Below are 185,351 nucleotides of genomic sequence, written 5' to 3'. Positions count from 1 at the left end.
GGCGTCAACGGTCGGCGCGGGGCCGGCGCGGGGCCGGCGAGCGGCGGCGGTGTCGGCCGTCGGCGTGGTCGGTCGGTCGTCAGACGAGGCCCACCATGAACCCTTCGTCCTTGACGCCCCAGTAGGCGGCCGGGCGGTACTGGCGCATGGCCTGCTCGATGACCGGGATGTACTTGGGGTTCGAGCCGAGCGGCAGCCGGTAGCCGTTCTTGACGGTGTGGAACTCCCACAGGTGCTCCATCTCCGGGTGCCGCTGCCGGAAGCCGGGGTCGGCGGGGAACAGGTCGAGCCTGACCATCGTCTTGCGGAAGATGTAGTCGGCGAGCTTGACGCGGCGCTGCTGCGTACGCGAGATGCCCACCCCCGCCAGCTCCTGCCACGCCGCCGCCCAGGGCCGTCCCTGGGGGTCGTCCCAGCGCACGCCGTGGGCGTCGAAGACCAGCTGGCGCGGGCGGGTCAGCTTCTTCCAGGTGAAGACCGGGAGCAGGCCGATGAGCAGGAAGATCGCCCCCACGATGCCGACGGCCACGGCGGCGCCCGAGCCGCCCGTGGTCTGCCCGGTCAGCGCCGAGACCACGGCGAGGAGCCCGATCCCGCCCGCGACCGACGCGCCGATCACCGACTTGGTCTTGGTGTCGCGGGCCACGTCGATGATCACGGGAGGCGGCGGGGCGGATGGTCCTGGCGGGGGATAGGGCGGGTTGTGGGGGCCGTACGTCATGACATGTCACGTTAACGGGCGTGAGCAGGGGAGACGTCATGCTTCAGGGTTTCGCGAAGCGTGTCCGGGCCGCCGTACGACATCACCCGGACGGGGGAGGCGAAGAGGCCGGTCCTCCGCGAAAGTCGTGACCGCACTTCACGCCGATCTCGTCAGGAGACGATATGCGTACGTACGCACGCGCCGCCGCAGCCCTCGCCCTCACCGCCACCCTCACGACCGGCCTCGCCCCCGCCGCGAGCGCCGCCCAGGACGGCACGATCACCACCGCCTCCATCAAGGGCTGGGCGCGGATGCACTTCCCTGCTCCGGGCAACGACGTACAGGTCACGGTGGACGCGCACGGTGAGTACACCGAGCGCAGCCCCGTCTTCCCCACGCGCGCGTGGGGCACGTTCCGCATCTATCACGCGGTCGAGGAGCCGGGGAAACCTCGGATGGTGAACTGGGGCGAGCTCCAGGTCGACTGCCTGACCACCGGCGGCCCCGTCGCGACCGTCACCGGGATCCTGGTGAAGGCCGCTCCCGGCGGGCCGTGGGAGGACATGGTGGCGCGGAAGGTGCGCCTGGGCGTGAGCTTCTACGTCACCGCCAAGGGCACCGGCCGCATCGGGCTGTCGGGGGCGACCGCGCCCGGGGAGCCGCTGCTGACCAAGTGCATGGCTCCCGCCCCAGACGCGCCGGTGATCAAGGGTGGGTACGTGCTCAAGGACAAGCGGTGACGTGTTGTGTGACAGAACGTCTGCGGTGCCGAAAGTCGGTGGTCGGTAGTATCTCGGTATGAGTGATGAGCCCGTGACCGACCACAACCTCGGCTGGACGCTCGGCGTGCTGCTGCGCGCCTACCAGAGCACGGTCGTCACGGTGATCGGCGACCTGCCCCACGGCCCGCGCGGCTACCAGACGCTCGCCGCCGTGGTGAGCGGCCGGCATCCGACCCAGCTCTCCCTGGCGTCCTTCCTCGGCATCGACCGCACGGTGCTGACGTACCTCGTGGACGACCTGGTCGAGGCGGGGCTGGTGGAGCGCAGGCTCAACCCGTCCGACCGGCGGCAGCGCCGCATCGTGGCCACCGGCAAAGGCGTGAGCGTCTACGAGGACCTCGAACGCCGCGTGGGCGACGCCGAGGACCGCCTGCTCGGCGCGCTGTCGGCGGACGAGCGCGAGGCGTTCATGAGCATGTTGCGGCGGGTGGCGTGTGACGCGAGCGACATCGAGCCGGCGAGGGACCCGTGCGAGGCGGCCGAGGAGATGCTGGCCGACTGACGCGGGAATGTGCCCGACTGATCCGTGGTTGTGCAACTCGTCTGGCGCGTAGATAGTCTTCGCGACAACATATCTTGAGGAGGGCACCATGCCTGACTACGGCCACGAGCTCACGTTCGGCACCTTCATCACCCCCGCGAACTCCGCGCCGAAGGAGGTCGTCGGCCTGGCACAGGAGTCCGAGGCCGCGGGGCTCGACCTGGTCACCTTCCAGGACCACCCCTACCAATCGGGCTTCCTCGACACCTGGACGCTGCTGTCCTACGTCGCCGCCAAGACCGAACGCGTCCACCTGTCCGGCAACGTCATCAATCTGCCGCTGCGCCCGCCCGCCGTGCTCGCCCGGGCGGCGGCCAGCCTCGACCTGCTCAGTCATGGACGGTTCGAGCTGGGGCTGGGAGCAGGTGGGTTCTGGGACGCGATCGAGGCCATGGGCGGGCGCCGGCTCAGCCCTGGCCAGGCCGTGGACGCGCTCGGCGAGGCGATCGACGTCATCCGCGGGCTGTGGGAGGCGGACAACCGGTCGCTGTTCCGGGTGGACGGGACGTACTACCAGGTAGACGGGGCCAAGCGGGGGCCTGCTCCGGCGCACGACATCGGCATCTGGCTGGGGGCGTACAAGCCGAAGATGCTCCGCCTCACCGGCGCCAAGGCCGACGGGTGGCTGCCCTCGCTGCCGTACATCAAGAGCCTGGACGAGGTCACCCGCTCCAACGCGATCATCGACGAGGCCGCTGAGGCCGCCGGGCGGGAGCCCGCGGCGGTGCGGCGGCTGCTCAACATCGGCGGCCGGTTCGACTCCACCCGCGGTGACCGCCTCCTCGCCGGGCCGCCCGAGCAGTGGGCCGAGCAACTGGCCGCGCTCACCCTCGAATACGGCTTCTCCGGCTACATCGTGATGGCCGACGACGCCGGCACGATCAGGACGTTCGGCGAAGAGGTCGCGCCCGCCACCCGCGCGCTCGTGGCGCAGGAGCGCGCCCGATGACCACCCGGTACGCCCACCCCCTCCGCCTCGGCCTCCTCCTCACCGGCACCACTCCCGGCACGGCGGCCGACCTGGCCCGGCTGGCCGAGGAACTGGGCTACGACCTGATCACCTTCCAGAACGAGCCTGCGACCTCCGGCGATGGGGACGAGGCGGCGGGTCTGGACGCGTGGACGTTGATGAGCTGGGTGGCAGGTCGGACGGACCGCATCACGCTCGCCGCGATCACCGCGCCCGCTGCGAAGCCCGCCACGTCGCAGGACACAGCGCCCGCCGCCGTGCCGGCCGGCGCGGCCGGCACAGTGCCCACCGTGACCGCGCGGGCCGCCGCGAGCCTTGATCTGCTCACGGGCGGGCGGGTCGAGCTGGGGCTGCTCGCCGGCGCCGACACCGGGGAGGCGGCCGACATCGTCCGCGGCATCTGGTCGGCCGCCGAGCGCTCGCCCTTCCGTCATGACGGCGAGCACCACCGGGTGCCGGGCGCGGAACGCGGCCCCGCCCCCGCCCACGACATCCCGCTCTGGATCGCCGGCGAGCCCGGCCACGAAGTGCTCCGCCTCGCCGCCCACAAGGCCGACGCCTGGCTCTTCACCGCGTCCGGCCAGGACGCCGACGCGGCGCCCCCAGCAGGAGGCGCGGGTGGCCGGCTGGTCAGCGCGGTCACTGCGGCGAACGCCGTCATCGACGAGGCGGCCGAGGCGGCGGGGCGCGATCCACGCGAGATCCGCCGGATGGTCCAGGTCACCGGCGAGGCGACGGCGGCCGGACTACTGCCCCTCATCGAGGACGCCGGAGTCGGCACCATCCTGCTGGCCACCGACGACCCCGACACGATCAGACGGTTCGCCGAGGAGGCCGCCCCGGCCCTGCGGGCGGCGGCGCAGGAGACGGCGACGCAGGTCAAGAGCCTGTTCGTGCGCAAGCATCGCCACGCCGGCATCGACTACGACGCCGTCCCCGCGAGCCTGGCCGCCTCGGCCGTGGAGCCGGGCGACCCCGGCTACGCCCGCGTGCGCTCGACGTACCTCAGAGGCGGATCCCCCGGGCTGGTCCTGCGCCCAGGCACGCCGGACGAGGTGAGCGAGGCCGTGCGGTACGCCCGCACGCAGCCGGTGAAGCTGTCGATCCGCAGCGGCGGCCACGGCATCAGCGGCCGCTCGACCAACCACGGTGGCATCGTCATCGACCTGTCCCGCCTGCACGCCATCGACGTCCTCGACAAGGGCACCCGGCGGGTCCGCATCGAGCCGGGCGCGCGCTGGAGCGACGTGGCCGCCGCGCTCGCCCCGCACGGCTGGGCGCTCAGCTCGGGCGACTACGGCGGCGTCGGGGTGGGCGGGCTGGCGACGTCCGGCGGTATCGGGTGGTTCGTCCGCGAGCACGGCCTGACCATCGACCACCTCAGAGCCGTGGAGATGGTGCTGGCCGACGGCACGCGCGTGCGGGCCGACGAGGAGGAGAACACCGAGCTGTTCTGGGGCGTGCGCGGCGCGGGCGCGAACTTCGGCATCGTCACGGCGTTCGAGTTCGAGGTGGACGAGGTGGGCGACGTCGGGTTCGCGCAGTTCGTCGTGGACGCCACCGACACGGCGGGCCTGCTGGAACGCTGGGGCGCCGCCATGGAGGCCGCGCCGCGCGACCTGACCAGCGCCCTCATCATCGGCCGCGCCCGGCCGGGGCAGCCGCTCATGGGCCAGATCATGGCCGTGGTCGACTCGGACGACGCCGAGACGATCGTCGCCAGGCTGCAGCCCATCGCCGCCGCCGCGCCGCTGCTCGACTACTCCATCCAGGTGCTGCCGTACGACGCGGTCATGCACGTGCCGCCCGCCGCGCACGAGGGTCAGGGCGAGCCGGTGACCAGGTCGGGGCTGGCCGACCACCTCACGCCCGAGCTGGCCGCGGCGGCGCAGCGGCTGGTGGCGAGCGGCCAGACGTACTTCTTCCACGTCAGGGGCATCGGCGGCGCCTCGCGTGACGTGCCGTGGGACGCCACCGCGTACGCGGGCCGCTCGGCCAGCTTCCAGCTCGTCGCGTTCGGCCACAGCCGGCGCGGCCTGGACGCCGCCTGGGACGCCATGCTCGGCCACTTCTCCGGCCTCTACATCAACTTCGAGACCGACCAGCGCCCCGAACGCCTGCTCCAGGCCTACCCCGAGCCCACCCTGCGGCGGCTGCGGGAGCTGAAGCGCCGCTACGACCCGGGCAACGTCTTCCGCGACAACTTCGCCATCGAGCCATGAGCGGGGCTCACGCGAGGTCCCACAGCAGCCGGTAGTAGGCGAGACGTACGGGGTCGGGCTCGATCCCGTACCCCTCGTACAGGCCGGCGTCGTGGCCGGGCCCGAAGTCGTGGTCGAGGCTCCACGCCGCCACCGCGAGGTCGGCCCACCGGTCGGCCACGCCGAGCGAGCCGAGATCGACGTGCGCGGCGAACGCGCCGTCGTCGTGCAGCAGCGTGTTGGGGACGCACGCGTCGCCGTGGCAGACGACCGGCCGGTCGAGCGGCGGCGGGTGTTCGATGATCGCGCGGGCCTCGTCGAGGCCGAGGTGGCGGTGCTCGGGCGACCAGTCGTCCGGTCCCTCCCCGTCGGCGAACCGCTCCCGGGCGCGCCGCAGCCGTCGTTCGACACTCCAGTCGTACGGGCACGCGCTCGTGGGCAGCGTGTCGTGCAGCAGCCGCAGCCCGCGCCCGATCGCCCGCGCCGCCACCTCGGGCTCGCCCCGCCACCGCTCGTTCACGGCCGAGGTGCCGGGCACGGCGGCCGTCACCAGCCACTCCTCGCCAGGGCTGGTGCCGTGCTCCAGCACCGGTGGCACGGCGACCCAGCGGGACGCCCACGCCAGCCGCTCGGCCTCGGCCATCAGGTCGATCTCCGGCGTGCCCGCGGCGACCCACTTCGCGTAGCGCACCACGGCGCCGTCGAGCCGGTACGTCAGCCCGCCCAACTCGTTGCGCCACACCAGCGTGACGGTGTCGTCGCCGGCCAGCTCGGCGATCACGGCGGGGACCTCGGTGCTCACAAGCACGTGATCATGGCAGCGGCGAGCCGGCCGATGCCACCGGTTTTCGCGATTCGTGCACGCCGTGCATACATGCGCGTCGTGTAAGTTTTGCGCTGAAGGACGTGCCGAACGCTGACGGGCCAGCCCGAGCCCGGGAACAGGATGCGCCGATGAGCAACGACAGCCTCACCGAGGAGACCCCCGCCGCCAACCCCACCGCGATGCGCAGGATCCTGCCCGCCGGGATGGTGGAGCGCGGCGGGTGCCCCTTCGACCCGCCCCCCGGGCTGGTCGAGCGGCGCGGCAAGGGCGCCGTCCAGCCGCTGCCGCTGCTCAACGGGGCCGAGGCGTGGCTGGTGACGGGGTTCGACGAGGCCCGTACGGTGCTCGCCGACCCGCGCTTCAGCGCCGACAGGATGCGGCACCGCGAGGCCACGTCCCTGCAGCCGCACGAGGTCGAGGCGCTCAAGGCCGGCACCCTGCCGCAGGGCCCGGCCATCGAGACCCGCGAGGACGGCTTCTTCGTCTTCATGGACCCGCCCGAGCACACCAGGATCCGCAGGCTGCTGACCGGCCAGTTCACCGTGCGGCGCATGAAGGCCCTGGAGTCGCGCGTCACGGACATCGCCGTCGAGCACATCGAGGCCATGAAGGCGGCCGGCGACCACGCCGACCTGGTGTCGGCGTTCGCGCTGCCGCTGCCCTCGCTGGTCATCTGCGAGCTGCTCGGCGTCGACTACGCCGACCGGGCCGAGTTCCAGGAACGCACGGCCATCTCGCTCAACTCCAACACCCCGCCCGAGGAGCGGGCCAAGGCCGGGGCCGAGCTGTACGCGTTCATGCAGGGCCTGGTCGCGGCCAAGCGCGCCGAGCCGGGCGACGACCTGCTGTCGGGGCTCATCCACGAGGCCGAGCCACCGCTGACCGACGGCCGGCTCGTGGACATCGCGCTCGTCCTGCTCGGCGCCGGTCACGAGACGACCGCGAACATGCTGGGGCTCGGCACGTTCGCGCTGCTGGAGAACCCCGGCCAGCTCGACGCGCTGCGCGCGGACCCGTCGCTGATCGACAACGCGGTCGAGGAGCTGCTGCGCTACCTCAGCATCATCCAACTCGGCGTCAGCCGCGTCACCACCGAGCCGGTGACCCTCGGCGGCGTGGACATCCCCGCGGGCGCCACCGTCGTCGTCGCCACGCCCGAGGTCAACCGCGACCCGCAGCACTGGCCCGACCCCGACCGCCTCGACGTGCTCCGCCCGCGCACCTCCCACCTGGCCTTCGGGCACGGCGTCCACCAGTGCCTGGGACAGCAGCTCGCCCGGGTCGAGATGCAGATCGGGCTGCGCGAGCTGATCACCCGCCTGCCGGGCCTGCGCCTGGCGGTGCCCGCCGACCAGGTGCCGTTGCGCAACGAGATGCTCATCTTCGGCGTGCACTCACTGCCGGTCGCCTGGTCCTAGATCCCTTGCGCGGCCTGCCTGCGATACCTGCCGGGCGACACCCCGAACTCCCGCTTGAACGCCTTGGCGAACGCGAACTCCGAGGAGTAGCCGCCACGTTCGGCGACGACCCGCAGCGGGAGGTCGCTCGTGGCCAGCAGGCGGCCGGCGACCGTCATGCGCCACCAGGTGAGGTAGGCCAGCGGCGGCCGGCCCACGACCGTCGTGAAGCGGCGCGCGAAGGCCGCGCGTGACAGGCCGGCCCGCGCGCCGAGCTCCTCCACCGTCCAGGAGCGGGCGGGATCGCCGTGGAGGGCGTGCAGGGCGTCGGAGATCGCCGGGTCGGTCAGCGCGGCGCCCCACCCGGTGGCCGCCTGCCCGGCGTGCTCGTGCAGCCAGGCGCGCAGGACGTAGAGCAGCAGCGCGTCGAGCAGCGCCGGCACCAGCGCGTCGGAGCCAGGGCCAGGGCGCTCCAGCTCGGCGCCCAGCAGGTCCACGGCGGAGCGGAGCGCCGGATTCGTGCCGATCCTGGCCGGCAGGTGGACGACGTCGGGGAGCCCGGTGAGCAGCGGGTGCGCCCGCGCCCGGTTGAGCCGGTAGGCGCCGCACAGCATGAGCGTGGCCGGGCCCGTGCCCTGCGGGGGCTCCTCGCTCAGCGTCCACGTGCCGTCCTGGTCCTGGACGACGTCGATCAGCGGCGTCGCGGGATCGTCCGCGATCGCGTGCCCGCGTCCGTGCGGGAGGAACACCACGTCGCCGGGGCCGAGCGGGATCTGCTCCCCATCGGGCGGCAGGAGCCGGCAGGAGCCTTGCAGGATGACGTGGCAACCGGCCCCGTCGGAGGGGGCGAACCGCATGCCCCAGGGCGCGGACATGAGCGTGCGCGAGGAGTGGGGGACAATCCACGCACGAACGGTGCTCTTTCACGAACTCGGTGGCCCCGACGTCCTGAAGATCGAGGACGTCCGGCTCGACGCCCCCGGCCCCGGTGAGGTCCGTGTCCGGGTCGAGGCGATCGGGCTCAACCGCGCCGAGGCGCTCTTCCGCGCCGGTACGTACTACTACCAGCCCGCTCTTCCCGGCTCCCGGCTCGGCTTCGAGGCGGCCGGGACGGTGGAGGAGGTCGGGCCGGAGGTCGCGGGCTTCGCGCCGGGCGACGCGGTCAGCATCCTGAGCGATCAGGAGATGTCACGCCATGGCGTGTACGCCGACCGCGTCAACGTCCCGGCCGGGTGCCTCCTGCCCTCTCGGGTCGACCCGGTCACCGGTGCCGCCTTGTGGACCACGTACCTGACCGCGTACGGCGCCCTGGTCGAAGCAGGCCGCATCAACCCCGGCGACGGCGTCGTCATCACCGCCGCGTCCAGCGGCGTCGGGCTCGCGGCCATCCAGATCGCCAACCACCTCGGCGCCGTTCCCATCGCCGTCACCCGGACCGCCGCCAAGTCCGCGCGGCTGCTGCAGGCCGGCGCCGCCCACGTCATCGCGGCCGACGAGGACGATCTCGCCGGCCGGGTGGCCGCCGTCACCGGGGGCCAGGGGGCGAGGGTCGTCTTCGACGCCGTGGCAGGGCCCGGCCTGAGCGAGCTGGCCGAGACCGTGGCCGCCGACGGCCTGCTGATCGTGTACGGCTGGCTCGACCCCCGGCCCGCGCCGCTGCCCATGAACTGGCCGATCACCGTCCACGGCTACCACGTCGGCCTCGTCACCGCCGACCCCGGCCGGATGAAGCGCGCGCGAGCCCTCATCGAAGCCGGACTCCGTGCCGGGACGCTGAAGCCCGTCATCGACCGCACCTCCGACCTGGCGGACATCGTCGAGGCGCACCGCCACCTGGAGTCGAACACCCAGATCGGCAAGATCGTGGTGACCGTCCGGCACTGAGGCCGGCTTACGGGGTTCGGCCCAGACCTATTGCAGCGAGTTGACCGACACGGGCGGTTTCGGCTGGGACAGTCGCGGCGTGGAGAGTGTGCGACTTGTGGCGCGGTTGCGGCGGGGTGGGGTGTTGTGGCCCGGTTCCCGGGCGGCCGGGGTCGATGTGGGGCGGCTGGCGGTGCCCGGTCTGGTGGTGTTCGCGCCACTGGCGTGGTTCGCGGGGCTGGCCGCTCTGCCCATGGTCGGGTCGGTGGCCGTGGTCAACGGTGAGCTGGTGCTGGCCGAGGATCCCGGGCCGTGGCAGCCGGGCTGGATGGCGGGGGTCGCGGTCGTGGTGGTGGCGGCGTACGCGGTGGTGTCGGGCGCCACGACGCTCCTGGCCGCGGCGCGGCAGACCGGGCGCCAGGCCGAGCCGGCGGCGGCGCTCGGGATGGCGGTGCGGCGGTGGCCGGCGCTGCTCGCGGTCACCGCGATCACGGTGCTCGGCGCGGCGGCGGTGGTGGGCGCGGGGATGGGGGTGCAGGTGGCCGTCCGGTGGGAGTTCCTCTCCTGGCTCACGGCGGGCGGGCTGGCGCTGGCCGCCTCGCCGGTCCTGCTGGCCGGGCCGGTGCTGGTGCTCGAACGGCGGGGGCCTGTCCAGGCGGTCGGGCGGGCGTACCGGCTGGCCGTCGAGGGCACATGGCCGGACGTGATCGCGCTGCTCACCGGGGCGGTGCTCGTGCCCGCCCTCGCCGTACGGGCCGCGCTGTGGGCTCTGGACGCCGTCCCCGCCCCGCTGGCGATCACCTTCACCGCCGCCCTGGCCGTGACCGTGCTGCCGTTCCAGGCGAGCGTCCTCACCCGCGCCTACCTGCAACGGCTGGCGTGGCGGCACACCGCGCTCCAGGACTCGGCCGTCTTCCCGGAGACCGTCGCACTCAAGGACATCCCCTCGTGCCAGAACGGCCACCCAGAGCCGGCAGGGACCTGGCTGTGGCGGTTGGTGGCCGCCGTCCTCCTGCCCGCCGTCCTGTACGCGATGACCGCCACCGCGAACCTGCTCGACCGCCCCGAGCTCCACCAGCGACCGGTCACGGCCGTCTCCGACCCGGCCGCCGCGCACCTGACCGGCGACGGCCGGCTCCTGCTGCTCCTGGATGACCTGGACACCCCGCCGACCCTGCTGGCCTGCACGGACCCCGCCTGCACGGACACCGCCACCGTCTACGCCGGCCCGGCGGGCGAGGACCTGTGGCGGGACGTGGCCTCGGCCCCCATGCCCGGCGGCCGGCTGCTGCTGGCCTCGTGGGCCACCACCGACGGCGGCGCCGGGCGGCTGGACCTGCTGCTGTGCGACGCGAAGAGCTGCACCAGGCCGCGGGGCACGGCGGGGCGGGTGTCGGCGGGGCCGCACGAGTTCGCGCTGGCGGTGGCCGCTCGGCCCGGCGGCGGCGGGCTGGTGCTGGCGCACGCGGGCGAATCGGGCGCCGGGAAGCCGGGGGAGCAGACGGTGGCGTTCACCTCCTGTGCGGACCTGGCCTGCGCCACGCCGGTCACCCGGCAGGCGGCGGTGCTGAAGGTGCCGGCGTACCTGGACAAGGAGGACGGCTTCGCGCTCGCCGTCGCCCCCGACGGCCGGCCGGTCGCCGCCCAGCTCGACGCGACGACCGGTGCCGTGCACGTCGTCTCCTGCCAGGACGCCGCCTGCGAGCGGGCCACCGTGAGCACGCCCGTGCGCGGCTCGGCGGCGCCGGCGCGGGGCTTCGCCCTGGGGACGCCCCGGTCCGGGCTCGCGCTGGCGATGCGGCGGGACGGGCGGCCGGTGATCGCGTACCAGGCGGGCGCGGGCGGCGCCGTCACGCTGCTCGACTGCCGCACCGCCGACTGCCCGGACGGGCGGACGACGCGGCTGTCCGAGGCCGTCCACGGCCCGCCCGTGCTGGTGCTCGACCGGGCGGGCCGGGCCCTGGTCGCCTACCAGGACGTGACCCGCGACAGGATCGCCCTCACCTCGTGCGCCGCCACCCGCTGCGGCACGGTCCCTGTCGCCAGGCTGAACGGCGCGGGCGGCCGCCTGGCGATGACCCTGGACACCGCCGGACGGCCGATCCTCGCCTGGACCGCCGCCCACGACCGCGACGGCGGCCACGTCCTGGTCAGCACCCTGCTCGACCCGTGAGAGCCGGGCAGGGAGGACACCGCTCCTTGTCCCGCTCGCGCGGCACCTCCCTCGCCCGCCGGGGCGCCGACGCCCGCCACCACCTTCTCGCGTCCCTCCACGACGACATCGTGGTGAACCCTCGCGGACGTCCTCGAGGTGCTCCTCCGCCGCCGATCGGACAGCGTCAGATGCGCAGCAGCGGCGGCCAGGTCAGCGGCCCGACCTCGCCGTCGGCCTCGAGGCCCTCGGCCTGCTGGAACCCGCGGACCAGCTCCACCAGCTGGTCGTCGCAGAGCGTCGACGTCAGCCAGCCCTCCAGCCCGTCCGCGACCTGCGCGTACGCGGCCGGCGGGACGTGCCCGCGGGCGAACAGGCACCCCCTGACGGTCTTGACGTCGAAGTTGTCGTCGCCGAGCCGGACCAGCGGCAGTTGCTTCACGATGTCCTCCGTCCAGGACCCTCCGGGGCCGGGGCCTCCAGGGGAGGGCGTGTCGCCGACGAGGGCCGCGACGGCCGCCCTGAAGTCGTTCATGTCGATCGAGTGGGGGTCGGGCTTGGAGGTGTTGACCTCCCGGTGCGCCTTGACGCGCGAGGCGGGCAGCCCGAACTCGCGGCACAGCTCCGCGCACAACTTCCGGTACGCGTCCAGCTGCTCGGCCGGCCACGGCTGGGAGCCGTCGTTCTCCGCCTCGATGCCGATGGAGCTGGAGTTGTCGTGGAAGGCCGACGTGGAGGGCGCGTTGTGCCAGCACCGGCCTGCGGCGATCACGTAGATGTGACCGGACCGGCCGAGCCCGAAGTGGGACAGCGGCCCCTCGAGGTCGGGCCGCCCGTCACGGACGACCGCGAGCGAGGGGTAGTCGCCGCCGCCCGCGGGCCCCGCGGTGTGGTGGCAGACGATGCCCTGAACTTCGGGCTGGGGGCCGTGGCCGCGGCCACGCCAGCCGGACACCTCGGTCACCGGATGCCCGGTGCGCCGGGCGACGTCGGCGAGCTGGGTCAGGAAAGGCATCGAGGACCTCCGTGGTGCGTCTCGATGATGCTCACAACCTTCGGTGTTGGAGGACAAGACGACCGCGTCATCGCGGTGCACGGCCGCCGCGGGGGATGGGCGGCCGGTGGCCTCGCCGGTGTGGCGGGCGCTTACAGATCACTAGCACGCGGTACCCGAGCGCGACCGGAAAATGCGCAGAAATCACAGCGCCGGAGGTCAGGGCCGTACGGCGCCGATCAGGCGGTCGCGCCAGTAGCCGTCGAGGGAGACGATCTTGACGACGTCGCCGGTCTGCGGGGCGTGGACCATCTTGCCGTCGCCCACGTACATGCCCATGTGCCCGAGACCCCTGCTGAACAGCAGGTCGCCGGGCTGCGCCGCCGTCACGGGGACCCGCCGCGCGGCGCCCCAGCTCCACTGCGTGTACGTGGTGCGCGGCAGTGTCACCCCGGCCGCCCGCCAGGCCGCCTGCACGAGCCCGGAGCAGTCCCACGAGCCAGGCCCGGTGCCGCCGTACCGGTAGGGCTTGCCGATCTGCGCGAACGCGAACTCCAGCGCCCGCCGCGCGTTCCCCGACGCGGGCCCGGTGTAGGTCTTGCCGGTGCTCTGCGGATTGCCGGTCTTGAACGCCCCCAGCCGCCGCAGCAGCGCGGTCTGCTGGTCCACCAGCTTGTCGACCTGGGCCTGTTCGCGGCGTACCTCGTCGCGGGCCTCGTCGGCCTCGGCCAGCACGGCCTTGGCCCGGTCGCGCTTCTGACGCAGCCGCGCCGTGGCCGACTCGAAGGCGCGCAGCCGGGCGGCGCGGTCGCGGGCGAGCTGCTCCAGCGCCGCCATGCCGCCGAGCACGGCCTCGGGGTCGCCGCTGCCGACGAAGCGCTGCCAGCTCAGCGGCGAGCCGAGCTGGTAGTCACGCGCGGCCAGGTCGGCCAGCTCCGCGCGCAGCTCCTCGGCGCGCGCGTCGTCCGCCGCCGCCTCCGCGTCGAGCGCGCGGTAACGGTCGCGGGCCGTCTTGTACGCCTCGCTCGCCCGGTTGTAGCGCTCGACGAGCTGGTCGGCCTTCTCGTTGAGCTTGACCAGCCTGGCCCTGGCCTGGGCCGGTGACGGGTCGGCCATGGCGGGGCCGGGTAAGGCCACGGCCATCGTGCAGACCACCGCTGACACCGCCGCCGTCCGTACCCTCACGTGTGCGCCTCCTCCGTCGTCACGACGAGGTACGCAGGCGCGGCGCCGTCCGGTTCAGCGGCGGCCCGGAATACGGTACAGGGGTATGGTGTTGCGCAGAGGCGAGGGGAGGGCGTGACATGGCCGGATACAGCGCCAACAAGCAGGACCACGCCATGCGGCTGCGCCGCGTCGAGGGGCAGATCCGCGGGCTGCAGCGCATGGTGGAGGACGACCAATACTGCATCGACATCCTCACCCAGGTGTCGGCGGCGACCAGCGCGCTGAAGGCGTTCTCGCTGTCGCTGCTGGAGGAGCACCTGGCCCACTGCGTCGCCGAGGCCGCGCAGAAGGGCGGCCCCGAGGCCGACGCCAGGTCAAGGAGGCCTCCGACGCGATCGCCAGGCTCGTGCGCTCCTGACGCTCAGCCGGGGGCGGGGCCCGTGCTGCCGCGTACGAGCAGCCGGGCGGCCGGGTTTCACAGCTCCAGGTGGGTGAGGTCGAGCCGGGCCAGCCGGTCGGAGTCGGACAGGATGTCGATGGTGGAGATCTTGCCGTCGGAGATGGTGAAGCTCATGACGGAGATGAGCCGTCCGTCAAGGGTGTTGACCAGGCCGGCGAGACCATTGACCAGCGCCGGGTGGGCGGTGGCGCTGGTGGCCATGCGCTGGAAGGTGCCGAGCTGCCCGGCCACCGCCGCGACACCGCGCAGCACCTTCATGCCGCCGGCGAGCGTCCCGCCGTCGCCGCGCAGCACCACGTCGGGGTCGAGAATGGACACCAGCGCGGCGAAGTCGCCGCCGCGGGCGGCGGCCAGGAACGCGTCCACCACGCGGCGCTGATCGGCCGGATCGGGGTCGGGGTTCGGGGCCGCGCCGCGGACGCGCTGACGGGCGCGGCTGGCGAGCTTCTTGGCCGCCACGGGCGTGCGGTCCACGATGGGCGCGATCTGCTCGAACGGCAGGCCGAACATGTCATGGAGCACGAACGCCAGCCGTTCGGCCGGGCTCAGGGACTCCAGCACGACCAGCAGCGCCAGGCCCACCGAATCCGCCAGCAGCACCTCCTGCTCCGGGTCGGCGGCATCCGCGAGGCTGACCACCGGATCGGGCAGGCGCTCCTCCAGCGACTCCTCCCGCCGGGACTTACGGGCACGCAGCATGTCCAGGCACACCCGGCCGACCACGGTGGTCAGCCAGCCACCGAGATTGTCGATGTCGCCCGAGTCCGAGCGCGCCAGGCGCAGCCATGCCTCCTGGACCGCGTCCTCGGCCTCGCTCAGCGAGCCGAGCATGCGGTAGGCAACCGCCTTCAGATGGGGACGGTGCCCCTGGAACTGGTCGGCCAGAAAGTCATGCGGCGTCACGGTCGTCTTCCTCTCATCTCAGTCACGTCAAAGCGCTGACGCATCAAATCAAGGAAAGGTGACCGCGTACGCACCCGGTCACCTTTCCCGCGGACCATGCGTCATGTCGGTGCCCAACACTCCTGACGAAGGGTTGCCGAACGATGAGCAGGATGAATGTCCACGGAACGGTCGCGGACGGCTTCGAGCCGGTGCGCGAGGAGTTCACCGCGATGGTGGCCGAGCAGGACGGCCAGGCGGGCGCGCAGCTCACCGCCTACGTCCGCGGCCGGCGGGTGGTGGACCTGTGGAGCGGAGACGAGGCCGACGGTGACACGCTGACCGCCGTCTACTCCTCCACCAAGGGCGCCGCCACGCTGGTGACGGCGCTGCTGGTGCAGGAGGGCGTTCTCGACCTGGACGAGCCGGTGGCCCGGCACTGGCCGGAGTTCGCCGCCGCCGGTAAGGACACGATCACGCTGCGGGACGTGCTCACACACCGCTCCGGCGTCATCGGGATCGACGGCGGGCTGTCGGCGGCCGAACTGGCCGACGACGCGGTGATCGCCTCCTGTCTCGCCGGGCAGCGGCCGTACTGGCGGCCCGGTTCGGCCTACGGCTACGGCGGGTTCGTCACGTTCGCCATCGTGAACGAGGTGATCCGGCGGGTGACCGGCCACTCGCTCCAGCAGCTCTACGACGAGCGCATCCGGATCCCGTACGGGCTGGACCTCTTCCTGGGGCTGCCCGCGGCCGAGGAGCAGCGGTTCCGGCCCATCCAGTGGTGGACCGCCACACCGGAACAGGAGACCGCGTTCTGGTCGAACCTGCCCGGCCCGCACAGCATCCTCGGCATCGGCTACGGGCTCAACAGCACGCCGCCGCTGGACCAGGTCGCCTTCGCCAACACCCGCGCCGTCCGCGCCAACGGCCCGGCCTCAGCCGGCGGGGTGGGCAGCGCACGCGGCCTGGCCGGCCTGTACGCGGCGGCCGTCTGGGGCCTCGACGGACGCCCCCCGCTCCTCAAACCGGACACCGTCGCCGAGTTCGCCCAGCTTCACTCGTCCGGCTCGGATCTGGTCCGCGGCGCGCAGGGCAACTACGCGCTCGGCTTCCAGGCCAAGGGCCTGCGGTACACGTTCCTCAGCGCCAACGCGTTCGGCCACGACGGCTCGGCGGGCTCGGAGTCCTTCGCCGACCCGGTCAGTGGCATCGCGTTCGGCTACACGCGCCGCCGATTCGGCTTCGCCTGGTCCTACCCCGAGCACGACCGGCTCGCCGCAGCCGTCCACCGCGCCGCCATCGCCGCCATCGCCGCCTGAGGAGCCTGGTGATGAGTGTTCCCGAAAGAAGAAGCGGCCTGGCCCTGCTGGTGATCGCCGCCGCGCAACTGCTGATGGTGATGGACGGCACCATCGTGACCGTGGGCCTGCCCGTCATCGGAGCCGGGCTCGGCATCGCCGAGGCCGACCTGGACTGGGTGCTGACCGCCTACGCCCTGGCCTTCGGCGGCCTGCTGCTGGCCGGTGGCCGCGCCGGCGACCTGTTCGGCCGGCGCAGGCTGTTCCGGGCCGGGCTGGTCGTCTTCCTGGCCGCCTCCCTGCTGGGCGGCCTGGCCGGCACGGGGAGCGTGCTGATCGCCGCCCGGGTGCTGCAGGGCGTCGGAGCCGCGATCGTCGCTCCGGCCGCGCTGTCCCTGCTCGCCGACACCTTCCCCGCCGGGCCGGAGCGCAACAAGGCGCTCGGCGTGTACGGCGCGATGGGGGGTCTCGGCTCAGTCGCCGGCCTGCTGCTGGGCGGCGCTCTCACCGAATACGCGGGCTGGCGCTGGATCATGTTCGTCAACATCCCCATCGCACTCGTGGTCCTCGCCGGATCCTCCGCCCTGACACCCGGCAGCCGCGAGCGCGGCCAACTCGACCTGCCCGGCGCGGCCACTGTGACGCTCGCCCTCGGCTCACTGGTGTACGCGATCAACCGGGCCGGCTCGCACGGCGCAGACGACGGGCTCACCCTGACCTTCGGCTCAGCCGCAGTCGCGCTGCTCGTGGTGTTCGCGTTCATCCAGCGCACCGCGCGCAGCCCGATGCTGCCCTCAGGCGTCCTGGCCGACCGCGGCCGGCTCAGCGCCAACCTCGTCATGCTGCTCATGGGGGCCGGGCAACTGGCCACGTTCTACTTCCTCACCCTCTACATGCAGACGATCAAGCAGTACTCGCCCATGATCACCGGTACGGCCTATCTGCCGTTCGCGATCGGCATCGGCCTCGGCTCCGGCCTCATCGGACCCCGTTTGCAGGCCCGCACCTCCACCCGGGCCGTCCTCGCGATGGGGATGGCGGTGGCCGCCGCGGCGATGGGCTGGTTCAGCCTGCTCACCCCCGACCAGAACCCCCTGCTCGCGCTCCTGCCCGCCCAGCTCGCTGGCGGCATCGGTCTGGGCATCGGCTTCGTCGCGGCCACCATCGGCGGCGTACAGGGCGTCGCACCGCGCGACTCAGGCATCGCCTCCGGCTTGGTCAATACCAGCCAGCAGATCGGCGGCGCCCTCGGCCTGGCCGTCCTGGCCGGCATCGCCGTCACCGCCACCGCCGACCAGCCCTCGGGCACACCCCTGCCCGACGCGCTGACCAGCGGCTACACCGCCGGCATGCTCGGCGCGGGCGGCTTCTACCTCGCCGCGATCCTCACCGCCGCCCTCCTCCTACGCCCCCGGCCCGCCAACCGGGACACTGAGCCCACACCGCAGGCCCTCGGCAGCACGCCCGGCTGAAATCGACCGCCCCAACCGGTCACCTTCGCTCCACACGATCCGTCAAAGCAGCGATCCACGAGTTGAGACTCCCGAAGGGAACACCCACCATGACCACCATCGAGTCGCGCCTGCCCAACCCCGCCGTGCTCGTCCCCGAACTCAAGGACATCGGCGGCGCCCTGTACAAGGCAACCGGCAACGGCACCATCCCGCAGACCACCATCAGCCTCATGCAGCTGCGCGCGGGCCAGATCGCCGGCAACACGTACCTGACCGTCCTGCACACCGGCAACCTCCGCAAGGCCGGCGCCACCGAAGAGAGCATCACCGCCGTGGCCTCCTGGCAGGACGCGCCCTACTTCACCGACGCCGAACGCATCGCACTGGAGCTCGTCGAATCCGTGCTCACCCCGAACCCGTCCGGCGAACGCGTCTCTGACGAGCTGTACGCCCGAGCCTGCGAGCACTACGACGACAAGGCGCTCGCCACCCTCATCATGGCCATCGGCCAGGTCTGCTTCTTCCTCCCCCTGGCCCTCATCGGCAAGCCGCTTCCCGGTGTGTCGCCGGCGGAGCAGTGGAGACCGTAACGCCCGAAATCCTCAGGGCGAGGACACGGCAACCCGTGCCTCGCCCTGCCCGGGGCCAGATCAGGGCCGAGAGCGTTGACCGGCCGCTGCCCCCGACCTAAACTCATCACATGATGAATTGATCGGAGGCAGCGATGCACAGAACGACGGCAGCAACAGTGAGCACGGCGTTCTTCGCCGTCGGCCCCGGCCTCGTCGCCGTGGCAGGTCCCTGGTGGGTCTCCCGCTGGCAGCTGCACGAGCCCTTCCCGGCCTGGGCGATGGTGCCGGTCAGGGCTGTGGGGGCGCTGCTCTTAGCGGCCGGGCTCGTCATCCTGGCCCAGGCGTTCGTCCGGTTCGTGGTCGAGGGCTTCGGCACGCCGATCCCCGCCGCGCCACCGGACCGCCTGGTCGTGGGCGGCCTGTACCGCTACGTGCGCAACCCCATGTACCTCGGGCTGTTCGCCGCCGTCATCGGGCAGGCCATGGTGTTCGGCAACGGCTGGCTGCTGGTCTACGCGGCCGTCATGGCGGTCCCGGTCGTGCTCTTCGTCCGGCTCTACGAGGAACCGAGGCTCCGGCGCAGTTTCGGCGCCGACTACGAGCGCTACCGCGCGGCCGTGCCCGGATGGTGGCCGCGCGTGCGCCCGTACCGGCCCTGATCACCCGGCGGCGGCCAGCTCGCTCTCCATGCGCCGGCGCAGCGCGGCCTTCTCCGGCTCGGGCAGCCAGCACGCGTCCACCCCGGCCAGCGCCATCGCCTTCAGCCGCTCGTCCGGCACACCGAGGTCGTCGGACAGGATCCGGTACTCCTGCGTCAGCGACGTCGGGAACATGCCGGGGTCGTCGGAGGCGGGGATCACGTTCAGCCCGGCCTCGATCATCGCCGCGATCGAGGCCCGCCGCCACGGCCGCCACGAGCGCCGCGACGTCGTCGAGATGACGGTGAACGGAACCCGCTCGTCCCTGACCCTGGCCACCACCTCGTCGTCCTCCAGGACGAAGTAGCCGTGGTCGATCCGGTCGCAGCCGAGCACATCGAGGCAGGTGATCGTGTTGACGGCGACGGGCGCGTGCTCGGAGGAGTGCGCGGTACGCCGCAGCCCCGCCTCACCCGCCAGCCGGAACGCGGCCGCGAACCGCTCGGGCGGCCCCGCCGTCTCCAGGTTGTCCAGCCCGATCCCGGCCACGTAGTCGTGCGGGTGGTCCACCACCGTGCGCACCCAGGCCAGCGCCTCGTCACCGGTCCTGCTCCGGTCGACCGCCGCGATGAGCCGGCCGGTCATGCCGAAGTCGCGCTCGGCCATCCTGATGCCCTCGGCGTACGCCTCCACCACGCTCGCGTAGCCGAGCTTCTCCTGCTGCTCGGTCAGCGCGTCGAAGGACAGCTCCAGATGCCGGGTCGCGCTCGTGCGGTGGGCCGCCTCGAACGCCTCGTAGGTGATCCTGGTCAGATCGTCGGCGTCCCGCAGCACCTGCAGCACCCACGACGACACCTGGAACAGCGAGTACGACACCTCCGGCTCGTCCGCGCCCCTGCCCTGCGGCACCGGCACCCGGGTGTTCAGATAGAGCCCGGGGTCCGGCGGCAGCGAGTTGACGTCGGCGTAGATGCGTTCCGGCGTGTCCGGCAGGTCGAGCTTCTCCCGCCGGGCCAGCTCGGCGAAGGTCGAGGCGCGCACCGTGCCGATGAGGTGGCAGTGCAGATCGACCTTGGGCAGCGCTGCGAGGTTCACTTGCCGGCCACCTCGCGGGTGAAGCGCTTGACCCAGGCGTCGCGGGTGTCCACGAGCTGGGCCGGGTCGAGCGTCTTGTACCCGGCGGCCACCGGGTCCTTGGCCGCCTCGCCGGTCACCTTGGCGATGTCCGGCGGGATGTCGGCCTTCGGGTTCACCGGCAGGTCACCGACGATCTTCGCCGTGGCGCTCTGCGCCTCCGCCGACAGCAGGTAGTCGATGAACTTCTTCGCGCCGTCCTGGTTGCGCGCGCCCTTGGGGATCATCGCCCGGTTCGTGGCCATGTAGCGGCCCTTCGCGGGAGCCGTCCAGGCGATCGGTTCGCCCGAGGTGACGAGCTGGGTAGCGAACCCGCTCAGCGCGTCCGCCGCGACGATCTCGCCCTGCGACAGCAGGTTCGTGACCTCGGTGGTGGAGCTGTAGAACTGCAGCACGTTCGGCGCCCAGCCGGCCAGCGTGCGCAGCGAGGCGTCGATGTCGTACGGCCCCTTGCCGTACGCCTCACCCACACCCGAGATCATGAGCTGCCCCGCGGTCACCGAGATGTCGGGCAGCGCCACCTTCTTCTGGTACGCGGCGTTCCCGAACAGCTGCCAGTCGGCGGCCTGCTCCTTGGTCAGCTTGTCGGTGTTGTAGATGACGCCGTTCAGCTGGTGGGTGTAGGCGGGGCCGTCGTAGGCGCCCTCGGTCGCGAACGGCGCCAGCTCCTTCATCGCCGGCACGTCGACCTTCTCGAACAGGCCGTCCTTCTGGCCGAGCGCGGCGAAGTAGTCGGAGATCAGCACCACGTCCGCCTCCGGCTCGCCCTTGGCGAGCTTCAGCTTCGACAGCCGGTCGGCGTTGGAGCCGGTGTCCAGCTCCACCTTGATTCCGGTCTTCTTGGTGAACGGGTCGACGACCGCCTGCTCGAACTCCTTCACCCCGAAGGGGAAGGTGCTGACCACGAGGGTGTTCTGCGCGGCCTGCTCGTCGCCGGAGCTCGACCCCGAGCATCCGGCCGCGGCGAGCAGCGTCAGGGCAACGGCCAGTACGGCACGGCGCGTGGGCATGGGTGTTCCTTCTTTCAGCGGGGGAGGGGGACCAGCCGGTCGTCCGGCGTGATCACCGAGACGCTCGATCCTGGAGCGGGGGCGGCGCCGCCGCGCACGTCGGCGAGCAGCCTGACGGTCGCGCCCGACGGGTCCACCACGTCGAGCGAGACCAGCAGATCGACGCCGCGGAAGGCCACGTCGGCCACCGTCGCGCCGAGCCCCTCACCTTCGCCGGCCAGGCGCAGGTGCTCGGGCCTGATCGTCATGGGGGTGCCGTCGGCGGCGGTGAGGAAGTTCTCGTAGCCGAGGAACTCGGCCACGAACCGGTCGGCGGGGCGCGGGAAGACCTGCTGCGGTGAGCCCTGCTGCACGATCCGGCCCTCGTTCATGATGACCATTTCGTCGGACATCTCCAGCGCCTCGTCCTGGTCATGGGTGACGAGGACGACCGTCAGCTCGGTCTCGGCCTGGATGCGCCGGATCTCGGCCCGCATCTGGATGCGCAGGCGGGCGTCGAGGTTCGACAGCGGCTCGTCGAGCAGCAGCAGCTTGGGCCTGATCGCGATCGCCCTGGCCAGCGCCACCCGCTGCTGCTGACCGCCGGACAGCTTCTTCGGCTTGCGATCGGCCAGGTGCGCGAGCCCGACCAGCTCCAGCGTCTCCATGACCCGCGCCCTGCGCTCGGCGGCCGGCACCTTGCGCAGCTTGAGCCCGTAGCCGACGTTGTCGGCCACCGTCATGTGCGGGAACAGCGCGTACGACTGGAAGACCATGCCGAGGTTCCGCTTCTCCGGCGGCGTGCGCGTGCTGTCGACGCCGTCGATGCGGATCGTGCCCGACGTCGGCTCGGCGTAGCCGGCGACCATCCGCAGCGTGGTGGTCTTGCCGCAGCCGCTCGGCCCCAGCAGCGTCGTCAGCTTGCCGGCCGGCACGGCCAGGTCGATCGCGTCCACGGCGGTGAAGGCGCCGAACGACTTGGTGACGGCGATCAGCTCGGCGGCGGCGGTCATTGGTTGATCCCTCCGAAGATCTTGGCGAACCCGACCGTGCGCTCGGCGACCATCGCGATGACCACGGTGGCGGCCAGGATGAGGGTGGAGGCGGCGGCCACCATCGGGTCGTAGGACTGCTGCACGTAGTCGAGCATCGTCACCGGCAGCGTCCTGAAGTCGCGTCCCTGCAGCAGCAGCGACAGCGGCACGTTGTTGAACGAGGTGACCACGCTGAGCAGCCCGGCCGAGAAGATCCCCGGGCGCAGCAGCGGCAGCGTCACGTTGAAGAACGCCCGCAGCGGCGAGGCGCCGAGCCCGCGGGCGGCCTCCTCCAGCGCGGGATCGGCCAGCGCCAGCGACGCGCCGGTCACCCGCACCGCGTACGGCAGCATCAGCGCCGTGTGCCCCACCAGCAGCGTGCTGAAGTTGTCGAGGTCGAGGCCGATCATCAGCTGCTGGAACAGCGCGAGCCCCACCACCAGCTCGGGCACGATGAGCGGCGACAGGAACAGCCCCTCGACCAGCCCCTTGCCCGGCAGATCGCCCCGATGGATGGCGAGCGTCACGGGCACGCCGACCAGCAGCGCGAGCACGGTGGCCAGCAGCGCCAGCTCCAGGCTCGACAGCGCCGCCTCCATGAACGGCTCGTAGCCGAGCGCCTCGCCGAACCAGCGCAGCGAGAACCCCTCAGGCGGGAAACGCAGCACGCTGCCGCTGGTGAAGGCCGTGGCCACCACGAAGATGATCGGCACGATCATGATGATGTAGCCGACGACCGCGAGCGCCGCCGTGATCGGCCGCTTCACGAGGTGGCCCCCTTCCGTCCCATCAGCGAGGACAGCCCGGAGACCAGGAAGACCAGCACCGTCATGATGAGCGCCGTCGCCGAGGCCGAGGCCCAGTCGACGGTGGTGCTCGCGTACGTGAACAGCTGCGTCGACAGCATCCGCTGGCTCGACCCGCCCAGCAGGTACGGCGTCGTGTAGGCGGTGACGGCCCCGGCGAAGACCAGGGTGGCGGCCACCACGATGCCCGGCATGGTCAGCGGGATGACGACGCTCCACAGCGTACGGATGCGGCTCGCGCCGAGCCCGCGCGAGGCGTCGTCCAGGCCGGGATCGACCTGGGCGACCGCCGAGTAGCACGAGATGATCGCCAGCGGCAGGAACAACTGGGTCAGGCCCAGCACGATCGCGAGCTTGGTGTAGAGCAGCTGCGGCGCCACGTCCACGAGGCCGAGCGTGACGAGCAGCTGCCCGAGCGCCCCCTTGGAGCCGAGGATCACCAGCCAGCCGAACGTGCGCACCACGTTGCTCAGCATCAGCGGGAAGATCGCCACCGCCAGCAGCACGCCGCTCCACCGGGACGGCGAGCGGGCCAGCCAGTAGGCGATGGGGAACCCGAGGACGACGCAGATGACGGTGACGATCAGGGCCAGCCCGACGGTGCGCCCGATGACCTCGAGGTCGTAGGGGTCCTTGAGCATCTCGCCCAGGCGCGCGAAGATCTCACTGGTCGAGACGTCCGGCGGCGCGAAGAGCATCGCGGCCGAGGGGACGAGGAAACCCGCGAGGAGAAGGACGAGCCCTGGCGCCAGCAGGAGGGCCGATTTGCGTGAGATGTCGGCGTCCTTTCTCCGTGGCGTACGCTGTGGTCTGGAACCGGTTGTGGAACCGGTTGCATGAGCCTGACCATAGATTACGAGCGGCCTCGCGCACAAACCGCCGCGTTAATTCCGTGTTACCGCTCAAGGAGGATCAGTGCCGACACTGGCGGACGTGGCCGTACTGGCGGGAGTGTCCAAGGCGACGGCCTCCCGCGCTCTGGGCCGGCCCGACCTGGCCGCCCCCGAGACCGTGGCCCGCGTGCGCGCGGCGGCCGAGCAGCTCGGATTCGTCCCCAACCGGGCCGCCACCCAGCTCGCCAGAGGCAGGACCGGCGTGGTCGCCATCGTGGTGCCCACCCTGGACAACACGTTCTTCACGCCGATCATCGGCGGCGCCCAGGCGCGCGCCGCCGGCTCAGGGATGCAGCTGACCATCGCGGTGCACTCGCTGGAACACGCCGCGCAGCTCGCCGCCGTCGAGCAGCTCGCCCATCAGGTGGACGGGTTCCTGTTCGCCGCGCCACGGGGGTCGGACGAGATCGTGCGGGCGGCGGCGTCGTACAAGCCGACCGTGCTCATCGACCGCGAGATCGACGGCATGCCCTCGACGGTCGCCGACACCGCCACCGCGTTCGGCGCGCTCGTCGGCTGGTTCGCCGAGAAGGGCCACGAACGCATCGTCTACATCGGCGGCCCCGCCGGCTCCTGGCAGGACGGCCAGCGCCAGGCCGCCATCCGCGCCGCCGCCTCCGCGAACGGCGTGACGCTCACCATGCTCGGCCCCTACCCCTCGACGTTCGCCTCGGGCGTGGCGACCGCCGAGGCCGTGGTGGCCGCCCGCGCCACCGCCGTCGTCCCGTACGCGACCTCGATCGGCCTCGGCCTGATGTTCGCGCTGATGCGGCGCGGCGTCACCGACGTCGTGGTCAGCTCGGAGGGCATGGTCGTGGAGAGCCTCGGCCTGCATGACGTGCCGTCGATCGACGTGGACGGCGAGAAGCTGGGCGAGGTCGCCATGGACCAGCTCATGACCCTGCTCGGCGAACGCCGCACCCCCGCCCCACCCACCCGCCACCGCCTCACGGTCCCGATCAGCTAGTGCTTGCTGCCGAGCCCGGTCGCGGCTTCCAGGCGATCGGTCCAGTGGCGGCTCCTCCTACGCACTGGCGATTCCTTCGCAGATCACCGGATGCCGACGAGGTCCAGCAGGGCCTTGTGGGTGTCCTGGTCGGCGGCGGCTATGAGGCCGCCGGTGCCCCTTTCGGGTGGGTTGCCGTCGAGGCCGGTCACCACGCAGCCGGCGGCGCGGCACAGCGCGATGCCGGCGGCGAAGTGCACGCTGTCGTGGACGTGGCCGTCGGTGACGTACGCGGCGCGCCGGCCGGTCGCCACCCAGGCCAGGGTCAGGGTGGTGGAGGTCACCCGCGGGCGGAACCGCTCCGTGAAGCCCGGGTCGGTGAGCAGGGTGGTCGCGCGGAAGGCGGGGGCGTTCGGGAACGGCGGGTCGAGGTTCAGGTCCACGAGAGGCGGGTGCGCCGACGGCTTGAGGGGCTCCTTCGTGTCGTTCCGGGACACGGTCGCGGTGGCGCCGTCGGTCCAGAAGACCTCGCCGGTGAACGGGTCCGCCACGGCCGCTACCGCGATGTCCGTACCCGTGCGCAGGGCGACGTTCACCGCGACCAGCCTCGTGCCTGCGGCGTAGTTGAGGGTGCCGCACAGGGGGTCGACCAGCCACGTGCGGTCGGAGGTCGCTGGGCCGGTGTGGCCGCTCTCCTCGCCCGTTATGGCGTCGTCGGGTCTGGCGGTGCGGATGGTGTCGATGATGGCTCGCTCCGCCGCCACGTCGGCCTCCGTCGCGAAGTCGCCGGCGCCCTTGTCGAAGTGGGTGTGCGTGGCGCCGAACAGGTCGCGGGCGATCGCCGCGCCCGCCAGCGCCGCCGTGCGGGCCACGTCGGCGTCCGTCATGACCGCGGCGCCGGGGTGCCGACGATGGTCCATACCAGGTGCTCCAAACGTTCGCGATCATCGGGGGCGATGTCCCCGATCAGCTTCTCGACGTGCTCGGTGACCTTGCGGTGGGCGGCGTACGCGATCTCCTTGCCCTGCTCGGTCAGCTCGATGCAGGCGGCGCGGCGGTCGCGCTGGTCGCGTACGCGGGCCACGACGCCGCGTCGCTCGGCCCGGTCGACGAGCCCGGTCATGCTCGACCTCTCCAGCCCCAGCGCCCGGCTCATGTCCGTCATGCCGGTCGAGCCGCCCAGCAGCATGCACAGCAGCTGGGTCTGCTGCGGGGTCAGCTCGAACTCCTTGCCGACCTCGGCGTAGACCCGGCTGACCAGCTGCGCGAGGCGTACCAGCGCGGTGGCCAGCGTGGTGTCCTCCATGCTCCGCATCGTAGTCGACAGTACTTCGTAGTACGAACATCTTGCTTCGTGATACGAACAATTCGTACTACGAACTAAGGTGAGGTGGTGAGAAGTGGCTCAGGACTGGCCATGGCCACGCTGCCGAAGCTGATCGGCGATCTGGTCCCTGGCCGACGAACTGCCCGCCGAACAGCGGCCAAGGAGCGCGCGGTCACTCCTCGATGAACGGGCGCAGCAGCGCGAGCAGGGCGCGCGGCCGGTGCAGCGGGATGATGTGGCCGCAGTCCTCGATGACGTGGCCGGTGAGGTCGTCGGCGTAGGGGCGAAGCTGCCGCTCCAGTGCGGCGCCGACGGGTTTCGCGCCGATCGCCAGCGTCGGCACCGTCAGCCGGGCGGTGACCGCCTGCTCGATCTGCGCCGCGCTCTCCCGCAGCGCCCGGTAGTAGGAGAACGCGCAGGCCAGGGCCTCGCTGCCGGTGTACGCGCGGACGAAGGCGTCCCGGATGGCGGGGGTGACGACGCCCTCGCCGAGTGTGCCGGCGTTCAGGAACCAGTCGACGTACGCGGCCTCGTTGCCCTCCAGCACGGTCTCCGCGAGGCCGGGCACCGCGTGGAAGCCGAACCACCACGGCGGCCCGCCGGCCAGGAAGTCCTCCGCGCCGGGCAGCCGGCCCAGCAGCGACTCCATGACGACCAGGCGCCGAACGAGGTCCGGGCGGCGGGCGGCGAGCAGGAAGGCGGGCGGGGTGCCCGCGTCGATGCCTGCCACCGCGGCCGAGGACACACCGAGCGCGGTGAGCAGCGCGGCGGCGTCGTCGGCCAGGGTGGCGGCGTCGTACCCGGTGGCGGCCCTGCTGCTCGCGCCGAACCCGCGCAGGTCCGGCGCGATCACTTGATGGTGAGCCGACAGGTCGGCCATGACGTCCGTCCACACCTGCCAAGTGTGCGGGAAGCCGTGCAGCAGCAGGACGGCGGGGCCGGAGCCGGCGATGGCGACGTTCAGCTCGACGCCGTTGACGGGGACGCGGCGCAGCTCGGGCATGTGAGCACTCCAGACAGGGTGAAGAATGGTGACCACGTCACGATAAGGAACTAGGGTGGTTCGCCCAAGACGGCACTTTTCCCTCAGGTGGTGAGCTCCAGGTGACCACGTACGAGAGCACGTACGAGACCACGGGTGACCGGCGCGGAGACCTGCTCGACCCGCTCTGCCCGACCCGGCAGCTGCTCGACCGCGTCGGCGCCAAGTGGACCTCGATGGCGGTCAAAGTGCTGGCCGAGGCGGCGCCGGGCGAGTTGCGGTTCGCGGAGCTGCGGCGGCGCATCCCCGGCATCTCGCAGAAGATGCTCTCGGTCACCCTGCAGAGCCTGGTGCGCGACGGGCTGGCCGAGCGCCGCGTCGAGCCCACCGTGCCGCCCGCCGTCCACTACCGGCTCACCGATCTCGGCCTGTCACTTGAAGGCCCGCTCGCCGCGCTTCGCGAGTGGGCAGAGACCCATATGGCGCAGATCGACCGCAACAACCGGCTCGCCGACGAGGTCGGCCGCACCTGAGCGTGCGATAGGTTGCCCGCCATGTCTGAGATCGGACCCGTCACCTGGCCGCCCGACCCCATCGAGACCGAACGCCTCATGCTGCGCTCGTCCGAGGCCCGCGACCGCGCGGCGTTCATCGAGCTGCTGGCCTCGCCGGAGGCGCACGCCTACCTCGGCGGTCCACGGCCCCGGGACGAGCTGGAGCGCGACGTGCCGCCGGTGCCCGCGCGGTGGGCGGGCAGCTTCGTCGTCGAGCTCGACGGGGAGATGATCGGCAACGTGTTGCTCAAACGGGCGACCGAGCACAGCCGCCCGGCCGCCGTCGGCAAGGCCGAGCTCGGCTACCTGTTCCTGCCCCGCGCCTGGGGCCGCGGGTACGGCACCGAGGCGTGCGCGGCGGCGCTCGCCTGGCTCGACCGCGCGCTGCCCGGCGAGCCGGTGATCCTCACCACCCAGACCGCCAACACCGCCTCCATGCGGCTCGCGGCCAAGCTCGGGTTCGCCGAGGTCGAACGCTTCCACGCCTGGGACGCCGAACAGTGGCTCGGCCTGCGCGACCCTTCGACGATTGCTGAAACGAGCGGCGGGCCCGCCGGCGTGCACTAGCGTTCCGCCGCACGGGGACCGTTGCGTCGAGGGGGCACGTCATGGGGGAACGGCTGGAGATCCACCGGGAGACCGTGGAGGCGGGGGTGAAGCGCTGGTCGGCCGCCGCGGCCACGCTCCAGGCCCGGCTGGCCGACGCTCGCGCCAGGATCGAGAGCCTGCACGCCGCCCGGCCGTGGGGGCAGGACGCGACGGGCAGGGAGTTCGAGCGGGCGTACCTCGCCGATGACGGCCCCGGCACCCTGCTGCGGGCCGGCGCCGACTGGGCGGACTTCGCCGTCTCCGCCGGTCCCGGCGTCCTGGAGAGCGTGAACACCTCCGCCTCCGCCGACGCCGGCCTCGCCACGCCCAGGACCCAGCGCGCGTCTTGACGGGGGACCAGCGTGGTCACGAACGTCAGCAGCCCGGTCACCGACCCGCTGCCCGGGCAGGACGACACGATCGGCAGCTCCGGCTACGCCACCGACGTCACGCCCGCCTGGGGGACCGGCCTGCCCGCCTGGTGCGACGCGCTCATCGCGCTGCTGTCGTCCGGGCAGCTGTGGCCGGAGGCCAGCGAGTCGGGCGAGGCCGCGCTGGCCGTCGCGTACGAGGACTGGAGACAGGCCGCCCTGGATTTCGCGGCGGCGGGCGGCACGGCGCGCGACCTCATCCTCCAGGGGTGGGAAGGTCCCGCCGCCGACGCGTTCCGGCAGCGGGCCGAGCAGATGATCGCCGAGGGCCAGGGCATCTCCGCCCTCGCCGCGCTCGCCCGCCAGTACGCGCTCCAGCACGACAGCCTGGCCCGCGACACCCAGTACGCCAAGCTGGTGATCAACGTCGGCTTCTGGATCACGGTCACGTCGATCGCCATCGCCGCCGCGGCGGCCGCCCTCAGCGCGGGCGCCCTGGCGCCCCTCATCGGCCCGTACGCCGCCCGCTTACGGTCCTTCCTTGACAAGGTGTTCGCCTGGCTGGAGCGGGCGGCCGGGGTCCGGTACGCGGGGGCGGCCGGGGCCAGGGCCGTGCCCAGGCTGGCCGCGCTCGGGGCGGGCCAGGGCGCCAAGGGCCTGCTGGCCAGGGCGGTCTCCAGCCACATGCTGCGCGAACTGCCCGAGGAGCTCGGCGAGGGCCTCCTCGGCGACTACCTCGCGCAGAGCGAGCAGCTGGCGCGCGGCACCCGCACGAAGTGGGACAGCCAGTCGACCGCCGCCACGTTGCTGGGCGACGGCCTCGGCGCCGTCCTCGCCTCAAAGGTGACCCGCCCCGTGGGCGGCCTGGTCGACCGCCTCCCCGGCGTCAAGGCGCTCAACGCCGCCGCCGGCGACGCCCCGGGCGCACTGAACGCCCTGATGCGCTTCCCCGGCCGCGCCACCCAGACGGCCCTCACGAACATGGCCGTCTCGGCACCGGCCGGCATGGTCTCGAACGGCATCGTGTACGGAAGGTGGGAAACCCCGAGCCTGGAGTCCTTGCTGGGCAGCGCCGCAGCAGGCGTAGGCCGTACGAACACGATCAGCCCCTTCAGCGTGGACGTGATGAGCGCAGTGGCCAACCCCCACCGCGCCTTGGACACGGCAACAGCAACGGCCCTGTCCAGCGACACCACCCGCGCCACCCCTCCACCCCCACCCACCCCCACGCCCACCCGGCCGTTGGACGGCCGCACCCCGCAGTCGGCCCCCACCCCATCCCCACCCACGGAGGCGACCACCCCACCGAGAACCACCCCTCACCGCACCCCGGACACCGCGCACCCCCGCACGCCGCTTCCCCCACGCGCCCAGGAGCAGGCGCGGGTTGAGGAGAGGGGCGAGACTCACGCCCGCACGCAGGGTTCTGGGCAGGCCCAGGATTCCGGGCGCGGGCAGGATTCGGGGCGCGGGCAGGGTTCCGGGCGCGGGCAGGGTTTCGAGCCCGTCCAGGATTCGGGGCGCACGCAGGGCTCCGGGTCCGCACCGGACTCCGCGCGCACGCAGGAGCCCGCGCGAGCCCAGGACCCCGTGCGTGGCGAGGACCGTGGCAGGGCCGAGGGGTCCGGCCAGGCGCAGGCGCGTGCCCAGGAGCACGGGCGAGCTGAGCAGCAGCCGCCGGCGCAGGAGCAGCCGCAGCGGGCCGCGACCTCGCAGCCTTCCCGGGCGGCGGCCCTTCCCGGCGACGCCCGGCCGGTGGCCGCGTCGGATGACGTCGCCACGCCGGATCCGCGCTCTCCCGCCACGACCGCTGGGACGACCTCCCGCCCCGGCCCCGTCGCTCCCGGCAGCACCCCCGCACCGGGCGACACCGCCGTCGCCGGCCAGGCGGCCTCCGGTCCGGTCCCTGGCTCAACCGTCGGCCCGGCCACGGGCCAGGGGACCGGAAGCGGGGCGGCTGCCCAGCCCGGGGAGGGCCGAGAGCGACAGGCGGCGGTGCCTGACGTTCGGAGGTTGGCCGCGCTGCTCAGTGGGAGGCCGGTTGCCGCGGACGGTTCCGTTGAGGCGGTGACGGAGTACCGCTACGTGGAGAGCGGGCCCGGCTCCTGGAAGCTGACGGATGAGGACAATGAGCTGATCTTCCGGCGGGACATCGTGCCCGCGCTCATGGCGGGGGTGCGGCGGCCGGAGCATCCGCGGGTGGTGTTCGTCGGGGGGCAGCCCGCGTCGGGGATGACGACGGCGCGGCAGGCGGCCATGGAGGCGATGGGCTCCGACGGCGCGCTGGTCGCGGACTTCGACGGGTTGCTGCGCTACGCCCCCAAGTACGCCGAGCTGATGGCCCGGAACGACCGCATCGCCGCGGCCCAGGTGGGCGGGGACGCGTACGTGTGGATGAGGAAGGTCATCGCGCTGGCCGGCGAGCTGCGCGTGAACCTCATCCGCGAGGGCGCGATGAACAGCAGCCCCGGCGTGGAGGCGGAGGCGGCCGAGTTCAGGAGGCTCGGTTACCGCACAGAGGCGTACGTCATGGCCGTCCCCGCGGCGCTCAGCCGGCTGTCGGTGCTCGACCGCTACCAGCGGATGCGCGAGACCGACGGGTACGGCCGGCTGGTCGCCCAGGAGATCCACGACACCGCGTTCGACGGCATCCCCGGCACCATGCGGGCCATCGACGACGCCCGCTACGTCGACGCCGTCACGATCCACCGCAGGGACGGCGAGGCCGTCTACCGCAACGAGCTGGACGAGCAGGGCAGGTGGCGGCGCACGCCAAGAGCCCGCGAGGCCCTGGAGGAGGTGCGCGGCAGGCCGTTCACCGAGGAGGAGGCCCGCTGGTTCAGGGAGACGTACGAGCGCCTGAGCACCAGGCTCCCGGACGAGCTGAAGGACCAGCTGCCGGAGATCGCCGACCTGGGCGCGGAGCACGGCGTGGACGTCGACCCGCGGGGCAGGGCGCAGCGGCTGCGCGAGCGGTACACGACCGAGGCCGACGGCATCCTGCGCGACGAGCACGCGGCGGAGCGCGAGCGGCTGGCCGCGCAGCACCGGCGCAGCCTGGCCGGGGCGGCCCCGCACGAGCGAGAGGGGCTGCGCGCGGAGCAGGCCGGCGAGTGGGACGGCCTGGTCCGGCGGCAGGAGCTGGGCAGGACCGGGCTGCGCGTGCTGGCGTACTGCACGGAATGGGACCCGCACCGAGGCGGCATCATCGCCGTCAACCGCAACCTGGCCGAGGGGCTGGCGCGGGCCGGGCACGAGGTGTACGTCCGGGTGGGCCACGAGGTGCCGCCGGGCGTCGGCGGCGAGCGGCTGCACGTGATCGGCCCGAGGCGCCCCGAGCCAGGCCGCAGCGAGATGGACCAGCTGAGCTTCGACGGCGAGGAGCTGCCGCCCGAGGTGGACGTGGTCATCGGGCACAGCCGCTACTCGGGCCCCGCCGCCATGCGGGCCCGCGACCGGCTCTACCCGGACGCGCCGCTGGTGCACGTCCTGCACATGGTGACGGGGGCGCTCGGCCGGATCGCGGACAGGCCGGCGCTGGGCCGCGACTTCGAGAACATCGAGCGGGCGGTCATCTCCGAGGCCGACATGCTGGTCGGCGTGGGACCCGTGCTGTCCGGGGAGGCGCGGCGGCTGGCGGACAGCAATCCGGGCGACCGCGAGCCGCCGGTGCACGAGCTGCTGCCGGGCGTGCCGTTCGAGGCGCCCAGGCAGCGACCGTTCTTCGGCGAGCGGACGCGTACGGTGCTGCTCATCGGCCGGGCGGACGCGGCGCAGAAGGGCGGCCACGAGGCGGCGCTGATGATCCGCGAGCTGCAGAAGGATCTCGACGTGCGGCTGGTGATCAGGGGCGCGGCGCCGGAGACGGTGGAGGAGGTCAAGGAGCGCCTGTCGGACGTGGCCGGCCGGGAGGTCGAGGTCAGGCCGTTCACGCTGGACCGCGAGGAGATGCTGGCCGACATCCGCGCCGCCGACGTCGTGATCATGCCGTCGCGGGGGGAGGGGTTCGGCCTGGCGGCGCTGGAGGCGGCCGGGGCGGGCGCGCCCATCCTCATCCCGAGGTCGAGCGGCCTCGGCGGCATGCTCGGCGACCCGAGCCGTTTCCCCCCTGCGCTGACGAAGGCGAGCCTGGTCGAGCAGGGCTTCGAGGACGAGGTGCCGGTGCGGCGGTGGGCCGCGCACCTGAAGGAGACGCTGCGCGACCTGCCACGTGCCCAGGAGCAGGCCCGCCAGCTCCAGCGGCTGCTGCGGGAGGCGAACGCCACCTGGGAGGGGGCGGCGGAGTCGCTGGTGGCCGCCGTACGCGAGCTGGATCGGCCGGGGCCGGCGATGCGGGCGCCCGTCCTCCCGCCGATGTCCGGCGACGGCTGGGCGAACTGCGCGCAGGGCCATGCCCACTGGGGCAGGTTCGGCGGCGCGGGCCTGCTGGTCCACCATCGGGGGCAGGACGGCGTCCACGTGCTCATGCAGCGGCGCGGCGAGGACACCCACCTGGGCGGCACCTGGGCCCTGCCCGGCGGGGCGCGCGACAGCGACGAGTCGCCGGCCGGGGCGGCCCTGCGCGAGACGGCCGAGGAGAGCGACCTGGCGCAGGACGCGGTCCAGGTCGAGCACGTGATCAGGGACGACCACGGCGGCTGGGCGTACGACACGGTGATCGCCGTCGCCGCCGAGCGCGTCCAGGTCCGCGGGCGCGGCGAGGAGTCGCTGGAGCTGGCCTGGGTGCCGATCGAGGAGGTCGCGCGGCTGAACCTGCATCCCGGGTTCGCCGCGTCCTGGCCACGCCTGCGTGCGGTGCTGGAGGGCGCGCCGCTCCCGGCACCGGCCGAGGCGACGCCGTATCCCGAGGCGGGGCAGCTCGGGTTCGGCGGGGCGCCGGTCGTCCCGTTGCCCGCGCATCCCGTGACCGGGGCGGCCGTGGCGGCGCGGGAGCCGCTGCCGCACGGGGACGGACTGCTCAACCGGGAGCTGGTGACGTTCGCGGACGGGACACGGGTGACGTACGAGCGGTTCGAGCGGCCGGGCGACGCGGCCGTCAGGGTACTGGACGCGCACGTCGGCCGGGCGGTGGGGGCGCGGGTGCCGCTGTCGTACGCGCTGGGCCTGCGCGACGTCTACACCGACCACATGCCGGGCGAGCGCGCGCCAGCGGACCTGCGCGAGCGGGCGGCCACCCGCGACGGGGTGTTCCTCGGGCTCTACCACGCGGTGACCGCCAAGCACGGGTTCGGCCATGGCGACCTGGTGCTCGGGCCGTCCGGCGGCCTCATCCCGACCGGCAACGGAACCGCCTCCCACCTGCAGATCCCCGACGCGGCGAACCCGTTCGTCCAGGCGTTCTTCCGCGAGAGCGAGCCGCGCGTGTTCCGGTGGGCCGCCAACCCGCTCACCCCGTCCGACGTCGCGATCATCAGACGCGGCCTGGACGCCCTGCGCCCGCTCTTCGAGCGGCTCAACAGGCTCCCCCTGTACGAGGGCGTGATGCAGCGCTTCGAGCAGGCCGCCGAGCAGGCCCGCGGCACCGGCGACCTGCTGCCGAGCCCGGCCGGCCACCCGGTCACGCTCCCCGAGCGGGAGACCGAGGCCCGCTACCCGGCCCCGCCGCCGCCCGACTCCGCCGAGGCCGCGCACCACCGCCGGGTGGCCGAGGCGCTGATGACCGCCGACGGCACGTTCACCGACACCAGCGAGGCCAAGACGTATGTGATCGACGCGCTGGCCGAGCGGATGCGCTCGACGACCCCGCAGCTCGTCATGGCGGCGACCGGCCTGCACGTCGGCTCCGACATGATCAACCGGCTCGGCGACCCCGAGCACGTCCTGGTGCCGTTCAACGAGCGCTTCCCCTCCATGGGCGCCGAGGTCAGGCACGTGGACGAGCTCGACCCCCGCCACCCCCCGGCCGCCGCGCTGCGGATGGACACGCCGGAGGCCGAGCGGCTCGTGCGGCGGATCGCGGTGAGCGAGCTGCTGCACGCCTGGGCCCACCGCAACGCCAACAGCAACGTGCGCGTGCTGGCCATCCAGGAGGTGGTGCAGGAGGAGTTCGGGCTGACCAGGGCGATGTCGTGGCCGATGGACGGCAGGACGCGCGCCGCCGTGGACATGGAGCTGCTCTACAACCGCCGTGCGCTGCGCGACTTCGTCCGCACCCAGTACGACTTCACCCAGGAGGTGCTGGCCGCGCGCGGCATCGAGGAAGTCGTCGCCTACCGGGGGATGGCCTGGTCGGAGGGCCGCCACTCGGTGTGGGACGCGCTGCGCCCCGGCGACATGATCGAGATGCGGCACCGCCCGCTGGCGAGCTGGTCGGCCGACCGCCAGGTGGTCATGGACTGGCTGGACACCCTCGACGGCCGCGGCGTGCTGCTGGTGGACAGAAAACCGGCCCGCGACATCCTGTCCCTGCCGGTGACCGGCATGGGGTACTTCGTGCAGCGGGAGTTCGTCGCGCTGCCGGGGGACCGGCTGACCACGCTGGGCCACATCACGCCGGGCCGTCCCGCCCCGCCGCAGGACGACCCGCCGATCGTCACCCGCCAGGACGCCCCAGCGGGTAGCTGGCGGCCGACCCCTGTGACGGCGGGGCCGCTCGACCTCGCCGACCCGCTGGACCGGCGCGTCGCCCGCGTGCTCGACGGCACCGACCCGGCCCCGCCGTGGTGGCCGCGCGACGACTCCGGCTACGCGGTCGCCAAGCGCGACCTCGACTTCCTCGGCATCGCCCCGAGGCAGCTCGCCTGGCTGCTGCGCAGGCAGGCGCCGCTGGGCATGACCCCCCGACAGTACGACCGCTACGCCACCCAGCTGCTCGAAGCCCTCGGCAGGGACGGCATCGACCCCTCCCAGGTGGACGTCAGGCTCAGGGGCACCGGCGCCGTGCTGTTCGCCGGGCGGCACAAGACGTTCCCGGCGGAGGATCAGCTGACGCCGCAGGCGCGGGAGCGGCTGAGTGAGTGGTTCGGCGACGACCCGGTACGCCCCAAGCGCCGCCTGTTCGACGCGATGTACCGGCTGGGCCTCGAAGCCGAGCCCAGCGACTACGACATGGACCTGTCCAGCACGCCCATGGTCCGCAGGGCCCGCGTCGGCTGGACGCCGGGCCGCTTCCCCGGCGACTTCATGGGCGGCCACGGCTACATCGACAAGCGGACCCTCATGGAGGCGTTCCCCTGGCTGGTGACATGGAAGGATGACTGGGAGGCGACGCTGGGGCGGCCCATCTCGCTCGGCCTGTTCGAGTCCAGCGGGCCGTTCGACGGGCAAAGCATGGGCCTTGAGCTGTCCTCGCACCACCAGGACTCCGACTGGGTCATCCACCGGCCGGACCGCCCCATGGCCTGGAGGCAGCCCATCGACGACGAGCGTGGAGAGTGACGATGCTCTGGCCGGCACTGCGAGTCCTGGCGTACGGCGAGCTCGGCCGCGAGCAGGCGGCGGAGCTCGCCCGGCTGCTCGGCCTCGACGAGGGCCCGCGTAGCGAGGGCCCAGGCGAGGAGGCGAGCCTGGGGCACCGGTCCTTCACCGAAGGGGTGCGCCTGGTCCTCGACCTGTCCCGGCTCGGCACGACGGGCTGGCTGCTCACCCTGCTCGCCGAGGGCGAGCCGGGCCCGCAGGTCGTGGAGCGGCACCGGGCGCTGCTGCGCGACGCCGCGGAACGCTTCGGGCTGTCCGTCGTCCAGGTCGATCCGCCGCGGACGGCTGACGAGGTGTTCCTGCCGCCGCCCGCCGACGAGGGCTCGATCGGGCAGTCGTGGGAGCTGCCGTTCGACGAGCTGGACCAGCTCTGGCCCCACCTCGGCGTACGCGCGGACGCGCCGCGCGAGGTGAAGCGGGTCAAGCTGGAGGCGATGACGCGCGCCCCCGTCTGGAGCTCCGCCCCCGAACGCCTGCGCCGCCAGGCCGCCGAGTTTCTGCGCGCCTGAGGACCGGCGTACCCGTCTCCTGGCAGGCCAGGCGGCGGGTCTCCCGGACCCGTGTCAGGCGGCCGGTACGGGCTCTCCGGTGAAGCGGCGCAGTTCCGGGCTGAGGGCGGCGACGGCGGCGGTCAGGCAGAGCAGGCCGCCCAGCGTCAGGAGGGCGCCCGCGCCGCCCAGAGCCGCGGCCAGAGCGCCGCCGAGCACGGGGCCGAGGGGCTTGAGCCCCATGCCGCCCATGCTCAGCACCGCGCCCATCCGGCCCAGCATCGGCTCCGGCACCAGGCGGGCGATCACCACGTTCAGCACCACGTTCAGGGAGGGCGTCGACAACGTGATGAACACCAGCGGGACCATCGGCCACCACATCCCCCAGGGCAGCGCCGTGGCCGTCAGCGAGACGCCGAACACCGTCACCACGGCCAGCACGATCCTGCCCGGCGGCATGAGCCGGCTGATGCGGCCCGACAGCAGCGCCCCGGCCAGCCCGCCGATGCCGAACCCGGCCAGCACCGTGCCGGTGACGCGCGCGTCGCCGCCGCGCTCGCCGACGAGCACGATCAGCGGGATCATCGAGGCCCCGCCGAGCAGGTTGAGCACCATCACCACGCCGGTGGCCTCGCGCAGGCCGGGCCGGCGCCACAGCCAGGCGAGCGCCGCCAGCGCCTCCCTGCCCATGCCGCGCCCCTCCCCGCTGTCGTCGTCGGCGGCGTCGGCGGCGGTGCTGGGACGGCGCGGCACCTTCGCCAGGGCGTAGAAGAGCGTGGCGGCGAGCAGCGCGAAGGTCTCGACGACGAACGGCACCGCCCGCCCGAGCCCGTACAGCAGGCCGCCGAGCGGCGGTCCCGCCAGCCCGGCCGCGTGGGCGCGGGACTCCTCCTGCGCGTAGGCGCCGTGCAGCTGTTCCGGCGGGACGATGCCGCGGATCGCCGTGTCCTGGACGGGTCCGATGAACGCCGTGCACAGCCCGTCCAGCACCGCCAGCGCGACGAAGTGCCAGACCTGCACCTGATCGGTGAGGATCAGCGCCGCCAGCAGCGCGGAGACCGCCGCCTGCAGGCCCTGGGCGGTGACGAGCGTGCGGCGGCGGTCCCACCGGTCGATCCAGACGCCCGCCGGGATCTGGACGGCCAGGAAGGCGGCGGTGCGGGCGCCGGCGACGACGCCCGCCAGCCCGGGTGAGCCGGTGAGCGCCAGCACCAGCAGCGGCGTGGCGAGCCTGCTGAGCTCCGTGCCCAGCTCGGAGACCGCGCCGCCGATCCACAGCAGCTGGAAGCGGACGTTCTTGCGCAGCGGGACGGTCACCGGGGGGTCTTCCTCGCGTGAGTGCGGGCGTAACCGGAGGAAGATACCTCAGAACGTCCTACGTCGTCGCTACGTCGTCGCTACATCGTCCCTACATCGTCGTGCAGGGCAGGCCGTAGCTGGAGTAGCCGCCGCCCGGCTTGTGGTACCACAGCTCCGCGCAGATGTTGGTGCCCGAGGGCACCGGCCAGGTGTAGGAGAAGTCCCTGTTACCGCCGCTGTAGGTGTAGGTGGGGTAGTTCATGTCGCGGCCACCGCCCCAGACATGGATGTGGTACGTGCCGCGCGGGCTGCAGTCCGACCCCCAGTGCCGCAGCAGAATCGCGTTGTAGTCGGCCAGCAGCCGCAGGCAGACGCTGGTGCCGGCCGGGCCGGCGACCCGGCCCGCCGCGCTCGCGGCGGGGGAGAGCGTCATCGCGGTGACGGCCGTGAGCACGGCCGCCGTCGTCAGGAGCCGCGCCAGGGATCGTCCTGGCCTTTCCAGTGCCTTCATGGGATCTCCCCGTGGTCCGGAACGTGCGATCCCTCCCAGCCTCGTGCCGGTCGGCCGCGCTCACCAGGACGTACGCCGGTCACTTACCGGGCTTTTCCGCACGCTCGTCCAGCAGGCCCTCGGCGCACAGGTCGGACCACAACCCCTCGGGGACGCGGGCCTCGAACGCGGCGAGGTTGAGCCGTACCTCGCCGGCCGAGCGCATCCCCACCACGATGCCCGCCACGGTCGGATGCCGCAGTGGGAAGGCCATGGCGGCCTGGGGGAGGGTCACGCCGTGCGCGGCGCACACGCCGGCGATCCTGGCGACCCGCTCCAGCACCTCGGGGGCGGCGGGCGCGTAGTCGTAGCGGGCGTCCGCGGCGGGGCGTTCGGTGGCGAGCAGGCCGGAGTTGAAGATGGAGGCGGCCAGGACCGACACCCCGCGGTCCGCGCAGGCGGGCAGCAGGTCGTCGAGCGCGGTGTGGTTCAGCAGCGTGTAGCGGCCCGACAGCATGACCACGTCGGCGTCGGTCTCGCGGACCAGGCGGGTCAGCTTGGCGGAGTCGTACATGCCCGCGCCGATCGCGCCGACCACGCCCTGGGCGCGCAACTCGGCCAGCGCCGGGTAGCCGTCGCGCAGGGCGGCCTCGAAGTGCTGCTCGGCGTCGTGCAGGAACAGCACGTCGATCCGGTCGACGCCCATGCGGGCCAGGGAGTCCTCGACGCTGCGCAGGATGCCGTCGCGGGTGAAGTCCCAGACCCTGCGGTGGGTGGCCGGGACGGCGAACGCCTCGTCCATCCTGCCCTGCGGGTCCTGCGGCACCAGCAGCCTGCCGACCTTCGTCGACAGCGTGAACTCCGCGCGCGGCCTGCCGCGCAGCAGCTCGCCGACGCGGCGTTCGGAGTGGCCGATGCCGTAGTGGGGTGAGGTGTCGAAGTAGCGGATGCCGGCGTCCCAGGCGGCGGCGAGCGCCTGGGCGGCGGTGTCGTCGTCCAGCGGGTCGAACAGGCCGCCCAGCGGGCCGCCGCCGAAGCCGAGCTCGGTGACCCGTACGGCGCTGCGGCCGAGCTGACGAGTGCGCATGTGGTCGGTCTCCTTCACGCGTGGGCGAGGTGGTCGGACAGGACGTCGGTGACGATGCGCCGGTGCTCGGTGGCGGCGGCGGGATCGGAGCCGAGGGTCAGGGTCAGCATCAGCAGGGCCTTCCACAGCGCCCACCCGCGGGCGCGCGCCCACAGGCCGGGGTCGCCGCCCACGGCCGCGCGGAACGCCTCGCGGGACGCGCCGCCGAACATCGTCCAGGCGATCACCAGGTCGCAGGCCGGGTCGCCGACCCCCGAGGTGCCGAAGTCGATCACGGCGGTGAGCTCGCCGCCGGCGACCAGCAGGTTGCCTGCGGCGACGTCTCCGTGGAACCACACCGGGCGGCCGGTCCACCGGGCGTCCAGGGCCGCCTGCCACGTCTCGGCGGCCAGGCCGGTGTCGAGGTGGCCATCGAGCTCGGTCAGGTAGCGGCGGGTGTCCGCGTCGTAGTGGCCTGGCGAGGCGCCCCGCCAGAAGCTGTGCTCGCCCGCCGGCGGCCCGCCTGTCGCGTCGCAGCGCCACAACGCGCGGACGAACTCGGCCACCTGCACGGCGAACGCCGTCATGTCGCCGACGCGGGCGGGATCGGCGGTCTCGCCCTCCAGCCAGCTCCGCACCGACCAGGGGTGCGGGTAGTCCTCGCCCGGCGCGCCGGTGGCCAGCACCTCCGGTACGGCGACCGGCAGGTGCGGGCCCAGCCGGGGCAGCCAGTCGCTCTCCTTGAGCACGGCGGGCGCGTATCCCGCGGCCGTCGGCAGCCGGACCGTCATGGTCTCGCCCAGCCGGTACGTCCGGTTGTCGTGCCCGTCCACGGGCACCGGCGCGACCGGCAGGCCCTTCCACTGGGGGAACTGGGCGGCGATCAACCGGCTGACCAGGTCCGCGGTGATGCCCGCGCGCCCGTCAGGAGGAGCAGAGATATTCATATGGTTCCGTTTCTGTCGGTGATGGGTCAGAAGGCGGGAAAGGCATAGCCCGAAGGGTGGAAGGGGGCCCGCTCGCCGCGGAAGGCGAGCGAGGCGGCGGCGACCGCGCCGCGGCGCAGCTCCTCCACCCGGCCCGCGGCCGCCAGCGACGACAACGTGGTGCCGCCCAGGTAGGCCGCGCCCAGCTCGGCCGAGGTCAGCCGCAGATCGGGACGGGCCCGCGTACGTTCGCAGGTGACGGACTCGCCGTCGGCCCGCAGGTGGTGGCGGCCCGCGTTCCACGGGCAGAACGGGTCCTGGACCTCCAGCACCAGGTCGAGCGGGGCCGCGTACCGGCGGGCCGCCAGCGCGCGTCCCACGTCCGCGAGCCGGACCCAGAGGTTGTCGAGCACGGTGGTGCGCGCCGCGCGCGGGTCGGTCAGCAGGTGGTACAGCGGCTCGTCCACGGCCCCGTCGTAGGCGAGCTCGGTGTGCGCGTCGAGGTCGATGAGGAAGCGCCACAGGGCGGCGTACGCCGGCCCGGTGGCGGCCGCGACCTCGATCACCTGAACCGTGCCGGCTTTGGAGCGGTAGAGGGCGTAACCGGTGACCTCGCCGCCCGGCTCGGCGTGCACGGCGAAGCGCAGCGCCGTGCCGCCCGCGCGGGCCCGCTCGTGATCGGCCAGCAGGGCCGCCCAGTACCGTTCCGTACGGTCCACCCATCCGACCCCGCCGCGGCGGGCGGTGTCGTAGACCTTCTCCAGCAGCGGCAGGGCCTCTTCGCGCGCGAGCAGGCGGATCCGGCCGTCGCCGACGCCGGTGCCCGGCCGCAGGGCCATGAACCTCTTGTCGCCCCTGATCTCGGCCACGTGACTGGCCAGGCCGTAGCCGAAGCGGCCGTAGATCGTGGCCTGGGCGGCGTTGAGCGCGGCGATCGGTTCGCCGCCCGACTCGTACAGGTCCGTGAGCTGCCTGCGCATCATCGCGGTCAGTATGCCGCGCCGCCGGTGCGTCGGCAGGACCGCGACGAGCGTGATGCCCGCGACCGGCACCTCCGCGCCGGGGACCGTCATGACGCGGCCGTAGACGGACGCGCCGCCGACGATGTCCGCGCCGTCGCAGGCGGCGAGCGTGCGGCCGGGGTCGAGGGAGACGGCGGCGTTCCTGAGACCGCCCTCCGTCCAGTCCTGGCCGTAGGTGGCGGTGACCATGCGGGCCCACGCGTCGATCTCGTCGGCGCCGATGGTCCGCAGCGGGTACGTGCTTGTCATGCTTCGAGCGTGGCCGGATAAACAACCGTCGCACATCGGGTGATCTCTGTATTTATATGCTGGCGCGATGATGGCGGAACGTGTGGTCAGCCCGGTCTTCGTGGGCCGGGACGAGGAGCTGTCCGAGCTGGCGGCGGCCCTGGACACGGCCATCGAGCAGGGCCCCGCGCTGACGCTCGTGGCCGGCGAGGCCGGCATCGGCAAGTCACGGCTGCTGGCGGAGTTCGCCCGGTCGCTGGGGCCGCGGGCGCTGGTCGTCGAAGGCGCCTGTACGGAGCTGGGCAGCGACAGCCTGCCGTACGCGCCGTTCGTGACCGTGCTGCGCCGCCTGATCCGCGTCGAGGGCGCGCTGCCCGGCCCCTACCGGCAGCTGGCCCGCTGGTTCCCCGAGCTGGGCGACGCCGGCGACGCGGAGGGCGGCAGGCACCGGCTGTTCGAGGAGGTGCTGACGCTGGTCGAGCGGGTGGCCGCGAGCCGCCCCGTCGTCGTGACGATCGAGGACCTGCACTGGGCCGACGCCGCCACCCGCGAGCTGCTCGGCTTCCTCGCCAGGAACCTCACCCAGCCCGGCGTCCTGCTGACGATCACTCACCGGCCGTTCGAAACCGGCGACAAGCTGCTGTCGGAGCTGTCCCGCCGCCCGCGCGCCACCCTGCTGCGGCTGGACCGGCTCGACCGGCAGGGCGTGGGCCGCCAGCTCGCCGCCATCCTGGGCGCCGAGCCCGACGCCGCCACCGTACGCAGGGTCCACGAGCGCAGCGACGGCAACCCGCTGTTCGTCGAGGCTCTCGCCCGCGCCGGCGAGCGCACCCCCGACAGCCTGCGCAGCCTTCTTCTGCACGGCCCGCGCTCGCTGCCCGCCCCGGCCCGCGAGCTGCTGAGCGTCGCCTCCGTCGCGGGCGGCAGGGTCGATCACCGGCTGCTGGAGCGGGTCGCCGGGCAGGGCGGCGCCGAGCTGGACGCCCTGCTGCGCGAGCTGGTCGATCGCAGCCTGCTCGTCGTCTCCGGCGACGGCTACGACTTCCGCCACGCGCTGATCCGGCACGTGGTGTACGAGGACCTGCTGCCGGGCGAGCGGGCCCGCCTGCACGCCCGGTATGCCGAGGCGTTGCGCGATTCGGAGGCTCACGCGGAGCTGGCCGCGCACGCCCACGCCGCCGGGGATCGCCGGCTGGCCCTGTCCGCCGCGTACCTGGCCTCGGGGCGGGCGCGCCGCACGTACGCGTACGAGGAGCAGGTCCGCCTCCTCGGCCAGGTGCTCGACCTCTGGGACGCGGAGGTGGACCTGGGCGTCGACCGGATCGGCGTGCTGACCGAGATCGCCGAGGCGTGCATGCTGAGCGGCGACTACGCGCGCGGCGTCGAGTACGCCACCGAGGGGCTGGAGGCCGTGGACGAGCGGCGCGAGCCCGAGCGGGCCGCCCAGCTCCTGGAGCACCGGGGCAGGCTGCGGCACCGGCTGAAGGCGACCGGCGTCTCCGACTGGGAACACGCGCTCGCCCTCCTGCCCGCCGACCCGAGGAGCGTCCAGCGGGGCCGGCTGCTCGGCGTCCTGGCCATGGGCCTGCTGCCCGACGTGGCGAGGGCGCGCGAGCCGTTCGAGGAGGCGCTGGCGATCGGCCGGCGCACCGGCGACCCCACGGTCACCGTCCGCGGGCTGCTGGGCGTCGGCCTGATGACGCGCGACCTCGGCATGGTGGCGCGGGCCCGCACGCTCGCCGGGCGGCTCGACGGCCACGACCTGCTCATGACCGTCCCGATGTACGAGGCCATCCTGCACACCATGGCGGGCGACCACCCGAGCGCCGTCGCCGCCGCCCGCGACGGCCTGAGCCGCGCCCGCCGCTACGGGCTGGGCCGCAGCCGCGGCGCCGAGCTGGCCCGCCACGCCGCGCGCGGGCTGATCCTGGCCGGGCGGTGGGACGAGGCGGACGCCCTGCTGCGCGACGGCCTCCAGGAGGATCCGCCGCCGCTGTCACGGCAGGCCCTGCTCGTCCTCAGCGGCCAGCTGTCGTTGCTGCGCGGCGACGTCGCGGCGGCGGCCTCGGCCGCGTCGGCCGTCGAGCACGTCGAGAGCGACGGCCTGTTCTCCCGCTACCAGCTGCTCTGCCTGCTGGCGGTCGCCCAGGGCGCTCCCGGCCGAGCCGACCTGATCCTGGAACGCGCCCTGAAGGACCCCGAACTCACCCGCGTCTACTCCAGCGACGCCCGCCCGATCCTGGTGGCCGGCGCCCTGGCCCAGCGAGGATGGGGTGCCAGGAAGGCCGAGCTCGTCGCGGTCGATGCGCGGCTGGGCGTGGACGGGCGGCTCGACCGCGCCTGGCAGGTCATGCTGCACGCGCTGATCGAGGACGACGGCTGGGATGAGGCGGTGGCGGCCTGGCGGGAGCTGCGGCAGCCGTACGAGCTGGCGTTGTGCCTGTTCCACGGCGCGCGGGCCGCGCTGGAGGCGGGCGACAGGCAGGGCGCGACGACCCGCCTCATCGAGGCCGCCCGGCTGGCCGACGACCTGGGCGCCGCGCCGCTCGCCCGCGAGATCGCCCTGCTCGGCCGCCCCCGGCAACCCCAGGAGGGCCTGACGGAACGCGAGCACGACGTGCTCAAGCTGATCGCCGAGGGCCTGAGCAACCGCCAGATCGCCGCCCGCCTGCACATCTCCCCGAGCACGGCGGGTGTCCATGTCTCCCACATCCTCACGAAACTGGGCGCGACGACGCGTACGGAGGCGACGGCCATCGCCTTCCGCAAGGGCCTGGCCTGACCTCCTTTCGCAGGGCGTCGGCCATGAGCGCGAGGGTCAGTCCGGTGAGGGCGAGCGCGAGCGCGGGCACGACCGCGAGGCGGGGCGCCGTGACCAGCAGCGGGGTGGCCTCGCTCACCATGCCGCCCCAGTCGGCGCCCGGCGGCAGCCCGATGCCGAGGAAGCCGAGCGAGGTCACGGCGATCAGGGTGCGCGCGAAGTCGGCGGTGGCGACGGTCAGGACGGGGCCGGCCAGGTGCGGGGCGATCGTCCTGCGCAGCAGGTAGAGCGGCGACGCGCCGATCGCGCGTACGGCCAGGACGTGGTCGGCCCGCGCCACCCGCCGCGTCGCCGTGTGCGCGACCAGGCCGCAGCTCACCCAGCCGAGCGGCACGAGCGCGGCCAGGACCGTGGGGTACCCGGGCGGCAGCACGCCCGCCAGAGCGAGCGCCAGTGTGAGCCCCGGCAGGGCGAGCGCCACGGTGGCGGCGAAGCGCAGCAGCCGCTCGGCCGCCCCGCCCGCCAGCCCGGCCACCGCGCCGGCGAGCGTGCCGAGCGCGGTGGTGATGGCGGTGACGGCGAACGCGACCAGCAGCGAGGTACGGCCCGCCATGGCCGTCCTGGTGAGCAGGTCCCGGCCGAGCTGGTCGGTGCCCAGCCAATGCCGCGCACTGGGCGGCAGCAGGGCACGCCCCAGATCAGGCGTGGAGATGTCGTACCCGGTCAGAAAAGGCGCCACCAGGCAGAACGCCACGACCAGCATGAACCCGACGACCCGGCCCGTCATCGTTCCCCACCTCGCAGCCGCGGGTCCAGGGCCGACAGGCACAGCTCGGTCACCGCCAGCAGCAGCACCGTCGCCACCGCCACGACCAGCACGTACGCCTGCACGACCGGCACGTCCCGCTGCCTGATCGCCGCCACGGCGAGCTGCCCGACGCCGGGCCAGGCGAACAGCGTCTCCACCACCACGGCCCCGGCCAGCAACTCCGCCACGACGAGGCTCATGGCGGTGACCGCGTTCGGCGCGGCGACGCGCAGCGCGTGCACGACGACCGTGCGCCGGCGCCGCAGCCCCTTCGCCGCCGCGAGCCGGACGAACGGCCGCCGCAGCGCCCGCGCCAGGTCCGCGCGCAGCAGCCGCAGCAGCGTCGCGGCCCCGGCCAGGCCGAGCGTGAGCGCGGGCAGCACCACCGAGTCAGGACCGCCGGTGGGCAGCAGCCGCCATCCCACCGCCACCACGCTGATCAGCACAATGCCCACGATGTACGGAGGAATCCCGCCGGCCGCCACCGTCACCAGCGCGAGGATCCGGCTGTCGAGCGCCCGCGGCCGGACCACGGCCGGCAACGCGACGAGCAGCGCGAGCCCCGCCGACACCGCCGCGGCCGTCACGGCCAGCAGCAGCGTGGCCGGCAGCCGCGCCGCGATCTCGCCCGCCACGGGGGAGCGGTCGACGTAGGACCGGCCGAGGTCGCCGCCCAGCACGTCGAGCACCCACCGCAGATACCGGCTGGACAGCGGCTCGTCCAGCCCCAGCTCCGCGCGCAGCGCCGCCACCGCGGCCGCCGTCGGCTGCCCGCCGCCACGGCGCAGGATCTCCTCGGCGGGGTCGCCGGGCGCGAGCGAGGTCAGCAGGAAGACCAGTACCGACAGCGCCAGCAGCACGAGCAGCAGCTCCGCGAGGCGGCGTAGGAGGACGGCGATCACGTGCCGGGCGCCAGCTCGCCCAGGTCGGTCACGTACGCCACGTTCTGCGTCACGCCGCCGACCTCGGTGGTCGTGACGATCGGGTTGTCCTGGTAGGCGAGGGGGATCATCGGCCGGTCGGCCGCCAGCAGCCGCTGGATCCGGTGGTGGAGCTCGCGGCGCTCGCCCTGGTCGGTCTCCGCCGCCGCCCGGTCCACCAGCGCGTCGAACTCCGGGCTGCGGTAGCCGAGCCGGCGATCGACGTTCCAGGACGCGTCCGAGCGCAGGAAGCGGCGGAACAGGTAGTCGGCGTCGGCGTTCGGCACGCTGTACGCGCTGAGGAAGACGTCGTAGTCGCCGGCCTCCATCGCCGACTTGGTGGCCTCGGTGACGCTCACCCGCGCCGGCAGCCTCGCCTGCTCGAACGCGGCACGCAGCACCTCGGCGACGTCGGCGTAGGGGAACTGGCCGGTCTCCGCCGCCGAGATCAGGATGGTGACCGGCCGCTCCGGCGTCTTCGCTGCGGACACGAGCGCACGCGCCCTGCCGGGGTCGTAGGGGGTGCCGCCGGGGGCGGCGAGATCGCCGAAGACCGGGGACAGGAAGCCGGCGCCCGGCCTGGCCGTGCCGGCGAACAACGTGGCGGCGATCGCCCGCCGGTCGATGGCCAGGTCGGCCGCCTCACGCAGGCGCGGGTCCGAGAACGGCGGGCGCGAGGCGTTGAAGGTCAGGTAGTGCGTCAGCACCGACGGGCTGCGCACCACCCGGAAGCGGCCGTCGGCGGCGACCGCGGCGACCTGCGCGGGCAGCAGCGCGCCCTTGTCGATCAGTCCGTCCACCTCGCCGGCGCGTAACGCGGCGACGCGGGCGTTGGCGTCGGGGATCACCTTGACCACGATCGTGTCGTACGCGGGTGCGCCGCCGTGGTGATGCGGGTTGGCGGTGAGCACCGCCTGCTGCCCCTTGGTCCAGCTCGCCAGCGTGTACGGCCCGGTGCCGATCGGCCGGTCGCCGAACGAGTCGCCACCCGCGAACGCCTTCGGCGACTGCACCATGCTGAAGAACCCGGCCAGCCGGCCCGGCAGGTCGGCCACGCCCTCCTTCAGCTCGAACACCACCTTGCCGCCCTCGGCCCGCACCCGCCCGAGCCTGCCGTACGCCGCCTCCATGCCCGCGTCGAGGCTGAAGAAGGCCGACTGCCGGGGCGCGATGCGCAGGAACCGCTCGACGTTGGCCACCACCGACTCGGCGGTCAGCGGCGTGCCGTCGCTGAAGCGCACCCCCTGCCGCAGCGTGAACGTCCACCGCCGCCCCTCGTCCGCGCTGTCCCACGAGGTGGCCAGCGCGGGGACCGGCCGTAGCTCGTCGTCCACGGTCACCAGCGGCTCCCACACCCGTAAGGTCTCGTGGACGAAGTACGGATCCTCCGGCCCGGCGACCAGGTCGCGTGGAGCGGCCAGGGTGAGCCTCTTTCCGTCCTGCTGAGCCTGGCCGCAGCCGGCCATAGCCGCCAGCAGCGCCAGCACCATGATCACCGATCGTCCGCGCACTCGATCCTCCCGCCAGCCGCATTAGAAGGCAACGATAACCGTGTTCATCTCTCGCGTCACAAGCGGTGGTAGGCCAGCAGGGCGAGCGCCGCGACCCCGCAGGCGGCGGCCACCGCGCCCATGACCCAGCCGTACCCGGCCGCCTGAGCCAGGGCGACGGCGGCGAGCGGGGCGGCGGCCTTGTCGGCGACCGCGAACAGCGCGATCCGGCCCGACAGGCTGGCGTAGGCGGTGGTGCCGTACCGCTCGGAGAGCAGGTACGGCAGCGTGATCGTGCCCACCCCGAACCCGATCCCGAACAGCAGCACGCACCCGATCGCCCCCGCCGCGCTCCCCGCCACCACCGGCATCAGCAGCGCGCCCGCCCCCTGCACCGCGAAGACGCCCGCCGCGACCGGGGCGGCGGCCCAGCGGCGGCGCAAACCGGTCGTGACCACGCGGCCGGTGACCGACAGCACGCCGAGCAGCCCGGCGACGGTCGCGGCGAACACCGGCGGGTGCCCGAGGTGGATCAGGTAGGTGACCAGCAGGACCGCGATGGTCGCCACCGCGCCGTTGTGCGCCGTGAACGCCGCCGCCAGCAGCCAGAAAGGGCGCCCCCGTACGGCGGACCTGACCAGGTCGCCCCTGGTCGTGGCGGTGACCTTGGCGGCCTGGTGCGCGGGCCTGCGCAGGACCAGGGCGTGCAGCGGGATCGCGGCCAGGCCGTAGCCGAGCCCGAGCACGACCAGGGCCTGGCGCCAGCCGTAAAGCTCGACCAGCAGGCCGGACAGCGGCAGGAACACCGACGACGCGAACCCGGCCACGATCGTCACCGCCAGGAGGGCGTCAGCTCTGCCGCGACCGTCGAACCAGGCCATGATCATGGCGAAGGCGGGCTCGTACAGCACCATCGCCGACGCCACCCCGATCGCCACGAACACCCCGTACAGCTGGAGCAGCGTGTGGGCCTGCGACCAGCCCAGGACGGCGAGCGTGCCGAGCACCGACCCCGCCGTCATCAGGCCGCGCCCGCCGCGGGCGTCCAGCCACCGGCCCGCGAACGGCGCGCACAGCGCGGTGGTCGCGACGGCGAGGGTGAGCGCGGCGGCGACCTGCGTGCCGCCGGCCCGCAGGTCGCGGGTCATGGGGGTGAGGAAGACGGAGAAGGCGTAGTAGAGCACGCCGTAGCCGATGGTCTGGGTGACGGCCAGGGCCGCGACCATGCGCCATCCCTGGTGGAAGCGGCTTATGGCCGGCCTCGCAGGACCGCTCGCAGGTTGGCCCGCACCAGCGTCGTCGTGGGGTGGCCGGAGCCCAGCACCCGCTCGCACTCGGCCAGCGCCCGTTTCAGCAGGGGAGTGGCGCGGCGCACGTCACCGGCCGCGTGATAGGCGGCGGCCAGGTTGTTGCGGCACATCAGCGTGTCGGGGTGGTCGAGGCCCAGGACCCGCTCCGAGCCCGCGTACGTCTCCTCGTACAGCTGGACCGCGCGCTTGTGGTTGCCGGCCGACTCGTAGGCGTAGGCGAGGTTGTTGCGTGAGGCGAGGGTGTCGGGATGGTCGGGGCCCAGGATCCGCTCGCGGTCCACCAGGATCTCCACCAGCAGGCGGAGTGCGCGGCGCGAGTCGCCTGCGGCGTCGTAGGCGATGGCGAGGTTGTTGCGGGAGTTCAGCGTGGCGGGATGGGTGGGGCCGAGGACGCGTTCGCGGTCCTTCAGCGTGCGCTGGAACAGGGGGATGGCGCGGTCGAGGTCTCCCGCGGCCTGGTAGGCGTGGGCGAGGTTGTTGCGGGAGATCAGGGTGTCGGGGTGGTCGGGGCCGAGGAGGCGTTCGCGGTCTTCGAGGTTCTGCTCGTGCAGGCGTCGCGCTTCGGCGAGGTCTCCCGCCGACTGGTACGCGTGGGCGAGGTTGTTGCGGGAGATGAGCGTGTCGGGGTGGTCGGGGCCGAGGAGGCGTTCGCGGTCCTTCAGGTTCCTCTCGTACAGCCGCAGGGCCTGCCGGACGTCGCCCGCGGCCTCGTAGGCGTGGGCCAGGTTGTTGCGGGAGGTGAGCGTGTCACGGTGGTCCGGGCCCAGGACCCGTTCGCGGTCCTCCAGCGCCTGCCCGAACAGGGCGATGGCGCGGCCGAGGTCGCCCGCCGACTCGTAGGTGACGGCGAGGTTGCTGCGTGAGGTCAGGGTGTCGGGGTGGTCGGGGCCGAGCACGCGCTCGCGGTCCGCCAGCGTGCGCTCGTCCAGCTCCGCGGCGCGGCGCAGGTCGCCGGCCTCCCGGTAGGCGTGGGCCAGGTTGTTGCGGGAGGTGAGCGTGTCGGGGTGGTCAGGGCCCAGGACGCGCTCGCGGTCGTCCAGCGTCTGCCGGAACAGGCGGGTGGCGAGGCTCAGGTCTCCCGCGGTCTGGTAGGCGAGGGCGAGGTTGCTGCGGGTGGTCAGCGTGTCCGGGTCGTGCGCACCCAGCACGCGCTGCGAGCTCTCCAGCGTCTGCTCGTAGATCGGGATGGCGCGGCGCAGGTCGCCCGCCGCCTCGTAGGCGGCGGCCAGGTTGTTGCGGGTGGTCAAGGTCTGCGGGGCGTCGGCGCCCAGCAGCCGTTCCGTGCGCTCCAGCGTCTCCTCGTAGATCGGGACGGCGTGCTCCAGGTCGCCCATCGCGCGGTAGGCGCTCGCGAGGCCGTCACTGGACGACAGCGTGGCCGGATCGTCCTCGCCCAGCAGCCGCTCGCACGTGGCGCGGGCCCTGCTGTGCAGCTCGATCGCGCTCTCCAGCGAGCCCTGGCCGTTGAGGAAGACGCCGGTCCTGTCGAGCAGGCCCGCGGTCGTGAGCGTGTCGGTGCCGGGGGCGGCGTGCTCGGTCAAGGCGATGACGTGCGGCAGCAGCGCCCGCCACAGCGGCCAGCCCGCCGGGTCACGCGGCGAAGGGGCGGCCGCGGTGTCGAGCAGGACGGTCGCCAGGGCGCGGGCGGCGTCGACGGCGGCGGCCGGGCGGTGCGGGTCGGCGTCGTCAGGGGTGCGGGTCACGGCCTGGACCAGCCGGTGCACGGTGACCGTCTCGCGGTCCAGGGTGACCATGTTGTAGGCGGCCAGCTCACCGAGCGCGTGCCGCACCTCGGCCTGGCCCGCGTCCATGCCGTCCAGCAGCGTGCGGGGGACGGGCTGCGCGCCGTACCAGGCCAGGACGCGCAGCACGTCCACCGCGTACGGGGTGCCGGCCAGGCGGTCGAGGGTGAGCCGCCACACCCGCGCGATCGTCCGCTCGGCGTCGCCGCCACGGGCGACCTGGTCGTACATGACGGCCGGCTGCCGCCGCAGCGACTCCAGATACTCGCGCGGAGCGATCCTCGTCTGATGCAGATAAGCCCCGGCCTGCTCGATGGCCAACGGCAGGTATCCCAGCTCCCGCACCAACTCAGCAGCCCCATCGAGACCCCCGCTCTCCCCGGGCACGGCCGCGGCGGCTCTGCCGGGGTCACCGGCGTCCGCAGGCTGCGCGGCGCCGTCCAGGTTTCCGCCGTCCACGAGCTCCGGGGCGGCGAGGCGGGTGAGGAGTTCGATCGCTTCCCGTTCGCTCAGGACGTCCAGGCGCAGGACCTGGGCGTCCAGGCGGTGCCAGCCCTCGCCCAGGCGGCTGGTCACCAGCACCTGTCCGGTCAGGACCCGCTGCAGCAGCGGCTGCACGTCGGCGACCTCGTTGACGTTGTCGAGCACCAGCAGCCAGCCCTGGTGGGCGGCCAGCCAGGCCGTGGCCCGCTCGGCCAGCGCCTCCAACGGCAGGGCCGTGGTCAGCTCCGGCTGCAGCGCGACCGCCAGCCTGGCCAGCCCGGTCCTGACCGCCTGGCCGGACTCGGCGGTGATCCACCACACCGGGTTCGGCCGCCCGGCGTCCTGCCTTCTGGCCTGGGCCAGCGCGTAGTGAGCGGCCAGCGTGGACTTGCCGACGCCGCCCAGGCCGTGCACCGCGGAGACCACCACCTCGTTCCCGCCCCGCAGCGCGGCCGCCAGCCGCGCCAGCTCGTCCCCGCGCCCCACGAACGTCCGGGTGTGCCGGGGCAGATTCACCAGCCCAGGCGGCGCGACGACCTCGGTGACGGGCCGCAGCACGATCTCCGGCAGCACGGTCTCGTTGACGACCTGGTCACGCCCGGCCTGGTAGATCCGCGCATTCCCAGAGGCCGCCGCCTCCATCCGCACCTCCACCACCCCGGAGCCCGTCGTAGTGGGTCCCTCCGGCTGAGGTGGGGTCGTCGGCGGGTCGTCCGATGGTGGGGTGGTCATCGTTCGTTGATGGTCTGGTCGCGGGCGCTCTGGTAGACGCGGCCGGAGCCCGAAGCCTCGGCCCGCAACTGCACGTTCGTGGCACGGTCGCCGGTGGAGGCGATGCCGGTGTTCTCGCCGATCGCGACGGAACGCTCGCCGGCGGCGACGGCGCCCGCGCCGAACTCGGCGACCAGCTCCCGCAGCTCGGCTTCGGCGTCGGGATCGTCCTCCAGCAGGTCGCTCAGCCGCGACCGCCACGCCGCCTCCTGCTCGGCGCGGGCCCGCTCCAGCTCGGACCCGCTCCGGCCGACGAGCTCCTGCCGCGAGCGCTCCAGCCGTCGCACCACGACCTCCTCCCGCTCAGGGTCGCCCCGCCCGATCAACCGGGCGAACCGCTGCTTCACGGACGTCCACGCATCGGTGGTCATCTCCGACACCAACGTCGTGGCCCCCGCCGCGACCAACGCCGCCAACGCCTCACTCCACATCGTGCCCCTCCTGCCCGCCGAGACAAGTTCTCCCGTTCTGTTCGACCGCGAAACGATCGAGGAAGTTCCGCGAGTACAGTCCGGGCATGGGTTTCGATCACAACGAGCACTATCACGAGCTGCTCATTCGGGGAATCCCAGAAGGTGCGAAGCAGGCCCTGGACGTCGGCTGCGGCACCGGCGCGTTCGCCCGTCGCCTGGCCGGGCGCGGCCTGGTCACGTCCCGTTCGCGACGGTGACCCGCCTGCGCCGCGCGCTCGTACCGGGAGGCCAGGCTCGCGATCCTCGGCCTCTACCGGGAGGCCGGGTGCCAGCCCAGTTCGGGCCCCAGTTTGGTGGCGATGTCGGTGAGGATCTGGACGTAGTCCTCGTGTTCGAAGGTGAACGGCAGCGCGAACGCCACCTCGTCGATCTCCTGGAAGGCGGCGTGCGCGTACAGCCGTTCGGCGATCTCGGCGGCGGTGCCGACCAGGTCGGGGGCGAACAGCATGCGGGCCGGCCCCCGGGGCGTGGCGGTGCGGGGCAGGCGCTTGGCGGCGTACTCGGCGTATCTGGCCCGCTGCTGCGGACTGGCCGAGTCCGTGGGGATGACGACGAGGCCCTGGGAGACGCGGGCCTGGTCGCCGAGGGGGTGCCGGGCGCGGAACTCCCGTACGTGCGAGAGCTGGATCTGCGCGAAGTCCTCCGACTCCTCGGCCTTGACGACGCTGCTGGTCAGGAAGTTCATGCCGTGCTCGCCCGCCCACCGGGCCGAGCGCAGGCTGGCTCCGCCGTACCACATGCGGCTGCCCAGGCCCGGCGAGTGCGGCTGCACCCGGTCGGAGAACACCTCGAAGCCCTCGGTGCCGCTGAAGGAGGTGGCCGCCTCGCCGCGGACGAAGCCGAGCAGCCGCCGTACCCGCTCGTAGCTGAAGTCCTCCAGGTCGGCGGTGCCGGGGTGGAGCGCGTCCTTGACCCGGTCGTAGTGCATGGGCGGGCCGACGCTGACGCCTGGGTTGAGCCGGCCGCCGGACAGGATGTCGACGGTGGCGAGGTCCTCGGCCAGCCGCAGCGGGTTCTCCCAGCCGAGCGGGATGACCGCGGTGCCCAGCTCGATGCGGGTGGTGCGCTGGGTGGCGGCGGCGAGGACGGCGACGGGGGAGGAGATGCCGTATTGGAGGTGGCGGTGGCGTACCCATGCGCTGTCGAAGCCGAGCTGTTCGCCCAGCTCGATGATCCGCAGGGTCGACTCGTGTCCTGGGCGGGGGTCGTCCCCGTCGAACAGGCCGATGGTCAGGAAACCCAGCTTGCGCAGGGGTCGCGTGGGCAGCGGCACGGCGCTTCCTCTCTCCCGCAGTATTGCCTAGCCAAATGGTAGGTTATAGCGGGACAAAGCCGGCACGTGACCGAGGACCTGGAAGTGGTGGGTGCCGTCGCGTTCGAGCTGCTCGACCAGGCCGAACTCCCACTCCAGGTACGCCTCCATGGCCTCCCGTGGGTTGTCCGTGCCCTCGTACGGGCGCCGGTACCGGTCGGCCGGCGGGACCGCGTACCGGGCCTCGGCCGTTTCCAGGGGGAAGCGCCAGGCCGCGGTGCCGCCTTCCAGGGCGAAGGCCGGGGCGCGGTGGCGCAGGTCGGCGGTGGCGAAGCGGGCCAGGAGGCCGGTCGGTGAGGTGAGGACGTACCGGCGTGCGGCGCCGATCGTGGCGAGCGCGGCGGGCAGCAGGGCGCGGGCGGCGTACCAGGCGCCGGGTATGTGGCCGGCGGCGTAGTCGCGGCTGGGGCCGACGTCGATGACCGTGGCCGAGCCGTCGGCCAGCCAGGCGCGCAGGGTCGCCGCGTCGACAGTGTCCACCGGCGGCGGTGCGGGGTGGAGCGAGGGTTCGGCGCCCGGCCGGGTGAGGAGCTCGGCGGGGCTGACGGCGTAGACCTCCCAGCCCATCTGCGCCAGCCACGAGCCGGTCATCGCCGCGCGTACCCCGTCGTCGTCCACGACCACGATGCGGGCGCCGCGCACCGGCGCGTGGTGGTCGGTCTCCTGGACGAGCTGCCCACCGGGCGCGTGCCGGGCGCCGTCGAGGTGCCCGCGCGCGTACTCGGCGGCCGTGCGGACGTCGAAGATGTACGTGGTGCGATCAGGCCGGCGCAGATCGGGCAGGTCGCGCGCGCGGACGAAGGTGACCCCGGCCCGCTCGGCGACGGCGCGCGCCCCGGACGCGGCGAGCGCGTGGTGGGGCGGCGTCACACTGAGCGGCGCCGTACGGGTCGCGCCGCGGTCGAGTCGCTGCCCGGCGAGGGTCCAGCCGATGGTGCCGTCGCGCAGCGCGGCCACGGGGTTGGGCAGCCCGGCGTCGATGAGCGCCTTGACGTCCTGCGCGGTCAGGGACGGCGTGCCCGCGACCGACGCGACCAGCTCGCCGAACGCCTTGCTCGGCGCGTTCACGTCCTGGAAGATCTCGCCGCCTGAGGCGGTCCAGGCGTCGAGCCCGCCCGCCAGCTCGTGCACCCGGGTGTAGCCGAGCCCGCGCAGGACGCCGATCGCCCGCGCGACCCCGTCGCCGTAGACGGCGATGGGGGTGTCGCGGCGGGGGATGCGCCGCCAGGCGTCCAGCTCCAGGCGGGAGAGGGGGAAGCTGGCGGCCCACAGCGGGTGGCCGGTGGCGAAGGCGGCCTCCTCGCGTACGTCGGCGATGACCACCTCGCTGCGGCGCAGCAGCAGCGCCCGCACCTCCTCCGCGGTCATCGAGGGGTTCAGCGGATCTCCACTTCCGACCAGTCGAGCCCGTCGAGGTTCACCACGATCGCCTCCTGCGTGGTGCGCGCGATGACGACGACGGCCTCGGCGCCGGGGTCGGGGTTCTCCTCGCGGTGCGGCACGAACGGCGGTACGAAGACGTAGTCGCCCGGGCTGGTCTCGATGCGGTGCTCCACCGGCTCGTCGCCCTCCACGTCGAGGAAGACGAACGCGGGATGCCCTGACACGACGTAGATGGCGGTCTCGGACGCCTCGTGGTGGTGGTTGCCCGACGCGGTGGACGCGGCGACGTGCGTCTCACCCATCCAGAGGCCGGACGAGCCGACGGTCTTGCCGCTGACGGCCTCGAGCCGGGTCATCCCGGACGTCTGCCCGGTGCGGCCGAGCAGCCCGCTCGGGGCGACGTGGTGCAGGGTCCGGTGGAACGGGTCGATGCCGGCGGGCACGAGGACCCCGCTGGGCGTACGGATGAGGGGCTGGCCGGGCATCAGGCTCCTTTGGCGAGGGGCGGCACTTCGGTCAGGACGGGGGTCGTCAGGAGGCGGCGCAGCGTGTCCGCGACGCGTTCGGACACCGCAAGCGCGACGTCCTTGCGCGTCCACAACGCCAGCGGCAGCGGCTTGGGCCGGGGCAGGTCGTCGCGGGGCACGAGGCCGTCGGGCGTCTGCCCGAGCGTCGCGAGCAGCGCCACCCCGGCGCCGGCACTGACGGCGGCCTGCACGCCGGCGAGCTGGTTGGCCTCCGCGGCGACGGCGACGGGGATCGCGTGGTGCCCCAGCGTCGTCAGCGCGCGGTCGCGCAGCGCGCACGGGTGGTCGAAGGCGACGACGGGCAGCGGCTCGCCGCGCCTGGGCGGCTGCCATGCGGGGGCGGCGTACCAGGTCAGGGCGAGGTCGCCGACCGGGGTGGCGTGCGGGTCGTCGGCGGGGCCGATGAGCAGGGCCAGGTCGATGCGTCCCGCCACGAAGCTCTCGCGCAGCTTGGTCCCGCGGTCGATGCGGAACTTGACGCCGTGGCGGGGTTCGGCCTGGTCGAGCGCGGTCGCGAGGTGCGGCAGCAGCTGGGCGGCGGCGTGCTCGGTCGAGCCGATGACGATGGGGCCGCGGGTCTCGCCGGCGAAGCTGCGCAGCCCTTCGTCGTGCAGCGCGAGGATGCCGCGCGCCAGGCCGAGCAGCTTCTCGCCGTCGGCGGTGAACCGCGAGCCGCGGCCGCGCCGCTCGACCAGCGGGCGGCCGACGGCCGACTCGAGGCGGCGGACGTGCTGGCTCACCGCGCCCTGGCTGAGGTGCAGGGCGTCGGCGGCGCGCTGGAAGCCACCGGCGTCGGCGACGGCGACGAAGCTGCGCAACGGAGCGATGTCCAGCGTACGGTTCATGCGAGCAGCATACCTATTATCCCTACCTGATGTAAGGGTATTTATCACGTGACGTGATGAACAGCGATCACAAAGCGTCGTTGGACACCCCGGAGCGCCAGGCCGCAGGCTGGGACACGACGTCGCCGGCGAGGTGAGCCCCCCACCGTCGCGCAGCGCCCCCTCGCCCCTCCAGGCGTGCCCTCGCACGCCCATATGCACCCGAACACGTTGAAAGGCAGGCATCTTGTCGATCCAGATCCTGGGGATGGTCTCGACCACCTACGGCTCGGAAAGCGCCGGTTGGCGGGGTCCGGTCGTCGACCCCGGCTACCTCGCCGACTTCGCCCGCGCGCACGAGCAGGCCGGGTTCGACCGCGTGCTCATCGCCCACAGCGCCGGCTCGCCCGAGGGCTTCGCCGCCGCCGCCCACGTGCTCTACAACACCCAGCGCCTCGGCGTGCTCATCGCCCAGCGGCCCGGCTTCATCCAGCCCACCCTGACCGCGCGCAAGCTCGCGACCCTCGACAACCTCACCGGCACGGGCCGTGTCGCGATCCACCACATCACCGGTGGCAGCGACACCGACCAGCGGCGCGACGGCGACTTCGCGGGCAAGGAGGCGCGCTACCGGCGTACGGCCGAGTTCATCGAGGTCCTGCGGCGCACGCTCACCTCGGCCGAGCCGTTCGACCACGAGGGCGAGTTCTACCGCTTCGAGGGCGCGTTCAGCTCGGTCAAGCCGCACGGCGAGGTGCCGATCTTCTTCGGCGGCCAGTCCGAGGACGCCATCCGCGTGGGCGGCCGCTGGGCCGACGTCTACGCCCTGTGGGGCGAGCCCCTGGCGCAGACCCGCGAGCGCATCGACCTCATCCGCGGCGAGGCCGCACGGCACGGCCGCGAGATCGGCTTCTCCCTGTCCGTACGCCCGATCGTCGCCGGCACCGAGGACGCCGCCTGGGAGAAGGCCGGCGCGATCCGCCGCGCGTTCGAAGGCAATCTGGCCGGCGGGATCAACGGCGGCACCTGGCGCATCGGGCGCGGCGAGAACACCGCGGTCGGCGCCAAGCGGCTCAAGGACGAGGCCGACGAGAAACTCGTGCACGACGAGCGCCTGTGGTTCGGCGTCACCCAGCTCACCGACGGCGGCGGCAACTCCACCGCCCTGGTCGGCACGCCGCAGCAGGTCGCCGACGCCCTGCTGAAGTACTACGACCTCGGCGTCCGCACGTTCCTGATCCGCGGCTTCGACCCGCTGCAGGACGTGCGCGACTGGGGCGAGGAGCTGGTGCCGCTGCTGCGGGCCGGCGCCGAGGCCCGCGAGCAGGCGCTCACCCCCGCAGGGCGAGGGTGAGCGGCGTGCGCATGCCCGTCACAGCCGTCGGCAGGGCTGTCGGCAGGGCTGTCTGCAGGGCCGTCGGTCTCGTCGCGGTGGTGGCGCTGCCGCTCACCGGCTGCGCCTCCCAGGCGTCCGTACGCCAGGCCGCCGGCAGCACCCTGACCTGGGGATGGTCACTGCCGTCCACCTGGGACCCGGTCACCTCGGCCGTCGGCAACGACGTCCACGCCCTGACCCTCGTCTACGAGGGCGTCACCGAGGTGGACGAGAAGGGCGAGGCACGGCCGGGGCTCGCCGAGTCGTGGACGTACGCGAAGGACGGCCGCTCGGTCACTTTCCACCTGCGCCCTGGACTGACCTTCTCCGACGGCACCAAGCTCGACGCCGCCGCCGTCAAGGCGAGCCTGGAACGCGGCAAGACCGCCAAGGACTCGACGATCGCGCCGCAGCTGGTCACCGTCGAGCGCATCACCGCCGACAGCGACACCGACGTGACCCTGCACCTCACCCAGGTGGACTACCAGATCCCGCTGCTGCTGTCGGGCAAGACCGGCCAGATCGTCAGCCCCGCCGCCGCGAAGGACGCCGCCGAGCTGGCCACCCAGCCGGTCGGCGCGGGCCCGTTCATGCTCAAGACCTACGTGCCCGGCTCGCAGGCGACGCTCGTGAAGAACCCCGCCTTCTGGAACGCCGGCCAGATCCACATCGAGAACCTCGTCCTCAAACCGGCCCCCGACCCGTCCGTCGCCGTCGCGGGCCTGCAATCGGGGCAGTACGACATAGCGGATATCACCGCCTCCCAGGTCGCCGGCGTCAAGGCCGCGGGCTTCCCGGTCGAGACGACCGACGTGCTGCCCGTCCGCGTCCTCGACGTGAACAACACCGTCAAACCGTTCGACAACCCCAAGGTCGTCGAGGCGATCAGCACCGCGATCGACCGGCAGGCGCTGGTGAAGACGGCCAACTTCGGGTACGGCACGCCGGCCTGGCAGCCGTTCCCCCGGGGCTACGTCGCCTACAACGCCGACCTGGACAACCTGTACCCGCACGACGTGGCCATGGCCAAGCGGCTGCTGGCCGAGGCCGGCTACCCGGACGGCGTGGACGTCCAGCTCGCGCTGAGCAAGGCCGACGACCCCGTGGGCGAGCTGATCCAGCAGCAGCTCAACGCCGCCGGCATCCGTACGACGCTCACCGTGCAGACGCCCGGCGTCAACAACTACATCACCCGCAGATACCCGTTCGTGCTCGACCAGTTCAACGCCCGCCAGTCGCCCGTGCAGGCGCTGCAGGTGCTGTTCGGGCCCGAGGGCCTGATGAACCTCGGCAAGACCACCCCCGAGGAGCTGCCCGCCGCCGTCGCCGAGGCCGGCGGGTACGCGCTGACCGACCCCGCCTACCCGGCGGCCATCCAGAAGGCCACGAAGATCGCGGTGACCGGCATGCCGAACGTTTTCCTGTTCACGGTCACGCGCTTCGCCGCGCACAGCCCCAAGGTGCAGGGCCTGCGCAACTGGGTGGACATCCAGCGCTTCGAAGGCGTCCGGGTCGTCACGTGACCACCATCGACCTGCGCGACCGCGCCCTCTCGCCGGCCGCCCTCGCCAGGCCCTTCGCCGCCCTGGGCAGGGCGCTGCTCATCGCGGTGCCCGTCCTGCTCGTGTCGACGTTCATCACGTTCCTGCTCGGCGGGCTCACCGAGCAGGACCCCGCCTCGGTCGTGCTCGGCGACTCCGCCACCCCCGCCGACGTGGCGCGGATGCGCGAGGTCTTCGGGCTCGACCGGCCACTCCTGGCGCGCTACGCCCTGTGGCTGTGGGACGCCCTGCACGGAGACCTCGGCGCCTCCTGGTTCACCAGGATCCCGGTCGCGCAGAGCATCGCCGAGCGGCTGCCGGTCAGCCTGTCCGTGGCCGCCGGGGCGCTGCTCATCGCCGCCGTGCTCGGCGGCGTGTCCGGGGTGCTCGCCGCCGTCCGGCAGGGCGGCCTGCTCGACCGCACGGTCACCGTCGTCACCTCCGTGCTCGCGACCGTGCCCGGGTTCGTCGCCGCGGTCGCGCTCATCACGGTGTTCGCGCTGCTCGTGCCGGTGCTGCCGGCCGGCGGCTGGGCGCCGCCGTCCGCCGGCCTGGCCACCTGGGCGACCTTCCTGGTGCTGCCCTGCGTGGCGCTCAGCCTGGACGCCGCCGCCGACGTCGCCCGCCAGCTGCGCACCGGCATGGCCGACACCCTGCACGAGAACTACGTCGTCGGCGCGCGGGTGCGCGGCCTGCCCGGCTGGCGGGTCGTCCTCGTCCACGCGCTGCGCAACGGCGCCGGGCCCGCGGTCGCCGTGCTCGGCATGCACGTGCCGAGGCTCATCGGCGGAGCCGTCATCGTCGAGACCGTGTTCGCGCTGCCCGGCGTCGGCGAGCTCACCAAGACCGCCGCGCTCGGCGGGGACGTGCCCGTCGTCCAGGGCGCCCTGCTCGTGACGATCGCGGTCGTGCTGGTCTCGTCGGCGCTCGTCAACGTCCTGCTGGTCAAGCTGCGACCGGCCGCCCGGAGGGAGATATGAGGACCATCACCGACGCCCTGCGCACCCGCCCGGGCAAGGTCGCGGCGGCCGTGCTCGCCGTGGTGCTCGTCCTCGCCGTGACCGGGCCCTTCCTCGCGCCGTACGACGCGCTGAGGAACAGCGCCGACATCCTGCGGCCGCCCGGCGCGGCGCACTGGTTCGGCACCGACTACCTGGGCCGCGACGTGCTGAGCCGGGTACTGGCCGGCGCGCCCGCGTCGGTGTTCACCGCCTTCGAGGCCGTCGCCATCGGGCTGGTCATCGGCGTCGTGCCCGGCATCACCTCCGTCTACCTCGGCCGCGCCTACGAGTGGATCACCCTGCGGATCATGGACGGGCTCATCGCCCTGCCCTTCCTGATCTTCGCGATCGCGGTCGCCGCGCTGCTCGGCAACGCCGTCCACCAGGCGATGGTCGCGGTCGGCATCCTGCTCGCGCCGTCGTTCTACCGCATCACCAGGGCCGCCGCGCTCAGCCACGCGGGCGCCCAGTACGTCACCGCCGCACAGCTCTTCGGCGCCTCCACCTGGCGGGTGCTGCGTACGCACGTGTGGTCGAAGATCGTGCCGACGCTCGTCGTCACCACCGCGAACGCCACCGCAGGCGCCCTGCTCATCGTCTCGTCGCTGACCTTCCTCGGCGTCGGCGTCGCCCCGCCGGAGCCCACCTGGGGCGGCATCGTCGCCAGCGACCTCGGCTATCTGGCGCAGCGGCCGTACGGGCCCGTGTTCCCCTCGCTGTTCATCATGGCCACGGTCGGCGCGCTCAACCTGCTCGCCGACGCGATCAGGGACACCAGCGGCGATCGCGGCAGGGCCAGGACACTCATGAGAGGAGCCCGCCGTGTCCGCCTCACCTGACTGTGCGACGGCCGTCCGCCCCGCCGCGCCGGCAGGTCCTGAGCACGAGCCGCTGCTGTCGGTACGCGGGCTGCGCGTCAGCGTCGCCGACGGCTCCGAGGTCGTGCACGGCGTGGACCTCGACGTGCCGCGCGGCTCGGCCGCCGGGCTGGTCGGCGAGTCCGGCAGCGGCAAGACCCTGACCTGCCGCGCCGTCCTCGGCCTGCTGCCCGCCGGCGTGAAGGTCACCGGCGGCGCGATCAGCCTCGCGGGCACCGAGCTGACCGCGCTGCGCGACGCCGAGCGGGCCCGCCTGCGCGGCACCCACGTCGCCGCCGTCTTCCAGGACCCCGCCTCCTACCTCAACCCGTCGATCACCGTCGGCAGGCAGCTCGCCGAGGTGCTGCGCGTCAAGGCCGGGCTCGGCCGCGGGGCGGCGCGCGAGCGGGCCGTCGAGCTGCTGGCGGCCATGGGGCTGCGCCGCCCGGGACACGTCGCCACGCAGTACCCGTTCGAGCTGTCGGGCGGGATGCTGCAGCGCGTGCTGATCGCCATGTCGATCACCGCGGACCCCGAGCTGCTGATCGCCGACGAGGCCACCACCGCGCTCGACGTGACCGTGCAGGCCGAGGTGCTGGAGCTGCTGTCCGAGCTGCGCCGCGACCGGGGGCTCACGCTCGTCGTCGTCTCGCACGACCTGGCGGTCATCGCGCGGACGTGCGAGACGGTCCACGTGTTCCGCGACGGCGCCGTGGTCGAGTCGGGGCCCACCCGGCGGGTGCTGCGGTCGCCGCGCCACCCGTACACGCGGAAGCTGATCGACGACCACGAGCGCTTCGGCATCGACCGGGTGCGGGAGAGGAGCCCCCGATGAGCGCGCTGCTCGACGTCTCCGGCCTGCGCGTGGCGCTCGGCCGGGGGCGCGGACGCACGGAGATCCTGCACGGCGTCGACCTCACCGTGGCGCCCGGCGAGATCGTCGGGCTGATCGGCGAGACCGGCTCGGGCAAGACCACGCTCGCCCGCGCCGTGCTCGGCCTGGTGCCGCCGAGCGCCGGCACCGTCGCGGTCGGCGGGCGCGAGGTCGGCGGGCTGCGCGGCGCCGCGCAGCGCGCCTTCCGGCGTGGCGGCGCCGTCCAGCACGTCTTCCAGGACCCGCTGCGCAGCCTCGACCCCGACCGCACCGTCTTCGACACCCTCGTCGAGGGCCTCGCCGTCCGCGGTCGGAGCCGTGCCGAGCTGCGGGAGGCCGCCGAGGACGTCGCGCGGCTCGTCTCCCTGCCGGCGGACCTGCTGCCCAGGCATCCCGGCGAGCTGTCGGGCGGCCAGCGGCAGCGGGTCGCCATCGGGCGGGCGATCGCCGTCGGCCCCCGGCTGCTGATCTGCGACGAGCCGGTCAGCGCGCTCGACGCCTCGACCCGCATCACGATCCTCGAACTCCTGCTGCGCCTGCGCGAGACCCGCGACCTCGGCGTCCTGCTCATCACGCACGACCTCGGCTCGCTCGGCGGCGTCGCGGACCGCGTCGTCGTGCTCTACCACGGGCGGGTGGTGGAGCACGGCACCACCGAGGAGATCTTCCTCGCGCCGCGCCACCCCTACACCCGGCTGCTGGTGACGTCCGTGCCGTCCATCAGGGACGAGCGGCCCCCCGACCCCGCCGCCCGCCGGGCCCTGCGCGAGCAGGTACGCGCCCTGGCCTCCGCCGACCTCTCATGACCACCTGGAGCTCGCACATGACGCACACCGGCGACCACCACGCCCCCGAAGGGCTGCGGACCCGAGGCACGGTCATCGTCGTGCCCGGCCGCGGCGAGACCCGCGCCACCTACGCCCGCCTGGGCGCCCGCCTCACCTACGACGCCTACCGCGTCCGCGTCGTGGACCCGCCGCCCACGACCTCCGTCCTGACCGTCCTGGCCGCCCTGACCGCCCTGGCCGCGCAGCTGACCGAGGCAGTCGAGGGCATCACGGCCGAGCGGCAGGACGGCCTGCCGCGCCCGCTGGTGCTGGTGGGCGCCGACCTGGGCGCCGCCGCCCTGTCCGCCCTGCTCGCCACCGCCCCTCCGCACGACGTCTGGTGGCCGGACGGTGTCGTCCTCGCCGGCCTCCCCGCCACCGATGCGCGGGAGGACGCCTCGTGGGAGGACGAGCTGGACGTCCGCACGTCCTGCCCCACCCATCGCGGCGTCCTGACCGGCGACGAGCGGGTACGGCGCGGGGCGCTGGCCACCGCCCTGCCGCAGGACCTGCTCGACGCGGCGTACGCGAACAGCACCGGCATCCCCCACCTGCTGCTGACCGGCGACGCCGACCCGCTGGCGGACCTCGCCGCGATCACCGGAGCGGCCAAGACCCTCCCGAAGGCCCGCCTGGCCGTCGTCCGCGGCGCCCACCACGACGTGCTCAACGACCTCCAGCACCGCTCGGTCGCCGCCGAGATCGTCACCTTCCTGGAGGCGCTGCGCGAGAACCTCGTCCCCGCCGTCACCGTGGAGACGACCACCTGGTGATCATCGATCAGCGGGGCGGGCGCCGCTCGTCCTAAGCTGTCGGTATGTCCCCCGCTCTGGTTCTGCTGGACGGCCTGCGCTGGCAGGGTGCCCGCGTGTCCGGCGATCGCGCCCACACGCTGCTGGCCCTGCTCGCCCTGCGCGGCCGCGCGGGGGTCGGCGACGAGCGGCTGGTGGCGGAGCTGTGGCCGGAGGAGCCGCCGGCCAACCCGACGAAGGCGCTGCAGGTCGTCGTCTCCCGCACCAGGGCGGCGACCAGCGCGGCCGTCGTGGAGCGCACACCGCGCGGCTACCGGCTCGGGCTGCCCGCGCAAGACGTGGACGTCCTGCTGCTCGAAGCGCTGGCCGAGCACGCCCGCGACGCGCTGGCGGGCGGTGACACGGCGCTCGCCGTCCGGCACGCGGAAGAGGCGCTGGCCATGACGTCCGCGCTCGACGGCGCCGACCGGGTGGCGGGCGCGCTGTCCGAGCTGCGCGACCTCGCCGCCGCCTGCGCCGCCGAGGCCCGCCGGGTGGCGGCGATCGCCCACTCGCGGGCGGGCGCGCACGACCAGGCCCTGCCGCTGCTGGAGCAGGCCGCCGCCGGCCGCCCCCAGGACGAGGAACTGCTGGCCTGCCTGCTGCGCAGCGAGTCCGCCGTCCGCGGCGCGCCCGCCGCGCTCGAGCGCTACGAGCGCCACCGCGCCGAGCTGGCCGCCCGCCTCGGCACCGGGCCGGGCCCCGAGCTGGCCCGCGTGCACGCCGAGCTGCTCGCCGCCGACCGCCCGGTGCGCCAGGGCATCCTGTACGACGGCTCCACCCTGCTCGGCCGCGACGACGACATCCGCGCGCTGCACGCCCTGCTGCACGCCCACCGGGTGGTCTCCATCGTCGGCCCCGGCGGGCTGGGCAAGACCCGGCTGGCCCACGCCGTCGGCAGGCACGCCGCGCAGCCCGTCGCCCACTTCGTCGAGCTGGTCGGCGTCTCCTCACCCGAGGGCGTGGTGGGGGAGGTCGGCTCGGCGCTCGGGGTGCGCGACTCGATCAGCGGCCGCCGCATCCTGACCGCCGAGCAGCGCTCCGACGTACGCGCCAGGATCGCCCAGCAGCTCTCCCAGACGCCCGCGCTGCTGATCATCGACAACTGCGAGCACCTGATCGAGGCCGTCGCCGACCTGGTGGCGTTCCTCACCGTGACGACCCGCGACCTGCGGGTGCTGATCACCTCCCGCGCCCCGCTGTCCATCCCCGCCGAGCGCGTCTACCTGCTGGGCGAGCTGCCGAGGCAGGACGCGGTCGAGCTGTTCCGCCAGCGCGCCACGGCCGCCCGCCCCGGCGTCCTGCTCGACGACGCGACGGTCGAGCAGGTGGTCGCCCGCCTCGACGGGCTGCCGCTGGCGATCGAGCTGGCCGCCGCCAAGGTACGGGTGATGGCGGTGGCGGAGATCGAGCGGCGGCTGGCCGACCGGTTCGCGCTGCTGCGCGGCGGCAACAGGACCGCCCCCGACCGCCACCGCACGCTGCTCGCCGTCATCGACTGGTCCTGGAACCTGCTGGATGAGCCCGAGCGGCGGGCGCTGCGCTGGATGTCGCTGTTCGGCGACGGCTTCACCCTCGCCGCGACCGAGGCCGTCCTCGGTCCCGACGCCCTGCACGCCGTGGACGCCCTGGCCGAGCAGTCGATGCTGAGCGTCCGCGAGACCGCCCACGGCCTGCGCTACCGCATGCTGGAGACGGTCAGGGAGTTCGGCAGGATGAAGCTGAAGGAGGCCGGTGAGGAGGAGCCCGCCCGGCGGGCGCAGCTCGCGTGGGCGGCGGCCTACTCGCTCGGCCACGCCACCCGGCTGTTCGGCCCCGAGGAGTTCGCGGCGGCCGACGCGCTGCGCGCCGAGGAGGGCAACCTCGCCGACCTGCTCAGGCAGGCGCTCGCCGAGCCCGACCCGGCCACGACCGTGCGGCTGCTGGCCGGCCTCGGCGCGATGTGGTCCGTACGCGGCGACCACGAGCGCATCCTCGTGCACGGCGACGCCATCAGCGAGGCGCTCAGCGGCTGGACCCCGCCGCCCGACCTGGTCGAGGTCACCAGGGCGGCGACGCTGGTCACGCTCTCCAACATCATGGTCGTCGCCGAGCACCGCGGCTACGGGCTGCTCGACCTGCTGCGCCGGCTGCCCGCCGGCGCCGAGACCGACCCCCGCATGGCGGCGCTGACCGTGGTGACGCTCGCCGGCGAGGGGCTCGGCACCCCCGCCATCCTGGAGCGGCTGGCCGAGCTGTCCACGAGCGACGACGAGCACGTCGCGTTCGCGGCCATGCGCCAGCGCGCCCACCTGCTGGAGAACGCGGGCGACGTGGCGGGCGCGGTCGAGGCCGCCGAGCAGACCGTGGCGCTGCTCAAGCAGGACGACGGCCAATGGCTCGGCGCGATCATGCACGCCATGCAGGCCCACCTGCTCCTGCAGCTCGGCGACCGCCGCAGGGCCGTCGAGCACGCCAGGATCGCCCTGCCCGTGCTGCACCGCATCGGCGCCTCCGACGACGAGGCGCAGCTGCGGGCGGTGCTGGTGTCGGCCGCCATCGCCGACGGCGACCTCGAGCGCGCGGAGGCCGAGCTGGCCGTCATCGAGCGCATCAACGACAACGAGCCGGTCATGGGCGGGGTGGCGACGCTCGCGCTGTGCTCGGCCGAGATCGCGCTGGCCAGGGGCGAGACCGACAGCGCGCTCGCCGCGTTCAGACTGGGCGTGCAGCGGGCGCGCGAGCTGCGGGTGCCCGGCATGGCGGACATGGAGGCGGCCCCGTGGACGGTCGTCGCAGAGTCGATCGCGCTGACCGCGCACGCGTACCACGCCCGAGGCGACGCCGTCCGCTACGGTGAGCGGCTGTTCGCCGACATCGCCCGCCACGACCTGCTCTCGCCGCACAACCCCCACCTCGACTACCCGATGTGCGGGTCGATGCTCTTCGGGCTGGGCGCCTGGGGGCTGCTGCGCGGCGCCATGCCCGCAGAGCGCGCGATCAGGCTGCTGGTGCTGGCCGAGCGGTTCTCGTACAACATCCTGCTGCCGAGCATGGCGATCGAGCGCATCGAGCCGCACGCCGAGCGGGCCGCGCCCGGCCTGCTCGCGGCCGTCCGCGCCGAGTACGGCGACCGGCGCGGTGCCGGCCTGCTCGGGGAGGCGCAGCGGTTCGTCGAGCAGGCCGGAGAGCTGACGGGCGGGTCACAGGTGCCGTTTGTAGCTGCGGACCGACAGCGGCGCGAAGATCGCGATGACGGCCAGGCCGGCGACGATCGTCCAGGCCACCTCGCCGGAGACGGTGGCGTGGTTGGCCAGGTCGCGGGCCGCCGTGACCAGGTGTGAGACCGGGTTGATCCGGACGAACGCGGCCAGCCACCCGGGCAGGCTCTCCACCGGCACGAACGCGTTCGACAGGAACGTCAGCGGAAACAGGATCATCATGGAGAAGCCCTGCACGGCCTGGGCGCTCCTGGCGATCGTGCCGATCCAGGTGAAGATCCACGCCAGCGACCAGCCGGTGAAGATGGCCAGCAGGATCGCGGCCAGCACGCCGCCCGCCCCGCCGCCCGGCCGGTAGCCCATCACCAGGCCCATGGAGAAGGTCAGCGTGGCCGCGATCGTGTAGCGCGACAGGTCGGCCACCATGGGGCCGGCGAGCGGCGCGATCCGGGCGATGGGCAACGACTTGAACCGGTCGAAGACGCCCTTCTCCATGTCCTCGCGCAGCTGCGTACCGGTGGCCATGCAGGTCGTCAGCACGGTCTGGGCGAGGATGCCGGGGATCATCAGCGGCAGGTAGCTCTCGACGTCGCCGGCGATGGCGCCGCCGAAGACGTAGGCGAACATCGCGGTGAACAGGATGGGCTGCATCGCCACGTCGAAGAACTGCTCGGGGTTGCGGCGCATCTTCTTCAGCGCCCGCCACGCCATCGCCATGGTCTGGCTGACGGTGTCCGCCACGGAGACGCGCCGGCGGGCGGCGGCCACCCGGGCGGCGGCGTCGACCGTCTCGCGGGTGGGTGCGATCGTGGTGGTCATCGGTCCTCCTCGTTGTCGTCGCCGTCCGTCTCGTGGCCGGTGAGGGCGAGGAACACCTCGTCCAGGCTGGGCTTGGCGACGCTGACCGACGCGATCGGCACTCCGGCCGTGCGCAGCGCGATCAGCACCTCCCCGGCCAGGTCCGCCTGGTCGAGCGCGACGTTCAGCCGGCCCCGCTCCGGGCTCAGCACCGGGTCGGAGCCGAGCACGCGCCGCACCACCCCCACGGCGGCGGGCACGTCGGCCGGGTCGGCGAGCAGCAGCTGCAGCGTCGAGTCGCCGACCGTGGTCTTCAGCTCGTCGGGGGTGCCCTCGGCGACCTTGCGGCCGTGGTCGATGACCGCGACGCGGTCGGACAGCTGGTCGGCCTCGTCCAGATACTGGGTGGTCAGCAGCACCGTGCAGCCGTCGGCGACCAGGCTGCGGATCGTCTCCCACATTTGGCCGCGGGTACGCGGGTCGAGGCCGGTGGTCGGCTCGTCCAGGAAGATCAGCGGCGGCCTGGTGATGAGGCTGGCCGCCAGGTCGAGGCGGCGCCGCATGCCGCCGGAGAACTGCGCGATCGGCTTGTCGGCGGCGTCCAGCAGCCCGAAGCGGTCCAGCAGGTCGTCGCCGACGCTGCGGGCGCGGGCGCCGGGCAGGCCCTGGAGGCGGCCGAAGAGCCAGAGGTTCTCGCGGGCGGTCAGATGCTCGTCGACGGAGGCGTACTGGCCGGTGACGCCGACGAGCTGGCGGATGACGTGCGGGTCGCGGGCCACGTCGACCCCGAAGATCTCGGCCCGGCCCCCGTCGATCGCCAGCAACGTGGCCAGCATCCGCAACATGGTGGTCTTACCGGCGCCGTTCGGGCCGAGGATGCCGAAGATCTCGCCGGTCCGCACGTCGAGGTCGACGCCGTCGACCGCGCGGTGCGTCCCGAACGTCTTGGCCAGCCCCTCGGCACGGACGGCCACGCCGGGTGGAATGTCGGTCATGCTCATGACCGCACTCTCGGCGGCCCGGGTTTCACCGCGCCCTCGACCGGGTTTCACGAGCCCGCGCCGCCGTGAAACCTTTGCTCAGACAGCCGTGTCCGGCCGGCAGGCGTCGGCGATCGCTCCCGGATCCCAATAGAAGGGGCGGCATTCGAACATGCGGCCGTCCCTGACGGTGATCAGCTGCACGATCAAGGTGTCGACCTCCCGGCCGGTGGCACGGGCGCGAAAGCGCACCCGGCTCCGCACGACCACGGTGTCCCCGTCCCCCCAATGCTCCTGCTCCAGGAACTCCATCGACTCCCAGACCGCACTGAACCGGGCCAGGAACCGCTCCATGCCGTCGTGGCCGCGCCAGGTTCCTGAGCCGGTGAAGGGCAGCCCGGGAGCCTGATGCAGGGTCACCTCCGGATCCAGGTAGGCGGCGACGTCGTCGTAGCTCGCCTTGCCGAATCCACCCGCGGCCACGTACGCGGCCTCGGCCTCGTAGATCCTCTGCATCACCGTCCAGGCGCCGGCCTGGTCACTCGTCGTATGCGCTGTGCTCATGACACCAGCGTCGCCGACCGGGACGATCTCCGCTGGCGGCCATCAGACCTCTCACCCGTGCCTGCTCAGAGCCGGCCGGCGCCCCCGAGACCGGCGCTTGAGTAGGCGTTACTCAGGTGGATCCGGGCGGCCGCACCCACTCTGATGAGAACGGCTCCGCAGAGCACAACGGGAGGGGATGGCCGTGATCTACATCACGCTGGAGAGTTTCCGCTGTCACAGCAAGACCGACGAGGTCGGCTCGGACGAACCGTACATGATCGTCGCCGCGGTCGACCTCAGGCCGCCGAACTCGCCCGTGCCCAGGTCGCGCGTCTACCGGTACGGCCCGTTCGGCGACGTGGACGGCCAGGAGACGCACCAGGTGCCGTTCCAGTCGTTCTGGGGCCTGGCGGGCGAGGAGCGGGCGCTGCCCAACCCGGACGACGCCATCTTCATCGTGGGCATCATGGAGAACGACAACGGCGACCCGGAGAACCTGCGCGGCATCGTCGCCGCCACCGTCTCCGGCACCATCGGCGCCACCCTGGGCATGCCCCGCCCGACCATCGTCGGCCGGCTGCTCGAGGACATCAACTCCGCGCTCAAGACCGTCACCGGTGCCCCGAACTTCGACGACCAGGTCGGCCCGCCCCGCGAGGTGCGCTTCACGTCCGGCGACATCGCGCTGGCCGAGACGGGCAACCCGGCGCGGCAGTCGCTGCGCATCCAGGGGGACGGCGGCGACTACACGGTGACGTTCAAGGCGATCAACCGCGGTCAGGCCGCCTGGCGGTTCTGCGCGCGCTGCCGCGGCCTGTTCTTCGACGGCTACCCCACCAAGGGCGTCTGCCCGGCGGGCGGCGGTCACGCCGCCGCCGGGTGGATCTTCTTCCTGCCGCACGACCGGCCGGGCCCGCTGGGCGGGCAGGACCAGTGGCGGTTCTGCGACAGGTGCTTCGCCATGTTCTGGAGCGGCGACCCCGCCAACCAGGGGCGCTGCCCGGCGGGCGGCGCTCACAACAGGCAGGGCTACATGTTCTTCCTGCCACACGACCACAACGGCCCCGGGCAGACCGAGTGGCGCTTCTGCGACAAGTGCCGGGTGATGTTCTGGAACGGTGAGGCCAACAAGGGCGCCTGCAGCGCCGGCGGCGGCCACCGCGCCGCGGGCTTCGTCTTCAAGCTCGACTTCACCCCCTGACGTGGCACCCGCCCCCGGCCTCACGGCACCCCGGTGCGGCGGGGGCGGGACGGCCCGGCGATACTGCTCGACGTGACACGACCAGACGGCGACCACGGCGTTCCGAGCGGGCGGGTGCGGGCGCGGGAGCTGGGGGTGGTGGTCGGAGGACTGCCGACCGGGCCGCTCAACGCGATCACCGACGTCGAAGGGGTCCTGGTCGGCCACACCACGCTGGACGACGGGGCCGACCTGCACACCGGCGTCACCGCGATCGTCCCCGAGCAGTTGCTCGCCACCTGGCGGCTCCCGGCGGCCGTCGAGGTCGGCAACGGCTACGGCAAGCTCGTCGGCTCCACCCAGATCGACGAGCTCGGCGTCCTCGAGTCGCCGATCGTGCTGACCGGCACGCTGTCGGTCTACCGCGCGGCCGACGCGCTGCTGTCGTACGTGATGCGGCTCCGCCCCGACGGCCTGTCGTTCAACTGCGTGGCGGGGGAGACCAACGACGGGTTCCTGTCCGACATCAGGCGCCGGCCGATCACCGAGCGGCACGTGCTCGACGCGCTCGAAGGCGCGGCCTCCGGCCTGCCCGGCGAGGGCTGCGTGGGCGCGGGCACCGGCACGACGGCGCTGGGCTTCAAGGCCGGCATCGGCACCTCGTCCCGGCGGCTGGTGATCGAGGGCGTCCCGGTCACGGCGGGAGCGCTCGTCCAGGCGAACTTCGGCGGCGTGCTGACCGTCCAGGGCGTCCCGATGCCGGCGGCCGAGCTGGTGCCGGGAGCCGGCGGGGCCGAGCCGCCGGGCAACTCCTGCATGATCGTGATCGCCACCGACGCCCCGCTCGACGCCCGCAGGCTGGGCCGCCTCGCCCGCCGCGCGATCTTCGCGATGGGCCGGGTCGGGGCGTCGTACTCCAACGGCAGCGGCGACTACGCCATCGCCTTCAGCACCGCCCCCGCATCGTCCCCGCTCCTGCCCGACGAGACGCTCAGCCCGCTCTTCACCGCTGTCATGGACGCCGTCGAGGAAGCCCTGCTCAACTCCCTCTTCAAAGCCACGACCACCACAGGACAGGGCCACACCGGCCACGCCGTCCCCTACGACCGGCTCCTGCGCGAACGCCCCTGACCTCAACGGCTGGGGGCCCGCCGCCCTCATGAGCGAAACCGTCTCTGTTCTCACGGGCTGGCGGGATCGCTCTCCTTGCGTCTGCTACGAAGGTGCGGAGCCTGCGTGATCTTCGGCGCCGGCCTCCGGTCTTTCGAGCGCGGGGGCCGCCGTTTCCCAGGCCGCCGCGATCATCTCGAAGACCTCGTCCACGGTCGCCTCCGGGTCGATGGACTCGCGGGCCAGGGAGAAGGCGTCGATCACGAACCTGGCGATCGCCCGGCAGGCCGTCGTCTCCGGCGGCAGCCCGACATGGGCGGTAAGGGCCGTGGCCAGCGCCCGTGCGTGGCGCAGCCGCATGGACTCCTCGTACGCCCGCAGCGCCGGCACCTCGTCGATCATGCGCCACAGCGGGGCGGCGTCCTCACTCGTGCAGTGGCGTACGAGGGCGTGGATCTCCCGCCGGAGTGCGGGCATGAGCGGCTCGTGCGGCGCCCGGTCGCGGACGGCCTGGACGAGGCGCTGCTCGAAGTTCTCGTCCTGGTCGAACACCAGCGCCTCTTTCCCGGCGAAATGCGCGAAGACCGTGGTGACCGCCACGTCGGCCTCGGCGGCCACGTCGCGGATGCCCACCGCGTCGTAGCCCCGCTCCATGAAGAGCCGCAGCGCGGCGTCGGCGATCTTCTGACGGGTCGCCGCCTTCTTGCGTTCGCGACGTCCGGTGGGCACGGTCATGCGCTGATGCTACCAGCTACGAAACAACAACGGTTTTGAAACACTAACGGTTAGTGTTACGGTCGGCGGCATGAAGAAAGTGAGCTTCGCCGCGTACGGCGGCCCCGACGTCCTGCACCTCATCGACGCCGAGGAGCCCCACCCGGGCCCCGGCCGGATCCGCGTCGCGGTGCGCGCCGCCGGCGTCAACCCCTACGACTGGCGGGTCCGCGAAGGCATGAACCAGGTCGAGCTGCCCGCCGGCATCGGTCTCGACGCCGCCGGAGTGGTGGACGAGATCGGCCCCGGCGTGACGGGCGTGGAGATCGGCGACCCGGTGTTCGGCGAGGGCCACGAGACCTACGCCGAATACGCCGTCCTGGACGCCTGGACCCGCGTCCCCGACGGCCTGACGTTCGAGGAGGCCGCCGGCTACCCGTCGGTGATGGAGACCGCGCTGCGCGTCATCCGCGAGACCGGCGTGCAGCCAGGGCAGACGCTGCTGGTCAGCGGCGCGGCCGGGGGAGTGGGGTCGGCGGTGCTGCAGGTGGCCCGCGACCGCGGCATCGCGGTGATCGGCACCGCGGGGGCGGCGAACCAGGACTACGTACGCGGCCTGGGCGCCCGCGCCACCACCTACGACGCGGGCTGGCCCGGCCGGGTGCGCGAGCTCGGCCCGGTGGACGCCGCCATCGATGTGGCCGGCGCGGGCGTCGTCGGCGAGCTGGTCGAGCTGACCGGTGACCCGCGCCGGGTGATCTCCATCGCCGGCCTGGACGCCCCCGAGTTCGGCGTCCGCTTCTCCGGCGTGGCGGGCAGCATGCCGGCCGCGCTCGCCGAGACCGTCCGCCTCATCGGCCTCGGCAGGCTGCACATCCCGGTCGAGAAGGCGTACGCGCTGGCCGACGCCGCGCAGGCGCACATCGACAGCCAGGCGGGTCACACGAGGGGCCGCCGCGTCCTGCTCGTCTGAGCGGCGAGGACGAGCAGCAGCGCGGCCGCGGTGAGCCCGATCCCGAACCAGACGACGCTGGACACCCCCAGCCGGTCCGCGAACACCCCGCCCACCAGCGCCCCCAGCGCGATCGAGGTGTTGTACGCCATCGTGTTGAGCGACATCGCGGCCTCGAACGTCTCGGGAGCGGCCGCCTGCGTCATGGTGACCTGGCTCAGCTGCACCACGCCGAACGCCACCCCCCACACGACCAGCGTGACGACCGCCCCGGCCGCGCTCTGACCGAGGAAGAGCAGCGCCAGCAGCGACGCCACCAGCCCGGCGCTCCCGGCGAGGAAGCCGCCCCTGGCGTTCCTGGCCACGACGGGCCCGGCGACGAGGTTCCCGATCGCGCCGCCGGCGCCGTACGCCATCAGCGTGATCGTCACGAACAGCGGCGTCGCGCCGGCGTGCTCCTCCAGGAACGGCCGCACGAACGTGTAGGCCCCGAAGTGCCCGAGCACGAACAGCACCACGGCCGTCAGCACCAGCCGCAGCGGCCCGTTGCGCAGCGGCAGCAGGAACACCTCCCGCACCGACACCGCGTTCGCCGACGGCAGTGAGGGGACGAGCACGGCGACCGCGACGAACACCAGCGCGCTCAGCCCGCTCCAGATGAGAAAGGTGGTCCGCCAGTCGGTCAGGCTCTCCAAGGTCGTACCCAAGGGGATGCCGGCCACCGCCCCGATCGAGATGCCCGACATGACCACCGACGCCGCCCGGCTCGCGTGCCGCTCGGGCACCAGCCGCATCGCCATGGCGACGCCGATCCCCCAGAACACGCCGCTGGCGAACCCCATCACCAGCCGCGTGCCCAGCACCAGCGGATAGCTGGGCGACACGGCGGTGATCAGGTTGCCCAGGGTCAGCACCGCGAGCAGCGTCGCCAGCAGCACGCGCCGGTTGACCCGCCTGGTCCACGCCACGATGAACGGCACTCCCAATCCGGCCGACACCCCCATCAACGTCACCATCAGCCCGGCCGCGCCGACCGAGATGTCCAGGCCGGCGCTGATGGGGGTGAGCAGGCCGACGGGCATCAGCTCGGTGGTGAGGAAGACGAACAGGCTGGCGGTGATCGCCGCGACCCCGAGCCACGGCCGGACAGCGGACTCATGCCGCACTTCTTGCTGCAATGTCATGCGTTCCAGGGTGGGGGAGGGGCGATCAATGAGTCCAACACATCTTCGTCATCGTGATCGATCGTGCGGCACGATGGATGGATGGAGCTGCAACAACTGAGGTACGTCGTCGCGGTCGCCGAGACGCTGAACTTCACCCGCGCCGCCGAGCGCTGCCGCGTCGTCCAGTCGGCGCTCAGCCACCAGATCGCCGCGCTCGAACGCGAGCTCGGCGCCCGGCTGTTCGAGCGCACCAGCCGCAGGGTCCGGCTGACATCGGCCGGTGAGGCGTTCCTGCCGGAGGCCCGCGCCTGCCTGGAGGCCGCCGACCGGGCGCGGGCCGAGGTGGCGGCCGCCGGCGGCGAGCTGCGCGGCCGGCTCGCCGTCGGCGCCATCCCCACCGTGACCGCGCTCGACCTGCCGGTCCTGCTGCGCGACTACCGCCGCCGCCACCCCAAGGTCGGCATCACGCTCACCTCGGCGGGCAGCGACCACCTCATCGAACGGGTCCGCCAGGGCGGCGCCGACGTCGCCTTCCTCGGCCTGCCGCCGCGCGCCGAACCCAAGGGCGTGCGCAGCCGCAGGCTCGGCGGAGGCGAGCTGGTCGCCGTGGTGGCCCCCGACCACCCCCGTACGGAGCCGGAATCGGACCTGGCGGGCCTGGCGGACGAGCCGTTCATCGACTTCCGGGCGGGCGTGGCCGGGCGCGTGCAGTCGGACGAGGCGTTCGCGGCGGCGGGGGTGCGGCGCGAGGTGCCCTTCGAGGTGTCGTCCGCCGACTTCATGGTGGACCTGGTACGCCAGGGCCTCGGCGTCGGCATGCTCCCCGCCGCGTACGCCACCCGCTTCCCCGACCTGCGCGTCATCCGCCTGCGCGGCGCCCCCACCCGCGTCGAGCACCTGATCTGGCAGGACCGCCCGTCCCCGGCCGCCGCCGCCTTCCTCGGCCTCATCGACGAGCGGCCAGGCTCGTGAAATGTGGGATCATGACCGCCATGAGTTCTGACAGGAGCCCCGAGGACGGCAGGGCCGATCTCGGCGACATGATCGGAGAGCTGCTCTCTTTCTGGACGTTCGGCCCCGAGGCCCACGCCTCCGAGCACAACGTCCGCTACCACCCCGTCAAGCTCGTCGTCTGGACGGTGGTGGCGATCGGCGTCTCGGCCGTCGTCTCGGCCGTGCGGCTGGCCCTGTTCGGTGAGCCGACGGCGGGATGGGCGGTGGCGCTGTTCCCGCTGGTGCTCCCGCTCACCGGCGCTCTGGCGCACCGGCCGCCCCGCTACGTCCCCGGCCTGGTCGGCGGTCTCGTGGCGGGCCTGGTCGTGGCCCTGCTCCTGGGCATCGACCTCGGCCAGTCCTACAGCTCGTTCTGGGCGGGCTTCGCCGCCCTGTGCGCCGGCTTCCTGGCCTGCTCGGTGGTCTTCGCCGCCGTCACCTGGCCGCGTCCCACGCCGGCGGACGACGGCGGCAACGCGACCGGGTGAATCATCCGGCGAGGAAGCGCAGCAGCTCCGCCGTGACGAAGCGGGGGTTCTCCTCGACCAGCCAGTGACCGGCCTTCGGCACGTCCACGGCCCTGACGATGTCGCGTACGCGCGGCTCGACCGTGGCGCGAACCGCGTCCAGCTGGCCCTGGGCGGTCATGAGCAGGGCAGGCACCCGCACCGGCGCCGCCGCCGTGGTGTCGCGGACGTCCTGGTCGAGCGCCCGGTAGAGCTCGAAACCGCCTGACAGGGCCGAGGGGCGGCCGTACGTGCGGGCGTACTCGTCGATCTCGGCGTCGGTGAACGGGGACCGCTCGGAGGTGCCGCCGAACGCCGTCCCGCCGTAGGCGACCTGCGGGTAGAACAGCGCCAGATACGCACGTACGTCGTCGTCCACCACCGTCTCGGGCACCCGCCGCTGGGAGTGGAAGGCGATGTGCCAGCTCAGGGACCGGTACATGGCCGCGTCGATGCCCGGCCCCGGCAGCGGCAGGTCCAGGTAGCCGAGGCGGGTGGTGTGCCCGGGGAACTGGGCGGCGTACTGGAAGGCCACCGCCGCTCCGAGGTCGTGGCCGACGACGGCGGCGTTCCTGATCTTCAGCCGGTCGGCGATCAGCGTGTGCACGTACCGGGCCAGCGTCGCCTTGTCGTACCCCTTCGGCGTGCCGGTGCTGTCACCTAGTCCCGGCAGGTCCACGGCGTAGACGGTGTGGTGCTCGGCGAGCGCCGGCATGATGGGCCACCAGCCGTACCAGGTCTGCGGCCAGCCGTGGAGCAGCACGACGGGCGAGCCGCTGCCGCCGGTCACGTAGTGCATCCGGACGCCGTCCACGTCGGCGAACGCGTGCCGGAAGGTGCTCCTGAACGCCGTGTCATCGTGGGTGGCGGCGGCGTGCGGCGGGACGTCGCCGGCGGCCGGGGACGAGCACGCGGCGAGCAGGACGGTGAGCAGGACGGTGAGAACGAGGGCCGTCGCCACCCGCGCCCGCCGGAGGAGGCGGCGCGGCGACGGCCGGGTCGCAGTGATCATGGCTTTCCTTTCGATCCTTTCGCGTCGGGACGCCCAGTCTTATGGGACATGTCAGGGATGGCACGAAAACTTGCGGGTATGGCAAGATGGCCGGCATGGATACGGAAACCGATGAGGTGATCGAAGGCGTCGGGCCGCGGCTGCGCGCGCTGCGCCGCCACCGCGGCATCACGCTCGCCGACCTCGCTACCACCACCGGCGTGTCCGAGAGCACGCTGTCCCGGCTGGAGAGCGGGCAGCGCCGGGCCACCCTGGAGCTGCTGCTGCCGCTCGCCCGCACCTACAACGTCCCGCTCGACGACCTGGTCGGCGCCCCGCGCACCGGCGACCCCCGCATCCACCTGACGCCGATCCACCGGTTCGGGATGACGTTCGTGCCGCTGTCCCGCCGTCCCGGCGGCATCCAGGCGTTCAAAATGATCATCCCCGCGCCGCAGGAGCCGCTCGTCCCGTCCCCGAAGACGCACGACGGCTTCGAGTGGCTGTACGTCCTCACCGGCCGTCTGCGCCTCGTCGTCGGCGAGCGCGACCTGACGCTGCCGCGCGGCGAGGCCGCCGAGTTCGACACCTCCTCGCCCCATTGGCTGGGCAGCGCCGACGGCAAGGCGGTGGAGCTGCTCATCCTGTTCGACCCGCAGGGCATGCGCACCCACATCCACGCCGACCCCCACCGCCCGGCCCGATGAGCACGTCACCCGTCCGGATCGGCGTGCTGGCCCCGCTGACCCCGCCCGGCTGGGCCGAGGCGGGCCGGCACCTGCTCGCCGGCCTCGAACTCGCCGCCGCCGAGGCCAATGCCGCCGGACCGCCCCTCGAACTCCTCGTACGGGACACCGCGGCCGACCCCGCCAGGGCTGCGGCGGCCGTGGACGAGCTGGCCGGGCTGGGCGTGGCCGCGCTGGCGGGCGAGTACCACAGCGTCGTCGCCCGCGCGGTCGCCACCAGGGCCGACGCCCTCGCGGTGCCGTACCTGTGCTCGTCCGCCGTGCTCGACGCCCTCACCGACGAGCCGACCCCCTGGGTGGCCCGCATCGCCCCGGCGCAGTCGCGCGGCTGGCGCCTCTACGCCGACCACCTCCTCGGCGCGGGTCACCGCCGCGTCGCCGTGGCGGCCCAGCCCAGCGTCTACTGGGCGACGGGCACCCGCATCCTGCGCGACCACCTGGCCCGGCACGGCGGCACCGTCATCGAGCTCGACCCGCTCCCGCCCGAGACGCTGTGCGACGCCCTCGTGCGGCACTCCGCGACCGCCCTGCTGCTCCTGACCGGCCACCCGGAGCCGGCGATGCCGATCGTCCGAGCGGTCCGCGACGATCCGCGCCTCACCGGCCTGACGCTCGGCGCCCCCGCCGGCCAGCCTGAGCTTCCCTCCTGGGCCGCGCTAGGCGAACGCGGCGCCGCGATCCCGTTCCTGCGCTACCTCCCGGAACGTCTGACCCCGCTCGGCGTCCGCGTCGAGCACGCCCTGCGCGAACGGCTGGGCGAGACGCCGTCCTTCGTCGCCTTCGAGGGCTACGACACCATCACGGTCCTCGCCGGAATCCTTCGGCACGGCACCGAACGCGAGCACATCGCCGCATCCTGGCCACACGTACGGGCCGAAGGCACCCGCGGCCCGATCCGGTTCTCCCGCGAGCCGGGCATCGGCATCTGGCAGTGGACCTGGCCCCCCATCCAGGTCGTCGACCGGGACCCGGCGAACCCCGGCGAGTTCCGCGTGCTGCGCGTCGCGTGAAGCCGCTGCGGCGGGCCGCCCGCTCAGTGCGGGATCACGTCGATGACCTCGCGGGCGCCCTGACGGAGCAGGGCCACGGCGACCGAGGTGCCGAGGGTGGCCGGGTCGAGCGGCCCGGCCCACTCGTGGGCGTCGAGGACCGTCTTGCCGTCGGGGGAGAACACCCGCGCCCGCAACGACAGGCGGCCGTCGCGCTCGGCGCGGGCGTACCCGGCGATGGGGCTGTTGCAGTGGCCCTGCAGGACGTGCAGCAGCATGCGCTCGGCGGTGATCTCGCGCCAGGTGGGCTGGTGATTGAGGCCGGCGACGGCGTCGATGGTCGCGGAGTCGTCCTCGCGGCACTGCAGCGCGAGCACGCCGGCACCGATCGGCGGGCACATCGTCTCCAGCGACAGCGTCTCGCTGATGCGCTCGCTCAGGCCGATGCGCTCAAGACCGGACACCGCGAGCATGAGGGCGTCGGCCTCGCCCGCGTCGAGCTTGGCCAGGCGGCTGTTGGCGTTGCCGCGGATCGGCACGCAGCGCAGGCGCGGGTGGGAGGAGGCGAGCTGGGCGACGCGGCGTACCGACGAGGTGCCGATGCGGGTGCCGTCGGGCAGCTCGTCCAGGGTGAGGCCGCCCGGGTGGACGAGCGCGTCGCGCAGGTCGTCACGCTTGAGGTGGGCGGCGAACACCGTGCCCGCCGGGAGCGGGCGGTCGGCCGGGATGTCCTTCATGCAGTGGACCGCCAGGTCCGCCCGGCCGGTCAGCAGCGCCTCGTCCACCTCCTTGGTGAACGCGCCCTTGCCGCCCAGCGCCGACAGCGCCCCCTGCCACCTGTCGCCGGACGTCGTCACCGGCACGACCTCCGTGCGGATGCCGGGGTGCAGCGCCGCGAGCTCGGCGCGGACGCGTTCGACCTGGGCCAGCGCCATGGGCGACGATCGGGTGGTGATGCGGATGAGCTCGGGTACGGCCATTCGCCGATCGTAGACCGTCACCCCTCGCACCGGACTCGGATCGCCGACGAAAGGGAAGATCGGGATGACCTCATGGTGACCATTCCGCACCATACCGGCGGGCAGCGGCGGCCATGGACGGCCCTGCCCGCGCCCGTCGTCGAAGAGATCGAGCGGCTGCTCGGCGCCCGGGTGACCGGCGCCACCGACCAGCCGGGCGGCTTCTCGGAAGGGGTGGCCGCCCGGGTCCGGCTCGCCGACGGCACGCACGCCTTCGTCAAGGCCGCCCAGACCGCGCGGGCACCCGCGGCGGCCGCCTTCCACCGGCGGGAGGCGCCGATCTCGGAACGGCTGGCGGGGCTGGCGCCGGTGCCCCGGCTGCTGGGCGCGTACGACGACGGCGACTGGGTCGCCCTGGCCTTCGAGGAGATCGACGGCCGGCTGCCCGCCCAGCCGTGGCGGCGGGACGAGCTGGACCGGGTGCTGGAGACGGCCGGCGAGCTGGCGGCGCTGCTCACGCCGTCCCCGGTCGAGGAACGCCTGCTGGCCCGGCCCCGGCTGGGCGGATGGGCGGCGCTGACCTCACCCGAGGCGCGCCAGGCGCTCGCCGTGCTGGCACCGTGGGCCGCGGATCGGCTCGACGAGCTGGCCGGGGCCGAGGCGGGGGCGGAGTCGCCGTACGAGGGGGACACGCTGCTGCACGGCGACCTCTATCCGTTCAACGTGCTGATCTGCCCCGACCGGGTCGTCGTGGTGGACTGGCCGCACGCCTGGGCAGGGGCGCCGTACGCCGACGTCGTCACGCTGCTGTCCAGCGCCCGGCTGAGCGGCGTCGAGCCCCAGCCGCTCGCCGACGCCCACCCGCTCACCCGCCACCTCGCCGCCGCCCAGATCGACGACCTGCTCGTGCTGCACGCCGGGTTCCTGCTCAGGCTGGCCGTGACGGCGGGGCCCGGTGCGGACCGGGCCCTCCTGAAGATGGCGACGGCGCTCGGGCGGGCGTCGCTCGACTGGCTGCGCGAGCGGTGGTGACGCCGCCTCAGCGCAGGCGTTCCAGCTCGGCCGCGCGCCGCAGGTCCTTGGGACGGCCCAGCGCGCGCCGCATCAGGATCAGGTCGTCGAGGCAGGCGTAACGCACCTGGAGACCGTCCCGGCCGGTGGCGGTGAGCGCGCGGTCGAGGAACCCGGGCACGTGCAGGTCGCCCCACGGCAGCGCCGGCGTGCAGCAGTCGCCGCCCGCTCCCCGCACGGTGAACGGCACTTTCGGCCGCAGGAACGATTCCGGCTCCACGGGCGGCCCGCCGGCCGAGGCGAACGCCTTCGCCAGGGCCGGGGCGTTGGCCGGGTTGCCGTCCCAGAGCAGGTCGAGGTCGCCGGTCAGTTCCTCGGACCCGTGCATGATCCCCGCCACCTGCCCGATCACCACGGCCCTGACTCCGTGCCGGTGCAGGGCTTCGAGCAGCGGGAACGGGTCGAAGCCGATCGCGCCGTCGGTGCCGATCGTGCCGACGTCGTCGTCGGCGTCCTCATGGCCGAGCCCGGTGCTCGTGCGATGAGTCTCCTGGGTACGGTGGACGGCGGCGCGCAGGCGCTCCAGCGGATCGTCGATCATCCGATGCATGAAACACCACCAGAGCCCGCGCCGCACCCGTATTTCCGCAGGGAACCAGGCGTACGGCCCAGCAACTCGCGGGCCGTTCTGGCCAGGTGGGCCTGATCGGCGAAACCCGCCTCGGCCGCCGCCGACGCCACCGACCCACCCGGCAGCGCGGAGACCGCCACCCGCAACCGCCCCCACCGCCGCAGCCGGACGAGCGGCACCCCCACCGCCGCCCGCACCAGGGCCCGCAGCCGCGGCATCGACAGCCCGACGTCGGCCGCGATGACGGCCGGCGCCTCACCCAGCAGCCCCCGCCGCACGGCGTACGCGACCCGTGGGTCGAGGGACGGTGCGCCGGTGCGCGCGGCCAATTCGGCGAGGAAGTCTGAGGCGGCGTCGCCAAGCGCGAGCGGCCCGGCAAGGAAGCCGGCGGCGGCATCCCGCGTGACCGGCCCGGCCGGGAGGCCATTGGCGGCGCGCTCGGCGCGGTCGTCGGTCGCGGCCGAGGACAGGGTCGAGGGCAGGGTCGAGGACAGGGCCGCGTGCAGTCTGCGGACGGTCGCGGGTTCCAGAGCCACCGGGCCCAGGCCGGGGCGGATGAGTGTCGGGTCGATGAACAGGGCGACGTAGCCGGACGTCACTCCGCACGTATGGGCGAACTCCGGTGGCACGATGAGGCCCGCCGCCGTGACGGAGGCGCCGGTGTCCGGGCGGAGCCAGGCGTGTCCGCCGAGGGGGAGCACCACCTTCCAGACCGGGTGGCGGTGGCGGCCGACCTGGAACGGGGCCGACTCGCCGAAGACCGTCACCCCGCCGTCGGGAGCGCGATCGTTTCGTTCAAGCGCCGGTGTACGGAGGGGAGGGAGCATCGCGGCATGGATGTTATCGCGGCCGTCCTGGCGGTCTTCCTGGGCGTGACGGGGGTGGCGCATTTCGTCGTCCCCGGATATTTCCGGTCGCTGGTGCCGTCGTGGCTCGGCGCGGCAGGGCTGCTGGTGGCGGTGAGCGGGGTGGCCGAGCTGGTGGTGGGCGTGTTCATCGCGGTGCCGCCGACGCGCGCGGCCGGTGCCTGGGCCGCCGCCGCGCTCATCGGGGCGTACCTGATCTCCCATCTCGACGCGGTACGGCACGCCAGGCCCCGCCACACGAACGTCCTGCTCCGGCCGGGGGTGGTCGCGGCGAGACTGGTGGTGAACGTCGGGTACATCGGCTGGGCGCTGTTGGTGGCGACGGGGGCGTGAGGTCAGAGGACGAGCTGGTGGGAGGGACGGCGGGGCTTCCACTCCACGGTCATCACGGTCGCGTCGTCCTGCAGCCGCCCTCGCTGGTGGGCCAGGATCGCCTGGATGAGGCGCCGCAGCGTCTCCGGGGTCGGGAGCCCGTCGGCCTCCCGCTTGGTGACGAACCCGATGAACCGCTCGAGCCCGAACCGCTCACCGTCCGGGCTCTGCGCCTCGATGACGCCGTCGGTGTAGAACAGCAGCCGGTCGCCGGGCTGCAGCTGGAAGCGCAGCTCCCCGGTCGAGACGCTCAGCCCGAACCCCATCGGCGGGTCGGGGATGCTCGACAGCGTCGCCACCAGCCGTCCGTCGCGCAGCACCAGCGGCGGGTGGTGCCCGCGGTTGACCCAGGCCAGCAGCCCGGTACGCAGGTCGAGCGAGGCCAGCACCCCGGTGGCGAAGCGGCCCTCGAACTCGCTCATGATCGCCTCGTCCACCGCCTGCGCGGTCTCGGCCAGGCTCATGCCCTGCCTGCGGTGGTTGCGGCCGGCCCCCATGGCGAGCGTGGCGGTCAGCCCGGCGGAGGTGTCGTGGCCCATCGCGTCATAGATCGACAGGTGCAGGGTGTGGCCGTCGATCGCGTAGTCGTAGGTGTCGCCGCCCATCTCGTACGCGGGCTCCAGCGCCGCGCTGACCACCACGTCGTCCTTGGCGAACGTGCCGGGCGGCAGCAGGTTCCACAGCACCTCGGCCGACAGCGCCATGGGGCGGGCGCGTACCAGGCGGGCGCACGAGTCGCTGTGCGGGCGCTTGCTCATCACCAGGAGCGCCACCAGCGACGCGAGCGTCTTGATCCGCCGCTCCACCACCTCGCCGCCGTGCGGCACGGTCACGCCGAGCAGGCCGATCCGCTCGGTGCCGTCGAGCAGCGGTGCCCACACCCGGTACGGCCCCTCGCCGCCCGGCTGGGACCGCACCAGCGACACCGACCGGAACGCCCGCCCCGCCAGCGTCCCGTCGATCCTGATCGTGGGCAGCGGGCCGCCCGCCGCGTCCACCTGGTTCGCCAGCGGGACGAGGAGCAGCTGCTGCAGGTCGGTCACGTAGATCGAGACGTCGGAGAAACCCTCGAGCCGCGCGTGCTCGGAGACCAGTGCGGGCATCTCCTCCATGCCGGCCAGGTGCATGGCCTCCAGCAGGCCGTCGATCGTCCGCTCGCCCTCGCTCGGCACGCCGGGCAACGCCTGCTCACTCTCGCCCCGCAACGCCGTCCCCCCTCCGCGCGGTCCTTTTCCCGCTCCTACCCGCGCGGGCCGCGCTCGATCAGGGGGCGGCGAAGCGGGACAGCAGCTCGTCCGCGGCGGCGAAGCCGGCGACCACGTCGGCGGCGTCGCGCTCCCGCGTCACCGTCCCCACGGCCTGGCCCGCGTAGACGTAGGCGGTGTCGAAGTCGCGGCCCTGCCGTGCCGCCTCCAGCCCGGCGCGTGCCTGCTCGTCGCGGGCCAGCTCGTCCTCGCGGTCCCGCCAGCGGTCGTAGAACGCGTTGCGCAGCGCCCGGCCGCCGTACTCGGGCGGCCACGGCAGCCCCTGGGCGACGTCGAAGACCCGCCCGTACGCGGTGCCCGTCTCCCCGGCGTCGAGCACCCGCCGCAGCCCCTCGGGCGGGAGCGTCGTCTCGGTGCAGCCGAGGAACGCGGTGCCGGCCCAGCCGCCCTCGGCGCCGGCGGCCAGCACGGCGGCCAGCCCGCGCGCGGTGGCGATGCCGCCCGCGGCCAGCACCGGGACGCGGACCGCGTCGAGCACGGTCTGCAGCAGCGGCAGCGTGGCCACGTCGTCGCGGCCGTGCCCGCCGCCCTCGCCGCCCCTGGCCACCACGGCGTCCACGCCGGTCCGCTCGGCCTGCACGGCCTCCTCGGTGGTGCCCGCCTGGACGGCCACGGTGATGCCGGCCGCGCGCAGCGGCTCGACGTACGGGGCGTAGTCGCCGAAACTCACCGACACCAGGGCGGGACGCACCCGCAGCACCGCCTTCAGATGCTCGTCGGACAATCCCCAGGCCAGCAGCCCGATGCCGTACGGTCGCCCGCTCGCGGCGGCGATCGCGGCCTGCTCCTCGATCCACGACACCGGCACCGACGGCGGCACCCCGAACATGCCGAGCGCTCCCGCCGCCGACACGGCCCCCGCGAGCCGCCCGTCGCTCACCCCCGCCATCGGCGCCCCCACCAGGGGTACCTGCAACTCGAACCGCTCGGTCAACCAGGTACGCGGCATTGTTCCTCCTCGCTCAGCCCATGGCGGCCTCAGCGTAACCCTGTCCCCGTTCGACCGCGTACGCGGACTGCCGCCGGCTCTGATGCGTGAGGCCTTCATTTCATCGATGACACGCGGGACCGAGGTGGTTGTCGGTGCGGCGGTCCATGATGGGGGGCATGGCTTCTTGGCAGGAGTTCCAGCGTCAGGCGCCCGAGCTGGCCGAGGCGGCTCAGCGGGTCATGGACGCGTACAAGCACAAGGTCCTCGCCACCCTGCGCAAGGACGGGTCGCCGCGGGTCAGCGGCACCGAGGTCGAGCGCAAGGACGGCGAGCTGTGGCTGGGCTCGATGGGCGGCGCGGTCAAGGCGCACGACCTGCGGCGGGATCCGCGGATGGCGATTCATGTCACGTCCGTGTTCAACGACGATCCCGCCGCGTGGGAGGGCGATGTGAAGCTGGCCGGCCGGGCGGTGGAGATCACCGACCCGGACGCGTTCGCGGCGGCCGGGCAGACCGAGCCCGGCTCTCACCTGTTCCGCGTCGATGTGGGCGAGGTGGTGTGGACCCGGGTCGAGGACGATGAGCTGGTCATCCGGTCCTGGCACGAAGGGGTGGGGGAGCGGGAGTTCCGCCGCAAGTGATCTACTTTGTAAAGGCGGCCTCTCCGAGCACCCGGTGGATCTCCCGCAGGACGAGCGCGGGTTCGGCGAGGTGCACGTAGTGGTCCTGCGTGGCGGCGACGACGTGCCGTCCGCGCGTGGAGAGCCGCGCCGTCCGTTCGCCGCCGTCCTGGGCGCTGATGACCGTCAGGGGCAGGCCGCCCCATGACCCCGGCCCGCTGGGGAGGCCCCGGACGGCGCGGACGGTGGCGTCGTACGCGCGCATCTCGGCAGCGGCGGCGGCCCAGGTGGCCGGGCCGAAGACGACGGGCGCGTTGGCGCGGGTGAGGCGTGGTTCACGGGGGTCGACCATCCAGGCTCCGGTACGCAGCAGCCCCGCGCCGGCCGCGAAGGACCACACGTGCGCCTGGATCGTGGCCGGGGTGGCCAGGCCGGTGTTCCGCTCGTCCGCGATGTCGAGCAGCACCAGCCCGGCGACCTGCTCGGGCCGCTGCGCGCGCAGCAGCCGCAGGACGTGCCCGCCCCAGGAATGCCCGACGAACACGAACGGCCCCCGCTCGCCCGCGTTCGCCAGCAACGTCACGAGTTCAGCCGCCTCGGCCGAGGCGTCCCGCACGCCGGGGCCCGGCTCGCTCCAGGCGTAACCCGCCCGGTCATAGGCGCAGGACCGCCGCCCGGAAGCGGCCAGCTCCCGCTGCAGGCCGTCCCAGGTCGTGGACGAGTCACCCCATCCCGCCTCGAACACCACCGCCGGGCTCCCGCTGCCCAGGCAGCGCAGGTGCAACTGGTGCGTGCCGGCGCTGACGAGGCGGCCAGGCGCGGGGAAGCGCCGCGCGTCCGTGCGAGCCATGGACTGCTCGACGGCCGTCCCGGCGAGCGCGGCCACGATGACCAGGCCGAGTGAGGCGGCCGCGATCCGCCGCAGGGGACGCGGCCGCCGCCGTGGGAGGCCGCCGAAGGCGGGGTCGCGTTCGGCGGCGCGCCGGATCGCGCGCGCCCCCACCAGGATGACGGCGAGCATGATCAGCCAGCCGGGCCAGCCGCTGAGGCCGACGGTCCACGGGTCGCTCAGCGCCCGCTCGTCGTCGGCGCTGAACACGACGTTCACGAACGCCGTGACCAGCGTGTTGTTGGCCGCGTGGGCGAGCACGCCGGGCCAGATCAGCCCGGACGCCAGGCGCAGCCATCCGAGCAGGATGCCGAAGAACACCGTAGATACCAGGAAGGGGACGAACCCCGCCGAAGCGCCCGCGCCGACGTACCCGGGCAGGTGCCACACCCCCCAGATCAGCCCGCCGGCCAGCAGCGCCGGCCACAGCCCGAGGGGGCGGAGCCGGGGGAGCAGGAAGCCCCGCCAGGCCCACTCCTCGCAGAACGCCAGCGGCAGCACCACCACCAGCAGCCCGATGTTGACCGCCAGCGCGGACAGGATCAGCTGGAAGGGCTCGCCGCTCGTGCCGTACACGTCACGCAGCCCCGAGAGGTTCTCCAGGTCGGTCGGATACTCCCCCGCCCACGCGCCGATCGCGACGGCGAGGAAGCCGGAGGCGAGCGTGGCCCCGAGCGCGATCGCGCAGAAACGGACGAGCCGGCGAACCGGGCGGACCGGGACGAGCGCGGTGTCGCGCGCGACGGTGCCCATCCGCCCGCCCATCCGCCCGCCCATCCGCCCGCCCATCCGCCCGCCCGTCCGCCTGTCCAGGCGCAGGGCCACGAACGTGGCCAGCCCTACCGCGATCATCCCGCCCGGCGCGACCACGTCGACGCCGGTACGCACCCGCAGCAGCCAGAGCAGCCACGGGATGCCGAAACCGATGAGCACGAAGACGGTCAGCTCGCGCCGCCGGCCGCCGGGGGTGCCGCCGGGTGGGCTGACGAGGTGCGGTTCAGCGGTCGATCGCATAGGGGGAGCCCTTTCCGGGTGAGCCGACGGACAGGTCGCCTGCCTGCGCGAACACGATGGACGGTTCACTCGATGCGGATCGCTGGATGGTCATGAAGATCGTTCCTCTCGCTGGCTCGGCGGACGCGCTCCAGGGCGCGCCTTCTCTATCTGTTATAGTTCAGCTATATCAGATAGACTGCAACTGTGCTTCTGACGATCGACCTCGACAGCGAGGTGCCGATTTACCAGCAGATCCGCGACCGGGTGGTGGAGGCCATCGCCGACGGTGATCTGGAGGAGGGATCGGCGCTGCCATCCACCCGGCAGCTGGCCGCCGACCTGGCGATCAACTTCCACACCGTGAACAAGGCCTACGACCTGCTGCGCAGGCAGGGAGTCATCCGGATCAACCGCAAGAGCGGGGCGGTGGTGCGCCGCGACGCCGGCTCGGGGCCTGCGGAGGCGGGCTTCGCCGAGGAGTGGGAGACCCGGCTGCGGACGCTGCTCGCCGAGGCGGTGGTGCACGGCCTTGGCGAGCAGGAGGCGTTGCGGCGGTGCGGTGAGGTGCTCGACTCGTTCGGAGCCAGGAAAGGGAGGACGCCGGCATGATGATGATCGCCTTGACCTGTTTGTCCCTGGTCGCGCTGCTGACGGCGGTGGCGTGGGCGGTGCCGGTGCTGGGCCGCCCGGCGCTGCCGTTCGGCGTCCGGGTGCCCGGCACCCACGTGGCCGACCCGGCCGTCACCGCCCAGCGCCGTCGCTACACCCGTTCCGTCCTGCTCCTCGGCGGCGTCGCGGCGCTGCTCGCGCCGTCCGCGGCGGTCCTCCTCGGCACGCCCGACGTGGTGCAGGCCGTCATCGTGGTCCTGGGCGCCGCCCAGATCGGCCTCTTCTACGCCGCCCACCGCGCGGTGACGGCGGCCAAACGCCGCGGCAAATGGTACGAGGGAACGCGGCAGGCGACCGCCGCCGACACCACGCTGCGCACCGACCCGGAGCGCGTACCGTGGCGGCTGCTCATCCCGCCCGTCCTGCTGCTGCTGATCACCGCGGCCGTCGGGTCAACGCGCTACGCCGCCCTGCCGGAGACACTGGCCACGCTGCGCGGCTGGGGCGTCGACGCGGTGACCCGCGTGCCCACGACCCCCGCCACCGCCTTCGCCCCCGTCCTGTCGCAGCTCGCCCTCACCCTCCTCACCCCGCTCCTGGTCGCCGCCCTGCTGCGGGCCCGCCCCGACCTCGACGCCGCCCACCCCCAAGGGTCGGCCCGCCGCTACCGCGTCTACCTGCGCGGCCTGTCCCGCCTCCTGCTGGCCGGCGTGGCCTGCGCGAACCTCACCCTGCTGCTCCTCGCCCTGCAGATGTGGGAGACCTTGCCGTCCGGCACGCTCGTGACGGTGCTCACCTGGCTGCCGGTGGCCGCCGTGGCGCTCGCCGGCCTGACCTTCGCGGTACGCGTCGGCGAAGCCGGCCACCGCCTGCCCCCGCTGCCGGGAGAGGAGCAGGAGTCCGGCTACGTCCAGCGCGACGACGACCGCCACTGGCACCTCGCCGGCATGCTGTACGCCAACCGCATGGACCCGGCGATCCTCGTCCACCAGCGCGTCGGCGGCCGCTGGACCCTCAACCTCGGCAACCCGATCGCCTGGGCGATCACGGCCGTCATCGCCATGGTGGCCCTGCTCTCCGTCCTCGGCGTCATCGACCTCCCCGAATCTACAATGTAAAGGCGCAACTCGGGCAGGTGCTCCTCAGCTGACCGTGATAGCGTCGCCGGACGCCACTGTGGCCAGAGGAGGTGAGACCGATCAACGCTGAGACAGGTCGGGGCTCCCTCGTTCACGTGGCGTGGGGAGCGCCCGCGTAGAGTCCTCCCGAAAGGCGTGGAACGCTGATGCGCTTCACCTCCCTGACGTCGTCCGACGGCGTCACCGAACAGTTCTTCACCCTCGATGACGTTCCCGGCGTCCTGTGGACGCCGCAGGCCGCCGGGCCGAGCCCGCTGATCCTGCTCGGTCATGGCGGCGGTCAGCACAAGACCGCCCCGGGCGTCGTCGCCCGCGCCCGCCGCTACGTCGCCGCGGGCTTCGCGGTGGTCGCGATCGACGCGCCGAACCACGGCGACCGGCCCAAGGACGAGGAGTTCGGCCGGATCGTGGCCGGGCTGCGGGGAGGCGGCGACCCGGGCGCGCTGGTCGCCGCCATGCACGCACACCTGGCCGGGCAGGCCGTCGCCGAGTGGCGGGCGGTGCTGACCGCCGTGCGGCGCCTCGACGAGGTCGGCGACGGCCCGGCCGGTTACTGCGGCCTGTCGATGGGGTGCGGGCTCGGCATCCCGCTCATCGCGGCGGAGCCCAGGATCGGCGCGGCGGTCCTGGGCCTGCTCGGCGCCGACGGCCTGGCCGGGGAGGCCGCCCAGGTCAAGGTGCCGGTGCGGTTCCTGCTGCAGTGGGACGACCGGCTGGTGCCGCGCGAGCGTGGCCTGGCCCTGTTCGACGCCCTGGGCACGTCTGACAAGACGCTGCACGCCAACCCCGGCGGGCACGGCGACGTGCCGGCGTTCGAGGTGGACGATGAGGCGCGCTTCTTCGCCCGCCACCTGGCTCGGTCGAGGGCGAACGGCTCCAGTTCGAAGCGGTAGCGGACGTCATCCTCGCCAGCCGGGCCAGCCCCTCCTCGGCCCGGCTGGAGGGCAGAAGGCGCCGGGTCGTTGCGCTCCTCATGGTCCGGAGCCGTCGGAAGGCTCCTCGCCGGGGAAGAAGATCGGGCTGAGCACGCGTCCTGGCTCCGTTGGCGGGGCAGGAGGCGTCCGGTCAGTGGACGGCGAACCCGCCGTCCACGAAGAGCATCTGGCCGGTGATGAACGAGCAGGCCTCGCTCGCGAGGAACACCGCGGCGCCGCCGAAGTCCTGCGGCAGCCCGTTGCGGCCCACCATGTGGCGGGCGGCGAGGGCCTCGACGCGGCCGGGGATGGCCTGGGCCTCGGCGGTGAGCGGGGTGAGGACGAAGCCGGGGATGATCGTGTTGACGCGCACCCCGTCGGCCGACCACGCCTCGGCCTGGGAGCGGGTGAGCCCGGCGAGCGCGGCCTTGAAGGCGCCGTAGATGCCGCTGTCGCCGAAGGCCCTGATCGACTGCTGGGAGCCGACGTTGATGATGCGGCCCCAGCCGCGGGCGGCCATCTTGGGTCCGTAGTGCTGGCCCAAAAGGTAGGGGGCGGTGAAGTTGACGGCCAGGGTGCGCTCATAGTCGTCCTGGGTGAGGTCGGCCATGGGCTTGCGGATGTTGTTGCCGGCGTCGTTGACGAGGATGTCGATGTCGCCTGCCGTGGCCAGGACGCGTTCGACGTCGTCGCGCTCGCCGAGGTCGGCGGCGATGGCGGAGGCGGTGACGCCGTGCTCGCGCATGCGGGTGACGGCCTGGTCGAGCGCGCTCTGTGTCCGGGCGACGATGACGACTTCGGCTCCGGCGCGGCCCATGGCCTCGGCCATGGCGTACCCGATCCCGGAGCTGCCACCGGTGACCAGGGCGCGCCGGCCGTGGAGGGAGAAGAGTTCCCGCAGATAGTCCGACATGGACAGGCAAGCTAGCACTCTGCGGTGCGGAGGAAGAGAAGGGGGGCGATTGCGCGCGGGCATGCGCGGGCGTTAAGCTCGTACGTCCATCACATCAAGACGGAGCTGTTACAGCCCTCCTGTTAGGAGTATATCAGCGAATGACTAATCGTCAAGATGGTCTCGCCGAAGCCCTTGACACCGAGCAGCGCACCGTGTCGTGGCTGTACGGCCGGCTCGACGCCGCCAGGGAGCGGGCGCGGGCGACGCTGCGCGAGGTGTACGCCAGGGGCGGCGCGGTCGGCACCTGCCAGGCGATGGTGGAGCGCGAGACGATGGCCGCGGAGCAGGCGCGCCGGCTGGCGCAGCTCGACGCGGTCGAGCGGGGCCTGTGCTTCGGCCGCATCGACGACGGCGAGGGCCGCAGCACGTACATCGGCAGGATCGGGCTGCGCGACGAGGCTCACGAGTCGGTGCTCATCGACTGGCGGGCGCCGGCGGCGCGGCCGTTCTACGTGGCGACCGCCACCGATCCCGGCGGGCTGGTGCGGCGGCGGCACCTGCATCTGAAGGACCGCGTGGTGGTCGGCATCGACGACGAGGTGTTCGACCTGGAGGGCATGGCCGAGGGCGAGCGCCGCACGCTGGTGGGCGAGGCGGCGCTGCTGGCGGCGCTGCGCCGGGGCCGTACGGGGCGGATGGGCGACGTGGTGGCCACCATCCAGACCGAGCAGGACCGGGTGATCAGGGCCGGGTTGCAGGGGGCGCTGGTCGTGCAGGGCGGGCCGGGCACCGGCAAGACGGTGGCGGCGCTGCACCGGGCGGCGTACCTGCTCTACACCCACCGCGACACGCTGGAGCGGCGCGGCGTGCTGGTGGTGGGCCCCAACCCGATGTTCCTGCGCTACATCAGCCAGGTGCTGCCGGCGCTGGGGGAGACGCAGGTGGTGATGACCACGGTCGGGGAGATGTTCCCCGGGGTGCGGGCGGCGGCGGTGGACGCGCCGGCGCCGGCGGTGGTCAAGGGCGACCTGCGGATGGCCGGGCTGGTCGCCGAGGCGCTGCGGCGGCGGCAGCGGGTGCCGGACGGCGAGCTGGTGGTGGAGCTCGACGGGCTGCGGCTGCGGGTGCCGCACGAGACGTGCCTGCGGTTGCGTGAGCGGGCGCGCGCGGTGCGGCTGCCGCACAACATGGCGCGCAAGCTGTACGTCGCCGAGCTGCTGAAGGAGCTGGCCAGGGCCGAGGCGCGGGCGCTTGAGGAGTCGCTGCACATCGAGGACCTGCAGATCGAGGGCGAGCCCGAGCTGAGTGAGCCGCTGGATCTGGAGGGCGACCTGGACGAGCTGGACATTGAGCTGGCTTCGCGGCGCCTGTGGGGTGAGCCGGAGGTGCGGGCGGCGGTGGAGGAGCTCTGGCCTGAGCTGACGCCGCAGCGGTTCGTCGCCGAGCTGCTGTCGTCCCCGGACGAGCTCGAGGCGGCCGCTCCTGCGGGGCTGGCGTGGCGCGAGCTGGTGCGGCCGCTGGAGTCGCCGTGGACGGCGGGCGACGTGCCGCTGCTGGACGAGGCGGCCGAGCTGCTGGGCGAGGACGACTCGGCGCGGCGGGTGGCCGCCCGGCTGGAGCGGGAGGAGCAGGCCGGGCAGGAGCGGTACGCGGCCGAGGTGCTGCAGGTCACGGGCGTGGCCGAGCAGGGCATCCTGGATCGGGCCGACGTGCTGGCCGAGCGGCACGCCGACGACGGCATGGGGCTGACGACGGCGGACCGGGCGGCGGCGGACCGCTCGTGGGCGTACGGGCATGTGATCGTGGACGAGGCGCAGGAGTTGTCGCCGATGGCGTGGCGGATGGTGATGCGGCGGGTGCCGGCCAAGTCGCTGACGGTCGTGGGCGACCTGGCGCAGACCGGTTCGGCGGCGGGTGCGCGGTCGTGGGGCGAGGTGCTGGACCCGTACCTGGAGGGCCGGTGGCGGGTGGAGCGGCTGGAGGTCAACTACCGGACGCCGGTGGAGATCATGCGGGTGGCGGCCGACGTGTTGCGGGCGTTCGCGCCCGGGCAGGAGCCGCCGGAGTCCGTACGCGAGGGCGAGGCGGAGCCGCGTGCCCTGGAGCTGCCCGTGGACGGGCTGCCCGGGGTGGTGGGCGAGGAGCTGGCGGTCGTCGGGGAGGGCCGGCTGGGCGTGCTGACCCCTGACGCGCGGCACGCGGAGGTGTCGGCGCTGTTCCCCGACGGCGGGCTCGAGGCGCCCGTCGCGGTGCTGACGGTGGGGCAGGCCAAGGGGCTGGAGTTCGACGCGGTCGTGGTGGTGGATCCCGCGGGCATCCTGGGGCAGTCGCCGATGGGCGGCCAGGACCTGTACGTGGCGGTGACGCGGGCGACGCGGCGGCTGACGGTGGTGTACGAGGGCGAGCTGCCGTCGGTGCTGTCCCGGCTGACTTAGAAATCTACATTGTAAAGGCGCCGGGCTGGTCTTGATCATTCCGGCGCCTCCCTACCCTGCACCGATGGCCAAGGGGCTTGCGCCTGCGGCGTCCGACGCCTTTTATAGTGTTATAGCCACAGCCAAACAGTGGGAGCCCTCATGAAGGACTACGCCGCCCAGGGCCGGTTACGGCGGCTGGCGATCGCGGTGCTCGGTCCGCTCCCGATGTTCCTGGTGCCGGTGCTGCTGGTCGCGACCATGGGTGATGAGCTGCCTGAGCGGGTGCGGGTGCACGGCTGGTCGTTCGCGACGCGGGTGGAGTTCACCTGGCAGGCGTGGTCGGCGCAGCCGGTGTGGGGGCTGCTGGTGTGGGCGGAGGCGCTGTCGGTGCTGGCGTTTCTGTCGTTCTGGCATGTGCCGTGGGGGCAGCGGGTGGTGGCGGCGCTGGGCGTGGTGACGGGTTCGGTGATCCCGGTGGCGTGGGGGTTGTGGGCGCTGGGGCTGACGGCGACGCTCGGGGGTGCGGCGGCGCCTGGTCTGCCGTTGGTGGTGAAGGTGGCGGGGTATGCGGCGGCGTTCGGGCTGGGGTGGTGGCTGGCGGGTGCGCTGCCGCGGCATCCGGAGGCGGACGGGCCGGTGCCGCCGTGGGTGCGGGTGCGGCCGATCGGTGCGGCGGAGCGGGTGATGTTCGTGACGTCGTTGTGGTCGTGGCGGCGGGTGGTCGTGGGTGGCTTGATGCTGGTGGGGGTGGTGTGGCTGGCGACGCGGGGGTTGGATTGGCCGTGGCTGGGGTTTTTGGTGCTGGTGGTGCTGGGGGTGTTCGAGGCGTCGCAGGCGTGGTGCCGGTTGCAGGTGGATGCGGGTGGGGTGTCGGTGGCGTTGCCGTGGTTGCGGGTGCGCAGGTCGGTGCCGTGGGGGTGGGTCCGGTACGCGGAGGTGGGGGATCGGGTGCCGAAGGGCCGCTATAAGTGGGATGACAGTAGTTGGGGGTGGGGTGCGGTGGGTGGGAGGGGGCCGGTGCTGGTGGTGTGGCTGGCCGATGGTCGCCGGTTGGTGTTCTCGACGCCGGAGGCGGAGACGGGGGCGGCGTTGGTGAACGGGTGGTTGGAGCGGTTGAGGGGGTCGCGGTCGTGCTGATCACGGTGGATTTCGCGGCGGGGCAGCCGTTGTCGGATCAGGTGGCGGGTGCGGTGCGTGCCGCTGTGGCGAGTGGGGCGGCGAAGCCGGGTGATCGGTTGCCGTCGGCGCGGACGGTGGCGTCGTCGCTGGGGATCAATCTGCACACGGTGTTGCGGGGGTATCAGCAGTTGCGTGATGAGGGGTTGGTGGAGTTGCGGCGGGGGCGTACGGCGGTGATCTCGGGGTCTGCTGATGGGTTGCGGGTGCGGTTGGAGGATGCGGCGCGGGAGTTCGTGGTGGCGGCGCGGCGGGCGGGGGCGTCGGATGCCGAGGCGTTGGCGGTGGTGGAGCGGTTGCTGGGTGAGGTGCGTTAGCGGGTGGCTTGGTTGAGGTTGTCGGCGACGTCGCGGATGGTGCGGGTGACCTGGTCGAGGGCGCGCAGGGTCTCGGTGTCGAGGTGGGCCATGAGGCGTCGGTAGTGTTCGACGCCGGCGTTGTTGATCTCTTCGATGAGGTCGGTGCCGGCGGGGGTGAGTTCGACGCGGCGTACGCGGCGGTCTTGGGGGTCTTCGTGGCGGCTGACGAGGCCGTGGGCGACGAGGCGGTCGACGATGCCGGTGACGGTGCCGAGGCCGACGCCGAGGTCGTGGGCGAGGTCCTGTCCTGAGGCTGAGCCGTTGATGGACAGGAGCATGATGACTTTGAGTTGTCTGAGGGTGAGGTTGGAGGTGAACAGGGGGGATTGGTGTTGCTGGGCGAACAGGCGGGCGAGGGCCCGCTGTGTCTCGTTGATCCGGTGGATCAGTTCTTCGCGTTCGTTGTTCACGCTCACCTCTCGCTTCCTGAGAAGGTTATCAGGAATGCTTGACGCGGTTAAATATTCGTTCAAGGCGAAGTGTTAGTCTGGGGCGAACTCTTGGAGGGGGAGCCTGTGACCGCATTCGCCCGGTTGAGCCTGGTCAACCGCAGTTTGGTGATCTTGCTGGCGGTCGTGCTCAGCGCTTTCGGCGTGTTCACGATCCCGCAGTTGAAGCAGCAGTTGCTGCCGTCGTTGTCGTTCCCTGGCGCGTTCGTCGTGGCGGCGTATCCCGGGGCGTCGCCGGAGATCGTCGAGGATCAGGTGACGGCTCCGATCGAGGAGTCCTTCCAGGGGCTTGCCGGGATGGAGCAGATGACCTCGACGTCGAAGGAGGGCCTGGCGCAGATCCAGGTGGCCTTCGAGTACGGCACCGACATCGAGGCGTCGCTGAACAAGATGCAGCAGGCGATCAACCGGGCGGCGTTGCCTGATGGGGTGGATCCGCAGGTGGTCGCGGGTAACACCGATGACATCCCGGTGATGGTGCTGGCGGTGGGCGACGGCGGCGACGAGCGGGCGATGGCCGACAAGTTGCGGCGGATCGCGGTGCCGGAGTTGCAGGGCGTTGAGGGCGTACGGGAGGCGTCGGTCACGGGCACCCGTGACGAGGTCGTCACGATCGAGCCGGACGCGAAGAAGATGGCGCTGGCGGGGGTTTCGGCGGCGCAGATCCCTGAGGTGCTGAAGGCGAACGGGACGCCGATTCCGGCGGGCACGCTGACGACGGACGGCAAGTCGCTGACGGTGCAGGTGGGCTCGCGGGTCGACTCGGTGACGAAGCTGAAGAACCTGTACCTGACGCCCGCCCAGCCGCAGGCTCAGGCTCAGCCCTCCCAGGCGCAGCTGGCGCAGCAGGCTCAGCAGCAGGCGGCGCGGCCGAGGCCGCTCAAGCCGGTGAAGCTGGGTGACGTCGCGGAGATCAAGCGGGGCCTGGCGGAGGCGACGACGATCACCAGGACGGCCGGCAAGCAGAGCCTGGGCCTGTCGGTGACGATGGTGCCGGACGGTAACGCGGTGGCGATCTCGCATGACATCCGTGAGAAGCTGCCGGAGCTGACGAAGGCTTTGGGGGATTCGTCGGACACGGCGGTGTCGGTGGTGTTCGACCAGGCGCCGTATGTGGAGCAGTCGATCGAGAGCCTGACGACGGAGGGCCTGCTGGGCCTGGTGTTCGCGGTGCTGGTGATCCTGGTGTTCCTGCTGTCGGTGCGTTCGACGCTGGTGACGGCGGTGTCGATCCCGTTGTCGGTGGTGATCGCGCTGCTGGTGCTGTGGGCGGGTGACTATTCGCTGAACCTGCTGACGCTGGGCGCGCTGACGATCGCGGTGGGCCGGGTGGTGGACGACTCGATCGTGGTGCTGGAGAACATCAAGCGGCATCTGGCCTACGGCGAGGCGAAGTTCCAGGCGATCTTGACGGCGGTGCGTGAGGTGTCGGGGGCGGTGACGGCCTCGACGTTGACGACGGTGGCGGTGTTCGCGCCGATCGCGCTGGTGGGCGGCATGGTGGGTGAGCTGTTCAGCCCGTTCGCGATCACGGTGACGGTGGCGTTGCTGGCGTCGCTGGTGGTGTCGCTGACGGTGGTGCCGGTGCTGGCGTACTGGTTCCTGGGGGCTCCTGACCTGTCGCCTGAGGAGGCGCGTAAGCAGCGTGAGGAGGCCGAGGCGAAGGAGTTGCGCTCGCCGTTGCAGCGGGCGTATCTGCCGGTGCTGCGGTTCGCGACGCGGTTCAAGCTGGTGACGATCCTCATCGGGGTGGCGGTGTTCGTCGCGACGATGGGTCTGGCGGGCAGTTTGCGGACGAACTTCCTGGACGCCTCCGGGCAGAACACGTTGTCGTTGTCGCAGCGGATGCCGGTGGGCACGGATCTGGTGACGACGGACAAGGCGGCGGCGAAGGTCGAGGAGGTGCTCGCCGATCAGGAGGGTGTGGAGACGTACCAGGTGAACGTCGGTGGCGGGAACGCCATGACGGGTGGTCTGGGCGGTGGCGCGGATCGGGCGTCGTTCTCGGTGACGCTGGGTGAGGACGTCGATGCCGCGGTGGTGGAGCGTGAGCTGCGGGAGAAGATCGACGGCCTGTCGGGTGTGGGTGAGGTGACGGTCGGCGGTGCCGGTGGTGGCGGGTTCGCGACGGACACGGTCGAGGTGATCGTGCGGGCGGCGGACGTCGAGGCGTTGCGTGCGGCGACGGACCAGGTGAAGACCGCGATGGAGGGTGTGGGCGGTCTGCAGGATCTGTCGTCGAACCTGGAGTCGAGTGCGCCGCGGGTCGAGGTCGTGGTGAACCGGGAGAAGGCGGCCGAGCGCGGCCTGTCGGAGGCCGCGGTGGGTCAGGCGGTGGCGCAGGCGTTCCGTGGTGCGCCGCTGGGGCAGATCACGCTGGAGGGCCGGGCGAGCGATCTGGTGTTGCGGGGTGCGGAGGCGCCTGAGGACATCGAGGCGGTCAAGGATCTGCGGTTGCCGACGGCCGGTGGGCTGGTGTCGCTGTCGTCGGTGGCGTCGGTGCGGCAGGTGGACGGGCCGACGCAGGTGACGCGGATCGACGGTGAGCGTTCCGCGACGGTGTCGGCGCGGGCGGCTGATGCGGGGAATCTGGGTGCGGTGACGCAGGAGCTGACGGAGAAGCTGGACGGGCTGGATCTGGGTGCGGGGGCGTCGTACGAGATCGGTGGTGTGTCGGCGGATCAGGCGGACGCGTTCGCGGATCTGGGGATGGCGATTCTGGCGGCGATCGCGATCGTGTTCATGATCATGGTGGCGACGTTCCGGAGTTTCGTGCAGCCGGTGATCTTGCTGGTGTCGATTCCGTTCGCGGCGACGGGCGCGATCGGGCTGCTGGTGGCGACGGACACGGCGCTGGGCGTGCCGGCGTTGATCGGGGTGCTGATGCTGGTCGGCATCGTGGTGACGAACGCGATCGTGCTGATCGACCTGATCAATCAGTACCGTGAGCGCGGTATGGGCGTGGTGGAGGCGGTGATCGAGGGTGGCCGGCGGCGGTTGCGGCCGATCCTGATGACCGCGGTGGCGACGATCTGCGCGTTGACGCCGATGGCGCTGGGTGTGACGGGGTCGGGCGGGTTCATCTCGCAGCCGCTGGCGATCGTGGTGATCGGCGGGCTGGTGTCGTCGACGCTGCTGACGCTGGTGCTGGTGCCGACGCTGTACGTGGTGGTGTCGCGCCGCCGTGACGACGGCCCGCGTCACGCGGCGGGCGAGTCTGTGGCGAAGAAGGAGGAGGTGGCCGCTCACCCGGTCTGATCTGCAGGCGCGCGCCCGGCGGGGGTCGTTCCCCGCCGGGCGCGTTCGCGTGTGTGCATGCTGGTGGGCATGAGCATGGAGGACGTGGTGCGGGTCCGGCCCGTGCGTGCGGAGGACCGTGACGCGGTGCTTGCCTTGGCGGGCCGGCTGACGGAGGGTGTGGCCGAGTGGCGTGACGCTCAGGCGGTGGTGGCGGCGGCCCGTGATTGGCTCGCCGCGTTCCTGAGTGCGGGTGATGCGGCGCGGGGGGCGGTGTTCGTGGCGGTGGCGGGGGTTGAGGTGGTGGGGGTGGTGTCGGTCAACACGCAGGACCATTTCACGGGGACGCCGGAGGCGTACGTCGGGGAGCTGGCGGTGGCCGCGCACGCCGTGCGGATGGGGGTGGGGCGCCGGCTGGTGGCGGCGGCCGAGGGGTGGGCGCGTGGCCAGGGGGTGCGTCACCTGACCTTGGAGACGGCGGCGGGTAATGCGGCCGCGCGGGGTTTCTATGCGTCGCTGGGGTTCCGTGAGGAGGCGGTGCGGTTGACGCGTGTGCTGGATGCGGGTGAGCCGTAGCCCGATTCCAAAGGTTTCCTTGACATGTTGGTGCCGTGCGGTGAGTATTCCAAGCATGTCTTTGGAATCTTGGAGGGAGCGGCCGCGGCAGACGCTGGACGATCCGGCCGCGATGCGGGCGTTCGCCCATCCTGTGCGGCTGGCGCTGCACGAGCTGCTCATGCGGTCGGGGGCGATGACGGCGGCCGACGCGGCGCGGGAGGTCGGGGTCAGTCAGGCGCTGGCCTCGTACCATCTGCGGCAGCTGGCCCGGTACGGCTTCGTCGAGCAGGCCGAGGCGCGCGACGACCGGGAGCGGCCGTGGAAGGTGACGTCGCTGACGCAGGACTGGTCCGACGTCGACACCAGCCCCGAGAAGTCGGCGGCGCGGGGGCTGCTGGAGCAGGTGATGGCCGAGCGGGCGCTGGCGCGGCTGGCCGAGTGGCAGGAGCGGCGCGGTGCGGAACCGGAGGAGTGGCGGCAGGCGGGCGGGATCGGCACCTCGTACCTGTATGTGACTCCTGAGGAGCTGGCCGAGCTGGACGAGGGGATCGGGCGGCTGCTGGAGCCGTTGATGGCGCGCATCGCCGACGCGTCCGAGCGGCCTGAAGGGGCGCGGCCCGTTCAGCTGACCACCCTCCTGGTGCCGCTGCCGGAGACCGGTAGCGGTGACTGAGGCCGGCGGGACGAGGGCGCGGCAGGACGGTGGGCTGCGGGAGTTACTCGGGGCGAACCGGGACTATCGGCGGCTGCTGTCGGCCGGGCTGATCTCGCAGACCGGCGACTGGGTGATCAGCACCGGGCTGGCCTACCACGTGTACGTGCTGACCGGCTCGACCCTGTCGAGCGCCGTCATGCTGCTGGCCGCCCGCCTGCCGGACGTGCTGCTCGGGTCGGTGGCCGGGGTGCTGGCCGACCGGTGGGACCGGCGGCGGCTGCTGGTGCTGGCGGACGTGCTGCTCGGGCTGGGGTTGCTGCCGCTGCTCGCGGTGCGCGAGCCGGGCCAGGTGTGGATCGTGTACGCGGTCGCGCTGTGGACCGGGGTGCTGAGCACGGTGCTGTTCCCCGCGCAGAAGGCGCTGGTGCCGCAGATCGTGCCCGGCTCCCAGCTGGTCAGGGCCAATGCGCTGACCGGGCAGAGCGGTCAGGCGGCCCGGCTGCTGGGGGCGCTGGCCGGTGGGGTGGCGGTCGGGGCGGGCGGTCTTGGTGCGGTCGTGGGGATCGGGACGGCCGGGTTCCTGGCCTCGGCGCTGCTGCTGGCCGGGCTGCGACCGCCCGCCCACGCGGTCGTGGCGGCGCGGGAGGGGGTGGGCGGGCAGTGGCTGGCGGGGCTGCGGCTGGCGCGGACGAGTCCCGGGGTGCGGCTGCTGCTGGCGTACATGATGATCACCGGGCTGGGTGAGGGGATCTTCTCGACGCTGGCGGCGCCGTTCGTGGCCGGTGTGCTGGGCGGGGACGGCGACGCCTACGGCCTGTTCCTGTCGGCGCAGGCGGTCGGCGGGATCGCGGGCGGGCTGGCCCTGGCCGCCAGGCCAGGCCGTCTCACGCCGCGGGCGTTGTTCGGGTGGGGGACGGTGGTGTTCGGGCTGGCGGATCTGGCGTTGTTCACCTATCCGCTGCTGACGTCGCAGGTGTGGCCGGCGATGGTGCTGATCGCGCTGGCCGGGTTCCCCGCGGCGGCGTCGATGGCGGGGCTGACGACGTTCGCGCAGACGGTGGCGGGCGCCGATCGGGCGGGCATGGTGTTCGGGCTGATCGTCACCGCCCAGGCCGGCACGTCACTCATCGGGACGTCGCTGGCGGGCGTGCTGGGCGGGCGCATGGGCATCATCCCGACGCTCTGCCTGCACGCGGGCGGGCTCATGCTGGCGGGGCTGCTCGTCGTCGCAGGCTCACGAAGGGGACAGGACGGGGCGCCCCGGGTAAGGCCCTGACCGCCGCCGCCACGGCTAATCCTCGATCTTCAGCTGGGAGCCGGTGTCGGCGATGAAGATGACCAGCAGCCTGCCCTGCTGGGTGCGGCTGGTGTTCTCGGTGAGGACGTGGTGGGCTCCGGGCTGCTCGGTCCAGTCGTCCCCTTGCCGGTAGGTGCGGACGGGCTCCCCGGCGAGCTGGCTGCGGAAGGTGCCGTCCAGGACGTAGGCGTAGACGAAGGCGGTGCCGTGGCGGTGCGGCCCCGCGCGGCCGCCGGGTGGGAACGTCACCAGGGCCGAGGTGAACGTCTTGCCCTCGACGCCGGGCAGCGCCTGTTCGAGCAGCGGTTCGAGGGTCTCCTCCGGCGCCTCGGTCGTGGTGGCGACGGCGGGTGCGCGGCCCGCGGCGCCGGTGGCGTGCTGGTGGGAGGGGGCGCAGGAGGTGGCGGTCAGCAGGCCGGTCACCGCTGTGGCCGCAAGGAGGCCGCGGGCGGGGTGGGATCGGTTCATGGTGGCTGTCCCCGTTCTGCTCCGATGTACGGCTGGGCGTCAGCTGTCCGGGGCGGGTGCGGGTTAACCAGGGGCCGGTTCAAGTCTTGGTGTGGCCGGGAGTGCGGCTGGGGACCCCCTGACCTGCACGCCGCCGGGGGCGGTGTGAATACACTTGTCCAACGTGACTTCCAAGCCGCGTATCCCCAATGTCCTGGCCGGCCGCTACGCCTCGGCGGAACTGGCCCGTCTGTGGTCACCCGAATACAAGATCATCGCTGAGCGGCGGTTGTGGCTGGCGGTGCTGCGGGCACAGGCCGAGCTGGGCGTGGCGGTGCCCGAGAGCGCGATCGCCGACTACGACAAGGTGGTCGAGCAGGTCGATCTCGACTCGATCGCGGCGCGTGAGCGGGTGACGCGGCACGACGTCAAGGCCCGCATCGAGGAGTTCAACGCGCTGGCCGGGCACGAGCAGGTGCACAAGGGCATGACCTCGCGCGACCTGACCGAGAACGTCGAGCAGCTGCAGGTGCGCGACAGCCTGCTGCTGGTCCGCGACCGGGTGGTGGCGCTGCTGGCCCGCCTGGCGCAGCTGGCGCAGGAGCACGAGGCGACGGTGATGGCCGGGCGCTCGCACAACGTGGCGGCGCAGGCCACGACGCTCGGCAAGCGGTTCGCGACGGCGGCCGACGAGCTGCTGGTCGCCTACCGGCGGCTGGAGGAGCTGATCGCCCGCTACCCGCTGCGTGGCGTCAAGGGGCCGGTCGGCACCGCCCAGGACATGCTCGACCTGCTGGGCGGCGACCAGGGCAAGCTGGCCGCGCTGGAGGAGCGGGTGGCCGCCCACCTGGGGTTCGAGCACCGCTTCACCAGCGTCGGGCAGGTCTACCCCCGCTCGCTCGACTTCGAGGTGGTCACCGCGCTGGTGCAGCTGGCCGCCGCGCCGTCGTCGCTGGCCAAGACGATCCGGCTGATGGCCGGGCACGAGCTGGTCACCGAGGGGTTCAAGGAGGGGCAGGTCGGCTCCTCGGCGATGCCGCACAAGATGAACACCCGCTCCTGCGAGCGCGTCAACGGCCTGGCCGTGATCCTGCGCGGCTACGCCTCGATGGTGGGTGAGCTGGCGGGCGACCAGTGGAACGAGGGCGACGTGTCGTGCTCGGTGGTGCGCAGGGTCGCGCTGCCGGACGCGTTCTTCGCCTTCGACGGGCTGGTGGAGACGATGCTGACGGTGCTGGACGAGTTCGGCGCGTTCCCCGCGGTCATCACCGCCGAGCTGGGCCGCTACCTGCCGTTCCTGGCCACCACGAAGATGCTGATGGCGGCGGTGCGGGCCGGGGTGGGCCGCGAGCAGGCGCACGAGCTGATCAAGGAGCACGCGGTGGCCTCGGCGCTGGCGATGCGCTCGCGCGGCGCCTCCAACGAGCTGCTCGACCGGCTCGCCGCCGACGAACGCTTCCCCCTCGGCCGGGCGGAGCTGGAGAGCCTGCTGGCCGACCGGGTGTCGTTCACCGGCGCGGCGGCCGACCAGGTGCAGGCCGTGGCGCAGGCCGTCGGCACGGTCGTGGCCGAGCACCCGGAGGCGGCCGCGTACCGGCCAGGGGCGATCTTGTGATCAGGCGGCTGCGGTCGGAGGCGGAGCTGGCCGCCGCCTGCGGTGACGACGACCTGGTGATGTGGACGGCGCAGGGCCTGCGCGGCGGCGCGCGGGCCTGGGCGCTGGGGGACGCGGTGGTGGCGAGCTGCCCGGCCATCTCGCGTCACGACCGGTTGGCCGTCTGGGGCGACACGTCCGCCGCTGTGGAGCTCGTGGAGCATGCGCTGGCCGAAGTGGGGCCGGCGTACCGGCCGTGGGGTGAGCTGGAGCTGCTGGTCGACGTCACGGCGAAGGTCGGCGTGCTGCGCGAGGGCGGCCGCTTCTCCTGGATGAGCCTGCCACCCGCGGACGATCGGATGAGCGCACCTCCTGCGGCCGGCCGGCCCGACGCTGGAACGCCCCCGCCTTCTGCGGCGGGTCGTCCGGACGACGGGGTACGCCGGCCCTTTGGGGTCAGCCGTCCCGCCGATGGGGTGCGCCGGCCTTCCACCGCCCGCGCCGCCGAGGATGGTGCAGGCGGCGGGGTGATGTGGCTGGAGGATGAGGCGGAGGTTTCGGCGCTGCTGGCCGCCGACGCCCCGCACTCCTACGCCGTGCCCGGTATGGCGGGGATTCGCCGCTGGGCCGGGATCCGGGTGGACGGGGAGCTGGCGGCGGTCGCCGCCGACGCCTGGCCCGCCCCCACCGTCGGCTTCCTCGCCGGGGTGGCCACCAGGGCGCGCTTTCGCGGGCGGGGGCTGGCCCGGCTGGTGTGCGGGTGGGTGACGCGGGAGCTGGTGGCGGCCCACGGGCGGGCCACGCTCATGGTGGACGACGACAACGACGCCGCGATCGCCGTGTACGAGCGGCTCGGCTACGGCCGCCGCCGCGTCATGGCCGCACGCGTCACCCCCTGAATCACGACCCCCCGCCGCGACCCACCGGTTCTCACCGCGCCGCCTCGACCCCAGCCGGCCCGCGCCGATCCCGCGCCCCCGCCGCCCGCGCCGCCCCGTGCCGCCCCGTCCCGGTTCGCGCGCGGCTGCCGGGGTGTTCGGGCCTGTGGAAAACCGGGTGAGGTTCGGCGGGCGCTGGGGCAAAGTTGACGGCGTGATGACGGATTTCGTACCTGGTATCGAATTGTCGCGTTCCTTCTATGGTGAGGTCGTGGCTCCGCTGGTGTCGGGCGTGCCGCACGCGGCGGCGTTGATCGGGCCAGGATCTGAGGTGCTGGCGTTCGACACGGCCCGCTCCGCCGACCACGACTGGGGCCCCAGGGTGCTGGTGTTCGTGGCGGCGGGCCGGGTGGCGGAGGTGGAGGAGCGGGTGGTGGCCGGGCTGCCGGAGCGGTTTCGCGGCTTTCCCACCGTGTTCGGCTACCACGGGCAGGTGCGGCCCGGGGTGACGGTGACGGAGCTGGGGCGGTGGCTGGTGGAGCGGCTCGGGTTCGACCCGCGTTCGGGGGTGGGGCTGCTGGACTGGCTGTCGTCGCCGTGGCAGAGCCTGGCCGAGGTGACGGGCGGGGAGGTGTTCCACGACGGGCTGGCCGAGCCGGGCCTTGAGGCGGTCAGGCAGGCGCTGCGCTGGTATCCGGCGGATGTGTGGCGGTATGTGCTGGCCTGTCAGTGGCGGCGCATCGCGCAGGAGGAGCCGTTCCCCGGCCGGTGCGGCGAGGTGGGCGACGAGCTCGGCTCGGCCGTGGTGGGGGCGCGGCTGGCGCGGGAGGTGATGCGGCTGGCGCTGCTGCTGCGCCGGCGCTATCCCCCGTACGCGAAATGGCTGGGCAGCGCGCTGGCCCGGCTGCCCGGCTCGGCGGAGCTGGGCGAGTCGCTGGGGGCGGCGCTGGCGGCGCGGTCGTGGCGCGAGCGTGAGGACGGGCTGGCCGCCGCGTACGGGCGGCTGGCGGCGCTGCAGAACCGCGTCGCTCTGGCCGAACGGCTGGACGAGCGGGTACGCGGCTTCCACGACCGGCCGTTCCGGGTGATCGGCGGCGACCGGTTCGCCGAAGCGCTGATGGCGGCGGTGTCGGACCCGGCGGTGCGGGGGCTGCCGGTCGCCGGGTGCGTGGATCAGGTGGTGGACGCGGTGGACGTGCTGACCCGGCCGGACCGCGCCCGCGCGGTGACGGCCGCGGCGCTCGGCCTGACCACCTGACCACCTGACCCGCGACCGGCCCCGGCACCCCGCACCCGGCACCCCCGCACCCGGCACCCCCGCACCCGGCACCCGGCACCCCCGCACCCGGCACCCCCGCACCCGGACCTCCGTGACCGGCCCCCCGTAACCAGCAGGGGTCAGAACTGGGTGACGGTCATGGTGTACCAGGTGGGCAGGAACGTCAGCAGGACCACCGCGGCGAGTACCGCGATCGCGCCGAGCAGGCGTGGCCTGGTCAGGCTCGCGGGGGCGACGGGCCGCGACCGCCACCGGCCGGCCGCCACGACGGCGGTGGGGGCGCCGAGCAGGAGGTTGGCGGGCACCAGCGCGAGCTCGCCGCGCACGATGTGGAAGCCGGCGGCGAGGATCATGGTCAGGGTCAGGCCGGCGGCGGCCAGCGGGGTCAGGGCGGGCGCGACCCTGGTCATCGCGGGCAGCAGCAGGCCGATCCCGCCGAGCACCTCGGCGGCGCCGATGAAGACGATCAGCGGCTGGGGGACGGCGGCGTACCAGGCGACGGCGTCGGGCGCGGCCGCGTACAGGGCGGCGTCCCACATGAGCACCTTGCCGAAGCCGCTGCCGGCGAAGAAGAAGCCGAACACTGCCTGCAACGCCCACAGGACGCCGTTGAAGGTGACCTTCACCCCTCCCTTGCGGGGCTTGGCGCGCTCGGCGCGCGGTGAGCCGGTGACGTGCACAGTCATATCGGGTACCACTTTCCGTTTCACGAGGGGATGCGTCCGCGCAGCGGACGGGCCAAGCCTGGCGCGGGCCGGTGCGGGCGGCAACGCCAGGTCCGATAATGTGCGTTAACCTCTCGCTTAACGATGAAAGAGCGCGCGTGGAGCTGCGGGACATCGAGATCTTCCTGACGCTGGCCGAGGAGCTGCACTTCGGCCGTACCGCCGAGCGGTTGCACGTGACGCCGGCCCGCGTCAGCCAGGCGGTCAAGAAGCAGGAGCGGCGCATCGGGGCCGCGTTGTTCGAGCGCAGCAGCCGGGCGGTGGCGCTGACGCCGATCGGCCGCCAGTTGTTCGCCGACCTCGCGCCCGCCTACCGGGGGCTGCATGAGGGGATGGAGCGGGCGATCCGGGCGGCGGGCGGCAAGAGCGGGGTGCTGCGGCTGGGCATGCTGTCGAGCAACGTGCAGGACTTCCGGCCGCTGCTGGACGCCTTCCACGCCCGGCATCCCGCGTGCGAGGCGCGCATCCGGTACGTCGGGTTCGGTGATCCTTTCGGGCCGCTGCGCGAGGGCGAGGTGGACGTGCAGATCGCGTGGCTGCCGGTCAGGGAGGCGGATCTGACGGTGGGGCCGGTGGTGCGGGTCGAGCCGGTCGTGCTCGCGGTCGGGGCCGGTCACCGGCTGGCTGGGCGGGAGGCGGTGTCGTACGAGGATCTGGCCGAGGAGGTCGTGATCGGCGGGGCCAGGCCCGACTACTGGCGTCAGGCCCTCGTGCCGGCCTGCACTCCGAGCGGGCGGCCGATCCGCATCGGGCCGGTCGTGACCGCCGAGAGCGAGCTGCTGCCGATCCTGTCCAACGGTGAGGCGGTCGCGCTGGTGCACTCTCACGCCGCCCGCTACCACGCCCGGCCGGACATCGCCTACGTGCCGGTGCGGGACGCGCCGCCGGCGCGGTGGGCGCTGCTGTGGCGCACGGCGGCGGAGACCGACCTGATCCGCTCCTTCGCCCGCGCCGCCCGGAGTCTCGCCACGTAGAGGGGGTGTCTACCGGGCGGGCTGGATGCGCAGGCCGTCGAGGGTGAGGTCGAGCAGGCGTTCGGCCTGGGCGCGCTGGTCGGCGCGGGGGCAGGTGTGGGCGATGCCGGTCAGCGCGGCGGTGAGGTCGGCGGAGGTGATGTCGCCGCGGATCGCGCCGGCCGCCGCGCAGGCCTCCATGAGGGTAGTGACGGCGGCCTGGATCATGGCGCGGCTGTTGCCGTAGGGGTTGTCGCCGGTGGCGGCGATGGCCTGCAGGGCGTCGGCCATGCCGTGTTTGGTGGTGACGTAGTCGAGGAACAGGCGGGTCCAGGCGCGTAGCGCGGCCAGGGGCGGGTGGGCGTCGAGCAGGCCGGGCACGGCGTCGCACAGCTGGGCGACCTCGTTGCGGTAGACCGCCTCGATGAGGGCCTGGCGGGTGGGGAAGTTGCGGTAGAGGGTGGCGGTGCCGACGCCGGCCTCCCTGGCGATGCGTTCGAGGTGGGCGTCCAGGCCCTCGCCGGCGAAGACGCGTGCCGCCGCCTGGATGATCTTGTCGCGGTTGCGGCGCGCGTCGGCGCGCAAGGGGCGTGCTGCGTCGTCGCTCATCGCGGTGCCCGGCTCCTCTCCGTTTGCTGAACGGAGGCGCGCCCACTTATGGTCGAGCTAAGTGGTGGCGCCTCCACTTCTTCATCGTAGGTCATCCGCGGCCTGCGCACACCCATCGGGGAAGGACAGCCGATCATGACAGGAATCGCCGGGAAGGTCGTCGCGATCACCGGAGCCAGCAGCGGGATCGGCGAGGCCACGGCCATGTACCTGGCCGAAAGGGGCGCCAGGCTCGTGCTCGGCGCCCGCAGGAAGGAGCGGCTGCAGGCGGTGGCCGAACGCATCACCGCGGCCGGCGGCACGGCCACCGCGGCCGTGGTCGACGTGACCCGCCGCGCCGACCTGCGCACGCTCACCGGCACCGCGCTCGACCTGCACGGCCGGCTCGACGTGCTGGTCTCCAACGCCGGCACCATGGCCGTCTCGCCGTTCGACGAGCTGCGCCAGGACGACTGGGACGCCATGGTCGCCACCCACGTCACCGGCCTGCTCAACGGCATCGGCGCCGCCCTGCCCGTCTTCCGCCGCCAGCGGGCCGGCCAGTTCGTCAACGTCGCCTCCACCGCCGCCTACGTCATCAAACCGCCCCAGGGCGTCTACGCCGCCACCAAGACGGCGGTGAAGGTGCTGACCGAGGCGCTGCGCCAGGAGGCGGGACCGCACCTGCGCGTCACCCTCGTCTCCCCGGGCTTCACCGACACCGAGGGCGTCGGCAAGGGCGGCAGCCCGCAGGTGGCGGCGGCGTTGGCGCGCCGGAGCGAGGAGATCGCCATGCCGCCCTCGGCGGTGGCGGCGGCGATCGGGTTCGCGATCGAGCAGCCCGACGGGATCGACGTCGGCGAGGTGGTGATCCGGTCCACCGCCCAGGACTGACCCGGAGTCAGGGCAGGGGGCCCAGGTCGCGGATGATGCCGGCCAGGGCGCGGACGGCCTCGCTCTCGGCCTTGGTGCGCCACACCAGCGCGTACGGCAGCGGCTCCAGATCCGTCACCGGCAGATAGGCGATGTCAGGACGCGCCCACTACCGGCTGATACGGGCGGGGAAGAGCACGACGAGCCCGTCCATGCCGGCCGGCGTCATGGCCTCCTCGGCCGGTGATCGGTGGCCACGGCCAGCCCCCGCTGCTCGGCGAACAGCCACGCCTGACCTGCTCCGTTTACTCCTGCTGAAGGTGATCTTCCGGGTTTCGCCGTTGTTCCAGGGGTTCACCGTACTTGATGCTTGATTCCGAACGAACGGGGTGAACACGGACACGACGGCGGCGCGCCCGCTCTACCGCGCCCGCCCGTTCGATGAACGACGTGTGGATCACCCTCCGCCCGGCCATCGGCTGATGGCCGGGCCCGAAGAAAGGCCCTCATTGATCGAGCGACCCGCCGGGGACGAGCATGCCGACGTCGTCATCGTGGGAGCCGGCCCGACCGGTCTCATGCTGGCCGCCGAGCTGCGCCTGGCCGGCGTGCGGCCCCTGGTGCTGGAACGCCGGCCGCGGTCCCGCGACGTCCCCAAGGCCGGCGGCCTGGGCGGCCAGATCCTGCACCTGCTGCACTTCCGGGGCCTGCTGGAATGCTTTCAGGCCGCCTGCACGGGCCCGATGCCCGCGCCCCGGTTCCCGTTCGGCGGCGTGCACCTGGACTTCACCGGCGTGCAGAACCCGCCCATGCACGCCCTGCCGCTGCCCCAGCAGGTGCTGGAGCGGCTGCTCGCCGAACGCGCCGAGGAGCTCGGCGTCGCCGTGCGGCGCGGGCACGAGGTGAGCGCGCTCACCCAGGACGAGAGCGCGGCGCGGGCCGAGGTGCTCGGACCTGACGGCCCCTACCGGGTGAGCGCCCGCTACGTGGTGGGCTGCGACGGGGCGCGCAGCCGCGTCCGCGAGCAGGCCGGCATCGCGTTCCCCGGCACCACCTATCCCGAGGTCAACCGGCTGGCCCAGGTCACCCTCGCCGACGAGGTCACCGTGCTCGGAAACGGCGACTTGGAGGTGCCGGGCTCCGGCGTCGTGCGCGCCGGGTTCACCCGCACCGAGCACGGCCTGTTCGGCTGCGGCTCCGCGCCCGGCAGCCGGTCGGTCTCCCTCTACACGGCCGAGGACGAGAACGCCGACTACGACGACGACTCCCCGATGACCCTGACCGAGCTGCAGGACAGCGTCCACCGTGTGCTCGGCGCCCGCCTGCCGATCGCCGGATCGACGCGGCTGTCGCGCTTCACCTTCTCGGCCCGCCAGGCCGAGCACTACCGGCAGGGACGGATCCTGGTGGCCGGCGACGCGGCCCACCTGTTCCCCGCCACCGGGGTCGCGCTCAACGCGGGCCTGCTGGACGCGGTCAACCTGGCCTGGAAACTGGCCGCCCACCTGCACGGCACCGCACCCGATGGCCTGCTGGACACCTACCACGCCGAGCGCCGCCAGGCCGCCGCCCGCACCCTGCTGCACACCCGCGCCCAGGTCGCCCTGCGCCGCGGCCACGACCAGGCCGCCGAAGCGCTGCGCGAGCTGTTCACCGAACTGCTCGCCGACGAGCCGGCGCTGCGCCGCCTGGGCGCCCTCGTCGCCGGCGGCGACATCCGCCACCCCATGCCCGGCACCGGCCACCACCCCCTGGCCGGCGCCTTCGCGCCCGACCTCACCCTGCACACCGGCCAGGGCGTCACCAGCGTGGCCGCCCTCATGCACGCCGCCCGGCCCGTCCTGCTCGACCTGGCCGGCCGCCCCGAACTCCACGAGATCGCCCGCGCCATCGCCGGCGACGTCGTGGACGTCCACGAGGCCAAGGCCGCCGACCGCGACGTGGACGCGCTGCTCATCCGCCCGGACGGGCACGTCGCCTGGGCCGCCGCCCTGGACGAGCCCGCCGGCATCGCCACGCCGGCGCTGCGCACGGCCCTGGCCGCCTGGTTCGCGGCGCCAGGAGCAGCAGGCTCACCGAACCCACCGTCGACTGCCACGACCCGGAACGGCTCGCCGCCTGCGGGTGCGCCGCTCGGGGATTCGAGGTGATCGACCGGCACGCCGGCACGGTCGAGATCGGCTCCTGGGAGCCGCGCTTCGATGAACCGCGCGTGCACCCGGCGGCCGCCGGCCAGGAACCGGAACGGCGGCCTCATCAAGACGACTTCATGACGACTTCATGACTACTCCAGAACAACTTCAGGACAAGGAGACGACAGACATGGCGAACGGCTTCTCCGAGCAGGGGCTGCTCAGGCTGAGGGACGTGCTGGCACGGCACGTCGACTCCGGGCGGATCCCCGGCCTGGTCGCCCTGGTCAGCCGCGGCGGCCAGACCCACGTCGAGGCGCTGGGCACCATGCAGCACGACGGCGGCGCGCCGATGCGGCGCGACACGATCTTCCGGATGGCCTCCACCTCCAAGCCGGTCACGATCGCCGCCGCGATGGTGCTGCTGGACGAGTGCCGGCTGCGCCTGGACGACGTGGTCGAACCGTGGCTGCCCGAGCTGGCGGACCGCAAGGTGCTGAGGAGCATCGGCGCCGACCTGGACGACACCGTGCCGGCGCGGCGCCCGATCACCGTACGGGACGTGCTCACCTCCACCTTCGGCCTCGGCATGGACATGACCGCGCTGGGCACCCCGATCCTCAACGCGATCTTCGAGCGGGGCCTGACCCCGAACCTGCCGGTCGAGGTCCCCGAGCAGGACGAGTGGATGCGCCGCCTCGGAGAGCTGCCGCTCATGCACCAGCCCGGCGCGCAGTGGCAGTACCAGATCAGCAGCGACCTCGTCGGCGTGCTCGTCTCCCGTGTGAGCGGCCAGACGTTCGGCGACTTCCTGCACGAGCGCGTCTTCGAGCCGCTCGGCATGCACGACACCGCCTTCCATGTGCCCGCCGACCAGCTGGACCGGCTGCCCACCCTTTACGCCCCCGACCCCGCCACGGGCGAGTTCCTCGCCTGGGACGAGCCCAAGAACGGTCGCTGGAGCAGCCCTCCGGCGTTCCAGGGCGGCGGAGGCGGCCTGGTCTCCACCGCCGACGACTACCACGCCTACTTCCGCATGCTGCTCAACGGCGGCGTCCACGAAGGCCGGCGCATCCTGTCGCGGCCCGCCGTCGAGCTGATGACCACCAACCAGCTCACCCCCGAGCAGAACGCCGCCCGCACCGCCCTCGCCCGCGACAGCGTGCACATCTCCTTCGGCCAGGGCCAGCAGGGCGGCTGGGGCATGGGCATGGCGGTGCGCACCTACCGCGGCGACTACGCGCCGATCGGCCAGTTCGGCTGGGACGGCGGCAGCGGCACCTCCGCCTACGCCGACCCCGCCAACGGCCTCACCGGCATCCTGCTCTGCCAGCTCGGCTACACGGTGCCCAGCCCGGCCCATCTGATGAGCGACTTCTGGACCACCCTCTATCAGGCCGTCGACGACTGACACGGCGCCGGCTACCCGGCGTCGGGATGCAGTGCGGGGGCGTGCCGTCGGTAGGCGGCGGGCGGGAGGCCGTACTGGCGTTTGAAGGCGTGGGTGAAGGTGTACTGCGAGCTGTAGCCGACCTGGCGGGCGATGACGTGGACGGGCGCGTCGCCGCCGCGCAGCAGCCGGGCGGCGGTCGCCATGCGCCACCACGTCAGGTACGCCAGCGGCGGCCGCCCGGCCAGGGCGGTGAAGCGGCGGGCGAACGCGGCCCGCGACAGGCTCGCCCGCGCCCCCAGCTCCTCGACCGTCCACGGATGGGCCGGGTCGGCGTGCACGGCCCGCAGGGCGGCGGCCACGGCGGGATCGTGCAGGGCCGCCGCCCACCCGGAAGGTGAGTGGCCGCCGGCGTGTCGGTCCTCGAACCAGGCGCGCAGGATGTAGAGCAGCAGCAGGTCGAGCAGGGTGAGCAGGACGGCCTGCGAACCCGGCCTGTCGTCGTCGTCCAGCTCTGCGCCGAGCAGCTCGAGCGCGGCGCGCAGCTGCCCGTGCCGGCCCACCCGGGCCGGCAGGTGGACGACGTCGGGCAGGTCGTCCAGGAGCGGGTGCGCGGCCGACCCGTCGAGCAGGTACGCCCCGCACAGCATCTCCACCGCCGGCGACCCGTCGCAGCCGGCCAGGGTGTGCGCCGATCCGCGCGGCAGGAACGCCACGTCGCCCGGCCCCAGTGTCACCGGCTCGCCCTGCGCCGGGGTCAGCCGGCACGTCCCCTCCAGCACGACGTGGAACCCGGCGGCCGGGACCGCCGCGAAGTGCTCGCAGAACGGGGCGGACCTGGCCACCCGCCGTGAATGGGGCCGCCCGGTGCGGGCCGCGTTCACCACATCAGACAGTACGTCCACACCCCCAGCTTAGAGACGATGGCGCAAATGGGGGCGCGCCTGGGTTATTCCAGCGTCTCGCGGTGGAGCCGTAGCGTGGCTGCGCGGATCACCGAGGAGGAGACGTACATGAAGATCGCTGTCTATGGCGCGAGCGGCTACCAGGGCGGGCTCGTGCTCGCCGAGCTGGCACGGCGCGGCATCGAGCCCGTCGCGGCCGGGCGGGACGCCGCCCGCCTGGAGAAGGCCGGCGCGCCCTGGCGCGTCGCCGCGGCAGGCGACCACGAAGGACTGGTGAGCGCGTTCGCCGGCTGCGACGCCGTCGTCAACTGCGCGGGCCCGTTCACCGTCACGGGCGCGGCCGTGGTGCGCGCCGCGATCGCCGCGGGCTGCCACTATGTCGACACCTCCGGCGAGCAACTGCACGTCAAGCAGGTCTTCGACACTTTCGCGACGCAGGCGCGCGAGGCCGGGGTGAGCGTGCTGCCCGCCGCCACCGACGGATGCGTCCCGGTGGACCTGCTGGCCCGCCTGCTGGCCGACCGTCTCGGGCCGCTCGCCGGCATCGTCACCGTGCACGCCGTCACCGGCGGCGGCATGTCGCGCGGGTCGCTGCGGTCGGTGGCCGAGACGATCGACGCCATCAGGGCGGGCGGCCTGATCTACTCCGGCGGCGACTGGCGCCCCGGCGGGGCCGCCCGCGGCGAGGTCCGGCTGCCCGGGCGAGCGGAGACGACGGCGGTGGCGGCGTTCCCGGTGCCGGAGGTGGTGACCATACCCCGGCACGTTCCCGTCCGGTACGTGGCGGGGATGACCGAGGCGGCGCTGGGGGAGCGGCTGAACAGCCCGCTCACCCCCGAGATGATCGACAGTCTGCCGGACGGGCCCGGCGCGGCGATCCGCCGCGCCCAGCGCTTCACCTATGTGCTGGACGCCACGGGTGCGGACGGGCGGCGGGCCCGCGGCGTCGTGCGGGGGAGCGACACCTACGGCACGACGGCGGTGATCGCCGTGGAGAGCGCCCGCCGGCTCGCGGCCGGCGACGCGGGGGCGGGGGTGCTGGCGCCCGGCCAGGCTCTGCCGCCGGAGGGGTTCCTGGACTTTCTCGGCGCGTACGGGGTGCGGTGGTCGATCGAGCCCTCGCACATATCCGACCTGTCCGATATTTCATGATCTACGTTGTAAAGGCGCCGGGCCGGTTCGCACATTCTGAAAAGCCTCGAAACCCCCTCAAGCGAGGAGGGAGGCCGCGAGGTCTTCGACGCGGACGCGCCAGGCGTCCACCGTGGACGCATCCCCGGCGTGGGTGATGACCAGGCGCGCGCCGTGACCGGTGCCCTCGCCGAACTCCCAGCGCACCGGCCCGCTCGCCGTCTCGTACTCCAGCAGCTTGCCCGCCTCGGCCCGCGTCACCGGACCGGCCGGGACGGCGGGGACGGTGAACGGCGCGGGCGGCGGCGCGCCGACGGTGGCGGCGGGCCCGTCGAGCAGCCGCCAGACGTCGTCGGCGGGGCGGGTGAGCTGGCGCTCGGCGCGGACACCGCCGTCGTCGGTGACGGCGGCGGGTTGCAGGCCGAGGATGGCGACGAAGTCCTCGTGCAGGCGGGCGGTGTCGCCGGGCGGTAGGGGCGGGCGTCCGTCGAGGTGGGCGTGCAGTTCGGTCAGGCAGGTGTGCCAGCCGGCGGCGAAGCTGGCCGAGCCGTGGTGGTCGGTGAAGGTGTGGGTGAAGGTGAGCAGGGTGCCGTCGCCGTCGGGGGTGAGCTCCCAGCGCAGGTGGTCGTCGCCCCAGGTGTGGGCGAACAGGCGGGGCGGGTCGTTGTCGGTGATGCGGCCGTCGGGGCCGAAGCCGTAGCCGATGCGGTCGCCGTCGATGGTGACCTCGGCGGGGAACCAGGCCGACATGTGCTCGGGGCGGGTGACGGCGCTCCACACCTTCTCCGGCGGGTGGGGCAGGCGGCGCTGCAGGCGCAGGGTGGTGCGGCCGTCGGGGTGCAGGGTGAGGGTCTCGTTCACTTGTTCGGCTCCTCCAGGGTGTCGCTTCCGGTGTCGAGTGCGGGGTCGGGTGCGGGGTCGGGCATGGTGTCGAGGTGGTCTTCGAGCCGGTCGAGGGTGTCGTTCCACAGCCGCCGGTAGGGGGTGAGCCAGGCGTCGATCTCGGCGAGGGGACGGGGGTTGAGCTCGTACCAGCGGCGCTGGGCGTCCTTGCGGACGGCGACGAGGCCGGCGCGGCGCAGCGCCGCCAGGTGCTTGCTGGTGGCGGGCTGGGTGAGGCCGAGCTGCCGGGTGAGCTCGCCGACCTGGTGGGGGCGTTGCAGGAGGAGGTCGAGGATACGCCGGCGGGTGGGTTCAGCGACGACGTCGAAGGGCATGCCCGCGAACATACCCCATCAGTTATATGCCTGCAAGAGCATGTTCAGGTGGCGCGCCGGGCGTTGGCGTGGATCGCGGTACGGAAGTAGGCCGCGAGCCCCGGGGCGAGGGCGTCGTAGACGGCGGTGAAGCGCGGGTCTTCGACGTAGAGGTCGCCCAGGCAGCGGTGCAGGTCGTGGTCGCAGGTGTAGAACCAGCGGTTGATGTGGGCGCGGTGGCGTTCGGCCAGGTCCATGACGTCGGGGTGGTCGGCGGGCACGCCCGAGGTGCGGGCGGCGGCCAGGTCGTCGTTGAGGGCGGCGGCCTCCTTGCCGAGCTGCAGCCAGTCCTCCTTGGTGTAGGCGGCGATGCGCTCCTGGCTCTCGGCGTACTGCGGGGTGCCGCCCCAGCGGCGTTCGACCTCGGCGTCGTGGTCCTCCGGCCGGAAGGAGCCGAACACCTCCAGGCGTTCCTCTGCGGTCAGGGAGATGCCGGTGGTGCGGGCGTTGATGGCGCGCTCGACGGCGGCGATGACCTGGCCGATGCGCCGGGCCTTGCGGGTGAGCAGCTCGTGCTGGCGGCGCAGGTGGGTGAGGTGGTCGGTGCTGGGCCGCTCCAGGATGGCGGCGATCTCGTCGAGGGGGAAGCCGAGCTCTCGGTAGAGCAGGATCTGCTGCAGGCGGGTGATGTCGTCGTCGGTGTAGCGGCGGTAGCCGGCGGGGGTGCGCTCGCGCGGGGTGAGCAGGCCGATCTCGTCGTAGTGGTGCAGGGTGCGTACGGTGATGCCGGCCAGCCGGGCGACCTGTCCCACGGAGAAGCTCATGTCCTCCACGATGCCGCGTGGGACGGGGTGGTGGTCAAACCGGGCCATGCTGGTGGGCGTGGATGAGGAGTTGCTGCCGATCGGGCGCTTCGCCCGGCTGGCCCGGCTGAGCGTGAAGCAGTTGCGGCGCTACGACGAGCTGGGGTTGCTGCGGCCGGCGCATGTGGACGAGGCGACGGGTTACCGCTACTACCGGGCCGCGCAGGCGCGTCAGGCGCTGTCGATCGGGTTGCTGCGCTCGCTGGACGTGCCGCTGGCGGTGGTGGGGGAGGTGCTGGCGGGTTCGGCGGGCGCGCTTGAGGGGGTGCGCAGGACGCTGGAGGAGGAGCTGGCGCGGCGCCGCAGGACGCTGGGCGTGCTGGAGCGGGTGATGGCAGAGGGGCTGCCCGAGACGGCGGTGCGGGTGGTGGAGGAGGAGCCGCTGCGGGTGCTGCTGGTACGCGAGCGCGCGGCGGGCATGGAGGACGTGGGGCGGGCGACGTCGGCGGCGGTGGCGCGGCTGCTGGCCGGTCCCGCGATGGCGGGGCCGGTGCGGCTGGTCGGGCTGTTCCCCCTGGACGTGGCCGAGGCGATGGAGGTGGCGGTGGGCCTGGCCGTTGACGAGTCCCAGGGCGGGGCGGTGGTGTTGCCGGGCGGGCGCTTCGCGTGTGCGACGCACGTGGGGGCCTACGAGCAGATGTCGCTGACCGTGCACGGGCTGCTGGCGTGGTGCGCCGAGCGGGGGCAGGCGGTGCGGGGGCCGGTGCGTGAGGTGTACGTGTCGGATCCGGCGGTGACGGCGCCCGGGGAGCTGGTGACGGAGGTGCTGGTGCGGCTGGACGACCCCGCGAGGGAATAAATGCCCGTATGGGTACGTATGGGCGATTTTAGGGCAGGCTGAGGAGTGGCGGGGAACCGCTCCCCGACCAGCGGGAAGAAAATGCGAGGACGGCGATCATGGATCATCATCGGTCGCCTCGCGCGCCGGCCCAGGCCGCGTACCTGGTGGCCCCGCAGCAACAGGCGGGACCCGCCGAGACGGGGTGCCGGTTGACGCGGGGCGGCTCCACCGGCGCGGGCGGTTCACTGTCGGCCGTATGGACGCTGCCCGCCCTGCCGGCGTCGGTGCCCCAGGCTCGCCACCTGCTGCGCGCCGCGCTCACCGGCTGGGGGGTAGCGGCCAGCGCCGAGGCCGAACTGCTGGCCGACGAGCTGGTGACCAACGCCGTACGGCACGGCCGCGGCCCCGTACGGCTGCAGATCAGGCTGCGCGTCTCCGGCGAGCGGCTGCTGCTGCGCTGCGAGGTGGGCGACCGCGGGCACGGCATGCCGCAGCTGCGGCCTGCCGGCATCGAGGACGAAGGCGGCCGCGGCCTGGCCCTGGTGGCCGGGCTGGCCCGCGCGTGGGGGTGCGCCCGCACGCGCAGCGGCAAGGTCGTCTGGTTCGACGTGCCCGTGGAGGCCTGCTGACACCGGTACGGCGGCGCGTCAAGAACGGGCCGCCGAACCACCATGACATGGTCAAATCTTCGCCCGCCCGGCCGCCGGGCCCGCCCCCGGCCGCCCCACGGGACTTAGCCTGGGGGCGACGGCCAGGAGGACGGCCTCCTGCGACCCCACAAGACACCATGACAGCGGTGACGACTCACACCTTCCGCGACCGCCCAGGCGGCGCGCCCGCGCGGGTGACCGATCCCGCCGGGCCCCGGCACGAGGCCGCCGGGCCCCGGCGCCCGCCCGGCGCGCCCGCATCACCTCCTGCGGCAAGGCCCGCCACGCCCGCCGCGACAACCGCGCCCGCACCCAGGATGGTGGCACCTGCTGCGCCGGCCTCCTGGCGGTCGAGCCCCGCCGCGCAGACCGCGCCCACATATCGGCCGACCGCGCCCACAAACCGGCCGGTCGCACCTTCCATGCCGCTGCAGCCTTCACCTGATGCAGGGCCGACGGCCGCCGGTCCGGCCCGACGAATCATCCCGCCTGCCAGGCGCCCCGCCGTGGGCGCCTCCGCTGCGGGCGCCGATCGACTGGAGTTACGCCGCATGCCCATCACCCGAGCACCGGCCGGCCCCGCCCGCAGGGCGCGTCGCCGGCCCGCCGCCCAGGTACGCGCCGACGCCCGGCGCCCGGCCGGCCGGCGTACACCACCCGACCTCGCCCCGGCACGGCCGAGGCCACGACGCGCCGCCCACCGCCCACCGGCCTGATTAGCGCGCCCCGGCGGCCCGGACGAAGCCGCACGCTCAGCAGCCGCACGCTCAGGCTCAGGAGCCGTCGCCACGGCCCCGGCACCGGCGCCCCGCGACCCCGCACGCCGCCCCGGCACAGAACCCATCACCACCCGCCCCGCCCCGGGACGAACCGAGCACGGCCACCACGCGGCCCCGGTCCTCGACGGCCGCTTATTACCCGGCCGAGCCGCTCCGCGATCACGGACCGGTATTTGTATCCCGGGGGTATAGAGTGGACGGCATGGTACGACCTCCGCTGACCCCCGAAGATCGGCTGCGCGGCGAGCAACTCGGACAGGTGCTGCGCCAGGCGCGCGGTGACCGCAGCATCGTCGAGGTCGCCGCCGCCGCGGGCATGTCCGCCGAGACGCTGCGGAAGATCGAGACGGGCCGCATCGCCACCCCCGCATTCTTCACGATCGCGGCACTGGCCGACGTGCTCGACATCTCCCTCGACCGGCTCGCCACCCGCTCCACGCCCGCGCCCACCGGCTAGCCCGGTTTCGCCTGACGGCGGCACTCCACTCCCATGATCCCGCTCCCCGGTGGTACCGTGGAGCGGTACTCGGTGTCACCGAGTAGTGGAGAGCGGGGTGACGTGGACAACCTCACGGAGATGCTGAAGGGCACGCTCGAAGGCTGCGTGCTGGAGATCATCGGCACCGAGGAGACCTACGGCTACGCCATCACGCGCCGGCTGAACGACCTCGGCTTCACCGACGTCGTCGAGGGCACCGTCTACACCATCCTGCTGCGGCTGGAGAAGAACGGCCTGGTCCAGGTCACCAAACGGCCCTCAGGGGTGGGGCCGCCGCGCAAGTTCTACGCGCTCAACGACGCCGGCCACCGCGAGCTGGCCACGTTCTGGGCGAAGTGGGAGTACATCACCGCACGCCTCGACAAGCTCAGGCAGGGCCGCGGATGAGCTTCCGGCAGAGCGTCACCGGCAGCGACCTGACGCCGGTCGTCGGCGACGCCCTCGGCCTGCTCCAAGAGATCGTGGAGGAGGGGGCCCTGCATCCTCACGCCTGCACGCGGGTCGGTTGCGCGGTGCCGGGGTGAGCAAAGTCCATCTCTTTCATCCGGGCCGCTTTGCCCTTGGTTCGCCATCGGATGAACAGCGCTGAGGTCAGCGGCATCTTGCTCACACGCAGCATCACTTTGCGCAGCGCGAGTTCACGTCGGGTGGCCGGGACGAACAGGCTGCGCATCTGCGTCCCGTTGCGCTGCAAGTACTCGATGGAAGGGCGCAGGTGGCGCTCCCAACGCACCAGCGCCTCGGCCACGCTGCCGGAGTGTCGGGCCAGCATGGTGCCCAGCAGGTCGGCCCCGGCCATCGCGGCGGAGGCGCCCATCCCCGCATACAGCGTCACGCACCAGGCCGCGTCACCGACCAGTACCACCCGGCCTCGATGCCAGCGGTCCATGTGTACCTGCTCTACCGAGTCGAACAACACCTCCTCGGCCGACTCCAGCGCCTCCAGTACTGCGCCCAGCACCGGGCCCGTCGGCTCCGGGCCGAACACCTCGCGCACCCGCTCGGCCTTCGGACGGGTGAACTCGGAGTCCACATCGTCGGTGTGGTAGCTGAGCAGCACGGTGGGCGGTTGATCGTTGAACGGGAAGACCCACATCGACCGCTGGGCTTCGGCCAAGATGACCGAGTCGCTCTGGTCGTGACCGGGAAGCGCACCGGGAAGTCGGTAGGCGACTGCCATGTAGTTCAATCGGCGCAGGTAATTCTCGTGCGGCCCGAAGACCAGCCGCCGCACCGTGGAGCGCAGCCCGTCCGCGCCGACGACCAGGTCGAAACGCTCGGTCACCGAGGTCGTGCCGGCGGCGTCGGTCAGCGTGACGTTCACCCCGTCGGCGTCTTGCTCGATCCGGGTCGGCACGGTGGCGTAACGAATTTCGACGTCGGGCGGTAGCGCGGCGAAGCCGGCTGCTTCCACGTCGCCTCGTGTCATCAGCCATGGCCGACCGGGAAGGTCCCTGAAACTCAGCCCGGGCCGGCGCCTGCCGGCCCGGTCGATGTCGTATCGGGCGCCGTCCGGACCCCGGTCGGTCAATCCGTCCAAGATGCCGAGGCGGTAGGCGGCGGCGCGCCCGGCACCGAACAGCGCGATGAAGTACCCGCCGGACCGCCGGGCGGCGGCCCGCTCGATGATGATCGGTGTCCAGCCGATCTGCCGCAGCCGTAGCGCTGCTGCGATCCCGCTGATGCCCAAGCCGACCACCAGTGCTCGGCGGCCGACGTTGCTCGTGGCGTTCATGAGGTCTCCTTGTGAAGCTGTGGGCGACCCCTGGTCAGCAGCCGAAGTGGCGCCGGGGCTCCGCGGACAAGCCGGGGCAGCCTCGACCACTGGCGCTGAGCTGTGTCTCAGCGCCAGTGGTCGCCGCGCTCGTTCGGGGTCGCGTGTGATGGGCGGACGGTTGTGGTGTCGCCGGTGTTCAGCGCAGGGTGAGCGGGGTGTGGGACGTGAGGTGGGTCAGCTTGTCGGGGTTGCGGACGTAGTACAGGCCGGTGATGCGGGCGCCCTCGACCCGGACCGCCAGGACGCCGTCGATCTCGCCGTCCAGGCGGACGAGGAGCGCTGGGTTGCCGTTGACCACGGTGGGCTCACCGGTGAGTGTTCCTTCGACCTTGCCGAGACCACCGAGGAACATGCGGGCCACCTTCTCGGCGCCGGTGACCGGCCGTAGCGCCGCCTGTTTGAGGCCGCCGCCATCGCTGATGAGGGCAACCTCAGGGGCGAGCACGTTCAGCAGTTTCTGCGGGTCTCTGGTTTCGATCGCACGCTGGAACGCCTCCAGCGCCGCCCGGGTCTGGCGGGGAGAAATCCTCGTGCGGGGGCGGCGGGCTTCGACGTGGCGGCGTGCGCGGTGGGCGATCTGACGGACGGCCGCGGGGCTCTTGCCGACGGCGGCCGCGATCTCGTCGTGGCCGACGTCGAAGACCTCGCGCAGCACGAACACGGCGCGCTCGATCGGCGACAGCGTCTCCAGCACGAGCATGAGCGCCATGGACATACTCTCGGCGAGTTCGACGTCGGCGGTCACGTCCGGCGTGGTGAGCAGTGGTTCGGGCAGCCAGGGGCCGATATACGCCTCCTTGCGGCGCTTCATGCTGCGCAGCCGGTTGAGTGATTGGCGGGTGGTGATGCGGACCAGGTAGGCGCGCTGGTCGTGCACCTGCTCCAGGTCGACCTTGACCCACCGCAGCCAGGTCTCCTGCAGGACGTCCTCGGCGTCGGCGGCCGAGCCGAGCATCTCGTAGGCGACGGTGAACAGCAGGTTGCGGTGGGCCACGAAGACTTCGGTCGCCGCGTCAGCGGTGTGGTCGCGCACGTCCCGGCCCTTCTCCTGCACAGCCCGGCCCTGGCCGGTGATGAGGTTCAAGCATGCATCCACGACACGTTCCTCGTTCGCCGGCAGCCGTACGATCCGGCCCGCTGCTCGATGCGATCGACAGCAGGGCAGCCGAGCTGCCGGAAGACACCCAACACATACGGTACGGATCCGCTCACGGCCGACCGGACCGTCCACGCATGCCCGGCTGAACAGCCTGGTCAGCCGCGGCTGGCGCCTGGCCGCGGCTGGTCCGCAGCAGCTGCCGGCGCTTGTCGTCCTTGACCCAGGTGAGCGAGCCGGGCTTGCGGGCCTCCTCCGCCAGATGCTTGACGGTGCTCTGGCATACGAACTCCTTGAGCTTGGCCCCCGGGCGGCCGCCCACGTAGAACGTGTTGGCGGTGTCGTCCCGGTTGGCGAACTGGAAGATGCCGGCGCGACGCCCCAAGCTGATGCACTGGCCGAAGAATCCCAGATTGAGCGGTGCGGGCTGCTCGCCCGCGATACGGCGGAGCACCGTGTCGGCGGCATGCGCCCCGATCCTCGTGGCGGACTGGCAGCTCATCCGCAACGGCAGATCCGACGGCGCCGCCGCATCCCCGGCCGCGACGATGCGCACATCGTCCAGGCTGGTCAACGTCTCGTCGGTGAGCAGCCGGCCCACGACATCGACGCTCAGCCCGCTGCGGGCGGCCAGGTCCGGCACGCCGAACCCGGCGGTCCAGATGGTCACCACGCTCGGCAACTCACGTCCGTCACCGAGGTGCACCGCATCGCGCCTCACCGCGGTCACTTTCGCCCCCGGGCCTTCGAGTACGGTCACACCGAGCCTGGCCAGCCGCCTGGCGACCGAGCGCCGGCCCCGCGGGTGCAGGTACGGGCCGAGCACCCCGCCGCACACCAGGGTCACGGCGCGGCCCAGCTCCGCCAGCTCGGCGGCGGTCTCGATGCCGGTCGGGCCGGCCCCCACCACCGTCACCGCGGCAGTGGCGGGGACGGCGTCGAGAACCGACCGCAGCCGCTGCGCCTCTGCCAGGGTAGCGATCGGGTAGGCGAACTCAGCGGCTCCGGACACCCTCGGATCGGCGCTGCCGCTGCCCACCGCATAGATGAGATAGTCGTAGCCGATCGTGCCGCCGGTCGCCACCGTCACGCTGCGGTCGGCCGCGCCGATCCGGGTCACGGTGTCGATCACCAACCGGACGCCGCCGGCCAGGGCGTCTTCGTAGCCGACGACCGCGTCGTCGGATCCGCCCACGAGTTGGTGCAGGCGGATCCGCTCGACGAAGCTCGGCAGCGCATTGATGAGCGTCACCGACACGTCATCGCGCTGAGTCAGCCGATTGGCCGCCAGAACGCCCGCGTATCCGCCGCCGATCACGACCACTTTGATGCTCTTGGTCACAAGATGCCCTTCAGGTCCAGAGGTTCGGCTTCAAGACACCGCCCGATCGAGCGCTGTGACAGAGTGTGAGGCAGATCACTATATGCAAAACGACGGAGAAGATCGCCAGCAGGCCGTCCGCGGCTCAGGTGGCCAGATCGAGGTTCGGGTAGGCGGCCTCATCGGGGCCGGCGAAGCAGCCGTGCCGGGCCCCAGCGCGGCAGAAGGCCAGGCAGGTCTTCAGGGGCGTGGCGGGGTGAGTTTGGCGGCCACGGCGTCGAGCACCCATTCCAGGCCCGTGGCGAACACCGTCTCGGCGTCCACCTCCACCCCTTCGTGCACGAACCTGGCCAGCGCCGGGAAGCGGCCGGTGGCCAGCATGCGGCTGACGTAGGGGCCGCGGGCGCGCTGCCAGTCGCTCTCGGACAGGCCCGTGGCGCGCTCGGCCCGCAGGTTCGCGATCTCGCGGCGGATGGCGCCCGTGCAGTACGCGCTGAGCGTCTCCACGGCCCGCATGACGGTCGCCAGGTCGGCCAGCCCGTCGAGGGAGGCCAGCAGCACCTCGTTGACGGCCATCGCGTTGGGGCCGAGCGCGGGACGGCCGCCGAGCAGGTCGGCCAGCCACTCGTGGCGCAGCGCGGCCTGCCGGGTGCGGTGGGCGTGACCGGCGAGCGCCTCACGCCAGTCGCGGGGCGGCTCTGCGGGCAGCAGTTCGGCGTTGACCTCGTCGACCATGAGGTCGAACAGCTCTTCCTTGGTGGAGATGTAGCCGTACAGGCGCATCGGGCCGGCCTCCAGCCGGGCGGCCACCTTGCGCAGCGACACCGCCTCCAGCCCGCCCTCGTCGGCGAGCGCGACGGCGGTGGCGACGATGCGCTCGCGGTCGAGCGGGGCGGGGCGAGCGGGCCGTTCCGGCCGATCCCACACGGTCATGGCTGACATCGTATCGTTGCAATACACTGTATCGACGCTATACGGTGTATCGACATGAGACATCGTATAGCAGTGGTAGGCGCCGGCCCTGGCGGACTCACCCTCGCCCGCGTCCTGCACCGCCACGGCCACCCCGTCACCGTCCTCGAACGCGACACCGCCCCCGACGCCCGCCCCCCGGGCGGCACCCTCGACCTGCACGAGAACCTCGGCCAGCGCGCCATCGCCCAAGCAGGGCTGACCACCGCGTTCGAACGGCTCGCCCGCCCCGAAGGCCAAGCCATGCGCATCCTCGGCACCGACGGCACCGTCCTGCGCGACTGGCGGCCCCGCCCCGGCGAGCGCGCCAACCCCGAGATCGACCGCGGCCAGCTCCGCGACCTCCTGCTCGGCCCCCTGGACGTCCAATGGGGCACGAACGTCACCGAGGTCGTGCCGGACGCCCCCGGCGGCGTCCTGGTGCGCTCGGCAGACGGGAGCGCCCGCACCTACGACCTGGTGGTCGGCGCCGACGGCGCCTGGTCCCGCGTCCGAGGCGCCCTGTCACCCGCCACCCCCCGCTACACCGGCGTCACCCTGCTCGAAACCTCCCTCGACGACGTCGACACCACCCACCCCGACCTCGCCCGCCTCATCGGCGACGGCGCCCTGGCCGTCTACGGCGTCAACCGCGCCGTCGTCGCCCAGCGCAACAGCGGCGGCCACGTCAAGGTGTACGCCCAGTTCCGCGCCCCCCTCGACTGGCACACCGACCCCGCCCACCACCTCGGCCTCACCGGACGGCCCTCCCTTGACCCCGCCGACCGCGAGGCCGTCAGGCCGTTGCTGGAAGCCCTGTTCGACGGCTGGGCCGCCCCCGTGCTCGACCTGCTGCGCCGCGGCACCACCTTCGCCCACCGCCCCCTGCACGTCCTGCCGGTCGGCCACACCTGGGACCACGTGCCCGGCGTGACGCTCCTGGGCGACGCCGCCCACCTGATGCCGCCCCTCGGAGTGGGCGCCAACCTCGCCATGATCGAAGGCGCCGAACTCGCCGAAACCCTCACCCAAGCCAGGGCGGGGGAGGTGGACGCGGCCGTGCGCGCGTTCGAGGAGCGCATGCAGGCCCGCGCCGCCACGTTCGCCGAGATGACGGCCGCCGGCCTGGACCGCCTGGTCGGCCCCGACCCCGCCACGGCCATCGCCCTCTTCGACGACCTCCAGCCCGCCTGACCCACATCAGCGGTCAGCTCCGCCACCAGGATCTCCAGCCGGCCGAACACCCCCAGCGCCTGCCGGCACATCGTCCGAGCGGCGCCATCCCGGCCACCCCAGTCCCAGCAGGAGGGCAGCCGCGTCTCATGCAGGGCGGTCAGGATTCGGGGCGGTCAGGATTCGGGGCGGTCGCGCAGCAGGGGGTGGGTGCGCATCGCGACCTCCAGCTCGCCGGGCAGGTCGTCGCGGTAGCGGCCCAGCGTGGACAGGTCGCCGTGGCCCAGGACCCGCCGCACCGCGTCCATGTCCACCGCGTCCGCCAGCAGATGGGTGGCCGTGGTGTGGCGCAGCCCATGCGGGGTGACCGAGCGGCGCTGGTCGGCCGGCACCCGCGCCTGCACCCGGTCGATCACCGCCTGCACGTCGCCGCGCGCCAGCCGCCGCCCCCGCCACGACAGCAGCAGCGCCTTGTCCGCCCCCGACGGCCGACCCCGCTCCAGGTAGGTCTGCAGCACGGCCGCCACGTCGTCGGGCAGCGGCACGTCACGCGTACGGCCGCCCTTGCCGAAGATGCGCCAGTAGCGCACCCCGTCGTTGGTGTAGAAGTCCTCCACGTTCGCGCGTACGAGCTCAGACACCCGCGGCCCCACCGTCGCCAGCAGCAGCACGATCACCGCGTCGCGCAGCTCCGTACGCTGGTCACGGCGCCGGCCCTGCTCCGGCGCCGTCTCCGGCAGCGCCCGCGCGGCCCCGATCAGACCTTGCGCCTGCTCGCGGGTCAGCGCCCGCCGCTGCGGCGGCAGCCCGCCCCGCTCCCTGGCCGTCACGCTGGAACGCGTCATCGGGTTGATCTGCACCCACCCCGCCAGCGCCGCGTGCTTGAACAGCGCCGAGATCGACCGGCGGAAACGCGCCTGCGACGACGGGGACTGCCCCGCCCCCTTCTCCCGCGCCACCCCCTTGCGGCCGTCCGGGCGGCGCGCGAAGGCCAGCAGGATCGCATCGACGTCCTCGCCCGTCAGGTCGTCGAGCACCACGTCGGCGCCGGCCAGCTCCACCAGCGTGGCCACGTCACGGGCATAGACCTCGGCCGTGGACGGCGACAGCGCCCCCGTCAGCGTCCTGGCGCGCACCAGCTCCACGTAACGATCCGCCGCCTCCGCCACCGTCAACCGGTCGAGCTCCGCAGGCCGCACCGGCCACCCCTTCCCGCACGTCACGACTCGAAGATCCACGCACGACGGTAGCGGGCGGCACTGACAAACGACACCGGCCAACGACACCGCCCAACGGCATCCGCGATCAGCACCGGCCCCTCAAGGACGGCGGCGCCGCAGGCGGCCCGGGCGCGGCGGGCCGCCGGCGGCGCGGGGCGGTCAGGCGTCGAAGATCGCCTCGGCGCGGTCACGCCGCTCGTGCAGTTCCCAGTACAAGGGCGCGATCTGCTCGGGTGTCGCCGTCGCAGCGCCCTCGGGGCCGTGCTCGCCGATCCACACGTTGATCACCACGTGGGCGGCGTGCACGCCGCTGCCGTCCAGCTCCTTGTTCAGGTTGAGCACCCAGTTGCGCAGAGCCGCCCCGGCCGCGTTGACGTTGCCGAACATCGGCACCGGGTCGACCGACCCGCCGCCGGTCGTGAACAGCATGGTCCCTGCGCCGGCCGCGCGCATCGCGGGCAGGACCGCTCTCGCGGCCGTGACGGCGCCGTAGAACTGGTACTCGATCATCGGCTGCAGGGTGCCGACGGTGACCTCGGAGGGAACGGCCGGGGTGAGGCCGGGCACCGGGGCGTGCGGGGCCGGTGAGTACTCCAGGACGTCGATCCCGCCGAAACGGTCCCTGGCCTCGTCCAGGGCGGCGGTCAGGGAGTCACGGTCGAGGACGTCCGCGGGGAACGCCTCAGCCGTGACGCCTTCCTGGCCGAGCCGGCCGGCCAGGGCCGCCAGCTTCTCCTTCGTACGGGCGATCAGCGCGACGTCGAATCCGCGGCGGCCGAAGGTGCGGGCGATGGCCAGCCCCATGCCGGGGCCGGCGCCGATGATGGCGAGAGTGGGCACAATCAGACCTTTTCCATGTCGAGCCCACCGGAGCGGCGGGCGAGGGGAGCAGGAGGACGGACCAGGCCCGGGCGGCGGGGCCCCGCAACCGCCCTGACCTCCAATTCCTCCCTTTTGTGCGTAACGCCAGTATGAGCCAGTATGGAAGGCGCTACAAAAGGCACACCGATGTGCGCGACGGAGAGGAACGGGCGCCATGCACGACAGCCCCACCATCGACGGCCCGGCCCCCGAGATGGCGGCCCCCGAGATGGCGGCCGAGGCCGGGCCGTGCGCGGGCATCCCCGCCGAGCACATGGACTTCGTCCGCCAGGTGCTCGACAGGGTGGGCGACAAATGGAGCTTGCTGATCATCGCCGTCCTGGAGGGCGGCCCGATGCGTTACACCGACCTGCAGCGCCACATCCCCGGCATCTCCCAGCGCATGCTCACCCACACTCTGCGCCAGCTCACCCAGGACGGCCTCGTCACCCGCACCGCCTACGCCGAGGTGCCGCCACGCGTCGAATACGCGCTCACCCCGCTCGCCGCCGGCCTGCACGAGATCGTCAGGCAACTCATCGGCTGGGCGGCCGGCCACCACGACGAGATCCGCGCCAACCGCACCCGCGCCACCCGGCGATGACAACGGCGCGGCCCCCCGGACAAGTGATCCGGGGGGCCGCGCCGCTCAAAGGACAGGGTCAGATGTCGCGGAAGGTCTCGATCCGCGCGCCCAGCGCGTTCAGCCGCTCCGCCAGATCCTCATACCCCCGGTTGATCACGTACACGTTGCGCAGCACCGACGTGCCCTCGGCCGCCATCATCGCCAGCAGCACCACCACCGCGGGCCGCAACGCCGGCGGGCACATCATCTCCGCGCTGCGCCACCGCGTCGGCCCCTCCACCAGCACCCGGTGCGGGTCCAGCAGCTTCACCGACGCGCCCAGCCGGGTCAGCTCCGTCAGGTAGATCGCGCGGTTGTCGTACACCCAGTCGTGGATCAGCGTCGACCCCTGCGCCGAGGCCGCGATCGCCGCGAAGAACGGCACGTTGTCGATGTTCAGGCCGGGGAACGGCATCGGGTGGATCTTGTCGATGGGGGAGACCAGCTTCGACGGCCGCACCGTCAGGTCCACCAGCCGCGTACGGCCGTTCGCCGCCGCGTACTCGCCGCCCCGATCGTGATCGAGCCCCATCTCCTCCAGCACCGCGAGCTCGATCTCCAGGAATTCCACCGGCACCCGGCAGATCGTCAGCTCCGACGACGTCACCACCGCCGCCGCCAGCAGGCTCATCGCCTCCACCGGGTCCTCGGAAGGGGAGTAGTCGACGTCCCGCTCGATGTCCGGCACCCCGTGCACCGTCAGCGTCGTCGTGCCGATGCCCTCCACCCGCACGCCCAGCTGCTCCAGGAAGAAGCACAGGTCCTGCACCATGTAGTTGGACGAGGCGTTGCGGATCACCGTCACCCCGTCGTGGCGGGCGGCGGCCAGCAGCGCGTTCTCCGTCACCGTGTCGCCCCGCTCGGTCAGCACGATCGGCCGCGACGGCGCCACCCCGCGATCCACCCGCGCGTGGTAGAAACCACCCGTCGCGGTGATGTCGAGCCCGAAGTGCCGCAACGCCGACATGTGCGGCTGCACCGTCCGCGTGCCGAGATCACAGCCGCCCGCGTACGGGATCTGGAACTGCTCCGTGCGGTGCATCAGCGGACCCAGGAACATGATCACGCTCCGGGTACGGCGAGCCGCCTCGGTGTCCATCGCCTCCAGCTCCAGCCGGGACGGCGGCACGATCTCCAGGTCACTGCCCTCGTTGATCCAGCGCGCCCGCACCCCGATCGAGGCCAGCACCTCCAGGATGCGGTACACCTCCTCGATCCGCGCCACCTTGCGCAGGATCGTCCGGCCGGAGTTGAGCAGCGACGCGCACAGCAGCGCCACGCACGCGTTCTTCGACGTCTTGACGTCGATGCTGCCCGACAACCGGCGGCCGCCCACCACCCGCAGATGCATCGGCCCGGCATAACCGAGCGAGACGATCTCACTGTCGAGCGCCTCGCCGATCCGGGCGATCATCTCAAGACTGATGTTCTGGTTTCCGCGCTCGATCCGGTTCACCGCGCTCTGGCTCGTCGCCAGCGCATCCGCCAGCTGCAGCTGCGTCCAACCGCGATGCTGGCGAGCGTCCCGGATCAGCCGGCCGATCCGCACAAGGTAATCATCTGCCACAACAGCGAACCATATCTCACATATGAGATGTAGATGCGCCCGAGGGCGCCGACGCGCCGGACAACTCCCGAAGACGCGCCAGATGCTCCGGCGTCGCCTGCGCCTTCACCTTGTGCACGAACGCCTCCCGCGCCTGCCGGAACCCGTTCTGATCGTCGAACATGTCCCGGCTCATCTCCGCCAGCTCCTCGGCCCGATAGGCGTCCAGCGGCTTACGCCGCTCATCGGCCTCCCGCGCATGCCGTCTGCCCGCCAGGAACCGGTCATAACCCGGATCGGCCGCCAGCCGCTCGGCGTACTCCAGCACCCGCCGCTCGAAGTCCAGCCGCGAACCCGCCAGCGCCTTGTCGGCCAGCCCGAACTCCACCGCCTCCGCCGCGCCGATCGGCAACGCCTCCTGCGTCAGAGCCCGCGCCCGCTCCGCACCGACCCGGCGCGTCAGCGAATACGTCCAGTACTCGCTGCCGAACAGCCCCATCGTGCGGTAATGCGGGTTCAGCACCACCGAGTCACGCACGATCACCCGGTCGGCGCCCAGCCCCATCATCACCCCGCCCGCGCCGGCGTTGCCCCCGATCGAGGTCACCACCAGCTGGCTCGTGCAGCCCACGATCTCCCGGCACACCGCGTTGATGGCGTTGATGTTCATCCACGCCTCCAGCTCCGGCTGCTGCGCCGCCTCGATCACGTTCAGGTGGATGCCGTTGGAGAACACCTCGCCGCCGCGCACCACCAGCACCCGCGTGTCCTGCGAGACCGCGTACCGCAGCGCCGAGGCCAGCCGCCGGCACTGATCGGTCGACATCGCGCCGTTGTAGAAGTCGAAGCTCACCACGCCCACGCCCTCGCTGCGGTCGTAGGTGATCTCGCTGTAGCCCGACCGCTGCGGCGCCCCCGCCACCAGGTCGCCCAGCGCCAGCGTCGCCGGCAGCTTGATGCCGCCCTCCCGCTCGACCTTCACATGACCCACCCACAGCGTGCCGTCGCCGGTGTGCACCAGCACCGCGCCCTCCCGGCGCCCCGCCACCTGACCGGGCGTCCCCTCCAGCTCAGGACCCCGGTAGACGTCGAACACCCGTACCGGCAGGTCGCACAGATCCGTCCGCCCGCCGGGCGCGCCGTCGGCCGCGCGCACCCGCCGCAGGATGTCCTCGGTCGGCTCGCTCCAGGAGAACTCCCGGTCGGCGTGCCGCATCGCCCGCCGCAACCGGCCCCGCACCTCCGGCGAGCGGTAGTCCAGCGGCACCGGCACGAATGCCGGATCGGCCGCCTTCGCCGCCACCTCCGCCACCAGCTCGACCGCCGCGTCCGCGACCGGCCCGTTGTACAGCGCCGACTTGCGCGGCGGCTCGGCCGGCATCGGGAACGTCCGGTACCCCCAGATGGGGCCGGCGTCCATCTCCTCCACCGCCTGCAGCGCCGTGACGCCCCACTCGGGCTCGGCATCGGCGATCGCCCAGTCCAGCGAGGACGGGCCGCGGTCACCGGGCGGCCCCGGATGGATGATCACCGTACGGTGGGTGCGCCACAACGCGTCCGGCACCCGCTCCTTCAGGAACGGGCAGATGATCAGATCGGGCTTGTGCAGCTCGGCCGCCTCCGTCATCTGCTCCTGCGAGATGGCCAGCTCGATACCGACGTCATGCCCGGAACGGCGCAACTCGAGCCAGGCGCGCTGGGTCAGGCCGTTGAAGGAGGAACAGAGCAGCAAGATACGCAACGCGGGAACTTCTTTCCGAACAGGGGAGCAGCGGTCACCAGGGGAGGGGCTACCAGGCGGACGGCGGATCGCCGCACGCGTCACGACCCTTTACGGCAGTCCCATTTGACCCATACATGCACATGATGCTGACATGAAATCTCCACTGCTGGTGACCAATCACGGCAAAAAGCCACGTACGCGGCCCCAGATTGACCCGCTTTGCCCCGTAAGATCCCGCCAGGTCACAGCCCCCACCCCACGAAAAAAGGGGCGCCCGAGCGGGGGAGTAGCCCGAGCGCCCCCGGCGATGACAGCCCGCCCATGCGAGACACATCACCACACCCCCAGCATCCCGCCCCACCACCCCACCCCAGGTCACGCCCAGGACAGAATCCACCGCCGGCCCCTTGACACAACCCCGCCCCACCACGATCCAAACCCGCCCGCCCACCCCGACTTCCCGCACCCCCAAAACCCCTTGAACCGACCTTCACCACCACCACACCCACCCACCCGTCGTCACCCCGCATCCTGACCAGAGAAGGGGGACACACCATGCACACCACCCTCACCACACTGACCGCCACCCTCACCCTCACCACCATCTGCACCACCGCCTGCACCACCACACCACCAGCTCACGACACCGCCGCCCGACCACCCGCAGCCGCCCGCACCACCGACTGCGGCCGAACCCCCACCGGCCTCCACATCACCGCCGACCTCCCCACCCAACCCGCCACCGCCTGCACCACCGCCCGCCACGTCGCCGACGCCTACCACCGCAACCGCCCCACACCGGGCGACGACCTCCCCAACTTCACCGTCAACGTCGACGGCACCACCTGGGAATGCCGCCAACTCGATCGCCCCCGCCCCCATGGCCGCTGCCAGCACCCCGCGGGCGGCGACGTCACCCTCACCTGACCGCTCAAGCCCACACCCGCCCCAACAGCCGCTCCGGGACACACCGCCGCCTCCTGCAAGGTCAGCGACCGCCCCGCGGAAGCGGCCACCCCACCCCGCCGGGCGATCAGGCGATACCGCCCACCGGCTTGCCGTTGTGCAGACCCCCGACACACACCAGCCGCGTCGGACTCGACGAACTCGGCATGACGATCCCGGCCCCGATCACACAGTCGGCGATCGTGACCGTCCCCGCCCGAAGCACCTCAGCGGAAGCAGCCGACGCGACACCCACCGGCAGCACGGCGCCGAACGCGAACACAGCGCGCGACGACACTGACACGAGACATGATCCCGTCCAATCACTATGAGTCATGACAAGTGACTCATAGCTACCGCACCCACCACACCCCGAAACCCTCTACCGTACGACTGATAATGATCAAGAAAGGAGCCACATGCCCGACCCCACCATCAACCGCCGCACCCTCCTCACCCTCGGCACCACAACAGCCGCCGGCCTCTTAGGACTCGCCACCCCCGCCCGCGCCGCCGCCCCCACCTGGGAGAACATCGTCCAAAAGACGTCGTTCGACGACCAGGCCAGCTTCACCGACAGCTGGCAGCACGGCTACCCCTGGGGCCAATACCACAACGGCGCCGCCAAAATGCTCCCCAGCAAGGCCACCCTCTCCGGCGGCGTCCTCACCCTCACCGCCACCCGCCTCACCACCAGCACCGAGAACAGCCCCTCAACCCCGAACGCCCCCATCTGGTACCACTCCGGCGCCGTCCACGCCACCACCCCCATCCTCATCAACGACCAGTTCCCCGAGTACGACATCGAAGGCGAATTCCGCACCCAGACCGGCCAAGGCATCTGGCCCGCCTTCTGGACCACCGGCATCTACCCCGACTGGCCCCCCGAGAGCGACATCCTCGAATACGTCGGCGACTCCACCAACCTCTTCAACACCTGGACCAAAGCCGCCGGCGAGAACGACCCCGCAGAACGCACCCCCCTGCCCGTCACCAACCCCGGCGCCTGGCACCGCTACCGCCTCTGGATGGAGAAGGACGGCGACGACGTCCTGCTCGACTACTACTTCGACGGCCAATGGCAGGCCACCCACCGCGGCGTCGGCTGGGCCGGCATCCCGCAATACCTCATCATCAACCTGCAGATGGGCTCCTGGGCCTCCGGCGTCGAACCCGGCGACCCCGAATGGCCCCAGCAACCCGGCCCCACCGGCGACACCACCTTCCAAGCCCGGAATGTCTGGTTTGGCCGCACTCGTAACTGGTGACCGTCCGTGACCTGAAGCGAGGGGAGCCCCCGGCCGCGAGCCTGCCGGGGTAGGGGAGCACCCCTGTGATTCGGCCCGGACGCGACCTGCCCGCGCTCCTGCATCGCCTCTGGCGCGCGGGCACCGCCTTCACACCGGCTTCTCCCGGGGGATCCACTCGCCGCGTCCATGCCGAGCGCCGCAAGGAGACGTCATCACGTGTCCCGGCCATACGACGCTAAATCGGCATGAACGGGATGAAATGCGCTATACCAGACAGAACATACATTCTGTCTGGTATCGGAATCGAGGGTGAGGGTGGCCGGAAGCGGGGGCCGGGGGTCATAAACGGTTGACGAAGCGTGCGGCGGCGCGCTGGCTCATGCCGGTTTCGCCGCGTACGAGGAAGACGGCTTCCTGGATCTGGCCGGCCGCCTTCAGCTCTCGTGCTTGATCGACGAGGCTGATGCTGATCGTCGGCCGGTTACGCGGGTTCCTGGTGAGCCGGACGGCGAAGATGATCAGCCAGATGGCTGCGGCGGTGACCACTGCGGTGATCGCCACGAGGCTCGGTGTGGAGATGGCGAGGGCGGGCATGTGCAGGCGTCTGCCCGGGTGTGCGGGCTTTATTCGCCGGGGTTGCTCGTTGCTTGATAATGAACATTATGTCAAGTAGACCGTTCCGGGGGCCTCTCCCGCAGGGGCTGTCAGAAGAACGTCACCGTACGCCCGCTCACCCCACGCCGGTGCACCCACCCCAGCAGCGCCTGCGCCGCGAGCAGCAGCGGGACGATGAGCAGCGCCACCACGGCCAGCCGCTCGAGCCCGCCGGGGTCCGCGACGTCCTGCGGCGGCGAGCCGGTCATGAGTCCCCCGGCGGTCAATGGCAGGGACGCGGCGGTGACCAGCGTGGCGGCGAACGTCATCCCGTCCCGTCCCCTCCCCAGCGCGAGCCACGCCGCGGCGGCCGCGGACCGGCCTGGCGAGGCCCGGGATGAGGGCGGCGGGCGGCGCGCGCCGAGCAGGAGTGCCAGGAGCGCGATCGTGAGGGGTGCGGCGCGGGTGAGGTGCGGCGGGCGTGTCGGGGTGACTCCCCCGTGGTTCTGAGGTTGAGGAAGGCGGTGCCGTGCAGGAAGAAGACGGTGACTACGGTGAGTGAGGTGAGCAGTGCGTAGGGGTTGAGTGGCGCTCCCCCGGTTCTGTACGGCGTTGCCGAGTCTGGCGAGGGTGAGGGTGTCCCTTTTGGGGTGGTGGCGGAAGAGGGCGTGTTCGGTGAGGAGTCCGAGTGCTGCTCCTCCCTTGAAGGCGATGAGTTCGTCGATGCGGAGGCCCGGTGGGGCGGTCGGTGAGGAGGGTGGCGGCCGGGGGTCGCTCCTGAGGGGTGATCGTGTCTCGTTCTGGAGGGCGAAGGGGTCTCGTCCTCAGGTTGGGGTCCGCTGGGTGAGGAGTTTGAGTGCGGCGCCGGTGAGGAGGCGTACGGCGGCGATGACGAGCCAGCCGGTGAGGAGGGCGGCGGGGCCGTCGATGCGCAGGGGCAGGCCGAGGGCGGTGCACAGCTGGGAGGACAGCCACAGGGCGGCCGGTGTCAGCAGGAGTGAGATGGCGAGGATTCCGGGGTGAAGGTGGGCGGGAGTGTTGCGGCGGGCGGCGGTGTGGTCGATGGTGATGCGGCTGCCGAGGGCGGTGGCGAGCAGGAGGAGTGCGGTGATGGCGATGGCCTGGGCCTGATGTGCGGGTGGGCCGTCGAGGTGGATGCCGGGGGTGAGGTGGAGGGCGGCCCAGGCGGCGGCGGTGGAGGCGGCCAGTGTGGTGGCGATGGTGAGGGTGGTGGGCGGTTGTGGGGGTGGGTGCGCCATTGCTTCAGAATCACATGGAATTTGGGGTTTTGTGAGGTGGCGCACATTTGGCGGTGTTTGTGTGCGTAATGTGGGTGCTTATTGTGCGGTTGTGCGCAGTGGGAGTCGGGAAATAGCGGGTTTTGCCGTTTTCTCGCAGGTGGGGCCGGTGTGCGGAGCGTGATGGGTGCTGGTCGGCGGGGTGGGGTGCCTCTCCCCTGCCCGTGTGATGGGTGTGCCGGGTGTGAAGATTTTTTAGCCGTGTCGAGGTGCGTGCGCAGGGTGATATCGGGGGTGTTGAGCGGGGGTTTCGGCGGCCTGGGCACGCTGGCCGGGGCATTGACGGTGCATTTGACTTTATGTTGATTGGGTGTCGCCCGCGGGGGGTGGCGTTTAGGGTGGAGCTCCTGCTATTCGCGCCGCGAGAGGAGCAGCACGTGGGGACTGAGTCGGTGTTATGCCCGGTGTGCCGGGGGGTTCTGCCCGCTTCGGGGAAGGATGCGTACACGACGTTGCGCGGTCGGCTGATCGTGACGAACGGATACTGCGCGGGTGGTTGCGCGGAGCGGCAGGCGGCCGAGCAGGAGCAGCGGCTTGCGCGGCAGCAGGCGCGTCCGGAGCCTCAGGGGCAGCCACAGCAGCCGGGGCAGCAGCAGGCACAGCCGACTCGGCCGCAGCCTCGGGTGCAGGCGCAGCCCCGGCGGGAGCCCTCCCCCGCGCCGGTTCCTGCTGGGCCGGTTCCTGCAGCGTCGGTTCCTGCTGGGCGGGTGCCGGTGCGGGTGGTGCGCTGACCGGTCGACGGCCGGCGGTCAGGTGTGGCCGTCGGTGGTGTGCCAGTAGTCGCGGGTGCGGATGGCGAGCCCGTCGGGGGTGAACCGGGCGAAGACGCAGCCCGCGAGGGTGACGGGGCGGCCGTCCTCGTGGGCGTGGACGCGGAACTCGATGGCGGCCTGGTCTCCGTCGACGATCGGGGTGGCGAAGGTGACGTGGGGGTCGGTCTCGCCGCTGAAGGACCAGGTGATGTAGTCGGCGATGGCCTTCTTGCCGCGGTGGGGCGGGCGGAAGGGCATGCTGAGGTGTTCGGCGTCGTCGTGGTAGAGGGCGATGATGGCGCCGGTGTCGTGGTGGGTCCAGCCGTGCTGCCAGGTGTCGGCGAAGCGCTGGGCGGCGGTCCTGGTGTCCATGGCGGGTCTTCAGGGCGTGTAGGGGCGGGCGGCGGTGACGGCGGTCAGCGGCAGGGGCCCGTACAGGTGGGGGTAGCCGTTCTCGACGCGGACGTCGAGGCCGGTGGGGTCGATGTCGAGGACCAGCAGCGGCTCGGTGACGTCGGCGTAGAAGGTGTCGTGGACGGTGCGCAGCTGGGCGAGGTCGCGGCTGCAGTGGATGAAGCCTTCGTCGTCGAGGGTGCGGCCGAGGGTGGAGATGCGGTACTCCCCCGCGTTCTGGGCGTGCTGCCAGTCGGCGTGCAGGGCGAGGTGGTGGATCACGGACCTCATTATGGGGTGCCGGTAAGAAGTGTGTCATGAACCCAAGCGGCGTTGATCTTGCTGTGACGTGCCTGGTCAATGCTGGCTGGTCATGAAACGCCCCTCGATGCACATCGACGATTGCTGCCGGAAGACGTGGTGGAGCACGTGGCCGAGCAGGTGCGGGTTCCTGCCTCGGAGTTCGGCTTCTATGAGTGGTCCGGCTTCACCATTGAGTACCACCGTCATCGGGTCAGCACGCACGTGGGCTTTCGTACCTGCACGACGGAGCTGGCGGTGTGGCCGGCCGAGGAGGTCGCGCACGCCGGGGACGGCAGCGATTACACGTAGTTGGTGGCCGGCGACAGGTGGGTGAGTTTCCCAGGGTTGACGATGCCGTAGATGTGCCGCGCCCTGCCGGTGACGGCGTCCAGGTCCAACACCAGCACCGCGAGCAGCTCATCCTCAGCCGTCAGCAGCGCGGTGGGCTGGCTGTCGTGGAGCCAGCGGGCGCGCAGGTGACCATAGCGGGGGCCGAGCTTTGCGAGTAGGCGTGCCACCTTGGCTGCCCCGTTCACCGGGCGCAGGGCGGCCGGCACCGCGCCGCCGCCGTCGGTCCACAGGGTGACGTCGGGGGCGAGGACATCCATCAGATCTCCGAGGTGGCCGCCGAGCGTGGCGGCCAGAAAACGCTCGGCGGCCTGGCGCGCAAGGTCGGGGTCTGCGGGGAAGCGCGGCCGCCGCGCCTGGACGTGCTCGCGGGCACGGTGGATCAGCTGGCGGGCCGCCGCGGGAGAGCGCTCCAGGAGGCGGGCGATCTCGGCGTGCTCGTAGCCGAATCCCTCTCGCAGCACGAAGGCCGCCCGTTCCAGCGGAGAGAGGGTCTCCAGCACCACCAGCAGGCCGAAGGTCAGCTCTTCTGCCTGGAAGGCGGCCTCGGCGGGGTCGGCTGCGGTGAGCAGGGGCTCCGGTAGCCAGGGCCCCACGTAGTCCTCCCGAGCCGCGCGCAGACGGCGCGAGCGTGCCAGCGCTTGCCGTACGGCGATGCGCACCAGGTATGCCTTGGGGTGCTCGATCTGGTCGGCCTCCACGGTGGCCCAGGCCAGCCAGGTTTCCTGCACCACGTCCTCGGCGTCGTGCACGCTGCCCAGGATCTCGTAGACGAGGGTGAACAGCAGGTTCCTGTGCTGGTTGAAGGTGGTGTCCGCGGCGGCCATCTGTCTCCTTAAACGCCATGTCCTGCCCATATAAGAGGATTCGCGGCCCAGATGTGACATGTGCCCTGGATCACACGGCGTCCATGTCACGCTCCGGGGCGCGCCACGCCTCTCATGAGCAGAGGCAAGGAAAGGAACCATGACAGATGTCCAAGGACGGATTGGTCAAGGCCGTGGTGGTGCTGGCGGCGTTGACCATGCTGAGCACCGGATGCTGGGCCCGGCTGGATCCAGCCGGCTTCGCCCGCTTCGCCAATTGGCCCAATCACGTGCACTTCCTGCACGACGCGGGCGTGTTTCAGATCGGGATCGGGTTGATGATGCTGTGCGCCCTGCGCTGGCGCGACGTCCTGGCCGTGGTCTTGGCCGGTTTCGTGTTCACCAACACCTTCCACGCCGTCAATCACGCTCTCGACCTGCCGCTGGGCGGCAACGCCTCCGACCCATGGATTTTGCTGGCGGTCTCCGCGGCGGCGCTGGCGGCCTGGATCGCACGGATCCGGCAGCTGCGCGGCCAGGCGGAGGCGGGATCATGAGGGTCCTGCTGGCCGGCGCGACCGGCGCACTCGGCTCCGCCCTGATCCCCATGTTGCTGGCCGAGGGACATCACGTGCTCGGCCTGACCAGGTCCGCGGCCGGCGCGGCTCAGCTGGCCGCGCTGGGCGCGCAGCCGGTGCGAGCCGACATCATGAACATCGAGGAGTTGCTGACCGCCCTGGAGGGCCGGCGGGCCGACGCGGTGATCCACCAGGCGACAGCCATCACCGGCGTGCCGTTCCTGCACCGACATCTGTACGCCACCGACGCACTGCGCGAGCGGGGCACCGCCCACTTGCTGCGTGCCGCGGCCGAACTCGGTGCCCGCCGTTTCCTCACCCAGTCGTTCTTCCTCGGATACGGCTATTGCGATCACGGCGAGCGGTTGCTGGAGGAGGACCACCCCTTCGCCGTTCGCACCGGCCACAAAGGCTTCGACCGGCACATGATCTCCCTGCGCAGCAACGAGGACCAGGTCCTCGGCACGCCGGGCATCGACGGCGTCGCCCTGCGTTATGGCATGTTCTACGGTCCGGAGCCCGCCACCCGGCGGCTGATCCACCTCGCCCGGCGACGCCGGCTGCCCGCCCCGAGCCCCAGCGGTACCGTCTCGCTGATCCACATCCACGACGCCGCCTCGGCCACCCTCGCCGCACTGCACCGTGGGCGCCCCGGCCAGCCGTACAACATCGTGGATGATCAGCCGGTGACCTTCGAGGCCTACTTCCGCGCCGTCGCGCATGCTGCGGGGGCGCCTCCTCCCCGGCGGGTGCCAGGCCGGCTCCTCGCCGCCCTGCCGTACGTGCGCAGCCTGATGGTCACCACTCACATCCGCTTGTCCAACCGGCTCGCCATCGGCGAGCTGGGCTGGACGCCCCGCTACCCCTCCTGCCGCGACGGTCTGGCCGCTCTGGCCGCAAGGACGGCCAGTGCCCACTGAGCCCAGCGGAGGTGGACCCGTTCGGGCTCCAGGACGCGCAGCAGGACCAGTCGTTACCGTGGTCATGGCGACGACCGGAATCGCGCTGGAGCTGGCGCTGGCCCGGCGAGGGGGCCGTCGGCTGCCGGCCATGCCGGTGATCTTCTCTTCCTGGGTGGGTGCGGGCCTCCTGGTGTGGCCTCCGGGCTGGGACTGGCCTGGTCCTGCTGGGCGCTGGGCGGAACGCTGGGCCTCGACCCGGCCCATCACGACCACCCGGCCTTCGGGGCTTCGGGCTCCGCAGGTTCAAGTGGTCGTTGCTCCCGCAGCAACGCTCGTTCAGGGCCTATGACACGTTTCTTACCGGCACCCCATCATGGCGTGCTCGATGGCGAGGGTGAGCAGGGTGCGGGCTTCGTCGAGGGGGCGGCGTTCGACGAGGTGCTCGAGCCAGAGGGCGGAGACGGTGGTGTAGAGCAGGCGCAGGCGGGGGTCGTCGGGCGGCAGGCGGAGGGTGTCGGCGAGGATGCGCAGGCAGCCGTCGCTCCAGCGGCGGGCGATGGCCTGCAGGGCGGGGTCGCGGCCGGCGTGGACGTAGAGCTCCCACAGGGCGAGCTGGCGGGTGTGGTCGGCGGCGGCGACCTGGTCGAGGAGGCGGTGGGGGCCGTGGCGGGTGATCCAGGTGCGGATGGTGGCGAGTTCGCGGTCGACGAGCTGGGCGAAGGCTTCGGCGATGAGCTGGTCGCGTGAGGTGAAGTAGTAGGTGGTAGCGGCCAGGGGCAGGCGGGCGTGGTGGGCGACGGCGCGGTGGGTGACGGCGGCGAATCCGCCGTGGGTGAGCAGGTGGACGGCGGCGTCGAGGAGGGTGGCGCGGCGGCGTCTGCTGCGGTCTTGGGCGGGGCTGCGGTGTGTGGTCAATGGCCACCTGCGAGGTTGAGGACGACGACGCCGGCGATGATGAGGAGGATACCGCCGATCTTGAGTGCGGTGAGGGTCTCGCCCATGAAGGCGGCGCCGATGAGGGCGATGGCGGCGGTGCCGGCGCCGGACCAGACGGCGTAGGCGGTGCCCATGTCGAGGTGGAGTTTGAGTACGCGGGCGAGCAGGGCGAAGGAGGTGAGGTAGCCGGCGGCGACGACGATGCTCCAGCCGAGGTGGGTCAGGCCGTTGGAGAGTTTGAGTGCGCTGGTGGCGAGGACTTCTGAGGCGATGGCGAGGGCGAGCAGGAGCCAGGCCATGGGGGTCTCCCGGAGTGAAGTGGTACGGGCGTACCGAATTTTAGGGCTCTTCTCCCCCGGGGCCCGCGTTGGCGGAACTGCTTGAAAACGCTGTCGAAAACGTGTTCCACTGGGTGGCGTGGGTTGGGACGTGCTGGCGTTGGTCGATGACGAGGCTGCCGATGATCGGCCGCTGATCGAGCGGCGTGCGGTGGTGCGTGGCGGTTTCTATGAGATGCAGGCCCGTACGGTGATCGAGCGGGTGCCGCCGGCGGCGGGCATCGTTCAGGAGTGGGCGATCTCCCCCTATCGCGGGTGTGCTCATGCGTGCCGGGGGTGCGGTGCGCGGGCGGGGCATCGGCGGCTGGGGCTGGGTGCGGGGGCCGATTTCGACGAGCGGATCGTGGTGCGGCCGAACGTGGTGGAGCGGTTGCGGGCGGAGCTTGCGCGGTGGGACGGCCAGGAGCTGGCGGTGGGGGTGGGTGGTGACTGCTATCAGGCGGCAGAGGAGACGTATCGGCTGATGCCGGGGGTGATCGGGGCGCTGGCTTCGTCGGGGACGCCGTTCACGGTCTACACCAAGAGCGCGCTGGTGATGCGGGATGCGCCGTTGCTGGCGCGGGCGGGTGCGCGGGTGGCGGTGTCGATCGCGTTCGTGGACGAGCGGATCCGCCGGGCGGTCGAGCCGGGCGCGCCGACGGCGCAGGCGCGGCTGGAGCTGGTGTCGGCGCTGGTGGAGGCGGGGGTGGAGTGCCGGGTGCTGATGGCTCCGGTGCTGCCGTTGCTGAGTGACGCGGCCGATCAGCTGGGGGCGACGGTGCGGCGGATCGCGGCGACGGGGGCGCGGGTGGTGGAGCCGGTGGTGCTGCGGCTGCCGGCGGGGACGCGGGAGTGGTATCTGGAGTGGCTGGGGCGGGCGCATCCGGCGCTGGTGGAGCGGTATGAGGAGCTGTACGACCGGGCGGGGTCGCCGTCGGAGGGCTACGAGCAGCGCATCACGGGGCAGATCGCGCAGCTGTGCCGGGTGTACGGGATGGCGTGCGGTGCTCCTGAGCCGGTGCGGCGTGAGCCGAAGGCGGCTCAGCTGGCGCTGGTGTAGGGCTGCTGGTGAAACCCTTTCCCGAATCATTCAGCAAGCCCGGCGTCGGGGTGGCCCGGCGGGGGAAGAGAAGATCATCTCAGGCGGCGTGGCGGGACGGGGCTTCGTGTCGCCGTGTGCACGTGATGTAGCGGCTCTCCTTTCAATGCCGTCCGCGCGGCGATATTCGTTGGTTTCGTTCGGAAGAAATATAGGGCCGATTGTTCGAAAATTGAGTTTTGCCGCTGGTGGGGGGACGATTTCGGCGGCCGTCGCTAGCGTGGAAATTGTTCATAGCGCCGTCGCGGCGACATTCGTACATGCGTGAACGACGCTTCGACTGTTCCAGGCCGGACCTGGAACTCTTCCCTCCATCAGGAGCAACCAATGGTGAAACGACTTCTCATCGCCATGGCCGTGGCCTCGTCCGCCCTGGTGATCAGTAGCCCCGTCACCGCTCAAGCGGCCACCGGCACCGACGCGGACTGCACCGCCGTTGCGCAGAGCGCCGCACCGGGAAACGCCGCGGCCAAGTGCCGCTGGAAGACCATCTACGGCGACTGGTGTAAGCAGTGCTACAAGCACGGCAAGTGGAGGACCGAGTACTGCAACGAAGAGGACGACGACGACGAGTAAATGCGGCTGGGCGCTCGACCGGCGCCCGCGCATCCGGCGCTCCGCGAGGATTCTCCTCGCGGAGCGTCCCTGATCGCCGCCACGGGTTCATCCTCCTGATCTGAATGAGTACGGCGGCATGGCGACCCAAGGTCGCGGCGGCTGCGACCGGGCTGCGACCGGGGATCTGGCATCGTTGACGGCATGGCATCTCGACCCGGCGGCCCTGCCCGCGTGACGGCCGATGGTGAGTGGCGGTGAGGGTCCTCGTGGTCGAGGACTTCGAGGTCCTCGCCCGTTCCATCGGGACCGGGCTGCGCCGCGAGGGCATGGCCGTCGATGTCGTCCTGGACGGGACCGCCGCCCTTGAACGCCTGGCCGGCACCCGGTACGACGTGGTGATCCTCGACCGTGACCTGCCGGGCGTCCACGGGGACGAGGTGTGCCGGCGGCTCGCCCGCGACCGTTGCGACACCCGCGTGCTGATGCTCACCGCGGCCGGCACGATCGAGGATCGCGTCGCCGGGCTCAGCCTCGGCGCCGACGACTACCTGCCCAAGCCGTTCGCGTTCGCCGAGCTGGTCGCTCGCGTCCGTGCCCTGGCGCGCCGCGCCACGCCGCCGCTGCCGCCCACGCTGGCATGCGGGGACCTCACGCTCGATCCGGCCCGCCGGGTCGCGTTCCGGGCCGGCCGGCGGCTTGACCTGAGCCCCAGGGAGTTCGCCCTGCTCGAATGCCTGCTCGCCGTACCCGGCGTGGTCATCTCCGCCGAAGAGTTGCTCGAACGCGTCTGGGACGAGGCCGCCGACCCCTTCAGCAGCGCCGTCAAGCACACCATGCACCGGTTGCGGGCCAAGCTCGGCGACCCGCCGGTGATCGAGACCGTCCGCGAGGGCGGCTACCGCATCGGGCCGTCATGATCTGCCGGATGCTTGCCGGTAGGTCCCTGCAGAAGCGGCTCGCGCTCGCCTACGCGGCGGGCATTTACGCCGCCGGGGTCTTCGTGCTCGTCTTGGTCGTCGTCCCGCTCGCGAGCATCGACGCGGCCGTCCCCAAGGGCCGGCCTTCGCCGAGCGCGGTCACCGAAACCGGGCCCGGGATCAGCCTGCCCCAGCTCCTCATGGGATCGGCCGTCGCGCTGGTCATGCTGATTCCCGTCGCCCTGGCTCTCGGCTGGTATGTCGCCGGCCGGTTCCTGCAACCGCTGCGCGCCATCACCGCCACCGCGAACGTCATCTCCGCCGGAGACCTTCACCGGCGTCTCGACCTCGGCGAGCCCACGGACGAGCTGACCGAGCTCGGCCACACCCTCGACGGCCTGTTCGCCCGTCTGCAGGCCGCCTTCGACGCCCAGCGTCACTTCGTCGCCAACGCCTCCCACGAGCTGCGCACCCCTCTGGCCGGGCTGCGTACCCTGCTCGAAGTCGCCCTCGCCGACTCCGGCGCCGACACCGGCACCCTGCGCTCGGTCTGTCAGGAGGCCCTGGCTCTCGGCGCGCACCAGGAGCGGCTCGTCCAGGCCCTGCTGGACCTGGCGACCAGCGAGCGCGGCGGCACCCGCTGGGACACCCTGGACCTGGCCCACGTCGTCGAAGGGGTGCTCGCCTCCCGCCGTGACCGAGTCACGCGGAAGGGCATCGGCCTGGCCGAACATCTCTCGCCCGCGGTGACGGCCGGGGACACGGGACTGATCGAAAGCCTCGTCACCAACCTCATCGACAACGCCATCGGCCACAACCACGAGGGCGGGCACCTGGAGGTCACCACGCGGACCTCCGGCACGCAGGCGGCCCTCACGGTCACCAACACCGGGCCGGTCATCCCCGGCGACCAGGTCGAGCGCCTCTTCCAGCCCTTCCAGAAGCTGGCGCCCGATCGTCACGGCCATCGTCACGGCCGCGGCGAGGGTTACGGTCTCGGCCTGGCCATCGTTCATGCCGTCACGCGGGCTCACGGCGCCACTCTGACCGCCGGCGCGTGCCCCGGAGGGGGCCTGTCCATCACCGTGCGGTTCGCACATGGATCCCCCGAACCGTTCCTGACATCTGGGGACGACTGACTGCGCGGGGGCGGCACCTGCCACCCGCACTTGAACGCTGGAGGCGGTAACGCGGCGCGTGCCGGCCTCGTGCCGGCCTCGTGCCGGCATGGGCCGGTCGGTCGCAGCCCGGTCGCAGCGGCCGCGACCGTGGCGGAACCGGGTGCCGCGTACAACGGTCGGCATGAGTTCCTTCACACCTCACCGAACCGGCCGGCGGGCCGGCTTCTCCGCGTCACTGCGCACGGAGTGGGCCGCGTTCCTCTCTGTGCGGGGCCGGGTGTTCGCCATGGCGGCTTCCGTGCTGGTCACCGTGTCGCTCGGGCTGCTGATCGCCGGGGGTGCCCGCAGCACCTGCGTGACCGGCCAGGGAGAGGGCCCCTGTCCCGCGCCGCTGGTGGGGCCCGACGGCACGGCGGTGAGCGACAAGTACTACTTCGTGCACCAGCCGCTCACCGGGGACGGCAGCATCACCGCCCGGGTGTCGGACCTGACCGGGCAGATCCGGCTGCCGGACGCCGTTCCCGGGGTGCGCAACGTCATGGAGGGGGCGGTGCCATGGGCCAAGGCCGGGCTGCTCGTCAGGCAGAGCCTCAAGCAGGGCACACCGTACGCCGCCGTCATGCTCACCGGAGCCCATGGCGTCCGGATGCAGCACGACTACATCCACGACGTGGCAGGCGGCCCGCACAACGGCCCGCAGTGGCTGCGGCTGACCAGGTCGGGCGACACCATCACCGGATACGAGTCAGACGACGGCCAGGCGTGGAGCGAGGTCGGCACGGTCAAGCTGGCCGGGTTGCCGGAGACGGTCGAGATCGGGCTGTTCGCCACCTCGCCTGGGGCCCTGTGGGACATGGCGCAAGCCTTCGCCCAGGCCACCGCCACCTTCGACCACATCGACCTGAAGGGCGCCGACGGTAGGTGGCGGCACGACGACGTCGGCGTCGCCATGGAATCCGACGGCAAGACCCCGCATCACCCGGGCGGGGCCGTCGAGTCCGGCGACAAGCTGATCGTCACCGGGGGCGGTGACATCGGGCCCGCCACGGTGGAGGGCGGGCTGCGCGCCGACCTCATGCTGATCGGCGGGGCTCTGGGGCTGATCCCGGTGCTCGTGGTGGCGGTCACGTTCGTCACGGCGTCAGGCAGGCGCGCGCTGGTCGGGACCGGCCCGCCGGGACGCCCGGGACGCCCGGGGCGGCTGCCGGCGGCCGAGGTCGTGGTGATGGCCGCGGTGATGGGCGCGGTCGCGTTCGTGACGGGACTGGTGGCCTCGGCGGTCGTGGTTCCTGCCGGACTGGCGCTGTTGCGCGCCAACGACAACCCGACCCAGCCGCTCACCCTGGGCACCGGGCTGCGAGTGATCGTCGGCCACGCGGCGCTGACCGCGGCCTCCGCCGTGCTGGCTGTGGGCCTGGCCGCGCTGGTCAAGCGGGCCGTCGTCGCCGGCGGGCTGGCCATCGCGCTGGTCATCGTGCCGTACTTCCTGGCGGTCGCGGGTCTCGCACCGTGGCTGCTGGTGATCACCCCTGCCGCCGGGTTCGCGATCACACAGAGCGTGCCCACGTTCGCGCATGTGGACGTACCGCAGTCACTGCTCGGAGGCTACTACCCGCTCCCGCCCTGGGCGGGGTTGGCCGTGGCTTGCGGGTATGCCGCCATCACGCTCGCGGCGGCGTCGCGAGTGCGGCGGCGGTGCCCAGGGTGATCGTGGTCTTCACGTCCGTATCCGTTCCGGTGTGTTCCGGTCTGTCCTGTCGGTGACGTGATCGCCTACGCTTGGCGCGACGGTGGCAGGTTTGTGACGTGCCATGAATACGACAGCAGCGGAGGGTGATGGACGCCGGCGACAACGCGCTCGCGGCGGTCGGGGTCGACGCCGAGGACGAGCGGCTCTACCGTGACCTGCTGCGCCACCCGCGCACGACGCTGCCGGAGCTGGCCGAGCACACCGGCCGTACGGCGGTGGCGCTGCGCCGCGCGCTCTCCCGCCTGGAGGCGCTGGGGCTGGTGAGCCGGATGGCGGGCCGCCCGGCCCGGTTCCTGGCGACCAGGCCCGACGTGGCGGTGGCCGCGCTCATCTCGCGCAGGGAGGAAGGGCTGGCCCAGGCCAGGCTGGCCTCGATCGCGCTGCTCGCCGAGACGCCGAGCACGCAGAACCAGTCGCCGGAGGAGCTGGTGGAGGTCGTGCGGGGGCAGGCGGCCGTGGTGCAGCGGTTCACGCAGCTGCAGCAGACGGCGGCCGAGGAGCTGCTGGTCCTCGATCGTCCCCCGTACGCGTCGGATCCCGGCGAGCAGAACGCCGAGGAGATCGACCGGCTGGCGCGTGGTGTGGTGGTGCGGGGCATCTACGACGTCTCGGCGCTGGAGGTCCCTGGCAAGCTGCGGCTGGCGCAGGAGGCGGTGGCGGCCGGTGAGCAGGCCAGGATCAGCCCGCAGGTGCCGATGAAGCTGGCCATCGCCGACCGCGCGTGCGCGATGCTGCCGTTGAGCACCACGGAGTCGGCGCACGCCGACAGCGCGGTGATCGTGCACGCCTCGATGCTGGTGGACGCGCTGGTGGCGTTGTTCGAGGTGCTGTGGCGGGCGGCGCTGCCGCTCCCGTCCGGCTCCCCCGCCGGCGGCGGTGACGCCTCGCCCGATCCTGAGCTGTTCACGCTGCTGGCGGCCGGGCTGAAGGACGAGGCGGTGGCGCGGCAGCTCGGGGTGAGCCTGCGTACGGTGCATCGGCGGGTCAGCGAGCTGATGGAGCTGCTGGGGGCGCGTACCCGGTTCCAGGCGGGGCTGCTGGCCGCCCGCCGCGGCTGGGGCGACCCTGCCTGAACCACCCCTATCTGACCGCCCCTACCTGACCAGCCCCGCCTGACCACCTCACCGGCTGGCTCCCGGCATGAGCGCGGCCGCGCTCCCCGGACGAGCGCCGGGGAGCGCGGCCGTGATCCGCGGGCCGGGACGGCGCCGCGCGCTCAAGGGCGCGGCGCTACTGGCCGACGTTGGCGTTGTACTTCTGGATGGCCTGCTGCAGCCCGTCGGCCGCCGCCTGCATCGCCTGCTGGGCCGACGTCTTCGGCTCCTGGCCGGCGCCCGCCGGGACGGCCTGCTCCAGGCCGACCTCGGCCGCCTTCCTGGCTTCGGGCATGATGCCGAGCAGGCAGCCGGAGGTGGCCGGCGACGGCTGCTGGGCGCGCAGCTGGGTGACCGCGACCTGGAAGTTGGGGTCGTCGTTGGACTTGGCCTGCGGGTTGACCGGCACGTACCCGGTCGCGGCGTGCCACTTGGCCTGCTGCTCAGGGGTGTTGGAGAACTTCACGAACTCCCAGGCGGCGCGCTTCTCGGCGTCGCTGTGGCCGACGGCGTCGATCCACAGCGACGCGCCGCCGATGATGGTGCCGCCGGTGGAGGAGGCCGACGGCTTGGGGAACGGCGCGGTCTTCAGCTCGAACTTGCCCTCGGCGGCCTGGGTGTAGCCGCCGAGCGCGGAGGTCGACTCCAGGTGCAGGGCGACGGTGCCGGTCTTGAAGGCGTTCTGCGCCTGGTCGGTGGGGCGGCCGGTGTTGGTGGCGTTGCCCTCCTTGACCAGGGTGCCCAGCCATTCGGCGAACTTGGGGCCGGCGCCGGCGCCGAAGTTGACCTTGGTGGCCAGGCCGTTCCTGCCGTTGCCGTTGTCGCAGTACTCGGCGTTGTCCTGGGCGGTGAGCTGCTCGACGAACCAGCCGTACAGGGCGGCGTTGAAGCCGTACTGCTTGACCGTGCCGCCCTCCTTGACGGTGAGCTTCTTGGCCCACTCGCCGATCTCGTCGAGGGTGGCCGGTGGCTTGTCGGGGTCGAGGCCGGCCTTGCGTACGGCGTCGGCGTTCATGTAGAGCAGCGGCGCGGAGGAGTTGAACGGCATCGACCAGAGCTTGCCCTTGATCGTGTAGTAGCTGGCGATGTTGGGCTCGATGTTGGCGTTCTGGTCGAACTTGTCGGCCTCGATGAACTTGTACATCGGCACGACCTGCTGGGCGTCGTACATGAAGCGGGAGCCGATGTCGTAGATCTGCACCAGCGGCGGGGTGGCCTCCTGCTGGACGGCCTGCTTGTAGGCGACGATCATCTGGTCGTAGTCGCCCTTGAAGACCGGTTTGACGGTGATGTTGGGGTTGGCCTTCTTGAAGTCGTCCACCATGGCCTTGATGGCGAGCTCGTTCTTCTCCTTCATGGAGTGCCAGAACTCGATCTCGACGGGTTCGGTGATCGCGTCGGGGCCGGGGGCGGTGGCGGCCTCACCGCCCTCGCCTGAGCCGCCGTCGCTGCCGCAGCCCGCCAGGGTGAGTGACAGCGCGGCCGCGACGGCCAGTGCGCCGCGCAGCTGCCGGGTTCGGGGTGATGCCATGGGGGGAACTCCGTTTCTGGTTCGAGGAGGTCACTTGACCGCGCCCGCGGTGAGCCCGCGGATGATGAAGCGCTGTCCGAAGATCACGAGTGCGAGGGTGGGGAGCAGGGCCAGGGTGACCCCGGCCAGGATGAGCGTGGGGCTGGAGGACTCGGCGTCGTTCAGCATGGACACGCCGATCTGCAGGGTCTTGTACCTGTCGTCGTTGCCGAGGATGAGGGGCCAGAAGTACTGGTTCCAGGTGGTCATGAAGACGTAGACGCCGACGGCGGCGATGGCCGGCTTCGACAGCGGCAGCAGGATGCGCCACAGGAAGCGCAGGTGGCCGCAGCCGTCCATGACGGCGGCGTCGCGTACCTCGACGGGGAACTGCAGGAACGACTGCCGCAGCAGGAACGTGCCGAAGGCGTGGGCCAGGAACGGCAGGGTCAGCCCGAGGTAGGTGAGCGGTCCCTTGGTCAGGCCCAGGTCGGAGATGAGCAGGTAGTTCGGCAGGATGATCGCTTCCCACGGCACCATGAGGGTCACCATGAACAGCGCGAACATCGCGGTCTTGGCCCACATGCGCAGGAACGCGAACGCGTAGGCGGCGAGGACGCTGGTCAGCAGCTGGCAGATGGTGACGATGCCGGTCTGGATCGCCGAGTTGAGGTATTGGCGGGCCAGCGGGATCGTGTCGAGCGCCGAGGTGAAGTTGCCGAGGTCGATCGCCGTCGGGATGAGCTTGGGCGGGTAGCTGGCCAGGTCGCTGGGGGTCATGATGCCGCCGACGACGGCGTAGTAGAGCGGGAAGACCACCGGCAGGGCGCAGACGCCGAGCACGACGTAGACGACGAGCTTGCTCGTGAAGGATGAGGTGGTGGAAGAGCGGCTCATCGGTAGTGGACTTTCCTTTCCAGCACGCCGAACTGGATGCCCGTGCAGATCAGCACGATGACCAGCAGCACGATCGCGGCGGCACTGGCGGTGCCGAAGTCGGAGGAGCCGTAGCTGAAGGCTTTTTCGTAGATCCAGTAGACGAGCGTGGAGGTGGCGCCGTCGGGGCCGCCCTTGGTGAGGATGTGGATCTGGCCGAAGCTCTGCAGCGCGTGGATCGTGGAGATCACGATGAGGAAGAACAGCTGCGGCGACAGCATGGGGATGGTGATGCGGTAGTGCAGCCGCCATCCGGTGGCGCCGTCCAGCCTGGCCGCCTCCACCACCTCGGTGGGGATGGCGCCGACCCCGGCCGACAGGACGAGCACGTTGTAGCCGAGCGTCATCCAGACGGTGGTGATCGAGACGGAGATGAGGGCCAGGTCGGGTTCGGTGAGCCAGCCGATGCGTTCCACGCCGATGTGGCTGAGGATGCCGTTGGCCATGCCGACGGCGGGGTTGTAGATGAGCGCGAAGATCACCGACGCGGTCGCGACCGAGAAGGCGAACGGCAGCGCGAACACCGTGCGGAACATGCGCTGCCCGCTGATGCGCGACTCCAGCAGCAGCACGACGGCGAGGGCGCCGAGGATCGCCGGCACCACCGTGAACAGGACGAACAACGCGGTCGTGCCGATCGCCTTGAAGAAGGCGGGGTCGGAGAACATGGCCGTGAAGTTGTCCAGGCCGACGAACTTGTTGGCCCGGCCGATGATGTCGGTCCCCATGGTGGACAGGTAGAAGGTCCTGCCGAGGGGGTAGAAGACGAAGATCGCGAAGATGAGCAGTGAGGGCGCGAGGTAGAGCAGTGCTAACCGGCGCTCGCCCGTCGGTCCCCGTTGACTGATAGCGCGCGCTTGCATGGTCGTGCGGTCCTGCTTTCGTTCATGGTGTATTCACATTCGTGCTTGCTGGATTCTGCCTATCGCGGTCAGCTTGCGGTAGGCCTGACCAGTGTCTTCACCATGAACGTTCGCGGAATGTTATTCGGCCGACGAGGTGCCGTTCACGGGCGGTGGCCGCTCTGACAGCACGTGTGGCGGGGGTCGCGCCTCACAGGTCCAGCACGACGTCGTGGCGGGGGCGCGAGCAGCAGATGAGCGCCTGGCCGGCGGGCGGCGGCTCCAGGGGGTCGGGGGCGTACTCGACGTCGCCGGACAGCAGCGGCGTGCGGCAGGTGTGGCAGACGCCCGTACGGCAGGACCAGCGCGTGGGCACGTCGCAGGCGTCGGCGAGGTCGAGCAGGGAGCGGTGGCGGGGTGACCAGGCGACCGTCAGGCCGCTGCGGGCGAAGGTGATGAGCGGGCCGGTGCCCGGCTCCCCCGGCGGCTGGTGCGGGGCCACGGCGGGGCGGGCCGTCAGGCCGGGGGTGATGGCGTCGCGGGCGCCGAACAGCTCGGTGCGGATGCGGTCGCCGGGCAGGCCGAGCCTGGTGAGCATGGCGCGCAGGGCGGTCATGAAGGCGGCGGGGCCGCACAGGTAGGCGGTGGCGTCGGCGGGCAGGCCGAGCGGGGCCAGGCTCTCGAGCGTGGGCCTGCCGTGGTGCACCTCGGCACGGCGGGCCGGCCGGCCCGCCGTCTCGCCGCCGGGGGCGTCCCCGCCCGTGCCGTCCTCGCCTGTGCCGTGCTCGTCGGGGCCGTCCTGGTGGTCCTGGTGGTCCTCGGCCGTGTAGAAGATGTGCTCGCGGGCGCCCGGCAGGCGGGCGAGCAGGGTGTGGGCCTCGCGGGCGAACAGGTGCTCGGCGCGGCTGCGTGCCACGTGGATCCACCACAGCCGCCGTACGGTGTGCTCGGCGGCCAGGCGGTGCAGCATCGCCATGACGGGGGTGGCGCCGACACCGGCCGAGGCGAGGACGACGGGGCCGGTCGCTGTGCTGGGGTCGCCGGCGAGGACGAAGTCGCCGCGCGGCGCCGCGACCTCCAGCACCGCGCCGGGGTGCAGGTCACGGTGCAGGTAGCGGCTGACCAGGCCGTACTCCTCGCCTTTGACGCTCACCCGGTAGTGGTCCGCGCCGGGCGCGGACGACAGGGAGTAGCTGCGCACCGGCGGCGGGTCGCCGGCGGCGGCGACCCGGAACGTGAGGTACTGCCCGGCCTCGGCGGCGGGCAGCGGGGCGCCGTCGGGCGCCTGCAGATGGATCGACAGCACCGACGGGGTCTCGCGGACGACGGCGGTGACCCGCAGCGGCCGGAACCCCTGCCATGCCTCGGCGCGCGCCGCCTCTCCCTGCGCCAGTTCCTGGAACGACTGCCGCCAGCCGGGGCTGAGCGCGGGGATGGCCAGCGCTCTGCGCAGGTCGCCGGGGTCGCGGCCGGGCAGGTAGAGCAGGGCGTCGATGCCGGCGACGGTGAACGCCTGCGGCCCGGTGCGCGTCTTGACGATGGCGTCGCCCGCCTGTACCTCGCCCTCGGTCAGGACGCGCAGGTAGAAGCCGGGCCGGTGGTGGGCGACGAGCAGGGCGGGCAGTTCGGGCTCGCCGAGCCGCATGCCGACGCGGTAGCAGGTGACGCGGGGCTGAGTGACCTCGAACTCCGCCTCGCCGATGCGGTAGCGGTCGCCGATGCACACCTCGTCGTCGGGCAGCCCGTCGACGGTGAAGTTCTCGCCGAACTGGCCGTAGGTGAAGTCGTCGCGGCCGAAGTGCTCCTGCCAGTGGGCGTAGGACTGGATCTGGTAGACCAGCACCGCCCGCTGCTCGCCGCCGTGCCCTTGCAGATCTCCCTGACCGTCGCCGTCGATGTTGAGCCGCCTGACCATGCGCGGCCCGGCGACGGGGCGCTTCCAGACGCCGGTGTGCACGGTGCGGCCCTGCCAGGACACGTCTTGCGGCATCCCGACGTTCACCGACACAAGAGTGGCTGCCGTCATGTTCCTCACAGCGTGAGTGCCCGTCATCTCCCACCCTAATCAGGCGGTACGGGCGCAGTACGGACAGAGTGCTGCCAGCGGCCCTTCCTACGGTGTGCTCACGCCCCTCGAGGCCGGGATCCGGCTTTCGGGGGACCCCCGCGTGAAAGGAAGACCCCCGTTGAGATCCAGAATCATCGCGTCCTTCGTGGCCTTGGCCGCCGCGGCCTCCGTCTTCGTCAACGTGCCCGCGGCCTCCGCCGACGGGCTGAGCAACCCGAGCGGCACGCTCACCGTCGAGTGCGCCGGCGCCAAGGCGTTCCTGCAGGTGGACTGGAAGGCCGGCGACCGGGTGACGATCCGCTGGCGGGTCGACGACACCGGCACGGCCAGTGGCATCTCCCCCGTGCTGCGGATCTCGGCCCACGACTTCGACCACCAGGGGTCGGCGTTCATCTTCCCCGCGGGTGATGCCTACTACATCCACAACGGCGGCAACGGCACCCATGAGGTGGGCCTGAAGTCCAACTGGAACCCCACCGCCATCGGCAACATCAACCACCTGCGGGTGCAGGTCCAGAACGGCACGGCCGCGCAGGGCGTGCACTGCACGCAGGTGCGGGAGATCTGGAACTGGAGCATGATCGGTCACAAGAACGCCATGGGCAAGCGCGGCGTGCCGTACGTGCTGGGGGGCGAGGACACCGCGGCCAAGCCCGGCCTGGACTGCTCGGGCCTGGTCAAGGTCGCCTACGACGCGATCGCCCACTTCCCCGGCTGGCCAGTGCGCCGCGCGGTGGACATGTGGCGGTGGGCCGAGAGCCACCAGACCCCGTCGAAGTTCTACGCCAAGTCGGTCGCCTGGTCGGACCTGAAGGTCGGCGACCTGATCTTCTACAAGACGACCTCGGAGGATGTCGGGCACGTGGCGTTCTGGGAGGGTGACGGCAACGTGCTGGACGCGCTCGAGCCGGGCACCGAGGTCGCCGTGCATCCGGAGGGCGGCCTGCGCAACGTGCGGGTCGCGGCCTTCCGCATCCTGGGCGTGACGACCGTGTCCTAGCCCGTCCTCCTGCGAACGGCTCAGGGCGCCCCCGGCGCTCTGGGCCTTTCGCGTACTTCTGACCTAAGATCGTGCGGTGTCGCACGTCACGGTCACCGGGTGCGGTCACCGGTGACGCAGGAGAGCTTCGGTGACCTGCTGCGCGCCCTGCGCCGCCGCGCCGGGCTGACCCAGCGGCAGCTCGCCGCCCTGGCAGGGGTGAGCGCGGGCGCGATCCGCGACCTCGAGCAGGGCAGGACACGAACCCCCAAACAGGACTCCGTACGGGCCATCGCCGCCGCGCTCACCCTGGACGACGCCGACGCCGCACGGCTGCGCGCCGCCGCGAGCAGCCGGCCCGCCCAGCACGCCGAGGCTCCCGGCGGCGGGCCGTTGCGCATCCGGGTGCTCGGCCCCGTCGAGGTGTGGCACGGCGAGACCCGGGTCCCGCTCGGCTCCGGCCTGCAACGCGCGCTGCTGGCCCGGCTCGCGCTCGGCGCCGGCGCGCCGGCCGGGCAGGACGAGCTCATCGAGCTGCTGTGGCCGGACGGCGCCGCCTCCCGTGCGGTGGGCCTGCTGCACACGCACATCGCCCGCTTACGACGCCTCCTGGAGAAAGCCGCAGGCCCCAGCCCCGGCATGGGCATCGGCGCCGACTCCGAGGCCGGCTCCGGAGCCGCCTCCGGCGAAGGAACCGGCGAAGGAATCGGAGGTGGCTCGGGCAGCGGCTCCGCCGGAGGGACCGGCAGCGGATCTGAGAGCGGCTCTGAGAGCCGGCGCGGGAGCGGGCCCGCAGCAGTCGCCGGCCCGCCAGGGGGTGTGCTGCCCGGCGGGCGTGGCGGCTACCGGCTCGCGGTCACCGCCGACCAGCTCGACCTGCTGCGCTTTCGCGACCTGATCGCGCGGGCGGCCTATGACGGGCCCGAGGAGGCGCTGGCCCGGCTCGGCAAGGCCGTCGCGCTGTGGCGGGGCGAGCTCGACGTGCCGCAGCTCGCCTCCAGCCCGCTGCAGGCCGCGGTGACGGCCGAGTACGCCGCCGCCGTGCGCAGGTTCGCCGCCCTGGCGCGCGACCTCGGCGTACCGGAACGGGCTCTGGAGCCGGTGGGCCGGCTGGCGCGCCGGCACGAGCTCGACGAGCCGCTGCACGCCGAGCTGATCCTCACCCTGGCCGCGAGCGGCAGGCAGGCGCAGGCGCTGGCCGCGTACGAGAGCATCAGGGCCGCGCTGGCCGACCAGCTCGGCATCGACCCCGGCGAGCGGCTGCGCGAGGCCCACCTCGCGGTCCTGCGGCGGCAGGAGCGGCAGGCGGCGGGATGGACGGCGATCCAGCAGGCGCCCGCCCCGCCCCCGGACTTCGTCGGCCGGACGTCCGAACTGGCCGCCATCGAAGCCGCCTTGACCATCCGCCACCAGGAAGCTCAGGACGCGGCCGGCCAGGATGAGGAAACCCCGGAGGAAGCAGGCCGGCGGCAGGAAGCCCCGGACGAGACCGGCGGACGCGGGCAGAGCCTCGACGCGGCAGACCGGCGGCAGGAGACCCCCGACGCGGCCGGCCTACAGGAGGAGGTGGGGGTGCCGCCGAGGATGGTGTTGATCGACGGGATCGCGGGTGTCGGGAAGACGGCGCTCGCGCTGGCCGCCGCTCACCGTCTGCGCGCCCGCTACCCCGACGGCCAACTGTACGCCGACCTGCGTGGCTCCGACCTGCGTGGCTCCGACCTGCGTGGCTCCGCGGCGGCGCCGGAGCCGATGCGGGTGCTGGGCCGGTTCCTGCGGGCACTGGGCGTGCCGGGCCGGCGGATCGGGACCGACGAGAGCGAGGCGGCCGCGTTGTTCCGCAGCGAGCTGGCCGACCGGCGGATGCTGGTGCTGCTGGACAACGCGCACGACGCGGGCCAGGTGCTGCCGCTGCTGCCCGGCGCGGGCGGCAGCGACCTGATCGTCACCAGCAGGCGCAGGATGGCGGGCCTGGCCGGGGCGCGTACCGTGCACCTCGAGCCGCTGGACGCGCGGGAGTCGGTCACGCTGATCGCCGCGACGGCGGGAGCGCACCGCGTGCAGGCCGATCCCGGCGCGGCGAGGGCGCTGGCCGAGGCGTGCGCGCACCTGCCGCTGGCCTTGCGCATCGCGGGGGCGCGGCTGGCCACCCGGCAGGCGTGGACCATCGGCGACCTGACCAGGCGGCTGCGTGACGACAACCGCAGGCTCGCCGAGCTGTCCACCGGCGAGTCGAGCGTGCTGGCCGGTTTCCAGCTCGGCTACGCCGATCTGAGCGGGGCGGCCCGGCGGGCGTTCCGGCTGTGCAGCCTGCATCCGGCCGACGACTTCGGGGCGGGCGCGACCGGCGCGCTGCTCGGCCTGCCGGCCGCCGAGGCCGACCGGGTGCTGGAGGAGCTGCTGGAGGCGAACATGCTGCTGCAGTACGCGGCCGACCGTTACCGCTTCCACGACCTGCTCGGCCTGTACGCGCGGCGGCTGCTGGCCGAGGACCCGGAGGGCGAGGCGGCGCGGGCCCGGCTGCACGCCTGGTACATCGACACGGTGACGGCGGCGATGGAGTGGGTCTACCCGCAGCTGGTCAGGCTCGGCACGCACGCCCGCAGGCAGGAGGTGTTCGCCGGTGAGGACGAGGCGCTGGCCTGGCTGGACGGCGAGCTGCCCGCGCTGGTGGCGATCGTGCGGCGGACGGCCGTGTCGGAGGACCCGGCGGCGGCGTGGCGTATCACCGACCAGTTGCGCGGCTATTTCCTGATCCGGCGGCACGTGGAGGGGTGGCTGCCGGCGGCGCAGGCGGGCATGGAGGCGGCCGGGCGGGCCGGTGACGACGCGGCGCGGACCGCGATGCTGATCAGCCGCGGGCAGGCGTTGTGGTCGGCGGGCCGGGACGAGGAGGCGCTGGCGGACTGCCTGGCCGGTGAGCGGCTCGCGGCGGACACCGATCAGCTGAGGGCGGCGGCGTACCTGGCGCATCAGATCGGCTGGCTGCGACTGGAGCAGGGCAGGCTCGCCGAGGCCGAGACGTGGCTGCGGCGGGCGCTGGCGCGGACGGAGGACGAGCCGCGCGGGCACGTGCGGGCGGTCGCGCTCAACGGGCTGGGGGTGCTGCGGCTGAGTCAGGGCGAGCTGCGGGAGGCGGCCGGGCTGTTCGGGGCGGCGCTGGCGATCAACGAGGAGACGGGCCGGCTGACGTCGGCGCTGGTGAACCGGGGCAATCTGGCCAGTGCGCTGCGGGGGCTGGGTGCGGAGGAGCGGGCGGCCGGGCTGCTGGGCGAGGTGCTGGCGGCGTACCGGAGGGCGGCGAACCTGCGCGGTGAGCTGTCGACGCTGGATGAGCTGAGCCTGCTGCACCTGCAGCGCGGGGACGCCGCGACGGGGCTTGAGGTGGCGCGGCGGGCGTATGACATGGCGATCGCGGTGCGCGACAGGAAGGCGACGGCGCAGACGGCGGCGACGGTGGCGGAGGCGTATCTGGCGCTGGGTGAGGCGGGCACGGCGGCGGCGTGGTTCGAGCGGGGCGTGGAGCTGGCGCGCGGTGGTTATCCGTATGGACAGGCGCGGGCGCTGGCGGGGCTCGCCGCCGCCCGGTTGCGTGCCGGTGACGTGGCGGGGGCGCGGGACGCGGCCGGGCAGGCGGCGGGGATCGCGGCGGCGTGCCGGTTCCGGCTGCTGGAGGGGCGGGCGCGGGCGGTGCTGGCCGAGGCGGGCCCGGATCGGCTGATCACGAACGTGGGTAAGAGAGCATAGCCACAGCAACCATCGAGAAACGGGGACGGCACGTCATGAAGGCCATCATCTACCGCGGGACCGGCGACGCCGGCGTTCTGCAGCTCGTCGAGCGTGACCTGCCCGAGCCCGGCCCTGGCCAGGTGCGGGTGCGCGTCGCCGTGTCGGGGGTGAACCCGACGGACTGGAAGACCCGTTCGGGCGCCACCAACCCGCAGAGCGTGCCCGAGGTCATCCCGCATCTCGACGGGGCGGGCGTGATCGACGCGGTCGGCGACGGGGTCGATCGGGGGCGGGTGGGTGAGCGGGTGTGGCTGTTCATGGCCACGCAGGGCGGCTCCACCGGCACCGCCGCCGAGTACGCGCTCCTTGACGCCGGTCAGGCGGTCGCGCTGCCGGAGAAGGTGGGGTTCGACGTCGGGGCGAGCCTGGGGGTGCCGGCGCTAACCGCGCACCGGGCGCTGACGGTGGCCGAGGACGGGCCGCGGCGGCTCGGGCCCGGCGCGCTGGAGGGCAAGGTGGTGCTGGCCGCGGGCGGGGCGGGCGCGGTCGGGCACGCCGTCATCCAGCTCGCCCGCTGGGCCGGCGCGACGGTGATCACCACGATCTCCGGCCCGGACAAGGCGCGGCTGGCCGCGGCCGCGGGCGCCCACCACGTCATCAACTATCGCGAGGGGGATCCGGCGGCGCAGGTCCGCGAGCTCGCGCCGGACGGCGTCGACATCATCGCCGAGGTGGCGCTGGGCGCGAACCTCGCCCTGGATCTGGCGGTGCTGCGTACCCGCGGGGTGATCGCGACCTACGCCAACGACGGCGGCAAGCCGGTCTCGCTGGACGTGCGGCAGAACATGACGCTGAACACCCGCTTCCAGTTCCTGGTGCTGTACACGGTCGGCGACGACGCGCTGCGTGCGGGCGCCGAGGACGTCGCGGCCGCCGTCGCCGACGGTGCGCTGCCGGTGGGTGAGGAGCACGGGCTGCCGCTGGTGCGTTTCCCGCTGGAGCGCACCGCAGACGCGCACCGCGCGGTGGAGGGCGGCGCGGTCGGCAAGGTGCTGGTGGACGTCAGCCCGTGATGCGGCGCTCCAGGAGCATGCCGGGCCACTCCCCCACGGTGAACGGGGCGAGGCGGGTGAAGCCGCAGCTTTCGTAGAAGGCGACCAGGCGGCCGTCGTCGCCGGCGTAGCAGTCGACCCGCAGCAGTCCGAGGCCGCGTTCGCGGGCCTGCTCGGCGGCCCAGTCGAGCAGGGCGCGGCCGATGCCGTGGCCGGCGTGGCGGCGGTCGGTGACCAGGGCCTGCACGTACAGCTCGGGCTCGGTCGCGGGGGTGACGTAGGGGTGGGCGGGCCCGATGGAGATGGTGCCGGCGGGCTCGCCGTCGTGCTCGGCGATGTGCATGCCGCCGCCGCGCTGCCAGGAGGCGACCTGCTCGGTGCGGCGCTCGTCGCCGGTGAAGGGGCGGCTGCCCCACTGGCCGGTGCGGCCCTGGGCGGTCAGCCAGGCCACGGCGCTGTCGAACATGGCGAGCGTGACGGGCACGTCGCCGGGCCCGGCGGGACGGACGCGGATCACTTCTTCTTGACCGTCCTCAGGGCGCTGCCCTTCTTCCACTGGGAGAACGGCATCTGCCAGTAGCCCCAGCCGTTGTTCCACTCCAGCTCGCGGTTGGTGCCGGTGATCTCCACGACGTCGCCGCGCTGCATGTGGTCGTAGAACCACTTGGCCTGGTCGGGGCGGGCATTGATGCAGCCGTGGCTGACGTTGGTGCGGCCCTGGGCCCAGACGTTGTCCTTGGCGTGGACGTACTCGCCGGAGTTGGAGATCCGCACCGCGTGGTTGATCATCACGTCGTAGTACTCGGGGTCGTCCTTCTCGCGGCCGGGCGAGATCATGCGGACGGGGTTCCCGCGTTCCATGGTCAGGTGCACGCCCGAGGTGGTGGTGTATTCGCGGGTGTTGCCCTTGCCTGCGCTGATGCGCATGGTCTGGACCCGCTTGCCGTCCTTGTAGACGTACATCATGTGCTTGGCGACGTCGACCTTGCTGATCTGCTTGGCGCCGATCTTGAGGTTCGCGGTGTAGTCCTTGACGCCGTAGAGGTCCTTGCCGCCCTTGATGCCGTCGATGTTGGCGTTGAAGGTGACCTTCTGGTGGGCGGGCCAGTATTTCGCGGTGCGGTAGATGACGACCTTGTCGTTGATCCACCGCCAGGCGCCCTGGACGGGCTTTTCCGCCTCGACCTCAAGGGCGCGCTCGATGGTGGCCTTGTTGGTGACGGGCTGGTTGAACGTCACGATGATGGGGGCGCCGACGCCGAGCGTCTCGCCCTTGGCGTTGGGGGTGACGTCGGCGACCTGGAGCGCCCGCTCGGGCTTGGCGGTGGTGAAGGTGCTGGTCGCGGTGGTGGCGCCGGCGGTGGCCGAGACGTTGTAGCGGGTGGACGGCTTCAGCGGCGTCTTGGAGATCCAGCGGGTCTTGTCGGCGTTGAACTTACCGGTGACCTGCTCGCCGTCGGCCTCGACCGTGACGTTCTCCAGCGCGCCGCCCGCGGCGGAGACGACGACCTTCTTGTCCGGGTGGACCTTGCTGGTGCCCTCGGCGGGCTTGATCGCGACCGTGGGCGCCTGCGGGGTGGCGATGATGGTGGCGTCGGGCGCGTCGGGCGGAGGGCTCGCGGGACCGCCTGAGCAGGACGCCGTCAGGGCAGCCGCTGCCAGCAGCGCGAATGCGGTGGCGGGTCTCCTCGGGCCGGTCTGCGCGTTCAAGTTCTTCCTCTCGCCAACGGCGCCGCAAAGGGCACTTCAAAAACCTTAATGCTCCTGCCTGTAAGACGCCGAATCGTTTGGGAGAGTTCGATCACATTTCAATTACTTGTGCGGGCCAGGCGGTGGGTCAGGCCGGTGTGGCGGCGTCCGGCACCCTTGGTGCGTACGGCCTGGGCCAGCGCCCGGCGCGAGCCGACGATGACGACGAGCTTCTTGGCGCGGGTGATCGCGGTGTAGAGGAGGTTGCGCTGCAGCATCATCCAGGCGCTGGTGGCCAGCGGGACCACCACGGCCGGGTATTCGCTGCCCTGGGAGCGGTGAATGGACACCGCGTAGGCGTGGGCCAGCTCGTCGAGCTCGTCGAAGGCGTAGTCGACCGGCTCGTCCTCGTCGGTCAGGACGGTGAGCTTGTGCTCGTCGGGGCGGATGTCGGTGACGATGCCGACCGTGCCGTTGAACACCCCTGCCGCGCCCTTGTCGTAGTTGTTGCGCAGCTGGGTGACCTTGTCGCCGACGCGGAAGACGCGCCCGCCGTAGCGGCGCTCGGGCATGCCGTCGCGGGCGGGGGTCAGGGCCTCCTGCAGGGCGGTGTTGAGCGCGCCGGCGCCGGCGGCGCCGCGGTGCATGGGGGCCAGGACCTGTACGTCGCGGCGGGGGTCGAGGCGGAAGCGGCGCGGGATGCGGCGGGCGACGACGTCGACGGTGAGCGCGGCGATCTCCTCCGGCTCCTCGCAGGGGAACAGGAAGAAGTCCTTCATGCCCTCCAGGACGGGGTGGCGGCCGGTGTTGACGCGGTGGGCGTTGACGACGACGCCGGACTCCTGGGCCTGGCGGAAGATCTGCGTCAGCCGTACCCGGGGGATGTCGGGGGCGGCCAGCAGGTCTTTGAGCACCTCGCCCGCGCCGACCGAGGGGAGCTGGTCGACGTCGCCGACGAACAGCAGGTGCGCGCCGGGCGCGACGGCCTTGACGAGCTTGTTGGCCAGCAGCAGGTCCAGCATGGACGCCTCGTCCACGACGATCAGGTCCGCGTCGAGCGGGTTGTCGCGGTCGAAGGTGGCGTCGCCGCCGGGGCGCAGCTGCAGCAGGCGGTGCACGGTGGTGGCCTCGTGGCCGGTCAGCTCGGCCAGGCGTTTGGCGGCGCGCCCGGTGGGGGCGGCCAGGATGACCTTGGCGCGGCGGGCGCGGGCCAGCAGCACGATCGAGCGTACGGTGAAGCTCTTGCCGCAGCCGGGGCCGCCGGTCAGGACGGCGACCTTGTGGGTGAGCGCCAGGCGGACGGCCTGGCGCTGCTCGGCGGCCAGGTCGGCGCCGGTCTGGCCGTGCAGCCAGCGCTCGGCGCGCTCCCAGTCGACGTCGGCGAAGCTCTTGAGCCGGTCGTGGCCGTTGTGCAGCAGGCTGAGCAGGCCGCCGGCCAGGGAGGTCTCGGCGCGGTGGAAGGGCGGCAGGTAGACGGCCGGTACGTGGTTGTCGCCGGCCGGCACCTCCTCCCGGACGACGCCCTCCTCGGCGACCAGCGTCTCCAGGCAGGTGGTGACGAGGTCGGGCGGCACGTCGAGGATCTTGACGGCGTCGGCGACGAGGTTGGGGGCGGGCAGGTAGCAGTGGCCGTCGTCGGCGGCCTGCGACAGGGTGTAGCGCAGCCCGGCCTTGACGCGTTCTGGGCTGTCGTGGGGGATGCCGACGGCCTGGGCGATGGTGTCGGCGGTCTTGAAGCCGATGCCCCACACGTCGTCGGCCAGCTTGTACGGCTGGGTGCGCACGATGTCGATGGAGCCTTCGCCGTACTGCTTGAAGATGCGCACCGCGATGGAGGTGGACACGCCGACGCCCTGCAGGAAGATCATCACCTCTTTGATGATCTTCTGTTCCTCCCAGGCGGCGGCGATCATCTTGGTGCGCTTGGGGCCGAGCCCCGGCACCTCGACCAGGCGTTCGGGCTGCTGCTCGATGACCTCGAGCGTGTCGGTGCCGAAATGGTCGACGATGCGCTCGGCCATCTTGGGCCCGATGCCCTTGATCAGCCCGGAGCCGAGGTAGCGGCGGATGCCCTGCACGGTGGCCGGCAGCACGGTGGTGTAGGACCACACCTCGAACTGGCGGCCGTAACGGGGATGCGACGTCCAGCGGCCGTGCAGCCGCAGCGACTCCCCCACCTGCGCGCCGAGCAGCGGCCCGACCACGGTGAGCAGGTCGGCCCCGGTGCGGTCGGTGGCGACGCGCGCGATCGTGTAGCCGGTCTCCTCGTTGGCGTAGGTGATGCGCTCAAGGACTGCGCTCAACTGAGTGCCGGCTTCTCTGGCACCCGCGTCCGGGCCCGCCTCGCGCTCCACCACACCGACGAGATTAGGGGAGATCCTCACCGCCGCGACACCCGGCCCGGCGGGTGGTCCGCGCCGCGTTCACTCCCACGTCCAGAGCGGCACCTCACGCAGCGGGTGGAGCTGATCGTCGGTCTCGGCGTGGGAGTTCTGCTTGGCCACCTCCGTGCCGAACTCCACGTGCGAGCGCAGGGCGGCCCGGAACGGCTCGTCGTCGGGCAGCCCCGCGTGGTCGGCGGCCTGCATGTACAGCTCGACGAAGCGCGAGCGCTGCTCCTCGGTGATCCGCAGTCCCCGGTGGGCGCGGATGAGCAGCGGGAACCCGCCCATGTCGGTGGAGAAGGTGTCGGGGCCGCCGAAGGTCTCCGCCGTGAAGGCGGTCAGATGGTCGACGTGGGTGGCCCTGCCCGTGCCGAAGAGCGGCTGGAGCAGCGGGTCGGCCAGCAGGCTGCGATAGAAGATCTCGATGAACTCGTGCAGTTTGTCGTGGCCGCCGGCGTGCTCGAATAAGGTCTCCATGGCTCCAGGGTCACACGCACGCCGGGTGGCGGGCCAGGGAGCTTCGGGTGCGCGGTCTTTCCGCCTCCGCCGGGCGGGAGCGCCACGCACGTAACGGGGGACTCGATCCGATAAACCGGGCCGGTGGTCAGGTTATGCGGGCAGAAGCGTTGCGGAAATGCCGGCGTTTCGTGGAAGTGCGCGCCATCAGCTCATCTCGTTGCTTCCCGAGATTCCGTCTCTGCAGATCTGGGACTGCTTCCCGGACAGGTCCTACGTGCATTGGCGGATCAACCAGTCGTGGGAGCTCAGGTTCTGACCGCGGGCAGCAGGCCGGTGACGAGGGCGCGGACGCCCTTGGCGTAGGTGTCTCGGGCCGTCAGCTCCTCCCACCGGCCGGCGATCTCGCTGAGGCGGGGGAACTGCGCCGCGTCCAGGCCGGTGAAGACCTTCTCGCGGTAGGTGGGGCCGCCCTGCTCGCGGCGCCGGCGGGCGGCCGCGCGGCCGCCGATCTCGCCGGCCGTGTAGTGCCAGATGATCCGGTACGCGTCCACCGCCTCCTCCATCGGCAGTCCCGCCCGCAGGCCGGCGTCGACGATCCGGTCGGGGTACCACAGCGCGCCCACCGCCAGCAGGTCGTCGGCGCGCAGCACGTCGACCGCCCACGGGCAGCCTGAGACGGCCTCGTGCATGGCCAGCGCGGCGGTGATCGCGCGTTCGCGGGGGTCGTCGGGCAGGTCGGGGCGGGGGATGCCGGCGGCGTAGTCGTCGAGCAGCAGCACCAGCAGCTCGTCCTTGTCGCGCACGTGCCGGTAGAGCGCCATCGGCGTGCTGCCGACCTCTCTGGCCAGCCTGCGCATGGTCAGCTCGCCCACTCCGTCCTGCTCGATGACCCGCCAGGCGGCGGTGACGATCTCCGCCCGGGAGATGCGGGGCGGTCTTCCTGTACGCGTCGGCATGACCGCCATGCTACTTTGTGTACGTGTATACAAAGTCGTTGGCCATCCCCGCCCTCGCCTTCGCCGTCGCCGTGGGCTCCCTGCAGATGACCGTCGTCGTCCCCCTGCTGCCCGGCCTCGAACGCCTGCTGCACGCCCCGCCCACCACCGTCTCCTGGGCGCTCACCGCCGGCATGCTGTCGGGGGCCGTGTCGATCCCGCTGCTGGCCCGCCTCGGCGACATGTACGGCCGCCGCACCATGGCCCTGCTCACCCTCGCCCTCCTGGCCGCCGGATCCGTGCTCAGCGCCATCGCCGACCAACTGCCCCTGCTGCTGGCCGGCCGTGTCCTGCAGGGCGCCGCCGCGCCGCTGCTCCCCCTGTCCATGGGCCTGGTCAGGCAGCTCGTCCCCCCCGACCGGCTGCCCGCCGCGATCGGCGTGCTCAGCGCCACCCTCGGCGTCGGCTGCGGCGGCGGCCTCATCATGGCCGGGCTGCTGGAGGGCGACCACCGGGCGGTCTTCTGGGCCCAGGCCGCGCTCGCCGCCCTCAGCCTGCTGCTGGTGGCCGCCGTGGTGCGCGAGCGCCACGCCCGCGCACCCGGACGTCCCGACCTGGCCGGCGCGGCGCTCGTCGCCTTGTGGCTCGGCTGCCTGCTGCTGGCCGTCAGCAAGGGCGCCGCGTGGGGCTGGACCTCACCGGCCACCCTCGGCCTGTTCGCCGCCGCCGTCGCCGGGGCCGCGGTCTGGGCCGTGACCGCCCGCCGCACCCCGCACCCGCTCATCGAGATCCCCATGCTGCTGCACCGCGCCACCGTCGGGGCCACCGTGGCGTCGTTCCTCATGGGGCTCGCCCTGTTCACCGCCATCACCACCGTCTCGGCCGTCGCGCAGGGCCGCCTCGGCGCCTCGGTGCTGCAGGTCGGCCTCTACCTGCTGCCCACGACCCTGCTCATGCTCGTGACGTCCGTGCTCGCCGGGCCGCTCATGCGCCGCTACACCGCCTCGGCCCTCGTGGCGGCCGGCTCCGCGCTGGTGAGCGCCTCCGCCCTGTGGCTGGCCCTGTCCGATTCCTCCCCCATGGACCTGTACGGCGCCGCGACCGTGCTCGGCCTGGGCACCGGCCTCGGCTACGCCGCCCTCGGCACCATGGCCGTCGAACACGTCGAACCCGCCAAGACCGCGGCCGCCGGCGGCATCAACGCCCTGGTCAGGATCGCCGGCAGCAGCGTCGCGGGAGCCGTCGGCGCCGCCGTGCTCGACGCCGGCGGCCCGGCATGGACGTTCGGCGTCGCCGCCGCGGCCGGGCTGCTCGCCGCCCTCTTCGCCACCGCCCACACCCGCCTCACCCACACACCGACCCGAGAGATGGAACCGGCATGAACGACCGCATCACCGCCTGGGGTGACGAACTGATCAAACTGCACGACGGCTTCCGCCGGGACCTCGCCGCGCTGCGCGAGTCCAGGATGGACGCGGCCGACCTGCGTACGCACTGCCTGGCCTTCTGCGACGCCCTGCACGCCCACCACGAAGGCGAGGACGGCGCCCTGTTCCCCCACCTCGCCACCGAGCGCCCCGAGCTGGCCGGCGTCCTCGCCCGGCTCCGCCAGGAGCACCAGGTGGTCGCCGCCCTCATGAACGAGATCAGGCGCCTGCTCGACCACGACCGGAGCCGGATCCAGGCCGAACTCGACCGGCTCACCGCGAAGCTGGAGGCCCACCTCGACCACGAGGAACAGCAGCTCGTCCCGGTGCTCAACACAATGCTCACCCTCCCCGGCGACGTCTGACCGCCAAGGGGGGAAGGGACCGCCGAAGAGGGGCCTCGCAGGGGCTGCCGCTGTAGCGTTGAGGGCGGGACGGAAGGAGGCGCCCATGCTCGCCCGCCTCGCCCTGACGGCGGCACTCGCCCTGCTGGCCGTCCGCTGCGACGGAGCGCCACCCGCGCCCGTCCCGCCCTCCCCCGCCGCCCAGCCCGCCATCACCAGCGGCTGCCAGTCCGCCGACCGGCTGGAACCCGGCACCCACCGCCTCGCTCACGACGGGCTCAGCCGCCGCTTCCTGCTCGCCCTGCCCGACGGTGACGGCCCCCACCCCCTCATCCTCGACCTGCACGGGCTCAACTCCACCGCCGCCCGCCAGAACGCCTACAGCCGCCTGGCCGAGCACGGCACAAGCCGCGGCTACATCGTCGCCACCCCCCAGGCCGCCGACGGCCACATGGGCTGGACCCTGCCCCGCACCGCCGGCCCCGACGACACCGGCTTCCTCACCGCGCTGCTCGCCCACCTCGAACGCCGCCTGTGCGTCCGCGCCGACCGCCGGTTCGCCGCCGGCATGTCCTACGGCGCCGCCATGGCCACCGGCCTCATCTGCGCCCTCGACGGCAAGCTGTCGGCCGTGGCCGCCGTCGCCGGCATCAACATCGCCCGCCCCTGCCGGCCGCCCGCCCCCACCACGATCATCGCCTTCCACGGCACCGACGACCGCATCGTCCCCTACGACGGCGGCCACCCCTTCCGCGACGCCACCGGCGACCTGCGCGAACTCGCCGACCTCATCGTCCTGGACCCCGTCGAGCGCGCCACCGCCGGCTGGGCGGACCTGCTCGGCTGCACCGGCCCCGGCACCACCACCCCCGCCCCCCGCGTACGCCTGCACGACTGGACCTGCCCCGGCGCCACCGTGCGCCTCTACACCGTCACCGGCGGCGGCCACACCTGGCCCGGCGCCATGCCCGTCCCCCGCCTCGGCCACACCACCTCAGAGCTCGACGCCACCCGCCTCATCCTCGATGCCTTCGACCGCGCACCCTCCCGCTGAGCAGCCGCTACTCTTGTCGCTCATGAGTCAGGTGGGACAGGCGACGGCGCGCGCCCTGCTGCGCAGGCTGGCCGTCGAACAGGCCGAGTGCAGGGTGCCGTCGCTGACGGCGGCGATCGTCCGCGACGGGCGGACCGCATGGTTCGGCGGCAGAGGCCGCGTCGGCGACCAGCAGCCGACGCCCGCCACCCAATACCGCATCGGATCCATCACCAAGAGCATGGTCGCCGTCGTCGTCATGCGGCTGCGCGACGAAGGCGTCCTCGACCTCAACGACCCCCTCGAGCGGCACCTGCCCGGCACCCAGGTCGGCCACCTGACCATCGGCCAGCTGATGTCCCACACCGCCGGCCTGACCGCCGAGCCGCCCACCGACTGGTGGGAGCGCACCCCCGGCATCCCCGCCCACGACCTGCTCGACCGCCTCGGCGGGCCAGAGCTCAAGCACCGTCCCGGCCGCCGCTTCCACTACTCCAACGTCGGGTTCGCGCTGCTCGGCGAGCTGGTGGGCCGGCTGCGCGGCACCACCTGGCTCAAGGCCCTGCGCGCCGAGGTGCTCGACCCGCTCGGCATGCACGACACCACCCCGCGCCCCCGCCCGCCCCACGCCACCGGCTACGCCGTCCACCCCTACGCCGACGTCGTGCTCGCCGAGCCCGAACACGACGCCGACGCCATGGGCCCGGCGGGCCAGCTGTGGTCCACCCCGCACGACCTGGCCCGCTGGGCCGCGTTCCTGTCCGGCCACACCAGCGGCGTGCTGCCCGCCGCCACCCTCGCCGAGATGCGCGAACCCATCGGCGTCGACGACGGCCACACCTGGACCGGCGGGTTCGGGCTCGGCCTGCAGCTCTCCCGCGCCCGCGGCCGCCGCCTGGCCGGCCACACCGGCTCCATGCCCGGTTTCCTGGCCACCGTGTGGGCCGACCCCGACGAGGACACCGGCGTGCTGTTCATGGCCAACACCACCTCCGGCCTCACCGGCGCCCTCACCGACGACCTGCTCGACATCCTGCACGAGTACGAGCCGCGCCTGCCCGACGAATGGCAGCCCGCCCCCGCCGACCCCGGCCTGCTCGCCCTGACCGGCCTGTGGCACTGGGGCCCCAAGCCGTACGTGCTGAGCCTGCTGCCCGACCGCGGCCTGGCGCTGGAGCCGGTCGGCGGCCGCGGCCGCGCCTCCCGCTTCGTCGCCCAGGACGACGGCACCTGGCTCGGCCTCGACGGCTACTACGCCGGCGAGACGCTCAAGGTCGCCCCCGACCACCTCGACCTCAACACCTTCATCTTCACCCGCGACCCCTACGACCCCGCCGCCCCGCTGCCGGGCGGCCCCGGCGACTGGCTCGCCTGAGGAGGCGCAGGCGGTGAACGCCGGCGTCGCCGGGCAGGCGGCGGCCCTGTTCGCCGTCACCAACATCGACGACATCCTGATCCTGGCGCTGTTCTTCGCCCAGGCCGCCGGCCGGCCGGGCGCGGCGGCGCGGATCGTGGCCGGCCAGTATCTCGGCTTCGCCGCGATCCTGGCCGTGGCCGTCGCCGCCGGGTTCGGGGCGAGCTTCCTGCCCGGCCCCGTCATCCCGTACCTGGGGCTGCTCCCGCTCGCCATCGGCCTCAAGGCCGGCTGGCAGGCGTGGAAGAACCGCTCCGAGGGGCAGGAGCAGGAGCCGCCCGGCGGGCCGGGCGCGCTGGCCGTCGCCGCCGTCACCTTCGCCAACGGCGGCGACAACATCGGCGTGTACGTCCCGGTCTTCGCCACCTCCGGCCCCGGCGGCATGACCGTCTACGTCACGGTCTTCCTGCTGCTGGTGGCCGTGTGGTGCGCGGCCGGCCGGTTCTTCGCCACCCGCCCCGTCATCGCCGGAGCGCTGACCCGCTGGGGCCACATCCTGCTGCCCGCGGTGCTGATCGCCATCGGCGCGTTCATCCTCATCGACGGCGGCGCCTTCGGCCTGTGACGGTCGCCCAGCCCACCGGCCCCTGCGCGGCGAGCGTCAGGCGGTCCCTGTACGTGACGTGTGAGCCGCTGAGACCGGGTCAGCCGCCGGTCAGGATGGCGGCGACGTCGGAGCCGGGGCCGTCCGGGAGGGTGGCGTGGAGCAGTTCCACGCGGTGCACCAGGCGGGGTTCGGCCAGGCGCACTCCGGCGCAGGGGCCGGGGCCGGCCGAGGCGGGCAGCAGGGTCAGGCCGTGGCCGGCGGCCACCAGGTTCAGCACCGTGTGCACGTCCTCGCCGTCGTAGCCGACCGCCGTGGGGAAACCGTCGCCTGCCAGCTCGCGCAGGCGCGGCAGCGGGCACAGCGGCGTGCGCAGCCAGCGCGCGTCGGCCAGGTCGCCCAGGCGCAGCGCCGTACGGCCGGACAGGGGGTGGCCGTGCGGGAGCATGACGTGCAGGTCCTCCTCGGCGACGCCGGTGGCCGTCATCGGGCCGGTCTCCGGCAGGCGCAGCGGGTCGCTGGGGGCCACGATGCCGTCGGCCAGCCCCAGGTCCGCCTCGCCCCTGGCCACGGTGACCGCCACGTCGTCGCGGCCGCAGGTGTGCACGTCCACGTCCAGGCGGGGCCGGCGGGCGCAGGCCGTGGCCAGGCGGCCGGCCAGCACCGGGTTGAGCGCGAGCGGGGTGGCGGCCAGGCGCAGCAGGTGGCCGGGCGGTGCGGCGGCGCGCAGCACGTCGGCGCGGGCCGCGCGCAGGCGCAGCAGCAGCGGATCGGCGTGTTCCAGCAGGCGGCGGCCCGCCGGGGTGGGCGCGACGGGGCGGCGGGTCAGCAGCGCCAGCCCCAGGTCGCTCTCCAGCGCGGCGACCTGCTGGGAGACGGCCGACTGGGTGTAGCCGAGCTCGGCGGCGGCGGCCGAGAACGAGCCGTGGCGGGCGACGGCGACGAACGTGGCCAGCAGATGAGGGTCCATTAGAAGTGCTTATAGCACGGCAAGAAATGATCGTTGGCGCTTAAGCCGGGCGGGCGGCCACGATGGGGGACATGAGAATCGCCCTTGTGGGGGAACGCTCCCCCTCCGTCCGTTCCCACGCCAGGATCCCGCTGCTGGTGCGGGCGTTGCGGGAGCGCGACGGCATCGCGGTGGACGCGTACTGGATCTCCACCGCCGACGTGAGCGGAGTGGACGGGTTCGACGGGATCTGGCTCGTGCCCGGCAGCCCCTACCGCGACGAGGCGGGCGCGCTGGAGGCGGTACGGGTGGCGCGCGAGCGCGGCATCCCGTTCCTCGGCACCTGCGGCGGCTTCCAGCACCTGCTGCTGGAGTACGCGAGGAACGTGTGCGGGCTGGACGTCGCACACGCCGAGAACACCCCCGGCGCCCGAGACTTCCTGCTCACCCCGCTGGCCTGCACGCTTGCCGGGCACGAGAGCCGCGTACGGCCGGAGTCCGGCACCATGATGGAGCGGATCGTCGGAGCGTCCTCCACGGTCGAGGTCTACAACTGCTCCTACGGACTCAACGAGGACTACAAGCAGACCCTGGCCGGGCACGGGCTGGTGTTCTCCGGTCACGCCGACGACGGCACGGCCCGCGCGGTCGAGCTGCCCGGGCACCCGTTCTTCCTGGCCGTGATGTTCCAGCCCGAGCTGGCCGGCGACGGGCGGCGCCCCCACCCGGTGATCTCCGCCTTCGCCGCCGCGGCCGCCCGCCACGGCCTCATCGGAAAAACCGCGTGACCGTCTCTCCACGCCATCCGGCGCGCCGGTCGGCTATGAGGCGGGCAGCAGGGCCGCGAGTTTACGCAGCGAGCGGCGGGCCACGGCGTTCACCAGCGGCCGGATGAACGGCCAGGCCGCCACGCCGAGCGCCCCGAACGGCACCAGCAGCTCCTCCGCCCACACCACCCGGCTGCCATCACCGTCAGGCCGCACCCGGATGGCGCCGCGCCCGCGCACCACCCGCCCGGTGTGATCGACCCGCATCAGGAACGGCGGCTCCCAGTGCGTGATCGTCATCGTGTCGAGGAACCCCAACGGCCGCAGGCCGGTGTACGCCTCCAGCCCGTCCTCGCCCACCCGCCGCGCGGTCGTCATGAACATCCACTCCGGATGCCGCGGCCAGTCCGTGATCAGCGCGAACACCTGCTCAGGAGGCGCCGGCACATGGGCGGCGGCGGCGGCGTAGACGGCTCTCACCCCGCAGCTCCTACCCGCTGATGGCCGGCTGAGCCGCGACCCGCGCACGGCTGTGGCGGACGAACGCCCGCACCCCCGGCGGCCGGGCGTGCTCACGCAGCCAGGCCAGCCGCAACGGCACCGGCTCCTTGTCGGCCAGCGGCAGGGTGACGGTGCCGGGCTGCTCGTCGAAGCCCTGCGCAGGGGGCGGGCACAGCACGACGGCCTGCCCCAGCCTGACCACCGCGAACAGCTGCATCCCGTCGCTCACGACGGGCCCGGGACGCCCGGGGAAGCCTTCGGGCCACAGCTCCGGCGTCATCATCTGCAGGTTGCCGCCCTGCCAGCGCAGCACCGGCTCGTCGGCCAGGTCGGCCGTGGTGAGCGAAGAACGCCCGGCCAGCCGGTGGCTCGCCGACAGCATGACGTGCATCTGGTCGAGCAGCAGCAGCACGCCGTCCATGGCGGCGGGGTCGGGCGCGGCGCGCAGCAGCGCCAGGTCGGCCGCGCCGGAGCGCAGCCGGTCGAGCTGGTCGGCGGCGTTGCCCACGACCGCCTCCGCCGGCACCGCGGGATCGCCGTCGTTGAAGGAGCGCACCAGGTCGTCCAGCAGCGGAGCGCTGCAGCCGGAGGCCGTCACCGTCAGCGCGGACGGCCCGCCGCCGGTGCGCCGGACGCGGGCGAGCGCGTTGCCCGCCTGGGCGACCAGCGTGCGGGCCTCGGCCAGCAGCACCCGCCCGGCCGGCGTGAGCCCGACGTCGCCCGGTGAGCGCACCAGCAGCTCGGCGCCGACCTCGCGCTCCAGCGCCCTGATCGCGCGCGACAGCGCGGGCTGCGTCATCAGCAGCCGCTCGGCGGCCCTGGTGAAGTTGCGTTCCTCGGCCACCGCGATGAAGTAGCGCAACTGCCGGATCTCCACATCACTCACCCGCGCAGTCTTCCACGTGCGGCTATGCCGCCGCGGCATCGCGGCCTGCCCGACAGGAACTTCCGTCGCCGCACGCGGCCGGTGTTGTCTGGTCAGGGCGCGGGCCGGGCCCGCCGCTCCTCCTGATCCCCTTCCTGAATGGATGACGCATGTCTACATATGTCCGCAAGGCGGTCGTGACCGCGGCGACCGGCGGCATCGGCCTGGAGACGGCCACGGCGCTGGCCGCGTCCGGCTTCGCCGTCACGGTCGTCGGCCGCGACGCCGGGCGCGGCGCCGCCGCGGTGGCCCGCCTGGACGAGGCGGCGGGGCGTGCGGCGGGCCGGTTCCTGGCCGCCGACCTGTCCTCGCTGGAGGCCGCGCGCGCCCTTGCCGTGCAGCTCGCCGACGAGGGGCCGCTGCAGCTGCTGGTCAACAACGTGGGCGGCATGTGGAGCAGGCGCCGCGACACCGCCGACGGCATCGAGGCCAGCGTCGCGGTCAACCACCTGTCGCCGTACGTGCTGACCGAGGCGCTGCTGGACGCCCTCAAGGCGGGCGCGCCGAGCAGGATCGTGAACGTGACGTCCTCGGCCATCATGGCGGCCGACCCCACGTACGAGGAGACCGAGCCGCCCAGCCCCTACTACGGGATGGCCGCCACCGGGCGGGCCAAGCTGGCCCATCTCGTGCACACCATGGACCTGGCCGCGCGGCTGGACGGCCAGGGCGTGGACGTCGTGGCCGTCGACCCGGGCCCCGCCGCCACGCCCAACGCCGCCGAGATGACGATCCACCTGCTGCCGCCGCCGATGCGGCCGCTGTGGGAGCAGGTCCAGCAGGGCGTCAAGCGCCCGGCCTCGGCGGCGGCCGCCGCCGTCGTGGCCGCCGCCACGGCCGCCCTGCCCACCGGCACGCTCATCGGACCGGCCGGCGTGCCGGACGACACCCTGCGGCAGTACCTCACCGCGGAGGTGACGGCCGCCGTACGCCGCTGGACGCCCCGCCTGCTCGGCGCCTGACCCCCGTCAGGAGAGGCTGCGGGCGTAGGCGGAGGTGAGCAGGCGGGCGGTGTCGATGACGTGCCGGCGGCGGCGGGCGTAGGCGGCGCACTCGTCGTCCTCGTCCAGGACCGCCCGGCACATCCCGGGCACCGCGAAGTTCCAGGCGATGAGCCCCATGAGGGTGAACAGCAGGTCCTGGCCCGCGCGTACGCACTCGGCCTGCTCCCGCTCGGGCACCACGCCGCTGTCGGCGAGGAAGCGCACCTTGCCGCGGAAGGCCTCCCGCCGCTCGGCGTCGCCCGCGCCGGCGCCGCCCGCCTCCAGCGCCTCCCACAGCAGCAGCCTGATCAGCTCGGGATGCTCCTGGTACCAGTCGAACATCTGGCCGATCGACTCGGCCACCGCGTCGGGGTCGATCGACACCGAGCGGCTGACCTCTTCCAGCTTGGCCCGCACCACGGCGGCGAACAGCTTCTCCTTGCTGCCGTAGTAGAGGTAGATGGCCTGCTTGTTGGCCCTGGCCTCCTCGGCGATGCGGCCGACGCGCGCGCCGGCCAGGCCGTAGCGGGCGAACTCGGCCGTGGCGGCCTCGAAGATGCGCCGTCTGGTGTCCTCCGCGTCGTAGGCCATGCGAGGAATTAAACCACCCGGTTGACTCTTGTGCCTCCTGGGGGCAGTATCGACCCCGGAACAAAAACATCCAGTTGGTTTATTTCGCTCGGAAGGGCATCCCCATGACCTCACCCGTTCCCGTCCGCACGCCGCTGCCCGCCTCGCTGGCCGGCGCCACCGCGCTGCTCATCGGCGGCAGCTCAGGCATCGGCCTCGCCGCCGGCGCCCTGCTGCGCTCGGTCGGCGCCCGCGTCGTGCTGGTCGGCCGCGACGCCGAGAAGCTCAAGGCCGCCGCGGAGCACGTACGGGCCGCCGCACCTGGTGGCGAGGACGACGTGCTCACCGTGGCCGGCGACGCCGGCGACGAGCGCACGCTGGACGAGGCGTTCGAGCGGGCGGGCCAGGTGCAGCACGTCTACCTCACCGCGGGCGGCATCAGCGGCGCGGGCCCGCTGGCCGACCTGCCGCCCGACGGCATCCGCGCCACCCTCGCCGACAGCCTGTGGCGGCCTTTCGCCGCCGCCCGAGCCGCGGCCACCCGCCTGCCCGCCGGCGGTTCGCTCACCTTCAGCTCCGGCATCCTCGTCACCCGGCCCATGCCCGCCATGACCGTCCCGCTCGCCGTCGCCGGCGGCGTGGAGATCCTCACCAGGGCTCTGGCCGTCGAGCTGGCCGCCGCCCGCGTACGCGTCAACGCCATCCGCTACGGCCGCATCGACACCCCGCTGCTGCGCTCGCTGCCCGGCCTGGACTCCGACGAGGGCGTGGCCGCCGCCGGGCAGAGCGCCCCGCTCGGCCGCGTCGGCACCGCCCAGGAGGCCGCCGCCGCGGCGTTGTTCTGCATGGCCAACGGCTACGTCACCGGCCAGGTCATCACCGTCGACGGCGGTGAGAGCCTGGCCTGAGCACCGCTCAGGTGTGCAGGGCGGGGCGGTAGACGAGCTCCTGGATGCGGCCGTCGAGCGTACGCGACTCCAGCAGCTCCAGATCGAAGTCCGCCGCACCCTTGAAGATCGGGGACGCCCCCGTCCGCCCCGTGATGACCGGGAAGATCGTCACCTGCACCCGGTCGACCAGGCCCGCCGCCATCAGCGCGCGGTTCATCGCCAGGCTGCCGTGCGAGCGCAGCGGCACCTTCGACTCCTCCTTCAGCCGCCGTACGACCTCGACGGCGTCGCCGCGCTCCACGGTCGCGTCCCGCCAGTCGAGGGGCTCGGCGAGGGTGCTGGAGACCACGGTCGCGGGCAGGTCGCACATCCGCCGCACCCACGGGTCGCGTACGTCCGCGTCGTCGGCGGCGCCGGCGAGCATGTCCACGAAGCTGCGGAAGGTGGTGGCGCCGAACACCATCCGCTGCTCCTCGCTGTAGCAGGCCAGGCGGTGCTCCAGCAGTTCGGGGCCCTGCTTGCCCCAGTAGCCGCTCCAGTCGGCCGTCGCCGAGCCGAAGCCGTCGAGACTGCTGAAGACGTCGAAGGTGTAGGTGACGGTCACGGCGCTGCTCCTCGCGTACGGGCGATCGGGTTCGTCGTTACAGACCACGCATCGGCCCGGAACTCATCGCCGCCGGGCTGCGCCGATTCTCACCGGCGCACGCCCGTGCGGCCAGGGCGCTGGAGGGACATTCACCGGACATCGCCGGCGTGGCGCTCCGCCGCCGCCGTCAGCGCGTCCAGCGTGGACTGGTGCGGCTGCCCGAGCGTGGCCTGCGACTCGTCGACCAGGCCGGTCAGGCGGGCCACCTCGTCGTCGGTCAGATCGGCGGCGATGCCGGCGGCGGCGACGTTGGCGCGCAGGTGGGCGGGGTTCGCCGTGCCGGGGATGACGACCATGGCCGGCGAGCGGCGCAGCAGCCAGGCCAGCGCCACCTGGGCCGGCGTCACGCCCAGCCGCTGCGCGGGGCCCGCCGGCTCGGCGTAGCCGGCCAGCCGTCCCGAGGCCAGCGGGAAGTAGGGGACGAACATGACGCCCTGCTTCTCGCAGGCCTCGAGCACCTGGACGCCGCTGCGGTCGAGCAGGTTGAAGCGGTTCTGCACGGCCGCGATCGGCGTCATCTCCTGCGCGCGGGCCAGCAGCTCCGGTGAGGCGCCCGACAGGCCGATGCGGCGGATCAGGCCCTGCTCGCGCAGCTCGACCAGCACGCCGAGCGACTCCTCCAGCGGCACGTCGGTGTGCGTGCCGGGGAGGTCGCCCGGCAGCCGCAGGTACGTCAGCTCGCTCGTCTCCGTGCCCATGTCGGCCAGCGCCTCGTGGACCTGCGCACGTACGGTGTCCGGGTGGTCGGTGATGATCCACGACCCGTCGGGGCCGCGCCCCGCGCCGACCTTGTTGCCGACGATCACCCCGTCGGGGAACGGGCGCAGCGCCTCGCCGATCAGCTGGTTCACGACGCGGGGCCCGTAGGCGTTCGCGGTGTCGAAGAACGTCACGCCCAGCTCGACCGCCAGGCGCAGCACCCGCCGCGCCGCCTCGGGGTCCTGCGGCGGGCCCCACACATTCGGGCCCGCGAGCTGCATGGCGCCGTATCCGATCCGGTTCATCGGCTGCTCCCTCGATGTATCACTGCCACGCTTCTTTCCGTAGCACTGTTCCGTTCCAGTGTTACGCGAAATGCCGTAACATCGCAACGTGGACGACGAGAAGACCAGGACCAGGCAGCGGATCCTCGCCGCGGCGGCCGGCATCCTCGAACGCGAGGGCGCCCAGGCCGTCTCCACCCGCTCCGTCGCCGCGGCGGCCGGCATCCGCGCCGCCTCGCTCTACCAGCTCTTCGGCGACAAAGACGCCCTCCTCGCCGCCCTGGCCGTGCACGGCTTCGACCTCTACCTGGCCGAGAAGCACGAGCTGGCCTACAGTGGCGACCCGGTCGAGGACATGCGCCGCGGCTGGGACATGCACGTCGACTTCGGCCTGCGCCACCCCGCCTTCTACGTGCTGATGTTCGGCACCGACCGCCCCGGCCGGCGCCCGCCCGCCGCCCAGGAGGCGCACGAGCTGCTGCTGGGCTACCTCGAGCGCATCGCCGCCGCCGGCCGCCTGCGCGTCCCGCCCCGCACCGCCGCCGGCCTCCTGCACGCCGCCGTCACCGGCGTCACCCTGTCCCTGATCGGCGCCCCCGCCGTCGGGACTCAAGGGCCGGACGGTCGCGTACCCGAGACCTCAGGACAGGAGTCCCGCCTGCCGGAGCTGTCCGCGAGGATGCGCGACACCCTCATCGCCTCGCTCACCACCCACCCGCCGCCGGCCGAGGACATCGGCCTCGCCTCCCGGGCCCTCGCCCTCGACGCCGCGCTCACCGCCGCGCCACAGGACACCCTCCCGCTCCGCCCGGCCGAGACCGCCCTGCTGCGCGACTGGCTCGACCGGCTCGCCCGCTGATCACGAGACCGCCATGACTCCCCTGGCCCGTGCGGACCGGGTTCGACGGCCTGAGGAACGGGTCCGGGAGTTCCCCGTCGCCACCGACGGCGGCGACGGCCTCCTGCGGCGGCCGATGCTCGTGGGGCCCATCCGCATGGGATGAGGCGGCCCCCAGCCGTGCTGGGGGCCGCCGGGATGGAAGGTCAGATGCCGAACGCCGACGCGTAGCGCATCAGGCCGGTCGGGATCGGCCGTTCTGGGTCGAGGGCGAGGGCCATCATGTACTTGTCCTCGACGTCGAAGGTCGGGCGGATGCCGTGCCCGGAGGCCGTGGTGAAGCCGAAGCGCGGGTAATACTCGGCGTGGCCGAGCACCACCACCAGGTTCTCGCCCCGCTCGCGGGCGGCGTCCAGCGCGGCCCGGATGGCGGCGCCACCGGCGCCCCGCCGCTGATGCTCGGGCAGGACGGCGCACGGGCCCAGGGCGAGGGCGGGTTCGCCGCCGACGTGGCAGCGGGTGAGCAGCGCGTACCCGGCGGGCTCCCCTCCGGGGGTCTCGGACAGCCAGGACAGGCCGGGCAGCCACGCCTGCGGGTCGGCCCGCAGCGCCTCGACCAGATCGGCCTCGTATGCGGTCGGGAAGGCGGCGAGATTGATGTCGCGGATGGCGGCGACGTCACCGGCGCCCTCGGGACGGGTGATCCAGGAAGGAGACAACGTAAAACCCTTCGTGAGAAAGGGGCCCCGACGAGGTCAGCCCGTGCGGCGAGCCGGGTGGCTCAAGCCTGCGGGCGGACCGAGGCCCGGGATGTCAGGTCGGTCCGGGCGCTGCCCAGGGCAGCGGTCTTCGCCGCGGTCACCAACCTCACCTCCCCTCTCACGATCGGAAGGAGCTTATCACCCGATCCCGCGTGGCGTGAGCACGCGCCACAGGCCCGCCACGGCCACCACGGACGCCGCGCCCGCCGTGGCGACCACCTGGCCGGGCGTCACCACCTCACCCAGTGCTCCGCCACCGGCCGCGAACAGCCCCTGCCACGTCATGGTCCCGGTCAGCGCCAGCCCGAACGCCTGCCCCCTGTTCGCCTCCGGCACCACTTCAAGGAACCGCCGGGCCAGCCCCAGCTGGTACGCCACCCCGAACCCCGACACGGCCAGCAGCACCCCCGCCACGACGGGCCCCGGCGAGCCCGCGAACCCGAGCAGCGGCCCGCCGAGCAGCAGCGCCAGCGGCCCCGCCAGCCGTTCTCTCAGCCGCGGGGCGACCAGCCGCCCGATCACCAGGTCCCCGGCCAGCATGCCGAGCGCCACAGCGGTGAACAGCCACCCGGCCGCACCCGGCGCCCCGACGTGGGCCGCGTACGGGACCAGCACCCCTTCTGCCCCCACCACCAGTGCGGGCGGAAACCACTGGGCCCACAGCAGCGCACGGACATCGGGCCGGCGCAGCAACTCGCGATTGACCCGCCAGGTCCGCCCCACCGTCGACCCGCCGGCCGGACCACGGCCCGGCCGGTCGGCCAGCCGGAACCGCAGCAGCGCGGCCGACACCAGGCAGCTCGCCACCGTGATCCACAACGCCCCGTACGGGCCCACCGCCGCGATCAGCATCCCGCCCACGGCGAAGCCGAGCACCTGCGTACCGCCCGCAGCCATGGAGAACACGGCCCGGCCCAGCACGTACCGGTCGCCGTCGAGCAGATCCGGCAGCAACGCGCTGCGCGCCGCCGAAGCGACCGCGCCCGGCACCCCGGTGACGAACACCAGCACCAGCATCGCCACCGGCGGCAGCACCCCGGCCGCGAGCACCGCCGCGACCCCGGCCCTGACCAGGTCGTACCCGGCCATCACCGCCCGGGGCGGCCACCGGTCGGCGTACGCCAGCAGGAACGTGCCCCCGAGCGCATAGGGCAGGAAACCGGCCACGTAGGCCAGCGCGGCCAGCAGCGGCGAACCGGTGCCTGCATAGACGGTCACCGACAGCGCGAGCATCTTCACCGTCTCGCCGCCGAGGTAGAGCGTGTAACCGGCGAACAGCACGCGGAACTGGCCCACCGCGAACACCTCGCGGTACGTGGCCCGGGTTGTGATCATGCGGGCCAGTCTCGGGGCAGCGTCCGGGAGGGCGTTAAGGTTTCGGGTGGAGGCGAAAAGTGCTGCTCATCGAGGTAGGCCCACTCGACGTGGCCCACACCCGCTACGCCATCTCCCCGCTGGGAGAGGCGATGAACGCACTCCGCGTCGCGGCCGGCGAGCAGCCCGCCGGCCCCCTGCGCCCCTGGGCCGAACGCATCGCCCCCCGCTACAGGCAACTGGTGCGCGAGATCCCTGAGGTCGAGGCCCTGACCACGCTGTTCCGCCGCGACGCCTACAACGCCGACTTCATCCAGCCCCCGCCGACCGGCCGCAGGGGCGACCTCGCCGCACTCACCACCCGCGAGGGTGACTTCGCCGCCGAGCTGGCCGTGGTGCGGGCGACCCCGCTGGAGCGGGTGCGTACGGAGCTCGCGCGCAACCTGGCGGGGATGCGTAGGCCGCCGCGCCACGTCCAGCAGATCCTGACCGCCCCCGACGTGCTCACCCGGCTGGCGGACGCGATCGAGGCGGCCTGGCACGCGCTGGTCGAGCCCGACTGGCCGCGGCTGCGCACGGTGCTGGAACGCGACCTCGTGCACCGCGCCGGGCAGCTGGCCATGGACGGCTGGGCCGCGGCGCTGTCCGACCTGGACCCGCGCGTACGCTGGCGCTCCGAGGCAGAGCGCGGCGTGATCGAGGTGCGCACCGGCCGCCGGGACGTGCAGGAGCGGCACCGGCTCGACGGCACGGGGCTCCTGCTGATGCCGACCGTCTTCGGCACCCTCATCAGCTACGTCGAGCCGCCCTGGCCGTACGCGCTGGTCTATCCGGCGCGCGGCGTCGCGAACCTGTTCGGGCCGCCACCCGCGCACGGCGGCGCGGCTGCCCTGGCCCGGCTGATCGGCCCGCACCGGGCGCAGATCCTGCGAGCGCTGGCGGCACCGGCGACGACCACGCAGCTGGTCCGCCAGCTGGGCCTCAGCCTGGGCGCGGTCGGCGGTCACCTGGCCGTGCTGCGCGAATCCGGCCTGATCACCCGCACCAGGACCGGCCGCAGCGTCCGCTACGAACGCACCCCCCTGGGCGACACCCTGGCGGCCGACTGACCGCACAGCCCAGCGCGCCGAGGTGGAGGTGGCGTGACAGGTCTGAGGCGTTGCGTCGGGGTGAGGTGCGCGACAAATACGAGGCGTTGTGCGGGGTTGTGGTACGTTCTGCGGCGTAAGGTGCAGCGCTCCTCGGTGAGCGCGTCGGGACATCCGGCCGGCACGGCAGCCCCACAAGCGCGGCTGTCTGATTCTCTCAACGGAGAGCGTGCTTCGCCGTGCCCACCTTCTTCACAGCGACCGGCGGTACCGGTCAGGACGCGTCCGGCGGCATGCTCCCAGATCGGACTCGTTCCATGATCCTCGTCACCGGAGGCCGCGGCGCGGTCGCCACCCACCTGGTCACCCTGCTGCGCCAGGCCGACCTCCCCGTACGCGTCGCCTCGCGCAATCCCGGCGCCCTCCAAGTCCCCGGCGGCGTCACGACCGTCACCTGCGACCTCGCCGACCCGGCCACCTTCCCGGCGGCGCTGAGCGGCGTCAGCCAGGTCTTCCTGTACGCCGAGCCGGCCCACATCGACCGGTTCATCGCGGCCGCCAGGCTGGCGGGCGTCGAGCACGTGGTCCTGCTGTCCTCGGCGTCCGTGCTGGCCCCGGGCGCGGCCGACGACCCGCTGGCCAGGTCGCACCTCGACGTCGAGACCGCGCTCCTGACATCCCCGCTCACCACCACCCTCCTGCGCCCCGGTTCGTTCGCGAGCAACGCGAGCGCCTGGGCGTGGCCGATCAAGAAGGGCGACCCGCTGAGCCTGCCCTACCCGGGCGCGCACACCGACCCCATTCACGAGCGCGACATCGCCGAGGCGGCCGGAGCCGTGCTCACCGACCTGCGCCACCAGGGCCGGCATTTCCACCTGACCGGCCCGCAGTCCCTCACCTTCACCCAGCAGATCGGCCGGCTCGCCGAGGTGATCGGCCGGCCGATCGGCATCAAGCACGTCACCCGGGAGGAGTGGAAGCGGGAGATGGAGGCGTACATGCCGGGTGACTACGCCGACGCCCTGCTCGACTACTGGCAGGCCGGCGACGGAACGCCGGCCCAGATCACCGACACCGTGGAACGCCTCACCGGCCACCCCGCCCGCACGTTCGCGACCTGGGCGCGGGACCACGCCGGCGCCTTCAGAGCCGAGGACTGATGCCGGCCACGGTCAACGTGAACAGGCGCTCCGCGGCCGCCTGAGCGTCGGGGCGGTGCTCGGTGGTCAGGACGATGCCGATGATCAGGGCCACCAGCTCGGAGACGGTGACGTCACCGGGCACCGCCTTGTCCTGCACGGCCCGGCGCAGCAGCGGCTCGCCGGCCTCCTCGATGCGCGTCGCGCACGAGTTCTGGTGCACCGACTCGCTCTCGCCGTCGTAGACGAGCGCGGCCGCCAGCCCCCGGGCGGCCACGCAGTAGGTGAGCAGGTCGCTCAGCCAGTCGAGCAGGGCGGCGCGGGCGTCGTCCTCGCCGGCCAGCTCGTCGGCGCGCTCGCACAGGGCGTCGATGCGCTTGTGGGAGACCGCCTGCAGCAGGGCGCGGCGGGTCGGGAAGTGGCGGCGCACGGTGGCCGAGCCGACGCCCGCGACGCGGGCGATCTGCTCGAGCGAGGCGGCGGCGCCGTGGGCGTCGACCTCCTGCTCGGCCACGGCGAGGATCCGCGCGTAGTTGCGCCGGGCGTCCGCGCGCTGGCGTTCGGGCATGGCGTCGACTCCCCCTCACTAAATGGCGGACCCCGCCGTTTCGGGTTGCCAAGTGGCGGGGGCCGCCATATCGTACCGCAGGAGGAAACGGCGGGCCCCGCCATTTCCCGTACGTCATGAGGAGCATCATGTCCGCATCCACCGCACCCGTCCTGGTCACCGGCGCGACCGGCAGGCAGGGCGGCGCCACCGCCCGCGCCCTGCTCGCCGCCGGCGTCCCCGTCCGCGCCCTCGTACGCGACCCCGCCGCGGAACGCGCCAAGGCCATCGAGGCGCTCGGCGCCGAGCTCGTCACCGGCGACCTCGGCGACCGAGACTCCGTGGCCCGCGCCGCCGAGGGCGCCCGCGCCGTCTTCTCCGTCCAGATGCCCCCCTTCACCGCCGCCGGCGCCGACTTCGACGAGGAGGTGCGGATGGGCGTCAACCTCATCGAGGCCGCCAGGGCCGCCGGGGTGGCGCAGTTCGTGCACACCTCCGTCACCGGGGCCGGCCACCAGGCCGACATCCCCGGCTGGGCCGAAGGCCGCTGGAGCGCCCTGAAAGCCCCGATCGAGGCCAAGGCCGCCATCCAGGACCGGCTGCGCGCGGCCGGCTTCCCCCGCTGGACGATACTCAAGCCGTCCTTCTTCATGGTGAACCTCCTGCCGTCCATGCGGTTCCTGTTCCCGCGCGGCGTCGAGGGCGGCCTGGTGAGCCTGCTCAAGCCGGACACCCGCGTGCCCCTCATCGACACCGAGGACGTCGGCACCGCGGCCGCCGCCGCCATCGCCGACCCGGACCGCTTCCACCAGGTCGAGCTGGAGCTGTGCGGCGACTTCCTGTCCATGACGGAGATCGCCGCGATCCTCTCCCGTGTGCTGGGCGCCCCGCTGACGGCTCCCGACATGACCTTGGAGGAGGCGAAGGCGGCCGGGATGCCGGACATGGGTATCTCGCACGCGTACATGAACGTCAGGAGCCAGCCCGCCAGGCCCGAGTACGCCAAGGGCTTCGACATCCCCATGACGACCTTCGCCGAGTGGGCCGAGAAGAACCTGGCCTGACGCTCGGCCGCTCCTCCCTCGGGGTCGAGGAACCCAGGAACAGCCGTTGGCGTGAGCTTGCCGTTCTTCTTGGCTGGGGGCCATGCCTTCGCGGGTGCGCATGTGCCCGAGGTCGGCCTCGAATTCAGCGACCATCGCGAGGGTCTGGAGGAACAGGCGGCCGAACGGGTCGTCCCAGTCGTAGATGGACGCGCCGAGGCCGGTGAGAACGCTGCCGTCCCACACGGCGGCCAGCGCCTGGTCGAGACCGGCGCGGTTGCGGCGGGTGGTACCGGAGAAGCCGCGGTCGATGGAGATCCGCTCCTCGGGGACGCCGAAGGCCAGGAGTCGCTCGGTCTGGATGATGACGTCCTGCTCGTCGGTCGAGCAGCGGGCGTAGCCGACACGGGTAAGGAGGGCTCGTACTACGAGTTCGGCCCGGACACGACGGGCTAAGGCTTGGATCAGGCGCGTCTTCGACGGCGCCGGCGCCACGCGGTCGGGGCCCGCCAGGGTCGCCGGCCAGGTGGACGGCGCGGCTGGCGGTCGCCTGCGAGCAGGTGGCGACGTCGGTACGGCTGAGGATGTGGGTGAACGGCGAGCAGGTGCAGCATGTGGAGGACCAGAACGCGATTCGGAACGACTACCTCGGCATCTTCGCCCGCACCACCAAGAACGGCTCGTCCCTGCTGATGACCACGTTCAACGACTTCGAATTCCGCGGCCGCCCGCAACCCTGACATCCTGATCGTCACCGGCCTCCTCCCGGTGTGGCCTGCAGGTAGGCCAGGACCGCCATGACACGGCGGTTGTGGTCGTCGGACGGGGGCAGGCCGAGCTTGGCGAAGATGTTGTTCGTGTGCTTGCCGACCGCCTTGTCGGTGACCCCGAAGCGGGCGGCGATGGCCAGGTTCGACATCCCCTCCGCCATGAGGGCGAGCACCTCACGCTCCCGGGGCGTCAGCGCGGCCAGCGGCTTGTCGCGGCTGCGGCGGGTGAGCAACTGGGACACCACCTCGGGGTCCATCGCGGTGCCGCCTCCAGCGACCTGGCGGACCGCGTCGACGAACCTGTCCACGTCGCCCACCCGGTCCTTCAGCAGGTAGCCCACCCCGCCGGAGCTGTCGGACAGCAGTTCCCTGGCGTAGAGCTGCTCCACATACTGCGACAGGATCAGCACGGGCAGCCCGGGAACCAGCGCACGTGCGTCCAGCGCGGCGCGCAGCCCCTCGTCGGTGAAGCCGGGCGGCAGCCGCACGTCGATCACCGACACGTCCGGGCGGTGCCGGACCAGCGCCTCCAGCAGCATGGGGCCGTTGTCCACCGCCTCCACGACGGTGCAGCCGTGCGCCGACAGCAGGCGGACCAGCCCGTCCCTCAGGAGCGCCAGGTCTTCGGCTATGACAACGCGCACGGGACCTCCATGGTCAGTACGGTCGGGCCGCCGGGAGGGCTGCTTACCGTGAGCGAGCCGTCGAAGGCGGCCAGGCGGTCGTCGATGCCGCGCACGCCGGTCCCCTTGTCGCGCCGCACCATGCCGCGGCCGTCGTCGCCCACGGTCAGCCGCAGCACGCCGGCGGCGTGCCGCAGCCGCACCCATGCGCGGGACGCCTCACTGTGCTTGGCCACGTTGGCCAGCGCCTCGGCGGCGGCGAAGTACACGGCGGACTCCACGGGCGGCTGCAGGCGGCCGGGCAGCTCTATGTCGACCTCGACCGGCATCGGACAGAGCAGCGCGGACGCCTCGATGGCGCCGGCCAGGCCGCGGTCGGACAACACCGGGGGATGGATGCCGCGCACCAGGTCACGCAGGTCCGTCAGAGCCTGGCCGGCGACCTCGCGCGCCTCGTCGATCATGCGTGCCATCTCGTCCAGGTCACCGGAGCCCCGGGCTAGCCCCAGCTGCATGCGGATGGCGATCAGCTTGGCCTGCGCGCCGTCGTGCAGGTCGCGTTCGATGCGGCGCAGCTCGGCCGCGCGCGCGTCGACCACTGCGGCCCGGGACGCGGTCAGTGCCCGGATCCGCGCGTCCGTCGCGGTGCCGCCGTCCAGCAGCCGCCGCGCCAATCGGGCCTGCCCGGTGCGGAACAGGGAGACGGACATGAGGACGACCACCGCAATGGCCGCGACGGACAAGCTGAGGGCGAACGTGTTCAGAGTGCTCGCCTCCGCCGGGCTCAGCCGGAAGAACACGTAGTCCAGGGCAGCCAGCATGGCCCACACCGCCACCACGGATGCGGGCCCCGTGACCACGTGCACGGCCAGCCAGCCCACCTCGCGCCGCGTACCAGACCGCTGCGGCTCTGGCACCTGGGTGGCCCGCCCTGGCCGGTCGGTTTCGCTCCCGTGGCTTTCCGCTGCACCATCCCCGGCGAGCACGCGGGCCGCCCAGCGGCGCTGATGGGCGGCGAGGCGGTGGGCGAGAGTGAGCCCGAGGCCGAGCGGCGCCCGCCCGAGACCGGCCACCGGCACGAGGGCGGCGCTCACCAGCACCAGAGCGAGCACCACCAGCGCCGCCAGGCCGGTGACGGCGTTCAGCCCCAACACCCCCAGGCCGGTCGCCACGTTTCGCGCGTACGCCCCCAGAGCGTTGACGGCCTGCCGCGACGGCCCGCCGGGCGCGGGTCGTATCCCCATCACGGATGCAGTCTGCCCTACCGCCGGAGAGAAGACGGTGGGGGCAGGCCCACCCCTTGGGTGGCGTTCTACTACCCCCGCCGGTGGGGCCGCGCCCATGGAGACCGAGCCTTCGGACCGCGAGGCTGGCCTGGCTCGACCAGGCAGGTGAACGAGGTGAGATGTGATCGAAGTAAAGGAACTGAGCATGCGCTACGGCCGCACGCTCGCGGTGGACGACCTGACTTTCACGGTGAAACCGGGCCGGGTGACCGGGTTCCTGGGACCCAACGGCGCCGGCAAGTCCACGACCATGCGCGCCGTACTCGGGCTGGAGGTCCCCGCCGCGGGTGAGGCGCTGGTGGACGGCCGCCCGTACGCGTCCCTGCGCCGGCCCATGCGCACGATGGGGGCGCTGCTGGACGCCGGAGCGGTGCACGGCGGCCGCTCGGCCCGCGACCATCTCACCTGCCTGGCGCGCAGCAACGGCATCGGCCGCGGCCGGGTAGCCGAGGTGCTCGACCAGGTCGGCCTCACGGACGTCGCGGACCGGCGGATCGGCGGGTTCTCCCTCGGCATGAAGCAGCGGCTGGGCATCGCGGCGGCGCTGCTCGGCGACCCGGCGGTGCTGATGTTCGACGAGCCGCTGAACGGGCTGGACCCTGAGGGCATCCGCTGGCTGCGCGACCTGCTGCGTTCGCTGGCGGACGAGGGCCGCACCGTCTTGCTGTCCAGCCATCTGATGAACGAGATGGCGCTCACCGCCGACCACGTCATCGTCATCGGACGAGGCCGGCTCATCGCCGACACCGCCATGAACGATCTCGCCGGGCACTTCCAGGGCGACGTACTGGTCCGCACGGCCTGCCCGGATCGGCTCGCCG

General features: G+C 72.8%; 178 protein-coding genes and 3 pseudogenes (1 of these 181 only partly in view). 93 read left to right on the top strand and 88 right to left on the bottom strand.

Features of this window, described 5'->3' with window-relative positions; translation table 11 throughout:
* Window positions 1-79: 79 nt before the first annotated feature.
* Entirely contained in the window at window positions 80-721 is a 642-nt protein-coding gene (locus AB0K28_RS22915) for a hypothetical protein (protein WP_364373288.1), read from the bottom strand.
* Window positions 722-885: 164 nt separating this feature from the next.
* Here AB0K28_RS22915 and AB0K28_RS22910 point away from each other — a divergent pair, with 164 nt between their 5' ends.
* From AB0K28_RS22910 to AB0K28_RS22895, 4 genes are all read left to right on the top strand, one after another.
* Window positions 886-1,443, top strand: coding sequence for a hypothetical protein (locus AB0K28_RS22910; RefSeq protein ID WP_364373285.1), 558 nt, complete (start codon window positions 886-888; stop codon window positions 1,441-1,443).
* Between the two features lie 58 nt (window positions 1,444-1,501).
* The gene (locus AB0K28_RS22905) at window positions 1,502-1,987 is read left to right on the top strand and encodes a MarR family transcriptional regulator (RefSeq protein WP_364373282.1); all 486 of its coding nucleotides are present in this window, start codon (window positions 1,502-1,504) and stop codon (window positions 1,985-1,987) included.
* Window positions 1,988-2,075: 88 nt separating this feature from the next.
* Window positions 2,076-2,975: an LLM class flavin-dependent oxidoreductase gene (locus AB0K28_RS22900; RefSeq protein WP_364373279.1), complete on the top strand. Its 900-nt coding sequence runs from the start codon at window positions 2,076-2,078 to the stop codon at window positions 2,973-2,975.
* Window positions 2,972-5,218, top strand: a complete 2,247-nt coding sequence (locus AB0K28_RS22895) for an LLM class flavin-dependent oxidoreductase (protein ID WP_364373276.1) — start codon at window positions 2,972-2,974, stop codon at window positions 5,216-5,218. Before AB0K28_RS22900 ends, AB0K28_RS22895 begins: the two co-directional genes overlap by 4 nt.
* A gap of 7 nt (window positions 5,219-5,225) precedes the next feature.
* Here the strand turns inward: AB0K28_RS22895 and AB0K28_RS22890 are convergent, their stop codons facing one another.
* Window positions 5,226-5,999 (bottom strand): aminoglycoside 3'-phosphotransferase, encoded by a 774-nt coding sequence (locus AB0K28_RS22890; protein WP_364373273.1) that lies wholly within the window; start codon window positions 5,997-5,999, stop codon window positions 5,226-5,228.
* A gap of 152 nt (window positions 6,000-6,151) precedes the next feature.
* Here AB0K28_RS22890 and AB0K28_RS22885 point away from each other — a divergent pair, with 152 nt between their 5' ends.
* Window positions 6,152-7,441: a cytochrome P450 gene (locus AB0K28_RS22885; RefSeq protein WP_364373270.1), complete on the top strand. Its 1,290-nt coding sequence runs from the start codon at window positions 6,152-6,154 to the stop codon at window positions 7,439-7,441.
* Here the strand turns inward: AB0K28_RS22885 and AB0K28_RS22880 are convergent.
* Entirely contained in the window at window positions 7,438-8,295 is an 858-nt protein-coding gene (locus AB0K28_RS22880; RefSeq protein WP_364373267.1) for an AraC family transcriptional regulator, read from the bottom strand. The genes AB0K28_RS22885 and AB0K28_RS22880 overlap by 4 nt on opposite strands.
* Window positions 8,296-8,335: 40 nt before the next feature.
* On the opposite strand from AB0K28_RS22880, the gene AB0K28_RS22875 reads away from it, so the two are divergent.
* Both AB0K28_RS22875 and AB0K28_RS22870 read left to right on the top strand, forming a co-directional pair.
* Complete coding sequence (locus tag AB0K28_RS22875; protein ID WP_364373264.1) at window positions 8,336-9,304, top strand: zinc-dependent alcohol dehydrogenase family protein; 969 nt, start codon at window positions 8,336-8,338, stop codon at window positions 9,302-9,304.
* 79 nt (window positions 9,305-9,383) lie between these two features.
* A complete protein-coding gene (locus AB0K28_RS22870) occupies window positions 9,384-11,456 on the top strand; it encodes a hypothetical protein (protein ID WP_364373261.1) in 2,073 nt (690 codons plus the stop codon).
* A gap of 166 nt (window positions 11,457-11,622) precedes the next feature.
* Here AB0K28_RS22870 and AB0K28_RS22865 read toward each other — a convergent pair whose 3' ends face one another.
* Both AB0K28_RS22865 and AB0K28_RS22860 read right to left on the bottom strand, forming a co-directional pair.
* On the bottom strand, window positions 11,623-12,450 hold the full coding sequence (locus AB0K28_RS22865) for an N-acetylmuramoyl-L-alanine amidase (RefSeq protein WP_364373258.1): 828 nt from the start codon (window positions 12,448-12,450) through the stop codon (window positions 11,623-11,625).
* A gap of 198 nt (window positions 12,451-12,648) precedes the next feature.
* Entirely contained in the window at window positions 12,649-13,614 is a 966-nt protein-coding gene (locus tag AB0K28_RS22860) for a C40 family peptidase (RefSeq protein ID WP_345407623.1), read from the bottom strand.
* Between the two features lie 119 nt (window positions 13,615-13,733).
* On the opposite strand from AB0K28_RS22860, the pseudogene AB0K28_RS22855 reads away from it, so the two are divergent.
* Window positions 13,734-14,014 (top strand): annotated as a pseudogene (locus tag AB0K28_RS22855) (metal-sensitive transcriptional regulator).
* 57 nt (window positions 14,015-14,071) lie between these two features.
* Here AB0K28_RS22855 and sigJ (AB0K28_RS22850) read toward each other — a convergent pair.
* The gene (sigJ, locus tag AB0K28_RS22850) at window positions 14,072-14,959 is read right to left on the bottom strand and encodes an RNA polymerase sigma factor SigJ (protein ID WP_345407619.1); all 888 of its coding nucleotides are present in this window, start codon (window positions 14,957-14,959) and stop codon (window positions 14,072-14,074) included.
* A gap of 152 nt (window positions 14,960-15,111) precedes the next feature.
* Here sigJ (AB0K28_RS22850) and AB0K28_RS22845 point away from each other — a divergent pair, with 152 nt between their 5' ends.
* The 4 genes from AB0K28_RS22845 to AB0K28_RS22830 all read left to right on the top strand — a co-directional run bounded on the left by AB0K28_RS22845 (window position 15,112) and on the right by AB0K28_RS22830 (window position 18,924).
* Complete coding sequence (locus tag AB0K28_RS22845; protein WP_364373254.1) at window positions 15,112-16,260, top strand: serine hydrolase domain-containing protein; 1,149 nt, start codon at window positions 15,112-15,114, stop codon at window positions 16,258-16,260.
* 11 nt (window positions 16,261-16,271) lie between these two features.
* Window positions 16,272-17,711, top strand: coding sequence for an MFS transporter (locus tag AB0K28_RS22840; protein ID WP_364373251.1), 1,440 nt, complete (start codon window positions 16,272-16,274; stop codon window positions 17,709-17,711).
* Between the two features lie 89 nt (window positions 17,712-17,800).
* Window positions 17,801-18,283: a carboxymuconolactone decarboxylase family protein gene (locus AB0K28_RS22835; protein ID WP_364373248.1), complete on the top strand. Its 483-nt coding sequence runs from the start codon at window positions 17,801-17,803 to the stop codon at window positions 18,281-18,283.
* Between the two features lie 134 nt (window positions 18,284-18,417).
* Entirely contained in the window at window positions 18,418-18,924 is a 507-nt protein-coding gene (locus tag AB0K28_RS22830) for an isoprenylcysteine carboxylmethyltransferase family protein (protein ID WP_364373245.1), read from the top strand.
* On the opposite strand, the gene AB0K28_RS22825 is transcribed toward AB0K28_RS22830, so the two are convergent.
* The 5 genes from AB0K28_RS22825 to AB0K28_RS22805 are packed head-to-tail and all read right to left on the bottom strand — an operon-like array spanning window position 18,925 to window position 23,564.
* Window positions 18,925-19,998 (bottom strand): hypothetical protein, encoded by a 1,074-nt coding sequence (locus AB0K28_RS22825; RefSeq protein WP_345407615.1) that lies wholly within the window; start codon window positions 19,996-19,998, stop codon window positions 18,925-18,927.
* Window positions 19,995-21,047: an ABC transporter substrate-binding protein gene (locus AB0K28_RS22820; RefSeq protein ID WP_345407613.1), complete on the bottom strand. Its 1,053-nt coding sequence runs from the start codon at window positions 21,045-21,047 to the stop codon at window positions 19,995-19,997. Before AB0K28_RS22820 ends, AB0K28_RS22825 begins: the two co-directional genes overlap by 4 nt.
* A 14-nt stretch (window positions 21,048-21,061) precedes the next feature.
* Window positions 21,062-22,039 (bottom strand): ABC transporter ATP-binding protein, encoded by a 978-nt coding sequence (locus AB0K28_RS22815; RefSeq protein ID WP_364373241.1) that lies wholly within the window; start codon window positions 22,037-22,039, stop codon window positions 21,062-21,064.
* The gene (locus AB0K28_RS22810; RefSeq protein WP_345407607.1) at window positions 22,036-22,827 is read right to left on the bottom strand and encodes an ABC transporter permease; all 792 of its coding nucleotides are present in this window, start codon (window positions 22,825-22,827) and stop codon (window positions 22,036-22,038) included. Before AB0K28_RS22810 ends, AB0K28_RS22815 begins: the two co-directional genes overlap by 4 nt.
* Window positions 22,824-23,564: an ABC transporter permease gene (locus AB0K28_RS22805; RefSeq protein WP_345407605.1), complete on the bottom strand. Its 741-nt coding sequence runs from the start codon at window positions 23,562-23,564 to the stop codon at window positions 22,824-22,826. Before AB0K28_RS22805 ends, AB0K28_RS22810 begins: the two co-directional genes overlap by 4 nt.
* Window positions 23,565-23,781: 217 nt before the next feature.
* On the opposite strand from AB0K28_RS22805, the gene AB0K28_RS22800 reads away from it, so the two are divergent.
* A complete protein-coding gene (locus AB0K28_RS22800; protein ID WP_364373236.1) occupies window positions 23,782-24,726 on the top strand; it encodes a LacI family DNA-binding transcriptional regulator in 945 nt (314 codons plus the stop codon).
* A gap of 83 nt (window positions 24,727-24,809) precedes the next feature.
* Here the strand turns inward: AB0K28_RS22800 and AB0K28_RS22795 are convergent, their stop codons facing one another.
* The 3 genes from AB0K28_RS22795 to AB0K28_RS22785 all read right to left on the bottom strand — a co-directional run bounded on the left by AB0K28_RS22795 (window position 24,810) and on the right by AB0K28_RS22785 (window position 27,035).
* Window positions 24,810-25,625 carry an inositol monophosphatase family protein gene (locus AB0K28_RS22795; protein ID WP_364373233.1) on the bottom strand — a complete coding sequence of 272 codons (816 nt, stop codon included), beginning with the start codon at window positions 25,623-25,625 and terminating at the stop codon, window positions 24,810-24,812.
* Entirely contained in the window at window positions 25,589-26,011 is a 423-nt protein-coding gene (locus AB0K28_RS22790) for a MarR family transcriptional regulator (protein WP_364373230.1), read from the bottom strand. The genes AB0K28_RS22795 and AB0K28_RS22790 overlap by 37 nt, the downstream gene beginning before the upstream one ends.
* Before the next feature lie 193 nt (window positions 26,012-26,204).
* Entirely contained in the window at window positions 26,205-27,035 is an 831-nt protein-coding gene (locus AB0K28_RS22785; RefSeq protein ID WP_364373227.1) for an alpha/beta hydrolase, read from the bottom strand.
* A gap of 101 nt (window positions 27,036-27,136) precedes the next feature.
* On the opposite strand from AB0K28_RS22785, the gene AB0K28_RS22780 reads away from it, so the two are divergent.
* Genes AB0K28_RS22780 through AB0K28_RS22760 form a run of 5 tightly spaced genes read left to right on the top strand, consistent with a single transcriptional unit; the run spans window position 27,137 to window position 36,452 of the window.
* Window positions 27,137-27,547, top strand: a complete 411-nt coding sequence (locus AB0K28_RS22780; RefSeq protein ID WP_364373224.1) for a helix-turn-helix domain-containing protein — start codon at window positions 27,137-27,139, stop codon at window positions 27,545-27,547.
* A gap of 21 nt (window positions 27,548-27,568) precedes the next feature.
* Complete coding sequence (locus tag AB0K28_RS22775) at window positions 27,569-28,135, top strand: GNAT family N-acetyltransferase (RefSeq protein ID WP_364373222.1); 567 nt, start codon at window positions 27,569-27,571, stop codon at window positions 28,133-28,135.
* A 41-nt stretch (window positions 28,136-28,176) separates the two neighbouring features.
* Window positions 28,177-28,506, top strand: a complete 330-nt coding sequence (locus AB0K28_RS22770) for a hypothetical protein (RefSeq protein WP_364373219.1) — start codon at window positions 28,177-28,179, stop codon at window positions 28,504-28,506.
* Between the two features lie 12 nt (window positions 28,507-28,518).
* Window positions 28,519-35,904: a zeta toxin family protein gene (locus tag AB0K28_RS22765; protein WP_364373216.1), complete on the top strand. Its 7,386-nt coding sequence runs from the start codon at window positions 28,519-28,521 to the stop codon at window positions 35,902-35,904.
* A gap of 2 nt (window positions 35,905-35,906) precedes the next feature.
* Window positions 35,907-36,452, top strand: a complete 546-nt coding sequence (locus tag AB0K28_RS22760; protein WP_364373213.1) for a hypothetical protein — start codon at window positions 35,907-35,909, stop codon at window positions 36,450-36,452.
* A gap of 54 nt (window positions 36,453-36,506) precedes the next feature.
* Here AB0K28_RS22760 and AB0K28_RS22755 read toward each other — a convergent pair whose 3' ends face one another.
* The 5 genes from AB0K28_RS22755 to AB0K28_RS22735 all read right to left on the bottom strand — a co-directional run bounded on the left by AB0K28_RS22755 (window position 36,507) and on the right by AB0K28_RS22735 (window position 41,483).
* The gene (locus tag AB0K28_RS22755) at window positions 36,507-37,748 is read right to left on the bottom strand and encodes an MFS transporter (protein WP_364373210.1); all 1,242 of its coding nucleotides are present in this window, start codon (window positions 37,746-37,748) and stop codon (window positions 36,507-36,509) included.
* 91 nt (window positions 37,749-37,839) lie between these two features.
* Window positions 37,840-38,241: a hypothetical protein gene (locus tag AB0K28_RS22750; protein WP_364373207.1), complete on the bottom strand. Its 402-nt coding sequence runs from the start codon at window positions 38,239-38,241 to the stop codon at window positions 37,840-37,842.
* Window positions 38,242-38,320: 79 nt separating this feature from the next.
* Window positions 38,321-39,307, bottom strand: coding sequence for an aldo/keto reductase (locus AB0K28_RS22745; RefSeq protein WP_345407562.1), 987 nt, complete (start codon window positions 39,305-39,307; stop codon window positions 38,321-38,323).
* Between the two features lie 14 nt (window positions 39,308-39,321).
* Window positions 39,322-40,233 (bottom strand): aminoglycoside phosphotransferase family protein, encoded by a 912-nt coding sequence (locus tag AB0K28_RS22740; RefSeq protein ID WP_364373204.1) that lies wholly within the window; start codon window positions 40,231-40,233, stop codon window positions 39,322-39,324.
* Window positions 40,234-40,259: 26 nt separating this feature from the next.
* On the bottom strand, window positions 40,260-41,483 hold the full coding sequence (locus AB0K28_RS22735; protein WP_364373201.1) for a GNAT family N-acetyltransferase: 1,224 nt from the start codon (window positions 41,481-41,483) through the stop codon (window positions 40,260-40,262).
* Window positions 41,484-41,550: 67 nt separating this feature from the next.
* On the opposite strand from AB0K28_RS22735, the gene AB0K28_RS22730 reads away from it, so the two are divergent.
* Window positions 41,551-44,244: an AAA family ATPase gene (locus AB0K28_RS22730; RefSeq protein WP_364373198.1), complete on the top strand. Its 2,694-nt coding sequence runs from the start codon at window positions 41,551-41,553 to the stop codon at window positions 44,242-44,244.
* Here the strand turns inward: AB0K28_RS22730 and AB0K28_RS22725 are convergent.
* Genes AB0K28_RS22725 through AB0K28_RS22700 form a run of 6 tightly spaced genes read right to left on the bottom strand, consistent with a single transcriptional unit; the run spans window position 44,177 to window position 52,163 of the window.
* A complete protein-coding gene (locus AB0K28_RS22725) occupies window positions 44,177-45,010 on the bottom strand; it encodes an ABC transporter permease (protein ID WP_364373195.1) in 834 nt (277 codons plus the stop codon). The two genes, AB0K28_RS22730 and AB0K28_RS22725, sit on opposite strands and share 68 nt — an antisense overlap.
* Window positions 45,007-45,933, bottom strand: a complete 927-nt coding sequence (locus AB0K28_RS22720; RefSeq protein ID WP_364373192.1) for an ABC transporter permease — start codon at window positions 45,931-45,933, stop codon at window positions 45,007-45,009. The genes AB0K28_RS22725 and AB0K28_RS22720 overlap by 4 nt, the downstream gene beginning before the upstream one ends.
* Window positions 45,930-47,462 carry an ABC transporter substrate-binding protein gene (locus AB0K28_RS22715; RefSeq protein WP_364373190.1) on the bottom strand — a complete coding sequence of 511 codons (1,533 nt, stop codon included), beginning with the start codon at window positions 47,460-47,462 and terminating at the stop codon, window positions 45,930-45,932. Before AB0K28_RS22715 ends, AB0K28_RS22720 begins: the two co-directional genes overlap by 4 nt.
* A 56-nt stretch (window positions 47,463-47,518) precedes the next feature.
* The gene (locus tag AB0K28_RS22710) at window positions 47,519-48,667 is read right to left on the bottom strand and encodes an MFS transporter (RefSeq protein WP_364373187.1); all 1,149 of its coding nucleotides are present in this window, start codon (window positions 48,665-48,667) and stop codon (window positions 47,519-47,521) included.
* A gap of 23 nt (window positions 48,668-48,690) precedes the next feature.
* Entirely contained in the window at window positions 48,691-51,708 is a 3,018-nt protein-coding gene (gene fxsT, locus AB0K28_RS22705; protein ID WP_364373184.1) for an FxSxx-COOH system tetratricopeptide repeat protein, read from the bottom strand.
* Window positions 51,705-52,163, bottom strand: coding sequence for a hypothetical protein (locus tag AB0K28_RS22700; protein ID WP_364373181.1), 459 nt, complete (start codon window positions 52,161-52,163; stop codon window positions 51,705-51,707). The genes fxsT and AB0K28_RS22700 overlap by 4 nt, the downstream gene beginning before the upstream one ends.
* 101 nt (window positions 52,164-52,264) lie before the next feature.
* Between AB0K28_RS22700 and AB0K28_RS22695 the strand changes: the two genes are divergently transcribed.
* A complete protein-coding gene (locus AB0K28_RS22695) occupies window positions 52,265-52,417 on the top strand; it encodes a class I SAM-dependent methyltransferase (RefSeq protein ID WP_364373178.1) in 153 nt (50 codons plus the stop codon).
* Between the two features lie 53 nt (window positions 52,418-52,470).
* Here AB0K28_RS22695 and AB0K28_RS22690 read toward each other — a convergent pair whose 3' ends face one another.
* Genes AB0K28_RS22690 through AB0K28_RS22675 form a run of 4 tightly spaced genes read right to left on the bottom strand, consistent with a single transcriptional unit; the run spans window position 52,471 to window position 56,287 of the window.
* Complete coding sequence (locus AB0K28_RS22690; protein WP_364373175.1) at window positions 52,471-53,493, bottom strand: LLM class flavin-dependent oxidoreductase; 1,023 nt, start codon at window positions 53,491-53,493, stop codon at window positions 52,471-52,473.
* A 27-nt stretch (window positions 53,494-53,520) separates the two neighbouring features.
* Complete coding sequence (locus AB0K28_RS22685; RefSeq protein WP_364373172.1) at window positions 53,521-54,900, bottom strand: rhodanese-like domain-containing protein; 1,380 nt, start codon at window positions 54,898-54,900, stop codon at window positions 53,521-53,523.
* An 8-nt stretch (window positions 54,901-54,908) separates the two neighbouring features.
* Window positions 54,909-55,400 (bottom strand): cupin domain-containing protein, encoded by a 492-nt coding sequence (locus tag AB0K28_RS22680; RefSeq protein ID WP_364373169.1) that lies wholly within the window; start codon window positions 55,398-55,400, stop codon window positions 54,909-54,911.
* Window positions 55,400-56,287, bottom strand: a complete 888-nt coding sequence (locus AB0K28_RS22675; protein WP_364373166.1) for a LysR family transcriptional regulator — start codon at window positions 56,285-56,287, stop codon at window positions 55,400-55,402. The genes AB0K28_RS22680 and AB0K28_RS22675 overlap by 1 nt, the downstream gene beginning before the upstream one ends.
* A gap of 226 nt (window positions 56,288-56,513) precedes the next feature.
* Here AB0K28_RS22675 and AB0K28_RS22670 point away from each other — a divergent pair, with 226 nt between their 5' ends.
* The 8 genes and pseudogenes from AB0K28_RS22670 to AB0K28_RS22635 all read left to right on the top strand — a co-directional run.
* Window positions 56,514-57,620, top strand: coding sequence for an LLM class flavin-dependent oxidoreductase (locus tag AB0K28_RS22670; RefSeq protein WP_364373163.1), 1,107 nt, complete (start codon window positions 56,514-56,516; stop codon window positions 57,618-57,620).
* Between the two features lie 11 nt (window positions 57,621-57,631).
* The gene (locus tag AB0K28_RS22665) at window positions 57,632-59,164 is read left to right on the top strand and encodes an ABC transporter substrate-binding protein (RefSeq protein WP_364373160.1); all 1,533 of its coding nucleotides are present in this window, start codon (window positions 57,632-57,634) and stop codon (window positions 59,162-59,164) included.
* Window positions 59,161-60,162, top strand: coding sequence for an ABC transporter permease (locus AB0K28_RS22660; protein ID WP_364373157.1), 1,002 nt, complete (start codon window positions 59,161-59,163; stop codon window positions 60,160-60,162). The genes AB0K28_RS22665 and AB0K28_RS22660 overlap by 4 nt, the downstream gene beginning before the upstream one ends.
* The gene (locus AB0K28_RS22655) at window positions 60,159-61,022 is read left to right on the top strand and encodes an ABC transporter permease (RefSeq protein ID WP_364373154.1); all 864 of its coding nucleotides are present in this window, start codon (window positions 60,159-60,161) and stop codon (window positions 61,020-61,022) included. The genes AB0K28_RS22660 and AB0K28_RS22655 overlap by 4 nt, the downstream gene beginning before the upstream one ends.
* The gene (locus AB0K28_RS22650; protein WP_364373151.1) at window positions 61,006-61,875 is read left to right on the top strand and encodes an ABC transporter ATP-binding protein; all 870 of its coding nucleotides are present in this window, start codon (window positions 61,006-61,008) and stop codon (window positions 61,873-61,875) included. The genes AB0K28_RS22655 and AB0K28_RS22650 overlap by 17 nt, the downstream gene beginning before the upstream one ends.
* Window positions 61,872-62,720 carry an ATP-binding cassette domain-containing protein gene (locus AB0K28_RS22645; RefSeq protein WP_364373148.1) on the top strand — a complete coding sequence of 283 codons (849 nt, stop codon included), beginning with the start codon at window positions 61,872-61,874 and terminating at the stop codon, window positions 62,718-62,720. The genes AB0K28_RS22650 and AB0K28_RS22645 overlap by 4 nt, the downstream gene beginning before the upstream one ends.
* A gap of 17 nt (window positions 62,721-62,737) precedes the next feature.
* A complete protein-coding gene (locus AB0K28_RS22640) occupies window positions 62,738-63,514 on the top strand; it encodes an alpha/beta hydrolase (RefSeq protein WP_364373145.1) in 777 nt (258 codons plus the stop codon).
* Window positions 63,515-63,558: 44 nt separating this feature from the next.
* Window positions 63,559-65,028, top strand: a pseudogene (locus AB0K28_RS22635) (BTAD domain-containing putative transcriptional regulator); the annotation flags it as partial.
* 1,686 nt (window positions 65,029-66,714) lie between these two features.
* On the opposite strand, the gene AB0K28_RS22630 reads toward AB0K28_RS22635, so the two are convergent.
* The 3 genes from AB0K28_RS22630 to AB0K28_RS22620 form a co-directional block, all read right to left on the bottom strand.
* Window positions 66,715-67,551 (bottom strand): ABC transporter permease, encoded by an 837-nt coding sequence (locus AB0K28_RS22630; protein ID WP_345407491.1) that lies wholly within the window; start codon window positions 67,549-67,551, stop codon window positions 66,715-66,717.
* Window positions 67,548-68,525: an ATP-binding cassette domain-containing protein gene (locus tag AB0K28_RS22625; RefSeq protein ID WP_364373314.1), complete on the bottom strand. Its 978-nt coding sequence runs from the start codon at window positions 68,523-68,525 to the stop codon at window positions 67,548-67,550. Before AB0K28_RS22625 ends, AB0K28_RS22630 begins: the two co-directional genes overlap by 4 nt.
* 84 nt (window positions 68,526-68,609) lie before the next feature.
* Complete coding sequence (locus tag AB0K28_RS22620) at window positions 68,610-69,074, bottom strand: nuclear transport factor 2 family protein (RefSeq protein WP_364373142.1); 465 nt, start codon at window positions 69,072-69,074, stop codon at window positions 68,610-68,612.
* A gap of 184 nt (window positions 69,075-69,258) precedes the next feature.
* On the opposite strand from AB0K28_RS22620, the gene AB0K28_RS22615 reads away from it, so the two are divergent.
* Window positions 69,259-70,257, top strand: coding sequence for a hypothetical protein (locus tag AB0K28_RS22615; protein ID WP_364373139.1), 999 nt, complete (start codon window positions 69,259-69,261; stop codon window positions 70,255-70,257).
* A 72-nt stretch (window positions 70,258-70,329) separates the two neighbouring features.
* Window positions 70,330-71,367 (top strand): P1 family peptidase, encoded by a 1,038-nt coding sequence (locus AB0K28_RS22610; RefSeq protein WP_364373136.1) that lies wholly within the window; start codon window positions 70,330-70,332, stop codon window positions 71,365-71,367.
* Between the two features lie 84 nt (window positions 71,368-71,451).
* Here AB0K28_RS22610 and AB0K28_RS22605 read toward each other — a convergent pair whose 3' ends face one another.
* On the bottom strand, window positions 71,452-72,081 hold the full coding sequence (locus AB0K28_RS22605) for a helix-turn-helix domain-containing protein (RefSeq protein ID WP_364373133.1): 630 nt from the start codon (window positions 72,079-72,081) through the stop codon (window positions 71,452-71,454).
* Between the two features lie 70 nt (window positions 72,082-72,151).
* Here AB0K28_RS22605 and AB0K28_RS22600 point away from each other — a divergent pair, with 70 nt between their 5' ends.
* Window positions 72,152-73,033 (top strand): NADP-dependent oxidoreductase, encoded by an 882-nt coding sequence (locus AB0K28_RS22600; RefSeq protein WP_364373130.1) that lies wholly within the window; start codon window positions 72,152-72,154, stop codon window positions 73,031-73,033.
* Here AB0K28_RS22600 and AB0K28_RS22595 read toward each other — a convergent pair.
* On the bottom strand, window positions 73,000-74,196 hold the full coding sequence (locus AB0K28_RS22595; protein WP_364373127.1) for an MFS transporter: 1,197 nt from the start codon (window positions 74,194-74,196) through the stop codon (window positions 73,000-73,002). The two genes, AB0K28_RS22600 and AB0K28_RS22595, sit on opposite strands and share 34 nt — an antisense overlap.
* Window positions 74,197-74,277: 81 nt before the next feature.
* On the opposite strand from AB0K28_RS22595, the gene AB0K28_RS22590 reads away from it, so the two are divergent.
* Window positions 74,278-75,150 carry a LysR family transcriptional regulator gene (locus AB0K28_RS22590; protein WP_345407461.1) on the top strand — a complete coding sequence of 291 codons (873 nt, stop codon included), beginning with the start codon at window positions 74,278-74,280 and terminating at the stop codon, window positions 75,148-75,150.
* 20 nt (window positions 75,151-75,170) lie between these two features.
* A complete protein-coding gene (locus tag AB0K28_RS22585) occupies window positions 75,171-75,659 on the top strand; it encodes a hypothetical protein (protein WP_364373124.1) in 489 nt (162 codons plus the stop codon).
* Between the two features lies 1 nt (window position 75,660).
* Here AB0K28_RS22585 and AB0K28_RS22580 read toward each other — a convergent pair whose 3' ends face one another.
* Window positions 75,661-76,689 (bottom strand): alpha/beta hydrolase, encoded by a 1,029-nt coding sequence (locus tag AB0K28_RS22580; RefSeq protein WP_364373121.1) that lies wholly within the window; start codon window positions 76,687-76,689, stop codon window positions 75,661-75,663.
* Window positions 76,690-76,784: 95 nt separating this feature from the next.
* Between AB0K28_RS22580 and AB0K28_RS22575 the strand changes: the two genes are divergently transcribed.
* Window positions 76,785-77,375 (top strand): XRE family transcriptional regulator, encoded by a 591-nt coding sequence (locus AB0K28_RS22575; protein WP_364373118.1) that lies wholly within the window; start codon window positions 76,785-76,787, stop codon window positions 77,373-77,375.
* Complete coding sequence (locus AB0K28_RS22570) at window positions 77,372-78,424, top strand: ABC transporter substrate-binding protein (RefSeq protein WP_364373115.1); 1,053 nt, start codon at window positions 77,372-77,374, stop codon at window positions 78,422-78,424. The genes AB0K28_RS22575 and AB0K28_RS22570 overlap by 4 nt, the downstream gene beginning before the upstream one ends.
* A gap of 23 nt (window positions 78,425-78,447) precedes the next feature.
* Here AB0K28_RS22570 and hemC read toward each other — a convergent pair whose 3' ends face one another.
* The gene (gene hemC / locus AB0K28_RS22565) at window positions 78,448-79,383 is read right to left on the bottom strand and encodes a hydroxymethylbilane synthase (RefSeq protein ID WP_345407452.1); all 936 of its coding nucleotides are present in this window, start codon (window positions 79,381-79,383) and stop codon (window positions 78,448-78,450) included.
* A 72-nt stretch (window positions 79,384-79,455) separates the two neighbouring features.
* Between hemC and AB0K28_RS22560 the strand changes: the two genes are divergently transcribed.
* Complete coding sequence (locus AB0K28_RS22560) at window positions 79,456-80,394, top strand: hypothetical protein (protein WP_364373112.1); 939 nt, start codon at window positions 79,456-79,458, stop codon at window positions 80,392-80,394.
* A 7-nt stretch (window positions 80,395-80,401) separates the two neighbouring features.
* On the opposite strand, the gene AB0K28_RS22555 is transcribed toward AB0K28_RS22560, so the two are convergent.
* Both AB0K28_RS22555 and AB0K28_RS22550 read right to left on the bottom strand, forming a co-directional pair.
* Window positions 80,402-80,974, bottom strand: coding sequence for a hypothetical protein (locus tag AB0K28_RS22555; RefSeq protein ID WP_345407446.1), 573 nt, complete (start codon window positions 80,972-80,974; stop codon window positions 80,402-80,404).
* Window positions 80,971-81,831 carry a helix-turn-helix domain-containing protein gene (locus tag AB0K28_RS22550; protein WP_364373109.1) on the bottom strand — a complete coding sequence of 287 codons (861 nt, stop codon included), beginning with the start codon at window positions 81,829-81,831 and terminating at the stop codon, window positions 80,971-80,973. The genes AB0K28_RS22555 and AB0K28_RS22550 overlap by 4 nt, the downstream gene beginning before the upstream one ends.
* A gap of 6 nt (window positions 81,832-81,837) precedes the next feature.
* On the opposite strand from AB0K28_RS22550, the gene AB0K28_RS22545 reads away from it, so the two are divergent.
* On the top strand, window positions 81,838-82,203 hold the full coding sequence (locus tag AB0K28_RS22545; RefSeq protein WP_364373106.1) for a hypothetical protein: 366 nt from the start codon (window positions 81,838-81,840) through the stop codon (window positions 82,201-82,203).
* A gap of 2 nt (window positions 82,204-82,205) precedes the next feature.
* Here the strand turns inward: AB0K28_RS22545 and AB0K28_RS22540 are convergent, their stop codons facing one another.
* Together AB0K28_RS22540 and AB0K28_RS22535 are read right to left on the bottom strand one after the other, a co-directional pair.
* Complete coding sequence (locus tag AB0K28_RS22540) at window positions 82,206-83,447, bottom strand: PP2C family protein-serine/threonine phosphatase (RefSeq protein ID WP_364373103.1); 1,242 nt, start codon at window positions 83,445-83,447, stop codon at window positions 82,206-82,208.
* Window positions 83,448-83,505: 58 nt separating this feature from the next.
* Complete coding sequence (locus AB0K28_RS22535) at window positions 83,506-84,456, bottom strand: nitronate monooxygenase (RefSeq protein WP_364373100.1); 951 nt, start codon at window positions 84,454-84,456, stop codon at window positions 83,506-83,508.
* A gap of 158 nt (window positions 84,457-84,614) precedes the next feature.
* On the opposite strand from AB0K28_RS22535, the gene AB0K28_RS22530 reads away from it, so the two are divergent.
* Window positions 84,615-85,079, top strand: a complete 465-nt coding sequence (locus AB0K28_RS22530) for a pyridoxamine 5'-phosphate oxidase family protein (protein WP_364373097.1) — start codon at window positions 84,615-84,617, stop codon at window positions 85,077-85,079.
* A gap of 1 nt (window position 85,080) precedes the next feature.
* Here the strand turns inward: AB0K28_RS22530 and AB0K28_RS22525 are convergent, their stop codons facing one another.
* Window positions 85,081-86,961, bottom strand: coding sequence for an alpha/beta fold hydrolase (locus AB0K28_RS22525; RefSeq protein ID WP_364373094.1), 1,881 nt, complete (start codon window positions 86,959-86,961; stop codon window positions 85,081-85,083).
* Between the two features lie 186 nt (window positions 86,962-87,147).
* Here AB0K28_RS22525 and AB0K28_RS22520 point away from each other — a divergent pair, with 186 nt between their 5' ends.
* The 3 genes from AB0K28_RS22520 to AB0K28_RS22510 all read left to right on the top strand — a co-directional run bounded on the left by AB0K28_RS22520 (window position 87,148) and on the right by AB0K28_RS22510 (window position 89,584).
* A complete protein-coding gene (locus AB0K28_RS22520; protein WP_345407422.1) occupies window positions 87,148-87,552 on the top strand; it encodes a GntR family transcriptional regulator in 405 nt (134 codons plus the stop codon).
* An 11-nt stretch (window positions 87,553-87,563) separates the two neighbouring features.
* Window positions 87,564-88,670, top strand: a complete 1,107-nt coding sequence (locus AB0K28_RS22515; protein ID WP_364373091.1) for a hypothetical protein — start codon at window positions 87,564-87,566, stop codon at window positions 88,668-88,670.
* Window positions 88,671-88,837: 167 nt separating this feature from the next.
* Window positions 88,838-89,584, top strand: coding sequence for an alpha/beta hydrolase (locus AB0K28_RS22510; RefSeq protein ID WP_364373088.1), 747 nt, complete (start codon window positions 88,838-88,840; stop codon window positions 89,582-89,584).
* A 172-nt stretch (window positions 89,585-89,756) separates the two neighbouring features.
* On the opposite strand, the gene AB0K28_RS22505 is transcribed toward AB0K28_RS22510, so the two are convergent.
* A complete protein-coding gene (locus AB0K28_RS22505) occupies window positions 89,757-90,518 on the bottom strand; it encodes an SDR family oxidoreductase (RefSeq protein ID WP_364373085.1) in 762 nt (253 codons plus the stop codon).
* Window positions 90,519-90,658: 140 nt separating this feature from the next.
* Here AB0K28_RS22505 and AB0K28_RS22500 point away from each other — a divergent pair, with 140 nt between their 5' ends.
* The 3 genes from AB0K28_RS22500 (at window position 90,659) to AB0K28_RS22490 (ending at window position 94,410) form a co-directional block, all read left to right on the top strand.
* On the top strand, window positions 90,659-92,935 hold the full coding sequence (locus AB0K28_RS22500; RefSeq protein ID WP_364373082.1) for an ATP-binding domain-containing protein: 2,277 nt from the start codon (window positions 90,659-90,661) through the stop codon (window positions 92,933-92,935).
* A gap of 141 nt (window positions 92,936-93,076) precedes the next feature.
* A complete protein-coding gene (locus AB0K28_RS22495) occupies window positions 93,077-94,054 on the top strand; it encodes a hypothetical protein (RefSeq protein ID WP_364373079.1) in 978 nt (325 codons plus the stop codon).
* Window positions 94,048-94,410, top strand: coding sequence for a GntR family transcriptional regulator (locus AB0K28_RS22490; protein ID WP_364373076.1), 363 nt, complete (start codon window positions 94,048-94,050; stop codon window positions 94,408-94,410). Before AB0K28_RS22495 ends, AB0K28_RS22490 begins: the two co-directional genes overlap by 7 nt.
* On the opposite strand, the gene AB0K28_RS22485 is transcribed toward AB0K28_RS22490, so the two are convergent.
* Window positions 94,407-94,868, bottom strand: coding sequence for a MarR family transcriptional regulator (locus AB0K28_RS22485; RefSeq protein WP_345407395.1), 462 nt, complete (start codon window positions 94,866-94,868; stop codon window positions 94,407-94,409). The genes AB0K28_RS22490 and AB0K28_RS22485 overlap by 4 nt on opposite strands.
* A gap of 99 nt (window positions 94,869-94,967) precedes the next feature.
* On the opposite strand from AB0K28_RS22485, the gene AB0K28_RS22480 reads away from it, so the two are divergent.
* The 4 genes from AB0K28_RS22480 to AB0K28_RS22465 all read left to right on the top strand — a co-directional run bounded on the left by AB0K28_RS22480 (window position 94,968) and on the right by AB0K28_RS22465 (window position 100,627).
* The gene (locus AB0K28_RS22480) at window positions 94,968-98,159 is read left to right on the top strand and encodes an efflux RND transporter permease subunit (RefSeq protein ID WP_364373072.1); all 3,192 of its coding nucleotides are present in this window, start codon (window positions 94,968-94,970) and stop codon (window positions 98,157-98,159) included.
* Between the two features lie 69 nt (window positions 98,160-98,228).
* Entirely contained in the window at window positions 98,229-98,714 is a 486-nt protein-coding gene (locus tag AB0K28_RS22475) for a GNAT family N-acetyltransferase (RefSeq protein WP_364373069.1), read from the top strand.
* A gap of 55 nt (window positions 98,715-98,769) precedes the next feature.
* Window positions 98,770-99,369: a helix-turn-helix domain-containing protein gene (locus tag AB0K28_RS22470; protein ID WP_364373066.1), complete on the top strand. Its 600-nt coding sequence runs from the start codon at window positions 98,770-98,772 to the stop codon at window positions 99,367-99,369.
* The gene (locus AB0K28_RS22465; protein ID WP_364373063.1) at window positions 99,362-100,627 is read left to right on the top strand and encodes an MFS transporter; all 1,266 of its coding nucleotides are present in this window, start codon (window positions 99,362-99,364) and stop codon (window positions 100,625-100,627) included. The genes AB0K28_RS22470 and AB0K28_RS22465 overlap by 8 nt, the downstream gene beginning before the upstream one ends.
* Window positions 100,628-100,642: 15 nt before the next feature.
* Here AB0K28_RS22465 and AB0K28_RS22460 read toward each other — a convergent pair whose 3' ends face one another.
* On the bottom strand, window positions 100,643-101,116 hold the full coding sequence (locus AB0K28_RS22460) for a cupin domain-containing protein (RefSeq protein ID WP_345407367.1): 474 nt from the start codon (window positions 101,114-101,116) through the stop codon (window positions 100,643-100,645).
* Window positions 101,117-101,279: 163 nt separating this feature from the next.
* Here AB0K28_RS22460 and purB point away from each other — a divergent pair, with 163 nt between their 5' ends.
* The 3 genes from purB to AB0K28_RS22445 all read left to right on the top strand — a co-directional run bounded on the left by purB (window position 101,280) and on the right by AB0K28_RS22445 (window position 104,825).
* A complete protein-coding gene (gene purB / locus AB0K28_RS22455) occupies window positions 101,280-102,710 on the top strand; it encodes an adenylosuccinate lyase (protein ID WP_345407364.1) in 1,431 nt (476 codons plus the stop codon).
* On the top strand, window positions 102,707-103,588 hold the full coding sequence (locus AB0K28_RS22450; protein ID WP_364373059.1) for a GNAT family N-acetyltransferase: 882 nt from the start codon (window positions 102,707-102,709) through the stop codon (window positions 103,586-103,588). Before purB ends, AB0K28_RS22450 begins: the two co-directional genes overlap by 4 nt.
* A gap of 250 nt (window positions 103,589-103,838) precedes the next feature.
* Complete coding sequence (locus AB0K28_RS22445) at window positions 103,839-104,825, top strand: DUF4037 domain-containing protein (RefSeq protein ID WP_364373056.1); 987 nt, start codon at window positions 103,839-103,841, stop codon at window positions 104,823-104,825.
* 140 nt (window positions 104,826-104,965) lie between these two features.
* Here the strand turns inward: AB0K28_RS22445 and AB0K28_RS22440 are convergent, their stop codons facing one another.
* The gene (locus tag AB0K28_RS22440) at window positions 104,966-105,532 is read right to left on the bottom strand and encodes a DoxX family protein (protein ID WP_364373053.1); all 567 of its coding nucleotides are present in this window, start codon (window positions 105,530-105,532) and stop codon (window positions 104,966-104,968) included.
* 137 nt (window positions 105,533-105,669) lie between these two features.
* Here AB0K28_RS22440 and AB0K28_RS22435 point away from each other — a divergent pair, with 137 nt between their 5' ends.
* Window positions 105,670-106,545: a LysR family transcriptional regulator gene (locus AB0K28_RS22435; protein ID WP_364373050.1), complete on the top strand. Its 876-nt coding sequence runs from the start codon at window positions 105,670-105,672 to the stop codon at window positions 106,543-106,545.
* Between the two features lie 9 nt (window positions 106,546-106,554).
* On the opposite strand, the gene AB0K28_RS22430 is transcribed toward AB0K28_RS22435, so the two are convergent.
* Window positions 106,555-107,133: a helix-turn-helix domain-containing protein gene (locus tag AB0K28_RS22430; RefSeq protein ID WP_364373047.1), complete on the bottom strand. Its 579-nt coding sequence runs from the start codon at window positions 107,131-107,133 to the stop codon at window positions 106,555-106,557.
* Between the two features lie 135 nt (window positions 107,134-107,268).
* Between AB0K28_RS22430 and AB0K28_RS22425 the strand changes: the two genes are divergently transcribed.
* The 4 genes from AB0K28_RS22425 (at window position 107,269) to AB0K28_RS22410 (ending at window position 111,528) form a co-directional block, all read left to right on the top strand.
* Complete coding sequence (locus AB0K28_RS22425) at window positions 107,269-108,006, top strand: SDR family oxidoreductase (protein ID WP_345407337.1); 738 nt, start codon at window positions 107,269-107,271, stop codon at window positions 108,004-108,006.
* Between the two features lie 488 nt (window positions 108,007-108,494).
* Entirely contained in the window at window positions 108,495-110,135 is a 1,641-nt protein-coding gene (locus tag AB0K28_RS22420; RefSeq protein ID WP_364373043.1) for an FAD-dependent monooxygenase, read from the top strand.
* On the top strand, window positions 110,132-110,269 hold the full coding sequence (locus tag AB0K28_RS22415) for a hypothetical protein (protein WP_364373040.1): 138 nt from the start codon (window positions 110,132-110,134) through the stop codon (window positions 110,267-110,269). Before AB0K28_RS22420 ends, AB0K28_RS22415 begins: the two co-directional genes overlap by 4 nt.
* Window positions 110,266-111,528, top strand: a complete 1,263-nt coding sequence (locus AB0K28_RS22410) for a serine hydrolase domain-containing protein (protein ID WP_364373037.1) — start codon at window positions 110,266-110,268, stop codon at window positions 111,526-111,528. The genes AB0K28_RS22415 and AB0K28_RS22410 overlap by 4 nt, the downstream gene beginning before the upstream one ends.
* Before the next feature lie 11 nt (window positions 111,529-111,539).
* On the opposite strand, the gene AB0K28_RS22405 is transcribed toward AB0K28_RS22410, so the two are convergent.
* Window positions 111,540-112,412 (bottom strand): AraC family transcriptional regulator, encoded by an 873-nt coding sequence (locus tag AB0K28_RS22405; RefSeq protein WP_364373034.1) that lies wholly within the window; start codon window positions 112,410-112,412, stop codon window positions 111,540-111,542.
* Window positions 112,413-112,487: 75 nt separating this feature from the next.
* On the opposite strand from AB0K28_RS22405, the gene AB0K28_RS22400 reads away from it, so the two are divergent.
* Window positions 112,488-113,564 carry a saccharopine dehydrogenase NADP-binding domain-containing protein gene (locus tag AB0K28_RS22400; RefSeq protein ID WP_364373031.1) on the top strand — a complete coding sequence of 359 codons (1,077 nt, stop codon included), beginning with the start codon at window positions 112,488-112,490 and terminating at the stop codon, window positions 113,562-113,564.
* Between the two features lie 57 nt (window positions 113,565-113,621).
* Here AB0K28_RS22400 and AB0K28_RS22395 read toward each other — a convergent pair whose 3' ends face one another.
* The 3 genes from AB0K28_RS22395 to AB0K28_RS22385 are packed head-to-tail and all read right to left on the bottom strand — an operon-like array spanning window position 113,622 to window position 115,563.
* The gene (locus AB0K28_RS22395; protein WP_345407317.1) at window positions 113,622-114,404 is read right to left on the bottom strand and encodes an SRPBCC domain-containing protein; all 783 of its coding nucleotides are present in this window, start codon (window positions 114,402-114,404) and stop codon (window positions 113,622-113,624) included.
* Window positions 114,401-114,760, bottom strand: coding sequence for a metalloregulator ArsR/SmtB family transcription factor (locus AB0K28_RS22390; RefSeq protein ID WP_364373028.1), 360 nt, complete (start codon window positions 114,758-114,760; stop codon window positions 114,401-114,403). The genes AB0K28_RS22395 and AB0K28_RS22390 overlap by 4 nt, the downstream gene beginning before the upstream one ends.
* 44 nt (window positions 114,761-114,804) lie before the next feature.
* Entirely contained in the window at window positions 114,805-115,563 is a 759-nt protein-coding gene (locus tag AB0K28_RS22385) for a MerR family transcriptional regulator (RefSeq protein WP_364373025.1), read from the bottom strand.
* Between the two features lie 58 nt (window positions 115,564-115,621).
* Here AB0K28_RS22385 and AB0K28_RS22380 point away from each other — a divergent pair, with 58 nt between their 5' ends.
* The 5 genes from AB0K28_RS22380 to AB0K28_RS22360 all read left to right on the top strand — a co-directional run bounded on the left by AB0K28_RS22380 (window position 115,622) and on the right by AB0K28_RS22360 (window position 118,835).
* The gene (locus tag AB0K28_RS22380; protein WP_364373022.1) at window positions 115,622-116,401 is read left to right on the top strand and encodes a MerR family transcriptional regulator; all 780 of its coding nucleotides are present in this window, start codon (window positions 115,622-115,624) and stop codon (window positions 116,399-116,401) included.
* Window positions 116,402-116,499: 98 nt separating this feature from the next.
* Window positions 116,500-117,012: an ATP-binding protein gene (locus tag AB0K28_RS22375; protein ID WP_364373019.1), complete on the top strand. Its 513-nt coding sequence runs from the start codon at window positions 116,500-116,502 to the stop codon at window positions 117,010-117,012.
* 1,002 nt (window positions 117,013-118,014) lie between these two features.
* Window positions 118,015-118,269: a helix-turn-helix transcriptional regulator gene (locus AB0K28_RS22370; protein WP_364373016.1), complete on the top strand. Its 255-nt coding sequence runs from the start codon at window positions 118,015-118,017 to the stop codon at window positions 118,267-118,269.
* A gap of 102 nt (window positions 118,270-118,371) precedes the next feature.
* Window positions 118,372-118,698: a PadR family transcriptional regulator gene (locus AB0K28_RS22365; protein ID WP_364373013.1), complete on the top strand. Its 327-nt coding sequence runs from the start codon at window positions 118,372-118,374 to the stop codon at window positions 118,696-118,698.
* Window positions 118,695-118,835 (top strand): hypothetical protein, encoded by a 141-nt coding sequence (locus tag AB0K28_RS22360; RefSeq protein WP_364373010.1) that lies wholly within the window; start codon window positions 118,695-118,697, stop codon window positions 118,833-118,835. Before AB0K28_RS22365 ends, AB0K28_RS22360 begins: the two co-directional genes overlap by 4 nt.
* On the opposite strand, the gene AB0K28_RS22355 is transcribed toward AB0K28_RS22360, so the two are convergent.
* The 4 genes from AB0K28_RS22355 to AB0K28_RS22340 all read right to left on the bottom strand — a co-directional run bounded on the left by AB0K28_RS22355 (window position 118,796) and on the right by AB0K28_RS22340 (window position 123,438).
* Window positions 118,796-120,046: an FAD-dependent monooxygenase gene (locus AB0K28_RS22355; RefSeq protein ID WP_364373007.1), complete on the bottom strand. Its 1,251-nt coding sequence runs from the start codon at window positions 120,044-120,046 to the stop codon at window positions 118,796-118,798. The two genes, AB0K28_RS22360 and AB0K28_RS22355, sit on opposite strands and share 40 nt — an antisense overlap.
* Before the next feature lie 178 nt (window positions 120,047-120,224).
* Entirely contained in the window at window positions 120,225-121,121 is an 897-nt protein-coding gene (locus AB0K28_RS22350) for an RNA polymerase sigma-70 factor (protein ID WP_364373311.1), read from the bottom strand.
* A gap of 175 nt (window positions 121,122-121,296) precedes the next feature.
* Window positions 121,297-122,526, bottom strand: coding sequence for an FAD-dependent oxidoreductase (locus AB0K28_RS22345; protein WP_364373004.1), 1,230 nt, complete (start codon window positions 122,524-122,526; stop codon window positions 121,297-121,299).
* A 219-nt stretch (window positions 122,527-122,745) separates the two neighbouring features.
* Window positions 122,746-123,438, bottom strand: coding sequence for a TetR/AcrR family transcriptional regulator C-terminal domain-containing protein (locus AB0K28_RS22340; RefSeq protein WP_364373001.1), 693 nt, complete (start codon window positions 123,436-123,438; stop codon window positions 122,746-122,748).
* Window positions 123,439-123,492: 54 nt separating this feature from the next.
* Here AB0K28_RS22340 and AB0K28_RS22335 point away from each other — a divergent pair, with 54 nt between their 5' ends.
* Window positions 123,493-124,650, top strand: coding sequence for an NAD(P)/FAD-dependent oxidoreductase (locus AB0K28_RS22335; RefSeq protein WP_364372998.1), 1,158 nt, complete (start codon window positions 123,493-123,495; stop codon window positions 124,648-124,650).
* A 155-nt stretch (window positions 124,651-124,805) separates the two neighbouring features.
* Here the strand turns inward: AB0K28_RS22335 and AB0K28_RS22330 are convergent, their stop codons facing one another.
* Both AB0K28_RS22330 and AB0K28_RS22325 read right to left on the bottom strand, forming a co-directional pair.
* The gene (locus AB0K28_RS22330) at window positions 124,806-125,828 is read right to left on the bottom strand and encodes a tyrosine-type recombinase/integrase (protein WP_364372995.1); all 1,023 of its coding nucleotides are present in this window, start codon (window positions 125,826-125,828) and stop codon (window positions 124,806-124,808) included.
* A 180-nt stretch (window positions 125,829-126,008) separates the two neighbouring features.
* On the bottom strand, window positions 126,009-126,689 hold the full coding sequence (locus AB0K28_RS22325; RefSeq protein ID WP_364372992.1) for an SDR family NAD(P)-dependent oxidoreductase: 681 nt from the start codon (window positions 126,687-126,689) through the stop codon (window positions 126,009-126,011).
* 196 nt (window positions 126,690-126,885) lie between these two features.
* Here AB0K28_RS22325 and AB0K28_RS22320 point away from each other — a divergent pair, with 196 nt between their 5' ends.
* A complete protein-coding gene (locus tag AB0K28_RS22320; protein WP_364372989.1) occupies window positions 126,886-127,314 on the top strand; it encodes a helix-turn-helix domain-containing protein in 429 nt (142 codons plus the stop codon).
* Window positions 127,315-127,372: 58 nt separating this feature from the next.
* On the opposite strand, the gene AB0K28_RS22315 is transcribed toward AB0K28_RS22320, so the two are convergent.
* Window positions 127,373-128,884 (bottom strand): UDP-N-acetylglucosamine 1-carboxyvinyltransferase, encoded by a 1,512-nt coding sequence (locus AB0K28_RS22315; RefSeq protein WP_364373308.1) that lies wholly within the window; start codon window positions 128,882-128,884, stop codon window positions 127,373-127,375.
* A 34-nt stretch (window positions 128,885-128,918) separates the two neighbouring features.
* Window positions 128,919-130,622, bottom strand: coding sequence for an enoyl-CoA hydratase-related protein (locus AB0K28_RS22310; RefSeq protein ID WP_364372987.1), 1,704 nt, complete (start codon window positions 130,620-130,622; stop codon window positions 128,919-128,921).
* 537 nt (window positions 130,623-131,159) lie between these two features.
* Here AB0K28_RS22310 and AB0K28_RS22305 point away from each other — a divergent pair.
* On the top strand, window positions 131,160-131,531 hold the full coding sequence (locus tag AB0K28_RS22305) for a hypothetical protein (protein WP_364372984.1): 372 nt from the start codon (window positions 131,160-131,162) through the stop codon (window positions 131,529-131,531).
* 106 nt (window positions 131,532-131,637) lie between these two features.
* Here AB0K28_RS22305 and AB0K28_RS22300 read toward each other — a convergent pair whose 3' ends face one another.
* Window positions 131,638-131,832: a hypothetical protein gene (locus AB0K28_RS22300; RefSeq protein ID WP_345407263.1), complete on the bottom strand. Its 195-nt coding sequence runs from the start codon at window positions 131,830-131,832 to the stop codon at window positions 131,638-131,640.
* A gap of 136 nt (window positions 131,833-131,968) precedes the next feature.
* Here AB0K28_RS22300 and AB0K28_RS22295 point away from each other — a divergent pair, with 136 nt between their 5' ends.
* Complete coding sequence (locus tag AB0K28_RS22295) at window positions 131,969-132,817, top strand: family 16 glycosylhydrolase (RefSeq protein WP_364372981.1); 849 nt, start codon at window positions 131,969-131,971, stop codon at window positions 132,815-132,817.
* Between the two features lie 321 nt (window positions 132,818-133,138).
* Here AB0K28_RS22295 and AB0K28_RS22290 read toward each other — a convergent pair whose 3' ends face one another.
* From AB0K28_RS22290 to AB0K28_RS22270, 5 genes are all read right to left on the bottom strand, one after another.
* Complete coding sequence (locus AB0K28_RS22290; protein WP_345407257.1) at window positions 133,139-133,393, bottom strand: hypothetical protein; 255 nt, start codon at window positions 133,391-133,393, stop codon at window positions 133,139-133,141.
* Window positions 133,394-133,503: 110 nt separating this feature from the next.
* Entirely contained in the window at window positions 133,504-133,722 is a 219-nt protein-coding gene (locus tag AB0K28_RS22285) for a hypothetical protein (protein ID WP_364372978.1), read from the bottom strand.
* Between the two features lie 495 nt (window positions 133,723-134,217).
* Window positions 134,218-134,652 (bottom strand): hypothetical protein, encoded by a 435-nt coding sequence (locus tag AB0K28_RS22280; protein ID WP_364372976.1) that lies wholly within the window; start codon window positions 134,650-134,652, stop codon window positions 134,218-134,220.
* Window positions 134,653-135,440: 788 nt separating this feature from the next.
* The gene (locus tag AB0K28_RS22275) at window positions 135,441-135,815 is read right to left on the bottom strand and encodes a nuclear transport factor 2 family protein (RefSeq protein WP_364372973.1); all 375 of its coding nucleotides are present in this window, start codon (window positions 135,813-135,815) and stop codon (window positions 135,441-135,443) included.
* Between the two features lie 9 nt (window positions 135,816-135,824).
* Window positions 135,825-136,118, bottom strand: a complete 294-nt coding sequence (locus tag AB0K28_RS22270) for a DUF952 domain-containing protein (RefSeq protein WP_345407249.1) — start codon at window positions 136,116-136,118, stop codon at window positions 135,825-135,827.
* Between the two features lie 78 nt (window positions 136,119-136,196).
* Here AB0K28_RS22270 and AB0K28_RS22265 point away from each other — a divergent pair, with 78 nt between their 5' ends.
* Window positions 136,197-136,448, top strand: coding sequence for a DUF4158 domain-containing protein (locus AB0K28_RS22265; protein WP_364372970.1), 252 nt, complete (start codon window positions 136,197-136,199; stop codon window positions 136,446-136,448).
* On the opposite strand, the gene sigJ (AB0K28_RS22260) is transcribed toward AB0K28_RS22265, so the two are convergent.
* Complete coding sequence (gene sigJ, locus AB0K28_RS22260) at window positions 136,439-137,314, bottom strand: RNA polymerase sigma factor SigJ (RefSeq protein WP_364372967.1); 876 nt, start codon at window positions 137,312-137,314, stop codon at window positions 136,439-136,441. The two genes, AB0K28_RS22265 and sigJ (AB0K28_RS22260), sit on opposite strands and share 10 nt — an antisense overlap.
* Window positions 137,315-137,460: 146 nt before the next feature.
* Here sigJ (AB0K28_RS22260) and AB0K28_RS22255 point away from each other — a divergent pair, with 146 nt between their 5' ends.
* Together AB0K28_RS22255 and AB0K28_RS22250 are read left to right on the top strand one after the other, a co-directional pair.
* Entirely contained in the window at window positions 137,461-137,850 is a 390-nt protein-coding gene (locus tag AB0K28_RS22255) for a hypothetical protein (protein ID WP_345407243.1), read from the top strand.
* Window positions 137,847-138,791, top strand: coding sequence for an NAD(P)-dependent oxidoreductase (locus AB0K28_RS22250; protein WP_345407240.1), 945 nt, complete (start codon window positions 137,847-137,849; stop codon window positions 138,789-138,791). Before AB0K28_RS22255 ends, AB0K28_RS22250 begins: the two co-directional genes overlap by 4 nt.
* Window positions 138,792-139,130: 339 nt before the next feature.
* Here the strand turns inward: AB0K28_RS22250 and AB0K28_RS22245 are convergent, their stop codons facing one another.
* Both AB0K28_RS22245 and AB0K28_RS22240 read right to left on the bottom strand, forming a co-directional pair.
* Window positions 139,131-139,688, bottom strand: coding sequence for a TetR family transcriptional regulator (locus AB0K28_RS22245; protein ID WP_364372962.1), 558 nt, complete (start codon window positions 139,686-139,688; stop codon window positions 139,131-139,133).
* Complete coding sequence (locus tag AB0K28_RS22240) at window positions 139,685-140,008, bottom strand: multidrug efflux SMR transporter (RefSeq protein WP_345407234.1); 324 nt, start codon at window positions 140,006-140,008, stop codon at window positions 139,685-139,687. The genes AB0K28_RS22245 and AB0K28_RS22240 overlap by 4 nt, the downstream gene beginning before the upstream one ends.
* Window positions 140,009-140,126: 118 nt before the next feature.
* Between AB0K28_RS22240 and AB0K28_RS22235 the strand changes: the two genes are divergently transcribed.
* The 6 genes from AB0K28_RS22235 to AB0K28_RS22210 all read left to right on the top strand — a co-directional run bounded on the left by AB0K28_RS22235 (window position 140,127) and on the right by AB0K28_RS22210 (window position 146,544).
* Entirely contained in the window at window positions 140,127-141,086 is a 960-nt protein-coding gene (locus AB0K28_RS22235; RefSeq protein ID WP_364372959.1) for a radical SAM protein, read from the top strand.
* A 366-nt stretch (window positions 141,087-141,452) separates the two neighbouring features.
* Window positions 141,453-141,701, top strand: a complete 249-nt coding sequence (locus AB0K28_RS22230) for a hypothetical protein (protein ID WP_345407225.1) — start codon at window positions 141,453-141,455, stop codon at window positions 141,699-141,701.
* 236 nt (window positions 141,702-141,937) lie between these two features.
* Window positions 141,938-142,600: a response regulator transcription factor gene (locus tag AB0K28_RS22225; protein ID WP_364372955.1), complete on the top strand. Its 663-nt coding sequence runs from the start codon at window positions 141,938-141,940 to the stop codon at window positions 142,598-142,600.
* An 8-nt stretch (window positions 142,601-142,608) separates the two neighbouring features.
* Window positions 142,609-143,739: a HAMP domain-containing sensor histidine kinase gene (locus tag AB0K28_RS22220; protein WP_364372952.1), complete on the top strand. Its 1,131-nt coding sequence runs from the start codon at window positions 142,609-142,611 to the stop codon at window positions 143,737-143,739.
* A 163-nt stretch (window positions 143,740-143,902) separates the two neighbouring features.
* Window positions 143,903-145,429: a hypothetical protein gene (locus AB0K28_RS22215; protein ID WP_364372949.1), complete on the top strand. Its 1,527-nt coding sequence runs from the start codon at window positions 143,903-143,905 to the stop codon at window positions 145,427-145,429.
* Window positions 145,430-145,557: 128 nt separating this feature from the next.
* Window positions 145,558-146,544 carry a helix-turn-helix domain-containing protein gene (locus AB0K28_RS22210; protein WP_364372946.1) on the top strand — a complete coding sequence of 329 codons (987 nt, stop codon included), beginning with the start codon at window positions 145,558-145,560 and terminating at the stop codon, window positions 146,542-146,544.
* A 157-nt stretch (window positions 146,545-146,701) separates the two neighbouring features.
* Here AB0K28_RS22210 and AB0K28_RS22205 read toward each other — a convergent pair whose 3' ends face one another.
* From AB0K28_RS22205 to AB0K28_RS22190, 4 genes are all read right to left on the bottom strand, one after another.
* Window positions 146,702-148,096, bottom strand: a complete 1,395-nt coding sequence (locus AB0K28_RS22205; RefSeq protein WP_364372943.1) for an ABC transporter substrate-binding protein — start codon at window positions 148,094-148,096, stop codon at window positions 146,702-146,704.
* Between the two features lie 30 nt (window positions 148,097-148,126).
* Window positions 148,127-148,972: a carbohydrate ABC transporter permease gene (locus tag AB0K28_RS22200; protein WP_345407201.1), complete on the bottom strand. Its 846-nt coding sequence runs from the start codon at window positions 148,970-148,972 to the stop codon at window positions 148,127-148,129.
* Window positions 148,969-149,874 carry a sugar ABC transporter permease gene (locus AB0K28_RS22195; protein ID WP_364372940.1) on the bottom strand — a complete coding sequence of 302 codons (906 nt, stop codon included), beginning with the start codon at window positions 149,872-149,874 and terminating at the stop codon, window positions 148,969-148,971. The genes AB0K28_RS22200 and AB0K28_RS22195 overlap by 4 nt, the downstream gene beginning before the upstream one ends.
* A 190-nt stretch (window positions 149,875-150,064) precedes the next feature.
* Window positions 150,065-151,855: an MOSC and FAD-binding oxidoreductase domain-containing protein gene (locus tag AB0K28_RS22190; protein ID WP_364372937.1), complete on the bottom strand. Its 1,791-nt coding sequence runs from the start codon at window positions 151,853-151,855 to the stop codon at window positions 150,065-150,067.
* Window positions 151,856-152,039: 184 nt separating this feature from the next.
* On the opposite strand from AB0K28_RS22190, the gene AB0K28_RS22185 reads away from it, so the two are divergent.
* The 3 genes from AB0K28_RS22185 to AB0K28_RS22175 all read left to right on the top strand — a co-directional run bounded on the left by AB0K28_RS22185 (window position 152,040) and on the right by AB0K28_RS22175 (window position 157,699).
* Window positions 152,040-152,921 (top strand): NlpC/P60 family protein, encoded by an 882-nt coding sequence (locus AB0K28_RS22185; RefSeq protein ID WP_364372934.1) that lies wholly within the window; start codon window positions 152,040-152,042, stop codon window positions 152,919-152,921.
* Between the two features lie 99 nt (window positions 152,922-153,020).
* Window positions 153,021-156,644, top strand: coding sequence for a BTAD domain-containing putative transcriptional regulator (locus tag AB0K28_RS22180; RefSeq protein WP_364372931.1), 3,624 nt, complete (start codon window positions 153,021-153,023; stop codon window positions 156,642-156,644).
* Window positions 156,645-156,679: 35 nt separating this feature from the next.
* Window positions 156,680-157,699: an NADPH:quinone reductase gene (locus AB0K28_RS22175; RefSeq protein WP_364372928.1), complete on the top strand. Its 1,020-nt coding sequence runs from the start codon at window positions 156,680-156,682 to the stop codon at window positions 157,697-157,699.
* Here AB0K28_RS22175 and AB0K28_RS22170 read toward each other — a convergent pair.
* The 5 genes from AB0K28_RS22170 to AB0K28_RS22150 all read right to left on the bottom strand — a co-directional run bounded on the left by AB0K28_RS22170 (window position 157,689) and on the right by AB0K28_RS22150 (window position 163,166).
* Complete coding sequence (locus AB0K28_RS22170; protein ID WP_364372925.1) at window positions 157,689-158,195, bottom strand: GNAT family N-acetyltransferase; 507 nt, start codon at window positions 158,193-158,195, stop codon at window positions 157,689-157,691. The two genes, AB0K28_RS22175 and AB0K28_RS22170, sit on opposite strands and share 11 nt — an antisense overlap.
* On the bottom strand, window positions 158,192-159,388 hold the full coding sequence (locus tag AB0K28_RS22165) for an Ig-like domain-containing protein (RefSeq protein ID WP_364372922.1): 1,197 nt from the start codon (window positions 159,386-159,388) through the stop codon (window positions 158,192-158,194). The genes AB0K28_RS22170 and AB0K28_RS22165 overlap by 4 nt, the downstream gene beginning before the upstream one ends.
* Window positions 159,389-159,486: 98 nt before the next feature.
* Complete coding sequence (locus AB0K28_RS22160; protein WP_364372920.1) at window positions 159,487-161,670, bottom strand: ATP-dependent RecD-like DNA helicase; 2,184 nt, start codon at window positions 161,668-161,670, stop codon at window positions 159,487-159,489.
* 120 nt (window positions 161,671-161,790) lie between these two features.
* Window positions 161,791-162,228, bottom strand: coding sequence for a group II truncated hemoglobin (locus tag AB0K28_RS22155; protein ID WP_345407164.1), 438 nt, complete (start codon window positions 162,226-162,228; stop codon window positions 161,791-161,793).
* 287 nt (window positions 162,229-162,515) lie between these two features.
* Complete coding sequence (locus tag AB0K28_RS22150; RefSeq protein ID WP_364372917.1) at window positions 162,516-163,166, bottom strand: TetR family transcriptional regulator; 651 nt, start codon at window positions 163,164-163,166, stop codon at window positions 162,516-162,518.
* Between the two features lie 38 nt (window positions 163,167-163,204).
* On the opposite strand from AB0K28_RS22150, the gene AB0K28_RS22145 reads away from it, so the two are divergent.
* The 5 genes from AB0K28_RS22145 to AB0K28_RS22125 all read left to right on the top strand — a co-directional run bounded on the left by AB0K28_RS22145 (window position 163,205) and on the right by AB0K28_RS22125 (window position 167,928).
* Entirely contained in the window at window positions 163,205-164,527 is a 1,323-nt protein-coding gene (locus AB0K28_RS22145) for an MFS transporter (protein ID WP_364372914.1), read from the top strand.
* Window positions 164,524-164,937 (top strand): hemerythrin domain-containing protein, encoded by a 414-nt coding sequence (locus AB0K28_RS22140; RefSeq protein WP_364372911.1) that lies wholly within the window; start codon window positions 164,524-164,526, stop codon window positions 164,935-164,937. The genes AB0K28_RS22145 and AB0K28_RS22140 overlap by 4 nt, the downstream gene beginning before the upstream one ends.
* A gap of 85 nt (window positions 164,938-165,022) precedes the next feature.
* Window positions 165,023-165,970, top strand: a complete 948-nt coding sequence (locus AB0K28_RS22135; protein WP_364372908.1) for a hypothetical protein — start codon at window positions 165,023-165,025, stop codon at window positions 165,968-165,970.
* Between the two features lie 22 nt (window positions 165,971-165,992).
* Window positions 165,993-167,324, top strand: coding sequence for a serine hydrolase domain-containing protein (locus AB0K28_RS22130; RefSeq protein ID WP_364372905.1), 1,332 nt, complete (start codon window positions 165,993-165,995; stop codon window positions 167,322-167,324).
* Between the two features lie 13 nt (window positions 167,325-167,337).
* Window positions 167,338-167,928 carry a cadmium resistance transporter gene (locus AB0K28_RS22125; protein ID WP_345409884.1) on the top strand — a complete coding sequence of 197 codons (591 nt, stop codon included), beginning with the start codon at window positions 167,338-167,340 and terminating at the stop codon, window positions 167,926-167,928.
* Between the two features lie 79 nt (window positions 167,929-168,007).
* Here AB0K28_RS22125 and AB0K28_RS22120 read toward each other — a convergent pair whose 3' ends face one another.
* Complete coding sequence (locus AB0K28_RS22120; protein WP_364372901.1) at window positions 168,008-168,877, bottom strand: LysR family transcriptional regulator; 870 nt, start codon at window positions 168,875-168,877, stop codon at window positions 168,008-168,010.
* 71 nt (window positions 168,878-168,948) lie between these two features.
* Here AB0K28_RS22120 and AB0K28_RS22115 point away from each other — a divergent pair, with 71 nt between their 5' ends.
* Window positions 168,949-169,644 (top strand): gamma-glutamyl-gamma-aminobutyrate hydrolase family protein, encoded by a 696-nt coding sequence (locus AB0K28_RS22115; protein ID WP_364372898.1) that lies wholly within the window; start codon window positions 168,949-168,951, stop codon window positions 169,642-169,644.
* A 33-nt stretch (window positions 169,645-169,677) separates the two neighbouring features.
* Here the strand turns inward: AB0K28_RS22115 and AB0K28_RS22110 are convergent, their stop codons facing one another.
* Window positions 169,678-170,103 carry an SRPBCC family protein gene (locus AB0K28_RS22110; protein WP_345407140.1) on the bottom strand — a complete coding sequence of 142 codons (426 nt, stop codon included), beginning with the start codon at window positions 170,101-170,103 and terminating at the stop codon, window positions 169,678-169,680.
* Window positions 170,104-170,113: 10 nt separating this feature from the next.
* A complete protein-coding gene (locus tag AB0K28_RS22105) occupies window positions 170,114-171,010 on the bottom strand; it encodes a LysR family transcriptional regulator (RefSeq protein WP_364372894.1) in 897 nt (298 codons plus the stop codon).
* Window positions 171,011-171,159: 149 nt separating this feature from the next.
* Between AB0K28_RS22105 and AB0K28_RS22100 the strand changes: the two genes are divergently transcribed.
* Window positions 171,160-172,011, top strand: coding sequence for an SDR family NAD(P)-dependent oxidoreductase (locus AB0K28_RS22100; protein ID WP_364372891.1), 852 nt, complete (start codon window positions 171,160-171,162; stop codon window positions 172,009-172,011).
* A gap of 6 nt (window positions 172,012-172,017) precedes the next feature.
* On the opposite strand, the gene AB0K28_RS22095 is transcribed toward AB0K28_RS22100, so the two are convergent.
* A complete protein-coding gene (locus tag AB0K28_RS22095) occupies window positions 172,018-172,623 on the bottom strand; it encodes a TetR family transcriptional regulator (protein ID WP_345407133.1) in 606 nt (201 codons plus the stop codon).
* 104 nt (window positions 172,624-172,727) lie between these two features.
* On the opposite strand from AB0K28_RS22095, the gene AB0K28_RS22090 reads away from it, so the two are divergent.
* Entirely contained in the window at window positions 172,728-173,510 is a 783-nt protein-coding gene (locus AB0K28_RS22090) for an SDR family oxidoreductase (protein WP_345407130.1), read from the top strand.
* Between the two features lie 7 nt (window positions 173,511-173,517).
* Here the strand turns inward: AB0K28_RS22090 and AB0K28_RS22085 are convergent, their stop codons facing one another.
* Entirely contained in the window at window positions 173,518-174,096 is a 579-nt protein-coding gene (locus tag AB0K28_RS22085; RefSeq protein ID WP_364372886.1) for a dihydrofolate reductase family protein, read from the bottom strand.
* Window positions 174,097-174,227: 131 nt separating this feature from the next.
* On the bottom strand, window positions 174,228-175,142 hold the full coding sequence (locus AB0K28_RS22080; protein WP_364372883.1) for an aldo/keto reductase: 915 nt from the start codon (window positions 175,140-175,142) through the stop codon (window positions 174,228-174,230).
* 88 nt (window positions 175,143-175,230) lie between these two features.
* On the opposite strand from AB0K28_RS22080, the gene AB0K28_RS22075 reads away from it, so the two are divergent.
* Together AB0K28_RS22075 and AB0K28_RS22070 are read left to right on the top strand one after the other, a co-directional pair.
* Complete coding sequence (locus AB0K28_RS22075; protein ID WP_364372880.1) at window positions 175,231-175,980, top strand: TetR/AcrR family transcriptional regulator; 750 nt, start codon at window positions 175,231-175,233, stop codon at window positions 175,978-175,980.
* Window positions 175,981-175,993: 13 nt separating this feature from the next.
* Window positions 175,994-176,125 carry a hypothetical protein gene (locus AB0K28_RS22070; protein WP_364372877.1) on the top strand — a complete coding sequence of 44 codons (132 nt, stop codon included), beginning with the start codon at window positions 175,994-175,996 and terminating at the stop codon, window positions 176,123-176,125.
* A gap of 40 nt (window positions 176,126-176,165) precedes the next feature.
* On the opposite strand, the gene AB0K28_RS22065 is transcribed toward AB0K28_RS22070, so the two are convergent.
* Both AB0K28_RS22065 and AB0K28_RS22060 read right to left on the bottom strand, forming a co-directional pair.
* Window positions 176,166-176,678, bottom strand: coding sequence for an N-acetyltransferase (locus tag AB0K28_RS22065; RefSeq protein WP_364372874.1), 513 nt, complete (start codon window positions 176,676-176,678; stop codon window positions 176,166-176,168).
* 180 nt (window positions 176,679-176,858) lie between these two features.
* On the bottom strand, window positions 176,859-178,055 hold the full coding sequence (locus tag AB0K28_RS22060; protein WP_364372871.1) for an MFS transporter: 1,197 nt from the start codon (window positions 178,053-178,055) through the stop codon (window positions 176,859-176,861).
* A 59-nt stretch (window positions 178,056-178,114) separates the two neighbouring features.
* Here AB0K28_RS22060 and AB0K28_RS22055 point away from each other — a divergent pair, with 59 nt between their 5' ends.
* Both AB0K28_RS22055 and AB0K28_RS22050 read left to right on the top strand, forming a co-directional pair.
* A complete protein-coding gene (locus AB0K28_RS22055; RefSeq protein ID WP_364372869.1) occupies window positions 178,115-179,143 on the top strand; it encodes a helix-turn-helix domain-containing protein in 1,029 nt (342 codons plus the stop codon).
* A 296-nt stretch (window positions 179,144-179,439) separates the two neighbouring features.
* A complete protein-coding gene (locus tag AB0K28_RS22050) occupies window positions 179,440-180,282 on the top strand; it encodes an NAD(P)H-binding protein (RefSeq protein ID WP_364372866.1) in 843 nt (280 codons plus the stop codon).
* Here AB0K28_RS22050 and AB0K28_RS22045 read toward each other — a convergent pair.
* Entirely contained in the window at window positions 180,266-180,829 is a 564-nt protein-coding gene (locus tag AB0K28_RS22045; protein ID WP_345407101.1) for a helix-turn-helix domain-containing protein, read from the bottom strand. The two genes, AB0K28_RS22050 and AB0K28_RS22045, sit on opposite strands and share 17 nt — an antisense overlap.
* 128 nt (window positions 180,830-180,957) lie before the next feature.
* Here AB0K28_RS22045 and AB0K28_RS22040 point away from each other — a divergent pair, with 128 nt between their 5' ends.
* Window positions 180,958-181,872, top strand: coding sequence for an NmrA/HSCARG family protein (locus tag AB0K28_RS22040; protein ID WP_364372862.1), 915 nt, complete (start codon window positions 180,958-180,960; stop codon window positions 181,870-181,872).
* A 129-nt stretch (window positions 181,873-182,001) separates the two neighbouring features.
* Here the strand turns inward: AB0K28_RS22040 and AB0K28_RS22035 are convergent.
* A pseudogene (locus AB0K28_RS22035) lies at window positions 182,002-182,346 on the bottom strand (recombinase family protein); the annotation flags it as partial.
* 65 nt (window positions 182,347-182,411) lie between these two features.
* Here AB0K28_RS22035 and AB0K28_RS22030 point away from each other — a divergent pair.
* Entirely contained in the window at window positions 182,412-182,591 is a 180-nt protein-coding gene (locus AB0K28_RS22030) for a hypothetical protein (RefSeq protein ID WP_364372859.1), read from the top strand.
* 11 nt (window positions 182,592-182,602) lie between these two features.
* Here AB0K28_RS22030 and AB0K28_RS22025 read toward each other — a convergent pair whose 3' ends face one another.
* Window positions 182,603-183,265, bottom strand: a complete 663-nt coding sequence (locus AB0K28_RS22025; protein ID WP_364372856.1) for a response regulator transcription factor — start codon at window positions 183,263-183,265, stop codon at window positions 182,603-182,605.
* On the bottom strand, window positions 183,250-184,488 hold the full coding sequence (locus tag AB0K28_RS22020; protein ID WP_364373305.1) for a histidine kinase: 1,239 nt from the start codon (window positions 184,486-184,488) through the stop codon (window positions 183,250-183,252). The genes AB0K28_RS22025 and AB0K28_RS22020 overlap by 16 nt, the downstream gene beginning before the upstream one ends.
* A gap of 163 nt (window positions 184,489-184,651) precedes the next feature.
* Here AB0K28_RS22020 and AB0K28_RS22015 point away from each other — a divergent pair, with 163 nt between their 5' ends.
* Window positions 184,652-185,351 carry the 5' portion of an ATP-binding cassette domain-containing protein gene (locus AB0K28_RS22015; protein ID WP_364372853.1) on the top strand. 218 nt of this gene lie beyond the right edge of the window, so 700 of the gene's 918 nt are visible here — the first part of the coding sequence; the start codon lies at window positions 184,652-184,654; its stop codon lies beyond the right edge, outside the window.

Source organism: Nonomuraea sp. NPDC049504, assembly GCF_040676845.1.
In the GTDB taxonomy this organism is placed as follows: domain Bacteria; phylum Actinomycetota; class Actinomycetes; order Streptosporangiales; family Streptosporangiaceae; genus Nonomuraea; species Nonomuraea salmonea.
This window is presented reverse-complemented; position numbering and strand designations above follow the sequence as displayed.

What these genes read in the sequence shown, in the direction of transcription:
- AB0K28_RS22215 (WP_364372949.1), top strand. Translation starts at nt 143,903, where the DNA reads ATGAGTTCCTTCACACCTCACCGAACCGGCCGGCGGGCCGGCTTCTCC.
- AB0K28_RS22835 (WP_364373248.1), top strand. Translation starts at nt 17,801, where the DNA reads ATGACCACCATCGAGTCGCGCCTGCCCAACCCCGCCGTGCTCGTCCCC.
- AB0K28_RS22545 (WP_364373106.1), top strand. Translation starts at nt 81,838, where the DNA reads ATGGATGTTATCGCGGCCGTCCTGGCGGTCTTCCTGGGCGTGACGGGG.
- AB0K28_RS22295 (WP_364372981.1), top strand. Translation starts at nt 131,969, where the DNA reads ATGCCCGACCCCACCATCAACCGCCGCACCCTCCTCACCCTCGGCACC.
- AB0K28_RS22460 (WP_345407367.1), bottom strand. Translation starts at nt 101,116, where the DNA reads ATGAACCGATCCCACCCCGCCCGCGGCCTCCTTGCGGCCACAGCGGTG.
- hemC (WP_345407452.1), bottom strand. Translation starts at nt 79,383, where the DNA reads ATGGCCGTACCCGAGCTCATCCGCATCACCACCCGATCGTCGCCCATG.
- AB0K28_RS22880 (WP_364373267.1), bottom strand. Translation starts at nt 8,295, where the DNA reads ATGTCCGCGCCCTGGGGCATGCGGTTCGCCCCCTCCGACGGGGCCGGT.
- AB0K28_RS22410 (WP_364373037.1), top strand. Translation starts at nt 110,266, where the DNA reads ATGACTACTCCAGAACAACTTCAGGACAAGGAGACGACAGACATGGCG.
- AB0K28_RS22735 (WP_364373201.1), bottom strand. Translation starts at nt 41,483, where the DNA reads ATGACAAGCACGTACCCGCTGCGGACCATCGGCGCCGACGAGATCGAC.
- AB0K28_RS22280 (WP_364372976.1), bottom strand. Translation starts at nt 134,652, where the DNA reads ATGGCGCACCCACCCCCACAACCGCCCACCACCCTCACCATCGCCACC.
- AB0K28_RS22710 (WP_364373187.1), bottom strand. Translation starts at nt 48,667, where the DNA reads ATGGTCGCGGCCCTGGCCGTCACCCAGACCATCGGCTACGGCGTGCTC.
- AB0K28_RS22140 (WP_364372911.1), top strand. Translation starts at nt 164,524, where the DNA reads ATGAACGACCGCATCACCGCCTGGGGTGACGAACTGATCAAACTGCAC.
- AB0K28_RS22775 (WP_364373222.1), top strand. Translation starts at nt 27,569, where the DNA reads ATGTCTGAGATCGGACCCGTCACCTGGCCGCCCGACCCCATCGAGACC.
- AB0K28_RS22355 (WP_364373007.1), bottom strand. Translation starts at nt 120,046, where the DNA reads ATGAACGCCACGAGCAACGTCGGCCGCCGAGCACTGGTGGTCGGCTTG.
- AB0K28_RS22240 (WP_345407234.1), bottom strand. Translation starts at nt 140,008, where the DNA reads ATGGCCTGGCTCCTGCTCGCCCTCGCCATCGCCTCAGAAGTCCTCGCC.
- AB0K28_RS22150 (WP_364372917.1), bottom strand. Translation starts at nt 163,166, where the DNA reads ATGCCGACGCGTACAGGAAGACCGCCCCGCATCTCCCGGGCGGAGATC.
- AB0K28_RS22375 (WP_364373019.1), top strand. Translation starts at nt 116,500, where the DNA reads ATGGATCATCATCGGTCGCCTCGCGCGCCGGCCCAGGCCGCGTACCTG.
- AB0K28_RS22095 (WP_345407133.1), bottom strand. Translation starts at nt 172,623, where the DNA reads ATGGCCTACGACGCGGAGGACACCAGACGGCGCATCTTCGAGGCCGCC.
- AB0K28_RS22865 (WP_364373258.1), bottom strand. Translation starts at nt 12,450, where the DNA reads ATGCCTTTCCTGACCCAGCTCGCCGACGTCGCCCGGCGCACCGGGCAT.
- AB0K28_RS22625 (WP_364373314.1), bottom strand. Translation starts at nt 68,525, where the DNA reads ATGACCGACATTCCACCCGGCGTGGCCGTCCGTGCCGAGGGGCTGGCC.
- AB0K28_RS22045 (WP_345407101.1), bottom strand. Translation starts at nt 180,829, where the DNA reads ATGCCCGAACGCCAGCGCGCGGACGCCCGGCGCAACTACGCGCGGATC.
- AB0K28_RS22210 (WP_364372946.1), top strand. Translation starts at nt 145,558, where the DNA reads ATGGACGCCGGCGACAACGCGCTCGCGGCGGTCGGGGTCGACGCCGAG.
- AB0K28_RS22525 (WP_364373094.1), bottom strand. Translation starts at nt 86,961, where the DNA reads ATGCGATCGACCGCTGAACCGCACCTCGTCAGCCCACCCGGCGGCACC.
- AB0K28_RS22830 (WP_364373245.1), top strand. Translation starts at nt 18,418, where the DNA reads ATGCACAGAACGACGGCAGCAACAGTGAGCACGGCGTTCTTCGCCGTC.
- AB0K28_RS22305 (WP_364372984.1), top strand. Translation starts at nt 131,160, where the DNA reads ATGCACACCACCCTCACCACACTGACCGCCACCCTCACCCTCACCACC.
- AB0K28_RS22090 (WP_345407130.1), top strand. Translation starts at nt 172,728, where the DNA reads ATGACCTCACCCGTTCCCGTCCGCACGCCGCTGCCCGCCTCGCTGGCC.
- AB0K28_RS22665 (WP_364373160.1), top strand. Translation starts at nt 57,632, where the DNA reads ATGCCCGTCACAGCCGTCGGCAGGGCTGTCGGCAGGGCTGTCTGCAGG.
- AB0K28_RS22020 (WP_364373305.1), bottom strand. Translation starts at nt 184,488, where the DNA reads ATGGGGATACGACCCGCGCCCGGCGGGCCGTCGCGGCAGGCCGTCAAC.
- AB0K28_RS22895 (WP_364373276.1), top strand. Translation starts at nt 2,972, where the DNA reads ATGACCACCCGGTACGCCCACCCCCTCCGCCTCGGCCTCCTCCTCACC.
- AB0K28_RS22335 (WP_364372998.1), top strand. Translation starts at nt 123,493, where the DNA reads ATGAGACATCGTATAGCAGTGGTAGGCGCCGGCCCTGGCGGACTCACC.
- AB0K28_RS22390 (WP_364373028.1), bottom strand. Translation starts at nt 114,760, where the DNA reads ATGCCCTTCGACGTCGTCGCTGAACCCACCCGCCGGCGTATCCTCGAC.
- AB0K28_RS22620 (WP_364373142.1), bottom strand. Translation starts at nt 69,074, where the DNA reads ATGAGCACAGCGCATACGACGAGTGACCAGGCCGGCGCCTGGACGGTG.
- AB0K28_RS22385 (WP_364373025.1), bottom strand. Translation starts at nt 115,563, where the DNA reads ATGAGCTTCTCCGTGGGACAGGTCGCCCGGCTGGCCGGCATCACCGTA.
- AB0K28_RS22070 (WP_364372877.1), top strand. Translation starts at nt 175,994, where the DNA reads ATGACTCCCCTGGCCCGTGCGGACCGGGTTCGACGGCCTGAGGAACGG.
- AB0K28_RS22290 (WP_345407257.1), bottom strand. Translation starts at nt 133,393, where the DNA reads ATGCCCGCCCTCGCCATCTCCACACCGAGCCTCGTGGCGATCACCGCA.
- AB0K28_RS22595 (WP_364373127.1), bottom strand. Translation starts at nt 74,196, where the DNA reads ATGACATTGCAGCAAGAAGTGCGGCATGAGTCCGCTGTCCGGCCGTGG.
- AB0K28_RS22155 (WP_345407164.1), bottom strand. Translation starts at nt 162,228, where the DNA reads ATGGAGACCTTATTCGAGCACGCCGGCGGCCACGACAAACTGCACGAG.
- AB0K28_RS22500 (WP_364373082.1), top strand. Translation starts at nt 90,659, where the DNA reads ATGACTAATCGTCAAGATGGTCTCGCCGAAGCCCTTGACACCGAGCAG.
- AB0K28_RS22655 (WP_364373154.1), top strand. Translation starts at nt 60,159, where the DNA reads ATGAGGACCATCACCGACGCCCTGCGCACCCGCCCGGGCAAGGTCGCG.
- AB0K28_RS22505 (WP_364373085.1), bottom strand. Translation starts at nt 90,518, where the DNA reads ATGTCGGACTATCTGCGGGAACTCTTCTCCCTCCACGGCCGGCGCGCC.
- AB0K28_RS22130 (WP_364372905.1), top strand. Translation starts at nt 165,993, where the DNA reads ATGAGTCAGGTGGGACAGGCGACGGCGCGCGCCCTGCTGCGCAGGCTG.
- AB0K28_RS22725 (WP_364373195.1), bottom strand. Translation starts at nt 45,010, where the DNA reads ATGACGGGCCGGGTCGTCGGGTTCATGCTGGTCGTGGCGTTCTGCCTG.
- AB0K28_RS22200 (WP_345407201.1), bottom strand. Translation starts at nt 148,972, where the DNA reads ATGAGCCGCTCTTCCACCACCTCATCCTTCACGAGCAAGCTCGTCGTC.
- AB0K28_RS22430 (WP_364373047.1), bottom strand. Translation starts at nt 107,133, where the DNA reads ATGAGCGACGACGCAGCACGCCCCTTGCGCGCCGACGCGCGCCGCAAC.
- AB0K28_RS22630 (WP_345407491.1), bottom strand. Translation starts at nt 67,551, where the DNA reads ATGACCACCACGATCGCACCCACCCGCGAGACGGTCGACGCCGCCGCC.
- AB0K28_RS22370 (WP_364373016.1), top strand. Translation starts at nt 118,015, where the DNA reads ATGGTACGACCTCCGCTGACCCCCGAAGATCGGCTGCGCGGCGAGCAA.
- AB0K28_RS22555 (WP_345407446.1), bottom strand. Translation starts at nt 80,974, where the DNA reads ATGATCGACGATCCGCTGGAGCGCCTGCGCGCCGCCGTCCACCGTACC.
- AB0K28_RS22205 (WP_364372943.1), bottom strand. Translation starts at nt 148,096, where the DNA reads ATGGCATCACCCCGAACCCGGCAGCTGCGCGGCGCACTGGCCGTCGCG.
- AB0K28_RS22265 (WP_364372970.1), top strand. Translation starts at nt 136,197, where the DNA reads ATGCTGGCTGGTCATGAAACGCCCCTCGATGCACATCGACGATTGCTG.
- AB0K28_RS22340 (WP_364373001.1), bottom strand. Translation starts at nt 123,438, where the DNA reads ATGACCGTGTGGGATCGGCCGGAACGGCCCGCTCGCCCCGCCCCGCTC.
- AB0K28_RS22575 (WP_364373118.1), top strand. Translation starts at nt 76,785, where the DNA reads ATGGATACGGAAACCGATGAGGTGATCGAAGGCGTCGGGCCGCGGCTG.
- AB0K28_RS22885 (WP_364373270.1), top strand. Translation starts at nt 6,152, where the DNA reads ATGAGCAACGACAGCCTCACCGAGGAGACCCCCGCCGCCAACCCCACC.
- AB0K28_RS22590 (WP_345407461.1), top strand. Translation starts at nt 74,278, where the DNA reads ATGGAGCTGCAACAACTGAGGTACGTCGTCGCGGTCGCCGAGACGCTG.
- AB0K28_RS22845 (WP_364373254.1), top strand. Translation starts at nt 15,112, where the DNA reads ATGAATGTCCACGGAACGGTCGCGGACGGCTTCGAGCCGGTGCGCGAG.
- AB0K28_RS22250 (WP_345407240.1), top strand. Translation starts at nt 137,847, where the DNA reads ATGAGGGTCCTGCTGGCCGGCGCGACCGGCGCACTCGGCTCCGCCCTG.
- AB0K28_RS22470 (WP_364373066.1), top strand. Translation starts at nt 98,770, where the DNA reads ATGTCTTTGGAATCTTGGAGGGAGCGGCCGCGGCAGACGCTGGACGAT.
- AB0K28_RS22685 (WP_364373172.1), bottom strand. Translation starts at nt 54,900, where the DNA reads ATGACCGCGGAGGAGGTGCGGGCGCTGCTGCTGCGCCGCAGCGAGGTG.
- AB0K28_RS22790 (WP_364373230.1), bottom strand. Translation starts at nt 26,011, where the DNA reads ATGGAGGACACCACGCTGGCCACCGCGCTGGTACGCCTCGCGCAGCTG.
- AB0K28_RS22820 (WP_345407613.1), bottom strand. Translation starts at nt 21,047, where the DNA reads ATGCCCACGCGCCGTGCCGTACTGGCCGTTGCCCTGACGCTGCTCGCC.
- AB0K28_RS22640 (WP_364373145.1), top strand. Translation starts at nt 62,738, where the DNA reads ATGACGCACACCGGCGACCACCACGCCCCCGAAGGGCTGCGGACCCGA.
- AB0K28_RS22135 (WP_364372908.1), top strand. Translation starts at nt 165,023, where the DNA reads ATGCTCGCCCGCCTCGCCCTGACGGCGGCACTCGCCCTGCTGGCCGTC.
- AB0K28_RS22530 (WP_364373097.1), top strand. Translation starts at nt 84,615, where the DNA reads ATGGCTTCTTGGCAGGAGTTCCAGCGTCAGGCGCCCGAGCTGGCCGAG.
- AB0K28_RS22580 (WP_364373121.1), bottom strand. Translation starts at nt 76,689, where the DNA reads ATGATCACTGCGACCCGGCCGTCGCCGCGCCGCCTCCTCCGGCGGGCG.
- AB0K28_RS22760 (WP_364373213.1), top strand. Translation starts at nt 35,907, where the DNA reads ATGCTCTGGCCGGCACTGCGAGTCCTGGCGTACGGCGAGCTCGGCCGC.
- AB0K28_RS22255 (WP_345407243.1), top strand. Translation starts at nt 137,461, where the DNA reads ATGTCCAAGGACGGATTGGTCAAGGCCGTGGTGGTGCTGGCGGCGTTG.
- AB0K28_RS22495 (WP_364373079.1), top strand. Translation starts at nt 93,077, where the DNA reads ATGAAGGACTACGCCGCCCAGGGCCGGTTACGGCGGCTGGCGATCGCG.
- AB0K28_RS22285 (WP_364372978.1), bottom strand. Translation starts at nt 133,722, where the DNA reads ATGACGTTCGCCGCCACGCTGGTCACCGCCGCGTCCCTGCCATTGACC.
- AB0K28_RS22115 (WP_364372898.1), top strand. Translation starts at nt 168,949, where the DNA reads ATGAGAATCGCCCTTGTGGGGGAACGCTCCCCCTCCGTCCGTTCCCAC.
- AB0K28_RS22100 (WP_364372891.1), top strand. Translation starts at nt 171,160, where the DNA reads ATGTCTACATATGTCCGCAAGGCGGTCGTGACCGCGGCGACCGGCGGC.
- AB0K28_RS22510 (WP_364373088.1), top strand. Translation starts at nt 88,838, where the DNA reads ATGCGCTTCACCTCCCTGACGTCGTCCGACGGCGTCACCGAACAGTTC.
- AB0K28_RS22080 (WP_364372883.1), bottom strand. Translation starts at nt 175,142, where the DNA reads ATGAACCGGATCGGATACGGCGCCATGCAGCTCGCGGGCCCGAATGTG.
- AB0K28_RS22320 (WP_364372989.1), top strand. Translation starts at nt 126,886, where the DNA reads ATGCACGACAGCCCCACCATCGACGGCCCGGCCCCCGAGATGGCGGCC.
- AB0K28_RS22440 (WP_364373053.1), bottom strand. Translation starts at nt 105,532, where the DNA reads ATGACTGTGCACGTCACCGGCTCACCGCGCGCCGAGCGCGCCAAGCCC.
- AB0K28_RS22805 (WP_345407605.1), bottom strand. Translation starts at nt 23,564, where the DNA reads ATGCTCTTCGCGCCGCCGGACGTCTCGACCAGTGAGATCTTCGCGCGC.
- AB0K28_RS22425 (WP_345407337.1), top strand. Translation starts at nt 107,269, where the DNA reads ATGACAGGAATCGCCGGGAAGGTCGTCGCGATCACCGGAGCCAGCAGC.
- AB0K28_RS22785 (WP_364373227.1), bottom strand. Translation starts at nt 27,035, where the DNA reads ATGCCCGAGCTGCGCCGCGTCCCCGTCAACGGCGTCGAGCTGAACGTC.
- AB0K28_RS22745 (WP_345407562.1), bottom strand. Translation starts at nt 39,307, where the DNA reads ATGCGCACTCGTCAGCTCGGCCGCAGCGCCGTACGGGTCACCGAGCTC.
- AB0K28_RS22175 (WP_364372928.1), top strand. Translation starts at nt 156,680, where the DNA reads ATGAAGGCCATCATCTACCGCGGGACCGGCGACGCCGGCGTTCTGCAG.
- AB0K28_RS22195 (WP_364372940.1), bottom strand. Translation starts at nt 149,874, where the DNA reads ATGCAAGCGCGCGCTATCAGTCAACGGGGACCGACGGGCGAGCGCCGG.
- AB0K28_RS22905 (WP_364373282.1), top strand. Translation starts at nt 1,502, where the DNA reads ATGAGTGATGAGCCCGTGACCGACCACAACCTCGGCTGGACGCTCGGC.
- AB0K28_RS22730 (WP_364373198.1), top strand. Translation starts at nt 41,551, where the DNA reads ATGATGGCGGAACGTGTGGTCAGCCCGGTCTTCGTGGGCCGGGACGAG.
- AB0K28_RS22605 (WP_364373133.1), bottom strand. Translation starts at nt 72,081, where the DNA reads ATGACCGTGCCCACCGGACGTCGCGAACGCAAGAAGGCGGCGACCCGT.
- AB0K28_RS22740 (WP_364373204.1), bottom strand. Translation starts at nt 40,233, where the DNA reads ATGAATATCTCTGCTCCTCCTGACGGGCGCGCGGGCATCACCGCGGAC.
- AB0K28_RS22275 (WP_364372973.1), bottom strand. Translation starts at nt 135,815, where the DNA reads ATGGACACCAGGACCGCCGCCCAGCGCTTCGCCGACACCTGGCAGCAC.
- AB0K28_RS22750 (WP_364373207.1), bottom strand. Translation starts at nt 38,241, where the DNA reads ATGAAGGCACTGGAAAGGCCAGGACGATCCCTGGCGCGGCTCCTGACG.
- AB0K28_RS22475 (WP_364373069.1), top strand. Translation starts at nt 98,229, where the DNA reads ATGAGCATGGAGGACGTGGTGCGGGTCCGGCCCGTGCGTGCGGAGGAC.
- AB0K28_RS22815 (WP_364373241.1), bottom strand. Translation starts at nt 22,039, where the DNA reads ATGACCGCCGCCGCCGAGCTGATCGCCGTCACCAAGTCGTTCGGCGCC.
- AB0K28_RS22050 (WP_364372866.1), top strand. Translation starts at nt 179,440, where the DNA reads ATGATCCTCGTCACCGGAGGCCGCGGCGCGGTCGCCACCCACCTGGTC.
- AB0K28_RS22900 (WP_364373279.1), top strand. Translation starts at nt 2,076, where the DNA reads ATGCCTGACTACGGCCACGAGCTCACGTTCGGCACCTTCATCACCCCC.
- AB0K28_RS22535 (WP_364373100.1), bottom strand. Translation starts at nt 84,456, where the DNA reads ATGCCGCGTACCTGGTTGACCGAGCGGTTCGAGTTGCAGGTACCCCTG.
- AB0K28_RS22680 (WP_364373169.1), bottom strand. Translation starts at nt 55,400, where the DNA reads ATGCCCGGCCAGCCCCTCATCCGTACGCCCAGCGGGGTCCTCGTGCCC.
- AB0K28_RS22570 (WP_364373115.1), top strand. Translation starts at nt 77,372, where the DNA reads ATGAGCACGTCACCCGTCCGGATCGGCGTGCTGGCCCCGCTGACCCCG.
- AB0K28_RS22770 (WP_364373219.1), top strand. Translation starts at nt 28,177, where the DNA reads ATGGGGGAACGGCTGGAGATCCACCGGGAGACCGTGGAGGCGGGGGTG.
- AB0K28_RS22060 (WP_364372871.1), bottom strand. Translation starts at nt 178,055, where the DNA reads ATGATCACAACCCGGGCCACGTACCGCGAGGTGTTCGCGGTGGGCCAG.
- AB0K28_RS22230 (WP_345407225.1), top strand. Translation starts at nt 141,453, where the DNA reads ATGGTGAAACGACTTCTCATCGCCATGGCCGTGGCCTCGTCCGCCCTG.
- AB0K28_RS22360 (WP_364373010.1), top strand. Translation starts at nt 118,695, where the DNA reads ATGAGCTTCCGGCAGAGCGTCACCGGCAGCGACCTGACGCCGGTCGTC.
- AB0K28_RS22675 (WP_364373166.1), bottom strand. Translation starts at nt 56,287, where the DNA reads ATGAACCGTACGCTGGACATCGCTCCGTTGCGCAGCTTCGTCGCCGTC.
- AB0K28_RS22550 (WP_364373109.1), bottom strand. Translation starts at nt 81,831, where the DNA reads ATGCTCCCTCCCCTCCGTACACCGGCGCTTGAACGAAACGATCGCGCT.
- sigJ (WP_364372967.1), bottom strand. Translation starts at nt 137,314, where the DNA reads ATGGCCGCCGCGGACACCACCTTCAACCAGCACAGGAACCTGCTGTTC.
- AB0K28_RS22560 (WP_364373112.1), top strand. Translation starts at nt 79,456, where the DNA reads ATGGTGACCATTCCGCACCATACCGGCGGGCAGCGGCGGCCATGGACG.
- AB0K28_RS22915 (WP_364373288.1), bottom strand. Translation starts at nt 721, where the DNA reads ATGACGTACGGCCCCCACAACCCGCCCTATCCCCCGCCAGGACCATCC.
- fxsT (WP_364373184.1), bottom strand. Translation starts at nt 51,708, where the DNA reads ATGACCACCCCACCATCGGACGACCCGCCGACGACCCCACCTCAGCCG.
- AB0K28_RS22600 (WP_364373130.1), top strand. Translation starts at nt 72,152, where the DNA reads ATGAAGAAAGTGAGCTTCGCCGCGTACGGCGGCCCCGACGTCCTGCAC.
- AB0K28_RS22840 (WP_364373251.1), top strand. Translation starts at nt 16,272, where the DNA reads ATGAGTGTTCCCGAAAGAAGAAGCGGCCTGGCCCTGCTGGTGATCGCC.
- AB0K28_RS22910 (WP_364373285.1), top strand. Translation starts at nt 886, where the DNA reads ATGCGTACGTACGCACGCGCCGCCGCAGCCCTCGCCCTCACCGCCACC.
- AB0K28_RS22645 (WP_364373148.1), top strand. Translation starts at nt 61,872, where the DNA reads ATGAGCGCGCTGCTCGACGTCTCCGGCCTGCGCGTGGCGCTCGGCCGG.
- AB0K28_RS22040 (WP_364372862.1), top strand. Translation starts at nt 180,958, where the DNA reads ATGTCCGCATCCACCGCACCCGTCCTGGTCACCGGCGCGACCGGCAGG.
- AB0K28_RS22585 (WP_364373124.1), top strand. Translation starts at nt 75,171, where the DNA reads ATGAGTTCTGACAGGAGCCCCGAGGACGGCAGGGCCGATCTCGGCGAC.
- AB0K28_RS22120 (WP_364372901.1), bottom strand. Translation starts at nt 168,877, where the DNA reads ATGGACCCTCATCTGCTGGCCACGTTCGTCGCCGTCGCCCGCCACGGC.
- AB0K28_RS22695 (WP_364373178.1), top strand. Translation starts at nt 52,265, where the DNA reads ATGGGTTTCGATCACAACGAGCACTATCACGAGCTGCTCATTCGGGGA.
- AB0K28_RS22220 (WP_364372952.1), top strand. Translation starts at nt 142,609, where the DNA reads ATGCTTGCCGGTAGGTCCCTGCAGAAGCGGCTCGCGCTCGCCTACGCG.
- AB0K28_RS22795 (WP_364373233.1), bottom strand. Translation starts at nt 25,625, where the DNA reads ATGGACCATCGTCGGCACCCCGGCGCCGCGGTCATGACGGACGCCGAC.